Genomic DNA, 193,568 nt, shown 5'->3' with positions numbered 1-193,568 from the left:
AATCCTCGTTGCATGCTCAGCGTAATGGCTGGATTGTGAAAGAGCCTCCAGCTAGTGGGCGTGTAAGCGTGATCACGCCATCTGAGCTTGCCATGGCCCCCATCGCTGCCGAGATCAATGCTTCGGCGAGAAGAAGACCTACCTAACGCTCGGCGTATAAAGCGCATATACCCGCCTAACAACAGCTTGGCTGTCCATCTGATCACAACCTTGCCTTATCCAGAGTTCTTGCAAACTAACTGATCTGTTGTGTCTTGATGGCTGCCTCCATCAGCATCTTGGCTAGGATAGGAGTGGGTTCGCTGTGCCGGATCAGCAAGCGCAGGGGATAGAGCGTGCGGCCGCCATTGATCGGAATCAGCTTTAATCCTGGTACGCTGGCAGCGAGATAGGAGGGGTAGGGCATGATGCTGCAGCAGTAGCTGGCTAATTGCGAAGAGCTGTTTATGTATAGAAGTGGGTTAACGAAGACTGAAGAAGATCAGTGGTGTTGTCGTGGAAAGGAGAGAAGATGCATAAACGAAAAAAGCCCGTTTAGGGCTTTAGAAGTGGCTCCCCGAGCAGGACTCGAACCTGCGACCAACGGATTAACAGTCCGCTGCTCTACCGACTGAGCTATCAGGGAACATCGTGTCGATGGGCCGCTATAATACGTTTTTTTCTTTTTATGTCAAGGGCTTGTCGATGGTTTATAAAATTTTCTGTAAGCGCTCAATCGCCTTTTCAAGATCAGATTGTGCGGCGGCAAATGAAAAGCGTACATAGCCAGTCAAGCCAAAGGCTGAGCCCGGTACCACGGCTACCTTGGCCTGTTGCAGCAACCATTGGCAGAAGGCGACATCAGTTGTGAGCTGGTGCTGATCCATAGCCTCTCGCACATTGGCAAAGAGATAGAATGCACCTTGGCTTGGCAGGCAGGAAACTCCAGGTAGATTATTTAGTTGTTCGAGTAGCCAGGCGTGACGAGTTTGGTAACTCTGGCAAAAGAGGGTAATACAGTCTTGTGGACCCTGTAGCGCTGCCACTGCCGCTGCTTGAGAAATCGAGCAGGCGCAGGAGGTGCTTTGCGACTGCAAGGTGCCGAGGGCTTTAATGAGAGAGGCTGGGCCGAGGGCATAGCCAAGGCGCCAGCCAGTCATGGCATAGGCTTTAGAGACGCCATTGACGATGAGCGTTCTGTCGGCCAGGTCGGGAGCAATCTCAATAAGGGTGTGGAATCCGTCGGGATGCCAGCAAAAAGGCTCATAAATATCATCGCAAAGGATCCACAACTCAGGCCATTGGCGTATAACGGTGGCTAATTCTGCCAATTCCTGACGGCTATATACCTGCCCGCTGGGATTGTTGGGTGAGTTTAAAATAAGCAGTTTGGTTTGCTGATTTAAGTGTTGGCGCAACTTAGTGGCACTGAGTTTAAAATGCTCGCCTTCGTCACATTCCACGATCACGGGAATGGCGTCAGCACAGCGGGCCATGTCAGGGTAGGACACCCAATAGGGAGCGGGAATCAGCACTTCGTCGCCGGCGCTCAGGATCGCTAAGAAAGCACTATAGATAGCCTGTTTGCCGCCGCAGGTGGCAATGATCTGTTCGTTATCATAGTGAAGGCTAAAATCACGACGATACTTGGCGGCAATGGCCGCGAGTAGCTCTGGTGTGCCGGCTACAGGGGTATAACCGGTTTGACCACTACGCATGGCCTCAATGGCGGCTGTCTGAATATGCTCAGGAGTGGCAAAGTCCGGTTCTCCCGCTGCGAGGGCAATGATATCCTCGCCTGCTGCGATAAGTGCCTTCACTTCTTTGGTTAGCAAAGCGGTGGGGGAGGTATGTATATGTTGAAGGCGCTGGCTTAGCGTCACTGCCATGTTAAGCCCTCTTTGTTGTGAGGTGGTAGCGGACTGCCGCTCTTATAACAAGGAAGCCGGGGAGCGTAAACCGATGTCGGATAAAATTCAGTTAGTGAGTAAGTTTAGTCCTTCAGGGGATCAGCCTGAGGCGATTAAAAAGTTGAGCCAAGGATTGGAGGCCGGCTTAGCTGCTCAGACTCTTCTTGGGGTAACTGGCTCGGGTAAAACCTTTACCATGGCTAATATTATTGAGAAAGTTCAGCGTCCAACATTGATCATGGCTCACAATAAAACGTTGGCAGCGCAGCTCTACGGTGAGTTTAAGGAGTTCTTTCCACATAATGCGGTGGAGTACTTTGTCTCTTATTACGACTACTACCAGCCAGAGGCCTACGTTCCATCCTCCGATACCTTCATTGAAAAGGATGCATCGGTTAACGAGCATATTGAGCAGATGCGTCTTTCCGCCACCAAAGCGTTGTTAGAGCGGCGCGACACTATCATTGTGGCCACGGTTTCTTCTATTTATGGTTTGGGCGATCCGCAAGCTTACCTACAAATGGTGTTGCACCTGGTGCGTGGCGACAAAATTGAGCAGCGCTTTATTCTGCGACGCTTGGCGGAACTGCAATATACCCGCAATGATATCGACTTTCAGAGGGGGACATATCGGGTTCGTGGTGAGGTTATTGATGTGTTTCCCGCTGAATCTGACCAGGATGCACTGCGGATTGAGCTTTTTGATGATGAGATAGAGTCATTACGTTTGTTTGATCCTTTAACAGGCAGGGCTGGGCAGAGCCTGCCGCGCTTTACTATCTATCCTAAAACACACTATGTCACTCCACGGGAGACTCTGCTGCAAGCTGTAGAGGCTATTGAGGCAGAGTTGCATGAGCGCTTGCATCACTTGCGTGAGGCGGGGCGTTTGGTTGAGGCGCAACGCTTAGAGCAACGGACACGCTATGATCTGGAAATGATCCGTGAGCTAGGGTACTGCAACGGCATAGAGAACTACTCGCGCTACCTGTCGGGCCGGCAACCAGGCGAGGCGCCTCCTACTCTATTTGATTACTTGCCGCCAGATTCACTACTTATCATCGACGAGTCTCATGTCACCATTCCTCAGATTGGGGCGATGTATAAGGGGGATCGTTCTCGTAAGGAAACTCTGGTGGAGTATGGTTTCCGTTTGCCTTCTGCCCTCGATAACCGCCCTATGCGTTTTGATGAGTGGGAACGGATAGCGCCTCAGATGGTGTTCGTATCAGCAACACCATCGGATTATGAGGCGAGACACGCGGGGCAGGTAGTAGAGCAGCTAGTGAGGCCCACGGGATTGCTGGACCCTGAGGTGGAGATACGCCCTGCGGGTACCCAGGTGGATGACCTGCTCTCTGAAATTCATCTGCGGATTGCGGATAAAGAGCGTGTGCTAGTGACTACGCTAACCAAGCGGATGGCAGAGGATTTAACTGAGTATTTGAGTGAGCATGGCATCAAGGTGCGTTATCTGCACTCAGATATCGACACAGTTGAACGGGTGGAAATTATCCGTGATCTGCGGCTAGGGGAGTTCGATGTGCTAGTAGGGATTAACCTACTGCGAGAGGGCTTGGATATGCCGGAGGTCTCCTTGGTGGCGATTCTGGATGCCGATAAAGAGGGTTTCCTGCGCTCCGAACGTTCTTTAATTCAGACGATTGGTCGTGCGGCACGTAATGCGAAGGGGAAAGCTATTCTCTATGCCGATCGTATTACTGGCTCGATGCAGAAAGCGATAGATGAGACGGCTCGCCGTCGAGAGCGTCAGCATGAGTTCAATGTGGCCAATGGTATTACTCCCCAAACGATTTTGAAGTCGGTGCAGGATATCCTGGAGGGGGCGGTTGCTCCTGGTAAGGGGAATAATAGAGGTAGGGCGCAGCGCAAAGTAGCGGAGCCGAGTGCAGACTACCAAGCAGCTGCGCCGCAGGATTTGGCGGCATTAGCCAAGCTGATTAAAAAGCTTGAGCAAGAGATGTTTGCCGCTGCGAAGGCTCTGGAGTTTGAAAAGGCAGCGCAGCTGCGGGACAAGGTGCAGGAGCTTAAAGCACAGATTCCGTTATTGGAAAGCTAAGTCTTTGAAGTGCAGGAAAAAGTTAGTAAAAAGGGGTTGCGCCACAACGCGGTCTGGGTATAATGCACGCCAGCTTAACGCGACAGGACTATAGCTCAGTTGGTTAGAGCACCACCTTGACATGGTGGGGGTCGCTGGTTCGAGTCCAGTTAGTCCTACCAGATTTGAAGGCCATGACGAAAGTCATGGCCTTTTTTGCTTTTGGCTACAGTGACTATGCTTATGAGAGAGTCCGTTGGTTGGGTATGCGAACGGTGAGGGCATTGTTTGGCAGGAGAGCTATCTCTGTGTTCAGTTTGCTATGGCGGGATTGGTGCAATCGCTAAGCCGATTGAAATGAGGTATTCTGGCCCCATCTTTCCTCCGCCCCTGCAATAAGAAGGAAGCGGTATTATGTCTGCGGCGCAGTTAATAGATGAAGTATGGCGCATCGTGAAGGATGAAGCCCTGGCACAAACGAGCACAGAGCCGATGTTGGCCAGTTTCTTCCACTCCACGATTTTGAATCACGATGACATTAGTTCAGCGCTAAGTTTTCACTTAGCTAACAAGCTGGACTGTCCCACGGTGCCTGCTATCACCATCCGCGAGATTATTGCCGAGGCCTTTGCCAATGACCCCTGCATTCTCCACTCCGCTTGCGCGGATATTAAAGCCACGGTAGAGCGGGACCCGGCAGTGAATGAATATCTAGTGCCACTGCTGTATTTAAAGGGTTTTCATGCCTTGCAGGCGTATCGTGTGGCGAATTGGTTATGGAAGCAGAACCGCAAAACCTTGGCGATTTTCTTACAAAACCAGATCTCCGTGGTATTTGGCGTTGATATCCATCCTGCTGCCCGCATCGGTAAGGGAATTATGCTTGACCATGCTACCGGTATTGTTATCGGGGAAACTTCGGTAGTGGAGGATGATGTCTCTATCCTGCAGAACGTTACCCTGGGGGGGACGGGTAAGGAGTCGGGGGATCGTCATCCCAAGATTCGTGCTGGGGTGCTGATCAGTGCCGGAGCTAAAGTCTTAGGCAATATTGAAGTGGGGAATGGTGCCAAAATTGGTGCAGGGAGCGTGGTGCTGAAGCCCGTGCCTCCCCATACCACTGTGGCAGGGGTGCCGGCAAAAGTGGTTGGGGTGCCGCGTACTGATAAGCCTGCACTGGATATGAACCAGGACTTTGACCCCTGTGAGGAGCTGCTGGCTCACACTAAGTAGGCTAAGCAAGGTATATAGGAAAAGGGAGGCTTGTGCCTCCCTTTGTTTTTGACAGTGCCAGAGAGTTAATCGTCTTCGCCGTCGGTGTCTGCCAAAGCATAGGCGCGGACAGATTTAATCAGATTGTCTTTTATTTGCAGGGTCTCGAAGCGGTAGTTGGCAATCTGTACGCAGGTGTTGGCGGTAGGGATCGCTTCAAGATGCTCAACAATCAGGCCGTTAATGGTTTTGGGGCCTTCAGTTGGTAGCAGCCAGTTTAGCGACTTGTTGATGTCGCGAATGTTGGCGGTGCCATCAATGATCACACTACCGTCTTCCTGGTGAACAATGTCCTGATCCTCCTTGGCATCTTTGTTGGATAGTTCTCCAACAATCTCCTCCAGAATATCCTCTAGGGTAATGGCGCCAATCACATCGCCGTATTCATCAACTACTAGGCCCAGACGTTTACTTTCCCGTTGGAAGTTAAAGAGTTGGGTGTGGAGCGAGGTGTTTTCCGGAATAAAGTATGCGGGAAAACTTTCATTCAAAAGATCCTGCTTGCTCAGATCGCGGCCATGCTTCAGTAGGCGAGCAACGCTGCGCATATGGAGGACGCCAAGCACGTTATTGATATCGCCCTGGTAAATGGGGAGGCGGGTATAACGGCTGCGAGAAATCTGTTCCAGTATTGTTTCCAGCTCATCTTCCAGGTCAATGCCGATGATTTCATTGCTGGGGATCATGATGTCATTCACGCTGACATGTTCAAGATCAAGAATGCTCAGTAGCATGTCCTGATTACGGCGTGGCATCAGTGCACCGGCTTCATGCACTAAAGTGCGCAGCTCTTCAGTGCTGAGGTGGTCATTCTGATCTTTGCGGTGCAGGCCTAGCAGCTTCAGGATGGCATTGGTAATGCTGTTGACTGTCCAGACGCAGGGGTAGAGCAGCTTTAAAATGGGGCGCAGTAAAATGGCTGCAGGGAAGGCAATGCGCTCGGGATGAAGTGCAGCCAGGGTTTTTGGGGTAACCTCGGCAAAAATCAGGATGACCAGAGTCAGCACTGCGGTGGCAATCGCAATGCCAGCATCGCCCCACAAGCGTACGGCAATAACAGTAGCAATGGCGGAGGCAAGAATGTTAACGAAGTTGTTGCCGATCAGAATGACGCCAATCAGGCGGTCAGGACGCTCCAGTAGTTTGCTGGCGCGTAATGCTCCCCGGTGTTTGTTTTTGACCAAGTGTCGCAGCTTGTAGCGGTTGAGCGACATCATGCCGGTTTCGGATGCAGAGAAAAAAGCAGAACACAAAATAAGCAGGCCTAACAACAATAGTAAGGCCGATATAGGAAGGTCGTTCAAGACGGAGTGAACCTCGTTTCACTGAGCTGAAAGGCTGTTGTATTCATTCCCATTGGGGCTGTCAAGCGCTGCCCAGTACAAACTCCAGTACCCACTTGCTGCCAAAGAAGCCCAGCATCAACAGAATAAAGCCGCCAAGGGTCCAGCGCACCGCGGTACGGCTGCGCCAGCCGAGACGATGATGGCCCCATAGCAGGATGGCAAAGAGTACCCAGGCTAACAGAGAGAGTAGGGTTTTGTGGACGAGGTGCTGGGCGAAAAGATTTTCTACAAAAATAAAGCCGGTCAGTAGGCCAAGGGTGAGCAGTACCATACCACCCCATACCAATTCGAATAACAGCTTTTCCATGGTCTGCAGTGGAGGAAGTGATTTGACAATGCCGCTAGGATGATGGTGTTTCAACTGCCAGTCTTGGCGAGCAAGTAGTAAGGCCTGAATACCGGCTAACGCCAGTAGGGCGTAGGCCAGCATGGAGGCAAGAATATGGATCAGCACCCCGGGATGGTAATGTTTAGCACTGCCGTGTTGAGGAAGTAGCCACTCTAGCGCCAAGGTCAAAATAGCAACGGGTAAAATAATGACCAATAGGTTTTCCAGTGGCCGAGTTAGGCTGCTTACTACCACCAGAGAGACTAAGACAATTGCCATTAAAGATGACAGGCTGACAAAGTCTAGTAGCCAACCCTCGGGGGTGAGCATACCCTGACTAAGGAGAATCGCTTGGCTTACGGCGCCTAAGGCAGCTAAAGAAAGCACCAGGGCTTTACTGGCTTGCGGACGATTGAGCAGGGCACAGCCTTGCCAATATCCAGCGCAAGAGTAGGCAATGACAGCTAATAACGAAGTGACGATCAACAACATGTGGGCAATCCAAGGCTCCAGATCGGGCAGAGACATTCGTCCCTTGTCGGTGTGTCGGATATAATAGCCGAAAATTTTGCAATGCAGGTACGTTTGCCCAGCGTACCTGATACTGAGGTTTCCTATGTTTGACAACTTAAGTGAGCGCTTAGGGCGCACCCTGAAACATATCACCGGTCAAGCCAAGCTGACGGAAGATAACGTCAAAGATGCATTGCGCGATGTGCGTATGGCGTTGCTGGAAGCGGATGTTGCCTTACCGGTGGTGAAGGAGTTTATCGCCAAGGTTAAGGAGCGCGCGATTGGGCAAGAGGTGACCCGTAGCCTGACGCCTGGCCAGGTGTTCGTCAAAATAGTTCGTCAGGAGTTGGTCACCATCATGGGGGAGGCCAATGAAGAGTTAAACCTGGCCGCTCAGCCGCCGGCGGTGATTATGTTGGCGGGTTTGCAGGGGGCGGGTAAAACGACTTCAGCAGCCAAGCTGGCGCGCTACCTGAAAGAACGTAAGAAAAAGTCCGTCATGATGGTATCGGTAGACGTCTATCGTCCCGCTGCGATTAAACAGCTGGAGACGTTGGCAGCGGAGGTTGGGGTGCATTTCTTCCCCAGTTCGCCCGAGCAGAAGCCTGCTGACATCGCTAAGGCAGCGGTCCAGCATGCCAAAATTCAGCACCATGATGTTGTGCTGTTGGATACGGCAGGTCGCCTTCATGTTGATGAGGCGATGATGGAGGAAGTGCGTCAGCTGCATGCCCAGGTTAAACCGGTGGAAACCCTGTTTGTGGTGGACTCCATGACCGGTCAGGATGCGGCGAACACGGCTAAGGCTTTCAATGATGTATTGCCATTAACCGGTGTCATTCTTACTAAGACCGATGGTGATGCCCGTGGTGGGGCAGCGTTGTCTGTTCGCCATATTACGGGTAAGCCGATTAAATTTTTGGGGGTGGGGGAGAAAACCGAAGCGTTGGCGCCCTTCCATCCAGATCGTGTTGCTTCCCGTATCTTGGGGATGGGCGATGTGCTCTCGCTGATCGAGCAGGCGGAGCAAAAGCTTGATAAGGATAAAGCAGAACAGCTGGCGACGAAGTTAAAGAAAGGTAAAACCTTTAACCTGGAAGACTTCCGTGACCAATTGCAGCAAATGAAGCAAATGGGCGGTATGGGTAGCATCATGAGCATGATGCCTGGCATGGGACAGCTTAGTCAGAATGCTGATCTGGGCCAGGCGGAAAAAATGTTTAAGCAAATGGAGGCGATCATTAACTCCATGACGCCGGGAGAGCGTCGTAATCCTGATGTAATCAACGGCTCGCGTAAGCGTCGTATTGCACAGGGCTCCGGCACCCAGGTGCAGGATATTAACCGGCTGCTGAAGCAGCATAAACAGATGCAAAAGATGATGAAGCAGCTGACCGCGAAAGGTGGCTTGAGCAAGTTAATGCGTGGCATGAAGGGAATGTTGCCCCCTGGAATGGGTGGCGGTATGCCGCGTCTTTAACAGGAGCTAGACAATTTCGGCAGACTGTGCAGTTTTAATACAGTTTTTCCTTCCATCTTCAGGGCGCTTTGCGTAGAATGTGGCGCCTTGTGACTCGGTTATGTCCCTTAAAAGCTTAGCCGGTTTCCCAAACAGTGGGCGATGTCAAAACCCACTCGGACTCAGTAAGAGGATCGAACGTAGTATGGTAACTATTCGTTTAGCTCGTGGCGGCTCTAAAAAGCGTCCTTTCTACCACATCACCATCGCTGATCAGCGTAATGCTCGCGACGGTCGTTTTATTGAGCGAGTGGGTTTCTTCAATCCCTTGGCTCGTGGTCAGGAGCAGCGCCTGAGCATCAACCTGGAGCGTGTTGCTTACTGGACGCAGCATGGTGCACAGCCCACCGATCGTGTGGCTCAGTTGATCAAAGAGGCCAGCAAGGCCGCTTAATCAGTTGCGTGTTGTAGAGCTGACATATTCAATGGCAAACAAAGACACTCTGTTGGTTGGACGTATCACCTCTGTATATGGGGTGAAAGGATGGGTGAAGATCTACTCCTATACCCAGCCGTTAGAAAATATCTTTGCTTATGAGCCTTGGACGTTACAGCTCAATGGTCAAGCGTTGGCAGTAAATATTGATCAGTGGCGTACCCATGGTGAGGGCCTTGTAGCCCATATCAAAGGGTGTGACGATCGAGATCTGGCTCGCAGTTATTGCGGAGCAGAAATTTACATCGAGCAGGAGCAGTTGCCCGCCTTGGAAGATGGCGAGTTTTACTGGCATCAGCTCGAAGGGTTACAGGTAGTCAATTTGCAAGAGCAATTGCTGGGGCGAGTTGATCACCTGATGGCTACCGGTGCCAATGATGTGCTGGTTGTAAAGCCCTGTGTTGGCAGTGTGGATAAGCAGGAACGTTTGATTCCTTATTTACCTGACAACATCGTGAAGGAAGTGTTGCTGGAACAGGAACGCTTGGTGGTCGATTGGGACCCCAGTTACTAAGCCTATGTGGATAGGCTTGATTTCTCTGTTTCCAGAGATGTTTCGAGCGGTTAGTCACTACGGTGTAACCGGTCGAGCGGTCAGACAAAACAAACTGACCTTGCAGTGTTGGAATCCGCGTGACTTTACGTATGACCGACACCGCACCGTGGATGATCGCCCCTATGGCGGTGGCCCAGGCATGTTGATGAAAGTCCAGCCATTGCAGGATGCCATCAATGCAGCCAAGCAGGCTGCCCCCGTTAAGCCTAAGGTGATCTACCTCTCCCCCCAGGGGCGGGTGTTGGATCAGCAGGGCGTGGCAGAGTTGGCACGTGAGCCGGCTTTGTTACTGGTTGCAGGGCGATATGAAGGTATTGATGAGCGGGTAATTCAAACCCAGATTGATGCTGAGTGGTCCATTGGTGATTTTGTGCTGAGTGGCGGTGAGCTGCCAGCCATGGTGTTAGTCGATAGCGTTGCCCGCTTAGTACCGGGGGTGCTAGGTAAGCAGGAGTCGGCAGAGCAGGATTCTTTCAGTGCAGGCTTGCTGGATTGTCCGCACTATACACGACCTGAATGTTATGAAGGGCTTGAGGTACCTCCCGTTTTGTTGGGGGGCAACCATCAACAGATACGTCAGTGGCGGTTGCAGCAACAATTAGGACGTACTTGGTTAAGACGTCCGGAGTTGTTGGCCCGTCAGACATTGACCAACGAACAGCAACGGCTTTTGACAGAATTTATCCACCAACACCGCCAGACACAGCGACAGGGTGAGGTGGAAACTACATTAGGAGCGAGCGATGAGCAGCAAGAACCTGATCATTCAGCAAATCGAAGCTGAACAAATGAATAAAGAAGTACCTGCCTTCGGTGCCGGTGACACCCTGGTGGTACAAGTACGTGTTAAGGAAGGCGATCGTAGCCGTCTGCAGGCTTTTGAAGGTGTAGTCATTGGCAAGCGTAACCGCGGCCTGAACTCTGCTTTCACCCTGCGTAAGATTTCTCACGGCGTAGGCGTTGAGCGTACTTTCCAGACTTACAGCAACCAGATCGAAAGCATCCAGGTTAAGCGCCGTGGTGACGTTCGTCAGGCTAAGCTGTACTACCTACGTGACCTGTCTGGTAAGGCTGCGCGTATCAAGGAAAAGATCGTTATCAAGAACACCGACGCTTAATTGCGAGGTTTTCTATAAAAAGGTGGCTTAGGCCACCTTTTTGCTTTCTGGGGGAGCGATGGGCGAGCAGGATTATTTGCAGCTTTATCTGGATGCGTTGCGCTATGACCGCCAGCTAAGTGAGCATAGCTTGCAGGCTTATCAGCAGGACTTGCTGATATTGAATGCTTGGTTAATAGAGCGGGACAGAAACTGGCAGCAAGTTGAAGTGCTGGACTTGCAGCAATGCTTGATTGCATTGCAAGAGCGAGGCAGTAAGGCCAGTTCACTGGCGCGTTATCTTTCGGCTTGGCGTGGCTTTTTTCAGTATGGGGTCGAGCAAGGTTGGTGGGGACAAGATCCTAGTTTGCATCTAAGTGCTGGTCAGCGACAGCGTCCCTTACCCAAAAGTTTGGCTGAATCGGATGTAGAGGCACTGTTGGAGGCCCCCGATGTGGCAACGACTTTAGGCTTGCGTGACCGTGCCATGCTGGAAGTGTTATATGCAACTGGCTTGCGAGTGAGTGAGTTGGTGGGTTTAAGTGTGCCGCAGTTGAACATGCAGCAAGGGTGGTTGCGGGTATGGGGCAAGGGTAGCAAGGAGCGCTTGGTGCCCTTAGGGGAGCAGGCGTTACAGTGGCTAGAGCAGTATTTACGTCAGGCTAGGCCGTTGTTACTGGGGGCAGAGGCTGAGGTGTTATTTCCCAGTCTGCGCGGCGGTTATATGACTAGGCAGACTTTTTGGTATGTGATTAAAAAATACGCTAAAGAGGCGGGAATTGCTGTCAATCTGTCGCCCCATACGCTGCGGCATGCCTTTGCTACTCATTTGGTGAATCATGGCGCAGATTTGCGGGTAGTGCAGATGTTGCTTGGTCACAGTGACTTATCCACCACGCAGATTTATACCCATGTCGCTAAAGCCCGTCTGCAACAGTTGCATGCTGAGCATCACCCGCGCGGTTAGGAACTTTTTCGCAGTTTGCTTGACTAAGCCTGAAAGCTCTTGGGTATGATGCGTGTCTTTGAGCCCAAAGAGAGAGTTGGTGGTCAGGCCACCCGTCATCGTTTTGTAGGAGCAATGGATCAATGTGGAAATATGCCCTGGTGGCCGCTTCCGTCTTGTTGAGCGCCCAGGTAAGCGCCGGTGAAGCTGAAATTCGTGCCCGTTTGGATAAAGCTTATCCCGGCCTGCCTATTAATTCCGTGCAGTCAGCGCCGATGCCGGGATTGTTTGAAGTCAGCTTGGGCACGGGCGATGTGCTCTATACCACTGAAAATGGAGAGTACTTTGTGGTGGGTAATCTTTATCAGGTGACGGAGCGGGGGTTCAATAACCTGACGGAAGCACGGCAAAATCAGGAGCGTCAAGCTTTGCTAAAGGAGCTGGATGCTAATGAGGCGGTGGTGTACCCCGCAAAGGGGGAGGTGAAAGCCCGTTTGCATGTTTTTACCGATGTGGACTGTGGCTACTGCCGCAAACTGCATAAAGAGATCCCGGAACTGAATGCCGCAGGGGTGGAGGTGCGTTATCTGGCCTTTCCTCGAACTGGGATAAACTCACCTACTTATCACACCATGGTATCGGTCTGGTGTGCTAAAGATCAGCAACAGGCGATGGACTTGGCCAAAGCGGGTAAGCAGCCGGAAAAGCTGAGCTGCGATAATCCGGTGGCCAAACATTATATGCTTGGTAAGCAAATGGGTGTGACAGGCACACCTGCTTTAGTATTTGAGAATGGTGAGTTGGTACCGGGTTATATGCCGGCAGCTAACTTGCTTCAAGCCTTAGGGTTATAAGTCTATAGCCCCGCTGTCGTTGACAGGGGGGCTTCCCCTTCGTAATGTTTAGCCTCCTGTGCTGGGCCATCTTGGCCCCTCTCCCGTTGTAGCGGGGAAAGTCACATCGCTGGGGATGCGAGTGGCTCATTACATTAATGGGGAATGATCTTGAAACCTGTGAAAGTTGGCCTCTGTGGCCTAGGTACCGTGGGCTCTGGTACCTTCAACGTATTAAAACGCAACGCCGAAGAAATCTCCCGCCGTGCTGGTCGTCAGATCCAAATTGATTTGGTTGGTGCCCGTCGTGACCATGCTGACTGCAACCTGACTCAGGTGCGCCTCACCCGCGATATTTTTGACGTGGTGAAGGATCCGGAAATCGATATCGTGGTTGAGCTGATCGGTGGTTATGAGACCGCTTATGAGCTGGTGATGACCGCGATTGCAAACGGTAAGCATGTCGTGACAGCGAATAAAGCGCTGATCGCCGTCCATGGTAATGAAATCTTTGCTGCAGCCCAGGAAAAGGGCGTGATGGTAGCCTTTGAAGCCTCAGTTGCGGGTGGCATCCCCATTATTAAAGCCATCCGTGAAGGGTTAAGTGCAAATGCCATCGAATGGGTGGCGGGCATTATTAATGGCACGGGTAACTTTATTCTGACGGAAATGCGTGACAAAGGGCGTGACTTTGCGGATGTACTGCAAGAAGCCCAAGCTCTGGGTTATGCCGAAGCGGATCCGACTTTCGATGTGGAAGGTATTGATGCCGCCCACAAACTCACCATCCTTGGCTCGTTAGCCTTTGGCATCCCCCTCCAGTTTGATAAAGCCTACACCGAAGGTATTAGCCGTATTGCGCCTGAGGATGTGAGTTATGCCGAGGCCCTGGGCTATCGTATTAAGCATCTGGGTATCGCCCGTCGTACCGAGCAGGGGGTAGAGCTACGAGTGCATCCGACCCTGGTACCGGCCAAGTGTTTGCTGGCCAATGTAAATGGCGTGATGAATGCGGTGATGGTAAAAGGCGATGCCGTTGGCCCCACTCTGTATTACGGTGCCGGAGCGGGTGCAGAGCCGACAGCTTCTGCCGTCGTAGCAGATTTGATTGATGTGACTCGGGCGTTAACTGCAGACCCGGATAACCGAGTGCCTCATCTGGCATTCCAGCCATCTCATTTGTCTGATGTGCCGGTGTTGGCGGCGGAAGATATTCATACTGCTTACTACCTGCGCATGCAGGTGCGGGAAAAGCCTGGTGTGTTGGCGCAAATCACCCGCATTTTCAGTGAGTACGACATCAGCATTGAAGCTCTGCTGCAAAAAGAGCATGGGCATGCCAACGCCCCTGTCATCATTCTGACTCAGCGTGTCAGAGAAGGATTAATGAATGAAGCGCTGGCTGCTATCGAGCAGCTGGAAGATGTACTTGGCTCCATTACCCGGATGCGGGTGGAGCAGTTGGATTTAGCCTAAGCGGGAGAGTCGCAATGCAATATATCAGTACCCGTGGTCAGGCGGCTAAGCTGGGCTTTGAAGAGGTATTGTTGGCCGGTTTGGCCAGCGATGGTGGGCTTTATGTGCCCGAACAATTACCACACTTTAGTGCAGAGCAAATCGCCAGCTGGCGTGGTCTGAGCTATGACCAGTTAGCTTTTAATATCCTGCAGCCTTTTGTGGCAGGGGCGATCAGCGATGATGAGTTTAAAACCATGCTGCAGGAAACCTATGCCGGTTTCCGCCACCAGGCAGTTGCGCCGCTGGTGCAGCTGGGTGCCAATGAGTGGGTGTTGGAGTTATTCCATGGCCCGACCCTGGCCTTTAAGGATTTTGCCCTGCAGTTGCTTGGACGCTTACTGGATCATGTGCTCGCGAAGCGGGGCGAGCGTCTGGTAATTATGGGAGCGACTTCCGGTGATACCGGTTCGGCGGCGATTGAAGGCTGTCGTCACTGCGCAAATGTGGACATCTTTATTCTGCATCCCTATCAACGTGTCTCTGAGGTGCAGCGCCGGCAGATGACCACAGTGTTGGCAGATAATGTCTACAACATCGCTCTGGAAGGTAATTTCGATGATTGCCAGCAGATGGTGAAGGACTCTTTTGCCAATCAGGCCTTCTTGCAGGGGGCTCGTTTAGGTGCGGTTAACTCGATTAACTGGGCGCGTATTATGGCCCAGATCGTCTACTACTTTGCGGCTGGTTTAGCGCTGGGGGCGCCTGCGCGTCCAGTTTCTTTCTCGGTACCTACCGGCAACTTTGGCGATATTTTTGCCGGTTACCTGGCTAAGCAGATGGGCCTGCCTGTTGCGCAGTTGGTAGTGGCGACGAACCACAACGACATCCTTCACCGTGCCATCAGTGGCAATGATATGAGTCGCCAAGGGCTAGTGCACACGCTGTCACCCTCAATGGACATCATGGTTTCCAGCAACTTTGAACGCTTACTGTTCGATGTGTATGGTCGTGATGGCGCGGCGATTGCTGATCTGATGAATCGTTTCCGCAGCGAGTCAGTGCAACTGGAGCCAAGTCGTTGGCAACAGGTACGGGAGCTATTTGATAGTTACCGGGTGGATGATGTGCAGACGGTGGCGACTATTGCCAGTGTTCATGCGGAGAACGGCTATTTGTTGGATCCTCACACGGCTATAGGCGTGCAGGCCGCGCGGGCATGTTGGAAGGATGCCAGCATTCCCATGGTGACCCTGGCCACCGCCCATCCGGTTAAGTTTCCGGATGCGATTGTGCAGGCCCAGCTGCAAGCCCCCACATTGCCGGAGCATATGCAGGATCTACATCAGCGTGAAGAACGTTATCAGGTGCTGGCGAATGATCTGGCCAAGGTACAAGGCTATATGGCGGATTGCTTGGCAAAAGCCTAATCAGTCAGCAGCATGGATGATCTATGGTTCTATCTGAGTAAAGCCTTTTGGTTTGTCAGCCGCCCCGAACATGCGGGGCTGCTGATACTGTTACTCGGTTGGTGGTTATTGCCGCGTATGGCCCGCTTGGGTCGTTGGCTGGTGGGCTTGGTCGTTTTTACTGCCTTGCCCTTCAGTGTTTGGCCGCTGGCCGATTATCTGCTTATCCCCCTTGAACAGCGTTTCCCAACCCTAGGCGTGCAACAGCCCTGGCCTGAACAGGTTGCCGGTATCATCGTCCTCGGTGGTGGAGAGGAGGCAGAAATGTCGGCTGCCCGGGGCACCGTTGAGTTTAACTGGGCGGCTGAGCGTTATACCTCGATGCTGGCGTTGATGCAGCGCTATCCTAAGGTGCCGATTTTGGTCAGTGGCGCCAGTGGCAATCCGCTGGCGGAAAAGATTAGTGGTGCCCGGGTAGTGCAGCAGTGGCTGCAGGAGTCGGGCATTACTCACCCGGTATTCTTTGAGCACCAAGCGCGTAATACCTGGGAAAATGCTTCCCGTCTACAGAGTTGGCGTGAGCAGTATCCAGGCAACTGGTTGTTGGTTACATCCGCTTATCATATGCCCCGAGCGATGGGTGTATTTCGACAACAGGGATGGCAGGTGTTAGCCATGCCTGTTGATTATCGTGCCTATCCTGCAGGGCAGCAGCGTATCAATGCCAACCTTGCAGAGAATCTGTTTCTATTATCGGTTGCTCTGCGGGAGTGGGTCGGTTTAACAGCCTACTACTGGGGTGGCCGCTCATCGGCGTGGCTACCAGCCCCCTGAGCACGCTAAGGACATACATGACGGATAAACTCATTCAGCAGCGGCCTTTGCCGGCTCAGTTGCCTGCTGGTTTGCATGGGCTTTCTCCTTTATTGCAGCGTATTTATGCTGCCCGTGGTGTTGAACATGTTGATCAGCTACAGCGTGGTTTGCAGGCCCTGGCAGGGGTGCAGCAACTGCATGGCCTGGAAGAGGGGGTCAGCCTGCTGACGACGGCGATTGAGCAACAGCAACACATTTGTATCGTTGGTGACTTTGACTGTGATGGCGCAACCAGCACTGCCCTGGCGATTTTGGGCTTGCGTGAGTTGGGGGCCCGGCGGGTCAGTTACCAGGTGCCGAATCGTTTTGAGCATGGTTATGGTCTCAGCCCTGAGCTGGTGGCGCAGATGCCGGCCGATATCGATCTGGTGGTCACGGTGGATAATGGTATTGCCGCTCATCAGGGAGTTGCCGCGGCACAGGCACGAGGTTGGCGTGTCTTGGTGACGGATCATCACCTGGCTGGTGAGTCTTTACCTGCCGCGGATGCCATCATTAACCCGAATCAACCAGATTGTGCATTTCCCAGTAAAGCGCTTTGTGGTGTAGGGGTGATGTTTTATGTGCTGGTGGCGCTGCGTCAGCGGTTACGTGAGCGCGGACACTTTACTGGCGAACCCCCTAATCTGGCGCGTTTTCTGGATTTAGTGGCCTTGGGTACGGTGGCGGATGTGGTGCCATTGGACAGCAACAATCGAATCCTGGTCCATCAAGGTTTGCAGCGTATTCGGGCCGGCCAGGCGCGACCGGGCATTCAAGCCCTGCTACGGGTGGCGGGGCGGGTACCCTCAATGTTGACGGCCGCGGATCTCGGTTTTGCGATTGGCCCCCGATTAAATGCGGCGGGGCGTCTGGATGATATTTCGGTGGGCATTGAGTGTCTGCTGACGGAGTCTGAGCAGTTGGCTAATTTTTATGCCGATCAGCTGAATGAAATGAACCTAGCTCGGCGGGAAATAGAGCAAGATATGCAATATCAGGCCTTGCAGGAGTTGGAGCGGTTAGAGCTGAACCAGCAAGATCTACCTTGGGGATTGGCGCTTTATGACCCGGATTGGCATCAGGGCGTGATAGGTATTCTGGCGTCACGGATTAAAGATCGTACTTATCGTCCGGTGATCGCCATGGCCCGAGGAGAGCGGGGTGAGGTAAAGGGTTCTGCTCGCTCGATCCCTGGCTTGCATATTCGTGATGCCTTGGCAGCAGTCGATGCGCGCCATCCTGGCTTGTTGCAGCGTTTTGGTGGTCATGCCATGGCAGCTGGATTGACCTTGGATGAGGCTGATTTGGCTCAGTTTCGGCAAGCGTTCGATGTTGAAGTACGGAATCGCTTACGGCCTACCGATTTACAGGCCATCTTGGAGACCGATGGTGAGCTTCCACCGGCTTTAATGAACCTTGATACTGCCTGGTTGTTGCGTCAGGCGGGGCCCTGGGGGCAGCATTTCCCTGAACCTCTGTTTGAGGGGGAGTTTGAGTTACGCCAACAGCGGATTGTCGGGGAGCGACATCTGAAGCTGGTGGTGGGTAACAGTCAGGGGCAGTGGGAAGGGATTCATTTCAATGCGGATTTGCGTCTCTGGCCTAGCCAAAGTCGCCGTGCTCGTTTGGTTTATCGCTTAGATATCAATGAGTTCCGTGGTGAAACTCGTCTACAACTAATGGTGGAATATTTGCAAGCCTGCTAAGGTGGTAACAATTTTGCCTGTGCGACCTGTTTTGTAGGTTTTCGGTACGGGGGACTAGAGCCCCTCTCGGCCTGTGTTAGTATCCGATCAACCGATAACCACAATAACAATCACGGAATCCTACTATGCAATGTCTATCTCTACGGGACTTCTATCACATGTCCCGTCATGCCCTCAGTGAATGGCGCAATAATTAGTCTGCCAACGTTTCCAGTGTAAGCATTGGGTCTACACTTGCTAGATCGGCTATGCTTGCCTCTAGATTTTTGTCGAATCTCATTCGTTTGAGATGAGAAAAGCATTTTAAATCAGCTAGGTACCTACCTATGAGCCAACCTACCCTTGAAGTCACGGGACTGAGTAAATCCTTCGGCCAGCACCGCGTGTTGTCAGATGTCTCTTTGAGTGCGAACAAAGGGGATGTGATCTCTATCCTCGGATCGTCCGGCTCAGGGAAGAGCACTTTTCTACGCTGCTTGAACTTGTTGGAAATGCCTAATGCCGGTGATGTGCGGGTAAAGGGTGAGTTGATTCGGATGAGTCAACAGGATGCCAAAGGTGAGCGTAAGCCCCTTGATATGCGCCAGGTAGAGCGTATTCGGGCGCAGCTGTCGATGGTGTTCCAAAGCTTTAACCTCTGGGGTCATATGACCGTACTGCAAAATATCATCGAAGCACCGGTGAATGTATTGGGGCAATCCAAGGCTGAAGCTACAGAGCGTGCCGAAGCCTTGTTACAGCGTGTCGGCCTCTATGAGCGTCGTGATTACTATCCGGCTCACCTCTCTGGTGGTCAGCAACAGCGAGCAGCGATTGCCCGGGCGCTGGCAATGGATCCGGAAGTTATTTTGTTTGATGAGCCTACCTCTGCCCTGGACCCAGAGTTAGTCGGTGAGGTGCTGAAGGTTATGCGTGAGCTGGCAGAGGAAGGGCGCACCATGATGGTGGTAACCCACGAGATGTCCTTCGCCCGTGACGTGTCCTCTGAAGTGGTGTTCCTACACCAGGGCCGCTTGGAAGAAAAAGCGACCCCGCAAGAGTTTTTCCAGAATCCCCGTTCTGAGCGGGTTAAACAGTTCCTGTCCTCTCAATACTGAGCAGGAAGTCTCACAGAGCAACTCCAAGGAGAATAAAACCATGAAGAAACTCCTGACCGTCGCCGCCATCGTGGTGGGTATGAGCACCATGCAGGCTCAGGCTAAGGAATGGGACAAAATTCGTATCGGTGTTGAGGGGGCTTACCCTCCTTTCAGCTGGACCACCCCAGAGGGTGAGCTGAAAGGCTTCGATATTGATATCGCCATGGCCCTGTGTGAAGAAATGCAGGCTAAGTGCGAACTGGTTGCCCAGGATTGGGACGGCATTATTCCGGGTCTGTTGGCGCGTAAGTACGATGCCATCATCGCCTCCATGTCGATTACTGAGGAGCGCAAGCAGAAAGTTGCCTTCTCTAATAAGTACTACCACACCCCAGCGCGTTATGTAGCGGCCAAAGGAACTCAGCTGGAGTTCACTAAAGAGGGGCTGAAGGGTAAGAAAATCGGGGTGCAGCGTGCCACTATTCACGACAGCTACCTGACCGATAACTTTGGTGATGGCGTGGAAATCGTCCGCTATGCCACTCAGGATGAAGCCTATCTGGATATGAAGGCGGGCCGTGTGGACTTGCTGCTGGCGGATTCTGTAGCCCTGCAGGATGGGTTCCTGCGTAAGGAAGGTGGCGATGCCTATGAGTTCGTTGGCCCCTCTCTGACCGATGTGAAGTGGTTCGGTGAAGGTGCGGGTATTGCGATCCGTAAGCAGGATACCGACCTGGTTGAGAAGTTTAACCAAGCGATTTATGCCATTCGCTCCAAGGGTGAGTATGAGCTGATCTCTGACCGCTATTTCGACTTTAACGTCTACGGCGCAGAGTAATCGCAAGAGGTTGTGGTCCAGGGAGGGGCCAAGCAAGCTCGTTATGGGCTTGCCAGCCAACCCGGCACAGCCGGGAACGACAAAGAGGGGTAGTAGGAGCTCCTCTTGTCAGCCCAGTCTGTGACTGCGGCGGTGAGCAGTCATTCTTGAGTGGAAGAAGCATCCATGTTCGATTTGCAAGGTTACGGTGGAACCATTGCCTATGGCGCACTGATCACATTGGAAGTGGGATTGGCCTCTCTGGTACTGGCGTTGTTACTAGGAATGCTGGCGGCGGTGGCAAAAATGTCTAGCATTGCCCCCCTGCGTTGGCTGGCCGGTATTTATACCACCGTGATTCGGGGGATACCCGATCTGGTGTTAATGCTACTGATTTTCTTCGGTGGGCAGGTGCTGATTAATGACCTGGCTTACCGGTTAGGTTATGACGACTATATCGACATTAACCCCTTCGTGGCAGGGGTAGTGGCCATCGGCTTTATCTTTGGTGCCTATATGGCCGAGACCCTGCGCGGTGCCTATCTGGCTGTGGACAAAGGGCAGCGAGAAGCGGCTTTGGCTTATGGCATGCGCCCTGGCCAAGTATTCTTCCGTGTGATGCTGCCACAGTTGCTGCGCCATGCCCTGCCCGGGTTAGGTAATAACTGGCTGGTATTGCTGAAAACCACCGCGCTGGTTTCGGTTATCGGTTTGGATGACATGGTACGTAAAGCCAGTCTGGCGGCAGGGGCAACGCAAATGCCCTTCACCTTCTATCTATCGGTTGCGGTGATTTTCCTGGTGTTCACCTCCATCTCCGTGTGGTTGTTGAATTTGGCAGAAACACGCCTGGGTCGTGCTTACCGGAGGGGCTAAGATGGATTTCAGTATTATTTGGGCAAACTGGCCCCTCTATCTGGAAGGCTTGTGGACCACCGTGCAGTTGGTGGTGTTAGCCCTGTTGATCGGTCTGGCCATCGCACTGCCAATGGCCCTGATGCGCCAGTCGAGCAATCCCGTTCTGAAGGGATTGGCCTGGAGTTACATTTACTTCTTCCGTGGCACACCACTGTTGGTGCAGATGTTTATCATCTACTACGGTTTTGGCCAGTTGGCCTGGATTAAATCCACCTGGATGTGGATTTTCCTGCAGGAAGCCTACTTCTGTGCACTGTTGGCATTTACCCTCAACACTGCTGCCTATACGGCTGAGATTATTCGTGGCGCCATTGCCACCACCCCCCACGGAGAGGTGGAAGCGGCTATTGCCTATGGTATGAGTCGCTGGCAGCGCATGCGCCGCATCATCCTCCCCAGTGCTGCTCGCCGTGCTCTGCATGCCTACAGCAATGAAATTATCTTTATGTTGCACGGTAGCTCAGTTGCCAGTGTGATTACATTGGTGGATCTGACCGGAGCGGCTCGTATCGTCAATTCGCGTTACTACAGTCCTTTTGAGGCCTTCATCGCCTCAGGTGTCCTGTATCTGCTGATGACCTTCCTCATCGTGTGGGGGATTAAACTGGCAGAGAAGCGTTGGCATGCGCACTTACGCCCGCGTACTCATTAAGGATTGATATTTCAGGATAAGTACCCTCTATCATGCTGACGCTGATTAAACAGGCTAAGGTTTATGCCCCAGAGGAACTGGGGCAGCGGGATATTCTCTGTGCCGGTGGCAAAATACTGGCGATTGAGACGGAGATTAAGCTGGATACCAGTGTGCCATGCCAGCAGGTGGAGGCGGCAGGGCGCTTAGCGATACCCGGAATGGTCGACTCCCTGGTGCACTTTACCGGAGGGGGCGGTGAAGGCGGCCCCCATACCCGCACGCCGGAACTGCGCTTGTCGCAAGCGATTGAGGCAGGCGTTACGACCTTGATCGGGGCGCTGGGCACTGATTCAGAAAGCCGCTCGCTGGCGGAACTGGTGGCGAAGGCGCGCGCGCTGAACCATGAGGGCGTTAGTGCATACTGCCATACCGGCTCTTACCAGATCCCGGTAAAAACTCTGACTGGGAGTGTCGAGCGCGACCTGTTGCTGGTGGATATCATGCTGGGGGTGGGAGAGGTGGCGGTGGCTGATCATCGTTCTTCACAACCGACTCTTGATGAACTGAAAAAGGTGGTGGCCGCTGCTCGGGTGGGGGGCATGCTGGCGGGCAAAGCTGGCACGGTGTTGGTTCATATGGGGGATGCTCCCGATCAACTGGATTTGCTCGAAGCCCTATTTGCCAGCACGGATATTCCTCGACGCCAGTTGCAGGTTACCCATGTCAATCGTAGCCGTAGTTTGTTTGAGACTGCGATTGGCTATGCCAAGCGCGGTGGCTTTGTCGACTTTACCACCAGTACTACCCCTGAACTCCTGAAGTGGGGGGAAGTCGAGTGTGGGGAAGGCTTGCGTGAAATGCTCGCTGCCGGTGTGCCCCTTAGTCAAATCAGCTTTAGCTCGGATGGGCAAGCCAGCTTGCCGGTGTTTGATGGTGAAGGGAATCTGGTAGGGTTGCAAGTGGGTCAGCTTGCCTCCCTGTGGCAGGCAGTACAGGATGCGCTAGCCGCCGGTGTACCCTTGGCACAGGCATTGGCTGTAGTAACCGCCAACCCTGCACGCTTGCTGGGGTTAAAACAAAAGGGGCGTTTACAGGCAGCCATGGATGCCGACTTACTGCTGGTACAGCCCGATAGTTGGCGAATTGATTCCGTGATGGCCAAAGGGCGTTGGTTGAAGTTAGACGGCCAGGAACTGGCCAAAGGCACCTTCGAGTAATCTCACCCTGCAAAACGGCAGCTTTGGCTGCCGTTTTAGCGTTTATACCTGGGCCATCTTCGGCTAAAATTGCGCGTTCTTTTTTAACGATGCAGTGATGGAAGGCCCGGATGGAAATCAATCCTATCGTGAACCGTATTAAAGACCTCCAGGAGCGCACGCTGGCGCTAAGGGGGTATCTTTGACTTCGATACTAAGCAAGAACGTTTAGTCGAAGTTGAACGCGAGCTGGAAGACCCCAGCATCTGGAATGACCCCGAATACGCACAGAATCTGGGCAAAGAGCGGGTGTCTCTAGAAAAAGTGGTAAGCACCCTTCGTGATCTGACTCAGGGCCTGGTGGACGTGAAGGAATTGCTGGAGATGGCGGCCGAGGAAGAGGACGAAGCCACGGTGGCCGATGTCGAGTCAGAGCTGGATAGCTATCAGGCGCAGCTGGAAGACTTGGAGTTTCGCCGTATGTTTGCCGGTGAAATGGATCCCAATCATGCTTTCTTGGACATCCAGGCGGGTTCGGGTGGCACAGAGGCTCAAGATTGGGCCAGTATGCTACTGCGCATGTACCTGCGTTGGGGTGAAGCCAAGGGCTTTAAAACCGAGCTGATCGAGGTATCAGACGGTGAAGTCGCGGGTATCAAAAGTGCCACCATTCGTTTTGAAGGTGAATACGCCTACGGCTGGCTACGTACTGAAACCGGCGTACATCGTCTGGTGCGCAAGTCTCCTTTCGACTCGGGCAATCGCCGCCATACCTCGTTCTCGTCAGTGTTTGTCGCCCCGGAAATAGACGATAACGTGCAAATCGATATCAACCCCGCAGATTTGCGCGTCGACGTGTATCGCGCCTCCGGTGCCGGTGGTCAGCACGTTAACCGAACTGAATCAGCGGTACGTATTACCCACATGCCTTCTGGCGTGGTGGTGGCTTGCCAATCCCAGCGCTCCCAGCATCAGAACCGTGATTTCGCGATGAAACAGCTGAAAGCCAAGCTGTATGAGCTGGAAATGCAAAAACGCAGTGAGGCAGCCCAGGCCCTGGAAGACTCCAAGGCGGATATCGGCTGGGGCAGTCAGATTCGCTCCTATGTGTTGGATGATGCGCGGATTAAAGACTTGCGCACTGGGGTGGAAACCCGCAACACCCAGGCGGTACTGGACGGCGACCTGGATAAGTTTATTGTCGCCAGCCTCAAGGCCGGCCTCTGATCTCACCTTTTAGATGACCAGCGGCAGCCAAGCAGGCTGCCGTGACATATACAGGATATTGCCATGAGCAACGAACAACTTGATTTGCAGGATGAAAACAAGCTGGTGGCCTTGCGTCGCGAGCGTCTGCAGGCTTTGCGCGAGCAGGGTCAGGCTTTCCCTAATGATTTTCGTCGTGAACATCTGGCCGGTGATCTTCAGGCCCAATACGGCGATAAAAGCAAGGAAGAGCTGGAGCAGTTGAGTCTGCAGGTCAAGGTAGCCGGTCGTTTGATGCTGAACCGTGGTGCCTTCATGGTATTGCAGGATGTTAGTGGCCGTATCCAGCTGTATGTGAACCGTAAGGGTCTGGATGCAGCGACCTTGGAGAGCTTGAAAGAGTGGGACCTGGGGGACATCGTTGCAGCCACTGGTACCCTGTGCAAGTCAGGCAAAGGTGACCTCTATGTCGATATGCAAGCTCCTCGTTTGTTGACCAAGGCGCTGCGGCCATTGCCTGACAAGTTCAAGGGCTTGCAGGATACCGAAATGCGTTATCGTCAGCGTTACGTTGATCTGATTACCAATGAAGAGTCCCGTAACGCCTTCCGTGTTCGTTCGCAAATCGTCGCTGGGATTCGGCGCTTTATGCAGGATCGTGGCTTCTTGGAAGTCGAAACCCCGATGCTGCAGGTGATTCCTGGTGGGGCATCGGCGCGTCCTTTTATTACCCATCACAATGCGCTGGATCGGGATATGTATCTGCGTATTGCGCCGGAGTTGTACTTGAAGCGCCTGGTTGTAGGGGGCTTTGAGCGGGTGTTTGAAATTAACCGCAACTTCCGTAATGAAGGCTTGTCGACCCGTCATAATCCTGAGTTCACCATGATGGAGTTCTACCAGGCTTATGCGGACTACAAAGATGCCATGAACCTGACCGAAGATTTGCTGCGCCAGTTGGCGGAGCAGGTACTGGGGACAACTCTGGTGCAGTATCAGGGCAAGGAGTATGACTTCGGTAAACCCTTTATTCGGATGACTATGCTGGAGTCTATTCTGCACTTTAATCCGGAAATCAAACTGGAGCAGTTGCAGGATAAAGAGCAGGCCCAGGCACTGGCAGCAAGTTTGAAAATTGCAGTCAAGCCGACTTGGGGATTAGGTAAGCTGCAGACTGAAATTTTTGAAGCGGTGGCAGAGCATCTGCTGGATCAGCCGACCTTTATCACTGAATACCCTGCTGAGGTGTCGCCGCTGGCGCGCCGCAATGATGACAACCCTCATGTTACCGACCGCTTTGAGTTCTTCGTTGGTGGACGTGAGATTGCTAACGGTTTCTCGGAGCTGAATGATCCGGAGGATCAGGCTGAGCGCTTCCGTCAGCAGGTGGCAGAGAAGGATGCAGGGGACGATGAGGCGATGTTCTATGACGCCGACTACATCAATGCGTTGGAGTATGGTTTGCCCCCCACCGCAGGTGAGGGGATCGGTATTGACCGTTTGGTGATGCTCTTCACCAACTCCCCCTCTATTCGGGATGTGATTCTATTCCCGGCTATGCGTCCGGAAGCCTAACCCTTAGGTGCGGCCTTGTTGGCCGCGCCTTGCAGGATCTTCAGGCGTGCTAAGCGCGCCTGAGCTTCCCGCTCGGCTTCACTAATTTTTCGTTCGTAGTCATCCAGCCAGGAGCGAGAGCCGCGAATCATGCTGCTTAGTTCATAGGCTGCCATCTTAAGTGCCCCCAAGAAGCTCAGCTGTTGTTGCTCCTGCTCAATTAGCAAGGTGAGCATCTGCTTGTTGGCAAAGGTATTCAGCTCCAGCTCCAGGCGGGATAACAGTGCTTCATTCTGTTCGGCCTGGCGGTGTTGTTCTTGCAGCAGGCTTTGCCAGCGTTTGTGCTCTTCCGCAATAAAGGTCACGGAGCGCTTGAGCTCATCCTCCAGCATGGCCACCCTGAGTTCTAGGTCATTATTGGCTGGGCTGCTAACCCATAACCATAGGTTGATGGGCAAGAGTAGAGCGAGGGCTGCAACGGCAAGGCTGATTAAGGGCAGTTTGTCCAGTAGGCCAGAGGGGGCGGGGGCTTGGTCTTGCTCTTCTTCAGCGCGCATGATGCTCTCCTTAACACTGGCCGTGGGAACGGACTTCAGTCACAGACTAGGATAGCGTATCCTGCCGCTTTTGCTGGCAAATCAAGAGGTAAGGCGTGGCATGAGTGTACAGGTGCACCCCAGTTGGCAAGCGTGGCTGGATCAGGAGTTGAACCAGCCCTATATGCTGAAGCTGAAAAGCTTTTTGCGTGAGCAAAAGGATTCCCGGCGCGTTATTTACCCTCACTCCCATGATTGGTTTAACGCCCTGCGTTTTACTCCTTTTGATGCCACCCGGGTGGTAATTCTCGGCCAAGACCCTTATCACGGCCCAGGTCAGGCGCATGGTTTGTGTTTTTCCGTGAAACCAGGGGTGGCAGTACCGCCTTCTTTGCAGAATATCTATAAAGAGCTGCAGCGGGATTTACAGGTGCAGCCAGTGGCTCATGGTTGTCTGATTCCTTGGGCTGAGCAGGGGGTGCTCCTGCTCAATGCGGTGCTGACGGTAGAGCAAAGTAAGGCTGGATCACACCAGGGCCAAGGCTGGGAGAGTTTTACCGATGCGATCGTCGCGCGTTTGAATGAGCAGCGTGAGGGATTGGTTTTTATGCTGTGGGGCAGTTATGCCCAGAAGAAGGGACGGGTGATTGATCGTCAGCGTCATCTGGTACTGGAGTCGGCTCATCCTTCACCGCTATCTGCCTACCGAGGCTTTCTTGGTAATGGTCACTTTAGTCGTGCCAACGCTTATTTGCAGCAGCAGGGACTTGCGCCGATTAACTGGCAGTTGCCTGCCAGTTATCAGCTACAAGACGAGGTGTAATAACCCCGTCTTGGTAGGGGGCTTAGGTTTATAGCTTGGGCACCTTGCGCTCAAACACCTCGGGGTCAATGGTATAGGGTAATGGCAACAGAGTCAGACTGGCTTGTGGCTGGCCACTGAGATATAAGGTCTGGCTCTCTGCCTCTTCTTTGTACAGCACAGCGAGCAGACGATAGTGGCCAGGGCTGAGTTCGACAAAGCGTACAACTTGGCCAAGATTGGCGCGTTCCCCATCAATTTGCATACCCAGGCTGAGCGGAACCTGGCTATTCACTTCAGCAATAAACAGGCAGCGTTTGAGTGAGCCGCGATACTGCATGCGGGCGACAATCTCCTGGCCGGTGTAGCAGCCTTTCTTAAAGTTCACCCCTCCCAGTGCCTGCAGGTTAAGCATCTGTGGGATATAACTCTCCATCAAGGCGGCGGGTAGCCAGGGTAGGCCTGCATCAATTTCGCTGCGTTCCCATAACTGGCTAGCGGCAAAACTGGCATGCTCCATCAAAGCTGGCCAGAGTTGGATGGCGGCTTCAGTTTGTAACCACAGCTCAAAGCGTGGCTGTTGGCCTGGAACGCGGATCAGGTAACCGCCAGCAATGGCCAGCTGCTGATGATCCTGTGTTGGGCAATCGTCAAACAGGGCCAGTAAAATATTGTCTGCCCCTTGGCCTTGCAGGCCTAAGCGCACCCACTCTGCCGAGACATCACTTAGCTTGGCTTTGAAAAATACAATGTATTTGTTGAGGGTCTGCAAGGTGGAAGCCAGGGTATCGGCAGGCATGCCAAGCAGATAGCCTTGATCGTGACGATTAATGCGGAACAGGCTGAGTAATGCCCCCTTGGGGGTGCAGAGTCCACCTAAGCTGGTCTGGCTTGGGGTGATTTGGCCAAGGTGACAGGTCAATTGCCCCTGCAGAAACTTCTCGGCGCCTTCGCCCTGGCAGCTTAGCAACCCTAGATAGGAGAGATCACTCAACCAGGGGCGGTCTGCGGGAGGGTTGGCAAAGTGGGTTTGGTAGCCCGCTTCGTCCCAACTGGCGCCATGCTGACTTAGAAAGCGTTGCCATTGGTTGTTCATCATTAATATCCAGCTACCCCTATGGGGTTAATCAGCGAATGGGAGAGCCTAAGGCTTACCGGCTGCAGCCCCCTTGATAGCAGCCGCTTAGTCTAGTAGCGGCCTGTTGCTGCAGGCAGAAGTATCGGTAAGGGCTGACTAATATAGTCATACCTTGGGGTAAAGTCATCGCCAGGCGATGGCGGGCCGCAGGTGAGTGATTATAATGGGGGCCTTTTTCATCGGTCGGAGTGGTGTCGTGACTGTATTTAACGAAACCGAAGTAAAGCGTCTGCGTTGGCATAGTCGACGGGGGATGTTAGAGCTGGATGTATTGTTGATCCCCTTTGTTGAGGAAGCCTTTAATGATCTCGAAGAGGATGACAAGCATCGCTTTGTGAAGTTGTTAGCTCAGGAAGACACTGATCTTTTTGCCTGGTTTATGGGACATGCCCAGGCGGAGGATGCCGATCTGGCCAGAATGGTAAGGATTATTCTTGAGCGGGTTCAGCCAAAATAGCCTGACTCTCGGCCCTAGCTATTGGGCACGCTATTGGCAGCTGGCTGGAGCGGCACTGATACTGCTGGCGCTAGGCTTGTTGTTGAGCCAGCCTGAGTTGCAACTGGGGCTATTACTCCTTCTGCTGGGAGGAGGGTGGTACGGCTGGCGTCGGCCTGTCGCAGCGAAAGTCAGTGCCCTGCGCTGGCGTCAGCAGGATTGGTGGCTGTGGCAAGACGGGCGCTGGCAATGGATGGCTCCTCGTCAGGCTTGGCTTAGTCCCTGGCTGATTATTCTTTATACCCCTCAGCCCTTGCTAATTTGGCGCGATGCCTGTCAGCCGGATGACTTTCGGCGCCTGCGGGTACGGTTGTTATGGCAGGGACTGGCTAGCCCCAAGCGGGGCTAGTTACGTTGTTGTTGGGGCCAGGGGTAATTAAGCGGCGCCAGCACCGTATCCCGTGCCTCTGGCAGCGTATCGGGATAATCCAGAGTGTAGTGGAGTCCGCGACTTTCTTTGCGTAATAACGCAGAGCGAATGATTAGATCCGCCACTACGGCCAGGTTGCGCAGCTCGATCAAATCACGGCTGATTTTATAGTTGCTGTAGTACTCGGCAATTTCTTGCTTGAGTAAGTCAATACGATGCTGTGCCCGCTGCAGGCGTTTGGTGGTGCGGACAATGCCGACGTAGTCCCACATAAAGCGTCTGAGTTCATCCCAGTTATGTGAGATCACCACATCTTCATCAGAGTCGGTGACCTGGCTTTCATCCCAGCAGGGAATGTCAGGTACTTCTGCAACTCGTTGAGCTTGGCTGAGAATTTGCTGGGCGCAGGAGCGGGCAAATACCAAGCACTCCAGCAAAGAATTAGAGGCCAGACGATTAGCACCATGTAAGCCGGTAAAGGCTGTTTCGCCAATGGCATAGAGATTGTTGATATCGGTTTGCCCTTGAATATCGGTGATCACCCCACCACAGGTGTAATGGGCAGCGGGTACCACCGGAATGGGCTCCTTGGTGATATCAATGCCGTAGTTCAGGCAGCGTTCATAGACCGTAGGGAAATGACTGCGAATAAAGTCCGGATCGCGGTGGGAAATGTCCAGATATACGTGGTCAAGTCCCAGGCGCTTCATCTCATGGTCAATGGCGCGGGCAACGATATCCCGGGGGGCCAGCTCGCCACGGCTGTCAAAATCGAACATGAAGCGCTCGCCACTGGGTAGGCGCAGGTAACCACCTTCTCCCCGCACTGCTTCGGTAATCAGGAAGGATTTCGCCTTGGGGTGATACAGGCAGGTGGGGTGGAACTGATTAAACTCCAGATTGGCGACCCGGCAACCGGCGCGCCAGGCCATGGCAATGCCATCGCCGGAGGCACCGTCAGGGTTGCTGGTATAGAGGTAGACTTTGCTGGCTCCGCCGGTGGCAAGGATGACAAAGCGAGCTTTAAACACCTCTACATGGCCGGAAGCTAAATCCAGCACATAAGCCCCCAGGCAACGATTGCCCCCCAAACCAAGCTTTTGCTGGGTAATCAAATCCACCGCCAGATGATGCTGAAATAAGCGTAAACGAGGGTGGGCCAAGGTGTTGGTGACTAGCGTATCCTCAATGGCGCGCCCGGTGGCGTCGGCGGCATGAATGATGCGACGGTGGCTATGGCCGCCTTCTTTGGTCAGGTGGTAGGGTAGGCTCTGTTGGCGTGCATCAGGATCAGGAGTGAAGGGAACTCCTTGCTCAATCAGCCACTCTATAGCGCTGGGGCCATTTTCAACGGTAAAGCGTACCGCCTCAGGGCGGGGTAACCAGGCACCGGCGTCCATGGTGTCGCTGATATGACTATCAACGGAGTCTTGTTGGTCCAGCACGGCGGCCACACCGCCCTGGGCCCAATAGGTGGAACCAGAATGGAGTTCTGCCTTACTAAGAACGGCAACGTTCAAGTGATCGGCTAAGTGCAACGCGGCGGTTAGCCCCGCCGCTCCACTACCAATTACCAGAACATCAAAGTCATGCTGAACGCTCATTGACAGGGCTATCCTTCACCAAAGATCTGCGCATGGAGGCGAACTATAAGCGAAGGTGGGGTGTTTGGCTATGCGTTGGAATTCAACCGGCTTCGGGTAATAATGCGCCGGTCTGACAAGGGAGAACAAGGTGAGCCTGGACAGCCTAGATGCGGATGCCGCCCTGGTACAGAGGGCTAAACAGGGGGATACCCGCGCCTATGATCTGTTGGTGATCAAGTATCAGCATCGGATTCTGGCTCTGGTACGCCGTTTTGTCGGTGATGCCGATGCCCTGGATGTGGCTCAGGAAGCCTTCATCAAGGCTTATCGTTCGCTAGCCAATTTTCGCGAAGACAGTGCTTTTTATACTTGGCTGTATCGGATTGCGGTGAACACCGCCAAAAACTATTTGGCGGCTCGGGGGCGTCGTCCACCCAGTGCCGATGTGGATGTGGATGATGCGCAGCACCTAGAGGTTGGGGCGCCTCTGCATGATCACAGCACGCCTGAGCAAGAGCTCAATAAAGAGCGGGTGCAGCAAGTGATACGTACTACTCTGGCACAGCTGCCGGAAGAGTTACGGGTGGCACTGACGCTACGTGAGTTTGATGGCCTCAGTTATGAGGATATTGCCCAAATCATGGACTGCCCGGTGGGTACCGTGCGTTCACGTATTTTCCGTGCGCGGGAAGCGATCGAGAAAAATTTAGCGCCCCTGCTCTAGCGTGGGAACTTTTCCAACCTCGGCACGACTAAGCGAATAGACAGGTACAACCCTTGGGTTGGCAAAGCCTGCGATTAGGTTGAGAGATTTTGAGGTATGTCTATGTCAGAAACCCAACGTGAGCAGTTGTCTGCTCTCTTTGACGGAGAGTTGGATGAGCTGGGCGTCAAACGGGTGCTGGCGCAGCACGATCACGCGCAACGCCAGCAGTGGCAGCATTACAGCCTGATGCGTGAAGCTCTACGAGGTGAGCCGTTGCAGTTGGACTGGCAACTGGCGGATCGTGTGCGCGAGAGCTTGGCGCAGGACTCTGCCATGGCTGAGTCGGTCGTGGTAAAACCAGAATCCTGGTGGCGTCCTTTTAGTCATTTAGCGGTGGCAGCCTCCTTTGCTGGCGCAGTGTTCTTTGGCGCTGGTTGGTTAGGCTGGCTGCCTAGCAGTGGTGTGGTCCCGTCGCCCGCACCTCAGTTGGCGAGCAGTGCTCGCCTTCCTCTGGCCAGCCAGGCGCAGCCAGTTGCCTATGGCACCAGTCTGGGTCAAGCGGAAGCGCCGATGGGGGATTATATTCGACTGAACTCCGGCCTGGAGGATTACCTGTTGCGCCATCAGCAGCGCTTAGAACAACGGGTGGGGTTATGGCAACTGAGCTGGCTCCCACCTGGCTATCAACTGCTGCGACAGGAGCAAGGGGGAGATCAACAGGTCATGACCTTCGCCAATCAAGGCGAGGCGTTCAGTGTCTTTATTGAGCCCCTAGGCATGCGCCGCTTGACGGAGGGCAGCATTGAAAAGCAAGGGCGATTGGTGATGGGCAAGCAGTTGCTGCGCCCCCAGGGTGAGTTTTTTGTCACCGTGGCGGGGGATATCAGTCGTGATGATGCACTGCGTTTGATTCAGCATATTCGTCATGAACCCTGATAGCGAAATGGATGAGGGCCAGTTGCTCGAACTGGGACAGGTTGTGGAGTCCCAGGGGAGGCAGGTACGGGTGGAAACCATCCGCCGTTCTGCCTGTGGTAGTTGCCAGTTACGCCAGGGCTGTGGGCAGGGACTACTTAACCGCTTAGGGGATGGTAAGCGCTATCGCCTGTGGTTGGATATCCCCCAGGGCATGGTGCTGAGGGTCGGAGACCAGGTGCGTCTGGGCTTGTCTCCCCATGCGCTATTACAGGTTTCTGCCTTGGCCTATCTGCTTCCCTTAGCAGGTCTGTTTGCTGGAGTGTTGGCTACCTTGCAACTGAATGAAGCTTGGCAGCTTGGCGCAGGCGCACTAGGCTTGCTGCTGGGACTGGCCGGGCTGCGCTATCTGAGTCGTTGTCAGAGTCAGGGACTCTGGCAGCCGCAAATACTAGAAAAAATCAAGATGGGCACTGAGGAACACGAGCGTATTCATGTCACCTTCCTGGATGGAGTAAAGCAGCCGTGAAATCACGTTCAGTACTGACCAGCCTCGCTGGTCTGTGGATGCTATGCAGTCTGTGGGCTAGTCAGGTGCTGGCCTTTCAGTTACCGGATTTTACCGAGTTGGTGGAGCAGTCTGCTCCGGCGGTGGTGAATATCAGCACCGTCAAGAATGTGCAGCCCTTTGGCGCCGACTCTAACTCTGGCCCCTTTATGCCGTTTGATCCGGATGACCCCGCTTTTCAGGAGATGCCGGAAATTTTCCGTCACTTCTTTTTCGGTCAGCGCGGTCCCCAGACCCCGCAACAGCAGCGGCCCCAGCCACGCTCACTCGGCTCAGGTTTCATTATTTCAGAGGATGGCTACATTCTGACCAAACGCCATGTGGTGAATGGCGCAGATGAAATTATTGTGCGCCTGAATGATCGCCGTGAACTGACCGCTGAATTAGTCGGGGCGGATGCGCGTTCGGATCTGGCGTTGTTGAAAATCAAGGCAGACAACCTGCCTACGGTGAAAGTCGGTCGCTCCCGTGATCTGAAAGTAGGGGAGTGGGTGGTCGCCATTGGTTCACCTTTCGGTTTCGATTACTCCGTCACCGCGGGGATAGTATCGGCGGTGGGGCGTAGTCTGTCTGGGGATAACTATGTGCCCTTTATCCAGACCGATGTGGCGATTAACCCCGGTAACTCTGGTGGCCCCCTGTTTAACCTGGATGGTCAGGTAGTGGGAATCAATTCCCAGATTTACACCCGCTCTGGCGGTTTTATGGGGCTGTCGTTTGCTATTCCTATCGATGTGGCGATGGAAGTAGCGGACCAGTTGCGTAACGAAGGTCATGTCAAACGTGGCTGGTTAGGGGTGATTATTCAGGAAGTTAACCGTGATCTGGCTGAATCTTTTGGCTTGGATAAAGCAGCAGGCGCGCTGGTGGCCAAGGTGTTGCCGGATAGCCCGGCAGAAAAAGCCGGTCTGCGTGAAGGGGATGTCATTATCCGCTTTAAGGGGCGTGATATTAACCTGTCAGCCGAGCTGCCACCTTTAGTGGGACGGGTGAAGCCAGGAGACAAAGCTGAGGTTGAAGTCATGCGCCAGGGGCGTAAGCAGACGCTGAGCGTTGAAATCGGCCTGCTGCCAGACGATGAGACTACGATTCTGGCGGATAATGGTCAGTCCGCTAATAAGGGCAATGTGGGTAGCCTGAATATCATGGTGGCGGACTTGTCGGCTGAAGCGAAGCAGCGTTTGCAAGTCGAAGCGGGGGTGGAGGTGCGCCAAGTACAGCCAGGCCCTGCTGCCAGTGCCGGTATTCAACCTGGAGATGTGATTACTCTACTCAATGGCGAGGCGGTTAACTCAGTCAAAGAGTTGCAGGCGGTGGTGAAAAAGCTGCCCAAACAGCGTTCCGTGCCAGTGCAGATTATTCGTAATGGTTCGCCGATCTTTCTGCCCCTGCGTATCGAGTAAAGAATCAACCTGGTCAGGGCGGCTATTGAGCCGCCCTTTGCTTTTCTGTAACAAGGACGGAGCAGGAATTATTCGGCGTCTCAGATGCTAATGGCGGCTAAATCGGCTAGAATGCCGCCCTGTTTTGGCTTAGCAGTCCGGGTTCCCTAGGTATGGGATGCCTGAATGAGTCGACCCCTAGGCCACCCTCAGCTAGCGTTGGTGAATGGATCCGTGAGCAGTCTCAAGCATATTCGCAATTTTTCCATCATTGCCCATATCGACCATGGTAAGTCCACCCTGGCCGACCGTTTTATTCAGACCTGTGGTGGCTTGACTGAGCGCGAGATGGCCGAGCAGGTACTCGATTCCATGGATATCGAGCGTGAGCGCGGTATTACCATCAAGGCCCAGAGCGTTACCCTGAACTACCAGGCGCAGGATGGTCAAACCTATCAGTTAAACTTTATCGATACCCCAGGACACGTTGACTTTACTTATGAGGTTTCCCGCTCCCTGGCCGCCTGTGAAGGGGCTTTGTTGGTAGTGGATGCAGCCCAAGGGGTAGAGGCTCAGTCTGTTGCTAACTGCTATACCGCTATTGAGCAGGGACTGGAAGTGGTGCCCGTGCTGAACAAGATGGATCTGCCCCAGGCCGAGCCGGAGCGGGTTAAGCAAGAGATCGAGGATATCATTGGGATTGATGCAACCCATGCGACTCCTGTCAGCGCCAAGAGCGGGATGGGCGTACCGGATGTGTTGGAAGACCTGATTAAGCGCATTCCGCCTCCTGAAGGTGATGTGGATGCCCCGCTGCAAGCGCTGATTATCGACTCCTGGTTTGATAACTATCTGGGGGTTGTTTCCTTGGTGCGGATTAAAAATGGCACCCTGCGTAAAAAAGACAAGATTCTGGTGAAGTCTACCGGTCAAGTGCACCTGGTTGATGATGTAGGGGTCTTTACTCCTAAACGTAAGTCCACCGATGTACTGCGTGCCGGTGAAGTAGGCTACGTGGTCGCTGGCATTAAAGATATTCACGGCGCCCCAGTGGGTGACACCCTGACCCTCAACAGTACGCCGGATGTGGCCAGTCTGCCGGGCTTTCAGAAAGTGAAGCCCCAGGTGTATGCCGGCCTGTTCCCGGTCAGTTCAGATGATTATGAAGACTTCCGTGAGGCGCTTGATAAGCTGTCGCTGAACGATGCATCCCTATTCTTTGAGCCTGAGTCCTCCGATGCGTTGGGCTTTGGTTTCCGCTGCGGCTTCCTTGGGATGCTGCATATGGAGATCATTCAAGAGCGCTTGGAGCGTGAATACGATCTGGATCTGATCACCACAGCACCCACGGTAGTGTATGAGCTGGAGCTCAACTCAGGGGATACTGTGTATGTGGATAACCCCTCCAAGCTGCCAGAGCCGGGTAAGGTGAAAGAGATGCGGGAGCCTATTGTCGAGGCCAGCATCCTGGTGCCGCAGGAGTATCTGGGCAATGTGATCAGCCTGTGCGTGGAGAAGCGTGGGGTGCAGAAGAACATGCACTTTATGGCAACCCAGGTACAGGTCGTGTATGAGCTGCCCATGAGTGAAGTGGTGATGGACTTCTTTGATCGCTTGAAGTCGGTCAGCCGCGGATTCGCTTCTCTCGACTACACCTTTGTGCGTTACCAACCAGCCAGTCTGGTGCGTTTGGATATCCTGATTAACGGTGACCGGGTGGATGCCTTGGCGGTCATTATGCACCGTGATAACGCTCAGTATCGTGGGCGTATGCTGTGCGAAAAAATGAAAGAACTGATTCCCCGACAGATGTTTGATGTGGCGATTCAAGCGGCCATTGGTGGTCATGTTATCGCCCGTACCACAGTAAAAGCCATGCGTAAAAACGTACTGGCCAAGTGCTACGGTGGTGACGTCAGTCGTAAGAAGAAACTGCTGCAGAAACAGAAAGAAGGTAAGAAGCGCATGAAGCAACTGGGGCGGGTGGAAGTGCCTCAGGAAGCCTTCCTGGCCGTACTTAAGGTGGATAGCTGATGGATCTGGACTTTGCTCTTATTCTGACCCTGGCGGTACTCATTACCGGTGTGGTCTGGCTGATTGATATTCTGTTTTTTGCCGGTAAGCGTAAGGCGCGTACTGAGTTAGCCCAGCAACAGGGGCTGACGGATACGCAAGCGCTGCAAAAACTGAGTGCCGATCCCTGGCCTGTTGAGTACGCAAAGTCCTTTTTTCCTGTGCTGGCGGTGGTATTTGTACTGCGCTCCTTTGTAGTGGAGCCTTATCAGATTCCCTCGGGCTCAATGCTGCCTACTCTGGAGGTTGGGGACTTTATTCTGGTAAATAAGTTCTCCTACGGCCTGCGGATGCCGGTGATTAACACCAAACTGATGAACCTGGGTGAACCCCAGCGTGGTGATGTCATGGTGTTTAAGTATCCGGGAAATCCGCGGGTGAACTACATCAAGCGGGTAGTAGGTTTACCGGGTGACCATGTTGCCTACCTGGATAAGCGCTTATATATCAATGGCCAGGAAGTGCCAGAACAATTTTTGGCTAATATTCCTCCGGTGCAGCCTTCCCTGCAGCTATTCCAGGAACAGTTGGGTGATGTCAGCCACCGTATCTATAAAGCCCCCACGCGGCCACGGGTAGAAGCAGAGTGGGAAGTGCCTGCCGGTCATTATTTTATGATGGGGGATAACCGCGATAACTCGAATGACAGCCGCTATTGGGGCTTTGTGCCAGAGGAGTATATCGTCGGCAAGGCTTTCTATGTCTGGCTACACTGGGAGAACTTTTTCAGTATTCCCAGTCTGGCCAATAACGGCCGCATCCTGTAAGGAGCGTTGCGATGCAATCTCTGCTTAAGCAGCGTGGTGCCTCGGTTGGCACCCTGCTCAATGTTCTGATCCTCATCATTGGCGTGATTATCGCTGCCAAGGTGGTGCCGCTGTATATGGCTGATAGCGCCGTTAAGGCTAGCCTGGAGGCGACGCTGGCTGACACGAATCAACTCAAGCGTGGTCAGAATGGTATTCAGGAAGGCTTAAGCAAGCGCCTGCAGATTAACTCGGTGGACTTGCCGCAGGATGCGCTCAGCATCAAGCGTGCCGGCAATGTCTGGCAGGTACGGGTGGAATATGAGCGGCGCGTCGCGCTGGTGGCCAATGCTGAGTTGGCCCTGACTTTTAATCATTATTACGAAGCTAAATTACCTTGAGTACGGACTTACAACCCCTGTGTCGGCGACTAGGCCATCAGTTTCAGGATCAAACCCTAGTAGAACTGGCCCTGACCCATCGCAGCTGCGGTAACAAAAATAATGAGCGCCTGGAGTTTCTTGGCGACTCACTGCTGAATTGTGTGATTGCTGAAGCCTTATTTCAGCGTTTTCCAGAAGCGAAAGAGGGCCAGCTAAGCCGCCTGCGGGCGCGTTTGGTGAAGGGGGTGACCCTGGCTGAAATCGCCCGCGAGTTTGGTTTGGGGGATTATCTGCGTCTGGGGGTTGGTGAGTTGAAAAGCGGTGGTTTTCGCCGCGATTCTATCCTGGCCGATGCCATGGAAGCCCTGATCGGTGCGATCTATCTTGACTCAGATATGAGTGTGACCAAAGAGCGTATTCTGGCCTGGTTTGGTAGCCGACTGCAGAAGTTGGATCTGAAGGATAATCAGAAAGATGCCAAGACCCGCTTGCAAGAGTATCTGCAAGGAAAGGGCGCGGAGTTACCCGAGTACGAAACCGTTGGTATTGATGGTGAGGCTCACGCCCAGGTATTTACAGTGAGCTGTACTGTGAGTTTGCTGCAGCAGCCGACTCTGGGAAGTGGTAGCAGTCGTCGGGTGGCCGAACAAAAAGCAGCCAGTCAGGCGTTGACCTTATTAGGAGAGCAGCCATGAGCGAGCCAGTGCAGAAGTGTGGCTTTGTTGCCATTGTAGGGCGCCCTAATGTTGGTAAGTCGACCCTGCTGAACTACATTCTGGGGCAGAAGCTGAGTATTACCTCGCGCAAGCCACAAACCACGCGCCACCAGATCTTAGGGATTAAAACCGAGGGTGAGCTCCAGGCGATTTATGTGGATACCCCCGGGATACATAAGTCACGGGAAACCGCGTTAAACCGCTACATGAATAAAGCGGCTAACAGTGCCCTGAAAGATGTGGATCTGGTGATCTTTATTGTTGACCGTACCCGTTGGACCGATGAGGACCAACTGGTGCTGGAGCAGCTACAGAACGTGCGTTGCCCGGTGATTTTGGCAGTTAATAAAGTTGACCGCCTGCAGGATAAGGCGACTTTGTTGCCCTGGTTGGAGCAGGTATCCGCTAAGTTTAACTTCGCTGAGATTATTCCTATTTCTGCCCAAGAAGGTCATAACGTTGATCGCTTGGAAGATCTGGTGGCTGAGCGTCTACCAGAGGGGGTACATCACTTTAGCGAAGATCAGATTACCGATCGCTCCTCCCGTTTTGTGGCGGCAGAGCTGGTACGGGAAAAGGTCATGCGCCAGCTCGGCGAAGAGGTGCCCTATGGCGTCACCGTTGAGATTGAGCAATTTAAGTATGATGACCGCGGTATTCTGCACATTCATGCTCTGATTCTGGTGGAGCGGGATGGGCAGAAGAAGATCGTCATCGGTGATGGTGGTAGCCGGATTAAAGTGATTGGCCGTGATGCGCGCCTGGATATGGAGCGTATGTTTGAGGCTAAAGTAATGTTGAACCTCTGGGTGAAAGTGAAGCGCGGTTGGTCCGATGACGAACGTGCGCTGCACAGCCTAGGCTACACTGACCTGGCTTGAGCCACCTATGGCCCAGCTGTGGAGCCAACCAGCTTACCTTTTGCATGCCCGCCCTTACCGGGAGACCAGTTTGCTGTTGACGCTGCTGACTCCCGATGAGGGTAAACTGGGCCTGGTCGCCAAGGGCGCACGCCGCCCTCAGAGTCGCCAGCGCTCGCTGCTGCAACCCTTCCTTCCCCTACAAATCAATTACAGTGGCCGTGCCAGCCTGCGCAATCTGCAGAGCGTGGAAGCCAATGGCTTGCCTGCCCATTTGCAAGGGCGGGTATTGATCAGTGGGCTGTATTTGAATGAGTTGCTGGTGCGTTTATTAGCCGAAGGCGAACCCCAGCCGCGACTCTTTGTCACTTACGCCTGGGCTTTGCAGCATCTTGCTGAAGAGGGGGCGCTGGAAGCGGTGTTGCGGCGCTTTGAGAAGGAGCTGTTGGCGGAGCTAGGGTTTGCCCTGAACCTAAGTCATTGTGTGGAAGGGCAGCCATTGCAAGCGCAGAGCTGGTATCAGTTTGATCCACAGCAAGGCTTGCAGCGTTTAGCCAGCGGGGCGCACAATCCTCAATATCACTATCCTGGCTGGGTGCTCTTGGCTCTGGCGGAGGATGACTATCAACAACCCCAGGTACGGCGGCTTGGCAAAATATTATTACGCCAAGCACTGCAACCGCATCTGGGGGAAAAACCACTGCATAGCCGTTTATTATTTCAGCGGCCAGGGCAGTTCAGCTGAATCGGCTTGTGCATGGCACAGCGAGAGAACACAAGGATTCACCATGATCGAACCCAATCGTATTCTGCTGGGGGTCAATATTGACCACGTTGCCACTCTGCGTCAGGCCCGGGGCACCCGGTATCCTGATCCCGTTTATGCGGCCATGCTGGCAGAAGAGGCGGGGGCGGATGGCATTACCGTGCATTTGCGTGAAGATCGGCGCCATATTCAGGAGCGCGATGTGCGTTTGCTGAGCGAAACGCTGCAGACCCGTATGAATTTGGAAATGGCGGTGACTGAGTGGATGCTCAGCTTTGCTGAGCAGATTAAACCGGCCCATATCTGCCTGGTACCGGAGCGTCGTGAGGAGCTGACTACCGAAGGGGGGTTGGATGTAGCGGGGCAGGAGGCCAAGATCAAAGCGGCCTGTCAGCGCTTGGCCAGTCAGGGCATGGAGGTGTCGTTGTTTATTGACCCCGAGCAAGCTCAGATCGATGCCGCCAAACGCTGCGGTGCGCCTGTGATCGAACTCCATACCGGTGCCTACGCCGATGCCCAGAGCAACGAAGAGCAACAGCAAGAGTACAAGCGCATTGCCCAGGCTGCCCGTTATGCGCACAGTCAGGGGCTGGTGGTGAATGCCGGACATGGTCTGCACTATCACAATGTGGAGCCGATTGCGGCGATTGTGGAGCTAAATGAGCTCAATATTGGTCATGCGATCGTAGCTCAGTCGGTCTTTGTTGGCTTTAAAGAAGCCGTAGCGGAAATGAAGCGTCTGATGCTGCAGGCGCGTCAGCAAGGATGATTATTGGCATTGGCACCGATTTGGTGGAGATAGCCCGGATCGAGGCGGTGCTGACACGTACCGCTAATCGTTTTGCCCGCAAGATTCTGGCAGATGCCGAATGGGCGTTGTTTGAACAGAGTAGTCAGCCAGCGGCCTGGTTGGCTAAGCGCTGGGCGGCAAAAGAGGCCTGTGCCAAGGCTCTGGGAACCGGGGTGGCACAGGGAATCTCTTTAACTCACATGCAGGTGTTTAATGATGAGCTAGGGGCGCCCTATTTGCAGTTGGTCGATAGAGCGATGGAGATTGCCCAAAGTAAGGGCATCAACCAGTGGCACCTCAGCCTGGCAGATGAACAGGCCTATGCCTTGGCATTTGTGGTGATGAGCCGGAACCCCAGTGTCCAGGCGCAGTCTTAAGCTGAAAGTAAGACAAGGTTTACGCGATGCATTTTCCTACCATTGAAGACTATGTTGGCCATACCCCGCTGGTGCGTTTGCAGCGTCTACCAGGACAAACCAGCAATACCATCCTGTGCAAACTGGAGGGTAATAACCCTGCGGGTTCGGTGAAAGATCGCCCGGCCCTGTCGATGATCCAGGAAGCTGAGCGTCGCGGTGACATTAAGCCGGGCGACACCCTGATTGAAGCCACCTCAGGCAATACTGGCATCGCCTTGGCGATGGCGGCGGCGATTAAAGGCTACCGCATGGTGCTGATTATGCCGGATAACATGAGTCAGGAGCGTCGGGATGCGATGACCGCCTACGGGGCAGAAATTATTTCTGTGACTAAGGCTGAAGGGATGGAAGGGGCGCGTGACCTGGCCGAGCGAATGCAGGCAGAGGGGCAAGGCAAGGTGCTTAATCAGTTTGCCAACTTCGATAACCCTCTGGCGCACTATCGTGGCACAGGCCCGGAAATCTGGCAGCAGACGGAAGGGAAAGTTACCCACTTTGTCAGCTCGATGGGCACCACCGGTACCATTATGGGGGTGTCACGCTACTTAAAAGAACAGAATCCTGGGATTCAGATTGTTGGCCTTCAGCCTGAAGAGGGCTCCAGTATTCCGGGCATTCGTCGTTGGCCTGCCGCTTATCTGCCAAGCATCTTCGAGGCTGAGCGGGTGGATCAGGTGCTGGATATACAGCAAAGCGAAGCCGAACAGACCATGCGCAGACTGGCCAAAGAAGAGGGGATTTTCTGTGGCGTGTCTTCCGGTGGTGCGGTGGCTGGGGCGTTACGGCTGTCGGCACAGCTCGAGAATGCACTGATTGTCTGCATTATCTGTGATCGCGGTGATCGTTATCTGTCGACGGGGGTATTCCGTGGTTAAGCGGGAGCCTCTCCTCTCCTATTGTGTTGTAGCTAGGCAGGGGGAGTCGTTGTCATGGCTTTGAAACTGAAAGGGATTAAAGTGCCCCGGCGCAAAAGTGCTACGCCTGGGCGTCCTGCTGCACAGGCGACTCCGGCAACGGAGCCCTCGTCCCCCATCAGCAAAGGGATATTGTTGGAGTTGGACATCCAGGGCTTTAGCCATGAAGGGCGGGGAGTGGCCCGTTATCAAGGGAAAACCTGTTTTGTCGAAGGGGCGCTGCCGGATGAGCGTGTACAGGCACGGGTAACCGAGGTAAAAGGACGTTTTATTGAGGCGCAAACCCTGAGGGTTGAGCAGGCCTCTCCCCAGCGGATTGAGCCTGAGTGCCGTTATGCCAGCCGCTGTGGTGGTTGCAGTCTTTGGCATCTGCAAGCCGATGCTCAGTTGCAACTGAAACAACAGGTATTGGCCGAACAGTTACAGCGCTTGGGTCAGGTGCAGCCGCATAGTTGGCTACCTCCCCTACAGGGGCCGAGTCAGGGCTACCGCCGTCGTGCTCATCTGGCACTGCGCTGGCTGAGTAAAGAGGGTCGACTGCAGCTCGGTTTTCGTGCTGTCCGGCAGCAGGAGGTGGTGGAAGTCAGTGAATGCCTGGTGCTGCAGCCTGAACTCAATGCGCTCTTGCCTGGTTTGCAACAGTTATTGGCGCAGCATCCGCAGCCTGAGCAACTGGGTCATGTGGAGCTGGCTGCTGGGGATGAGGATAAGGCTGTTTTGGTGCGTATTCTCGCGCCTTTACCCAAAGTAGTGCTGCAGCAGTGGTTAGCCTGGGCAGCAGAACAGCATTGTCAGTTATGGTTGGAGGAGGGCAAGGGGGGCCAAACCCGGCTTTATTGCCCCTCGTCAGCCAATCAGGACGAGCATTTGTATTATACTATGCCCGCTTTTGCGCTGAGGCTGGGGTATACCCCGGCGGATTTTACCCAGGTGAATGCCAGTGTTAATCAACAAATGGTCAAGTTGGCACTGGAGTTGCTGGATGTTCAGCCGCATGAGCGGGTGCTGGATTTGTTTTGTGGGCTGGGTAATTTCAGCTTGCCATTGGCGCGTCAGGCTAAGCAGGTAGTGGCGGTGGAAGCCAGCGAGGCAATGGTTGCCCGCGGGCGCATGAATGCCAGCCTGAACCAGCTAAGCAACCTGGACTTTGTCGCGGCAGATTTAATGCAGCCCTTTAGTCAGCAGGCCTGGGCCAGCCAGGGCTTTGATAAGGTGCTGGTTGATCCTCCTAGAGCGGGGGCACAAGTAGCGATGGGGTATCTGGCGCAGTTGTCGCCCAGTCGCATTCTTTACGTGTCCTGCAACCCGGCGACTCTGGCGCGGGATGCCGCGGAACTGGTTCGCCATGGCTATCGTTTTAGCCAGGCAGGGGCCATGGATATGTTCCCGCAAACGGCGCATATTGAAGCGATAGCGCTGTTCGAGAAAGCGGACTGAAAATACGTTTGATGGCTGAGAGTGAGCATCTTCGGGGGAAGACCAGCCATCCATGCCCCGTCACAGGCAGTGATGGGTGTCACCAATAATTACAAAACCCTGCACGGGTAGACAGGGAGTGCATTAACCATGGTCAAAGTACGCGAAGACCACTATGTGCTTGAAGATGGCAGCGTTGATCTCAACGTTTGGCTATCCAAGCTTGGCGAACACATACCGCTGACCGACTCGGAACAGCTGATTAGTGCTTGCCGTATGGTAGAGGCAGTGGTGCCGCGTTCCGAATCCGGTGAGGATGATGAGTGGGAAAACAGTCCCATGAACTGTCTGCACACCGGCCTGGAAATGGCGCTGATCCTGGCGGAGCTCAACCTCGATTTTGAATCCCTGGTTGCCGCTGTACTCTATCGTGCCGTGCGCCAGCAAAAGCTGACCCTGGCCCAGGTGGAAGGCCAGTTTGGCAAGCAGGTCGCCAAGCTGATTGATGGGGTGTTGCAGATGGCTGCCATCACCCCACTGATACGGCCAAGCAAAGCGCCTATCCTGGGGCAAAATGAAAACCAGCTCGATAACGTTCGTAAGATGCTGGTTTCCATCATTGATGATGTCCGAGTTGCCCTGATTAAACTGGCCGAGCGGACCTGTGCGATTCGTGTGGTCAAGCACGCTAATCGTAAAAAGCGCTATCTGGTTTCCCGTGAAGTGTTTGATATCTATGCTCCCCTGGCCCACCGTCTGGGGATCGGTCATATCAAGTGGGAACTGGAAGACCTGTCCTTCCGTTATTTGCAGCCCAATGCCTATAAGCACATTGCGCAGTTGCTTGATGAAAAGCGTCTGGATCGTCAGCGTTATATCCAGAATGTGCTGTCGGTATTAAAAGAGAAACTGTCGGACGCCGGTATCGAAGGCGAGCTGATGGGGCGTGCCAAGCATATCTATTCGATCTGGCGCAAAATGCAGCGCAAGAACATTCCTTTCTCCCAGGTGTATGACATCCGCGCCGTGCGCATTCTGGTGCCGGAAGTCCGGGATTGTTACGCCGCCCTGGGGATTGTCCATGCGCTGTGGCGCCATGTGCCAAATGAGTTTGATGACTATATCGCCTCCCCCAAAGAGAACGGTTACCGTTCGCTGCATACGGCGGTGATCGGGCCGGAAGGTAAGGTGCTTGAGGTACAGATTCGTACCCAGAACATGCACGAAGAAGCCGAGCTGGGGGTTTGTGCGCACTGGCGCTACAAAGGCACCGATGTCAAAAACAAGTCCAACAGTTACGAAGACAAGATCGCCTGGCTGCGTCAGGTATTGGAGTGGCAGGAGGAAATGGGCGATGCCACTGGACTGGTGGATCAGCTGCGCAACTCCATCACCCAGGATCGTATCTACGTCTTTACCCCTGAAGGGCATGTAGTGGACTTACCCAATGGCTCCACTCCATTGGACTTCGCCTATCGGGTGCATACCGAGATTGGTAACAGTTGCCGGGGAGCTAAAGTCGGTGGCCGCATTGTGCCCTTGACCTACAAGCTTAAAACCGGTGATCAGGTGGAAATTCTGCGCCAGAAAGGCGGTACGCCGAGCCGGGATTGGCTCAACCAAAACTTTGGTTACCTCTACACTTCCCGTGCGCGGGCGAAGGTTCAGGCTTGGTTTAAGCTGCAAGACCGGGATGACAATGTTGCCGAGGGGCGGCAGTTATTGGAGCGTGAACTCAAGCGCTTGGCACTGGAACAGGTCAATTACGAACAGATTGCCCAGGCGCTCAATCTGCGTGCCGCGGAAGATATGTTTGCCGGTTTGGGGGCGGGGGATCTACGCCTGTCACAGATCATCCATGAGGTGCAAAAACAGTTGGAGCCCAGCGGGGCTGCCAGCCAGTTTGAGCTGCCGGTGATTAAGGAGCGACGCAGCAAAATCCGTCAGGATGATGCGGAGGTCTTTATTCTCGGCGTGGGGAATCTGATGACCCATATGGCTACCTGTTGCAAACCGGTGCCAGGAGACCCCATTGTCGGCTATATCACCTTAAACCGTGGTGTTTCTATTCACCGTCAGGATTGCCAGAATTTACTGGCACTGCAGGAAAAAGAACCACGGCGGATGGTGCAGGTCAGCTGGGGTGAAGAGCCTGAGCAGACCTATCCAGTGGATATTGTGGTGGAGGCCTTTGACCGTTCAGGGCTATTAAAGGACATCACCGCTACGCTCTCTAACGAGAAGGTCAATATCCTCAGTTTCCATACCCAGACCGACAAGGTGTTTTGCACCGCACGGGTTGCCATGACCCTGGAGATTAGCCGCTTGGAACAACTGGGACGGTTAATGGACAAGATTGCCCAGTTATCCAATGTGATCGATGTACATCGCCAGCGTAGCCTGGCCGCACCGAGTAAGAAATGAGTCAGCCTTACCAACTAGCCGATCTGCTTTTTTTAATGCAACGCCTGCGCACCCCGGAGACGGGGTGCCCATGGGATTTAAAGCAAAATTTTGCCAGCATTCTGCCGCACACCCTGGAAGAAGCCTATGAGGTGGCCGATGCCATTGAGCGCGAAGACTTTGCCCAGTTAAAGGATGAGTTGGGGGATTTGCTGTTTCAGGTCATTTTCTATGCCCAGTTAGGTAAAGAGCAGCAGTACTTCGACCTGGCAGACATTATCGACAATTTGGTAGCAAAACTGATTCGTCGTCATCCCCATGTTTTCCCAACCGCCGATCTGTATGCCAAGGCTGATACGCCACCATTAACGGAAGAGCAAATTAAAGCCCGTTGGGAGGCAATTAAAGCCGAAGAACGCGCGGGTAAAGACCATGCCTCCGTGTTGGATGATGTGCCCTCAGCTCTGCCGGCGCTCCAGCGAGCCAACAAACTGCAAAAGCGGGCGGCATCGGTCGGCTTTGATTGGTTTGAGTGGTTGCCGGTGCGCGCCAAACTGGTGGAAGAGCTGGATGAAATCGAGCAGGCGGTACACCAGGGAGAGCAGGATGCTATTGAGGATGAAGTCGGAGACTTACTGTTTTGTTGCGTTAACCTAGCTCGACATCTTAAGGTAGATCCCGAAGCGGCGTTGCGACGTGCAAACGCCAAGTTTGAGCGACGTTTCCGTCGTGTTGAGCAGCTGGCAGGGCCTGATTCCATGCAACAAATGGACTTGCCCGGCCTGGATGCGCTTTGGGACCAGGCAAAGCGCGAAGGGTTATAAACCCGCTACTCTCCCGCCGCATGAACCAGCCGAGTATGGTCACAGCCTGTGACTGGACAGAAGTCTATCAACGCATCGCGGGTGGCTTGCTTTCGGCTGTATCCCTAAATCCAAGGAGTTGTGAAGATGGCGGATATTCATGCCCCCCTGCGGGATAACGTGCGTTTACTTGGTGAGTGCCTGGGACACACCATTGAACAAGATGGGGGTCAGCAGGTACTGGAAATTATTGAGCAGATTCGTCGCCTGGCGAAAGAAGGCCGCAGTGGTGACAGTGCCAGCCGTGAGCAGTTGGAAAACTTGCTGACGGGTTTGAGCGATGATCTATTAGTGCCGGTTACCCGTGCTTTTAACCAATTTCTTAATCTGGCTAATATTGCCGAAGAAGTGCATCGGGTGCGCCGACGCAAACAGGATGCCAGCTTAATGCTGGATGATGACACCCTGAGCCAACAAATGGCACGTATTCAGGCCGCTGGCGTGAGCCAAGAAACCCTAGTGCAACAGCTACTGGATATGCAAATTGAGCTGGTATTGACCGCTCACCCCACCGAGGCCGTGCGCCGCACCCTGATCCAAAAATACGATGGTATCGCTGAGTGTCTGCGGGCGTTGGATTTGGCCAAAGGCGCGGAGGAAGAACAAGGCTTGCATCAGCGCTTACAAGAGCTGATCGCTCAGGCCTGGTATACCAATGAAATCCGCACCAAGCGCCCGACCCCAGTGGATGAAGCCAAATGGGGCTTTGCGGTGATTGAAAACTCGCTATGGAATGCCGTCCCACGTTTTTTACGCCAGTTGGATGCGGCTTTGCAGCAGAGTACTGGACAGGTCCTGCCTTTAACCGCTGCCCCGATTCGTTTTTGTTCCTGGATGGGGGGCGACCGTGACGGCAACCCCTTCGTCACCGCCAAGGTGACTCGGGAAGTCTTATTATTGGCACGCTGGCAGGCCGCAGATCTGTTCCTTAATGATGTGGAGCGCCTGCGCGCAGAACTGTCGATGCATGAATGTAGCGATGAGCTGCGTGCGTTGGTTGGAGCGGAGCAGTTAGAGCCGTATCGGGTTTACCTGAAACAACTTGCTCGGCGTCTACAGGCCACTCTGGATTGGGCTGAGGCGGCATTAGAGGGCGAACATATTGATAGTGAGCAGGTACTAACTGACAATCAGCAGTTGCTGGAGCCCCTGCAGCTCTGTGACCGCAGCCTACGTGCCTGTGGCATGGAGGTGATTGCCGAAGGCCTACTGCGTGATGTCATCCACCGAGCCTCCTGCTTCGGTATTTACCTGTTGCGCCTGGATATTCGTCAGAACTCAGAACGTCATACCGAGGTAATGGATGCGCTGACCGAATATTATGAGTTGGGCCGTTATTCAGAGTGGCCGGAACAGCAAAAACAAACCTACCTGCTGCAAGAGTTGCAGAGTAAGCGTCCCTTGCTACCGCGTGACTGGCAACCCAGTGCAGATGTGGAGGAAGTGATTGCCACCTGTCGTTGCATTGCACAAACGGCACCTGACTCGCTGGCTTGTTATGTTATCTCCATGGCCAGTACTCCCTCAGATGTACTCAGCGTTATCCTGCTATTGAAGGAAGCTGGGGTACGTTGGAATATGCCAGTGGCGCCCTTGTTTGAAACCTTGGATGACCTGGATGCTGCCCAGGATTGCCTGCGTCAGCTGTTCCAGATTCCTTGGTATCGCGACTATATCGCCAATAAACAAGCGGTGATGATCGGTTACTCCGACTCCGCCAAGGATGCCGGCCACTTAGCCGCTACCTGGGGCCAGTTTAAGGCGCAGGAGGCATTAACGGCGCTCTGTAAAGAGCAAGGTGTGCACCTGACCCTGTTCCACGGCCGAGGGGGTACTGTAGGGCGCGGTGGTGGCCCAAGCCATATCGCCATCCTGTCGCAGCCGCCAGGTTCAGTAAATGGCAGCATCCGGGTCACCGAACAGGGCGAGATGATTCGCTTTAAGTTTGGTATCCCGCAAATCGCGGTGCGGAACCTTGAGCTCTATGCCGGCGCGGTGCTGGAGGCAACCTTGGCCCCCTTACCTGCACCCAAGCCACAATGGCGTGAACTGATGGATGAGATGGCGGCACTTGCCTGCCGTGAATACCGTGACATGGTGCGGGATAATCCGCAGTTTGTACCTTACTTCCGAGCGGCGACACCGGAGCAGGAACTGGCGAAATTGCCATTAGGGAGCCGTCCGGCAAAACGTAAAGTGGATGGTGGGGTAGAAAGCTTACGGGCGATTCCGTGGATTTTTGCCTGGACGCAAATGCGTCTGATGTTGCCCACCTGGCTCGGTACCGACCAGGCATTGGCCCGGATTGAGGCGACAGAGCGTTTACCCGCTTTACGGGAAATGATTGAAAACTGGCATTTCTTCAACACCTACATGGACATGTTGGAGATGGTGCTGGCGAAAACCGACCAGGAAACCAGTGCCTGGTATGATCAGCGTCTGGTCGGGGCAGATCTACAGCCGTTGGGAGCCTCTTTACGTGCGCGCTTACAGGGATTAATTGATCTGTTTAAGCGCATACGCCAGCAGGATGAACTGCTGGTGAATAATCCGGTCATTCGTCACTCCATTAGTGTACGCAACCCCTATATTGATCCATTGCACCTGCTTCAGGCTGAGTTGCTGCGACGGGAGCGTCTACAGGGAAGTGAAGGGGTGGCTGCACAGATTGATCAGGCGTTGATGGTGACTATGGCGGGCATTTCAGCCGGGATGCGCAATACCGGTTAAACGATGATGCGGACAGGTGAGCATCGCGAGTCATCCTGACGTTGACAGGTGATGCTGGGGTAGGTGTTAACACCTGCTTTAGTCGAGGCGTACGACCTCTAACCTGATGAAAAGCGCAAGGTCGTATTGCACAAATGGGCCTGACCCGTTAAGGTCAGGCCCATTCCGTTGTGTTGATTGTCGACACTTCTGCGTCCTAGCGCCCCAGAAGCGGTTGCTAACTCTTTGTTTTTATTAGATGAAGGTCAGGAAGGCGCGGACGCCACCTAAAGCCCGGTCATGATGGTGCTTTAGGAAATACAAAAGAATTTTAAATAAATTGGGAGAAACTCCATGCGTGTAATCCTGTTGGGGGCCCCCGGGGCCGGCAAAGGTACCCAGGCACGTTACATTACCGAGCACTTCGGCATTCCGCAGATTTCTACCGGCGATATGCTGCGTGCAGCAGTTAAAGCGGGTACCCCTCTGGGTCTGCAAGTGAAAGAAGTCATGGCTAGTGGTGGTTTGGTATCTGATGACTTGATCATTGCCCTGGTGAAAGAGCGCATAGCTCAGAGCGATTGTGCCAATGGTTTCTTGTTTGACGGCTTCCCCCGTACTATTCCTCAGGCCGAAGCGCTGAAACAGGCTGGTGTGAAAATTGACCATATCGTAGAAATTGACGTAGACGATGAAGAAATCGTTAAGCGTATGAGTGGTCGTCGTATTCACGAAGCCTCTGGCCGCACTTACCACGTTGTTTTTAATCCTCCCAAGCAAGAGGGAGTCGATGATCTGACCGGTGAAGCTCTGATTCAACGTGAAGATGACAAAGAAGAAACCGTGCGTAAGCGTCTGCAGGTTTATCATGATCAGACCGCGCCACTGGTAGGTTATTACCAAGATTGGGCGGCAGCCGATGCGACGGCAGCTCCGCAATATAACTACATTGCAGGTGTCGGCTCAGTAGAAGATATCCGCGATCAGGTACTGGCTAAGCTGGCAGGCTAAGCGTACTGATTGGTAATGACAAAGGGCCCAAGTGGCCCTTTGTTGTTTGTAGCGCTCCAGCAAGTTGGCGCTATTGGTTGGTTAATAAATGTCCAGTTTTGTTGTGGTTGGCCGATAGCCGCCTTGAGGCAATCTTTATCAGGGGCAGGGCCATGCAAATTCAACAGGCGCTGATGAGCCTGGGCAGCCAGAGTAGGCAGCACAAGCTGGAGCATCAGTTACAAGCTAACAGTCAGAGTAATCTGGCTAATCTTAATTCCATTCTTCTTTCGGAGCAGGCACAGCAGCGTTGGCGTGCCGAGCAACAGGCCAGCTTAACCGGCGCCAGTCAGGTTAATTCTGGGGCGCAGCAAAGTACCCAAGCCTTTGAGCACTTTACCGCAGAGGTGATGGCGGGTTTTAGCCGTGAGTCAGTACAGGTACGGGCGGATGCCAGCGCATTGCGTGAGGACCAGGGCGGAGGTCCAGGTCAACTCAGTGTGTATGAGTATGCCTATTACCATGAGCAGGAAAGCTTTAGCTTTGCTGCCAGTGGCAATATCAGCACGGCGGACGGGCGTGAGATCAGCTTTGATTTCCAACTCAGTATGAGTCGCAGCTTTACCTTTGAGTCGGTCAGTGCCAGGCAAGAGCGTGTACGTTTGCAGGATCCACTGATGATCAGTCTGGGCAATGTGCCGCCGAGTTTGGGGGCAATGCGCTTTTCGTTTGATTTGGATGGTGATGGCAGCAAAGAACAGCTAGCAGTGCCAGGAGCGGGCATGGGGCTACTGGTGCTGGATCGTAATGAAGATGGCCAAATCAATGACGGTTCTGAACTCTTTGGGGTGAAGTCCGGTAATGGTTTTGCTGACTTGCAGGCGTTGGATGAGGATGGCAACGGATGGTTGGATGAAAATGATCCGTTGTTCGCCAAGCTACAAATCTGGCAACCCGATGGAGAGGGAAAAGGTAGCTTACAGAGTCTGAAGGACGCTGGAGTCGGGGCCATTTATCTGGGTAGTGTAGCGACACCCTTTAGCTTTCGTGGGGAAGATGGGCTCTTAGGTAAGTTACAGCGGGCAGGGGTCTATTTGCGTGAGGATGGTAGCAGTGGCGGGCTCTATCAAATTGATCTGGCCATTGCCCAGCACCGTCAAGACAAAGCTCGGGGTGGGAAAGGGCTGGGGCCCGATCTGGATAAACTACTGGAGCGCCTGGATGCGCTACGTGAGCGTTTTGAGCAGGAGCGTGAGCAGGCCGGTGGTGTGAGTGCACCCAGCCAGGAGAGTAAAGAGGAACAGGAAGATCCTCTGGCACAGCTGACTGCAGAGCTGAAGCGTCTGCGTGAATCCCTGCAGGAGCAGCAAAAGCTTGAACAGGAACAACAGGCCAAGCGTTTGCAGCAACGGCCTGCCACAGCGGCGGATCATTATCAGAAACAGCAACTGCAGGCACGCAGCCAATCCATCTATCTCAATATGCAGCTCAACATCAGTGCCGGTGTGCGAATGAGTAGCACAGGTTTGGATACCGAGGCCTAGTGCAGGGGCAAGTGCTGACGCTGTGCAGGGCTTGGGGTAGAATGCCGGCTCACTCTGATGGAAGTGGTTATGAGCGCTATTCTTGCCCTGGATGCTTCGACTGAAGCCTGTTCTGTGGCCCTGCTGGTGGAGGGTCAGGTCTATGAAGATTTTCGCCTGGTGCCGCGTCAGCATGCGCAATTGCTGTTACCGATGGTGGAGCAGTTGCTGCAACAGGCCAAGCTTAAGCTGACGGATCTGGATGCACTGGCCTATGGCTGTGGGCCTGGAGCCTTTACTGGGATTCGTATTGCTGCAGGGGTAGCCCAGGGCTTGGCGCTGGGGGTGGATAAACCCCTATTGGCAATCTCAACCTTGGAAGCATTAGCGCTGGCAGCTAAACGTCAGCGTCAGGCACAGCAGGTGCTGGTGGCCATCGACGCACGCATGGATGAAGTCTACTGGCAGTTGTTTGATTGCCGGGCAGCGTTACCCAGCGCCTTAAATGAGGCCCAGGTAACGCCGCCGGAGCAGGTCACCGGACCCAGCGAGGCTTTCGGCTGGGGCAGTGGCTGGGCTTATCGTCAGCGCTTTGCCAAAGAGCTGGCGGAGCTCAAGGCGGAGCAGGATGTCTATCCCCAGGCACAGGATATTGCGGTGCTGGCAGAAGCATACTGGCAGCAAGGAGTGCGCACCTTGCCGGAGCAGGCGCTACCGGTTTACATCAGGGATCAAGTGGCGCATCAATCCAATAAGGGTTGAGGTGCTGTGCCTATTTGCTGAGCACATCTTAAGGACATTTCTGTCATGCTCTCCTGGCTGCAAATTATCTCCCTGGCGGTGATCCAGGGTTTGACCGAGTTTTTGCCCATTTCCAGCTCTGCCCACCTGATATTGCCCTCCCAGCTATTGGGTTGGCCGGATCAGGGACTGGCCTTTGATGTGGCCGTCCATGTGGGCACGCTAAGTGCGATCGTTTGGTACTTCCGCCGGGAAATCATTGAGTTGGCTCAGGCCTGGTTACGCAGCTGTACGGGACAGCAAAGCCAGCAGGGTTGGCTAGCCTGGGGGGTGGCCTTGGGCACGGTACCGGCGGTGATTGCAGGGTTGTTGTTGGATGATTTAATTGAACAACACCTGCGTTCTATCCTAGTGATTGCCGCGACCACTATTTTCTTTGGCTTGTTGCTGCAGTGGGGAGATATGCGCAGCAGTCGCAGCCGTACCTTGACGCAACTGGGTTTAAAAGATGCCCTGTTGATCGGGTTGGCGCAGGCGATAGCGTTGATTCCCGGCACTTCCCGTTCCGGTATCACCATGACAGCCGCACAGTTTCTTGGTTTTGAACGTCAGGCTGCGGCGCGTTTTTCTTTCCTGCTCTCGATCCCCTTGATCAGTGCGGCAGGGGCCTATAAGGCTTTGGAATTATTGCAATCTACCACCTCCGTATACTGGTCGGAGTTGTTGGCGGGAATTATCCTGTCCGCTTTGAGCGCGTATATCTGTATTCGCTTATTCCTGGGGTGGCTTGACCGAATCGGCATGCTGCCCTTTGTGATTTATCGCCTAGTACTAGGTGTTGTTCTGTTGGTTATCGCCTTCGGAACCTAAGCAAGGACGCTCATCCCTCCGGGCTCCTTGTCATGGAGGAGCCCTATGTCTTTGTTCCGCCCCGCTGCCGCTCTGATGGCGCGCCTTAGCTATCCGCAAAAGTTTGGTTTAATTGCCTTGCTGTTTCTTGCGCCCCTGATGATGACCCTGATGGCTTATTTGGGGCTGATTAATAGCTCGATTAGCCGCAGCCAGCAGGAGCAGCTAGGTATGTTGTGGCTGCAGGAGCTGGCACCGATTACGGTGCTGACGGGTCAGCACCGTGGCCTCAATAATGCCTTAATGCATGGTAACGAAGCTGTGCGGGCTCAGGTGGAAGACAAGCGCAAGCAACTCAGCAGTCAGTTGAATACCCTACAGGGGCAACAGCATAGCCTCCCTACCGCGATTGCCACCGAGGTGCAGGCTCTGAATCAGTCCTGGCAGAATCTGCAGGCAAAACTTAGCCAAGAGAGTCCGGCGCAAATATTTGAACGTCATAATCGTTTGGCGGCGCAGATACGTGCCCTTAACGGTCGCCTGATTCGTTACTACGGCTTGGCGCAGGACCCGGATGCCGGGATGACATTTTTGATCAGTCAGACCGGAGTCACGCTACCGACCTTGGTGGACTTATTAGGACAACTGCGTGGCAAGGCCTCGGGGGTGGCTGCGGCGGGTAGTTTTACCCCGGAATCACAACTCTATATCAGTGGCCTGATGATTCGGATTGAGGATTTATTGCCGCAGTTACGCCAGTTGGAAGAGCTGCCGCAGCAAAGCTTTGCCGGACAGGCTGAGTTAGGGGCGCGCCTGATGCAGGCGAATCAGGCGGCGATGACTTACGTGGCGCAAATCGATCAGCAACTGCTGCAGGCCAGCAGCATCAGTGTGGCTTCTACGGCGGTATTTGATGAGGGCACCCGTACCATCACCGCGATTATGGAAGCCTATCAGCAGGCTTTACCCCTGTTGGCTCAGCAACTCGAACAGCGTCTTAGTGCGCAGCAGTGGCAGCGTGGTCTGGCGGTGACGATGACCCTGCTGGGGGTGTTGATTGCGGTGTATCTGTTTGGTGGTTTTTACCGCAATACCACCCGTACCCTGGCGAGCTTTGTCAGTAGTGCCCGGCGCTTGGCTGCGGGGGACTTGAGCCACACCATGGAGGTAACAACGCGGGATGAGATGCGACGTCTAGGAGAAGGGCTCAATGAAGTGACCCTGGGGATGCGCAAGTTGGTGCAGGAAGTGCGGGCCTCGGCAGAGGTGGTGCATCAGGCTGCGGCGGAGTTAGGCACCGGGGCGGCTTCTACCTTGCAAGGGGTGCAGGCGCAAAAGCAGGATACCGAGAGCCTGGCCGCAGCGATGGAAGAAATGTCCGCCAGTGCCCGGGATGTGGTGAATCATACCGCGGTGGCGGCGGAAACCGCATTAGAGGCCAATGGTCTCAGCCGTCAGGGTCATCAGGTAGCCAGTAAGACGGTCGTGGCGGTAGAAGGTCTGAGTCAGGAGGTGAGTCGCAGCGCGGAAACCATCCAGGCATTGGCCCAGGCGGTGGAAAATATCGGTAAAGTCTCTTCTGTCATTCGTGAAATTGCCGAACAGACTAACCTGCTGGCGCTAAATGCGGCAATTGAAGCGGCCCGTGCCGGTGAGCAGGGGCGTGGCTTTGCTGTGGTAGCGGACGAAGTGCGTAATCTGGCACAACGCACTCAGCAGTCTACTGCGGAAATTCAGCAGACCATCAGCCATCTGCAGCAGGGCACTGAACAGGCGGTGGAGGTCATGCAGCTTAGCCGTAGCAGTGCGGAGCGTAGCGCGGCGGATATTCAGCAAACCGGCACAACCCTGGCCAGCATTAACGAGCGGGTTGAGCGGATGAATGCCATGAATGAGCAAATCGACCAGGCGGCTAAACAGCAAGCCTCGGTGGCGGATGATCTGAGTGGCAATATCAGCAGTATATCCGCCAATGCCGAGCAGACGGCGGTAGTGGCCAGGCAAACCGCTGCCCTGGCTAAAGACCTGCAAGAGCGTGCCTCTGGCTTGAATGAGCTGATGCTGCGTTTCAAGCTGTAAGACCTTGGCTATTATCATAGGGTGCTAATCTCAGTACACTGAGCGCCCTAGTGTGAGGAATGGCCATGCGGGTTAACGGATATCAGAATCAGGATTGGCGGGTAGGGCAAAGCCAAGGGCCTAATCGGCAGCAGGGGTATCGCCCGCAGGCGGAACAGACCCCGGCAACCCAGCCCGTTCAGGAGAGTGTGCAAACCCGCCGCGTGGCGGATGATCCTGAGCAGCGCCAAGCCTTTGCCCGATTATTTGCCATCGCCCCTGAGCTCTCCCGGCGCAGCTGGGAAGCCCTTAGTAGTTATGTCACCACCTCAGGCTTTAAAGCCATGACCCCGACCAATTCTGTTGAGTTGGTTGGGGTAGATACCTATGCCTAAGAACATGCCTGCAGACACAATCATGCCGTATTCCCCCGTAAACAGTCTCCAGCCAGATTGGAGCTTTCCGGCAGCGGTGCTGCCCTACTCTGCCGAGTGGGTTGAACAGGCCGAAGCCTTGGCGGCCCAACTGCAATTGCCCTGTTTGCCAGTGCAGACGCCGGATCAGCTGGAGGCCAGTCAGCAGGTATTGTGGGTACACCCGCAAGGATTGGCGATTCAGCAGGGAGGGCGCAAGGCACCGGGTCCGGTGCGAGTCGATTTTGTCGAGGGGGCATTGGCCCATCGCCGGTTGTATGGTGGTGGAGCGGGGCAGCAAATCGCGAAAGCCATTGGCGTCAAGGGGCAGCGTTGTCCCCAGGTGCTGGATGCGACTGCGGGCCTTGGCCGTGATGCCTTTGTCTTGGCGGCTCTCGGCTGTCAGGTACAGATGCTGGAGCGTCATCCTGTGGTGTTGGCCTTATTACAGGATGGTCTGCAGCGTGCTCAGCAAGACCCGGAGGTGGCACCTATTACGGCACGTATGCAGCTCCTGCAAGCCCATGCATACGACTATATGCACACACAGGCCCAGCAAGGTGCGCCCGCACCCCAGGTGATTTACCTTGATCCGATGTTCCCGCATACGGAGAAGAGCGCTGAGGTGAAGAAAGATATGAAGGCGTTCCGGACCTTGGTAGGAGCTGATCGGGATGCGGATGCGTTGTTGGCAGTCGCGCTAGCCTGGCAGCCCTGTCGGGTGGTCGTCAAACGGCCACGTAAGGCCCCTTGCCTGGCGGGACAGCCGCCAAGCCTCAGTCTGGAAGGTAAGTCAGGGCGCTTTGATGTATACGCCCTGCGTAGCCTGGATAGTGCGGAGTTGCCTTAGCGCATCAGTAATGAGGGGGAGGGGTTTCCTCCTCGGCTCCGCGCACTGGGGCAGCCATCAGTTTCATCTGTTGTTGGACTAACTGCAGGCCGCGTTGAATCAGCTCCAACTGGCGTTGTTGCTGCGCCATCTCATCGCTGAGTTGTTGCAGACTGTCATCGATAAAAGCCACCCGGGTTTCCAGGTCAGTTAAGCGCTCGTCTAACATGGTCAATACCCATAGGAAAGTTGCGTCTAGAGCCCGAGATTGTATAGTAAGGGCGCGCCGCAGGGCTATTTGATTACCGGTTACAGGGTAACCCCTTAGTAAGTATGCAGAAGACAGGACTCATTGGCCGCACACTTTGCTCAATGCCCCTGCCACTGTTCTCCCTGGTTGCTTAACTAACCAGGGTCCCGGGCGGCGATCCAGGTATGATTCATCCTTTTATTGGTAAGTAAGAGAGACGCAATGACTCCAAAAAACATTTTATTCAGCTTGGTTATTGGTGCCCTGGCTACCCTGCCACTGCCCTTGTTGTTAGAGCAGGTGCTCACTGATGTTAGTATTCCTTTTGTACCCGTATGGTTAATTGGTTTGGTCCTGGCCAGTATTGCCAGTGTACTGACTCAGGTAATCAACCAAGGGCCAACCTTTGAAGAAGATAACGAAAACGATACCCGTGAACCCGGTCAGGTGAAGTGGTTTAACGTCAACAAAGGTTTTGGCTTTATTACCCGGGAAAATGGCGAGGATGTGTTTGTGCACTTCCGTGCTATTCGTGGCAAAGGTCACCGCACCCTGGTGCAGGGGCAGAAAGTTCGCTTTCATGTCGTGGAAAGCGATAAAGGCTTACAGGCGGAAGATGTATCTGTGCTGCGTTAACAGCCTGCTAGTCAAAGCCCAGTAAGCAAAGAAACGGCCCCAGTGGCCGTTTTTTTATCAAGCCTTCTCCAGGGGTGGACAGAATGAAGGGGTTTATCCACGTTAGGCAGGTTGGCTAAAAACTGCGCTTTGTTTTTAACTTATTGTTTTTAATGATTTTTTTTGATTTATCCCAGAGCTTGTCCACAGCTCTGTGCCTAGCATTATGAGGATAAGCTTGTTTGGCAGGACAAAGGGTGCATCTAGTTGATCAGCTTCATCAAGGGGTTATCTGCAATCTATGCACAGGACTATCCAAGTTTTCTGGGGATAACTCCTTTATTCACTGAAAGATGAAATAGGGTTTGACAAAGTCTAATAAGATCAATAATATGCGCCCCACATTGACGCGGGGTGGAGCAGCTTGGTAGCTCGTCGGGCTCATAACCCGAAGGTCGTCGGTTCAAATCCGGCCCCCGCAACCCGGTTCTTAAAAGCGCTCGCCGTAAGGTGGGCGTTTTTTATTTGAGTCGAAGAAAGCGCGTGAGCCTAGAACTTGATAGTAGAGGAAGGTCGATGATCTCAGCACGGTACCGCAAGCGTTCTAAAGTGCCGGGGGCGTTTGCCATGGCTGTGATATGGACTGAGGGATGCAAGTTGAGCAAATCCTTCCCACCAAGCCCAAGATGGCTATAGAACCTAGTACACGCTTGGTATTTAATGGCGCCTCCTAAGCGTTGGTGGGATAAGTCCGGTGGCAGTTATTGAGTTAACCCAGGTCAGGCTGGAGCGAGATAAACGCCTGGTGTTGGATGACATCAGTTTGCAGTTAAATGAGCAGCGTATTGGACTGATTGGTTACAACGGCTCGGGTAAGAGTTCCCTGCTGCGGCTGTTGAATGGTCTGTTGCTGCCGAGCAGTGGTCAGGTGCGGGTACAGGGGCTGGATCCCGCTGAGGGGCCCGCCAAGATGGCTGCCCAAGTCGGTTTTATCTTTCAGAATCCGGATCATCAACTGCTCTTTCCTACGGTAGGGGAGGAGTTGCGTTTTGGTTTGCTTAACCTAGGCATGAGTAAGGCGGAGGGACAGCAGCGGGTTGAGCAGTTGCTGGCTGAGCATCAACGTTTGTCATGGCTGGAGCGACCGGTGCATTCGTTATCGGATGGTCAAAAGCAGTGGCTATGCATTATGGCGGTATTGCTGATGGAACCGAAGCTGTTGGTTTTGGATGAGCCTTTCTCTGCCTTGGATTTACCCAGTCGTTACTACTTATTGGATTGGTTGTTGGGGCTGCCTCAGCAGTTATTAATGGTTAGTCATGAGTTAGAAACCTTGGCGCAGTTCGAGCGTATCATTTGGCTGGATCAGGGGCGTATTCGTGCTGATGGCCCCCCTGCCGAGGTGCTACCAGAATATAGCCGGGTGGCGAAGCAACTGGCTAGTCAAGGGCTGGGGCATGCTTAGTCTATATTTGCCGGGCCCTTCCTGGTTGCACAGTGTGGCGGCCGGCTGGAAGCTGGCGGCCTTGTTGGGGCTCAGCATCTTGCTGTATCAATGGCCAATATTGCCTTTATTACTTGGACTGCAGCTGCTGACACTCTGGGCTTATTGCAGACTGGGTAGTCCTGGCCGTTTGCAACTGCGGCGTGTGTTGCAGATGCTTGCTCCTTTATTTGGGCTGATATTCTTGCTCCAGGGCTGGTTGTTGGATTGGAACAGTGCACTGATCTTGCTGCTGCGTATGTTGGTGCTGGTTTTGCTGGCCAATCTGATTAGCTTAACGACCACTTTGGAGGCGATGTTGGCGGCGTTGACGCCACTGTTTGCCCCCTTGGCCTGGATGGGATGGCAGCCTGCCCGCTTTGCTTTTGCAATCAGCCTGTTTATTCGCTTTGTGCCGGTGTTATTGGCGGTGCTGCAACACTTGCATGCGGCTTGGCAGGCACGCGGCGGGGGATATCAATTATGGCGTTTGGCTATTCCTTTAACGATTCAAACTCTGCGCATGAGCGATCAGGTAGCTGAAGCCTTAGCTGCCAGAGGTGGCATTCCCACTCAAGGGTTTAAGTAAAAGCACTTGTCTGTTGCCAGTAAAATGGCTGAAATAGCCGGCTTTGTTGCATCTGCTGCAGTAACTCAGGGAGAGAAAACTGCCGTTGAGGATGATAGACGAGCTTAACTAACCAGGTTCATTGACTGATTGAGCGCTGCTGAGGAGAGAGAAATGCAGGATAAAGCTTTGGTGCAAGTGGCTCTGTATGCCGCGTTAGTGGCGGCGTTGGGGCTGATTCCACCGATTCCTTTTGTGACGGGGATTCCCATTACCGCGCAAACTCTGGGAGTCATGCTGGCGGGTATTATGCTGGGGCCCTGGCGTGGTGGCTTAGCGATGGCGTTATTTATTTTTGTGGTGGCCTTGGGCGCGCCCCTATTGTCAGGTGGTCGCGGAGGGTTAGGGGTGTTTGTTGGCCCGACGGCGGGATTTGCGCTGGGCTTTCCGTTGGCCGCTTGGGCAACGGGATATGCCGCCTTGGCACTGCAGCGTTTGCCGGTATTTCCCCAAGCACTGCTGGCCTCTGTGCTGGGCGGGATTCTGGTGCTTTATCTGTGTGGGATTACCGGCTTTAAACTGGTCACAGGACGTGAGTGGTGGGACGCTACTAAGGTGATGGCGGTGTTTATCCCTGGTGATCTTTTGAAGGCGCTATTGACCGCAGCAGTCGCGCAAGCAGTGGTGCGCGGGTTACCGGGCGCGGTGGCAACACGAGGTTAGTCGCTAACGAGGAAGTAGGGCGGCTTGCGTTTAGTTTGGCATAGATAGCAACAGAAAAGGGCGCCGCGGCGCCCTTTCGTTTACAGTCAGCCGGTTGGCTGTGAACTGCCGTTTGGCTTATTCCGCCAGGCCGACATAGACGTTCTGGACGTCGTCATCGTTATCAATCTTTTCCAGGAAGGCAATTACTTCGGCCAAGGCGGTTTCGTCATCAATCTTTACTGGATTCTTGGCCTTATAGCCAAGCTTGGCGCTTTGTACTTCATAGCCAAATTCAGGCAGGGCAGAAGCAACCGCCATCATGTCAGTGGGATCGGTGAGGAAGAGTACTTCGTTACCTTCGCCGATTTCCAGGTCTTGCGCCCCTGCTTCAATCGCGGCCTCTTCGGCGTTGTCTGTACCCTGGGTGGCGATGGCCTCGATCATACCCAGGTAGTCAAAGCTCCAGGCTACGGAGCCGGAAGAGCCTAGTTGTCCTGCACGGAAGGCAACGCGGATATTAGAGGCAGTACGGTTTTTGTTATCGGTCAGGCATTCAACAATAACGGGTACCTGGTGAGGGGCAAAGCCTTCATAAGTCACCAGCTCGTAGTTGCTACCGTCATCCAGCAGACCTGCGCCTTTTTTAATGGCGCGTTCCAGAGTGTCCTTGGGCATAGAAGCCTTTTTGGCCTGCTCTATTGCCATGCGCAGGCGAGCATTGGTGTCCGGGTCGGCACCACCACGAGCGGCTACGGTGATTTCACGTACCAGCTTGGTGAAGACTTTACTCCTGGCGCTGGCCGCTTCGCTTTTGCCTTTGGCTTTCCATTGAGCACCCATGTGGACTCTCTCTTTGCTAACTAGTGTAAGGATTGGGAGGCGGCACAAGGCCGCGAAGGGCACCCAGTATAAAGGAGGCAGGGGCATTTCCCAATTCTGTGGCGGTTTTTTCGCGTCTTAGTCTGAGCTGCTGGTGGTGTCGGGCTCATCGAACGGCAATTCGGTAGAGGAGGTGGGGCGCATGTCGAAGCTATTGAGTGTCATGGCGACCAGGGCGTAGTAACCATAGATACCAATTAACTCCACCAGGGCCGTTTCGCCAAAGCAGTTGACTGCCTGTAGGTAGAGCTCAGGGGCAATACGCTTGTGTTGATAGAGGCTTTGGCCAATTTGGTAAATCAGCGCGCTCTCGTCATCCGCAAATAGCGGCGTCTGTCCTAGGCGTAAGGCTTCGACAACCTCAGGGGGGACCCCTTCACGCAGAGCAATGGGGGCGTGAATCAGCCATTCAGCCTGGGATTGCCACCAGGCGGCGGTCACCAGGATGGCCAGCTCAGACAGGCGTAGCGGTAACTGACTATGGTAGCGACAAAAGGCGCCGAGCTGTTGCGCGGGGCCAGCTAAACCAGGGCTATGAATCCAAGCCAGGAAGGGGCCATCCAAGTTGCCCCGGCTGGCCAGAATCGAGTCGAGAATGGCCTGTTGTTCATCACTAAGTTGCTCGCGAGAAATTTTGCTGAGTCGTGATTGCATCATCGATCCTTAATTAGCGTGCTAACACTTGCTGGCAGGCTTGGCCTAACTTGTCGACCAGCTCATCCAACTGGCTATCGGTAAGAATAAAGGGGGGAGCCAGCAGGATGTGGTCACCCTGGCGACCATCCAGAGTGCCTCCCATTGGGTAGCACATCAGCCCAGCTTGCATGGCGGCTTGTTTGATTTTGGCATGCACTTTCAGGTTGGGGTCAAAGGCAGCTTTGCTGTCTCGATCTGCAACCAGCTCCAGGCCCCAGAACAGACCACGACCGCGAATATTGCCAATATGAGGGTGTTGGTCAAACTGAGCTTGCAGTCGTTCATGCAGACCGTGGCCAAGGCGCTGCACCTGAGTCAGTAGCTCATCCTTCTCAATCGTTTTCATCACTGCCAAGGCTGCCGCGCAGGCGGTGGCGTGACCAATATAGGTATGACCATGCTGGAAGAAGCCGGAGCCATTGCGCAGGGTATTGACGATTTCACCACTGACCAAAGTCGCCCCTATGGGTTGGTAGCCTGCTCCTAAGCCTTTGGCAATACAGAGTAAGTCTGGGCTGATGCCTTCATATTCGGCGGCAAACAGGTAGCCGGTACGGCCCATACCGCACATCACTTCATCAAGCAGCAAGAGGATGCCATAGCGATCACAGAGGGCACGAATCCCTTTGAAATAGCCGGGTACCGCCGTCACGGCACCTAGGGTGGCACCCACCACCGGCTCGGCAACAAAGGCCATCACATTGTCGCTACCTAGACGCAGAATCTCCTGTTCCAACTCTGCCACTAGGCGTTGGCCGTAGGCTTCGGCACTTTCTCCCTCTTGTTGACCACGATAGGCATAGCAGGGACTGACGTGGCTGACTTCCATCAACAGCGGCTCAAAAGGCTGGCGACGCCAAGCGTTACCACCGGTAGCCAGGGCACCGAGAGTGTTACCGTGATAGCTCTGGCGACGGGCAATGATATGGCGGCGCTGGGGCTGTCCTTTTTCTAAGTAATACTGACGGGCTAGCTTGAGGGCGGCTTCCACCGCTTCGGAGCCGCCGGAAACAAAATACACCGACTCTAACCCAGCGGGTGCACGCTCAATCAGCCAATCAGCCAGTTGCTCCATGGGTTCGCTGGTAAAAAAAGAACTATGGGCATAGGCCAGTTTGCTCACCTGCTGCTGGATCGCTTTAATCACTGCGGGATGGCTATGGCCCAGGCAGGATACCGCTGCGCCGCCACAGGCATCCAGGTAGCTTTTTCCTTCGCTATCAATTAGATAGGCACCATCTCCTTTGACGGCGGTGGGATAGGATTGGCGCAGATTGCGATGGAAAACGTGGCTCATAGCAGGGCTCCACAGGTGGTTAAAAATTAATCTGAATGCATTGTAGATTTGATTGTTTTGTTTGTGCAAATATTTTTGCGTTGATGTTTGAATGCATTTTTACTTTGCGCATTGGGGTATGCTTATTAACCTGCAAAGCAGCCTGGATAAGATCGATGGGTCGGAGCAGGCATCAGGACGCAAGGGGGAGAAATGGCAATACAGCAAGGGGCACCTCAGACCCTAGTGGCCTTACAGCAATGGTTACAACAGCAGGGAGGTGAGTTGGGAGCGCGAACCCGGCGGGTGTTAACCCTCATGCTGGAAAGTCCACAGCGAGTAGCGGTATCCACCATCAGCCAGTTAGCTGAGGAATTAGCGGTCAATGCGTCAACTTTGACACGGCTGGCCAAACGCTTGGGTTACCAGGGGTTTAATGACTTGCAGGCGGTGTTTCGTCGTGAACTAACGGAGGGGCGTCACTTTTACAGTGATCAGGCGAATTTGCTCAATCGCGGCAGTGAGGATGAGCGCCTGCACACCTTTACCCGGTTAGCTCGGCAGGAGAGTGCCAACCTAAGTGCGCTTGCTGAGCAGCTGGATGCCACGGCCCTGCATTATTGTGCGGAGCGGTTAGCCACTGCTGCGCAGGTACGTTGCCATGGGGTGCGGCAAATGGCGTCGGTTGCGTCCTTCGTAGCCTATGCACTGGGCTTGCTGCGACAGGGCGTTGCTTTGTTGGATGGGGCACAGCAAGGAGTTGGGCAGGGATTGGCCCAGTTACAGGCAGGCGATGTATTGTTAGTGGTGAGTTGTTTTCCTTACTCGCGTAGTGTGATTCGCACTGCAGAGGTTGCCGTTGCGCAGGGGATTGAGGTCATTGCATTTACTGATTCTGCCAGTTCACCCTTGGCATCCTTAGCGAGTCATTATTTTATTGTGCCGATGCAGAGTCTGTTTTATAGCAATAGCATGGCAGCCTTGATGTTGTTGGCACAGGGGTTACTGGCTGAGACCGCACAGGTATTAGGGCCGCAAGGCGTGGCTAATCTGCGCCAGCGTGAAGCTTTGATTGAACAGTTGCAGACGGTGTTGTAACAGTGTCGGGAGTCGTTTTTAACTAAGGCATGCTTGCTTGCCACTCTTAAAATGCGCAAACAGAGTCAGGCTGAAATTTAGGTAGGCACTATTCTGAATATATTTATTGGATACTTTATACAAAAGGTGATGTATGCAGGTGGGCAAAGGACAGCTAGTGCAGCAGTGGCCAGTGTTGGTAGCGCTCTTTGTAGTGCTGATTTGGGGCTTAAACGTGGTGATGATGAAGGTGGCAGTGACAGGGTTGTCCCCCGTGCTTTTCACCGCATTACGTTTTGCCTTGGTGGCGGCACTGTTATGGCCGTTTTGGCGGGTAGAGGCCTGGATTCGTTGGCCGGTTATCCGGGTGGCACTTACCATGGGGGTAGGGCACTTTTTATTGCTCAGCTTGGGAGTGCAGTATGTTGATAGTGCCTTAGCGGGAATTTTGCTGCTGTTAGGTGGGCCGCTTTCCATGTTATTGGCTTACTTGTTTCTGCAGGAGCGCTTAAGTCGCCGGCAATTGACTGCTTTGCTACTCGCGATGCTAGGCGTGATAGGGCCGACGCTGTTATTGGCAACGGCGGATATACAAATTGGTGCCTTATTGATTTTGCTCTGTGAGTTGATGTGGGCTTGGGGAAATCTACAGGTGCGGCGTTTAGCCAAGGTGCCGGTGTATACCCTCAATTTTTGGACGGCAGCTGTAACCGCCCCCTTATGCGGGCTTTGGCTAAGCTTGAGCGACTTTGACTGGCAAACAGTGGACTGGAATATGGCGAGCCTGGGGGCGGTGGCCTATGTCGCCCTTGCCTCTTCGATTTTGGCTTATGGCCTTTGGTATCAGCTGATTAACCTACATGGGGTGCAACGCTTTGCCAGCCTGACCCTGGTACGGCCTCTGATCACCGCGCTGGCGGGTTATTTAATCTTGCAGGAAAGCCTGCACCCCTGGCAGTGGGTTGGTGGAGGGTTGACGTTGCTGGCGATCTATCGTTTTTACCGTGGCTAGTGTCGGTAGGCCATCAGGCTGGCAGTGGGAGGTCAAATAGCAGCGCAGTGGCCTCCTGACTCAGGGCTTGCAGGCTGGTGGCATGATCAACCCGAATAATCGCCCCATCACCTGGCTGCAACTGATGCTCGCCAAGTTGTAATTGCCCCTTAACCTGCTGGATAAAATACAGCCGCTCCGGACTAAACGTCAGTATTTGTTGTGTCTGCTTGGCATCGAGCCGCAGTTGATAGAGCAGGGCATCCTGATGGATGGTTAAACTCTGCTGACGGCCATCCCCACTGACTAACAGTTGCAGGCCTGCTTGCTCGGGTAAACGCTGTTCGGCATAGCGGGGAGGGATGCCTTTGCTCTGGGGGCGAATCCAGATTTGTAAAAAGTGCAGGGGCGCCTGGCGATCAGGATTGTATTCACTGTGCTGGATACCGCTGCCGGCACTCATCACTTGAATTTCACCTGCCTGCAGTTGACGACGATTGCCTAGGGTATCGCGGTGCTCAATGCGACCTTCCAAGAGATAGCTGATGATCTCCATGTCCTGGTGGGCATGGGTGGCAAAGCCCTGCCCTGGTGCCACCCGATCTTCATTGATGACCCGTAGCACGGAGACGCCCATGCGTTGCGGGTCATAGTAATGGCCAAAGGAAAAGCTGTGATGGGAGTCCAACCAGCCTAGATTGACGTGCCCCCGGCTGGCGGCGGGGATGAGTTCGATATGGGTAGACATAAGCACCTCCTGACAATAGTGCTTAGCCTACCCATCTTGCTTAAACATAAAAATTGATAAAATTAGTCAGTGTCGGTCAAGTTTATTGAAGTTGCTCTCAAGGTTGGGGGCGTACCCGTAATAGCTTGCCGCTGTCGGTGCCGATATAGAGCCAACCCTGGGGGCTGATCTCCAGAGAGCGCAAACGCTCCCCTAAATTTTCCAATAAACGCTCTTCGCCGCTAGGCTTGCCGGCCTGATCCAGGCTGATGCGATTGAGATGGGTCATGGCTAGTGCTCCTGCCAGCAAACTGCCATGCCAATGGGGAAAAGCCGTGCCTTGATATAGACGCAAACTGCTGGGGGCGATCGAAGGGGTGTACACCTTGAGTGGGTCAGTGAAGCCGGGGGCCGAGGTGCCGGAGCCGACCTGAATAGGGCCCCAGTACTCTTTACCAAAGGATACTTCAGGCCAGCCATAGTTATGTCCTGCTTGAATCAGGTTGAGCTCATCGCCCCCCCGAGGGCCATGCTCGATGGCCCATAGGCGCTGATAGACAGGGTCATAGCTAAGCCCTTGTGGATTGCGGTGGCCAATACTCCAGAGTGCAGCTTCAGCCTCTGGTGTTTGGCTAAAGGGGTTATCAGGAGGAATGCTGCCATCTAGCCTGAGGCGCAGAATGCTACCCGCATGTTGGCTAAGATCTTGCGCCCAGGGGCGCTCACCACGATCCCCCACGGAAAAATACACGTAACCTGACTCATCGAACGCAATACGACTGCCAAAATGCTGGCCGTTGTTACTATGGCTGTTGCTGACGAGTAGATCTTGCCAATCCTGCAGCTGTTTACCAGCCAGCTTGGCTCGTGCCAGCGTGGTGGCCGCCCCCTGGGGCAGGGGTTTGGCATAGGTAAAATAGAGCCAGGCAGAACTGGCAAAGTCAGGTGCAGGAGCAATATCCAGCAGGCCACCCTGGCCTTGGTGCCAGACCTCGGCGAGGCCGCTGATATTTTCAACACTGAGGTTGCTCAAATTAATACGCTGTAGTCGACCTTCGCGGCTACTGACCAGGAGTTGCTCAGGATCAATCAAGGCTAGGCCCCAAGGGGTGCCGAGGTTATCAAGGAGTTGTTCCACCACAAAGTCTTGGCCACCAGAGTTGCCTTGGCTGATTACTTTTCCATGGGCGAGGGGGCGGTCTGGCGGTGTCTCAGCAGCAAGAGGAGACGAAATAACCAGGCTGAGGGCTAGACTCGTAACGACTAATGCTGCTCCTAACACTGGGCGTAATCCTGACATGACTCACTCCTTTCCTGGTCGATGCGCTTTGCTAGCTAACTTAGCTTATTTAGGCAGAAAAGCGAAAATAGTCTTGACGTGGGAGGGATGGGTGCGTACTATGCGCAACCTCAATGACGCGGGGTGGAGCAGCTTGGTAGCTCGTCGGGCTCATAACCCGAAGGTCGTCGGTTCAAATCCGGCCCCCGCAACCAGATTCTAAAAAGCGCTCACCATAAGGTGGGCGTTTTTTATTTGAGTCGAAGAAAGCGCTCGGGCTCAGCGCTTTATAAACGCAGGCGAAGGTCGTTGGCTCCAGTCCGGCCCCCGCAACCAGATTTAGAAAATGCCAGATTGTTAACGCGGTCTGGCATTTTTTCTTTTTGGTCGGAAGAAAACACGTCGGGCTCAGCGCTTTATAAACGCAGGCGAAGGTCGTCGGTTCCAGTCCGGCCCTGCAACCAGATTTAGAAAATGCCAGATTGCTAACGCGGTCTGGCATTTTTGCTTTTGGGCCGGAAGAAAACACGTCGGGCTCAGCGCTTTATAAACGCAGGCGAAGGTCGTCGGTTCCAGTCCGGCCCTGCAACCAGATTTAGAAAATGCCAGATTGCTAACGCGGTCTGGCATTTTTGCTTTTGGGCCGAAAGAAAACACGTCGGGCTCAGCACTTTATAAAAGTAGGCGAAGCCAGTCGTATGAAGTGTGCTTCCGTAAGTTGGCTGCAAGTTCGATGTGTGTGCGGACTCATTGCAGTTTGGTTGGTCTGACTTCTCCAAGTGACTTGTAGAGGGGGATTGGTTACAAAACCTCCAATCACGCCGTATTAGCACACTCTTATGTGGAATTTTGTATCAATAGCAGAATTACTAATGCTCAGTGGCAGGTTTTGCCTTAAGCTATTTCCATGATCCTGCCTAAGGTGAGCCTTTAAGCCACCGTCTGATTGAAAGATGAACCGCTCGTCCCCATGTGACGTATAGAGATGAATATCTTCCAAGGCTAGCCATTTAGGCATCATCTAAACGTATTGTGAGTAATCGAAGTCGATACAAAGGATCTTCCATGAAGATTAAAGCCAGCTGGTATGCCATTGAGGCGTATTTGTATACCCTGCCGGTTGAAGAGTTAGAGCTGATTTACCATAAACTGATGGCAAAGGTGAAAGCTAAACAACGGCAAAAGATGGCCGCAGTTGCAGCAAAAACACCTTTAACCCCCCAGCAGAATGATTTGCTTAAAGTTGCTTCAACCATGAGTTTGGATATTAGTAGCCTGTTGCAGGAAGCTCAGGCGTACGCAAATAAGCGTCAAGGGGCTTAAAGTACCCTGATGTAATGATTGGAGTCGTTGCATAGCGTAAAGCAGATTCAGAATATCCCTCAATCTGGATAGGCTCTGTTTTGGCTGTTGCTGTTGCGCAGATGGTCCAGTTTTTTAGATTATTTTTTGGGGCTATGCTTTTTAAAGTACAGCCTACTTTAGGTTGATCATTTATTTTAATGAGGCGAGATTTTAGACTGCCTGGTTTATCTAGGGCTGAGAATGCTGCTTGCTTAATGATTTCCTACGCAAAATAACGGATTGTTTTATTATTTTTCAGTTGTTCTAACTGTACTCTAGGGCAGTCGTATGGTTAGTTTGGCGGCTGCTTTAAGCAGCCTCCGCCCATTCCTCTTTATTACTACTGCTAAGGTGTTTGGCCTGAGTAGGGGCGGTGCGCATATTAAGCACGGTCAAGGCGGCGATAAATAGCACAATTCCCAACAGAGCGAAGGCTTCGTTAAACGTCAGGAGGTTGGCTTGCAGCTGCACCTCTTGAGTGATCAGGCTATAGGCCTGATCAGCCGAGCCGCCTTGGGTCATAAGCCAAGTTTGTGCTTGTTGGACATAGTCGAGTAGTGGTTGGCTGCCTGCAATCAGGGTGCTTTTTACTTCCGCTAAATAGTAACGGCCTCGCATTTCCAACAAAGTTGCCAGTAGCGCAATGCCTACCGCCCCGCCAAGGTTGCGCATCACATTGAGCAGTGTTGAGGCAGAGGGAACATCCTCTGGGCGCAGGTTTTGTGTGGCGAGCAGCGACAGTGGCACCATCATAAAAGGTTGCGCTAATGCACGTACCAGCAAGGCAGGGATGAGTAATGCTCCATCATAAAGGGGAGATAGCGAGGTATTCATCCACATACTCAAGGCAATACCGGCAAACCCCAGCGCGACAAGATAGCGAGGGTCAACTTTTTTAACCAAACGGGGAATAAGTGGAAATAAGGGTAATTGCGGTAGGCCAACCCACATTAATACCAAGCCAATTTGCAGGGCGTTGTAATCATGAATTTGGGCTAAATAGAGAGGAACCAGGTAAATCGAACCAAATAGCCCTGCACCCAATGCAAAGTAGGCTAATGAGGCTTTGCAAAATTCAGCATTGGCAAACAGACGCAAGTTGACCAATGGCTGAGGGTGACGTAATTGTCTGCGCACAAACAGAATCAAGCTGATCATGGCGAGGCCACTTAACCAGCGAATAAAGTCAGCCGCAAACCAATCCTCTCGTGCTCCCTCCTCCAACACGATCTCCAGAGCGCCCAAGCCAAGTGCCATAGTGAGCATGCCATAGATATCAATGTTTTGTAGTTGGGTATCGTCCCGTGCTTGTTTGTCCAAACCCTTGGCTAACAGCCACATAACTGCCAAACCCGGCAATAAATTAAGGTAGAAGATGAAGTGCCAACTGAAGGTTTCGGTTAGCCATCCCCCTAAGCTGGGGCCAATTGAAGGCGCGAAGGTAGCAGTGAGGCCAAATAATGCCATACCGACCGGGTGCTGCTCTTTCGGTAATAGAGTGATGATCAAGGTAAAAGCCATGGGGATTAAAGCGCCGCCACTAAAGCCTTGCAGAGCACGAAAAACAATCATCGACTCTAAATTCCAGGCAAAGGAGCAGGCGAGTGAGGCCAGAATAAAGCCGGTAGTATTCCAGAGTAGATAGCGTCGCGGTGATAGCCAGCGGGCAAAGAAGCCGGTTAAGGGAATGGCGATCATTTCTGCGACCAGGTAGGCAGTGGCAATCCAGGAGGACTCGCTTAGCGTTGCCCCAAGAGAGCCTTGAATCTCTTTCAGGGAGGAGTTGGTAATCTGAATGTCCAGGATGGCCATAAAGGCTCCTAGCAGAGCCCCCTGAATAGCTAGCCACTGTCGCGCTATTTTCATGGTTGATTCAGTTTTACGGTAGCGGTGACTGACATTCCTGCACGCAATTGCGCCAGAGCCGGGTGTGGCACCAGGTTGATGCGGATCGGCAGCCGTTGTACCACCTTGGTGAAGTTACCCGTTGCATTTTGTGGTGGCAGCAGCGCAAATTCGGAGCCCGTGGCGCCTGCCAGGCTGCTGATGTAACCCTGCAGTGGCTGGCCTACTAACGCATCGACTCTGACTTCAACCGTTTGCCCCTCCTGCATACGACTGATCTGAGTTTCTTTGAAGTTTGCCTCAACCCAAAGAGGCGTTGTTACCAAACTGAGTAAACGCGTTGTAGGGCTGACATTTTGTCCAAGCTGTACCTGACGACTGCTTACCCAGCCACTGCGAGGCGCGCGGATCTGGCTGTAGCTCAGCTGTAACTGAGCCTGTTGCAGGAGCGCATCGGCTACACTGACTTGAGCTTGCAAGCGTGGCCGCTCGGCTTCTAACACTTGTAATTGGGCTTGTTCGACTGCCAGTTGGGCATTGGCCTCAGCGACATGGGCAAGTGCGCCTCGGTGGCTGAGTTCGGCAGCATCTTGATCATCACGGGAGGCAAACTTTTGTCCGGCCAATTTGGCTAAACGTTGGAGTTGTTGTTCGCTGCGAGCCAGTTCGCTTTGGCTGGCATTGAGTTTGGCTGCGGCAGCATCAATCTGGCGTTGTTGTGCGCGCAAGCGCTGATCAAGGTGGATTAAAGCAGCCCGTTGAGTCTGCAAATGTGCCTGGGCTTGTGCCAGGGCAACCTGGTGGTCTTGATCATCTAGTTGGATCAGCAGGGTACCGGCTTCAACCCACTGGTTGTCTGTCACGGCAAGTTGTTTGACTTGACCGCTAATACGGCTGCTAATGGCGATAATGTCTGCCCGCAGATAGGCATTATCGGTGCTCTGCTGATCTTGTTGTTGATACCACCAATAGCCTGCTGCTAAGCCTAAGGCTGTGATGAACAGCAAAATGCCCCACTTCTTCATAGACCCTCCTACACTGGCGGGCCATGCTACTGCTGTTTCTTTATTTTGATTAGTCTTATGATAAAAGACGTACTGTTCCTATTGGGTAACAAAGTGGCAGCGGTAGTGGGTATAGCTGCTGTCAACACACCTAATAAGCTTGGACAGTGCCCATATCGCATAAGCAATACCGCCTAACATTAGCGCCAAGGTGAAAAGCATGCCTGATTTGAATGACATTCTGGTATTTACCAAGGTGGTGGAGATGCAAAGCTTCACTGCGGCGGCAGAACGCTTAGGACTGACCAAGGCAACAGTGAGTCGTAAGTTAGCGGATTTAGAGGAGCGCTTGGGGGCAAGACTGCTGAATCGTACCACTCGTCAGCTTAGTCTGACGGAGGTAGGGGAGGTGTTCTATGAGCGTTGTTCACGCATCATGGCGGATATTGACGATGCCCAAGCTTTAGTGACCACCCGATCCGAGCAAGTGAAGGGAAAGTTAAAGGTTGTGATGCCCATTGAGTTTGGCCAACTCTTGATGGGGCGATTTCTTGGTCATTTCATCCAAAAGTTTCCAGAGGTGGAGCTGGATGTGGAATTGACTAATCGGCGCCTGGATATGGTGCAGGAAGGGATAGATGTGTCGATCCAGCTTGGCATGGGGCAGGACTCCAACCTGATTGCTAGACGTTTAGGCAGCAGTCGTAAGGTGCTGGTGGCGGCACCGGCATATCTACAGCGCTGTCAGGTGCCAGATCGGCCGGAACAATTAGCCGAGCATGAAATCATCATGATGAAGGTTTTCGGTGAAACCTTGAGCCATTGGCACTTTAGTCGAGGGGGGCAACGGGTCAGCATCCAACCACGGGGGCGTTTGCAGTGTAATAACATCACCTTTGCCAGGGAGGCATTAGTGTCGGGCTTAGGCATTGGGCACCTGCCTCTGTTTATGGCGTTGCCTTACTTAAATGAAGGCCGGTTGGTGCGGGTGCTGGAGGATTGGCAAATGGACAGTGCGGAGCTCTATGCGCTCTACCAAAGTCGCCAATATATGCCGAAGTTGCTGAAAACCTTTCTGGATGAAGTCAGCCTGTTAATGCAACGTGTGGATGAACTGGATACCGGCTGCATGATTGAGCCTGAGCACATGATAGATCGGTTGATGGCGCAGCATCTGCAGGAGGACATTTCGGGGGAGGAACAATCGGCCAAGTTGTACACTCCCTCTTAACCCCAGGGCTAAGAGGGAGGTCGCAGAGCGAGATTAACCGACCAAGTTGGCCAGTTTAAGATCAGGATTGCTCTCTGCTTGGTAATCCACTCCTGCTAAACCAAAGCCAAATAGGCGCAGGAACTCCGCCTGATAGCCCTGGTAGTCGGTCAGACTATCGATGCTATCGGTATCTACCTGCTGCCACAGGGCTTCCACCTTGGCCTGGATGCTGTCATCCAGTTCATATCCATCGACACGGTAGCGGCCTTGCTCATCCAGAGTAGGAGTGCTGCTGTAAATGTTATCGCGGAACAGACGGTTGATCTGTTCGATACAGCCTTCGTGAGTGCCTTCCTCTTTCATAACCTTGTACAGCAAGGAAATGTACAACGGCATGATAGGAATCGCAGAGCTTGCCTGGGTGACCAGGGCCTTCAGTGAGGTGACGCGAGCCTGGCCATTCAGCCCTGCCAGTTGGCTGCTGATGGCGTTGGCAGCACGATCCAGGTCTTCTTTAGCGCGGCCAATGGTGGCTTTGCCATAGATAGGCCAAGTCAGCTGCTTACCGATATAGGTATAGGCAACGGTTTGGCAGCCCTCTGCCAGCACATCCGCTTCCTGCAGTGCTTGTAGCCACAGTTCCCAATCCTCACCGCCCATCACTTTGACGGTGTTAGCGATTTCTTCGTCAGAAGCGGGTTCAACAGAAACCTGGTCAATGGTACGGCTGCTGGTGTTGAGGTTTTTGACGGTGTAAGCCTGGCCAATCGGCTTCAGTACGGAGGAATAAACCTCACCGCTTTTGGGATCTTTACGGCGGGGTGAAGCCAGGGAGTACACCACCAGGTCAATCTTGCCCATTTCCGCTTTGATGACTTGCAGTGCTTGCTGCTTCACTTCATCGGAGAAGGCATCGCCATTGATGTGTTTGTTCCATAGCCCTGCTGCATTAGCCGCCTGCTCAAAGGCGACGGTGTTATACCAGCCTGCGGTACCGGGCTTGTTTGGGCTGCCTTCTTTTTCGAAGAAAATCCCCAAAGTTTTGGCGCCGGCGCCAAAGGTGGCGGTAATACGTGAGGCCAAGCCATAACCGGTGGATGAGCCAATCACCAGGACGTTTTTAGGGCCATTGGCAATGCTGCCCTTGGCTTTGACAAAATCGATTTGCTCCTGCACGTGGGCAGCGCAGCCCTCGGGGTGAGCGGTGGTGCAAATAAAGCCACGGATTTTAGGTTGAATGACCATTCATGCTTCCTTCTTCTAACCTGGGAGGCTGGCGCGCTGATCACCCGTTTTGCCCGCAGCAAAGTCGGGGAGGGGCCAGTCAGTACCAATGGGCGGGGATTGTACCCCAGTGCAGTCTAAACGCCTAACCAGGGCAAAAACGACCATGCCCCCAGAGGCAAGCCTGTGGGGGCATGGGTGGCTAGCAGAGGTTAGGCTGCAGCGTTAGTCGATTCGAAAATCTTGTCGGCGTTGGCTTCGATAAAGCCCTGATAAACCACGCCTTGAGCATCGGCATGACGCTTGGCAAATTCGTAGAAGCAGGTGGGGATCTGCTGCACGCTGCCATCGGCAAACTGGAATTCCTGACGATCCGCCAGGGTGGAGCCTTGTTCCAGCAAGCTGGCGGGGCTGCCTTTGACTTCTCCGCCTACGGTGTTCACCGCATAGCCTGCTTCCTTCACCCGATTTAATACGTCACGGATGCAGTCGGTGCTGCTCAGGTGGTTCACACTCACGGTGAAGTGGTTAACACGCACGCCAATAGCTAGCAACCAGGCACCGTATTCGCTTTCTGCCATTACTTGGCGGTACTCGTCATAGCTGGGCATGTCCCAGTGACGGCCAGACCAGAACACGCTTTGATCCAGCGGTTTGGCTTCAATCTGGGCCATGTATTTGGCCAGAATCTGTTGTACCGGCTCAGACAGTTGCTCGGTCAGCAGCTCAGAAACGAAAATCTTGGGCACATCGGGGTTAGCGTGAATATAGCTGTGGGCCCGCAGTTTTTTGGCTTTGAAATCGTAGCTGTCTTGACGCTCATAACCCATGGCCAGAATCAGCGGTTCCAGGTTGTCCAGCTGCAGGGGAGTGTTAGCGAAGGTGCGGAAGGCAACATGGTCGTTGATGACGGTACTATCGGTGGCTTCAAACAGCTTCTTGATCTGCTCGGCCTGGGGGGTGATCTGGATATAGTCTTGCCACAGTTGCGTGAAAAAAGTATCTACGTGCATATCCGGCTCCATCAAAGCATCAGGTACAGGCGGTTATCCGCCTTGATGGAGTCAGTGTCTAAAATTGATGTGGCTCAAGCAAACAATAATTTTTGGGGTCAAGGGTCAGATAAACTTGTTCTGGCGGCGCGGGGATGTTCCTTTAACCAGCCCCGCATCCAATTGACCAAGGCTTGGGCAGGGCGGGACTGTTCCGCCCCTTCACGCTGCACCAGCCAGTAGCCGGGCATCAGCGCAGGGTTAAGGCGACTGATGGGCTGGTCGCCAAGGGGGGCCACTAATTTGCCATCAGCACAGGCCTGGCGTGCCTCCGCCACTGAGATCAGAGCCACACCGAGGCCGCGAATCGCTGCCTCGACCAGGCCAGCATGGCTATCAAGCGGTAAAACCTGACGCTCCACCAGGGCATCCACGCCGAGGGTGGCGAGCAGTTGTTGCCAGAGTTCGATGGAGAGTTCAGTGCAGAGCAGACGCTGTTGGGCTAAATGGGCGGGTTCACTCAGCGGCTTGCCTTGTTGCAACAGGCTGGGGGCACAGACCAGCAGCTTATCGTCGGTCAGTAGCAGTTGCTTGCGGGTAAAGGTCCATTGCCCAAAGCCCCATTGAATGGCCAGGTCGAGGCGCTGGCGCTCAAAATCCGGGAAGCGTACCGAGGTGCTGACTAGGACATCCCATTCTGGATGAGCAGCCTCAAACTCGGGTAAACGGGGGAGCAGGCAGTGCACTGCAAACCAGGGGGAGGCGCTGATGCGTAACTGCAAACGCTGTTGACGCTGTTGCACATCACTAATGCCCCGTTCCAATAGCGCCAGTCCGCGCTGTACATAGTCGAGCAACTGTTCTCCGGCGGCGGTCAGGCTAATCGCTGCCGGATGACGCTCAAACAGACTGAGCTGCAGTTGCTCTTCCAGGGTTTTGATTTGCAGGCTGACTGCCTGAGGGGTGACGCAGAGCTCATCCGCCGCCTGCTTAAAGCTGCCATGGCGAGCGACCACGGCAAAGATATAGAGACTGCGTAGGGGTAATGTGCGTGCGCTCACGGGTCATTGGCTCCTGCTCGACTAGCAGGCATGATAGTGAGCGTTCAGCTTAACAACAAGTAAGGGGCCATGAGGTTGCAGCGTTACCGTTATCGCTTCTATGTGGGGCTCAGCTATGACGACTTTATGCTGATTTATCGTGGTCAGGCGCGGGCGGTGGTGGTGCAGACGGAGTCAGGTCTTAGCCTGCGTATTCCCGCCGAGCGCTTCCGTCCTTTTGTCAGCCACAGTGGTATTCAGGGTTGGTTTGAATTAGAGGCGGATGAACAGCACCGCTTTGTGGCGATGCGGGCCTTATGACTAACAACCGTCATCCCAGGCTGCTAGTATTAACTAGGTTGGAGCGGGCTCCAGCGCTTTAGTGTCATCGAAAGGGCAGGGCGCCACCAGCGTGCTGGTCACACATCAGTGACGATTTCTCACCTATAAACATAGGCTTGCGGTCTTTCATGAAATTTCGTTTTCCTGTCGTCATCATCGACGAAGACTTTCGCTCCGAGAATATCTCCGGTTCCGGCATTCGTGACCTGGCTGAGGCCATCGGTCAGGAAGGCATGGAAGTGATAGGTTTCACCAGTTACGGTGATTTGACCTCCTTTGCCCAGCAGGCCAGTCGGGCATCCTGTTTTATCCTCTCGATTGACGATGAGGAGTTTGGTGACGGCAGTGCGGATCAGGTGGATGAAGCCCTGCAGCCGGTGCGCAACTTTATTGCGGAAGTGCGGCGGCGCAATACCGATATCCCGATTTTCCTCTACGGCGAAACCCGCACCACCCGTCATATTCCCAATGATGTATTGCGTGAACTCCACGGTTTTATCCATATGTTTGAGGATACGCCGGAGTTTGTCGCCCGCCACATTATCCGTGAAGCCAGCAAGTATCTGTCCTCCCTGGCACCGCCGTTCTTTAATGCGCTGATGGACTATGCCAGCGACTCTTCCTATTCCTGGCACTGCCCTGGCCACTCCGGTGGGGTAGCCTTTTTGAAGAGCCCGGTGGGACGGATGTTCCACCAGTTTTTTGGCGAGAACATGCTGCGTGCCGATGTCTGTAATGCGGTGGATGAGTTAGGCCAGTTGTTGGATCACACCGGCCCAGTAGCGGCCAGTGAGCGCAATGCCGCCCGTATTTTTGGCTGTGATCATCTGTTTTTTGTGACCAACGGCACCTCAACCTCCAACAAGGTGGTGTGGCACTCCACCGTGGCACCTGGCGACATCGTGGTGGTGGATCGCAACTGCCATAAGTCGATCCTGCATTCGATCATTATGACGGGGGCGATCCCGGTGTTCCTGATGCCGACTCGCAACCATTACGGCATTATCGGGCCGATTCCCAAGTCGGAGTTTGATCCTGAGACGATCCGCAAGAAGATTGAGGCCAATCCCTTTGCCAAGAAGGCGGCCAATAAGAAGCCTCGCATTCTGACCATTACCCAGAGTACCTATGACGGGGTGCTCTATAACGTGGAAGAGATCAAGTCGATGCTGGGTGACACCATCGACACCCTGCACTTTGATGAAGCCTGGTTGCCCCATGCGGCCTTCCATCCCTTCTACCATAAGATGCATGCGATTGGCTCTGATCGTCCCCGTTCAGAAGGGCCGCTGGTATTTGCCACCCAGTCTACCCACAAGTTGTTGGCTGGCCTGTCGCAGGCGTCCCAGATTCTGGTGCAGGACTCCAACACCCGTAAGCTGGATACCCATCGCTTTAATGAATCCTACCTGATGCACTCCTCCACCAGCCCGCAGTACGCCATCATCGCCTCCTGTGATGTGGCCGCGGCGATGATGGAGCCTCCTGGCGGCACGGCGTTAGTGGAAGAGTCGATTATGGAAGCCATCGATTTCCGCCGGGCGATGCGCAAAGTGGATGCGGAGTTTGGTGATGACTGGTGGTTCCAAGTCTGGGGACCGGAGCAACTGGTGGAAGAAGGTATTGGTGATCGGGAGGACTGGGTCATCCATGCCGAAGACAAGTGGCATGGTTTTGGCGCAATTGAGTCCGGCTTCAATATGCTTGACCCGATTAAAGCGACCATCATCAACCCTGGCCTGGATATGGATGGTAACTTCGATGCGATGGGGATTCCTGCCGCCATCGTCTCCAAGTACCTGGCGGAGCACGGCATTATCATCGAGAAAACCGGGCTGTATTCCTTCTTCATTATGTTCACCATCGGCATCACCAAAGGCCGTTGGAACTCAATGGTGACGGAGCTGCAGCAGTTTAAGGATGACTATGATCAGAACCAGCCCCTTTGGCGGGTGATGCCGGAGTTTGTTGGCCGTTATCCTCAGTATGAACGGGTTGGCCTGCGTGACCTCTGCGATGCGATTCACAGTGTGTACCGTGAGTATGATGTGGCTAAGGTCACCACTGAGATGTACCTGTCCAACATCAAACCAGCGATGACCCCGGCGGACGCCTGGGCCAAGATGGCTCACCGCCAGGTCGAGCGTGTCTCCATTGATGAGTTGGAAGGGCGGATTACCGCGATGCTGGTGACGCCTTATCCCCCCGGTATCCCGTTGTTGATTCCTGGCGAGTGTTATAACAAAACCATCGTGCGCTACCTGCAGTTTGTGCGTGACTTCAACACCCGCTTCCCCGGTTTTGAAACCGATGTGCATGGCTTGGTGCGGGAGACCATCAATGGCGAGGATGCTTACTTCGTCGATGTGGTAAAAGAGTAATCTCGTCTGCCGATTCAGGGCCCCTCGCGGGCCCTGAGTTTTTTCAGAAAGCTAATTTTGATCAAGTCCCCGCACGGGATAATCCGTTACTTATGGAACCCTGTCTTGCACCTGGCTTTGACGTTATTGCCCAGGTGATAAGTTTGAGGAACCTGTAAAAAGTATGAGGATTGCCCCATGCTGCAAGCCGATCTTTCCCTTGGCCAGATTGCTGCGGAAGTGCCTGGCGCTACTCGGTTATTCCGTCAATACCAACTCGATTTTTGTTGCGCTGGTCAGCAAAGCCTGGCCGAGGCGGCTGCTCGTGCCAAGCTGGAGCTGGCGCCCTTGCTCAATGCGTTGCAGCAGTTGCAGGCAGAGCCTGGTAAGCGCAACTGGAGCGAGGCCAGTGCGGCGGAACTGATCGAACATCTGCTGACACGTTACCACCAGCGTCACCGGGAACAGTTGGATGAGCTAAGCGCCCTGGCCGGTAAGGTCGAGCGGGTGCACTTCGATCATCCGGCCTGCCCAGTGGGGTTGTATGAACATCTGCAGGATATGGAAGAGGAGTTGGAGACACATATGCAAAAGGAAGAGCAAATCCTCTTCCCGATGATCCAACAAGGGATGCTGGCCATGGCGGGAGGGCCGATTGCGGTCATGCGCTTTGAACATGATCACCATGGTGAGGCGTTACGGAGCTTGAAGCGCCTTGCCCATGACTTTCAGCTGCCAGAAGGTGCCTGCCATTCCTGGCGCGCACTTTATCTGGGGGTGGAGGAGCTATACAACGACTTACTGGAACATATCCATCTGGAGAACAACATTCTCTTTATCGGTGCCAATCGCGGCACTTCATAGTGGTTATTCGTTCCCTCAAGGTGCTGCCTGCCATGGCAGACCTTGAGAAGCCGGGTCAGGTTAGCGCACCTGCCACAGGCGAAATAGCCACATGCCAGCCAGCATGGCGGTTGCAAAAATCAAGGCTTCAGCCATGCCAGTGCCCAGCATAACCAGGGCCGGGCCCGGACAAATACCGGCAATGCCCCAGCCTGCGCCAAAAATCACACTGCCAGCTACCAGACGTCGGTCGAGCTTGTTGCCAGTAGGTAGATGGATCGGTGTATCGCAGTAACTGGTGTGGCGCTGCTTTGCATGGCGGAAGCCGAAAAAACTCACACCAATGGCTCCCGCCATCACCAAACCAAGGGAAGGGTCCCAGAGTCCGGCCAGATCAAGAAACCCCAGTACCTTAGCGGGGTCCGTCATGCCGGAAATAATCAGCCCCAGACCAAAAATCAGCCCACTGAGAAAGGCGCTTAACTTATACATTTCAACCTCCGAGCAGGTGACGAAGAATAAATACCGTGGCAAAGCCAGCCCCCATGAAGCTTAGGGTGGCCAGCAACGAGCGTGGCGACAGCCGTGATAAACCGCATACCCCATGGCCGCTGGTACAGCCTGAACCCAAACGTGAGCCAAAACCGACCAATAAGCCGGCCAGAATCAGCCAGGGCCAGGACACCTGCATCTCCACCTCTGGCAAGGTGGCGCCCAGACTGTACAGACTTGGCGCCAGCAGCAGGCCGGCAATAAAGAGTAGGCGATAATCCAGCTCACCCTTCTTGGCCTCCAGCAAACCGCCGAGCAGGCCGCTGATGCCAGCGATACGGCCATTAAGCAGAATAAAAAGCGTTGAGGCTAAACCGATTAGCACCCCGCCAAGCAGTGCGCTCCAGGGGGTAAAGTTGATCCAGTCGATACTCATGGTGTTCACCTAGGTTGTTGCGGTTGTGACACAAAAGTGCTGATGCAGTGTTTGCAGTACTGCCAGGGCAGGCCCCTGACGAATACGGTAATGAATGCAGGTGCCCTGGCGGCGGGTGCTGACCAGCTGCTGTTCACGCAGTACCCGTAATTGTTGTGACAGGTTGGGCTGGGCAATGCCAAGACAGTTTTCCAGCTGCTGCACCTTGCGCTCCCCCTGACTAAGCTCACATAGAATGCGTAGCCGTTCGGGGTTGGCTAACGCTTTTAATAAACGGGCAGCGGCTTCCGGGCCGGCTAGGCTTGAGGATGACAGCATAATGAGCCCCTTAGTTAAAAGCACGATTAAGCAGGTTTTAAATTAGCTGTTATTAATATATTGACTGCTTAAGTAATGGTCAATATATTAGCTGAAACTTAATTAGATTGTTCAGGAGGTCCTATGCCTGCCCAGATCCACCCCTTCTTCGACCCCGCTACCTGGACTTACACCTATGTGGTTTCTGCCGGGCCGGGTAGTCAGGCAGCCATTATTGACTCCGTACTGAACTATGATGCCAAGTCAGGCCGCACCCGCACGGAGAGTGCAGATGAGGTGATCGCCTATGTGCAGCAGCAACAGCTGCAGGTGCAATGGATTCTGGAAACCCACGCCCATGCTGATCATCTGTCTGCCGCCGCCTATCTCCAACAAAAACTCGGGGGGACGATTGCCATTGGTGCGCGCATTACCCAGGTGCAGGGGGTGTTCAAACAGGTGTTTAACCTGGAGCCTGAGTTTCAATTAGATGGCTCGCAGTTTGGTTATCTCTTTGCAGACCATGAAGTGTTTATGATCGGCGAGCTGCAAGCCCGTGCTATCCCGGTGCCGGGGCATACACCGGCGGATATGGCCTACCAGATTGGCAATGGCGTGTTTGTTGGCGATACCCTCTTTATGCCGGATGTCGGCACGGCCCGTTGTGACTTTCCGGGAGGGGATGCGGCCACCCTCTATCGCTCCATCCAAAGCCTATTAAACTTGCCGGAGCAAACGGAACTCTATATGTGCCACGACTACCCGCCAGAGGGGCGTGAGCCGCAGTGGAAAAGCACGGTGGCGGAGCAAAAGCGCTTCAATGTGCATGTGCATGCAGGGGTGGATGAAGCTAGTTTTGTCGCTATGCGCCAAGCTCGGGATGCCACCCTGGAGATGCCGATGCTGATTTTGCCATCTATCCAGATCAATATTCGTGCAGGGCAGTTACCACCGCTGGAAGACGATGGCCATGCCTACCTTAAAATTCCGTTGAATAAGCTGTAACTGATGAAGCCTACCTCCTCTCAGCAGGGCCGCCGTTGGTCCCTCCGTCCGGCCTGGAGCCGGGGTTATAACCTGGAGCTAGCCAGCCAGGATGCCCTGGCGGCCTTGATTGTCACCCTGTTGCTGATTCCGCAATCCTTGGCCTATGCCCTGTTAGCGGGCCTGCCGCTTGAGGTGGGGCTGTATGCCAGTGTGTTGCCGCTGATTGCCTATGCCCTGTTCGGCAGCAGCCGCACCCTGTCGGTGGGGCCGGTGGCGGTATTGTCGCTGATGACGGCGGCAGCGGTGTCGCCCCTGGCCGCCGCGGGCAGTACTGCCTATGTGCTGGGGGCCGTGTTATTGGCACTGCTATCGGGAGCTTTCTTGCTGTTGATGGGTATCCTGCGCTTGGGCTTTTTAGCCAACTTTCTTAGCCACCCGGTGATTTCTGCTTTTATCAGTGCCTCGGCGTTGCTGATTGCCGCCAGCCAACTGCAACACCTGCTGCAATGGCCGCTGGCGGGACACACTTTGCTGGAAATGTTGATGGGGCTGGATTGGGCCAATTTGTCCTGGCATGGGCCGACGTTAGCGGTATCGGCATTGAGTTTGCTGCTGTTACTCGGTGCTCGCCATGGCTTCACCCCACTGCTGTTAACGTTAGGCATGCCCGCTAAGGTAGCGGCATTGCTAAGCAAAACCGGGCCGGTGTGGGCGGTGTTGCTGACCACCGCACTGAGCTGGTGGTTGGACTTAGCCAGCATGGGGGTGGCAGTTGTGGGGACGGTGCCCCAGGGCTTGCCGAGCTGGCAGTGGCCCAGTTGGGACTGGCAGTGGCTGCAGCAGTTATGGATGCCTGCGCTGTTGTTGGCGCTGGTGGGGTTTGTCGAGTCCGTTTCGGTGGCACAAACCCTGGGGGCGCGTCGACGTCAGCGGATCGATCCGAATAAAGAGCTGGTGGGCTTGGGCATGGCCAATCTGGGCTCGGCCTTTACCGGCGGTTTGCCTGTAACGGGAGGTTTTTCCCGCTCGGTGGTGAACTTTGATGCCGGTGCGCAAACCCCCGCGGCCGGCATCTTTGCGGCCGGCGGCATCGCCCTGGTGATGCTGTGGTTTACTCCGGCATTGGCCTATTTACCGAAGGCGACGCTGGCGGCGACCATTTTAGTGGCCATTCTGGCACTGGTGGATGGACAAGCCATCAAGCGCACCTGGCGTTATAGCCGTCAGGATGGGGCAGCAATGCTGGTGACCCTATTGTTGACCCTGGTGGCGGGGGTGGAGATGGGTATTCTCGCCGGCGTGGCGTTGTCGTTATTGCTGTATATCCATCGTACCAGCACTCCTCATAGCGCTTTGGTGGGACGTCTGCCGGGCACCGAGCACTTTCGTAATGTGCAGCGCTATCAGGTCGAGACCGACCCCCGTATTGCAACATTGCGGGTGGATGAAAGCCTCTATTTTGCCAACGCCCGTTTTCTTGAGGATAGGGTCGACGCCCTGCTGAGTGAGCAGCCGGCATTACGTCATCTGATCCTGATGTGCCCGGCGGTGAACTGGATTGATGCCTCCGCACTGGAGAGTTTGGAGGCGATCAATCAACGCCTGCAGGAGGCCGGGGTACAGTTGCACCTCTCTGAGGTCAAGGGGCCGGTGATGGATCAGTTCAAACGCAGTCACTTCTTACAGGTGCTGAGTGGGCAGGTCTATATCAGCCAGTTTGAGGCCTGGCAGCAGCTACGCCAGCAATTGCCAGTCAGCCAGGAAGCCTTTGATCCACAGCTTTAATGTTTATCCGCAGCGAAGAAAAGTTCGCGCCCTCAGGTTGCCTTGACTATTACTGAAGGAGACAACGAGGGAGGGCGCAGGATGAACAGGTGGCGGCTTAAGGCATGGCCCGTATTAGCAGGATTGCTCAGTGGCGTTTTAAGCGGTTGCGCCTGGCAACAGAGTACGGATGAAGTGCTCTATATCGATGATGGGGACGTGGCCTACCTGGATTGGCAGACAGCGTTGGCGCAGGATGCGGAAATCCGCTCTTTTCCGCAGTGGGCGGCATTAAGTAAAAGCGTTTATCTGGACGCGCCGGATGCCAGTTCAGAGGCAAAAAAGGCTGAGCACACCGACAGTCTGGAGCGCTTTTGCAGCGATGAGGATGCCTACGATTACCGCCCCGCCGGTTGGCAGGAAATCACCCATGAGCTGCAAGAATTGCAGCGTCGGCGGCACATTCATCAACAGGATTTAAAGCTAGGAATTCGGCTGTACCTGACCCCGTTAGAAGGCGCGCGGCAGCGTTTGATCCTAGTATTTCGCGGGACAAACTTTGACGAGAAAGAGGATTGGCGTGCCAATCTGCGTTGGGTGGCCCGTTTCTTCTCCTTCCAGTTAGATCAATACGATGAAGTGCGCATTCTGGTACCGAAGATAGTGGCAGAGGCGCGCCAGCGTTACCCTCAGATTGATGATGCTGTGGCGCTAGGGCACTCGCTGGGGGGCGGTTTAGCCCATTTGGCAGGCTATGCTTCCCACTATGTCACCCAGGTTTACGCGTTTGACTCCTCGCCGGTCACCGGCTTTTACGACATTGACGGTGGCGAGCGGCGTTATAACGCCCAAGGCATGAAGATTTATCGTATCTATGAGCACGGCGAGGTGTTGGTGTACCTGCGTTTGTTAATGAAGGGCCTTTATCCTATATCCCAAGACCACCCCGACATCGTGCAGGTGCGCTTCAATTTTGCCGGCAGAAGTGGCAATGGCCAGTCGGCCAATGTGATTAAACAGCACAGCATGTTTGATTTAACCTGCGCGTTGCAGCAGGCTGTCAGTCAGCACAGCGTCCAGTAAGTGGCAGCATTGACAGCGCTTATCCAGACTGCCAAGGTGCGCTCATGGAGGCTCGGCAACCAGTTGACCTTCAGTTGACTTAACGAGGTAACCATTATGACCACCCTGCGTATTGATCTGGTTTCCGATGTGGTTTGTCCTTGGTGTTATCTGGGGGCACGGCGCCTGATGCAGGCATTGGAGCATACTCGGGTCAACTATGAGCTGCATTGGCAGCCCTTTCAGCTCAATCCTGACATGGACGATGCTGGGCAGGATTTGCAAGAACATCTGAGCGCAAAGTATGGCAGCACTGTGCGCCAGAGCGCGGAGATTCGTGGTCGTTTAACCGGGCTGGGGGAGGCGGTGGGCGCGGCCTTTAACTTTTATCCGCAGATGCGTATTTACAATACCCGTCAGGCCCATGAGTTGCTGGCCTGGGCGGCGGAGCAGGGCGGCCAGACAGAGTTGGCAATGGCACTCTTTGCCGCCTATTTCGAGCAGGAAAAAGCCCTCAATGAACCCCAGGTGCTACTGGATGCCGCGGCTCAGGCAGGGCTGGATGTGACAGAGGCGGCACAGGTACTGGCCAGTGGCCGCTATCAGGCTAAGGTGGAAGAGCAAAGCCAGTTTTGGCCACAGCAAGGGATCAATGGTGTGCCTGCCTTTATCTTCCAGAATAAGTATCTGGTGAGCGGGGCGCAGGAAGTGGATTCTCTAATTCAGGTATTGGAGCAGTTACGCGAGGAAATTGCCTAACCGATCCTCACCCTTTCATCGTCACATTAGAGTGTTTTCAGTAACGCAAAGCGCTCACAGACCACCGGCATGGATGGGCTGGGTGAGCGCCCGATCAGTGCGCATTCCCGGCTGAAAAAGCTCCAGTGGGCCTCGCGCCAATAGGCGAGGCTGCCATCTCCTTCCCCCTCTGCGGCGGCAAAGTCAGCACTGACCTCTGCAAAGGGACAGACTTCGACCGCTAGTGTTTGCAATAGCAGCGCCGGTTGGTTGAGGGCATCGACTACCAGCACTATATCGCCCTGCTGGGGCAAGGGTGAGGCCTCGGCCTGATGTGTCCACAACAGACTGGCTCCTGCCCGTTTACCGCCACGACGGATCAGGTCTAATAACTCTGCGCACATGGCAGGGCTGTCACCAAAACCATCGATGCGGTTGGGGCGTGGAGTTAGCGCAGGATATTGAGTTAATAAGTCGGTCAGGTCGGGTAAAGGCGGCAGTGACATGGCGATTCCGCAGTGTTTAGGCGGCCAGCAGTGGCCAGCCACCTATGGAATAAAGATTACAGCCCCAACTTGCTAATGACATAGTCGGTGTCTTTGTCACCGCGACCTGAGACATTAATCAGAATGCTTTGCTCCGGACTGAGCTGAGGTGCAGTGCGCATCGCCCAGGCCACTGCATGGGAGCTTTCCAGTGCCGGGATAATGCCTTCCACCTGGGAGAGGGTCATAAAGGCAGTCAGACACTCTTCATCCGTGGCGGTTTCGTACTGCACCCGACCCAGTTCCTTCAGGTAGCTGTGTTGGGGGCCCACGCCTGGGTAGTCGAGGCCGGAGGCGATGGAGTGCACCGCCATCGGTTGGCCGGTATCATCTGCCAGTACGTAGCATTTCATGCCGTGAATTTCTCCTGGTTTGCCCAAGGTCAGGGTGGCAGAGTGCTTGTCGGTATCCAACCCCATCCCAGCCGGCTCTACGCCGACGATCTTGACGCTTTGATCGGCCAAAAAGGCAGTAAAGAGGCCAATGGCATTGGAGCCACCGCCGACGCAGGCGGTGATGTAATCCGGTAGCTTGCCGGTTTTGGCCTGGAACTGTTCACGGGCTTCCTGGCCAATAATGCTTTGGAAGTCTCGTACCATTTTGGGGAAGGGGTGGGGGCCGACCACAGAACCGATGGCATAGAGGTAGTTCACCGGGTCTTTCAGGTACTCGACAAAGGCGCTATCGACGGCATCTTTAAGGGTGGCGGTGCCCTGGGTAACAGGAACCAGTTTGCAGCCCAGAATCTTCATCTTGGAAACATTGGGGTGCTCTTTTTCGATATCGACCTGGCCCATGTGAATTTCACAGGGAATGCCGACCAGCGCACAGGCGGTCGCCAGGGCAACACCGTGTTGGCCGGCGCCGGTTTCGGCAATCACCTTGGTTTTGCCCATGTATTTAGCCAGCAGCGCCTCGCCTAAGCAGTGGTTAATCTTGTGGGCGCCGGTGTGATTGAGATCTTCCCGCTTCAGATAAATTTGAGCGCCGCCCAGTTTGGCGCTTAAGCGCTTGGCATGGTAAAGCGGGCTGGGGCGACCGACGTAATCGTTAAACAGGGTGGCTAACTCCTGCTGGAATGCGGGCTGTTGGCGAATCTCCTCATAGGCCAGATCAATCTCATCCATGATGGCCTTCAGCTCCGGCGGAATCAGTTGGCCCCCAAACTCTCCAAAGTAACCCTTGGCATCGGGCATGGGGGCAAAATCGAATTTACTCATAGCTTCCGCTCTCCTGCAGATCGGTTAATCCATCCATCAGAGTAGTGCGCTCTGCGGCGGCTGCAATACGACCAAGGTGTTTGCTTGATCTGCATCCTGGTGAGTTGAATTGAGCCAAGATGATGTCGCAATTAGCCAGCCTTGCCAGTGATGCTGGCAGCAGCCAGGGCAGAGCGTGACTGGGTTGCGGTGGGGGGAAGGCGGGCAAAAGTTCGCTGAGATTTTATTTCTGGTCGTTTTTCCCGGTAAAAAGATGTCGTTTTTACGCCTTGCTGGGGCGTTTGCGAACATCTTGCTCGGTAGGGGGCTAGCTATGATGCAGTCATCAAGCCCTTCGTGGCTTCTGGTTCCGGGTGAGGAAAAACCATGTTTAATAAGAATGACCGCCTGCAAGACTTTGATCCCCTGTTACATGCTGCCATGCACGATGAAGAAGTGCGCCAGGAGCAGCATCTGGAGCTGATTGCCTCTGAGAACTACACCAGCCCAAGGGTGATGCAGGCGCAGGGTTCCGTCCTCACCAACAAGTATGCCGAAGGCTATCCCGCCAAGCGTTATTACGGCGGTTGCGAGTTCGTCGATGAAGTCGAGCGTCTGGCCATTGTGCGTGCTTGCGAACTGTTCGGTGCAGACTATGCCAACGTCCAGCCTCACTCCGGTTCCCAGGCCAATGCCGCCGTGTATATGGCGCTGCTGCAGCCCGGCGACACCGTGCTGGGGATGAGCCTGGCCCACGGTGGCCACCTGACCCACGGTGCCAAGGTGAGTTTCTCCGGCAAGATTTACAACGCGGTGCAATACGGCCTGAACAGCGAAACCGGCGAAATCGACTACGAAGAAGTGGCCCGTCTGGCGCAAGAGCATCGTCCCAAGATGATTCTGGCCGGTTTCTCCGCTTACTCCCGTATTGTCGATTGGCAGCGCTTCCGTGACATCGCTGACAGCGTCGGTGCCTATCTGTTTGTCGACATGGCCCACGTGGCCGGTTTGGTGGCGGCCGGGCTGTACCCCAACCCTGTACCGATTGCCGATGTGGTCACTACTACTACCCACAAGACCCTGCGCGGCCCGCGCGGTGGCCTGATTCTGGCGCGCCGTAACGAAGAGCTGGAGAAGAAGCTCAATTCTGCTGTCTTCCCCGGTGGTCAGGGCGGCCCGTTGATGCACGTGATTGCCGCCAAGGCCGTGGCCTTTAAGGAGGCAATGGAGCCTGAGTTCAAAACCTACCAGCAGCGTGTGGTGGATAACGCCCAGGCGATGGCCAGCGTCTTTATTGAGCGCGGCTATGAGGTGGTGTCCGGTGGTACCGATAACCACCTGTTCCTGCTCAGCCTGATCAAGCAGGGTATTACCGGTAAGGATGCCGATGCCGCCCTGGGCCGTGCCCATATCACCGTCAACAAGAATGCGGTGCCGAATGATCCCCAGAGCCCCTTTGTGACCTCGGGTCTGCGTATCGGTACCCCTGCGATTACTACCCGTGGCCTGGGGGTGGCGGAATGCCAGACGTTGGCCGGTTGGATTTGTGACATCCTCGCTGATCTGGGCAATGCCGAGGTTGAGGCGCGGGTGCGTCGTCAAGTGGCCAGTCTCTGTGCGGACTTCCCCGTTTATCGTTGATTTGTGTTGGCCCAACTGGTGAGGGTTGGGCCTCCCTCAGTTTGCAGGAGTGCCGAAATCATGCAGCGTTATTCCGGCTTTGGGCTGGTCAAACATGCCCTCAATTATCACGAAAACTGGCAGCGGGTCTGGCGCAATCCGACCCCGAAAAAAGAATACGACGTCATTATCGTCGGTGGGGGTGGCCACGGTCTGGCCACTGCCTACTACCTGGCCAAAGAGCACGGCATCACCAATGTGGCGGTGGTGGAGAAAGGTTATCTCGGTGGCGGTAATACCGCGCGTAACACCACCATCGTGCGTTCCAACTACCTGTGGGATGAGGCCGCGCATCTGTACGAGCATGCGCTGAAACTGTGGGAAGGGCTGTCGCAGGAGCTGAACTACAACCTGATGTTCTCCCAGCGTGGGGTACTGAACCTCGGCCATACCCTGCAGGATATGCGCGATATCGAGCGTCGTGTCAGTGCCAACCGCTTAAATGGCATCGACTCTGAAGTCTTGACCACCGCGGATGTACAAAAGCTGGTACCGCTGCTGGATTGCTCCAAGCGTGCCCGTTACCCGGTGATGGGGGGCTCCTGGCAGCCCCGTGGCGGTGTTGCCCGTCACGATGCGGTGGCCTGGGGCTTTGCCCGTGCTGCCGATGCGTTGGGGGTGGATCTGATTCAACAGACCGAAGTCATTGGCATCCGCAAGGAAAAGGGTGCGGTAATCGGGGTGGAAACCACCCGTGGCTTTATCGCCAGTAAAACCGTGGGCTGTGTGGTAGCGGGTAACTCCGGGGTGTTGGCGAAAATGGCTGGCCTGCGCTTGCCGGTCGAGTCTCATCCTCTGCAGGCGCTGGTGTCTGAGCCGATCAAACCGGTACTGGATACGGTGGTGATGTCCAACCACGTGCACGGTTATATCAGCCAGTCCGATAAGGGCGACCTGGTTATCGGTGCCGGTATTGATGGTTATAACGGCTATGGCCAGCGTGGCTCCTATCCCACCATTGAACACACCCTGGCGGCGATTGTGGAAATGTTCCCCACCTTTAGCCGGGTGCGGATGAACCGTCAGTGGGGCGGTATCGTCGATACCTGTCCGGATGCCTGTCCGATTATTTCGGCAACACCGGTTAAGGGCCTGTTCTTTAACTGTGGTTGGGGCACCGGTGGCTTTAAAGCGACTCCAGGGTCCGGTCATGTCTTTGCCGCCACCCTGGCCCAGGGCTATGCCCATCCGCTGGCTAAACCCTTCAGCATTGACCGCTTCTATAGCGGTGCTTTGATCGACGAACACGGCGCTGCCGGCGTAGCACACTGAGGCAGGAGGAATCACCATGTTGCATATTTACTGCCCCCATTGTGGCGAACACCGCGAGCAGGAAGAGTTTCACCCCGCTGGCGAGGCGCATATCAAGCGTCCGTTAGACCCCAGCGCCTGCACCGATGAAGAGTGGGGAGACTATCTGTTCTTCCGTAAAAATCCCCGTGGCCTGCACCATGAGTTGTGGGTTCATGCGGTGGGTTGCCGTAAGTTCTTTAACGTCACCCGTCATACGGTCACCTATGAAATTCTGGAAACCTACAAAGTGGGTGAACAGCCGAAGTTTACAGACGCAGTAACAGGAGCCGCATCATGAGCCAGCAGCGTCTCTCCAGCGGTGGTCGCATCGACCGTAGCCGTCCGCTCAGCTTTACCTTTAATGGCAAACAGTATCAGGGCTATGCCGGGGATACCCTGGCCTCAGCGCTGCTGGCCAACGGTGTGGATGTGCTGGGGCGTAGCTTTAAGTACAGCCGTCCGCGTGGCATCGTGGCGGCCGGGGCGGAAGAGCCCAATGCCATCCTGCAACTGGGTGCCACCGAGGTCACTCAGGTGCCCAACGTCCGGGCGACTCAGCAAGAGCTGTTTAATGGTCTGGCTTGTGCCAGCACCAATGGCTGGCCTAATGTCGACTTCGACCTGATGGGGGTAGTGGGCAAAATCGGCGGCAGCTTTATGCCCCCTGGCTTCTACTACAAAACCTTTATGTATCCGGAGTCGCTCTGGCCGACTTACGAGAAGTACATCCGTAAGGCCGCTGGCCTTGGCCGTGCCCCCCGTGAAAAAGACCCCGATACCTATGACCGCATGCATCATCATTGTGATGTGATGGTCGTGGGTGCCGGCCCTGCCGGTCTGGCGGCGGCGTTAAGTGCTGCCCGTACCGGTGCGCGGGTCATCATTGCCGATGAACAGAGCGAGTTTGGCGGCTGCCTGCTGCATACCCGTGAGTTGATCGATGGCAAGCCCGCGGTTGAGTGGGTGGCTGCGGCGGTGAAAGAACTGGCTGGCTATCCTGAGGTGCTGATGCTGCCCCGTTCCACCGTGAACGGTTATCACGATCACAACTTCCTCACCATTCACGAGCGCCGTACCGATCATCTGGGTGAGCGTGCGCCTGCCAATATGAGCCGCCAGCGTCTGCACAAGGTGCGGGCGGAGCAGGTGGTATTGGCGACCGGTGCCCATGAGCGCCCCCTGGTGTTTGCCAATAACGATCTGCCTGGGGTGATGGTGGCTGATGCGGTATCAATCTACATCAACCGTTACGGTGTGCGCCCTGGTAAGCGTTTGGTGCTGATGACCAGCAACGACTATGCCTACCAAACCGCTATTGACTGGCTGGATGCCGGTGGTGAAGTGGTGGCAGTGGTGGATAGCCGCCGTGATCCTAAAGGGGAGCGGGTCGCCCAGGCCAAAGCCAAGGGTATTAAAGTGATTGCCGGCTCCGGCGTGATTGAAGCCCAGGGTAAGCAGCGTGTCACCGGTGTGCTGGTGGCCACGCTGGATGCCAAGGGTGAAAAGGCCCTTGGCAGTTCCCAGACGCTAAGTTGCGATACCGTTGCCAGCTCCGGTGGCTGGAGCCCGGTGGTGCACCTGTCTTGCCATACCGGTAGCCGTCCTGAATGGCGTGACGACATTATTGGTTTTGTGCCGGGTAAAACCGTGCAGAAGCAGCTGTGCGCAGGCGCAGTACAGGGCACCTATGCGCTGGCTAATGTGCTGGCGGAAGGTTTCCAGGCGGGCAGTGCGGCTGTGGAACAGGCGGGTTTCAGCAGCAAGCCTGCTACCGTACCCCAGGTTAAAGTGTGGCAGGAGGAGGCGCCGATGGCGTTGTTCCTGGTGCCGCACCTCAAGCCTACCTCCCGTGCTCCCAAGCAGTTTGTTGATTTGCAAAATGATGTCACCGCTGCCGGTATTGAGTTGGCGACCCGTGAAGGCTTCGAGTCGATCGAGCACGTCAAGCGCTATACCGCCATGGGCTTTGGTACGGATCAGGGCAAGCTGGGCAATATCAACGGCATGGCGATTGCTGCTCACTCCATGGGCAAAACCATTCCCGAGGTGGGCACCACGGTGTTCCGTCCCAACTATACCCCGATCACTTTCGGAGCCATTGTTGGCCGTGATTGCGGTGAGTTCTTCGATCCTAAGCGTTACTCACCCATGCATGCCTGGCATATCAAGGCCGGTGCTGAGTTTGAGGACGTGGGACTGTGGAAACGTCCCTGGTATTTCCCCAAAAATGGCGAAGACATGCACCAGGCGGTGCAGCGTGAGTCCAAGGCGGTACGTGATTCAGTCGGCATTCTGGATGCTTCGACCCTGGGTAAAATTGACATCCAGGGCCCCGATGCACGTGAGTTCCTCAACCGGGTGTACACCAATGCCTGGATGAAGCTGGAAGTCGGTAAGTGCCGTTACGGCATCATGTGCAAAGAAGATGGCATGGTGTTCGATGACGGGGTGACCTCCTGTCTCGGAGAAAATCATTTCCTGATGACCACCACCACCGGCGGCGCCGCTCGGGTGCTGGAGTGGCTGGAACTGTGGCACCAGACCGAGTGGCCTGAGCTGGAGGTGTACTTCACTTCAGTAACGGATCATTGGTCTACCCTGACGATCTCCGGCCCCAATAGCCGTAAGTTGCTGGCTGAGCTGACCGACGATATCGATCTGGATAAAGACGCCTTCAAGTTTATGGACTGGCGTGCAGGCACGGTGGCGGGGGTACCGGCACGGGTGTTCCGCATCAGCTTCACCGGTGAGCTGAGCTATGAGATTAACGTGCAGGCGAACTACGGCCTTCACGTATGGGAAAAGCTGTTTGAACACGGCGCCAAGTACAATCTGACCCCTTACGGCACTGAAACCATGCACGTGCTGCGGGCGGAGAAAGGCTTCATTATCGTGGGCCAGGACACCGATGGTTCGGTTACTCCGGAAGACTTGGCGATGGGCTGGGTGATTGCGAAAAACAAACCCTTTAGCTACATCGGTGAGCGCGGTATGCAACGGCAAGACTGCAAACGCACGGATCGTAAGCAGCTGGTAGGTTTAAAACCGAAAGACCCGCGCCGGGTGTTGCCGGAAGGGGCGCAGATTGTGCTGGACCCCAACCACCCGATCCCGATGCCGATGGTGGGCCACGTCACCTCCAGTTATTTCAGTCCCAATCTTGGCCATAGCTTTGCCATGGCATTGATTAAGGGCGGCCAACAGCGCATGGGGGAGACGGTGTATTTGCCCTTGGCGACGGGGGAAGTCCTCAGTGCCGAAATCTGCAGCTATATCTTCTTCGACCCTAAAGGAGAGCGCCAACATGTCTAAGGTAGCCGTATTTCAACAGGTAGCGGGTGCGTCGGTGCGTGCCGAGTCCCCCTTGCATCACCTGAACCTGGAGCAGATGGCGCGCCAGAATGGTCAGGGCGGCGTGGTGCTGAAGGAGAAAAAACTGCTGGGGCACCTGGTATTACGTGGCTCTCTGGCTAATGAACTCTTTGCCAAAGGGGTAGAGCGGGTGTTGGGGTTGGCGTTGCCAGCCACCCCCCTGCAGTATCAGCGCCAGGGCGATGTACAGGTGCACTGGCTAGCGCCAGATGAGTGGCTGATTATTGTTCCAGGCGGACGTGAATATGAACTGGAGCTGGCCCTGCGCGAAGCGATGGGGGGGCATTACTCCATCGTCAACACCAGTGGCGGGCAAACGGTGCTGGAGCTGTCCGGCCCGGACGCACGCAAGGTGTTGCAGAAGTCCACTTGCTATGACGTACACCCCCGCAATTTGCCGGTGGGTAAAACGGTCACTACGACACTGGCGAAAACCCAGATGCAGTTGACCCGTACGGCTGAGGATGTGTACGAGCTGGTGATTCGCCGCAGCTTTGCCGACTATGCCTTCCTGTGGTTGCAGGATGCCAGTGCCGAATACGGACTGACGATCAAGGCTTAAAAGATTAGGTTGTTTTCGCCCGATGGCAGAGTGGACTCCTGGCTCTGCCATCCTCCCCTGACAGGAGCACTCCTTCGCTGCTGACTTTGCTCAGTGTCGATGCGTCACCTTATGGCCCTGCCATGGCTCCTCACCGCTGTCGAAAGCTTGCCATGCAGGGTCTCTTTTTTCGGCGACTGGCGCTGGATAGGTCGCGATCAAGCCTTGCTGGCAATCACATAGAGTTTCTTCACCTTTTCCAGGGTTTCCCATACACCGCAAAAACCACCGGGAATCACAAAGGCATCGCCGGCCTGGAACTCCTTGTATTGGCCCTGCTGATCATGCAGACGAAAACGCCCTTCAACGATGTAGCAAAATTCGTCTTCATTCTCGTCGTAATAGACCTCCCAGGCGCCGGGCTCACATTCCCAAACACCAGAGTGGAAGCGCTCTTGGCTATCGCTGTAGTGATTCCAGGTGGTGCGCTGGGGGTTACCCTTGACCAAACGTTCTGGCTTGGGAAAGTCGATACTGGCAGGGGTAGAGGCATCAGCAAAGGAGACAAGGTCAGCAATGGTTTTAGGCATGGATAGGTTTCCTGGCGCACTATGAAGAGCATTTCATCCTACCCTAGTCGACTGCTGTACTTCATCCCCTCGGCTGATGAGCAACGCTATACCTAGATTGGCCAATGAAGCGGTTGGCTCGTTGCAGGGAGGTGCGAAGGTAGGAGGTGGCTAATCTGCCAAGCTGCGTAGAAAGGCTTCTACCGCATCGGCACTGTAGTGTTCAGCTAAGAGTGCACGTTGTTGCGCGGGGCTTAGCTGACGTAGGCGCTGGTAGTTACGTGACAGGGTAGCCAAGCCGTTTTGCAGGTGTTGTTGCAATAAGGCTGATGCCTGTTGCTGCTGACCGCTGAGCAGGGCGTCGATAATGGCGACATGTTCTTCCAGCGAGCGGCGCGGGTTACCCATGACTTTCATCGCTTTGATTTCCGGAATGCGTCGCAACTGGTTTTGCTGTTTGATGGCCTGACTGGCGAAAGGATTAGCCAAGCCGCGGATCAGGGTCTCATGAAAGTGGGCGTTGGCGTTAAACAACTGCGCAGGGTTGAGGTGTTCTGCTTGTTGCAGGAGGTGTAATTGCTCCTGGCGGAGTTGCTGCAGGGTATCGGCAGGGAGTTGCCATTCGCTGCAGGCGAGGGCGTGGGGTTCCAGCAGCAAGCGGAAACGATAGCTGGCTACCTGGCTGTCGTAGCTGCCAATGTCGGCGCAGATGCTCCATTTATAGCCCAGCTCGCGCTGTAAAATTCCTTCACTGGCTAAGCGATTCAGCACACCGCGTAGCGTCACTTTATCGCTCTGATAGTGGCGGGCCAGCTCGGCCTCACTAAAGGGAGAGGGGAGCTTGCTTAAGAATAAGTCCCCGGTGATCTCCTGATACAGAGCTTCATCCGGGCTTAAGGGAGCTGGAGTAAGTAGATTGGGTAGTTGTGCGGCATCACAGGTAAGGCGATAGCCACGGTAGGGCTCGGTTTCCAGCCACTGTTGGCTTTCCAGCCATTTGAGGGCGGCTCGAACCGGGGAGCGGGATACTTTAAACTGAGCCGCTAAGCGAGATTCGGAAATCCGGGTGCCTGCACCAGCCTGTTGCTGCTGCAGTAACTGAATAATTTGACTGGCCAGGTGGCGTTGTAAGTCAGTGGTCTCGGTTGATTCCAAAGGGAAGGTTTTCATGCCTATCACGCAATTAGTTGCCAACGATGTCCGCTACCAGGAAGGTGCAGTGCCCTTTACCGCTTTGCAGCGGGATCCACGTTTTAGTTACTGCCTTTATGTACCACCGGGATTGCCCCGGGGTCGCCCAGCCAGGGTGCTGATAGCTGTGCATGGTACGGAAAGGCGCGCAGAAAGCTATAGGGAAGCCTTTATCGATTTGGCCCAACGCTGGCAGTTGATCGTCTTGGCTCCGTTGTTTCCCTGCGGTATTGCGGGACGTTATGACCATTCCTCCTACAAATTTATTCGCTACGAGGGCATCGAGTACGATCAAATCCTGTGGCAGATGTTGGCGCAGGTGGCGGAGGATTACCCCATTCTGCAGGATCAGTTGCTGATGTTTGGGTTTTCCGGCGGTGGTCATTTTGCCCATCGAATGCTGTGGTTGCACCCGCAGCGTTTTGCTGCTGTTGCGATTGGTGCGCCAGGAGTGATTACGCTGCCAGAACCGACACTGAGCTGGTGGCGCGGCGTGGCAGACATGCACAGCCTGTTTGCCCGACAGTGGCAACCCGAACAGGTCGCGCGGGTACGTATACTGTTGATTGCGGGTGCTGATGACTTCGAAACGGATGAAATCGCTATTACCCCAGACTCTCCGCTGTGGCGTGAGGATCTGCAGCAGCTCGGTTCCACGCGGGTAGCGCGCCTGCAAGAGTTGGCGGCGAGCCTGCAACGCCAGTCTATTCCCTTTGAACTTCAGTGGTTGCCAGGGGTAGGGCATGATGCCAGGCCGTTGGCGCCAGCTGTTAATCACTTTTTTCACCAATATCTGCAGAGCTGTCAGGTGTCTGACTCTGACTAAGCGGACTGCCAACTGTTCTGCCAGCTACTAAGTTGACCTGCTTGCCAGCTAAGAGCGTTGTGCACTTGGCTGCTTGTCTAACCCCTTGCACAGATACGCTCCCTTGATGCTGTTAAATAAATAAGTTTCATTTAATAAGATAAATGTTATTGCGAACGAATTGCATTAACAGTAGTATTTTGCGTTATCAAAATACACTTTGCTAGGGAGTCTGTCATGACCTTGTCGCGCAATCTGTTTGCACTGAGTGGAGTGGCTTTGGCCATCAGCGCTACTCAGGTGCAGGCGCAAAGCCCTGTGAGCGAACAGGAAAAACTGATCATCACTGCTAACCGCCAGTTGCAACAGATTGCTGAGATTCCCGGTAGTGTGCATGTGATTGAACAGGAGGAAATTGCACGCCAGGCCGCTGCTGGTAAGGACTTGCGTGCACTTTTGGCGCAGAAACTACCTAGCCTGGGGGTGAGTTCTGAAACCCGCACTAATGCAGGTCAGCTGATGCGTGGCCGCTCAGTGCAGGTGATGATTGACGGGGTTTCACTGAACTCCAGCCGTAATATCAGCCGTCAGCTGGAATCTATCGATCTGGATAATATTGAGCGGATCGAGTCGATCTCAGGGGCGACCTCCATTTACGGTGCCTCCGCCAGCGGCGGCATTATCAATATCATCACCAAAAAAGGCGGTGGAGCAGAGCCTAGCATTGAACTGCATGGTGGTTTTAGCAGTAGTCTGCAAGGGGGAGATGATCTCAGTAAGCAACTGGGGGCAGCCATCAGTGGCAGTCAGGGACGGTTGGATTACCGATTGTCGCTGGAGTTAGAGCAAAGTGGCCAGTTCTATAGTGCCAACGGCCAGCGTGTCCTACCCGATATTACCCAAATTTCTTCCGACTACAGTGATCAGCATGACTTGATGCTGCAAACCGGTTTTGAGCTGGATGAAAACCAGCGTCTTGGCTTGACCTTACAACACTTTAGTAATGAACAGGACTCTGACCGTGCGGCTTATTTAGGCACTAATCTGGCCAATCTGCGCGGTACTGTGCCTACTGAACCTGTGGCCGGGTTGGCGCTGCAAAACCAGCCGAAAACAGACCGCAATCTGGTCAATTTTACCTATACCCATGAGGATCTGGCGGATCAGCGCCTGGACGTGCAGGTATCCCATCGGAGTGAAACTATCCGCTTTTTCCCCTTCCCGGTGATTTCCTCCTATATGGCTTATACCGCTTCGGAACAGGCAACAGATGTCACCAGCCTCAAGGCCACTCTGCAAAAGGATTTGCCCAGCTTGGATGCCGATTTGGTATACGGTCTGGATATGGAGCAGGAGAGCTTCAGTGCTAAGGCGCGCCACTTTAATGTGGCGAATGCCTTTGCCAGTGGTGGTCTGGTGTTTAAGGAAACCGGTGAGGTGGGGCGCTATCCGGATGTGGATACCGACAGTGCAGCCATTTTTGCCCAGTTAAACTGGCACGCCAGTGAGCGTGTCGCCCTAAAAGGCGGCCTGCGTTATCAACATATTTGGCAGCAGGTTGGCGATTTTGTTGGCTATGACCAGCAAAATCAGATTCATCTTGGTTCACTTGCCCGGGCTGATGCGGTACCTGGTGGTAAAACAGACTATGGCGCACTCCTGGGCAACATTGGAGTGGTGTACCAGCTGACTCCTGAGCAGGAGCTTTATGCCAACCTATCGCAAGGTTTTGAATTGCCCGATGCCTCTAAATACTACGGCCAGGGTCTGTATTCCGGCGGGACCTTGCTGAAAGGGGTATCCGTGAGTGATAGCCGTTTGGATGCGATTACCACTAATTCGCTGGAGCTGGGGTGGCGTTTGGCCAAAGGGGATTTCGACGGCCAGGCGGCGCTTTACTACAGCGAGTCTGACAAGACGGTTGATATCAACAAATCCACCTTCCTGATTAACCTGCTGGATCAGAAAAAGCGTATTTATGGCTTAGAACTAAGCGGGCGCTATCAATTTACCCCCAATTGGTCAGCCGGGGGCAGCTATCACCACTCTGTGGGTGAGACAGAAACCGCGGGGGGCTGGAAAGCCCTAGGTAAACTGGAGGCTCAGCCGGATAAACTCGTCACCTGGGTGGGCTACGAGCAGGGAGATCTGTATTTACAGTTGCAGAGCCAGACTCTGTTTGACTATGACGAAGGCTTTAAAGATGGCCAGTCCAGCCGTGCTTATGAGGGATATACCCTGGTGGATCTGCTCGGTACCTACCAGCTAGGCAAGGGTACCCTCGGCTTTGGGGTCAGTAACCTGCTTAATGAAGACTATGTCACTCTGTGGAGCCAGCAGGCCCAGGATCTGTATGGCAGCTTGGCTTCTCCGACCGCTTTTACCTTCCGAGGTCGTGGGCGTAGCTACGCACTCAACTACTCGGTCAAATTCTAAGTTCGTTTCGATTAAGGAGAGCCCGCTTTTAGCGGGCTTTAGCACTTATGCAACAGGGTTTTGAAGTGGAGGGGGTGGACTACCATCCTCAGGGAGTCGCGGTGTTGAGCGAGCTGACACTGCCTCTGCACAAGGGAAAGATTACCGCATTACTGGGGCCTAATGGTTCAGGTAAAAGTAGCTTGCTACGTCTATTAGCGGGCTTGGCGCAGCCGAGTCAGGGAGAGTTGCGTCTAGAGGGGGTAAGTTTGGCACACTGGCGCCCGGCCCAGTTGGCGAAAAGATTAGCGATGCTACCTCAGGCAAATATTCCGCCCCTGGGGTTACGGGTTGAGGAGTTGATTGCTTTTGGGCGCTATCCGCATCAGGGATGGTTTCGTCGCCTGAGTCGAGAAGACGAGTTGGCAATTGAAGAAGCCATGGCCCGCACAGAATTGACCGCGCTTAGGCAGCAACCGCTGGAGCAACTCTCGGGGGGAGAAATGCAGCGTTGCTGGTTGGCGATGGTTCTGGCGCAGGCCAGTGATTATCTACTGCTCGATGAGCCTACCTCGTGGCTTGATATGCATCACCAGCTGGGATTGCTGCGTATTGTACGTGAACTGAATCAAGACAAAGGCTGCACCATTATTTGGGTGCTACACGAATTGGATCAGGCTCGCCATTTCAGTGATGAGGTAGTGCTGCTGGATCGTGGCCGCCTGGTTGCCAGTGGAGCGCCCCAGCAGGTGTTAAGTCCTGATGTGATCGCCAAGGTATTTGGGGTGCGGATGAAGCAACTGCAGCAACACTTGGTGGCGGATTATGGTTAAGCCTTTCTTGATGTTGTGTCTGTGTTGTTGGCAGCTCAGTCTGGAGGCCGCACCTTATCAGGCACAGGGAGAGTGGGGTAAGGTCGCCTTTACCCAGCCTCCCCAACGTATTGCGGCACTCAACTGGACAATGGCGGAAATGCTGTTGTCATTGGGAGTCGAGCCTATCGGCGTGACCACCATTGAAGGCTATCGCAAGTGGCAAACGGATCACCCACCGATGCCAGCTACTGTGGCGGAGTTAGGGCGACGGGAAGAGCCCAATCTACAGCGTCTGGCCGAGTTACAGCCTGAGCTGATTCTGGGTTATGACTTCCGCCATGCCCGTCTGTTTGAACAGTTGAATGAAATTGCTCCCACCCTGCTGTTTCAACAATATGCCAAGGCGGATCAACCCCATTACAGCTATTACCGGCAGATGCACAGTATGTACCGGCGTTTGGCACAGGTGTTGGGAAAAACTGATCTGGCTGAGCAGCAGTTACAGACTCTGGAACAACAGCTGCAACAAACCCGCGACCGTTTAACCGCTGCAGGGTGGCGAGGGAAACCAGTGGTATTTGGCAAGTTTGTGGGGATGGGATACGGCTTGCGGGTGTTTGCTCCCCAGTCATTGGCAGCCAGCTTATTGCAGCAGCTAGGGTTGGACTATGCCTGGCAGCAAGCTCTACCGGGTAAGGATTTTACTCATCTGCAATTGCAGCATTTACCCCGCCTGGGGGAAGTTACCTTGATTTTAGAGCGTACAGAAGAAGGGGAGGGTATGCGCATGCGCTCCTCTCCGGTGTGGCAGCAGCTTCCTTTTGTACGGGCAGGACAGGTGTTAGAAATTGAACCCCTGTGGAGCTTTGGTGGGCCAGTTTCTGCGCAACGGATGCTTACTGCGCTGGAGCAAACGCTATTGGGCAAGGAGTCAGGCCATGAATAGCAAAATGATGGTTCATTCTTCGTCAAGTCCAGCGTATGGACTCTGGTTAGCCCTGCTGTTGCTGTTGGGCGGACTGAGTCTGGTGCCCTATTTTGAATGGCCGCTCTTGCTGGCGCATGGGGCGGTCAGTGATGCGACCTGGGCAGTGTTGACTCATATCCGTTTGCCCTCCGCACTTTTGGCACTATTGGTAGGAGCCAATTTGGCCATGGCGGGGCGGTTGTTGCAAACCAGTCTGAATAACCCCTTCGCTTCTCCCAGTACCCTCGGGGTAGGTAGTGGCGCACTGCTGGGAGCGGTGTTGACCTCCGTATTGGTGCCAGATTCCCACTATTTGGTGTTGTGGTTGGGCGCCTTTGTTGGGGGGCTGTTGAGTGGTTTGCTGGTATATGCCTTGGCCCGTGTACTTGGAGGTACAGACCTGCATCTGGTTTTGATCGGTATGGCGCTTAGTTTAGGGCTGGGGGCGGTGAGTGCAGGTTTATTGATCTTCTATGAAAATCGCCTTGATGGTCTTTTTCTCTGGGGGGGCGGTCAGATTACCCAGGCAGACTGGAGTCTGGTGACACAGCTTTTGCCCTGGTTGGTGTTATTGCCGTTGCTACCTTTATTGCTGTTGAAGGGATTGGAGAGCTTTCGCTTGGGCGAATCCCAGGCACGCAGTCTGGGTATTGCTACTGAACGCTGGCGTTGGTTGGCGCTTTTTATTGCGATCCTGCAAGCCTCATTGGTGATTAGTGCTGTAGGCATTATTGGTTTTGTTGGGTTGTTGGTGCCCCATGCGGTTAACTTGATGCGTCTGCGTCCCGGTTATCCGCAATGGCTCATGACATTGGCGTTGGGTGCGCTCTTGGTACTGCTGGCAGAAAACACCAGCCATTGGCTCAATGATGGTCAATACACTCTGCCAGCAGGGGTGATTACGGTGTTGTTGGGATCACCTTATTTGGTCTGGTTGTTATTAACCCCACGTTTACGTCGTCATACCGCGATGGAGCCTCGTCGTTTCGCCTTACCACAATTAGGCCAGCTCAGTGCTGCCACGTTGTTATGGGGTACCCTCCTGTTCGTTGCCGTTAGTGCATGGGGATTGGCCTGGGGGGCGGATGCTTCGGTGCTGCGCCGTTTGGTGATGGCGGCATTGGTTGGTTGGGGGCTGGGGCTGGCAGGTGCATCACTGCAAACCTTATTTCGCAACCCGATGGCGAGTCCGGATGTGTCCGGTTTGAGCGCTTGTGGGGTCTTAGCGATTGCATTGGTGCTGCTGTTTTGGCCGGCGTTGCCCAGACAATGGATGATATTACTGGCTTTGGCAGGCTCGCTGGCAGCATTAGCGGTATTAACACTGGGGTTACGTTTGCGTATGTCGGCGGCCCATTTGGCATTATTGGGGATCACCTTATCTGCCTTTGCCTCAACAGCTACGACTCTTTGTTTAACCTTTGGCAGTGAAACCGCAGCCTCCACCATGGTGTGGTTAGCGGGTACGACCTATGGTGCGGATTTTTATGCGTTGTCGACGCTGGCGCTGATTGTATTGCCGGCCAGTGGCTTGATGCTATTGCTTGCCCGTCCACTGGATGCCTTGCAACTAGGCGAACTGATGCCGCGCCTATTGGGGTTGCCTGTGCGCCCCTTGCAGGCTGGGGTACTCCTACTGACCGGATTGATCACCGCAGCGGCAGTCGCTGTGGCGGGGGCCATTGGTTTTATCGGCTTGTTATCACCCCATATCGCACGTGTGTTAGGGGCACGACAGCATCGCTTGTTACTGCCAGTCAGTGGCTTATTGGGAGCCGGATTAATGCTATGGGCAGATGCCTTAGGACGCCTACTACTGTTTCCCTTTGAGATTCCCGTGGGGTTGGTGGTGTCGGTATTAGGTAGTCTCTATTTTCTGTTGTTATTGCTGTTGGGTTATCGAGGAAAGAAATCAGCATGAATGCACTGCAATGCTTACTCAGTCGCCGCTCTTATCATGCTCATCAATTATGTGCTCCTGCGCCTGCCGGTGCGCAATTGGAGCGTATTCTCAGTACAGCGATGACGGCTGCCGACCATGGCAGTCTTCGTCCCTGGCGCTTTATTCTGATTGAAGGTCAGGCCATCGCGAAGCTGGTGCAGCTACTCACGCTGATTTGGCAGCGTAATCATCCGGAGGCGAGTGCGGAGCAAATCGCCGCTGGTTTAGCATTTATTGCGCAGGCGCCGCAGATTATTGCGGTAGCCGCTAAGGTGAAGCCGGAGCATCCGGTGCCGGCGATTGAGCAAATTTTGGCCGCTGGGGCGGCTTGCCAAAATGTCTTGAATGCCCTGCATGCTGAGGGCTTTGGTGCCATCTGGTATAGCGGTGAGACCTGCTATAGCGATGAGTTCAAGAAGTTGATGGGATTGGCTGTTGAGGATGCACTACTGGGCTATCTGTTTACGGGTACGCCGATACAGGTTGGTGAGCGTAAGCGAGCGTCTGTTGTCCCCCATTGCTTCAGCTGGCAGGGGGCAGGGAATTTGCAGCCGTTGCAGTTTTGCTAAGAGAGGCTTGGTGCTCACGCACCAGAGCGCGGTGCCAGCGGAAGGCTTCGTGAATATTGTCAACCAGAGCTTCATCCTGCCAGGGTTTGGTGATGATTTTAAAGATGCTGCTTTGATTAACCCCCTCAATGACGACTTGCAGATCCGCAAAGCCGGTCAGTAACAGGCGAATACTTTGTGGGTGCAGTGTTTTGATTTCAGTCAGGAAATCAATGCCGTTTTTGCCGGGCATGCGTAAGTCCACCAACACGACGCCAATATCATGCAATGCCATCAAGTCTAGCCCTTGCTCGGCACTATTGGCGGTGTAGACCCGATAGCCCTCCATTCGTAAGAGGCGGCGGATAGAGGCACAAATGCCAGGGTCGTCATCGACAATTAATAAATTTTGATGGGAAACCGTGGCTTCGTTAGGACGGCTGCGTTGCGCATATTGTTGCGCGAAGGCTAACAGTTCGTCAGTGGGGACTGCTTGGCAAATTAAGTGTCCCTGAATGGCATCGCATCCTTCTTTGTGTAAATAGGCCTGCTGCACCGGTGTTTCGACCCCCTTGGCAACGCACTTCATGCCAAAGTGGTGGGCCACATCCAGAATGCCCCGTACTACCACGGCAGAATCATGGTTATGGGTAATGTCTTCAATAAAGCTTTTATGGATTTTGAGGCCGCTCCAGGGCAGTTGGCGTAGGTATGCCAGGGAGGAAAAACCGCTGCCAAAATCATCTAGGATTAGCGCAATACCGAGTTGGTGTAGCTGTTTTAGATTGTCGAGTAATTGCTGGTGTTGGCTGGCAAGCGCTGATTCGGCTAACTCAAATTGTAGTTGCCCTTTGCTGATCTGGTACTTGCCCAGAGTGCGGGCAACAAAGTCCGGAAAGTCCTGACACTCCAATTGTTCAATGGAGAGGTTAATTGACAGGCGAGTTTGGCCAAGGGGGCCTTGCTGCCAGCTTTGCTGATCTTCGCACATGCGGGTGAGTACCCAGCGTTCAATATCGATCAGTAAGCCGGAATGAGGCAGCCAGGGTAAAAAATGTTGTGGCAAAAGAACGCCCTGTTCCGGGTGGCGCCAACGTAACAATGCCTCCAGTGCGGTAATGTTGCCACTACGCAGGCTGACCTGGGGCTGGTAGTAGAGTTCAAACTCCCCTTGGGTAAAGGCCTGATGCAGGCGGTTATGCATGGCAAAACGCTGTTGCAGGCGAACATTTAGCTCCGGCTGGAAAAACTTATAACCACTGCGTCCTTCTGCTTTTACGGCATACATGGCCGTATCTGCGGCTCGCAGCAGGGTATCCACATCCTCACCATCCCCTGGAAAAAGGCTAATACCAATGCTGCAACCAATGTGGGCCTGGTGATGACCCAGCTCAAAAGGTGGTTGCAGGGATTTGACTACTTCGTCGGCAATGAGTGCGGTGCTGTGTTCACCCTTGAGGCCAAACAGGCAAATAACAAACTCATCGCCACCCAGGCGGGCAACCGTGTCGCTGGCGCGAATGGTTTGGCGGAAGCGTTCGGCGACCTGTTTGAGTAACGCATCGCCAACATGATGGCCGAGGCTGTCGTTTACATCTTTGAAATGATCTAAATCGATAAAAAGGAGGGCAATTTGTTCATCATTACGTTGAGCCTGGGGCAGTGACTGACTCAATAGATCTTCCAACAGAAGACGATTCGGTAAGCCGGTGAGAGAGTCGTGGCGGGCCAAGTGCCGAATCATCGCTTCGTTCTGGTGTCGCTCAATGGCAATACCCGCATAGTGTGCCGCCAGATCCATCAGCCGTAGCTCGTTTTCATTGGGACTGCGGGGGTGGTCGTGGTACAGGGCAAAGGATCCCAACACCTGTTCGTTGCCGCATATGATGGGGGTCGACCAACTGGCTCCCAGGCCATAAATTCCAATCAGGTCTTGTGCCATTTCCCACAAGGGATCGCTGTGCATATCCTCGACAATAATGGTTTTACGGTGGTGCATGGCACTGCCACAGGAGCCTTGGCTGGGACCAATGTGGAGCCCCACCAGCGCTTGGCTAAAACCCGTCGGCAGTTGACGGCTCAGGCTGGTAATCACTTGGCGTTGCTGTTTATCCAACAGCAGTATCGAACCCTTTAACCCTTCGCATTGTTCCTCTATTAGCGTGATGAGGTTGGTGAGGACTTCGTTGAGGGGAAGGTTACGGGCAATTTGTTCCAATAAGCGACTTTGTGCCGCACGGAATTCCGCCTCTTGCTGAATTTCCTGTAAGTGCTGACGGAGCTGCTGTTGGCTAAGGCGCAGGCTAAGGTGGGTTTGAATCCGCGCGAGCACTTCGGCTAGTTGGAAAGGTTTGCTGACAAAATCGACCCCGCCGGCCTCAAATCCCTGCACTATATCCTCAACGGCATTTAATGCCGTCATAAAAATCACGGGAATATCCGCAGTCTCGGTGTGTTGCTTGAGTTGGCGGCAGGCGGTAAAGCCATCCATGCCGGGCATTAGCACATCTAGCAGTATCAGTGCCGGCTGAGCATAACGAGCCCGTTCTAGTGCTTCTTCGCCATCCTGGGCAACCAGTACCTCAAGATCGTGCTTAGCCAAACTGGCTACCAGCACCTCCAGATTAGCTGGGGTGTTGTCGACGATCAGTATGCGAGGTTTGGGCATATCGCTCATAGGGCGTGACGCATCCTACCTGAAAGCCGCACCGATAAGGCCAGCTTTCGCTTAGTTTAGCTAATTTCGCGCTCCACACCTTGAGAGCATTGTTCAGGTGAGGCTTTTTCACTTGATAGGGAGCTACTGTTAGTTTGGCAAGGGGAGAGCAAGGCGTGGCTATAAATAGGTGGAAAGTGGCGGTAAAGGAGCAGCGCTGCTGACTTTTTAACCTCAACGATCGTGACTATAAAGACACTATCAGTCAAAAGCATGGCGTGATGGTTTGCTCAGTTGCCACTGTGTTGATGCCATAGTCTTGATGATAGGAGGGGGCGATGCGCTGGTTAATAGCGATATACCTGGGCTTGTACAGTGCGATGAGTGTTGCTGCGCTGGAAGGCAAAAAAGTGCTCTATCTTGATTCCTACCATCCGGGTTACGAGTGGAGTGATGGCATATTACGTGGGGTTAAATCAGTACTGAGCGATACCGGCGTGTTGCTTGAGGTTCACTATATGGACACCAAGCGTAATCAGGAGCTTTCATTTATTGAAAATGCCGGACGTGAAGCCAAGCAAAAAATTGATGAATTTAAACCCGACGTTCTAATCGCCGCAGATGACAATGCTTCTGAATTCCTGGTGATGCCGTATTACCGCAACGCTGATTTGCCAGTTATTTTCTGTGGAGTGAATTGGGATGAGAAAAAATACGGCTATCCCTATAGCAATACGACGGGAATGGTTGAGGTTGATCCTATTGAACCGATGTTGGAATACTTTGCCTATTTCACCAAAGGTGACCGTTTTGCTTATGTTTCTGGTGATACCTTGACGGATCATGTTATTTATCGAGAGATTAATGAGCGTTACTTTGCAGGTAAGCTGCAGTTTTATGTAGTGAAGGACTTCTCCGAGTATCGTCAGTTAATTAAGCGTATCCAGCATGAATTGGATGGCTTGATTTTAAATAATAATGTAGGGATTGCTGAGTGGGATCATCAGCAAGCGGTGGCTTTTTCGGAGACTGAGATCGTCATCCCCACGAGTACTACGGCACCCTGGATGGCGGAATATACCCTGTTTGCGGTGGCTAAGTTCCCGGATGAGCAGGGGGCCTGGGCAGCGAGGGCAGCCTTGGACGTGTTGGAAGGAAAAAGGGTAGACCAGATACCCTTAACCACAAATCGTTTCTCAATCTTAACTGCCAATATGCGTATTGCTAAACAGCTTGGAGTGACTTTCTCATTAGATGATTTACAGCGTGCCCGTTTAATTAAGTAGTAGGGGAAGCCTTTGCGCCTGCATGTTAAAACGAATTTATTTTTGCTGGCTATTTTGTTGCCATTGTCGCTGATTATTTTGGTGTTAGGGGTTTATACCCTGAATAAGGTGGTGAAAGAGCTAAGCAGTGAACTACTTTCCCAGCAGGTAGAGGAGATTCATGAGGAAGTAGAGGATGCCTATTATACGTTGCAGCGAGCAGGGGTGGTGACTTCTCCCCAATATATTCGCCAAGCACAGACTGCACTATTTAAGCGTTTCCGTGAGCGCCGCCGTTTTTTTGAAAGTGAAGAGGTATTGATATTGAGCCTGGCGGGGGAGGTATTGATGCACCCCAGCCGAGATTATCGTTCTCTGATGCCAGAAGAAAAAATGCGCAAATTGCGAGGAGAGCCAGGCAGCCAGTCGATATTTCATTATCAGGGACAGGAGGGTAGCCATTATGTGATGGCGCGTGCGTTGTTTCCGGCTTGGGAGTGGTTGCTGCTGGTGCGGGTAAGTGAGGATGAAATCTACGCCAAGCGTAACCAGTATGTCCTGCAAATGACGTTGTTTAGCCTGGCGTTTTTGTTGTTAACGTTATTTATTGCCAGGCGCTTGGCTGGCAAGTTAGTCAAGGCAACGAATAAAGCCCTGCACTGTATCAATCAAGCGGCGGAGGGCAAGTTGTCTGCCCGTATTCAAGGTGTGCGTGGCCAGGACGAAATGGCGAATTTGGCTCAGGGTATTAATGCCATGTTGGCAAGAAGGGAGGTGGTGGAAAGTCAACTGGTGCAGGCCAACGTGCAAATACAGCAGGTTAATCGTGAACTGCAGCAGGCACTGACCCAGGCACAGCAGATGTCGTTACTGGCTGAGCAAGCCAGTGGGGCCAAAAGTCGCTTCCTGGCGATGATGAGTCATGAACTCCGCACCCCTTTGAACGCCATACTGGGATATGCCCAGGTGTTACAGCAGCACCCGCAGGCAGCTCCAGTCACCGAAGGTTTGGCCTCCATCCAGGACAATAGTGAATACCTGCTGGCCTTGATTAATAACCTACTGGATCTGGCCAAGATAGAAGCCGGTAAATTGGAGTTAACTCCCCAGCGTTTTGCCGTGGCTGAATGGTTAGCCTCAATCGAGCGACAGGTTACGATCAAGGCGCATCTCAAAGGGCTGGCATTAGAGTGTGATTATCAACATCTGCCGGCTTGGGTAGAGGCTGATCCGGTCAAATTGAAGCAGATACTACTCAACCTGCTGAGCAATGCGGTGAAGTTTACCGAGCAAGGGCAGGTGTGCTTGCAGGCGCACTGGTTGCAGTCAGATACCTTGATGCTGGCGGTAGAGGACACTGGTTGCGGTATTGAGGAAGCCGCGCTGGAGCGAATTTTCAATCCCTTTGAGCAGCAAGGTGAACAGTTGCATAAGCACATGGGCACTGGACTCGGCTTGGCAATTAGCCAGCAGTTGGTCAGGTTGATGGGGAGTGAGTTGAAGGTAGAAAGTACGCCAGGGCAGGGGAGCCGTTTTTATTTTCAATTGCAGTTGATGGCCGGTGGGGAGCTGGCACCACAGCAACCCTCCCTTAGCAGCCAACGCGTTTGGCCTACTTTGCCTGCAGCGTTGTACCGACAACTACAAGAGAGTGTACGCCTGGGCAATATGCAGCAAGTTACTCAGTTAAGTCAGCAGATTGCGAACCTAACCGATGGTGCTGTGTTAGCCCAGCAACTTGCGACTTTGGCACAGCAATATCGTAGTCGCGAGCTGTCGGTGTTGATTGAACAGTTAGCTGTTCAATCAGGGCAGGCAAAGGGTGAGCAGCAGGAGGGTGAGCAATGAGCGTTAAGTACGGGTGGCTGTGTGGCTTAGCAATGGCGTTGGTCTGGCTGGTTCAGCCAGTGCAGGCCGCACCAGCACGCATTCTCTATGTTGATTCTTACCATCCTGGTTATGCCTGGAGTGATGGTATTTTGGCGGGATTGCGCCAGCAACTGGCCGGGGCAGATGTAGAGTTAGTGGTGCACTACATGGATACCAAACGCAACCGCTCTCAGCCGGAAATGATCAGTGCTGGGCAGATTGCTCAAGAAGCTGCCCAGGCGATCAAACCGGATCTGATTATCGCCTGTGATGATAATGCGGCGCAGTATTTCATCCGCCCCTATTATGCCGACGGCCCCATCCCCGTATTGTTTTGTGGCCTTAATTGGGATGCCAGCCAGTATGGTTTTCCCACTCCTTATGTGACCGGCATGGTTGAAGTTGAGTTGTTGGATTCGCTACTACGTTTATTGCAAGAGGAGGCCAAGGGTAGCCGCATTGGCTTTTTATCAGTGGACTCCTCGACGGATAGGAAAAAGCTGCATTGGATGGTGGAGCAAATGGGCATCCAGTTTACTCAGGTGGCACTGGTGAACGAGTACCAGGAGCTGAAGCAAGCTTACCAGCAGATGCAGCAGCAGGTTGATGTGTTGTTTTTCTCGAATCAGGAAGGAATTCGGGGCTGGGATGGACAAGACTTTAAGCACTGGGTTGCGACCACGACTAAGGTGCCGGTCGGTACCGTTAATGAGTGGTTAAAGGAGTATTGTTTGCTTTCACTGGTCAAGGTGCCTGAAGAGCAGGGGCAGTGGGTGGGGCAGACCAGTTTGCGTGTGTTAGCGGGTCACCCCATCAGCAGCATTGCGCCGGTGACGAATAAGCTAGGCAACCTGTGGCTCAACATGGCGTTAGCTGAGCAGTTGGGTATTGTGTTTAAGCCCGCTTTGCTAGCCTGGGGGCAAGTGGTGCCTATGGCTGATACCCCTTAAGGGTTGTATCACGCCATGCTACACAATATAAAACAGTGAAGTCAGGGGACTCACAACAGGAGTGGAGCATGCCATGCAAGAGCGTCGTAAAGGGCCGGATATCTGGCTGAAAATGATGCTTATTCTTAACCTGCTGGCCTGGGTGTTGTTTATCGCCAGTTTATCGGTGCTGCATATGACCCAGCCTGAGCAGGCGAGCATCTTGACTCGCTTCTACCAGATCGAACTACGTAGCGAGTGGCTAGCCTGGGTCATGTGGATCTTGCCGCTTTCTGCTGCTATCGGATTCTGTACCTTTGCCGCCATCTTAATTAATGCCAAACGCAAGCGTCGCCGAGATGATCAGTGGCACCTCAGTACCTGGGGGTTGCTTGCCACCGCACTTGGCATGGCCTTCTATGTGAGTGGGCTGTAGCAGGGGGGGAGCTAACTCCACCACCACAGCAGTAGCGCATATCCACTGGTGAGGGAGGAAACTAACAGTGCCTTACCTGGCCAGGATAAGCCTTTCAAACCAGGCAGCCAGTAGGCTACATAAGCCAAGGCCACCAGCATGGTTACCACATGCAGACTAATCACCAGGGGATACATTGTTGTTCTTCGTATTGGCGTGGGGAAACCAATAATACTTTAGGGGTAGAAAATAACCAGTTTGACGTCTAAATATTGAGTTATCTTTGCGCTGCTCTGAGAGGTTTGCGATGTCCCTTTCTTGGTTTGGTATCCGCGAAAAGCTGTTGGTAGCGTTTTTGGGAGTGGTGTTAATCATCCTTCTGGTGGCCAGTGGCTTGTTCTATCAAAAGGCGTATCAACTGCTAGAAACCTCCATCAAAGAGCAGTTATCGATGCTGCATCAGAATATGTCAGAACGTTTGGGGGCTCGCTTGGAGGCCGCTGAAACGGTCGTAGGACAAATCGCCAGCCGGACACAACTACGACAATTATTAGCGACGCAGGATCGCCAGAGCGAAGCTACGTTACAGCGTTTACGGGTGATTTTGGCCGATGCTAAGCAAGCAAGCAGTTGGATACAGGGGGTAGCACTGTACGATGTGAATGGGCAGTGGGTGACCGGTGACCGCCAAAGTTTGTTTAAGCCTGCGCTAACTCTAGAGGCTGACTCGCGCCGTGGACAATGGTTGTGGAGCCAGCAGCTGGACGATTACATGCTCTATTTTCGTCCGCTCTACCAACAGGAGCAGCTTATTGGTTATGTTGGCAGCGCTTTTGATACTGACCTGATCACCGACAGCTTGAGGGGAATTGCCAGTCGCGGAGGAGTGGAAGTCATCATCGTGCAGGAGGGCGATCCTAACCAAACGCAATTTTTAGCCTCCTCTAACGATCTGATTAGCGAGACCCCCTCCCTTAAATTTAATCCTTTTCAACTCAAAACTGCTGGACAGCTGATGGTGGTGGATGGCAATGACTATCGTGAAGTCCCTGTATTGGGGATGGTGGGGCGATTGGCTCATTACCCCCTGGGCTTGATAGTCAAAGCGGATAAGGCCGTGACCTTTCAGCCCCTGACAGAACTCACGCAAACCCTTGCTTTGCTATTTCTCGGTGCGCTGTGTTTAGCCCTTTTGATTACCTTTTTACTCTCGACCACTTTAACCAAGCCTATTGTCGATATGACCCAGGTTGCCACCCTGATTGCTTCGGGGGATATGGAGCGGCGCATTGCTATGTCCAGTCGGGATGAGCTGGGCACACTTGCTGCGGCGATGAATCGAATGGCGGATAACCTGGTGACGGCTCAGCGCCAATTGCAACGACGGGTGAATGTGCAAGAGCAGCAAATGCAGGAGATGGGGCAGAAATTGCTACATGCCAACGAAGAGCTGCTGCGTTTATCCCGTCGGGATGGGCTGACTCAGCTGCATAACCGCATCAGTTTTGATACTCAACTGGCACAGGAGTGGAATAGGGCTAAGCGTGAGCAGACCCCGGTTGCGCTGATTATGATGGATGTCGATTACTTTAAGCGTTACAACGATGCGCTGGGCCATCCCGCGGGTGATGAAGTGCTCAAGCATATTGCCACGTTGTTATCGTGCCAGGCACAACGCTCTGGTGAGGTGGCGGCAAGGGTGGGGGGAGAAGAGTTTGCCTTGCTCTTACCTGGGGTCGATCTGGCCAGGGCAAGGGTGACGGCAGAGCGCGTCCGTGCTCAGTTGGCGGAACTTGGGTTACCGCATCCAGACTCACCCGCTAACAGCCACGTCACCCTGTCTATCGGCATTAGTGCCAGGGTGCCCGATATGGAATCCACCTCCGATACCTTGCTTAAGGAAGCGGATAACGCCCTTTATGAGGCCAAGGCCCAGGGGCGTAATCGTATTTTTGCGCTCCTTGAGTAACCCCTGCCTGACTTTACCCATAAAGATTCTTACCTTGAAGGTCATCGGCTAATGAGTCGATGGCTTGCTATTTTTTTGTTTAAAAACAGATAGTTAGATGCTGATGTTGATGTACTCCCAAGGGGGTAGAACATCAACTGCCCGCACCAAGGGGCCAGAGGCTGGTTGATTTGCGTCAATATTCGCAAGCCCCGTCTTCCTTACCTTGCTCTCAGACGCATGGCAGTTCCCCATGCAGCTGACGGGCGGGATCTTCCCTCCCACACCAACCCTTCGCAGATAAGGGTGCCTTGATTAGCTGGGAACTTCCGTCCCGGGATGTGAGGTTTCAGGAGAGAAGACGATGAGTCACTTACTCGACCGATTGAAGTACTTCAAAAGACGCCAAAACGAAGAAAGTTTTGCCGATGGCCATGGTACCAAGACTGACGAGAGTCGCGCTTGGGAAGATTCCTATCGCCAGCGTTGGCAGCACGATAAGATCGTCCGTTCTACCCACGGGGTCAACTGCACCGGCTCCTGCAGCTGGAAAATCTATGTCAAAAATGGTCTGGTGACCTGGGAAACCCAGCAAACCGATTATCCCCGTACCCGTCCTGACCTGCCTAACCATGAACCCCGTGGTTGTCAGCGTGGGGCCAGCTACTCCTGGTACATCTACAGTGCCAACCGCCTCAAGTACCCGCTGATGCGTAAGCGCCTGATGCAGATCTGGCGTGCGGTACGACAAAACCACAAGGACCCGGTCGAGGCCTGGACCAGCATTGTTGAGAACCCGATCAAAGCGAAAGAATACAAGTCCGCCCGCGGTATGGGCGGTTTTGTCCGTTCCTCCTGGGATGAAGTGAACGAGCTGATTGCCGCTGCTAACGTCTACACCATCAAAAAGTATGGCCCTGACCGGGTGATTGGCTTCTCGCCGATTCCGGCGATGTCGATGGTGTCCTACGCAGCCGGGTCACGTTACCTGTCGATGATCGGTGGCGTGTGCATGAGCTTCTACGATTGGTACTGCGACTTGCCTCCTGCCTCACCGATGATTTGGGGCGAGCAGACCGATGTGCCTGAATCCGCTGATTGGTACAACTCCAACTACATCATCGCCTGGGGTTCCAACGTGCCCCAGACCCGTACCCCCGATGCCCACTTCTTCACCGAAGTCCGTTACAAGGGCACCAAGACCGTGGGGATTACCCCGGACTATGCCGAAGTCTCCAAGCTGTGCGATATCTGGATGCACCCCAAGCAGGGTACTGATGCCGCCCTGGCAATGGCGATGGGCCATGTGATTCTGAAAGAGTTCCATGTCGATAAACCCAGCGCCTACTTCGTTGATTACTGCCGTAAATACACCGACATGCCCAACCTGGTGCTGTTGGAAGCGCGTGACAACGGCAGCTATGCCGCCGGTCGTTTTGCCCGTGCCTCCGACTTCGCCAACAACCTCGGCCATGACAACAACCCCGAGTGGAAAACCCTGGCCTTTGATGAAAAGTCCGATTCCATGGTGGTACCGAACGGCGCCATTGGTTTCCGTTGGGGTGAGCAGGGTAAGTGGAACATCGAAGAGCGTGAAGGCAGCAAAGGTGAAGAGACCCATCTGCGCCTGAGCTTGCTCGATGCCCATGATGAAGTGGTCAAAGTCGGCTTCCCCTATTTTGGCGGGGTGGAGAACGAGCACTTCCCCAATAACCCCTTCAACGATGTGATTCACCACAACCTGCCGGCGAAAAAGGTCAAACTGGCTGACGGTAAAGATGGCTTGCTGGTCACCGTCTATGACCTGGTACTGGCCCAGTACGGTATTGACCGTGGCCTGGGTGGTGACTTTGTCGCTACCAGCTTTGATGACAACGCCCCCTACACTCCAGCCTGGCAGGAGCCGATTACCGGGGTTAAGCGCGATCTGGTGATTCAGGTAGCCCGTGAGTTTGCTGACAACGCCGACAAGACTAAAGGGCGTTCGATGATCATCGTCGGTGCGGCGATGAACCACTGGTACCACATGGACATGAACTACCGTGGTCTGATCCAGATGCTGGTGATGTGTGGCTGTATCGGCCAGACCGGCGGTGGTTGGGCTCACTACGTTGGTCAGGAAAAACTGCGTCCCCAGTGTGGCTGGTTGCCGCTGGCCTTCGGTTTGGATTGGCAGCGTCCACCCCGTCATATGAACTCCACCAGCTTCTTCTACAACCACTCCAGCCAGTGGCGCTATGAAAAACTGGGTGTGGACGAAATCCTCTCGCCGATGGCGGACAAGTCCAAATACAGCGGTTCCTTGATCGACTTTAACGTGCGCTCCGAGCGGATGGGCTGGTTGCCTTCTGCGCCTCAGCTCAACATGAATCCGTTGGCCCTCTGTGTGGCGGCGGAAAAAGCCGGCATGGACCCGAAAGACTACGCCGTGCAACAACTGAAGGCTGGCCAGCTGGCCTTTGCCGCGGAAGATCCGGATAACCCCGCCAACTTCCCGCGCAACATGTTTATCTGGCGCTCCAACCTGCTCGGCTCCTCCGGTAAGGGCCACGAGTACATGCTCAAGTATCTGCTTGGCACCAAGCATGGTGTGCAGGGTAAAGACCTGGGTGTGGAAGGCGGCGCCAAGCCTGAAGAAGTGGTCTGGCATGACGATGCCCCCGAGGGCAAGTTGGACCTGCTGGTGACCCTGGACTTCCGCATGTCCACCACCTGCCTGTATTCCGACATCGTGTTGCCCACTGCCACCTGGTATGAAAAGGACGACCTGAACACCTCCGACATGCACCCCTTTATTCATCCGCTGTCGGCGGCAACCGACCCCGCTTGGGAAGCGCGTTCTGACTGGGATATCTACAAGGGCATTGCCAAGGCTTTCTCCCAGGTGTGCCAAGGCCACCTCGGTAAAGAGAAAGACCTGGTGACCCTGCCGCTGTTGCACGATACCCCGGCAGAGCTGGCGCAGCCGCTGGAAGTACAGGACTGGAAAAAAGGCGAGTGTGAGCTGATTCCGGGTAAAACCGCTCCGGCAATGCTGGTGGTGGAGCGGGATTATCCTGCAACCTATGAGCGTTTCACCTCCGTCGGTCCCTTGCTGGAAAAACTCGGCAACGGTGGTAAGGGCATCACCTGGAATACCCAGAAGGAAGTCGACTTCCTGCGTGAGCTTAACTACACCAAGGCCGAAGGCCCTGCGGCCGGTCAGCCGAAGATTGAAACTGCCATTGATGCTGCCGAGGTGATTCTCTCCCTGGCACCAGAAACCAATGGTCAGGTAGCAGTCAAGGCGTGGGAAGCCCTGGGTAAGGCAACTGGGCGTGACCACACCCACCTGGCCAAGCCGAAGGAAGAAGAGAAAATCCGCTTCCGCGATGTGCAGGCGCAGCCACGTAAGATCATTTCCTCACCGACCTGGTCAGGTCTCGAAGATGAGCATGTGTCTTACAACGCCGGTTACACCAACGTCCATGAGTTTATTCCCTGGCGTACCCTGACAGGCCGTCAGCAGTTCTATCAGGATCACCCCTGGATGCGAGACTTCGGTGAGGCGCTGCTGTCCTACCGTCCGCCGATTAACACCAAGACCATCGCGCCGATGAAGGATCAGCGTACCAACGGTAATCCTGAGATCGCGCTGAACTGGATCACTCCGCACCAGAAGTGGGGTATCCACTCCACCTATACCGACAACCTGCTGATGCAGACTCTGTCCCGTGGTGGCCCGATCATCTGGTTGTCGGAAATCGATGCCAAGAAGATCGGTGTGGAAGATAACGACTGGGTGGAAATCTTCAACGTCAACGGTGCCATTGCTGCCCGTGCGGTGGTGAGTCAGCGGGTGAACGAGGGCATGACCCTGATGTATCACGCTCAGGAGCGCATCATCAACGTGCCCGGCTCTGAAATCACCGGCACCCGTGGTGGTATCCACAACTCCGTGACCCGGGTATGCCCGAAACCGACCCATATGATCGGTGGCTATGCCCAGCAGTCTTACGGCTTTAACTACTACGGCACCGTGGGCTCTAACCGTGATGAGTTCGTCGTGGTACGCAAGATGAAGAGCATCAACTGGCTTGATGGCGAAGGCAACGATTACGTTCAGGAGGCCGCCAAATGAAAATCCGTTCCCAAGTAGGCATGGTGCTGAATCTGGACAAGTGTATCGGCTGCCATACCTGTTCCGTGACCTGTAAGAACGTCTGGACTACCCGTGAAGGGATGGAGTACGCCTGGTTTAACAACGTCGAGACCAAGCCTGGTATCGGCTACCCGAAAGAGTGGGAAAACCAGGACAAATGGAAGGGCGGCTGGATTCGCAAGGCTGATGGCAGCATCGAACCGCGTATCGGTGGCAAGTGGCGGGTGCTGGCGAATATTTTCGCCAACCCTGATCTACCGGAAATCGATGACTACTACGAGCCCTTTGATTTCGACTACCAGCACCTGCACAACGCTCCGGAAGGCAAGCACCAGCCGGTCGCTCGTCCGCGCTCACTGATCTCCGGTGAGCGGATGAAGAAGATCGAGTGGGGCCCCAACTGGGAAGAAATTCTTGGTACCGAGTTTGCCAAGCGCTCCAAGGACAAGAACTTCGACAATGTACAGAAGGACATTTACGGCCAGTTCGAAAATACCTTCATGATGTACTTGCCGCGTCTGTGCGAGCACTGCCTGAACCCCGCCTGTGCGGCATCCTGCCCCAGCGGTGCGATCTACAAGCGGGAAGAGGACGGTATCGTCCTGATCGATCAGGACAAGTGCCGTGGCTGGCGGATGTGTATCAGTGGCTGCCCTTACAAGAAGATTTACTACAACTGGAAAACCGGTAAATCCGAGAAGTGCATCTTCTGTTATCCCCGTATCGAATCCGGTATGCCCACCGTCTGTTCCGAGACCTGTGTAGGCCGTATCCGTTACCTGGGCGTGTTGCTGTATGACGCCGACAAGATTGCCGAAGTGGCCTCCGCAGGCTCCGAGCAGGACCTGTATGAGAAGCAACTGGAAATCTTCCTGGATCCCTTTGATCCCAAGGTGATTGCCCAGGCACGTAAAGACGGCGTACCCGACTCGGTGATCGACGCTGCCCAGCGCTCGCCGGTGTACAAGCTGGCGATGGACTGGAAACTGGCCCTGCCACTGCACCCGGAATATCGCACCCTGCCCATGGTGTGGTACGTGCCACCTCTGAGCCCGATCCAGTCAGCAGCGGATGCAGGAAAAGTGCAACTGAACGGCATTATCCCGGATGTGGATTCCCTGCGGATTCCGGTCAAGTACCTGGCTAACCTGCTCACCGCCGGTGATGAAAAGCCGGTACTGCGTGCTCTGAAGCGGATGCTGGCGATGCGTGCCTTCAAGCGCTACGAGCAGGTCGAGGGAGTGAAAAACACCGAGGTGCTGGACGCCGTTGGTCTGACTGAGGCGCAGGTACAGGAAATGTACCGTTACCTGGCGATTGCCAACTACGAGGATCGCTATGTGATCCCCACCAGTCACCGTGAGCTGGCCAAAGAGGCCTTCCCTGAGCGTGGCGGCTGTGGCTTCAGCTTTGGCAATGGTTGTGGTGGTGGCGAGAGCCATACCAACCTGTTCGCTCACCGTAAACAAACCGTCACCATGGTGCAGAAGCTCGGCATGGTGAAGGAAGTGAATCCCAAGGAGCTGAACGATGCTTAGTCTGAAAGCCCTGTCCTGTCTGCTGGACTACCCCGACGCTGGCCTGGTGGCCAGCCGTCGTGAGCTGATTGACTGCTTCCGTCAGGATTCTGTCCTGACGGAGGACAGCAAAGCCGCCTTGATTGAGCTGGTGGATCAAATCTGTGCACAGGATTTGCTTGATGCGCAGGAGGATTACACCAATCTGTTCGATCGGGGCCGCTCCTGCTCCCTGTTGCTGTTTGAACACGTGCACGGCGAAAGCCGTGACCGTGGCCAGGCGATGGTTGACCTGATGAATATCTATCAGGAGCAGGGGTTCTATATCGATGCCAAGGAACTGCCGGATTATTTACCGCTGTTTCTGGAGTACTTGTCTAGCCGCTCCATTGCTGAAGTGCGCCAGTGGTTGGGGGATGTCAGCCACATCCTGGCGCTGCTCGGTGAACGCTTAAAGCAACGCGACAGCCACTATGCTGCCGTTACCGAGGCATTGCTGGAGCTGGCACAGGTGCAGGTCAATCAACCTGAACTGGCGCAAACCGTTAGTCAGGAAGAGCGGGATGATACCCCCGAAGCACTGGATAAGATCTGGGAAGAAGAGATGATCCGCTTTGGTCAGGGCAGCGCCCAGGACTGCGGTAGCAATTCAGCCATTCGTCAGCGTCGTGCTGAAGTGGAGGGGGTGATGCCGGTGAAGATCCTGGATGCCGCTGCATCTTCCAACCTGGGGCAAGTCGGCTCATAAGAGCCTGGGAGTGATGATGATGTCTTACCTGAACGAACTACTCTTTGGGCTCTACCCCTACGTGGCCGGAGCTGTGTTTCTGATCGGTAGCTGGGTGCGTTATGACCGCGAGCAGTTTACCTGGCGGGCAGGTTCCAGCCAGATGCTGCGCAGTGCCGGCATGCGCCGTGCCAGTAACCTGTTCCATGTGGGCATTCTGATGATTTTCTTCGGCCATTTGGTGGGGTTGCTGACTCCCCATGCGGTCTATGAAGTCTTTCTAACCAGTGCGGCTAAACAAAAACTGGCGATTACCTTCGGTGGTATTGCCGGGGTGATGTGCTGGATCGGTGCCTTTAGCCTGTTCAAGCGCCGCCTGACTGATCCGCGGGTACGTAATACCGGTAGCCGCAATGATCTATTGGTGATTGCGTTGTTGCTGGCTCAGGTCACCCTGGGGCTGCTGACCATTCTGCCTTCACTCGGCCACATGGACGGTAGCGTGATGCTGCAACTGGCGGCCTGGGCTCAGGCGATTGTGACCTTCCAGGGCGGCGCGGCGGCTCATATCGCCGATGTGAATGTGCTCTACAAGATTCACATTCTGCTTGGCTTGACCCTGTTTTTGATCTTCCCCTTCACCCGTTTGGTCCACGTCTGGAGTGTGCCGGTGAAGTACTTGGCTCGCTCTTATCAGATCGTTCGGGCACGGGGTTAAAACAGAATCAGACATGGTTGGGGTGGTGGGCGCTGTGATAGCTAGCGGCCACCATAGAGGGCCCCAGCCATCTCTGACCTCTTCAAGAATCCAGGCTTTGTTAAAGCATCTTGTCAGTAGGCAGGGTGCTTTGCCAAGGTGAAGAAACAGGATGCAGACTCAGGAGCCCGATTATGCAACCTATTGAAGCGATCAATATTTCCCAGCAACTGGATGCGGTGGCGATGCCCGCGGTAAAAGTGAATGGTGTGGAACTGGACAGCGAGGCCATCGCTGCCGAGATGCAATACCATCCCGCCGATACCCTTGAGCAGGCTTGGCAACAAGCGGCCCAGGCGCTGGTGGTGCGTCAGTTACTGGTGGACGAAGCCCATAAGCTTGGTTTGGCCATCAGCCCGTTAGAGGGCGAAAGCGATGAGGAAGCGGCGATTCGCTCCCTATTAGCTGAGCAGGTGCAGCGCCCTGAAGCCAGCGAGGAAGACTGCAAACAGTATTTCGCCAGTAATCCTGAGCGTTTTAAAACCCCGGTTATTCTAGCCGCCAGTCATATCCTGCTCGCCGCACATCCGGATGATGCCCAGGCCAGAGTCCGTGCCCAGGCCGAGGCGGAGGCGTTAATTGCCCAGTTGCAACAGCAGCCGGATAGCTTTGCCCGCCTAGCCAAGCAGCATTCTGCCTGTCCTTCCAAAGAGATGGATGGCAGCCTGGGCCAGCTCAGTAAAGGCCAGACTGTACCAGAGTTTGAGCGCCCCCTGTTTAGTCTGCCACTGGGTTTGGCGGCACGGCCGATTGAAAGCCGCTATGGCTTCCATGTGGTGCGTATCGATTACCGTGAAGAGGGCCAATCCCTGCCTTACGAGCAGGTACAGGACAAGATTCGTCAGTACTTAAATGAGCGGGTATTCCGTACGGCGATTGGCCAGTACATTCGTGTACTCGCCGGACAGGCGGAGATTGAAGGCATTGATTTTGAGGCGGCGGACTCTATGCTGATCCAGTAACTACTTACTGGGGCCTGTCATGCTAAGCAACTTATTACGCAACAATGAAGCCTGGGCGCAACGGATGGAACAGGAGCGCCCGGGCTTTTTTAAGGTCTTATCTGCGCAACAAACGCCGGATTACCTGTGGATCGGTTGCTCGGACTCACGGGTGCCCGCCAATGAAATTGTTGGCCTGTTACCGGGGGAAATTTTTGTCCACCGTAATATTGCCAACCAGGTGATTCACACCGATCTGAATTGTTTGTCAGTGCTGTATTACGCGGTGGAATACCTCAAGGTTAAGCACATTATTGTCTGTGGGCACTATGGTTGTGGCGGAGTAAAGGCTGCGATGGAAAATGGTGACTATGGTTTTATCGACAACTGGCTGCGTCATATCAAGGACACCTATCAGCTAAATGTAGAGGAGCTACAGCAGCTGGATGAGCCAGCCCGCTTTGACCGCCTCTGTGAGCTGAACGTGATCCGCCAGGTACAGCATGTAAGCCAGACCAAGGTGGTGCAGCGTGCCTGGCAGCAAGGGCGGGAGCTGGCCATCCATGGCTGGACCTATGCGATTGAAGATGGCCGCATCCGTGATCTGCATGTGGATATCAACAGCCAGGAGCAAATCGCCGCCATCTATCAGTTACCCCCACTGGCCAAATGAAGCCTCGTACCGTCTTGGCGATGCAGCAATTGATTGCACAGGTGCGCCAGGCGGTACCCTTTGCCACCCCGGTATCCGTACTCTGTACCGGGGTCTGTCATGGCTGCTCGAAAAAACTGCTGGATTTTCTCGATCTGGAGTTACTGGAATGGGAGCAGCGCTTAGCCCAGGGAGAGACTCCAACCCTGGGTGACCTGCAAAAGCTGGCGAAAACCAGCCAAAAAGTGTATCGGGTGCTGGCCAAAAATGGCCTGGTGCCAGCGCTCACCAGCCTTTGACTTGTGCTCTTTCGTCATGGCCGCTATAGGCAGCTAAACCTTTGAATTCAAGGTGTTGACGTGTCTTCATCTTTATCGATTCTGGGCTCCATTGTGGAGTTGACCGAGCAGCGAGATCTGGATTCGCTGGACTACAGCTTAGCGGCCAGTTTGGCGGAAATGTTGCCAATTCAAGCGCTGCGCTTATATAAGCTCAATGCTCATGAGCAGTGGCAGGAGGCCGAACTGGCGGTCAATTTACGCATTGATACCAGCCAAGAGGGCACTGCGGTGCAGTGGCTAGAGCAGGCTTATGGCGTGAGCCCACCTGGTCGTACCAGGGTGAGCTGGCATGAACAACGTAATGTCTACACTGAGGATAGTGGCCATCATTTCAGTTGGTGTCCCATTCTGCTGAATGCCAAGGTGATGGGAGCCTTAGAGCTAGAGTCGAACAATAGCCTGGTTGACCATGATGAACTGATCTATGGGATGACGCGGATCTACAGCAACTACCTGTTTTTGCTGAATGAGAGCTACAAAGACAAGCTGACCGGACTCTATAACCGCCGCGCCTTTGAGCAGAGAGTCAGCCAATTAAGCCAACAGTCACAGCCGGAAGGGAGGCTGTCGATTTGGCTGGCTATCGTCGATATTGACCACTTTAAGCAGGTGAATGATAGCTATGGTCACCTCTACGGCGATGAGATTCTGATTAGTTTGGCCAATGCTTTACGGCAGGGTTTTCGTGAGCAGGACCGCATCTACCGTTTTGGCGGGGAGGAGTTTGTGATCCTGTTTGATGCTCCCTCTGAGGAGCGTGCGCATCAACGGCTGAATACCGTACGTTTAAAGGTGGCGGAACGGGTAAAAGCCAAGCTGAAGCCCATCACCATTAGCGTGGGTTATATGCGGCTGGACAAGCAGCTGTACCCCACGCTGATTCTGGAAAAGGCCGATAAAGCCCTGTACTACGCCAAAGAGCAAGGGCGCAATCAGGTCGTCAGTTATGCTGAGTTAGTGCGTACCGCTCAACTCAGTGATGAGGGACCGGAGATGCAGGTTGAACTGTTTTAACCTCTGACGGCCTACCTTTCCCGGCAAAAGACACCTTAAACGCTGGCGTACCAGGAGTAAGCTGCTTATGTTTACAGCAGTGGGAACAAGGAGCCTGGCATGAGTAAACTCAAGCATGAATCTGAATTAGCCAAAGAAGCCGTACGGGTCGGTATGCTGTATGCGCAGAAGCGTGCGGTAGCGGAGTTTGAGGCTACCGATTCGTCGAATGCCAAAATAGAGTATGTTTACCGGTTGCTGGTGCATGACAAGCTGATTCAGCCCCTGGCCAAGGGGCAGGAGAGCTTGCCCAATATGAAGCATAAACTGGCGTTATGGATGTCACGGCAATTGCCGCAAGGACATCCGCTTAATCAGTAAGGATGGATGATGAGCATGAAGATAAAGCAAGGTGTAGGGGCGGTTGCGCTGTTGCTGGTGTCATTAGGCTTGCTTGGCTGTGCGGGGCAGGGTAAACCCAGCCGGGCCTCCTGTGCTGCCCAAGTGGATGCCGCCTGGCAGGAGTTGGATTTAGCCAAGGCTGAAGGCTTCGCCGGCACGGTAAGCTACACCAAGGCAGCGGGACTGTTGTCGGTGGCGAAAACCATGCAAACCGTGGAAAACTTCGGCGGCTGCTATGAGCAGGCGAAAAAGGCCCGCTTTTATATTGGCGAGTCCCGTAAGGGACGTTAATCAAGAGCCGCAAGGGGCGTTAATCAAGAGCCGCAAGGGGCGTTAATCAAGAGCCGCAAGGGGCGTTAATCAAGAGCCGCAAGGGACGTTAATCAAGAGCCGCAAGGGACGTTAATAAAAGGGTTAAATAGCCGGCTGTAACAGTGTTGAGCATGGCGTACTTCACCCGCCATAAGGTACTGCGCTAGGTGCGAGTACCTAGCTGCTCTAACTGGACTTCATTTTTACGCTGACGCCCGTTACTTCTCGCGGGCGTGTTTTCCAGTGCCGCTTGATAGGCTAAGCGCCCCCAGTAGAGAGCTTCATCACTGTCTTCATAGATTGTTGCGGGGGCCTGGAAGTAACCCATTTTGATTGGCCGTCGCCCCAGGGTATAGACAAAGGGTTGCAACCCCTCGGCTTCAAATAAGCCTCGGCTGGCGGGGCTGGTTTTCAAATACAGGTTTTCATCGGCAATCAGGGCAAACATCAGCCCCTGATGGAAGACGCCATAGCCGCCAAACATCGGGCGAATCTGAATCGGGCCAAGGCTTTGAAAAACTTCATGTAGGTAGTCATTAAACGCGCTCACTATTACCTCCATGCAGGTTCGGGCAGGGCCCTTGTTATTGTTGGCAAGCTGCTTGTGGAAATGAATTTCCAGCAGAGGTTAGAGCATTCTAGAAGAGACTGATCAATTTTCCAGCATTGAGAGACAAGGAAAGCGTCGATAGCCACAGGGGTGACTATCGACTGGCATAAGCTGGGTTAAGCGGCAACCATGCCGTGCGGATCAATCACATACTTGGTGGCGGCACCGCCATCAAATTCGGCGTAGCCATTAGGGGCCTGATCCAGGCTGATCACCTGGACGTTGACGGCCTTAGCGATCTGTACCTTGTCAAACAGGATGGATTGCATCAGCTGGCGATGGTACTTCATCACAGGGCACTGGCCAGTATGGAAGGAGTGGGACTTGGCCCAACCCAAACCAAAACGCATGCTCAGGGCACCGACCTTGGCGGCTTCATCGATGGCACCGGGATCCTCGGTGACGTACAGACCGGGAATACCAATCTGGCCGCCGGCACGGGTCAACTGCATGGCGGAGTTGAGCACGGTAGCGGGCTTTTCTTCATGGTGATGGCAGCCACAGGCGTGGGCTTCAAAGCCAACGCAGTCAACGAAGGCATCCACTTCGGGCACGCCCAGAATGGCTTCAACCTTATCGGCGATATCGCCTTCCTGTTTCAAGTCGATCGTTTCACAGCCAAAGCTGCGGGCCTGGGCCAGGCGATCATCAATCATGTCACCGACGATCACACAGGCAGCCCCTAGCAGCTGAGCGGATACGGCAGCGGCCAAGCCGACTGGGCCAGCGCCGGCGATGTAAACGGTGGAACCAGGGCCCACCCCAGCGGTAACACAACCATGGAAGCCAGTGGGGAAGATGTCAGATAGCAGGGTCAGGTCACGGATTTTCTCCATCGCCTGATCCTTATCGGGGAATTTCAGCAGGTTAAAATCGGCGTAGGGCACCATCACATATTCGGCCTGCCCACCTACCCAGCCACCCATATCAACATAGCCATAAGCGGCACCGGGGCGGGCGGGGTTAACGTTCAAACAGATACCGGTTTTGCCTTCTTTACAGTTGCGGCAACGGCCACAGGCGATGTTAAAGGGCACGGAGACCAGATCGCCGGGCTTAACAAACTCAACATCACGACCGCACTCGACCACCAGTCCGGTAATCTCATGGCCTAACACTAGGCCAGCGGGGGCAGTGGTACGGCCACGCACCATGTGCTGGTCACTGCCGCAGATATTGGTGGAAACCACTTTGAGGATGACCCCGTGGTCGCACTTGCGCCCACCCAGTGCCAGTTCCGGGTAGGGGATATTCTGTACTTCAACTTTGCCAGGGCCTTGATAGACGACGCCGCGGTTGCCGTGGTTGGAACACATAGGCTTCTCCTTTGATCGGCTTGATCAGCTGTTGTTGTTTTTATCTGGGGTGACCAGAAAGGGCCGGAACCTGCTGCCCTTCTTGCTGATTTGGGCAGCGAAGAGCGGGGTAGAGCAGCAGGCCCCAAGGCATCCTAGGTGTTCAAAACGCCAGCAACATGTCTGAACGAGGCATGTACATATCCAGCTAAGACATAAGTTACGGCAGGGTTCGGTTCTGACTAGTTTGAGGTCGTAGCCTGACATGAGGTTTGGCGGCGCTGTTTTGATAATGCTTCCATCACTTTACGGAGGTAGCCCAGTATGGCCATCAGCGTCTTTGATCTGTTCAAAATCGGCATCGGGCCATCCAGTTCACACACAGTGGGGCCGATGCGTGCCGCCGCCGAATTTGCTGAGCGTTTAGCCAGCTTGGGGGTTGAGCAGGTGAGTCGGGTGGAGGTGCGCCTCTATGGTTCCCTGAGCGCCACTGGCATTGGTCATGGTACGGATACCGCTACCCTGATGGGATTAATGGGGGAGTGGCCTGATCAAATTGATCCGGATTGCATCGCCCCACGGGTCGTCGCCATCAAGGCGGAGGGCAAACTGGCTTTGCTCAATCGGCACAGTATCGCCTTTAACTGGCAGCAGGATCTGCTGTTGCTGGAGGAGAGTCTGCCCTATCACCCTAATGCCATGCGCTTAACCGCCTGGGCAGGTGAGGAACTGCTTTATCAAAATACCTACTATTCCATCGGTGGTGGCTTCGTGGTGGATGAGGCCCAGGCTCAGTTGGGGGCCAATGCGGTGGAAGAGGTCGCGTTGCCCTATGAATTCAATAGTGGCAAACAGTTGCTGGCGTTGTGCCGTCAACATGGGTTACGGGTTTCTGAGCTGATGATGGCCAATGAGTTGGTTTGGCGCTCAGAGGCAGAAATCCGTCAGGGACTGCTTGGGATCTGGCAGGCAATGCAAGCCTGTGTCGAGCGGGGCTGGTCGCAGCAAGGGGTGTTGCCTGGTGGCTTGAATGTGAAACGGCGGGCGGCACGTCTGCATGCTTCCCTGACCCAGGCCAGCCATGCCAATGTGATTAGCTCGACCTTGAATGCGATGGATTGGGTCAATCTGTATGCCTTGGCAGTTAATGAAGAGAATGCCGCCGGTGGCCGCATGGTGACAGCCCCGACTAATGGGGCGGCGGGCATTATTCCGGCGGTGCTGCATTACTACATGGATTTTAAGCCCGAGGCCCGGGAAGAAGATGTGGTGGACTTCCTGCTAGCCGCCGCAGCGGTTGGCATTCTGTGTAAAAAGAATGCTTCTATCTCCGGTGCTGAAGTAGGTTGCCAAGGGGAAGTGGGTTCGGCCTGTGCGATGGCCGCAGCGGGTCTAACCGAGGTCATGGGCGGCACTCCGGAACAGGTAGAAAATGCCGCCGAGATTGGTCTTGAGCATAACCTTGGGTTAACCTGCGATCCGGTGGGTGGCTTAGTCCAGGTGCCCTGCATTGAGCGCAATGCGATAGCGGCGATGAAGGCGATCAATGCCACTCAACTGGCTCTGCGTGGTGACGGTGAGCACTTTATCTCGCTGGATAAAGCGATCAAAACCATGATGGAAACCGGCAAAGACATGCAAGACAAATACAAAGAAACCTCGCGCGGTGGCCTGGCCGTCAATGCCATCGAGTGCTGAAGGTGCGGGGCAGTGCACTGCCCCTTCAACTGAGCGGAGTAGGACTATGCAGCCCAAACAGGCCCCCTGGATTTTACGTGCCCACTGCTACAGCAAGTTAGGCACGGTGGATGCGGTCACCGGCTTTTTAAAGAGCAGCGGCAATTACATTACCGAGTTGCACTCTTTTGATGATCGTTTAGCCAGTCGCTTTTTCATTCGGGCAGAGTTTCGCCCGGAGCAGGGGTTCGATGAGGCCGCCTTTCGCGCCGGTTTCGCTGAACGGGCCGCCACCTTTGAGATGGAGTGGGACCTGACCCCGCCGGGGCATAAAACCAAGGTGGTGATTTTGGTCTCTAAGTATGACCACTGTCTGAATGACCTGCTGTATCGCTACCGTACCGGCCAGCTCAATATTGAAATACCGGCGATCATTTCTAATCATCCTGATCTGCAGGCTTTAGCAGACTGGCATGGTATTCCTTACTATCACTTCCCGATTACGGCGGAGACTAAGCTGCAACAGGAAGAGCAAATCTGGCAGGTTATTCAGCAATCCGAGGCGGAGCTGGTGGTGTTAGCACGCTACATGCAGGTGCTATCGCCGGTGATGTGTCAGCGCCTGGATGGCTGGGCCATCAATATCCACCATTCGTTACTGCCCGGCTTTAAAGGGGCACGGCCTTATCATCAAGCCTATGAAAAAGGGGTGAAACTGGTGGGGGCTACCGCGCATTACGTCAATAATGCCCTGGATGAGGGGCCGATCATCACCCAAAGCGTACAGGCGGTAGACCATGCCCATTATCCCGAGGACTTGGTTGCCAAAGGTCAGGACACTGAATGCCTGACGTTAGCGAAGGCGGTGGCTTTTCATATTGAACGGCGGGTATTTTTGCATGGTAATCGCACGGTGGTGTTCCCGCGCTAAGGTGCCGCTTCCTGTGATGCTTTGTGCGCCCGGCTTGTAGTCGGGCGTTTTGCTTTTACAGGGCGCTGGGTAGGGAGTCTAAAGTAGCGAATCTAAGGTAGCCAATACCCGCGTTAACCAGGGGTGGCCTGCACTTAACAACCAATAGAGTCCTGCCAGATTGGCTGCCACCGTTAACCAATAAACCGCTATAAACTTGCCCTTGTTAGTCTTATGCCGAAAGCGGTTCTGTGCCCAGAAAGCGCCGGGCCAGCCCCCTGCCAGTGCCAGCAGATGTAACTGACTTTCCGGTGTGCGCCAGCGGTTACCTCGGGCGGCAGATTTATCAAGACCATAGAAGATAACGCTGAGCAGACTGATGCCAGCGTAAAAATAAAGCAGTTCCAGCGGCAGCCGGCCTAACAGCGCCATCGCTGCCAAGCCTAGGCAAAACATCAGGGTAAAGAACGAGCCCAGGCGGCGAGAGGGTCGGCGTGCTTGCTCAGGTCTGGAGCGATCATTGAGCAGGCTAATCTGCTGAGCCTGGTAGCGACCACCCTGCTGTTGGTGGAGAGAGTAGCTGATCAGGTCGCCATTGATGGGGCGGCGAGAGGGCGAGGTGAAGGCTTTGATATGGACCAAGGCTTTTGCACCGCCGCCATTAGGTTCGACGAAGCCAAAGCCCTTGGCATCATTCCAATCGGTCAGCTTGCCTTGATAACGCATAGTTTGTCCTGGTCAGGGGCAGAGGGGGAGTGCGATTTTGCCGTCATCAGCGCGCCTAGCTTGGCAGATTGCTCGGCATCAGGGCAGAGGAAGAGCAGAGAAAAAAAGCCCCGGGGCTTACCTGAGGGGGTAGGATCCGGGGCGGCAACGATGCAGGGAATGGATTCAAGGGGGCCTGAGCGGGGAGGAGCCCTCCTACCCCGGCCCAGGCAAATCAGCCGTAAGCTTAGGCTGCTCTGAGGCGTGACCAGCACGGCCCAGGGCAGGGTGAGCTATTAGCCGAACTGGTTCATGGTGTTGTCTTTGCCGGATGCTTTCAGCGCGGCATCACCAGAGAAGTACTCTTTGTGGTCGTCACCCATATCGGAGCCGGCCATGTTTTGGTGTCTGACGCAGGCGATACCCTGACGGATTTCCTTACGCTGTACACCCGCGACGTAACCCAGCATACCGGCTTCACCGAAGTACTCTTTGGCCAGGTTGTCGGTAGACAGGGCCGCGGTGTGGTAAGTCGGCAGGGTGATCAGGTGGTGGAAGATGCCTGCTTCACGGGCCGCATCACGCTGGAAGCTCTGGATACGACGATCCGCTTCGACAGACAGTTCGCTATCGTCGTACTCAGCGCTCATCAGGTTAGCGCGGTCGTAAGCAGACAGATCCTTACCTTCTGCACTCCAGGCATCAAACACCTGCTGACGGAAGTTCAGCGTCCAGTTGAAAGAGGGGCTGTTGTTGTAAACCAGCTTGGCGTTGGGTACCACTTCACGGATGCGGTCTACCATGCCCTTGATCTGGCCAACGTGAGGCTTCTCGGTCTCGATCCACAGCAGGTCAGCGCCGTTCTGCAGGGAGGTGATGCAGTCCAGTACCACACGGTCTTCACCGGAGCCACGCTTGAACTGGAACAGTCCAGAAGGCAGGCGCTTGGGCTTGAGCAGTTTACCGTTGGCTTTTACTACCACGTCACCGTTATTGATGTCGTCGGCGCTCTGCACGTAATCCCCATCCAGGAAGGAGTTGTACAGGTCGCCCAGGTCGCCTGGCTCGTTAGTGACGGCGATCTGCTTGGTCAGGCCGGCGCCCAGGGAGTCGGTACGGGCAACAATCACGCCGTCTTCTACCCCCAGCTCCAGGAAGGCGTAACGTACAGCACGGATCTTAGCCAGGAAATCAGCATGGGGAACGGTGACTTTACCGTCCTGGTGGCCGCACTGCTTCTCATCGGAAACCTGGTTTTCGATCTGGATGGCGCAGGCGCCTGCTTCAATCATCTTCTTGGCCAGCAGGTAGGTGGCCTCTTCGTTACCGAAGCCCGCATCAATGTCAGCAATGATGGGTACCACGTGGGTTTCGAAGTTATCAATCTTGCTCTGTACTGCAGCTTCACGGGCACTGTCACCGGCTTCGCGAGCGGCATCCAGTTCACGGAACAGACCACCCAGTTCACGGGCATCTGCCTGACGCAGGAAGGTGTACAGCTCTTCGATCAGCGCGGGAACAGAGGTTTTCTCGTGCATAGACTGGTCAGGCAGCGGCCCAAACTGAGAGCGCAGGGCGGCAATCATCCAGCCAGACAGGTACAGGTAGCGCTTGTTGGTGGTGCCAAAATGTTTCTTGATCGCGATCAGCTTCTGCTGACCGATAAAGCCATGCCAGCAGCCCAGAGATTGGGTGTACTTGGAGGAGTCGGCATCGTACTCGGCCATATCCTGACGCATGATCTTGGCGGTGTAACGGGCAATGTCCAGACCGGTTTTGAAGCGGTTCTGAATCCGCATGCGAGCAGCATATTCCGGATTGATCGCTTCCCAGCTGCTGCCGTTGGCGGCACGTACAGTAGCAATGTTATCGATCTCGTTTTTGTAAGCTGACATGGCTGTTCCTCACAGTGTTCGCTATTTGGTTCAGGGTTCCACCTTATTTCTGCCTTAGGCTGATTGGCCTGGGTGGAGCCCTTGTCCTGTTGCCGGGATGATCGGCTTCGGGTTGCATTCATCATGGAGTGTCGACAGCTTGAGTGTCAAAACGATTTTGTGCGTAGCAGCAAAGCTTGTATTAGAACTACAAGGCTAACCTGCTATGAAATGTAGTTTTACTACACCATAAGATGATTGCTGCATTGCAGCGATAATAGGTAAATAAAGGGGTGTGTGAATATTTGCAGAGTTTTTTCGACTTTTGTCGAGCGCCTAAAAATGATTTTTTACACAAACTATTTGGAATATTAAATCATTTTTTATATTCCAAAATTATCTAAATTGGTTTGACTACAAGAAAAGTGTTGTCGACAACTTTTGCGACTTTCGCAGTAAGGGCTTAGACCGAAAGATTGGGGGAGGAGGTCTAAAGAGTAGGGATAGCTTGCCTACGCTGGTCAGGCAAAGGCCCGGGACGCGGAGCAAACCACTCAAGCCTGGAGGAAAAGGGTTAGCCAAAAGCGACAGTTTGCCCAACCGCAGCGGATAACTGGGTGTAAGAGAGGGAAGTAGTCATATGGCTGACGTTTTTAGCATGGTGGAATAAGGATTTTTTATGTTGAACGTTCAGTTAACTTAATGCTGTTTGTGTCAAAAATGTGACGGTGGTACAGGGTGAAGGGCGAATGACCCCAGGTTGGTTAAGCCTCGGGTATCACTCTTCTTCTGCGGGGTGGAAGAGCGCGTAACAATAATAAATTAGAGGAAGAAACCAATGCGCAAACAATGGAAAACCCTGGCCCTTGCCGGAGCAGGCATGCTGCTGATGAGTCAGATGAGCATCGCGGCCACCCAGGTAAAGAATGTCATCCTGATGATTGGTGATGGCATGGGCCCGCAGCAGGTGGGTCTGTTGGAAAGTTATGCTCAGCTTGCCCCTCAGCAGCAGATTTACCAGGATCGCCAGTCCTTTATGGCGAAGCTGGCCGCACAGGGAAAAATGGGCTCATCAATGACCTATCCCGATAATGCCCTGGTGGTGGACTCCGCCTGTTCTGCTACCCAACTGGCTTTAGGCAGAATGGCCCCTTCTGAAGTGATAGGTTTGGATGCGGAGGGTAACCCTCAGGAAACCGTGCTGGAGAAAGCCAAGCGTTTGGGTAAGGCCACAGGCTTGGTGTCGGATACCCGCCTGACCCATGCCACCCCCGCCTCCTTTGCCGCCCATCAACCGCACCGATCGCTGGAAAATGAAATTGCCGTCGATATGCTCAATACCGGGGTCGATGTGATGCTGTCCGGGGGCATTCGACACTTTATTCCCAAGTCTACCAATGACAAGGGCGAGGTGTATCAGCAGTTAGAGGCCTTGACCCAGGGCAGTGTGAAGCTGAAATCCAAGCGTAAGGATGAGCGTAACCTGATCACCGAAGCGCAGCAGCAGGGCTATCAACTGGCCTTTAACCGCAATCAGCTTGCCGCCACGGGCGATGGCAAGGTGCTAGGACTGTTTGCCTATTCCGGCATGATGGACGGTATTCGTTACACTAAAGCCAAAGAGGACGCCGCCCGTACCGAGCCCACCTTAAAAGAAATGACCGAGAAGGCTTTGAGCCTGCTGGAAAAAGATGAAGACGGCTTTTTCCTGATGGTGGAAGGCGGACAAATTGACTGGGCCGGGCATAACAACGATGCGGGCACCATGCTGCATGAGATGCTGAAGTTTGACGAAGCGATAGGGGCGGTGCATGCCTGGGCACAAGGCCGCGAGGATACCCTGATCATTGTCACGGCTGACCATGAAACCGGCTCCTTTGGCTTTAGCTACTCTGCTGCTGATATTCCTGCTCCCTCCAAGTTGCCTGGCAGTGGTTTTGCCAATCAGGACTTTGCCCCGGCATTTAACTTTGGTGGCTTGGCCATTCTCGATCGTCTCTATGCTCAGTCGTTAAGCTTCCAGGACATGATGGATAGCTTCCGTGCCTTGGAGCAGAGCGAGCAGACCCCGGCTAAACTGGCAGAGATCATCAATGCTGCTAGCGAGTTCAAAGTAACGGAAGAACAGGCTGCCAAAGTATTGGTGATGACGCCTAACCCCTACCGTCATGAAGGGCATGGCTACCTGGATGTGGAAGAGATTCCCAAGGTTGATGACTTCCAGGCCTTCTACGTTTATCCGGACGAAATCCATCTTGACCTGATTGGTCGGCAGATGGCGGAGCAGCAGAACGTGGTATGGGGCACCGGCACCCATACCCATACACCGGTGCAGGTGGTGGCCTGGGGACCGGCTGACTTGACCGAGCCTCTGTCCGCTATGGTACATCACCGGGATGTGGGGGCCTTGATGATGCAGGCCCTGGGAGACTAAGCTGCCACAGCCAAGCAGGATCGCGCAGGGCCACTTTGTTGGCCCTGCTGTTTTAGCAATGAGGACAGCCATGGCCACCCGTTTTACCAGCCTCTTTACCCGGGGCAAAAAGATCGAGCGTAAGATCGATGACTTCTTCGACAAAATCATCCTAAGTGGCTTGATTTACCAGCAGGCTTTGCAGATTTACCTGGAGTCTGGCCCTGATCACCCTAGCTATGCGGAAAAAATGCAGCAGGTGGAGAAACTGGAAAGCAAAGGGGATCAGCTGCGCCGCGATGTGGAAACCGAGCTGTATGTGAAAACCCTGATTCCAGACCTGCGGGGGGATGTGCTTAACCTGTTGGAAGATATGGATGGCCTGAGTAACCTGTTTCAATCTGCACTGTTTCGCTTACACAGCGAGCGTCCGACTTTTCCGGCTAACTGCCATGAGGATTTGCATACCCTGGTGCAGGTGGTATGCCGTTGTGCTGAAGAGGTGGTGCAGGCTGCCAGGGCTTATTTCCGCCAAATCAGTAAGGTGCGTGAACGCTGTTTAGAAGTGCAGCGGCTCGAAACCGAAGCAGACAAACTGAGCACGCGGCTGTTAACTGCGGTCTTTGATTCAGAGCGGGATCTGGCGGAAAAAATCCAGCTGCGCTACTTCATCGAGCGCATCGATGCGATTGCCAACAATGCTGAAGATATCAGCGACCGCCTGAGCATCTATGCGATTAAACGGCGGATTTAATCCGGCTTCAGTATCACCTTTTGCTGATGCTCAGTATGTTTGGCTATCAGTAGAAATGCCTTAGCCTGCCTGTTATGCCTCTTCCTGAGGCTGGTCTTTATTGCTGATGGTAAATAAAGGCTATCTGCGACCTGCTGGCTAAGGAACACCTTATGAAAAAAGTACTCTCTGCTCTCCCCCTGGCCTTATTAGCCCAGGCTGTCTGGGCGACTGAGACGGTGGACTTGATTCTCCATAACGCCCGTATTTACCAAGGTGAGGCTGAGCCTGCCCAGGCGCTGGTGATAGGCGCAGGTCGCATTCTCTATGTGGGCAGTGACAGCCAGGCCCGTCAGTGGCAGCAGACACAAACCGAGTTGTGGGATATGCAGGGAGCCTTGGTGCTGCCCGGCTTTATTGATGCCCATAATCATGTGTTTGAAGCCAGGGCCCAGCTTGAGCCTTACTGCCAATTAGATGAGCAAGCTAACCTGAGTCAGCAGCGTGCGGCCTTGCAGGCTTGCCAGGGTGACTACCCGCATGGCACTTGGCTGCAAGGTGGCGGGCATAACCTGGAAGCGCTGCTGGAGGATGACTCCGGCTTGACTCCCCGCGCCCTGCTGGATGAGTTTTTCCCCCATAACCCTGTGGTGTTGATGGAGCGCACTTCGCACTCGGTGTTGGCAAACTCACAGGCTCTGGCGCTTGCGGGTTTTACGGATGACAGCGCCGATCCTCAGGGTGGGCGTTTATTACGGGATGAACAGGGCCGCTTGAATGGCTTGCTCTTTGATGCTGCCGGTGACCACCTGCTGGAGCTGGCGTGGAATGCGGTAGCCGATCGGCCAGCCTTTAACCTGGCCAGCCTCCAGGCAGGATTGGCCGAACTGAGCCAGTATGGCATCACCACCCTGGGGGACGGGCGTTTGTACTGGCGCCGTGGTTGGTTGGAAACCTGGCAGCAACTCGAACAGCAAGGGCGCCTGCCTGTGAGAGCCCTGGTGCGTCCCTGGATTTATCCGGATGTGCCAATGGCGCAACAGCTGCCTTTTCTACATCAGGCCTATCAAGCCGACCCTGAGCGGTTATTACAGGTCAGTCAGGTCAAAATGTATGCCGATGGCATCCTGATCAATAACAGCGCCCGCACCCTGGCTCCTTATCAGTTTGAGTGGTTCCCAGGGACGCCCTATGGTTTTAACTACCTGGATGAGGCGAGTATGCGCCAGTGGTTGGCTGCATTGGCCCCGCTTGGCTATGGCGCCATGATTCATGTCATTGGCGATGCGGGGGCATGGCAGGCGCTTAATGCCCTGGCATCTTTGCCGGCTGAGCAGCGCCAGGCTTGCTTTCTGACCCATGTGGAAATGCTGGCGGAAGAGGATATACCGCGCTTGGCGGCACTGGGGGTCAGCGCCGACTTTCAGGTGGGTGAGGAGTTTGCCGCAGACCCTCAGCAAGGCTGGGCGGCGGATTATGTAGGGCAAGCAGGATTGGACAGAATGTTACCCATCGCCCAAGTGGCCGCCAGCGGTGCCAATCTGGTGTTAAGCAGTGATTGGGATGTCAATGAACTCAATCCACTGCTGACTCTGAGCCATGCGCTGCGCCTGGGAGAGCGCGGTTTGCAGAGTCCTCACCAGGCGATTGCGGCCTATACCCTCAATGCGGCCAAAGCCTTGGGGCTTGAGCAGATAACCGGTAGCTTGGCGGTGGGTAAGTCGGCCGATTTGGTGGTATTGGATCGGGATATTACCCAGCTGAACCCTCAATATTGGCCACAGGCCCAGGTCGAACTGACCCTGTTACAGGGACGGGTGCAGTATCAGCGCTAGGGCAGTTCAGTAGCGGATGGAGACGGCATCAAGATTGAAAGTGATGATGTTGGCTCAGGCTCTGTAGCAGGGTGGCTCCCCAAGGCTGCAGTGCTAAGCCGGGCCGCCAGAGTAGTTCGACCCGTCGCAGAATCGGCCTGGGCTCAACCTGGCTGGTCAGGCAACGTAGCCGTCCTTGCGCCAGTTCGGTGGTGATGCAGGGCAGGGGAACAAAGCCATATCCCATCCCTTGTTCCAGGCACTGCAACAAACCGGACAGGCTGCCAAAAGCCAACCACTGGGGACTATAGAGGCCAGCAATGCTCTCATCCTCATGCTGACTGAGGATAAGCTCTGGATAGAGGCTGAGGCGCTCGCAGCTGATGGGTTCGTCACCCAGTGCCAGGGGATGTTGAGCGGCGACAGCCAGGACTTCCGCAAAACTGCCCAGACGCTGATAGCCGTATTCCGGGTAGTGTAAAGAGCTTTCTTCACATAGCAGGATGGCGTCCAACTGACCCTGGGTGAGTTGCTGCAGGAGGCTGTCCCGCTCCCCCTGACGACTGATCAGTTTGAGATGCGGAAGCTGTTTGGCGGCATGGGCCCAGGCCGGCGCCAAGCAGGGCCAGGGAACAAAATGCTCCACCCCTACGCGCAGGCTGGTGGGTTGGCCGCGGCTGAGGGCGAGGGCAGCGTCCGTCAGTTGCTGACTTTGGTCGACTAATAGCTGTGCCCGCTCCAGCAATTGTTGTCCCGCCTCGCTGAGCTGACTGTGATTGCCACTGCGGTTAAATAAGGCGAGGCCGAGATCGGCCTCCAGGTGGCTAATCCACTGACTCACCTGGGATTGATGCTTGCCCAGACGCCTGGCCGCTGCACTGATGGAGCCTAACTCCACCGCCAGGACAAAGGCTTGCAGGTGATGTAATTCCATCCGCTTACAGCGGTGCTAAATCCGGGTTTAATACCCGCGCTTTGGCCTCGGCGGAGGCCAGTAATTCGGCGGAGTAGTGATTGGCAACCAGGGCTTGGGCATCGCTGACCAGTTCGGCATGCTCAATGATAAAGGCTTGCCAGCTGTCATACTGACCCTGTTGCTGGCGTTGGTGAATCATCTTGGCCAGTGCATAGGTCAGGGTGGCGTGGAATTTATCGGCAGCCCCCAGGTGGGTGGCGTAACGCTGGATATCCTGGGCCAAACGTGCGGCCTGTTGAGTGAAGTCCCCCTGTTGCAGATAAAGCCAAGCCAGACGTACATGGCTTAAGTGATTAAATACCTCACCGGGCAGGCTTAGGTCAGTGAAGGCCTGCACAAACTGCTCATCGGTATAAATCATGGCTTGCTCCAATGGGGTTGCTTAAAGGCCTGGGCGAGGTAATCAACACACTGACGCACCTTGGGGGAAAGGTGGCGGCTCTTGGGATAGACCGCCCACACCCCGGCATCCTGATGCTGGTAATCCTCTAACAGGGCAACCAGCTCACCCTTGGCCAAAAAGGGGTCGACATAATAATCCGGTAATTGGGCGATGCCGAGGCCTTTTAATACGGCATCGAGAATGGCCGGGCCTGAGTTAGCCCGCCAGTTACCCTGTACCCGCAGGGCCCGACGGTGGCCATCAATCAGAAAGTGCCAGCTGTCGTTGGAACCAACCAGGCAGTTATGTTGCTGCAATTCGGCCAGGGTATGGGGACGGGGGTAACGGGCCAAGTAGGCCGGTGAGGCACAGACATATTCGCGCCGATCCGCCAGACGACGGGCGATCAGGGTGGAGTCTTCCAGCACGCCCAGGCGAATGGCCAGATCAAAGCCTTCGCTAACCAAGTCGACATTACGGTTGCTAAAGTGCATGTCCACATTGAGCTTGGGGTGGCGGGCGACAAAGTCATTTATCAGCGGGGCAATGTAGCGCTCACCAAAGATGGTGCTGCAACTTATCCGCAGTAAGCCCTTGGGCTCTGCCTGAAAGTGGGCGACTTCCAGCTCCGCCTCATTAAAACCATCGATCAGGTGCTTACAGTGCTCGTAATACAGCCGACCAACATCGGTCAGATTCAGTTGGCGGGTGGTGCGATAGAGCAGCTGGGTGCCGAGTTGCGCTTCCAGATTGCTCACCAGGCGACTGATATGGGAGCTGGACACCTTGAGCTTGCGTGCTGCGGCGGAAAAGCCATCCAGGCGCACGACCTCAACAAAGGCTTCGATACTTTCCCAACGATTCATGGTGGCTCCCGCGACATTATTGCTGAGTGGCAAAGGTCCTTATCTGGCTTTTTTCTGGCCGGTGACGACATGCCTGCCTAGACTGCCGGGCACAAGATAAGTCTAGGGCCTCCTCCGCTGCAAGGGGGAAATATGCCGCTTGCTTGAACCGCAAGAGGGTAAGCGCCCAATGACGACCGCAAGCGAGAGGAGTGACATGATGAAATCCCGTGCAGCAGTAGCCTGGGCCGCCGGCCAGCCATTAACCATTGAAGAAGTGGATGTGCAGGGGCCTAAAGCCGGAGAAGTCTTGGTGCGGATGGTGGCCACCGGGGTATGCCATACCGATGCCTTTACCCTGTCTGGGGATGACCCTGAAGGGATCTTCCCGGCTATTTTGGGCCATGAGGGCGGTGGGGTAGTGGAGGAAGTCGGGCCAGGGGTGACCTCTTTGAAACCCGGTGATCATGTGATTCCGCTGTACACCGCCGAATGCCGTCAGTGTAAGTTCTGCCTATCAGGCAAAACCAATCTGTGTCAGGCAGTGCGGGCGACTCAGGGCAAGGGCCTGATGCCGGACAGTACCACCCGCTTTTCGTTAAATGGCAAACCCATTTACCACTACATGGGCACTTCCACCTTCTCCGAATACACGGTAGTGCCTGAGATCTCCCTGGCCAAAATCAGCCAGGAGGCACCGCTGGATAAGGTGTGCCTGCTCGGTTGTGGCGTGACCACCGGCATTGGTGCGGTGCTCAATACCGCCAAGGTGGAGCCCGGCGCCAGTGTGGCGGTATTTGGTCTCGGTGGTATCGGCCTGTCGGTGGTGCAGGGGGCGGTGCTGGCCAAAGCGGGACGGATTATCGTGGTGGATATCAATGAAGATAAATTCGAGATGGCGCGGATGTTGGGCGCCACCGATTTCATTAATCCGAAAAACTACGATGCACCGATTCAGCAGGTGATTGTTGATCTTACCGATGGTGGGGTGGACTACTCCTTTGAATGTATCGGCAATGTCAATGTGATGCGGTCGGCCTTGGAGTGCTGCCATAAGGGGTGGGGGGAGTCGATCATCATTGGTGTGGCCGGTGCCGGACAGGAAATTTCCACCCGTCCCTTCCAGCTTGTTACTGGCAGGGTGTGGAAGGGTTCCGCTTTCGGTGGGGTGAAGGGGCGTACTGAGCTACCCGGTTATGTTGAGCGCTATATGCGTGGTGAGATCAAACTGGATGAGTTTGTCACCCACACCATGGGGCTGGAAGAGATCAACCGTGCTTTTGACCTGATGCATGAGGGCAAGAGCATTCGTTCGGTGATTCTGTTTTAACGGAGGCTGCCATGTCGGAGCAATTGCAACTACTGCAGTCCTTTAAGGTGCAGGGGGGCTGGTTAAAGCGCTATCGCCATTTTTCACCCAGCCTGAATTGCGAGATGGTGTTTGCCATCTATCTACCGCCTCAGGCGGAGACTGAGACTCTGCCGGTACTCTATTGGTTATCAGGGTTAACCTGCACCGATGAGAACTTTATGCAGAAGGCCGGGGCGCAGCGTATTGCGGCGGAGCTGGGGGTGGTGTTGGTGTGTCCGGATACCAGCCCGCGTGGCACCGATTTGCCCGGTGAGCATGACAGCTATGATTTTGGCTCGGGGGCGGGGTTTTACCTCAATGCCACCCAGGCTCCCTGGGGCCGCCACTACCATATGTATGACTATGTGGTTACCGAGTTGCCGGCATTGGTGGAACGGCACTTCCCAGTAACGGACAAGCGTGCCATCAGTGGCCACTCCATGGGGGGGCATGGGGCGTTAGTCTGCGCCCTGCGTAATCCCGGTCGTTATGCTTCGGTGTCGGCCTTCGCGCCTATCTGTCAGCCCAGTCAGTGTGACTGGGGGCGCAAAGCCTTTAGCGGCTACCTGGGAGAGGATGAGCAAAGCTGGGCAGCCTATGATGCCTGTGCCCTGGTACGGCAAGGGGCCTCAAAGCAGCCGCTGCTGGTGGATCAGGGGGAGGCAGATGAGTTCCTGGCGTCGCAATTGCGCCCGCAAGCCTTGCGCCAGGCCTGTGAGGAGGCGGATCACTCCCTGTTATTACGCCTGCATCCTGGCTATGACCACAGCTACTATTTCATCAGCAGTTTTATCGCTGACCACCTGCGCTATCACGCCTATCACCTGGGGCGGCTTGACGAGGCGCCTAGTCTCTGAGCCCATTGATGCCACACAGCAATAAATATTTGTTGTGTGGCGTCAGCTTGCCTCTTCCTATTTTGTCGCGCTCAGCTACATTGAATCTATTAGCGCCACCGATTTGACCTTGATCAAGACGGGGTAGCTGACTCCGCCTTCGGCGGTACCAGTATAAAAAGATACACAATAACAAGAGCCGCCCAGCCCACTGGGCCAACAACGATGCCCTTACCTACTTTCGTTGTTGGGGAGACCGTGACATGACAGATACAAAGCCCAAAGGGGGCGCAACCCAGACTCTGGGGTTCCTCCTGCTCGACCATTTCACCATGATGTCGTTGGCCTCGGCCATCGAACCCTTACGAATGGCGAATCAACTGTCGGGCAAAGAACTTTATCGTTGGCATACCCTCAGCCCGGATGGCGGCTGTATTCGCGCCAGTGATGGTTTGCAGATTACTCCTGATGCTTCCTTCGCCACAGCGATGCAGCATGATGTAGTGATCATCTGTGGTGGCGTGAATATCTTACGCAGCTACACCAAACAACACCTGCAATGGCTGCAGAGCCAGGCCCGTAAAGGGGTAACTCTGGGGGCGATCTGTACCGGTAGCTATGTGCTGGCGGCAGCAGGTTTGCTGGATAACCACGAGTGCAGCATTCATTGGGAGAACATTTCCAGCATGCAGGAAGCCTTTCCCAAGGTGAATGTTACCAATCGCCTGTTCTCCGTTGACCGTGAACGGATGACCTGCACCGGCGGTATTGCTCCGCTGGATATGATGCTTAACTTGATTCAGCGTCAACATGGCCATGCGCTGGCGGCGGGCATCTCGGAAATGTTTATGTATGAACGGGTGCGCAGTGCCACCGATCAACAACGTATTCCGCTGCGCCATATGCTTGGCACCACACAGCCGAAGCTGGTGGAGATCGTGGCTCTGATGGAGGCCAACCTAGAGGAACCGATTGGCCTTGATGAGCTGGCTAACTACGTGCAGGTATCGCGTCGCCAACTGGAGCGGCTATTCCAGAAGTACCTGCATTGTTCACCCTCACGTTACTACCTGCAGCTGCGTCTGAATCGCGCCCGCCAATTGCTGAAGCAAACCTCGCTGTCGATTATCGAAGTGGCCTCAGCCTGTGGTTTCGTCTCGACACCGCATTTTAGTAAGTGCTATCGCGAGTTCTTTGGCGTACCGCCACGGGATGCACGCTATGGCTTGGTGCCCCGTCATGGTGAAGGCTTGGGGGGGCCGGTGCTGGGCGATTATGCGCCGGTGGGGGCGTTGTCTTCCAATGCCATGGTGGCGCTGGCGGATGCCCAGGCGGAGCCAACCTTTGGCTCGGTGCGGGTGCAGTAGTTCGTAATTTGTGGTGGATAATGTTGTTCATACCCAACAGGCCCGAGTGGCCTGTTGGTGTTTTGAGGACAAGGCAGCATCTGGGATTAGGACGTGCCGGACAAATAACGGGGCAGGATGGCGAGAATCTCGTCGATTGCGGGTTCGATCAGGGTGGGTGCGCTGTGATGGGGGGTGATCCATACCCGTGGATGCCGCCACAGGGGATCGGCTTCCGCTAAGGGCTCTTGGGTAAACACATCCAATAAGGCCCCACGCAGCTGGCCGCTATCCAGTAAGCCGATAAGTGCCTGTTGCTCAAGCACCGCCCCGCGGGAGGCGCTGATCAGCGCTGCACCTCGCGGCAGTTGTTGTAAACGTTGGCGGCTCAACAGACCCTCGGTTTGCGCAGTATGGGGCAGCATATTGACCAGGATATCCTGCTGACTGAGAAAATATTCCAACTGCTCCAGCCCATGCAGACAGTGCACCCCCGCCAGTTGCCGAGGAGAGCGGGACCAACCACTAACCTGATAACCCTGTTTGGCTAAATACTCGGCCACCGCTGTGCCTAGATGACCAAGGCCAAGCAACCCGACCCGGGTGTGTTGGCTGTACTGGTAAGGAAGCTCTGTTAGCCAGCGGTTTTGCTGCTGTGCCCGGGCAAAGCGGTCAAACTGACGTTGAAAGTGCAACACGCCATAGTGCACGTATTCACACATCGCGCGCGCCATCCCGGCATCCTGTAGGCGTAAGAGGGGCACCCCTGGTGGTAAGAGTAGATCTTGCTGCAGGTTATGGATGCCGGCCCCCAGGCCGATCACCAGCTTGAGTTGCTTGGCGGCGCGCCAATCCCATTGGCTGGGACGCCAGATCAACAGGGCCTCCAGCGTTTGGATGGGCACCTGCTGGGCATTGACTAATGACCATGAGGGGCAGCGGGCTTGCCATGCCTGTTGCCAGTCCCCTAGATAAAACGTCTGACTATGAAAGCCAATCTGCATACCGCCTCACTCTTTCGAAAAGCGTTGGGCTAAGAACGCCTGAGCTAGACCAACGCTTGGGACAGATTAGTGCTTTTTCCAAGCCCATACTGCTATGTCATGTTAAGCAAGGGCCAACGCTCTTAACGAGCAACCGTTACTTGGCAAAGATCAGGGCATCGTCCTCAAAGTATTTGAACTCCAGCACGTTTGCGGAAGGATCACGAATAAAGAAGGTGCCCTGTTCGCCGACTTGGCCGGCAAAGCGGATTTTGGGCGCTAACAGGAAGGTCTGCTGACATTCCTGCAGGTGGTTGACCAGGGCCAGCCAGCTGTCTTTGCTCAGAATAACGCCAAAATGCGGCACATGAATCTGGTCACCATCGACCGGGTTGGTACCCGCGCTGCCTGCCCGCTCGGGTAGCAGGTGCGCGGTAATCTGATGGCCATAGAGATCAAAATCGATCCAGCGTTCTGCCGTTCGGCCAATTTTGCAACCAAGGCAGTCGACATAGAAGCGTTCAGTGCTGGTTAAGTCGGCTACCGGGAAAGCAAGGTGAAAAGGACGCATGGGGTTAGCTCCACGGGTTGAGTTATTTGCAATTTTTGTCCAGCATAGAGCGGTTTTAAAGCGATTTTTAGGTAAGGTTGTTGAGTAAGACTCAATATTTCGCTGGAGGGGGCGGAGTGCTCCCGCCTGGCATGATTGGCCTCTGGCCAGGATTGGAGAGCCGATGTATCCGCTACCCCCATTAAATGCTTTGCGTACCTTTGAGTGTGCGGCGCGTCATCTGAACTTTACCAAGGCCGCGGAAGAGCTCTGTGTGACGCCGGGTGCGGTGAGTCGAGCCATTAATGGTTTGGAGGAGGCCCTGCAGGTGCCGCTGTTTTCCCAGCAGCGCAGACGATTACAGCTCACGGCGGCAGGGCAGGCCTATCTGCATCATGTGCGCCAGGCATTACAGCGTTTGGCCTTGGGCACGCAGGAGCTGCATCAGCACCGGGGGGAGGGTGGCTTGCTGACGCTGGGGGTGCTGCCCACCCTGGCCAGTCATTGGCTGATTCCACAGTTGCCGGATTTTTATCAGCGCTTTCCCCAGGTGTCGGTGGAGTTGACCAGTGTGCCTTCCGATTTCTCCCAGGGTTTTACCCAACTGGACCTGGAACAGCAGGGGTTGGATATGGCGATCTACATTGGTCAGGGCAACTGGCCGGGGTTGACCGCTGAGGCACTTTTTAATGAACACCTCTGTGTGGTGGCGGCACCGGGCAAGGAGGCCTGGCTGGCGGCATTAGCCGCAGGGCAAATGGATGCTTTGCCACCGCTGTTGCTCCATACCACCCGCCCCCATGTCTGGCATACCTGGTTTAGTCAGCGCGGCCTGGCGCTGCAGACGCCACTCTGGCGTGGTCGATTCGAGCATTACTTTATGGTGATTGAAGCAGCGTGCCAGGGGCTGGGGGTAGCACTGGTACCGCGGGTACTGGTGCAGCAGGCGCTGGCCAGTGGCCGTTTACTCAGTGAAGAGAGCTTGGGGCTGCCCCAGCCCCAAGGGTATTACCTGCTTTATCATGCTGCACGCCGTGATGAACCTAAGCTGGCACTGTTTCGCCACTGGCTGCAGGAGCGGCTCGCCCAGGGCGAATAAGCGCGGCGCGGGCCTGCGCGACCTGCGCACGGCTGTGGCAGCCTAGTGCATGGTCATTAATCAATCCCATCGCCTGCATAAAGGCATAAACCGTGGTGGGGCCAACAAATTGCCAGCCACGGCGTTTGAGCGCCTTGGCCAATTGCTCCGCTGCGGTGGAGGTGCTGCGGCTCTGGGGCGTGGCCTCATCCTCTGCCGGTTCAAAGGACCAGATAAAGGCCGCCAGGGAACCATATTCGGCCACCACCTCTTCGGCCCGGCGGGCATTGTTGATGACCGCCTTGATTTTACCCTGGTGCTGCACGAAAGGATCCTGTGCCAGCCAGGCTTCTACCTCCGCTCTATCCTGGCTTTGTAGCAGCAGGGCACCGCCCTTGGGCTCAACCAGGCTGCCAGCCAGCAGGCACAAACCCTGGTCGAAACCCTGCTGTAGCCACGCCTGGTGGCCTGACAGGTGGTCTTTGGCGGCGGCCGCCTGAGCGGCAAACTTGAGGGTGACGATAAACATTAGTGTTCTCCTTCAGCGCTTGGCTCAGCCGCTTGGCTGAGTTGATCGAGCCAGGCCATCAGCAGCTGCACTTCTTGCTCGATAAAGCCTTGATCATCGAAGGCATTGGCCAGGGTGGCGATTCCTTGGCTACGGGCAAGTAGATGCAAAGCCAGGCTGTCGGCCCGTTGTGGATACCCCAGTTGGCGGAACTGCTGGCTGAGCCAATCTTTAAACAGGGTAAAAAGCTGTGCCGCTTGGGCTTTGTTGAGGTGTTGGAGTTTGGCTAATTCGCTGGTCAGGGTGCCGACCGGACAGCCAAATTGGCGAATCGGCAGTTGGTTATTCAGCAGGATGCGGATAAAGCAGGCGATCCGTTGTTTAGGGCCATGGCCTTCGTCTTGCCAGTGTTCGAGCAGCTGCTGGGTGTGCTGCAGACGGTGTTCGATCACGGCGGTGAGAATGTCGTCTTTGCTTTTGAAGTGGTAGTAAAAATTGCCACGGGAGATTTGCACCTCCTGGGCGATCTGGCTGAAGGAGGTATTGGCATAACCCTGCTGGTAAAACAGCCGATCAGCGGCATTCACAATCTGGGCGCGGGTGTTGTCCATCGCTTGGCTCCTACAGGCTTGATAGCAAAATTAGGATGTCTGTCCTAATGGTGCGGCTAAGTGTAGGATGCCTGTCCTAATTAGGCAAAAAATTCTTGCAGCAGCGAGAGTTGAACCCAGCAGAGGCAGTTACCAGCGGGCTGTCAGCCAAGCTTATCTGCCTGCTGCCAGCCCGCTTTGGCTGGGTTGAGCCTTAGTGACTGGTACCCTCTTTGTAGTGGGTTTTGTTATAGACATTATATTTGCCGGAGGGCTTTACCATTGGCAGGCGCTTTACTTCTTGCAGGGTGTTGGCGTCGTAGACCACCAGAGCACCGTCCATTTCCCAGATGGAGAGCAGGGCATAGCGCCCATCTTTGCTGAACTCCACATGGGCAGCGGTCTGGCCGGGAGCAGGACGCAATGTTTTGACGATTTCCAGGCTCTGTTTGTCGATCACATGCACGGCATCCTTATGTTCACCAAAGAAGACATCCACCCAGGCGTAGCGGCTGTTTTCATGGGAGCGCATAAAAAAGCCGGGGCCATCGGTCTTAATCTGCTTGATCTCCTGCCAGCTTTGCATGTCGATAATACTGACACTGGCCTGCTGCAGATTAGGGGTGGCCAGCACTTTGCGCCCCTGGTAGTCCCAGCTGGTGCCGGAGGCGAGATGGGGGAGGCCTTTCAGGTTGAGGCGGGCCAGCTCCTGGCCGGAGTCGAGATCCAGAACCAAAGTACCGGGGTGCTGAGACTGGCCGGGCAGTGGGCGACTGGAGCCAATCAATAGGCGATAGTCCTGATCAAACAGAAAGTCATCCAGGTAATCGTTAACGGCCAGTCGACGAATGGCCAGGGGGTGCAGCGTGGCTTGCTGTCCCTGCAGTTGGCTGACGCCATGCATAGGTCCCAGATAGGTCAGGGGGTTGGGAGCGGCGTAGTTAAGCTCCCAGACTTCCGCCACATCCTTGAGGGCCACCATGAAACTCTGTCGGTTAGGGGCGGTATAGACCGCACTGACCCGGCTGCTTTGGCCGCGGGCATCCTGCACCTGTTCATACTGAATGGGTTTGAGGGTGGCGGCATCCAGTAACACCAGCGAGTGCGGCAGGTAGTTACCCACCAACACATAACGACCATCGGCAGAGACAGCGAGATTGCGGGTGTTAATGCCAGCGCGAACTTCCGCCACGGTTTTGAGGTTGTAGATGTCGAACTTGCTGATCCAACCATCCCGCGAGGCAAAGTAAACATAGCGCCCGTCGGGGGAGTATTTGGGGCCACCATGGAGGGCAAAGCGGCTCTTGAAACGATGGATAGGTTCAAAGCGATCCCCATCCAACAGGGTGACATGGTGGTCACCCAGCTCGACCACGATAAACAGATTTTGCAGATCGGCCTGAAACAGGGGTTCATCCCCCAAACTACCCGGTGGATAGGGTTGCAGATGGCTGGCGAGGATGTCCTGCAGCCCCCATTTGGGAGGCTGAGGCGGAGGGGTGAGAATCCACTCAGCCAGTGCCTGGATTTGCTCATCGTTGAGGAGTGCGGCAAAGCCGGGCATTTGACTGGCGGGACGTCCCTGGCGAATGACGGCTTCGATCTGTTTGACTTTGATGCGGCCGAGGTTTTCCGGTAACAGTGCCGGGCCCATCGCCCCCAGGCGCTCAGGGTTATGGCAACTGGCGCAGTGCTGCTGATACAGGGCCTGGGTTTCCTGACTGGCTTGTGCGGATAGGCTCAGCGCTAAGCCGAGCAAAACGGCTAAGAGGGTTTTCATCAGCGGGCTTCCTGCAGGTTAAGTGGGGTGAGTGCAGGCAGCCCCAGTTCGGCATCCTGCAGGTAGCAGCCGGGATCCTCCGCCCAGGGATTGCCATACAGTTGTGCTGCCCGCACTCGAGTGTTGCCGTTGCAGATAGCTTGATGTTGGCACTGCTGGCAGCGACCCTGTAAAGGGCGTGGCCGCTGGCGCAGACCCAGGAGTAACGGGTCTTGGCTATGGCGCCAAATCTGTGAGAAGGGGTGTTCGCGCACATTGCCCAGATGGTGGTTCCACCAGAAGGTATCCGGATGCACATTGCCGAGGTTATCAATATTGGCCACATCCTGGCCGGAGGCATTGCCGCCCCAGGCGCAGAGAAAATCGAGTAGGTGTTCAGCCTGGGCGGGGTAGTGTTGCTGTGCCCAGAGATAGAGCAGCACGCCATCGGCATCGTTGTTGCCGGTGACAATCTGGCGTGCGCGGCCCTGCTGCTGATCCTCGACCGCTAAGGCAAAGAGGCGCTCCATCACCTCTCGGGTAGTACGGTGATAAGCATCCGCCCCGCGGTTTTTATTGCCACGGCCTGCATAGTTCAGGTGTGACAGGTAGAACTTGTCGATCTGGTAGCGCTCGCACAGCATCAGTAAGTGATCCAGGGCGGCGGCATTATGCTGGGTCAGGGTAAAGCGCAAGCCCACCTTGATCCCCGCCTGCTGGCACAGCTCCACGCCCCGTAAAGAAGCGGCATAGGCCCCCGGTTGACGGCGAAAGGCATCGTGACTGTTTTCATCACCATCAATGCTGATGCCAACATAGTCAAAGCCGACGCTGGCAATCCGTTGGCTCATGGGTGCATCAATCAGGGTGCCGTTACTGGAGAGGGCGGTATAGAGCCCGAGCTGTTTGGCATAGCTGGCCAGCTCGAAAATATCGCCACGCAGTAGAGGCTCGCCTCCAGACAGGATGACCGCCGGTACCCCCATTCGCTGCAAATCCAGCAGTACGGCCTTGGCCTCTTCAGTGCTGAGTTCGCCTTTAAAGTCAGTGTCATTGGAAAGGGAGTAGCAGTGCTGGCATAGCAGATTGCAGCGACGAATCAGATTCCAGATCACCACCGGGCCCGCCGTAGAGCCTGGGCGGCGTTGGCTACCGGGCTGGAGCAATTCCTGAATAAAGTAGCTTAGGCGAAACATCAGGCGCTCCTGTCCAGGCTGAGTAGGCCTGTGCTGGGGCGCAGGCGCATACCGGTTTTTTTCAGGATACGGGTGGAGTAAAGCAGCTCATGCCCCTGGCAGTAACCCCCGAGCAGGGTGGCAATCTGCTCCGCCAGTTGCTCGACTTCGGCATAGCTGTGGCCATGCAGCATGGCAAAGAGGTTGTAGGGCCAGAGTGGCAGGTGGCGTGGACGCAGATAACAGTGGCTGACAAAACCGAGATGGCCAAGCTGCTCACCCAGGATCAGGGCCTGATCATCATCCACATCCCAGACACTCATGGCATTGGCTTGATAACCCAAGCGGTAATGGTTGGGCACCAGACCGATGCGGCGCAAAATGCCCTGGGCTTTTAGCTGGCTGAGTCGTTGCAGTACCTGGGCTTCATCCATCCCCAGGCGCTCAGCAAGATCGGCATAGGGCGTGGGGGTGAGGGGCAGGCCTGCCTGGGTGAGTTCAATCAGCAGACGATCAAGCTTATCCATGGCGCGCTCCCTGAGTAGAGACGGGCTGGGCCGGAGACAGGAGTTCGGCTTTGGCTTCCAGGTAGAGGCCGACGTAAAACTCTTCCTGTTTGGGGAAGGGGTACACCCTTAATCCGGTGGCCTGTTCAATCAGGGCCAGGGTGGCCTGGGTATGGGCCGGACTTTCGCAGGCGGTGACAAACCACATATTGAGACGATGGGCGCGGGCATAGTTGTGGGCGACTTCCGCGCAGGCATTGACCTGTGCGCTGACTTCCTCAAAGCGCTCCTCGGGGACTTGCAGTGCGCAGAGGGTGAACTCGCCACCCATGGCAGCAATGTCATAGAGCGGGCCAAAACGGCTGAGGATGCCATCGTCGAGCAGACGGCGAATGCGGGCGATGACCTCGGCTTCAGCAATACCCAGGAGCTGCCCTACTTCGGCATAGGGGCGGTGGCAGAGGGGGAAACCCTGCTGGTAGTTGTTGATTAATCTGAGGTCGATCTCATCCAGGGTTGCCATTCTCAGACTCCTTGTTGAGGGTAAGCGGGGGAGCGTTCATCCAGGTAGCGCCCCCCTTGCTGTTTAAAGCAGCGGGTGCTGAATAACACCGCATGGGGGTAATCCAACTTGAGCAGATTAAGCAGGTAAGCAAGGCGGTTGAGTACCTGACTCCGACTCTGGCCATGCAGCATGGTGAAGAGGTTGTAAGGCCACTCGGGCAACTGACGCGGACGCTGATAACACAGGCTGATCTCGGCGCACTGGGCCAGACGGGTAGCCACTTCTTCAACCTGTTGATCGGCAATATCCCATACCACCATGGCGTTTGCCCGGTAGCCCAGCGGACGGTGCTTGATGATCAGCCCGCTACGCCGTATCCAGCCCTGTTGCTGGAGGCAGGCAAGCTCCTGCTCCAGTTCCGTTGACGTGGCACGCCAGCGTTGCAGCCAGGCGGCATAGGGGGAGGGAGTCAGGGGGAGGCCCTGCTGCAGTAGGTGGAGCAAATCGTGCTGGCGTGGCGTTAATTCACTCATAACGGAAACCCCAGGTTTAGGTGATAACCGCGGATCATCGGCAGGTTCAGCATGGGCAGCTGGGTTTGTTGGCGAATCTGCTCCAGGCTTTGCTGCAGTTCCTGCTGGCTGACGGCGGTCAGCACGAACCAGAGGTTATAGCGATGTTCTCGGGCATAGTTGTGGTTGACCCCGGCTACGGAGGATACCAGGGCGGCAATCGCATCCAGACGTTCTGGCGGTACTTGCAGCGCGACCAGGGTACTGGCGCCGAGTTTGCGTGACTCCAGCACGGCGCCGACCCGGCTTAGGGCGCCCAGGGCATCCAGCTGCCGCAGTTCTGCCAATACTTCTGCTTCACTGCAGCCCAGCTCTGCCGCCATTTGCGCGTAGGGGTGGGCGCTACAGGGCAATTGCTGTTGGTAGCGGGCCAGCAACTGCTGCTGACGTGGGCTAAGGGGAGGGGAGTAAGACATAGCTCCCCCTACAGGCCAATTTGATGGGCGCGGGCACTCATAAAAATGCCGCTAGGGGAGGGGAAGTCGAAGCTGGCCAGCAGCTGGTAATCCGCACTGCGATAGACCTGTACCTGATTCGCATCCCGCACAGACAACCACAGCTGCTCACCACGTGGGCTGAATTCCATGTGTAACACGCCAGGCCCAGGTTGCAGCTGTTGCACGACCTGCAGGGTGTCTGCATCAATGACTTGAATCTGGTGATTGTCAGGATGGGCAAAGTTGACCCAAATGTGGCGGCTATCCGGGCTGGCCATCACGAAGACCGGCTGCCCTGCGACGGCAATACGGGCATATTGCTGCCAGCTTTGGCTATCAACCACTAACACCGCGTGTTCGCCAACGGCAGGGACGAAGGCGAGGTTACCGGCAACGGCCCAGCCCTCCAGATGGGGCATCTTATAAACAGGTAGTTTTTGCTGACCCCGACCATAGTGGGGAAGCACTTTGCGGCTGCCGCGCTCCGGATGCCAGAGATCAACAAGGGCTAAGCCATCCTCACCAAACAGGCCCGCCAGGTAATAGCGGCCATCCGGGAAAATCAGCGCGTCATAGGGTTGTTGACCGACTTGGGGAAAGCGCTGGATGTGCACTTGCCCCTGACTGAAGTCAGCAATGCGGATCTCATCACTATCAAACAGGCTATAAACGAAGCGTTGGCCAGGGGCATCCACCAACCCCACGACCTTAGAGGGGCGCCCCTGGTCATCCAGCGCAGGCAAGTCGGCCACCAGCTCCAGGGTGTCGCTGGCAAAAACCTTGACCCCACCTGGTTGATAGTTGGATACCGCAATCAGACGACCATCCTGGGAAATAGCGCCGCCAATGGAGTTACCGCTTTGCATCAGGCGCTTACTGAGGCGTTGCTCGGCCAGGTTGACTTTGGATAATCCGCCATCGCGGCCAAAAATATAAACGAAACGCTGATCACGGGAGAAGACCGCCGAGGCATGGGACAAATCCCCCAGGCCTTGCACCCTGCCGATGACTTGCAAGCGAGTGGTATTCACGAGCAGCAGTTCACCGCTGGCCCGGCCAATCACGACAGCTAAGTCGCCACTGCTGTGCCAGGAGGGGCGAGTTTGGCAGCCGCTTAAGCCTAACAGACCGCCGGTGTAGAGCAGGCCTAGTCCCAGTAAGCTGGCTTGACGCAGAAAATGACGACGGGGCTGATCCATAAAACGTCCTTATCAGGCTAGGGGGCGGAGGGGCCGTGTAACAGACGCGAGGCGAGCCACTCGATGTCCGCCGGGCTAAGCAGCGGACCCCAGGGGGGCATGGCGGTACCCGGTATGCCATCACGAATAATGCGGACCAGGGCCTCAGGGTCTTTGACTCTTAATTGATCAGGTAATAGAGCGGGGCCTAAACCTCCGCGCAGGGTCATGCCATGACAGGAGCCACAGTCCTGCAGGAGTAGGTGCTCCAAGGCTTGTTGACGGGCCAGGGGCAGGGAGTCCGCCAGACTGTGTAGACTCTGTCCGGTCAGTAATAGCCCAAGAATCAAGGGCTTAAGCATAGAACCAGTAACTCTTGGCGAGATGACAAGGGCCATGACATCATAGTCTCCTGATCCGAGGTGTTTCCCATGCTAATGGCCTGAGCGGGCCAGGCGTTGACCCTCGACAAGTTTGCTTGGAATGCCCTGGGGTAACCTGGGCCTGGATTGACTTCCATCACGAGAATGGCAGCAACCACCAGCTTGAAAGGATGAGAGAGACACCATGGCGACTCTGCCCCTGTTTTTTGTAGGAGAGAAGTGTCAGGCGCTGGTAATAGGTGGCGGCCCCCAGGCCGAAGCCAAACTCCGGCCTCTGCTAGAAACCGGCTTTCGGCTAAAGGTGCTCTGCCCTGACTTGAGCCCGGCTACGGCACAACTCTTGGCGGACTACCCTGGAGTCGAGATCGAACAGCGCCACTGGCGCGAGAAGGATCTTGATGGCATTGAGCTGCTGGTGGTGGCGGATGTCACGGATACGGAAGCCGAGCAGCTAGCAGCCTTGGCCCATGCACGCCATTTACCGGTCAATGTGGTGGATCGTCCGGCGCTCTGTACCCTGATGTTTCCGGCGCGGATTCAGCGTGGCCCAGTACAGCTGGCGGTGGGCACCGGAGGGAAGGCAACACTGTTGGCGACGCTGTTGCGGGAGGAGCTGGAACAATGGCTGCCCCTGCGTTTGGGCTGGTTGGCGGAGGCCCTGGGCGATTGCAAAGCGGAGTGGCAAGCCCTGTTACCCAGTGGCGCCCCCCGGCGGGAATGGTTACGGCAGTTGTGGAATGAGGCTCGCCTGGGTCTGCCGGCCACGGCCGAGGAGGTTAAAGACTGGCTGCGCCAGCGCTACCCCAGTAGCCAACAACGTCAGGGAATGGTGGTGCTAGTGGGCGCAGGCCCAGGGGATCCGGAGTTACTGACCCTGAAGGCATTGCGAGCACTGCAGCAGGCAGATGTGATCGTCTATGACCGGCTTGTCTCAGCAGAAGTGATGGCCTTGGCCCGAGCCGATGCACAGCGGGTATATGTCGGCAAAGAGCAGGGATTACACAGCTTGCCTCAGGAGCAAATCAATCAATTGCTGGTGCGAGAGGCTAAGCAAGGACGATTGGTGGTGCGGCTGAAAGGGGGGGATCCCTTTATTTTTGGTCGTGGTGGCGAAGAGATGGAGGAGTTACTGGCGGAGGGGGTCAATTGCTCCATTATCCCCGGTATTACCTCGGCCTCTGGCTGTGCCACCTATGCTGGCATTCCCCTTACCCATCGTGATTATGCCCAGAGTGTGACCCTGGTGACTGGGCACTTGCAAGAAGGGGAGTTGGTGTTGGCCTGGGAAGCGCTGGCCAGACCGCAGCAAACCCTGGTGTTCTACATGGGGCTGACGGCGTTACCAACGATAGCCAGCCAGCTGATGGCCCACGGTTTGCCAGCGGATACACCGGTTGCTTTGGTACAGAAGGGTACCTGGGCGGAGCAGCGAGTATTACTGACTAACCTGGCGAAGGCGGAAGAAGAGTCGAGTGCCCAGGGCTTTAAATCCCCCACGCTGATTATCGTGGGCCAGGTGGTACGCTGTTCACCGCAGTGGCTAGGCTGATCGGGGAACCATCACAGGATCGCCATTAGCTGCGGTCAAAGTCGACATGGCGCAGGGGGAAGTGTCCCTGGCGTCGGTCGGCAAAGTAAAATCGCAAGGCATTGCGGATGGTCGGAAAGGCTAGTTCATTCCAGGGAATTTGTTCTTCACGGAACAGTTCCACCTCCAGGCTCTCTGGTCCGGCGCTGTATTCCGGAGCGCTTAGGTTAGCGAGATAGAGGATTTGCACCTGGTTAATATGAGGAATGCTGGTGAGGGTATAGATTTCCCCTACCTCAACCTTGGCATGGGCCTCTTCCCAGGTTTCTCGTGCAGCGGCCTCGCGCAGGGTTTCGCCATTTTCCATAAAACCGGCGGGCAGAGTCCAATAGCCTAACCGGGGGTGGATGGCACGTTTACAGAGCAGCACCTGATCCTGCCAAACCGGCAAAGTGCCAGCAATAATGCGTGGGTTTTGATAATGGATCGCCCCACAGGCTTCACATAGATAGCGTGGACGATCATCTCCATGGGGAATTTGGAATACCAACGGGTGGGCACACTGGCTGCAGAAATTCATGCCATCTCCTTGACGCTTGGCTTGATTCTACTGGTGCCTGCTCTTTTGGCAAAGACATCTTCTGGTAAACTGAGCCACGAGTACCCATCTTCAGCAATATCAGGTTAATGAATGTTGTCGCCTGGGAGGATGGCTTGCTCTGAAGAGGCAAAGTGCATGCTGCAGTTGATTGAATACCGTATTCGTGAATTCCAACCCCGCCAGATGGGGGCCGGCAAACCTCAGGCTGGGGTGCTGATTGCGCTGACGGAACACCGAACCGATCCTCACATGATTCTGACCAAGCGTGCCCAAGGGTTATCAACTCATGGCGGTGAAATTGCCTTTCCTGGCGGTAAGCGCGATCCAGAAGATAGCAGTATTGAGGCAACGGCACTGCGTGAGGCGGAGGAGGAAATCGGTTTAGCGCCCAGTCAGGTGAGGGTGTTAGGGCGTAGTGGTCAGGTGATTTCCCGCTGGGGCTTACAGGTGACGCCTGTCGTAGGGATTATTCCGGATAATCTGCATTTTCGGATTAACAAAGGTGAGCTGGAGTCAGTCTTTCGGGTGCCGCTGAGCTTTTTCTTGGAGGATAGGCGCAGTCGTACCGATATTATTAATTTACGCGGGCTCGAGGCGCATATTCCCTGTTGGCATTATGAGGGCTATGAAATCTGGGGCTTAACTGCCTACATGATCGCCGAATTTCTGACTATTAGCATGCAGGCAGATTTTGCTTTGCATCCGCCGAAGTAAAGTTTTTATGGTGTTAAGCGGAGGCTTCCGCGTCCGCGTTGCTTTTGGGGGTGTCTAGCACCCCTAAGCTTTTAATCTTCTCTTCTAAGATGCTGGCTGAAAAGGGTTTAACGATGTACTCATTTACGCCTGCCTTGATAGCTTCCGTGACCAAGTCCTTGGTAGCCAAACCCGTAAGCATAATAAATTTGGTTTTTTTCAGGTCTTTGTCTTTGCGAATGGCTTTGAGCAATTCCAGACCTGAGAGTTTGGGCATATCCCAATCACAGATGACCAAATCAACAGGGTTATTTTGCAGATATTTTAGGGCCTGATCGCCATCTTCAGCCTCAGCGACATGATCAAACCCCAGGTTTTTTAGTACCGAGCGCTCTATGACCCGGATGGAGGGAGTATCATCCACTACGAGAACGCGTTTGCCAGCCATGGTTATCCCTATGCTATTAGCGGAAAATGGTGTCCTCAGTGAGCCTTGTCAGGGTACTGAGGAGCGTATTTTGCTCAACATCGTGTCGCCTATTCAGCTTAGATTCAGCTGGGCCGTGGAGTCTAGCGTCTTTGCCTAAAGTTACAGAAAGCTTGGTGAGATGGCGTCACAACCTTAGTTGCTCTATGGGGGCGCCAATCCTGGGTGACAATATGGGATTGGGGTTGTGGTTGCATGTGTTATTACATAACATTTTAGGTCGAGTGGAGACTGTCTATGAAGATGAACCTCGGGCTGATCGGTGCCCTGTTGACTGGCCTGTTGGGCCAGCAAGTGCAGGCGCATCCTCATGTGTTTATCGATTATCAAGTGAAGTGGGGCGTCGCCTCTGAACAGTTGCGTGAGGTTGAGGTGGACTGGGTGCTGGATCCTTTTACCAGCACCAATGTTATTAGTCAGTTCGACTTAAATGCTGATGGCATGATCGACTCAAGCGAGCAGGCTGAGGTCGAAACCTTTATCAAAGAAGTCTTCGCAGAAGGGCAATATTTCTTACAGCTGTATCAGGGAGATAAGCCCGTAGCGTTGGCTAACCTGGCCTTGGCAGGACTCAAGCCCAGCATGGAGGGGGTCAGCTTTACCTTACTGATTGAGCCTGCCGAGGCGATAGCGCTTGATCAGTTACGTTTAGCTTTCTGGGATCCGGAAAACTATTTCGATTTTGCTCCTGCTCCTGAGCGCGCCTGGACATGGCGTGGCGAGGCAGGCAATTGCCAAGTTAAACAAATTGCGCCGATGGATGCGCTGGATAAAAGCTGGGAGCTGGCCAATTGGATGCAGGTGGCCTGTGGCAAAGCCAGTTGAGCCAGATCAGATGAGGGTAGGGTGAAAGTGAAAGGCGTTGCACTGTTGGTGGGAATGCTGGCGATGCCGGCGTGGGCATCCGATGTGGCTGGCACAACGGGGTTAGCCTGGTGGGATAGTTGGATGCTGTGGTTGCAGCAAACCCAAGCGCAATATCACCGTGAATTAGTGGGCGCGGCACGTCAGTTGGCACGGGGTGGAGAGGGCAGCCTGTTATGGGGACTGGCCTTTATGTACGGCGTTTTTCATGCTGCCGGACCTGGTCATGGTAAAGCGGTGATTGCCAGTTATTTGCTAGCAGAGCCGAGTCGGCTGCGGCAAGGTGTCAGCCTGGCCTTTATTTCGGCCTTGGCTCAGGCACTCACGGCCATTCTGTTGGTGGGCCTGGTTGCCGGCCTGCTAAAAGGAGCGGCGAAGGTCACGCAGTATACTCAGTTGCTGGAGCAGGCCAGCTATCTGGCTATTGCGGTGATGGGCTTGTGGTTGGGCTGGCGGGTATGGCGGGGACATCAGTGTCAACATGACCACTCAGGTTTAGCTCATCATCATGGTGAAGGCGCTGCCCATACGCACTCTGAGGTCGCTGAGGCTCAACCGCGCTTTGCTCTTTTAGCGGACGGAGGTCATGCTCATAGCTGTGCCCATACTCCACATGTCCATGGCCCAGGCTGTCATCACCACAGCCACCTTTCCCCTCCTGTGGTGCAACCCGCACCAGCGCAGCAAGGTTGGAGTGCCCAGCACAGTGGGATGATTGCCAGCATTGGCTTGCGTCCTTGCAGTGGCGCTATTCTGCTGTTGGTGTTTGCCCTGGCTCAGGGAATTTTTTGGCAAGGGGTCGTCGGCGTAGTGATTATGGCGTTCGGCACTGCTTTGACCGTTGCGTCTTTAGCCATTTTGACCGTGGTAGCGCGGGATTTTAGCCATTGGCTAGCGGCGCGCCAGGGGGGGCAGGTATCACTGTGGTGGGGGCGTGTGCTCGGTACGTTGGCCGCTGCTACGTTAGTGTTTCTTGCCTTGAGTCTGTTTATCAGCAGCCTCAGTGCACCGGCATTGCTGCGCTAAGGATGGGTCAGGCTGGTGGCCCGGCACCGGGTCCCAGCCATGGTGGCGGCTAAAAGGATGGCAACGGGCTAAACGTTTAACCGCTAACCAGCTTCCGCGAAGCGCACCATGTTGCTCCAGTGCTTCTAAAGCGTAGGCTGAGCAGCTGGGAGTAAAGCGGCAGTTGCTGCCCAGTAAAGGACTAATAAACCATTGGTAGCCCCGGATTAATCCGCGCAGGAGCGCTTTTATCATCATCTCACCCTAGGTTGGTGGGCTAGTCACGAGTATGTTACTCGTCATTCACACGTCTCGTTGCCACGGGACTTGCCCTAAATTGTCCCGTTAATAGCAGGTGAAGGCTAGTGCAGTTCCACGCCAAAATTCCCGTTCATATTATCAGTGGTGTGTTAGGTGCCGGTAAAACCTCTGCTTTGCGCCAGGTGTTAAGCCAACGTCCTGCACAGGAGCGCTGGGCCGTTTTGATTAACGAGTTTGGTGAGTTAGGGTTGGATGCTGCTTTATTGGATGAAGATGATGCAGCGGTGGCAGAGTTGGCGGGAGGCTGCATGTGCTGCGCCCTTGGGCCAGCATTGAGTGTGACCCTGACCCGCCTGATCCGTCAGTATCGTCCCCAGCGAATATTGATTGAACCCAGTGGGCTTGGCCACTTATCCGGCTTGTTGGAGGCGCTACATAAAGCGCCCTTGGCGAATTACCTAGAGGTCTACCCTCCGATTTGGCTGGTGACGCCGGCACAGTTGTTAAGCCCTCGCTGGCAACAGCATCCCCTGTGGCAATCTATGCTTGAGTTAAGCGGTTGGGTGATGCTGAATGCCACTGACTTGGCCACGGAGTTCCATTGGCTTGCCTGGCGCAAATTACAGCAGGAATGCTTTCCTCCCAAGCTAGGTTGGGCCAGCGGTGAGCAAGGGCAGTTCCCGTTGCAGTGGTTGCACCCTAGCCAAGAGGATTTACAGGGCTGGCGTTGGACACCGTTGATCGGCGCAGAGCAGTCGTTGGAGCAAGATGCTGTTGAACTGCCGATGGCCGTCAGCGAAGAAGGGGTCTACCAGCGCCAACACCCCTGGGGAGTCAGCCTGGGATGGTTGTGGCCGGCATCAACCTGCTTTGATTGGGCACCGTTGCTCGCTTGGTTGCAGGAGCAACCGGTATTACGAATTAAAGCAGTGGTGCATAGCAATCAAGGTTGGCGCAGTTACAACCGGGGGGAGTCTGGTTGTACAATAGCCAACAGCGCTTATCGGCGTGACTCTCGTATCGAAATAATTCATTCCGCGCCCTTGGATGCCGCTTTGCTATCGGCTCAACTTGAGGCGTTTAAAACAGGCTAATGACGTGACAGTGGCACACTTTTGGTATTTTGGTTACGGCTCCTTGGTCAATGGCGATACCCGCCCGCGTGATACCCTGGCCTCTCCCTATCGTTTGCAAGGTTGGAAGCGGCAGTGGCGTCACCGTATCATGCTGGCGCAAGGTGGACACTGTGCTTTGACCGTAGCCCCCTGTGCGACAACCAGCATTACCGGCGTGCTCGTGCAGTCTCCATTGGTTCATTTATCTGCCCTGGATGAGCGAGAGTTAGGCTATAACCGTATTGAGCTGCCCTGTGCGAGCAGTAATCTTGGTGAGCCGGCGTATATTTACCAATCACAGACGGATTATTTTGACTGGGCGGATGAGCGCCACCCTATTCTGCAAAGTTATGTAGATGTGGTGGTGTGTGGCTATTTGAATACCTTTGGTAAAGAAGCGGCGATCGACTTTATCCGTACCACTGAAGGTTGGCATTGTCCGGTACTTAATGACCGCGCTGCACCACGCTATCCGCGTGCTATTCAGTTTAAGCCTGGGCAGCAGGCGCAAGTCGATCAACTGTTGCAAGAGTATGCGGGTTATGACCCAGCCCGTCCGCCCCAGTAAAGGGGCAGTCAGGCGAGTAGGTTTTATTTGGCCGTACGCTTCAATGTGGCTTTTAAGGCAGCAAAGCGCTGCTGTTTCTCATCCGCTGTCTTTGGTGCTGGAGCCAGCTCATCTCCCTGCCAATTCAATTTAGGTTCGTGCTGGCGCGGTGTGTCAGTACTGGGGGTCTGCTTGGGCGCGAGAGCAGCGATCTGTTGTTGCTCTTGCTCGGTCCACTCCACTTCATAGAGCGCACTACTGAGTAATGCCAGGACAGCTTGAGCTTGTTCCAGTTCATCAGGAATTAGTTGTTGGCTGAGGAGTTTTTTCTCAACGGCCATGGCGGCTTTGGCGACTTTGACCGGGTCAGGACGAGGGCCAAGGGAATCTAGCCAACTTTGCGCATCTTCGGGGGTCAGTGCCATTTGTCTGAATACTCATCGGCAAAGGGTGGGGCGGGCATCATAGCAAAGCCCGCTGACCTGCCCAAGCCACCCGAGTAGTTAACGATTAGGGCCAGGGAAGGACTCCAATACATCCCGCAGATTTTGTAACTGGATGGGCTTACTAATAAAGCCGTTCATCCCCGCACGCTGACAATCCTGTTGGTGCTGATTTAGGGTATGAGCGGTGAGCGCGTATACCGGTGTGCGCAGATTGAGATCCCCTAATAAGCCAGAGCGTAGGCGTTCGGTGATTTGGATGCCATCGTAATAAGGCATCTCAATGTCCATGAGCACCAAGTCATAGGGAGTGCGCTTGAGAGCTTGAATCGCTTCTTCGCCATCGCCGGCGGTATCGGCCTGCTGGCCTAGCAGCTCTAGCATTTTGAGCGCTACCTTGCGATTGACCAGGTTATCCTCCGCCAACAAGATGCGCAGAGGCCGATCCAATTTGGCTTTGCCGGTTGTGGTGATGCTTTCCTGGGGCGCATCACAAGGCGGGTAGGGAATCCAGAAACTGAAAGTAGTCCCCTGCCCCAGCTCGCTTTCAACGCTAATCTCACCTCCCATTAAGTTCACCAAGCGCTTACAGATCGTGAGGCCTAAACCTGATCCACCATACTGACGAGTGGTGGACTGGTCGGCTTGGGTAAAGGCTTCAAAAATATGCTCCAATTTGTCCGGAGCAATGCCAATGCCGGTGTCGATAACGGAAAAGCGTAAACGATCCTCAAGTTCCGGCGTGCGCTCCAGTTGCACTAGCACTTGAATACTGCCCTGATTGGTGAATTTCACTGCATTACCAAGCAGGTTTACCAGAATTTGTTGCAAACGGGTGGGATCGCCGAGTATCCAGTTGCTGATGCTGGCTGCACGATTCCAGCTAAGTTCAAGGGGTTTGTCATTTACCAGCGGCGACAGTCCACGCACTAATCGATCTAGCAGGGCATCCAGTGCTAGCGGCTGGGAATCCAGAGTGAGTTTGCCAGCTTCAATACGGGAAAGGTCCAACACATCGTTGATTAAGTGGAGTAAGTGTCGTGATGCATCTTGAATGGTGCGTAGGTTCTCACTGAGCTCGGTATCTGCAGGCAGAGAGGCAAGGCTGAGCTCGGTCATGCCGAGAATAGCGTTCATCGGCGTACGAATTTCATGGCTCATGGTGGCGAGGAATTCGCTCTTGGCTTTATCCGCTGACTCTGCTTCTTGTTTGGCGTTGATCAGTTCGCGTTCGGTTTGGCGACGTTGGCCGATTTCCGACTTCAGGCGGCGGTTCCAGTACAGCATGGTCATAATCAGGAGCACTGTGGCGATGACTAGAATGCTGAGCCAGCGCCAAAACTCTTCCCAGCTGATACCAGAGTTATTGGTAATCCACTCTTGCCGGATGGCGTTGTGGTCATACTCCGTCAAAGAGGTGAGGTAGTAGTTAATCAGTGCGTTGAGTTGTGGTGTGGCTGAGGATGTGGCAAAGGCGAGACGTAGTGGTGTGGTGACGTTCAGTTCCAGGATACGCAAACGGGCATTGCCACTGGTGTTCTTGGCATACAGTGCCTCAGCCTCATTCAGTAACAGGTTGTCGACTTCCCCTTGCTCTAGGGCATTGATGGCATTGCCAAGGATGCTGAAAGGCACCAGGGTTTTATCGTATCCGAGGGCACCGTATAGGTGGCGAATAATTGGGCGGTTGCTGATATAGCCAATGCTTGAGTTGGGGTCATCCGGTAACAGCTTACCGTTATTGAGAAATACCCAGGAGTAGGGCAACGGCTGTGAGGCTAGAATCATCGAGTTATTGAGGGAGGAGGTGGGGATACCCGGTACGACATCCACCTCATTGCGCTCTAAAGCCTGGATTGCTTCATCCCAGCTTTGATAGGGAAGGTAGGTCAACTCCAAGCGATAGGCTTCACTCAAGCTATTGAGATAAGCAGGTAAGATGCCTTTAGGGTTATGCAAACTGCCAGTCATCAGGGGGGGCCAGTTTAGTGCAGCGATACGCAGGCTATTATGCCGTCCCAGCCAGTCTTGTTCCTCAAGTGTGAGGGAAGCGGGGGCCTGATGGCGGTTGTACATTTGCAGATCGCTGTTGGTGACCCAGCGCTGCTCAATGGCCAAGCGCTCTTGCGCAGAAATCTGTTTGAAGCCTTCGTTGATGCGTTTGAGTAGGTCAGTGTTGCCTTTTTTGACAGCGGCATAGAGTTGCCGGGCAAAGAGCGGCTGGCGCTGGCGTTCAACTTTATTTAGCAGACCCTGGGTGAGAAGTTTGTGTTGAATGATGGCGGTTTCGCCAACAAAGGCATCAACTTCTTGGCGCAGCAGCGCATCAATCAAAGCCTCCATGCTGGTATAGGACAGCTGGCGAATTTGCGGGTGGTATTCACTGAGGTATTCGGAGGCATAGCTATTGAGCATAACGCCTACGTAGCGATTATTGAGGGCGGTGGGAGGGCTGACTTTACCCGGTAAAAACCACAGGCTTGCTTCAACCTCATAAAAAGGGCTGCTGAAGTCCAGCCACTCTTGTCTTCCCGCAGTGATGTAGATGGCGGCATGAACATCGACCTCACCTGCCCGCATGGTTTCCAGCGTTTTGGGCCAGGGTTTGGGTTGGATCTTGATAGGGATACCGGTTTTTTCTGACCAAAGAGCCCATAGATCATTGATCAGCCCGCTCGAGTCTCCGTAGCTGTCTACCATGGTTAAGGGGGCATAGGAGTCTACAGTGGTGAGTACCAACGGGTGATTGGCCTGATGCTCTGCCCAGCTGATCAAAGGCAGCAACCACAATAGTAGTGAGAGCCAGCGTTTACCCAAGAGTGATTCCTTTTATTGACTTTCACCTAGCGGTGCAGGGGCATTGCAGGTGCTGAAGTATCCATAAACTGAGCCTGTCCAAGTTTAGCAGGACAAAGCGTACAACAAACGTTAGTGGCTGAATGGCGATAATTTAATAGCGCCAACAATGCGCAAAAACAGGTAATTTTTTGTCGCACAAGGCATCTATACAGCCCAACGCAGTAAATGCCAACCGCTCAGGTTGATGGGGTTATAGCTTAAAAGGCGTTGGCGCGGGCTTAGAAACGTGAAATGTTACCAGACGTATCAGCTTTGCTGCCAAGGTAGCTGTGTTTGCCAGGCTTGGGCCAAAAAGTCGATAAAACTGGTGATTTTTTGCGGTACAAAGCGCCGATGTAAGTAGACAGCGTAGATGCCTACTGGTGGCACGCGATAGTCTTGCAGAATTTCCACTAGCCGGCCTTCTTGTAGATAGCTGGCAACCAAGAAATCAGGTTTAAAAATAATCCCTTGTCCCATTGCCGCTGCCTCGCAAAGTGCCCGACCATTATTGCAGCTGAATTGCCAGGGCAGGCGTTGGCGTTGGATGCCTTGCGCAGTTTGAAACAGCCAAACGTCGGGTTCGGGTTTATAGCTGTAATTGAGGCAGCGATGCTGTTGCAGCTGCTCTGGGTGGGTAGGGGTACCTGCCTGCTTTAAGTACTCCGGCGAGGCAAAGTAGCCTAGCTCACAAGCGGCCAGCTTGCGTGCAACCAGGCTGGAGTCTTTCAGGTGGCTGATGCGCAGGGCGATATCAAAGCCTTCCTCAATCAGGTTGACCTGCTGGTCGCCTAGGTGCAGATCAATGCGGACATCCGGAAATTGTTGCTGATAGGTAATTACCAGCGGCACCAAATAGAGGTAACCGAAGTCCATCGGCGCGCTGATTTTGAGTGTCCCTTGCGGGCGGCGGCCATAATCGGTGACCGAGTGTTCGAGCAGGTCCAGTTGCTCCAATAATTGTTGGCATTGATCGTAATAATGCTGCCCCGCCTCGGTGGGAGTGACTTTGCGTGTGGTGCGGTTGAGCAAGCGGGTGCCCAAATGCTGCTCTAGATTGCTGATATGTTTACTGACCTGGGCGGAGGAGAGCTTGAGCTCCCGTGCTGCCTGGGCAAAGCTGGCGTACTCAAGCACACGACAAAATACCTGCATGGCGAGCAGCTTATTCATGGAAGCCTCCTTGATTATTTCCAAAAAGGAAAGATTACCTCCGCTTTTTGCTAGCTTAATCTTGCTCTGAGAAAAAATATACTGGGCATTGAACTGATAATGATTCTCGCTGTCTGAGCCTGACCTGTCCGCAGTCGGCGTAGGCAGGGATGAACCTACCAATAGATCCAAGGAGCTTGTTATGCGTAATCTGACCAAGGGTATTGTGTTTTCGGCCATCGCTTCTTTTGGCAGCCTGGCTTATGCCGCTGACTACAGTATTGATGCTGGCCACTCGACTGTGCAGTTCGTGATTGGTCACCTGGGGGTAAGCCAGACCATTGGGCGTTTTAACACTTTCAGTGGTGACTTTAGCTTTGACAATGACAACCCCAGCGCTGCCAGCGTGACCCTGATGGTAGACACTGCCAGTATCGATACCAACCATGAAAAGCGTGATGAACACTTGGCCAGCCCTGACTTTCTGGATGTGAAACAGTTCCCGGAAATGACCTTTAAGAGCACTGCTTATGAAGGTACAGCGGAAGCAGGTAAGTTGACTGGTGAGCTGACCCTGCATGGTGTGACTAAGAGTGTTACCTTCGACGTACAGAAAATCGGTGAGGGTAATGATCCCTGGGGTGGCTACCGCGCAGGCTTTAATGCTCAAACGACACTGAACCGTTCTGAGTTTGGGATCACCAACTTTATTCCGGGTGTGAGTGATGAGACTCAGGTCAATATCTTCATCGAAGGTATCCGTAAGTAAGGTGTGACCATGTACGGCGAATCCCCTTCAATGCTGGACATGGTGCTGCCAGTAGCGTTTTGGCCGCTACTGGTAGCGATTCCTCTGTGGTTATTGGCCCGCCTTTGGCAGCCGCGCCTTTTCCCCTTTGCGGTGGCACTGGCTATGGCCGTTGCAGTCGCGGGTTTGCATGGTGCTTGGCAGCCTTGGCCTCGACAGGCATTGGATTGGTTGTTTTGGGCCAGTATCCTGCCAGCACTAGCTTGGCTGCTACGGCCAGGCGCACCAGCCCAGGTTCTAGCTTGGCTGGTGGCGCTGGTGGCGGTGGGCTGGCCACTGTGGCAGCGCCATCCCAGCATGTTGGTAGGATTGGCGATAGCGACCGTTTTCGTGCTGCTGGTGCAGAGTGCATGGCGTTATTTGGCAACTCAGCCTGGGCATGAAATGGGATTATTGGGTGCCCAGGTGTTATTGGTGTTAACCAATGTGCTCGGCGGCTCGGTACTGGCGGGTCAATTAAGCGGTGCTTTATTGGCTGTCAGCGGCGTGCTCTGGTTGCTGCCGTTAGCCTGGCGTGAGGCCCCCCATTTGGCGGAGCCTGTGAGTCGTATCAGTTTAACCCTGCTGATGTTGTTGGCGGCCTATACCTATTGGTATGTGGATGTGCCCTGGTTGCAGGTGCTGGTGGCGTTGGTGTTGCCGTTACTGGGTGCATGGCTGTTGCGTAAGCATTGGTTAGCCGCAGGCCTCAGTTGGCTTGCATCGCTGTGCTTAATGCTGTGGTGGCTATGGCCCGAAGGGCCTATGTATTAACCTGATGCGGCAGTCCGTACTTAGCACACAGGCCTCTGATGAGGCCTGTGTGCTTTGTCGTTAGTGCAGTTTCAAGCGAGGGCGAATCACCCGGTGGATACGATCCACCAGGGCGATCAGCAGGGTCGCCAGGGGGCCATGTAAGGCGAGCTGATGTAGGCGGTACAGTGAAATATAGAACAGGCGGGCTAAGTGACCTTCGACAAAAAGACTGCCTGAAGTGAGGTTGCCCATCAGATTGCCGACGGTCGAGAAGCGGCTGAGGGAAACCAGGGAGCCATGATCCTTATAGACGAAGTCTTTCAGAGGCTCACCTTTGAGTAGTGCCTGCAGGTTTTTCGCCAGCAATGAGGCCATCTGGTGAGCTGCCTGGGCGCGGGGTGGAACAAACTTACCCTCACCCGCCGCACAGGCGGCACAGTCGCCCAGGGCAAAAATGCGCTCATCGGCACTGGTCTGCAAACTGCCGTTGACGACTAGTTGATTAAGGCGATTGGTTTCCAGGCCATCCAGATCTTTCAGGAAAGCAGGGGCTTTAATCCCAGCGGCCCACAACATAATGTCGGCTTCGATTAGCTCCCCCTCAGCGGTAACCAGGCCTTCGGTTTTGGCTTCGGTAACGCGGGTGGCGGGACGTACCTTGACCCCCAACTTCGCCAGCTCGCGATGGGCTGCTGCTGCAATGCGTTCGGGCAGGGCGGGCAAAATACGTGGGCCCGCTTCAATCAAGTGCACCTGTAGTTGCTGTTTATCCAACCCGGCAAAACCAAACTGCCCCAGCCACTGGGCGGCATTATAAAGTTCGGCGGAAAGTTCGACGCCGGTCGCACCTGCGCCGACGATGGCGATGCTAAGCGGACGGCGGTGTTCGCGCTCCAGCGAGAAGCGCATGCAGTGGCGCAAGAGGTGTTGACGAAAACGCTCGGCCTGATCGCGACTGTCGAGAAAATGACAGTGCTGGGCCACCCCAGGGGTGCCGAAATCATTACTCTGGCTGCCAAGTGCCAGAACCAGATAATCGTAATGCAGTTGTCGGGCGGGGACCTGCTCGCGGCCTTTTTCATCGAAGATCGGGGCTAGGGTCAGCTGGCGTTCACTGCGATTGAGGCCCTGCATGCTGCCAAGTTGGAACTCAAAGTAATGTTTATGGGCGTGGCCGCGGTAGCTGACTTCATCAATGCCTGAGTCCATCGAGCCGGTGGCCACTTCGTGTAACAGGGGTTTCCAGATATGGGTAGGGTTGCGATCGACCAGGGTAATGCGGGCTTTGCCCTTCTTACCCAGTTTGTGACCCAAACGCGTGACCAGCTCAAGGCCTCCCGCGCCGCCTCCGACAACCAGGATATGGGGGATAGTCATCCTTTTTACTCCAGAGAAACATTTACCGGTGCTGTCGCAGGGCAGCACGAGTAAAGGCTTCGCGGTGTTTAATGTAGTCTTTTTACATTCATTTTTCTATTTTGAATCATTTTTGGCTTGATAATTTTGTTTTATTTACTAAAAATAGCCCTTGTTCGCGATGTGATGCTTTCTCACCTGGCAGACTTGATAAGAGTGAGTCTGGTTTGAAAGTGCAAAAGCCCCAACTGGCAGCTGGTCCCTGCTGGTTGGGGCTTTTGATTTTAGGCCAGGGTATGGACTTTGCCTTCTATACTTGCGACCTATTTTTCCTGTGCTGGCTGCCGTAGCGGAGTGGCTTCCCGCGGTTGGGGAGGCGCACTCAGTAAGCTGGCCATAATAATTGCCAGGGTTGCCAACAGGCAGCCGGGAATAATTTCGTAAAGTTCAAAAATTCCCCCTTCAAGTGGTGTCCAAAGCACAACGGTGAGGCCCCCCACCAGTATTCCGGCCAGGGCACCATTGCGGTTCATGCGGCGCCAGTACAGTGACATCACAATCGCAGGGCCGAAGGCGGCACCAAAGCCCGCCCAGGCATAGGACACCATATCCAATACGCTGGACTCGGGATCAAGCGCAATCACCGCAGCGATGATGGCTAAACCCATCACGGCCACACGCCCGACTTTAATTTGCTGACGTGACCAGGAGGGGCGCTTGAGTACGGCTTTGTAAAAATCCTCGGCCAGGGCGGAGGAGCTGACCAGTAACTGAGAATCGGCGGTCGACATAATGGCGGCCAGCACCGCCGCTAATAGTAAGCCTGCCACTATCGGGTGAAACATGATGTTCACCAGCACAATAAAGACCCGCTCGGAGTCCGCCAGGCTGCCGCCTAAATAGGTAATGGCGACCCAGCCACAGAGTAATGCAGAGCTGAGGGTAAGAAAGGTCCAACCTACGGCGATACGACGGGCAAAGGGGATATGGCGCTCATCGCTGATGGCTTTAAAGCGCGCCAAGATATGAGGTTGGCCAAAGTAGCCTAGTCCCCACCCCAGTAGCGAGGCGATGGCAATCCAGCCCAGGGGTTCGCCTTGGTGATTGGTCCAGATATTCAATAACTCGGGGTTGAGGGTGTCGATCGCTTTGTGGGTCAGCTTCCAGCCACCAAAATCTCCCATCGCCACCAGCGGCACAATAATCAGCGCCAATGCCATCATCAGGCTTTGCACCACATCGGTCCAGGAGACGGCTAAAAAGCCACCAAACAGGGTGTAGGAGATAATCGCCAGGCAGCTTAATAGCACCGCCCAGTGGTATTCCATGGAGAAGACTTCTTCCAGCAATTTGCCGCTAGCGACCAGGCCTGAGCTGGTATAGAACAAGAAAAACAACAGGATAAAGCAGGCGGAGGTCAGGCGAAGCAAGCGGCTACTGTCACGAAAGCGGTTTTCAAAATAGGCCGGAATGGTCAGGGCGTCGTCCGCCAAGGTGGAGAAAACCCGTAAGCGTTTAGCAACAAATAGCCAATTAAGCCAACTGCCAAGCAGTAATCCCAGCGCCAACCAGACAGCCTCATAACCGGCGGCCAGGGCATATCCAGGTAAACCCAACAGTAGCCATCCACTCATATCTGAGGCACCTGCAGAAAGGGCGGTGGGAATCGGCCCCAGGCGCCGGCCTCCAAGCAGGTAGTCGGACATGCTTTGAGTACGGCGATAAGCAAAGTAACCAATCGCCAGCATGGTTAACAGATAGAGGATAAAGGTGAAGGCAATCAGAATTTGTGGATCAGACATGGTGCGTTCACATTGGTATGAGCCCTGATTATAGAAGAGAGCTTGTACGGAAGGCGAAAACTAAGGCATCTGGCAGTGACAAAAAAGCCCCCAACCCAGGCAGGAAGGGGGCGAACGCCCAAGTTAACTTGGGCTTGCGCTGCTGGAGAGGGAGCATTTTCCCCTCCAGCTTTACCAGCCAGGCTGGTAAAGAGGGTTAGCCGTTACCCAGGGCCAGCAGGGAAGCATTGCCCCCCACGGCGGTGGTGTTAATGGTACGGGTACGCTCTCCGGCGAAACGCAGCAGATAGTGGGGGCCGCCAGCTTTGGGGCCGGTACCGGACAGGCCTTGGCCACCAAAGGGTTGTACCCCTACTACAGCACCGATTTGGTTACGGTTGATGTAGACGTTACCGACATTGACGTTGGCATCAATGTAGCGGGCGTGTTCCTCGTTACGGCTGTGGATGCCAAGGGTCAGGCCAAAGCCAGTGCCGTTGATTTCAGCCAGCACTTGGTCCAGCTGCTCGGCACGATAGCGAATCACATGCAGGATGGGGCCAAAGTTTTCCTTGCTGAGTTGATTGATGGAGTCAATCTCAAAGGCGGTGGGGGCAACGAAGTGGCCATTCAGCTCGCTGGGCAGTTGAGCCTCGGCAATCAGGCGACCCTGCTGTTTCATCTGCGCGATATGGGCGAGTAGCTGTTCTTTGGCGTCAGCGTCAATCACAGGGCCGACATCGGTGTGGCGCTCCAGCGGATTACCCATGCGCAGTTCGGCCATTGCCCCTTTGAGCAGATCAATAATGCGCTCGGCGATTTCTTCCTGCACATAGAGCACCCGCAGGGCGGAGCAGCGCTGGCCCGCACTGGTGAAGGCAGAGCCAATCACATCCTTGACCACTTGTTCAGGCAGGGCGGTGGAGTCAACCAGCATGGCGTTTTGTCCGCCGGTTTCAGCGATCAAAGGCGCAATGGCGGCTTTCTGGCGATTGGCCAGGGTGCGGTTGATCAGCCAGGCGGTATCGGTGGAGCCGGTAAAGGCGACGCCGGCAACGCGACTGTCTTGTGTCAGGGTGCCGCCGACACTGGCACCGTCGCCCGGCAGCAGGGCGATGACATCAGCTGGCAGGCCTGCTTCCAGCATCAGTTCAATCGCACGGGTGGCGACCAAACCGGTTTGCTCGGCAGGCTTGGCGGCTACGGTATTACCCGCGACCAGGGCGGCTGCCACCTGACCGATGAAAATCGCCAGGGGGAAGTTCCAGGGGCTGATGCAGACAAATACCCCACGGCCACAAAGGTAGAGCTCGTTGGATTCGCCGGTTGGGCCTGGCAGGGTCAGGGGAGCAAAGTGCTCACGGGCTTGATTGGCGTAGTAACGGCAGAAGTCCACCGCTTCCCGCACTTCATCAATACCATCCTGCAGGCTCTTGCCCGCTTCACGACCGCACAGGGCGATCAGTTCACCGCGATGCTGCTCCAGCAGGTCAGCGGTTTTTTCCAAAATGACGGCACGGCTTTCCACCGGGGTGGCATTCCAGCGGGGATAGGCAGCAACCAGTCCATCCAGGGCTTCTTTGGCCTGAGCGGCATCGGCGCAGAATAGAGTGCCTACCTGTTCATTCAGATTGTAGGGGGCGAATACCGGCTGGCCGTTACCTTGGTTGCGCTTTTGTCCATTAATAATGGGGGCGCCCTGCCACTGCTGTTGGTTAAAGGCTTTGACTTCAGCCTCGAAGGGGCCGAATTCGCTCTGAATATTCATATTGATACCCTTGGAGTTGCGACGGCTGGGGCCGAACAGCTGAGGTGGTAAAGGAATACGTTCATTGGCCAGGCTGGGACGTTGGCTGAGGGTGAGGCAGGGATGCTCCACCAGGCTACTAACCGGCACCTTGGGGTCAACCAGTTTATGCACGAAGGAGGAGTTGGCTCCGTTCTCCAGCAGGCGGCGCACCAGGTAAGGCAGCAGGTCTTTATGGGCGCCTACGGGGGCGTAAATCCGTACCCGAGGCTGATGACGTTCCAGTACGGTGTCATAGAGCGCATCGCCCATGCCGTGCAGGCGCTGGAATTCAAAGCGGCGCTTACCCACCATGCTAAGAATGCAAGTAACGGTATGGGCGTTATGGGTGGCAAACTGCGGATAAATCGCCCCTTCGGTGTGCTCACTTAGCAGGTAACGGGCACAGGCCAGATAGGAGGTGTCGGTGGCTTCCTTGCGGGTGTAGACCGGATAGGAGCTAAGGCCCGCCTGTTGTGACCACTTCACTTCGCTGTCCCAATAGGCCCCTTTAACCAGACGAATGGGAATTTCATCGCCCTGTTCTTTGGCCAGGCGAGTTAGCCAGATCAGTACCGGCAGTGCCCGCTTGGAGTAAGCCTGCACCACTAAACCAAAATTGCCCCAGCCTTGGCAGCTGGGATGGCGGTAGAGTTGCTCGAACAGCTCCAGGGAGAGTTCCAGACGATCGGCTTCTTCTGCATCAATGGTGATGCCTACATTGAGGCGACGGGCTTGCTGAATCAGCCCCAGTACCGTCTCGAACATCTCACTCAGTACCCGCGCTTTTTTGGCGACTTCATAGCGGGGATGCAGAGCGGATAATTTGATGGAAATGGTGGGGCGAGGGGTTTTGTCATCGCCATAACTGGCACGGCCCAAGGCATCGATGGCCTGGCGATAGTCGGCGGCATATTTTTGCGCATCGTCCTGGGTCAGGGCTGCTTCACCGAGCATGTCATAGGAGTAGGTATAGCCCCGATCACGTTGCTTGCGGCTGTTTTTCAGGGCTTCCTCAATGGTGCGGCCCAGAACGAACTGGTGCCCCATGATCTTCATCGCCTGATTCATCGCTTGGCGAATGACAGGCTCGCCACAGCGTTTGACCAGACGATTGAGTACAGAGGCCGGGCGGCCGTCCTGGGGGTGATCCAGGTTGACCATTTTTCCAGTAATAATCAGGCCCCAGGTAGCGGCGTTGACCAGGGTGGAGTCACTTTTACCCAGATGGTTTTCCCACTTGGCGCCGTTGAGCTTGTCACGGATCAGCGCATCGGCGGTTTCCGGATCAGGGATGCGCAGCAACGCTTCCGCCAGGCACATCAACATGATGCCTTCCTGGGTATCCAGGCTGTATTGCTGCAGCAGAGCATCGATGGTATCCACCGCATTGTCACGCTGGCGTACCTGCTCAACCAGTTCGCTGGCTTGGCGCGTCAATTGGGCCAGCTCGGCGCTATCGGGGCTGGCGAGCTTGAGCAGTTCCGGTAGGTAGGTGTTTTCATCAAGGGCGTAATGCTGGCTGATCAATTGCATCAGCTCAGGTAACGACTGGTTTAGGGGCGCACCAGTCAGGACATCATCAGCAGTAAGCATGGGCACCTCGCCTCAGGGGAGTTTCCCCTCAGATTCTTGTCAGAATGACTCTGGCGCTGACCAGAGTAGATGAGAATCAATGTAGGCTGTGGATAACGCCAGGTCTTGCAAAATGCTATGGAGTTTTATCAAAAAACTCTGATTGAGGTGGTTTAGGGATGTTTACGCCAATAACCGGGAGTGTGTCCGGTGTGCTGGCGCAGTGCCTGAGTAAAGGCGCTTTGATTGCAGAAGCCACACTGATCGGCTACCTCCGCCAGGCTGAGCTGACTGTGTTGCAGCAGGTGCAATGCCTGCTCGACCCGGGCCCGGTTGAGATACTGGTGCGGCGTCAGACCGGTGGCTTCTTTAAACAGGGCATGGAAATGGCTGGGACTGATGCAGAGACTGCCGGCCAGTTCACTGATGCTCAGGCGGCGGTGCAGGTTGCCCTTAATCAGTTGATCAATGCGGGCCATATCCAGCTTCAGTTGTTTCGTCTGCAGTGGTGGTTGCTCCAGGCGTTGGTACAACGAGCGCAATAGCAGGCCACTTAAGCAATGCTGGAAGGCTTGGTCTTGCTGGTGTAGCTGTAGCTCGTGGTGGGCAAAGCCCAGGAGTTGCTGGATTTCCTGATCAATCGGCAGATAGCGCGGCAGGTTAAACAGGCGGGCAATCAAGGCCTCGTCCTGGGGGTTATGGGCATCAATGTCGAGAATCAGCACATGATTATCGCGACTGCCCTGGTAGCCATGGCTACGATTACCCGGCACGATGCAGGCACTATGGCGATTGACCAGACCGCCCTGACCAGCAATGTCGAACTCGGCCTGACCGTGCAAACCGAGAATCAGCTGGTGGTAATCGTGATCATGGCTGTGCTGTTGAGTGGGAAGCTCCAGCACCCGGGCTTGCACCATCGCAGAGACCTGCCTTTATCCGGTGAGAACAGTGAATACGGCGCCGACTGGCAGACGTTTTCAGGCTGGGATGGTAATGAGTTTAGTTTGCCTGCTCAAGGGGGCAACCTGCGGGGCGGGAACCTTTTACGGTTTTGCCGCCCTAAGCAACAAATCAATGAGGAAGTTATCGCCCATGAAAAAGGGGAAAGGCGTGCTGTTATTACTGCTGTTGGCGGCAGTGGTGGCATTTTGGTGGTGGGATCTGGGCCAGTGGCTCAATCTGGCGTCAATTAAAGCGGGGCAGCAGGCCTGGCAGCAACAGGTGCAGGCCGCGCCTGTTCTGATGTCATTGGCTTTTGTGGCGATCTATGTGGCGGTTACGGCGCTCTCCTTGCCGGGAGCTGCTTTGTTGACCCTGTTAGCGGGAGGATTGTTTGGCCTATGGTGGGGCACGCTGCTGGTGTCGATTGCCAGTACCCTGGGGGCGACCCTGGCTTTTCTGGCTGCCCGCTATCTGTTGCGGGATACCCTGACCCGACGTTTTCAGCGCCAAATGCAGGCGATTGATAGCGGTATCCAGCGCGAGGGGGCTTGGTATTTATTCGGCCTGCGGATGGTGCCGCTGTTCCCGTTTTTTATGATTAACCTGCTGATGGGGGTGACCTCGATGCGGGTGTGGACCTATATGTGGGTCAGTCAATTGGGGATGTTGGCCGGCACCCTGGTGTATGTGAATGCCGGTACTCAGCTGGCACAGTTGGACTCCTTGCGTGGCATTCTCTCCCCTAATTTGTTGGGCGCTTTTGTGTTGCTTGGGGTGTTTCCGCTGCTGGCTAAAGCCTTGATGGCACGCTTACAACGCAAACGCCTATATCAGGGGTTTAGCCAGCCTGAACAGTTTGATTACAACCTGGTGGCGATTGGTGCAGGCTCGGCTGGTTTGGTGACGACTTATATTGGTGCCGCGGTGCAGGCAAAGGTAGCGCTGGTAGAAAAGCATCGGATGGGGGGAGATTGCCTCAATACGGGCTGCGTCCCCTCCAAAGCCTTGATTCGTTCCGCCAGGTTTGTCGCCGAATGCCAACGCGCGCGGGAGTTGGGGATGCAAAGTGCCGAGGCGCAGTTTGACTTTGCCGAAGTGATGGAGCGGGTGCAGCAGGTCATCAAAGAGGTGGAGCCCCATGACTCGGTGGAGCGTTACTCCTCCCTGGGGGTGGAGTGTATTCAGGGCGAAGCCCGTATCACTTCCCCCTGGACGGTGGAGGTGAATGGTCGCACCCTGCGCACCCGCAATATCGTGATTGCGACGGGAGCCCGCCCTTTTGTCCCAGAGATCACTGGGATTGAGCAGGTGCAGCCCCTCACTTCAGACACCGTCTGGAATCTGCGCGAGTTACCCAAGCGTTTACTGGTGCTCGGTGGGGGGCCGATCGGTTGCGAATTGGCCCAGTGTTTTGCCCGCTTGGGTAGTCAGGTGATCCAGGTGGAGCGTAATAGCCGCTTGCAGCATCGTGAGGATGAGGAGGTTTCTGCCCTGGTGGAGCAGCGTTTCCGTGAGGAAGGTATCGAACTGCACTTACAGGCAGAAGTCGTGGCTTTCCGTGTACAGGAGGGAGAAAAACAAGCGCTGCTGCAAAGTCAGGGTCAACAACAGTGGCTGGGTTTTGATCAGGTACTGGTCGTCCTGGGGCGGCGGGCCAACGTGAAGGGGTTCGGTTTAGAGGAATTGGGTATTGAGGCAGGCCCCCGTGGTACGTTGGAGGTGGATGAGTATTTGCGCACCCGCCTGCCCAATATTCTGGCTTGTGGCGATGTGGTGGGGCCTTATCAATTTACCCATGCCGCCTCCCATCAGGCCTGGTATGCCAGCGTCAATGCGCTCTTTGCTGGGATTAAGGCATTTAAAGTGGACTATCGGGTAATACCCCATGCCACCTTTACCGAGCCGGAAGTCGCACGGGTGGGACTAAATGAGCAAGAGGCGAAGGCCCAGGGTATTGCCTATGAGGTGAGTCAGTTTGATATTGCCGAGCTGGACCGGGCCATTGCCGACAGTGCCCGGCACGGCTTTATCAAAGTGCTAACGGTGCCTGGCAAAGACAAAATTTTAGGGGTGACCCTGGTGGGGGAGCATGCCGGTGACTTGATTGCCGAGTTTGTACTGGCGATGCGCTATAACCTGGGATTGAACAAAATCCTGGGCACTATTCATATTTATCCCACCCTGGCTGAAAGCAATAAGTATGTTGCCGGAGTATGGAAACGTGCCCATGCCCCCGCCAGGATACTGGCCTGGTTAGCACGCTTCCATCGCTGGCGGCGAGGGGCGTAACGCCCTGCTGCTGATATTTGTATTAGACACGTAAATAAGGATTAAGCATGGATAAACCGACACAGCTGTTGGGCGCCTTGTTGTTTGCAGGAGCCAGCTTGACGGCCAACGCGGCTAACTGGACTGAAATTGAGCAACAGGCCAAGGGACAGACGCTTTACTTCAATGCCTGGGGTGGTTCGGAGCGTATCAATGACTATATCCAGTGGGCGGCAGCAGAAGTAAAGGCGCGTTATGACATCCAGCTGGAGCACGTCAAAATCAGTGATGCCGCGGAAGTGGTGAGCCGCATCCTGGCGGAAAAAACCGCCGGGCGCGAGCAGCAGGGCAGTGTGGACCTGCTGTGGGTCAATGGGGAAAACTTTAAAGCCTTGAAGGAGCAGGGACTCTTATTTGGTCCCTTTGCTGAGGGATTACCCAATTATCGCTATGTTAATCCGGCCACCACTGCCTATGATTTTGCCATCCCGGTGGAGGGGATGGAGGCAGCCTGGGGGATGGCGCAATTGGTCTTTATTGCCGATAGCGCCAAGGTGAGCGACTTCCCCCGTTCGATGCCGGCTCTGCTGGACTTCGCCCAGCAACACCCTGGGCGGGTGAGCTATCCGCAGCCGCCGAGTTTCCACGGTTCAACCTTTCTCAAGCAGGCCTTGACGGAGTTGACCCCCGATCCCAGCGTTTTGTTGCAGCCTGTTGAGCAAAGTGACTTTGCCAGGGTGACGGCACCCTTGTGGCAATATCTGGATCAATTGCACCCTGTTCTCTGGCGTGAGGGCAAAAGCTTCCCCGCCAGTGCCGAGGCCATGCGTCAGTTGCTGGATGACGGTGAGCTGCTGATTAGCCTGAGCTTTAACCCCAATGAAGCCAGTGCGGCGATTATCGCTGGCCAGCTGGCCCCCACGGTGAAAACCTATATTCACCAAGGTGGCACCATTGGCAATACCCACTATCTGGCAATTCCCTTTAACTCCAGTAATAAAGCCGCCGCCCAGGTATTGGTGAACTTCCTGCAAAGCCCGGAGGCTCAGGCGCGCAAGGCAGACCCAGCCGTATGGGGAGATCCTAGTGTCTTGGCGCTGGAGCGCTTATCGGCTGAAGATCAGGCACGCTGGCAAGCCATTGACTTGGGGCCAGCGGCACTGGATGCGGCGGATTTGGGCCGCACCTTGGCAGAACCCCATGCCAGCTGGATGCCTGCGTTAGAGCAAGCTTGGCAGGAGCGCTACGGTCGTTAAGGTGAGAGCAGGCCTTTACATCAACCTCAGTGCGCTGCTGCTACTGGGGGGGCCAGTGTTGCTGGGATTGCTGGCGACCCTGTTGCCCGCCTGGGGCTACTTTCCGGTATTGGGATTTAACCAGTGGAGCTGGCAGCCCTGGCAGCAACTCTGGCACTGGCCTGGATTAGCCAGAGGGCTGGGCTTGAGCCTATTTACCGGCCTGACGGCAACCGCCTTGAGTCTGCTGCTGGTCTGGTGGTTTTTGCTGGCCTTACTTGAGCACCCCTGGGGACAACGACTGCAACGCGGTTTGGCGCCTTTATTGGCTATTCCCCATGCTGCCCTGGCCTTAGGTCTGGTGTTCTTATTCAGCCCCAGTGGTTGGCTTGTGCGTTGGGTCTCCCCCTGGGCCAGTGGCTGGCACAGTCCTCCACTCGGCTTTGGCGTGCAAGACCCCTGGGGATGGGGGTTGATTCTGGGGTTAGTGCTGAAGGAGTTTCCCTACCTGTTATTGGTGACCCTGGCCGCACTGCCCAATCTGCCTTGGCGGCAAAGCCTCAGGCTGGGGCAGAGCCTGGGCTATCCGCCCTGGCAAAGTTGGTTGTTGTTACTCTGGCCTGCTTTGTACCGGCAGTTGCGGCTACCGCTGCTGGCGGTCTTGGTGTACGCCTTGGCCAATGTGGATATGGCGTTGTTACTGGGACCGACTACCCCGCCGACCCTGGCCGTACAGCTATGGCGCTGGATGCTGGATGCGGACCTGAGCTGGCGCTTACCGGCCAGTGCGGGGGCGGTACTCTTGCTCGGGCTGCTGTTATTGGCGGTGCTGGGCTGGTGGCTGATGGAGCGGTTGTTGGCTTGGTTAGGTTTGCAGGGATTGCGCAGGGGCTGGCGTGCGCCGGTTTGGCCACGCACAGCCAGCGTTGGGCGTTGGTTATTAGTGGGGCTCTTGGCGTTAGTGCTGCTGGCCCTGTTGGGATTACTCATTAGTAGCCTGAGTTGGCGCTGGCCATTCCCCCTGGCGTGGCCGCAGAGCTGGACACTGACTACCTGGCAGCGTCAGTTGCCGCGGTTGTGGCTGCTCAGTCAGGAGACATTGCTGCTGGCACTGAGTGTCAGCGCTGTCGCCTTAACCATAGTGGTGCTGTGGCTGGAAGGGTTAGGGCGGCGTGGCCCTTCTGCCTGGCTATCCTTGGCGCTTTATCTGCCATTGTTGATCCCCCAGTTGAGTTTTTTGTTTGGCTTGCAGGTGCTGCTAGTCAGTCTGGGGGGGCAAGGACAGTGGTGGGCAGTGTTCTGGGGCCATTTGTTGTTTGTGCTGCCTTATGTCTATCTCAGTTTGGCGGGGGCCTATCAGGCCTTCGATCAGCGTTACTGGCAGCAGGGACGTCTACTCGGTTTAACCCCCTGGGGCTGCTGGTGGCGGGTGAAGGCGCCGCTGCTGTTGCGGCCATTGTTAGCGGCCCTGGCTATTGGGGTGGCGGTCAGTGTGGCGCAGTACCTCAGCACGCTGTTTCTCGGGGGCGGGAGGGTGGCGACCTTGACGACGGAGGCTATCAGCCTTGGCAGTGGTGCTGATCGTCGGGTGCTTGGGGTCTATGCCTGGGGTCAGTTGTGCTGGCCAGTACTGATTTATGCATTGGCTTTGTTATTGCCTAGATGGCGCTATCGGCATTTTGCCCAGATGCGCCTGTAACCGAGGTCACAGTGTTAGTTATCGATAAGGTGCAGTTGAGTTTGCAGGGAAGGCCCCTGTTTGCCCCCCTCAGTTTGACCATCGCCAGTGGCGAGGTCGGGGTGCTGATGGGCCCCAGTGGCTGCGGTAAGTCGAGCCTGCTGGGGTTGCTGGCAGGCACTCTGGAGCCGGTATTCGCGGTGCAAGGGCAGGTCTGGCTTGGTCAGCAGCCTCTGTTAGGTTTGCCGCCTTACCAGCGCCGTGTTGGGCTGTTGTTCCAGGATGCCTTGTTATTCCCCCATTTATCGGTGGCGGACAATCTGGCATTGGCGTTGCCTCGCCACTATCGCGGTCAACAGCGTCAGCATCGTATCGAACAGGCCCTGGTCAAGGCGGAACTGGCCGGCATGGGAGGGCGCGATCCCGCCACCCTGTCCGGCGGACAGCGGGCGCGGGTCAGTTTGTTACGTACGCTGTTGGCGGAGCCGCGCCTGCTCCTGCTGGATGAGCCCTTTAGTAAGCTGGATGTGCAGCTGCGCACCCAGGTGCGCGATTGGGTATTTGCCCATGCGCTGGCAGCGGCCATTCCCACCCTGCTGGTGACCCATGATCCCCAGGATTGCCCTGCCAATGCGCAGGTGCTGCAGCTGAGCCGCGCGGAGGTAAGTCATGCTGGATAAGTACACTACCCGCTGGGTCAAGCCGCCCTTGCTTTATAGTGCCCGACTGTTAGAGCGATGCGGCATCAAGGCAGACCAGCTGACCCTGCTAGGCTTTGCGCTGGGACTGGCAGCCATGTTGGCGGTGGCGTTACAGGCATACTCGTGGGCCTTGCTGTTATTACTGGCCAACCGCATTTTGGATGGTTTGGATGGTGCCTTGGCGCGTTTGAGTCAACCAACGGATGCCGGCGGCTTTCTCGATATTACCCTCGATTTTATCTTCTATTCCGGCCTGGTTTGGGCCTTTGCCTTGGCCAATCCTGCTGAGCATGGGTTAGCGGCCGCGACCCTGATCTTCTCTTTTATTGGTACCGGAGGCAGTTTTTTAGCCTTTGCGGCCTTGGCTGAGCGGCGCCAGATCAAGCATCCGGATTTTGGCCATAAATCACTGTATTACATTGGCGGCTTGGCGGAAGGCACTGAGACCATCCTGGTCTTTATCGCCTTTTGTCTGTGGCCGCAGCATTTTGTTGCGCTGGCCTATGGTTTTGCCCTGATTTGCGCCCTGACCACGGTGACACGGATTTGGGCCGGCTATCGCACTTTAAAAGTCAGCGATCAAACTGAGTGATAACCAGGAGCGCCGCGATGAAAGCACAGGTCGGCTACATAGGCGGAATGGTGTTGATGCTGACTGGCAGTGTCGGTGCACAGGCGGAAGTGTTGGACTTTGCTGATCTGAGCCTGTGGCAGACGCAGCGCTTTAGTGGCCAGACAGCGTATCAGACTCGGCAGCAGGCAGAGGGTTGGGTGCTGGAGGCCCAAGCGAATGCCAGTGCCTCTGGTTTGCTCCGGCCGATTAACTTAGCGAGCGAAACTCAGCCGCGCCTGCGTTGGCGTTGGAAGGTTGATAATTTGCCAATAAAGGGGGCGGAGCTGAGTAAAGCGGGGGATGACTTTCCGGCCCGGGTGTATGTGGTGGCGGAGGGCCTTTTCCCTTGGCAAACCCTGGCGTTGAATTATGTTTGGGCATCGGAGCAGCCGCAGTACAGCCATTGGCTGAGTCCCTATACTAAGCAGGCGTGCTTAATCGCGCTGGAGTCAGGTCAGGCGAATTTGCAGCAGTGGCAGCAATATGAGCGTGATCTGGTGGCGGACTTTCAGCGCTGCTTCGCTAAGGTGCCGAAACGTTTTAGTCATATTGCGGTGATGACGGATACCGATAATGGCGGTGGTCAGGCACGAGCTTGGTATGGGCCAATAGAGCTGTTTCTGATGATACCTTAACGAAACTTGCTCGTATGATGCAGGCCATTGTTGCTGCTAGAGCGCTATTACGATTCAGGCTCTTGATCTTCAGAAGTAAGAGCGGCAATGGTGGTTGAGGAGAGTCGAGAAAAACCCCCTTTTTGGCGCCAGTCCCTGGTTTTTTGCCTAAGTTACAGCCAGGGAGTCTTGCACCAAAGGCGAGTTGCGTTAATGATGCGCGGTCAGTTGTCTCAGGATAAGAGGACACCATTATGCCTATGTCAGCGGCCGCTATTCTGGCCTTGATTGCGGTGGTAGGTTTGGCCTGCCAGTGGGTCGCCTGGCGGGTTAAGCTGCCGGCGATTTTGTTTTTGTTATTGTCCGGTATTGCTTTAGGCCCCCTGTTAGGGTGGGTGGCGCCTGATGCGCTCTTTGGTGAGTTGCTGTTCCCGTTAGTGTCGCTATCGGTTGCGATCATTCTATTTGAAGGCAGTTTAACCCTGCATCTGGACCAGATTCGTGATGTAGGTAAGGTGGTGCGCCGTCTGGTGAGTATTGGGGCGGCGGTAACCTGGCTGATTATCGCCGTGGCCACCCACTGGTTGCTGGGCTTGAGTTGGGCGATGTCCTGGTTATTTGGTGCGCTTGTTGTCGTGACGGGGCCCACCGTGATTGTACCCATGCTGCGTACCGTGCGGGCCAATAGCCGGATCGGTAATGTGTTGCGCTGGGAAGGTATCATTATCGATCCCATCGGCGCGCTGCTGGCGGTATTGGTATATGAGTGGATTATCTCGCAAAGCCTAGAAGGCGGAGCGATCAGTCACACGGCCATTCTCTTTGCTGAAATTGTACTGGTCGGGGTGGTCAGTGGTGCGGTAGCGGGCTATGCCATTGGTGAGGCGCTGCGCCGTCACTGGCTACCTGAGTATCTGCAGAACTTAGCCACCCTGGCGTTGGTGTTAGCCACCTTTACCTTTGCCAACTACCTAGCCCACGAGTCCGGCCTGCTGGCGGTGACGGTGATGGGAATGTGGTTGGCCAATATGAAGGGGGTGCACATTGAAGAGATTCTGTCCTTCAAAGAGAACCTGACCGTTTTGCTGATCTCTGGTTTGTTCGTGTTGTTGGCGGCACGTTTGGACCTGTCCCAATTATGGGCGTTAGGGGTGCCTGCACTGGTATTGCTGGCGGTGATCCACTTTGTTGCTCGTCCGATCGCGGTGTGGATTTCCAGCTACGGCAGTGACTTAAAGTGGCAGGAAAAGGCTTTGATTTCCTGGATTGGGCCACGAGGGATTGTAGCGGCAGCGGTATCGGCTCTGTTTGCCCTGCGCCTTGAGCAAAGTGGCTATGCCGATGCACAGATTCTGACCGCCCTGACCTTTGCCGTGATTATCGGCACGGTGATGTTTCAAAGTGCCACGGCTCGACCTTTGGCCCAGTGGCTTGGTGTGGCGGATCCTGAGCCGCGGGGCTTTATTATCATCGGTGCCAATCAGGTGGCGCGTGAACTCGCCAAGGTGTTGGAGCAAAACCACCTACCTGTGCTGTTGGTGGATCCCAGTTGGGAGAACATCCGTGAAGCGCGGATGATGGGGCTGCGTACCTTCCACGGTAATCCATTGTCACGGCACGCTGATATGTATCTGGATTTGGTCGGTTATGGCCGGGTGTTGGCCATGTCGCCCCAGCGTGAGCTGAACGTGCTGGCCAGTCTGCGTTACCGTCCTGAGTTTGGTAAGCAGAATATCTTTGCCGTGCAGACCAGTAAGGATGCCCAGGGGTCGGTGCGTCAGCTGATCTCGGAGGAGTACCAGGGCTTATACCTGGGGGAGGAGGGGCTGACCTACGGTAAGTTCGCTAATCTACTCCGCCAGGGTGCTCGCCTGCGCACGACCAAGCTGACAGAAGACTTTAATTTTGAAGCCTGGAAGGCTCAGCATCAAAAAGGTCGCTGTCCGCTGTTTGCCTTGACGCCAAAAGGGCACGTACAGGTGTTTACCCTGGAGAATGGCTTACAGCCGAAGGCTGGCTGGCAGATTATTTCTTTCGATATGGAAATTGAGAAAGAGAAAGAAAAGGCGCAGGAAAAAGCGCAGGAGAAGGCCGAAAAAACGGAAAAGCCTGCTGATGTTTTGCCTGAGCCTAAGCCCCTGTAACCCGGGGGCGTAGCGGGGGAGGAGAGGGCGTAGTCGTCCTCCTCCCTGAATAGTCCTACTTTTTTCCTGCTAAGGATGATGCTGCTTCTTTAGAGATTCCCGACCATGACAGTACCTGGGCAATGCCCAAGCCGGTGCTCCATGTGACCTTAACTCAGTAGGAATCTCTGAAGATGGCAGATAACAACAACAAAGCGTTTAACCCCACTCTCCCTTTGTTAACCGCCTTGGCTGCGGCCATGCTGGCTGGGCCTGTCGCCGCGGTTGAGTTTCATGGCTATGCCCGTTCGGGTATTGGTGCCACCAGTGGCGGTGGTGATCAGGCCTGCTTTAAAGCGAAAAATGCCGGGGCCAGTTACCGTTTGGGTAATGAGTGTGAGACCTATGCCGAGGTGGCCTTGTCCCAGGATCTCTACAACGAGATGGACAAAACCTTCCGTGTTAACACCATGATTGCTTACAAGTCCCGCCAGGAGAACGATTGGGAAGCCGCCAAGGATGCCAAGCATCCCTATGAGAATGGCGTGGCTTCTATTCGCCAATTCAATATCGAAGCGAAAAATGTGATCGACTCCATGCCTGGGGCGACCCTGTGGGCGGGTAAGCGCTACTACAAGCGCCACGATGTACATATCAACGATTACTACTACTGGGACGTGTCTGGCCCCGGTGCAGGTATTGAAGATATCAGCCTGGGTGAGGGCAAGCTGTCCCTGGCCTGGGTGCGCAACACCGATGGTGACTGGGTTTACAGTGGTGCCGGCACAGGTACCAACGTGGCGAATGACACCTTCGATATTCGCTATGGCGATCTTAAAGTGGGCGAGCATGGCTCCCTCGAGTTTGGCCTGGACTATGGCAAGGCCAACCTGAGCAAGACACAAAAAGCAGACCCCGGTTACAAGGATCAGGAAGGGGTGTTGCTGACTGTTGAGCATACCCAGGGCAATTGGTTTGGCGGCTATAACAAGTTAGCGCTGCAATACGCCACTGATGGCATGATTGGCACGGGTCATAATGGTAGTGCCGCCGCCAATGGCTCCATGGTGCGTCTGGTGGAGCAAGGGGTGGTCAACCTCAGTGACAAAGTCGAGATGATGTATGTCGGTATCTATGAGGATAAAGACCTCGATGCAGGCAATGGCCAAACCTGGTACTCCGTTGGCGTGCGTCCGGTGTACAAGTGGTCTGACAATATGAGTACCGCGCTGGAGCTGGGTTATGACCGGGTGAAGCCGCAGGGTGCGGGTGATACCTATGACCTGACCAAGTTGACCCTGGCCCAACAGTGGTCGGCGGGTAGCAGCTTCTGGGCACGTCCGGTGATCCGAGCCTTTGCCACCTATGCCAATTGGGATGGTGCAAAGTACAACGCCGCCAGCGAGTCAGTACTCAATGGTAAAGACTCTGGCCTGACCTTTGGTGTGCAAATGGAAGCTTGGTGGTAAGGATGCTTGTCGGCCTCCCGTCGCGGGAGGCCATCTGAGTAGTGATTGACCTCGTTTTATTTTCCCATTACCCCCGCCTCAACTCGGGGGTTTTTTTAGCAGCCTGTGGCAAGACTGATCACCCAGCCTGGTCTTGCCACAGGGTGTTTGCCGGGAGGCGCTATGTTTAAACTCTTTTCCCTGGCTATGTTAGCCATCACCTTAACGGGTTGTGTCGGCGTGGCGAATCAAGCGGTTGCCCCTGCCTCAGCTGCACAACCGGCCCCAGCGGCTGCTTGCTGCACTGAGTTATCGTCTTTGCCATATCATGCCCTGGAAATTAACCGCAGTTTGGATTGGTCATTAGATAGCCAGGCGCCACGGTTTAACTTCGCCGAGGGCAGCAGCTATGTGGCGGCCTTTAAGTTGCCTGAGCGCAGTCATAGTTTTGTGGTGAAGTTACATTCTCTGGCGGGTAAGACGGTATTGTCACCGACGGTGATGTTGCTTGATGCCAACTTTCAGCAAACCCGCTTGTTGACCGAGCAGGACTTTATTTATGTGCCGGCCCAGGGCTTTAAGGGGGATAGCCTGGATACCCAGTTCCGTATCGATCGTAGCCTTGGACCGGATCCCCGCAATGAGAGTTATATGCTGATCTATACCACCCCAGCGCAGTTGCAGGGGGCGACGACACTGGTGCATCCCGCCAAGGCGTTTGCCAAGGCCCACGGGGTGGAGCCGCCGAATATTGCCGACCCCATTGCGCCCCATGCTGCCACAGGCTTGTTGCAAATCAGCTTGCAGGAGGAACGCGGGGGTGGCAGTGCCATCCGTGATTACTTACCGGCTTGGATTGCCCCCAAGACGGAGTCTTTAGCCCAGGGGCAGTATCAGCCAGGGCGCCAGCCAGCCCAGCCAATGGGGCAGGCTCTTACGCCTACCCCTGCTGCGTTAGCCCAGACCGAAGCCTATTTTGAACAGGCGGTTGGCCAGGCGTTAGCCGCAGGCAATATGGAGTTGGCTTTACAATTGGTGGAGGAAGCGCAGCGGGTGGGAGCGAAGCGGGCGCGTCAGTATTTCCTGCAGCGGGTGGCGGTGCAGCCCCAGTAGGGCTGCAACCGGCCTGCGGCTTAATCCCGCTGCAATAGCGCCAACTTGTCTGGCTGGCCATTGTAGTGGTCAGCTTCAGGCAAGGACGCTTTCATTTCACGAATATTGGGCCAACGTTCCGCCAGTTCAGCATTGAGGGCGACAAAGTGCTGTTGCTCTGCAGGTAGGTCGTCTTCAGCGAAGATGGCCTCGGCTGGGCACTCGGGTTCACAGAGACCACAGTCAATACATTCATCCGGGTGAATCACCAGGAAATTGGGCCCTTCATAGAAGCAGTCCACCGGGCAGACATCGACACAGTCGGTGTATTTGCACTGAATACAGTTTTCCGTCACGACATAGGTCATTTTTCCCCCTCCTATTTTGCCGCTGAGGCCAGTGCCTGTAACTCATATAGCTTAGCCAGCGCTTGGCGAGGCGTCAGGTTATCGGGATCAAGCTGCTGTAGCGCTTCAATAGCGGGGTGAGGCAGTACGGCAAACATATCCCCCTGCCAGGGTTGACTGGTGGCAGTGGTGGAGGCCGCGGCTGTCGTGCTGCTGGCGGACGATGGCGGTGTAGCTTGGCTAAGGCTGCTGTGTTGCTCCAGCTGCGCCAGCTTGTGGCGTGCTTCCGCAATGACTTTGGTGGGCACACCGGCCAGCTTGGCCACCTGAATACCGTAACTCTGACTGGCAGGGCCTTCCTGTACCTCATGCAGGAAGATGATGTTGTCCTGATGCTCGGTGGCACTGAGGTGCACATTGGCTACGTGGTTGAACTGCTCAGGCAGGGCGGTCAGTTCAAAGTAGTGGGTAGCAAACAGGGTATAGGCGCCTTGCTCGGCTAACCAGCTGGCGGCGGCCCAGGCCAGGGATAAACCATCAAAAGTGCTGGTGCCCCGGCCTACTTCATCCATTAATACCAGGCTTTGCCGGCTGGCGTTATGCAGAATATTGGCGGTTTCGGTCATCTCCACCATGAAGGTGGAGCGTCCACCCGCCAGGTCATCGGAGGATCCCATGCGGGTAAAAATACGATCGACCAAGCCAATTCTGGCCTCACGGGCGGGGACAAAGCTGCCAATATGGGCGAGCAGCACAATCAGTGCCGTTTGCCGCATGTAGGTGGACTTACCCCCCATGTTGGGCCCGGTAATAATCAGCATGCGACGGTCCGTGTCTAAACGCAGACTGTTTTCGACAAAGGGATGGGCGCTGACCTGCTCCACCACCGGATGGCGTCCGCCTGCAATATAGAGCTCGTCACTGTCGTTGAGCTCAGGGCAGTGGTAGTTCAGGCTGTCGGCACGCTCGGCCAGGTTGGTCAGGGCGTCCAGCTCCGCCAGTGCCATGGCGGAGTCCTGCAGGGGGCCAAGGTGTTCGGCCAGAATGTCGAGCAGGGCCTCATAGAGCTCTTTCTCCCGTGCTAAGGCTTTACTGCGGGCACTCAGGGCTTTGTCTTCAAACTCTTTCAGTTCAGGGGTGATGTAACGCTCGGCATTTTTCAGGGTTTGCCGGCGGATATAGTCAGCGGGGACTTGGCTGGCCTGGGCACGGCCGAGCTCAATGTAATAGCCATGGACGCGGTTGTAACCCACTTTGAGGGTGCTGATGCCGGTACGCTCACGTTCCCGTAACTCCAGTTGCACCAGGTAATCACCGGCATGTTCACTTAGCCCGCGCAGCTCATCCAACTCGGTATCGTAGCCCTCGGCAATCACGCCGCCGTCACGGATAACCACCGGTGGATTGGTGCAGATAGCGCGCTGGAGCAGTTGCTGCAGCGTAGGAAAGCTGGCAATGGCACTAGCTAGCTGCTGTAACAGTGGTGAGTCCAGCTCGCTTAGGCTTTGTTGCAACAGCGGGAGCTGGGCCAGGGATAGGCCGAGCTTTTCCAGATCTCGTGGACGGGCAGAGCGTAAGGCGACCCGGGCGAGGATGCGCTCTACATCGCCAATAGGCTCAAGCAGTTGTTGAATATGGCTGGTACTGCAGGTGTCGAGCAGCAGCTGGATACTCTGCTGGCGTTGGCGCAGACGGCTCAGATCACGCAGGGGACGTTGCAGCCAACGGCGTAACAAGCGGCTGCCCATGGGGGTCATACACTGATCAATCACGCTGGCCAGGGTATGCTCGTGACCGCCGTTGAGGTTGCGCTCCAGCTCCAGGTTGCGCCGCGTGGCGGCATCTAAAATCACCGCTTCACTACGGTTTTCTACCTGCAGGCCACGAATATGGGGCAGTGCAGTACGCTGGGTATCCTTGGCGTATTGCAACAGGCAGCCTGCCGCACAAAGAGCCAGGCTTAAGTGGGCGCAGCCAAAACCTTCCAGGCTACGGGTGCCGAACTGGCTGTTAAGCAGGCGGGTAGCGGTATCTAATTCGAAATGCCAGGGGGGCAGGCGGCGTAAGCCCTGGCGTTTGAGTAACCAGTCGGGCCAGCTATGCTCATCGCCGATCAATACCTCGGCCGGTTGCAGGCGCTCCAGCTCACTTTGCAGGGCTTCTTCCGTATTCACTTCCAACAGGCTAAAGCGGCCACTGCTGATATCCAGCAGGGCGAGGCCAAACTGCTGTTGCTGACGATTGAGGGCAACCACCAGATTATCGCGGCGATCCTCCAGGAAGGCTTCATCACTGAGGGTGCCAGGGGTGACAATACGCGCCACCTGGCGTTCGACCGGACCCTTGCTGGTGGCGGGATCGCCCACCTGCTCACAGATCACCACCGACTCGCCCATGCGTACCAGGCGGGCGACATAGCCCTCCGCAGCGTGATAGGGAATACCCGCCATGGGAATAGGCTCCCCGGCGGATTGGCCACGCGCGGTCAGAGTGATATCAAGCAAGCGGGCGGCGCGTTTAGCGTCATCGTAGAACAACTCATAAAAATCCCCCATGCGATAAAACAGCAGTTCGCGGGGGTGCTGGGCCTTAATGCGTAAATACTGTTGCATCATCGGCGTATGCTGGGCCAGAGATTGTGCTTGCACGGCGGTGGCGGCGTCCTGTTGTCTCACGTTGATAACCAGGGTTAGGCTGTTGGATTCGAAAGCGGATTGTACTGGGTTAAGCCGTTGGTGAAAAAGGCCAGTAGAAGGAGAAGTCATTATGTCAGCGCGACACACCCTATTAACACAACTGGCGCAGCAGCTGAGTGCCAGGCGGTGGCGCCTGGCCACGGCGGAGTCTTGTACCGGTGGTGGCATCGGTGCGGCAGTGACGGCACTGGCAGGCAGTTCGGCCTGGTTTGAGGGCGGGGTGATCAGCTATTCCAATCACCTTAAACAGCAGTTATTGGGGGTGCCTGCTGCTTTGCTGGAACAGGTGGGAGCGGTGAGCCAGCCTGTGGTGGAGGCGATGGCATATGGTGTGCTGGAACGTCTGGGGGTAGAGGTTGCCGTGGCGGTGAGTGGTATCGCGGGGCCGGATGGGGGCAGTGCGGAGAAACCAGTGGGAACTGTCTGGTTAGCCTGGGCTGGCCCCTGGGGCGTACAGAGTGAAGTGTTTTGCTTCCGTGGTGATCGACAGCAGGTGCGTGAGCAGGCGATTGATCAGGCATTGCAGCAGTTACTGCAATTAGTGCAACAGGATCTGCGCTTGTGACTTGCGCTTTCAAAAAAGTATGAAATAATACTGGTCAGTTATACAGTTATTTGCACAGGTGAAGGCAATGGATGACAACAGACAGCGAGCATTGACCGCGGCGTTAAGTCAGATTGAGCGCCAGTTTGGTAAAGGCGCCATCATGCGCATGGGCGATCAGCCCCGTGAGGCTATTCCGGCAGTCTCTACCGGTTCTTTAGGGTTGGATGTGGCCTTGGGGATTGGCGGCCTGCCCTATGGTCGTATCGTTGAAATCTATGGCCCTGAAAGCTCCGGTAAAACCACCCTGACTCTGTCGGTGGTGGCGCAGGCGCAGCGGCAGGGTAAAACCTGTGCATTTATTGATGCTGAACATGCACTGGACCCTATCTATGCAGAAAAGCTCGGGGTGAATGTGGATGATCTGCTGGTGTCGCAGCCGGATACCGGTGAGCAGGCGCTGGAAATTGCCGACATGCTGGTTCGTTCCAATGCGGTCGACGTCATCATTATCGACTCCGTTGCAGCGCTGGTTCCCAAGGCGGAAATTGAAGGCGAAATGGGGGATACCCACGTCGGCTTGCAGGCCCGTTTGATGTCACAGGCACTGCGGAAAATTACCGGTAATATCAAAAATGCCAACTGCCTGGTGGTGTTCATCAACCAGATCCGGATGAAGATTGGGGTGATGTTCGGTAACCCGGAGACCACCACTGGTGGTAATGCCCTGAAGTTCTATGCTTCTGTGCGTCTGGATATTCGTCGTACTGGTTCCATCAAACAGGGTGACGAGGTGGTGGGTAATGAAACCCGAGTGAAGGTGGTGAAGAACAAAGTGTCTCCGCCCTTCCGTCAGGCTGACTTCCAGATTCTGTACGGTAAAGGAATTTACCGGATGGGTGAGGTGGTAGACCTGGGTGTGCAGCTGGGCTTGATCGATAAATCCGGTGCCTGGTATGCCTACAAAGGAGACAAAATCGGCCAGGGTAAGGCGAATGCCTGTAAATACCTGGAAGATAATCCTGAACTGGCGCAGGAGCTGGAAGCTCAGATTCGTGTGCAGTTGCTGAATGTGCCCGCTAAAGAGGGAGACATGGAAGCAACTACGGAACCTGACTTCGCTTAAGCGAACGTTCAAAAAGGCAGCCCAGGCTGCCTTTTTAGCTTATGGGGATGGGTATGAACGAGCATGGCAACCAGCAAAGCGAACAGGAGCTGTACCGCTATCTGCTAGAGCATGGCGTCAGCTTGCTGGGGCGACGCGATTACGGCGAAACTGAACTGGCGCGGCGGCTGGCACAAGCACTGCTCAAACGTCTGCGTCCTTCTCGTTCCGCCAAATCACGGTCTGCCTCTCAGCGGGAGCCGTGGTCAGAGGCATCAGCGCTGCAGGAGGAGCAAGACTCACTGTTATACGCCGAGCAGGTGCCGCCAGAGTTATCCGAGCAAAGTCAACAACAGCTGATTGCCCAGGTTGTGGCGCGCTTGCAGGAGCTTGGCTATCTGGATGACCAACGTGCAGCTCGGGCTAATGTGCGCCAGGCGGTGGCGCGTGGGCAGGGGCCCTTGCGTATCAAGGCTGCATTACAGCAAAAAGCGCTGCCGTTAGAGGAGTTGCAAGGGGAGGAAGCACCGGCAGATTGGTTAGCCCAGGCCCGTGCTGTGCGTGAGCGCCGCTTTGGTAAAGCCTTGCCTACGGAGGCGAAAGAAAAGGCTAAGCAGCTGCGTTTCCTGCTCTATCGTGGTTTTAATATGCAGCAGGCATTGAGCGCCTTGCAGCAGTCGGAATGGGATGAGTGGGACGATTAATCCGGCTTCAGCCCCTTGTCTAGCAGTCCTTAGGGCGATATGCCTCGGGGGCTGGTACAGGATTGACTCTAAGGGGGGCTCCAATGGATTGATAAGAGATGGTTGGGCAGATTGCTGGCGTTGTCAGCCGAGTGAAAGGTGCACAAATCTTATCATCACCCCTAAGCCTGGGACGTAAGCGGAGCCAATAAGCGCAGTTGCATGATCGCAGCATAGGCGCTCTTCTGGGCAAAACGCCGCTCAATAGCCGACAAAAGTCGAAAGCGCCAGCAAAATTACCTTCTAGTGTTTTATTCCCGCCCGGCAACGATATACTAGCCCGTTATTGCATGTTTTCCGGTGTGTTCTCCCTGCCTCGGCAGTAGTGGAGCCTGAGGCATCGGAGCAGAGTAAATCGCCGTTTTCCAATTTAGGCAGGAATATGAAGAGCGCAGAAATACGCCAGGCTTTCCTCGACTATTTCAAAAGCCAAGGGCATGAAGTGGTCGCCAGCAGTCCTTTGATTCCCGGCAATGATCCCACTCTGCTGTTTACCAACGCAGGGATGGTGCAGTTTAAGGATGTGTTCCTGGGTACGGATCCACGTTCCTATCGCCGTGCAACGACATCTCAACGCTGCGTGCGTGCCGGCGGCAAGCATAACGACCTGGAAAACGTAGGTTACACCGCCCGTCACCATACGTTCTTCGAAATGCTGGGTAACTTTAGCTTTGGTGACTACTTCAAGCAGGATGCGATTCGTTTTGCTTGGGAATTTTTGACCTCTGCCCAGTGGATGAATATCCCCAAAGAAAAACTATGGGTCACGGTCTATGCCAGTGACGATGAAGCCTACGCCATTTGGCGTGACGAGGTAGGGGTGCCGGCGGATCGTATTATCCGTATAGGTGACAATAAAGGCGCACCCTATGCCTCTGACAACTTCTGGGCGATGGGGGATACCGGTCCTTGCGGTCCCTGCACCGAAATCTTCTATGACCATGGCGAGGATGTATTTGGTGGCCCGCCCGGTAGCCCTGATGAAGACGGTGATCGTTATATCGAAATCTGGAATGTGGTGTTCATGCAGTACAACCGCACTGCCGATGGCCAGATGCATCCGCTGCCACGTCCCTCCGTTGATACCGGTATGGGCTTGGAGCGTATTTCTGCGGTGATGCAGGGTGTGCATTCTAACTATGAGATCGACCTGTTCCAGAACCTGCTGCGTGCGGTGGCGGAGGTAACGGCTGCCGAAGATCCCAGCAATCATTCCCTGAAGGTGATTGCAGATCACATTCGTTCCTGTGCGTTTTTGATTACCGACGGTGTGCTGCCCTCCAATGAAGGACGCGGTTATGTGCTGCGTCGCATCATGCGTCGTGCCATTCGTCATGGGCACCGTTTGGGCGCCACAAGCAGTTTCTTCCATAAGCTGGTAGCACCGCTGGTGGCGGAAATGGGTGAGGCTTACCCTGAGTTAGCCAAGGCGCAGGCGCAGGTTGAGCGTGTGATCCTCAAAGAAGAGGAGCAGTTCGCCAAAACCCTCGATCAAGGTATGCGCATTTTGGAGCAGGCCATTGCCGAGCTGCAGAGCAAGGTGATTGCCGGTGATACGGTGTTCAAACTGTACGACACCTACGGTTTCCCGGTTGATCTTACGGCGGATATTGCGCGTGAGCGTGGCCTGGAGTTGGATATGCCAGGCTTTGAGCAGGCGATGGAGGCCCAGCGCGAGCGTGCCCGTGCTGCCAGTCAGTTTGGTGTGGATTACAGCCAAACTCTGCAAGTTGAAGGCCAGACCGAGTTTTGTGGCTATGAGCATCTGCAGGATGCTGGCAAAGTCATGGCGTTATTGTGCGATGGGAACAAAGTTGAGCAACTGTCGGCGGGCATGGAAGCGGTTGTCGTACTGGATAAAACCGCGTTTTATGCCGAGTCAGGTGGTCAGGTTGGCGACAGTGGTGTGCTCAGCTGGGCTGGTGGCCGCTTTGCTGTCCGTGATACCACCAAAGAGGGCAAGGTGTTCTTACACCATGGCCGGATGCTAGAGGGCGAACTGCAGCTTGACCAGGTGGTGCAGACAGAAGTGGATCAGGCTCGTCGCCAAGCTATTGTGTTGAATCACTCTGCAACACACCTGATGCACGAAGCCTTGCGCCGGATTTTGGGCGAGCATGTGCAGCAGAAAGGTTCTTTAGTGGCTCCTGATCGTCTGCGTTTTGACTTCAGTCACTTTGAAGCGGTTAGCGCGGAGCAGTTGCAGCAAGTTGAAGCCATGGTGAACGAGCAAATCCGTGCCAACCAGGATGTGCAAGTGCAATTAATGCAGCTGGAAGAAGCAAAAGCTGCTGGGGCGATGGCACTCTTCGGTGAAAAGTATGAAGACGAAGTGCGGGTGATTCGCATGGGTGAAGGCTCTGGCGCTTTCTCTACCGAGCTGTGTGGTGGGACTCATGTCCGTCGCACGGGGGATATTGGTCTGTTCAGAATCATTTCCGAGTCTGGGGTGGCAGCGGGTGTTCGTCGTATTGAGGCGGTGACCGGTAGCGAAGCGCTACGTTATGTCGATCAAAGCGAGCAGGCCTTACGTCAGTTGGCCTCCGCGTTGAAGGCAAACCGTGAATCCGTACTGAGCAAAGCAGAAGCCTTGCTTGAGCGTAACCGCTTGCTGGAGCGTGAGCTGGAACAGCTCAAGCTGAAGCTGGCCAGCTCTGCTGGTAATGATCTGGCAGCTCAGGCCGCTGAGATCAATGGTGTTAAGGTACTGGTAACCAAGGTGGAAGGGGTAGAGCCCAAGGCCCTGCGTGATCTGCTGGATCAGTTAAAGAATAAGCTTGGCAGTGCCGTGGTACTGCTGGCGACCGAATCGGATGGCAAAGTAAGCCTGGTAGCTGGGGTTACTAAAGAGGTGACAGCCAAAGTGAAGGCTGGTGATCTGGTTCGTGAAGTGGCTGAGCGTTTGGGCGGTAAGGGCGGTGGCCGCCCTGACATGGCCCAAGGTGGTGGCACCGATGTGGCTGCACTGCCGGCGGCGCTGGCCCAGGCCCAGGATTGGCTGCAAGCCCACCTCTGATAACAATCTGTGAAGACAGGGCCAGCTTGCTGGCCCTTGCTGCGAGAGGAATAACAGAAAAAATGGCATTGTACGTGCAAAAGTACGGTGGCACCTCTGTGGGCTCGGTTGAGCGCATTGAGGCCGTTGCCGAGAAGGTGAAGAAGTTTCGCGAAGCCGGGCATGACATTGTGGTCGTGGTGTCCGCGATGTCGGGTGAAACGAACCGTCTGATTGAGCTGGCGAAAGCGATTCAGCCACAACCGAGCGCCCGTGAATTGGATGTGATTATGTCCACCGGCGAGCAGGTGACCATTGGCTTGTTAGCCATGGCACTGCAAAAGCGTGGTGTGCCGGCGAAATCCTACACTGGCGCTCAGGTCGCCATTCGTACCGATAGTGCTTACGGTAAGGCGCGCATCCAGCATATTGATGATCAGAAGATGCGGGCTGACCTGGATGCAGGTTATGTCATTGTGGTGGCAGGCTTCCAAGGGGTGGATGATAGCGGCAGCATTACGACGCTTGGGCGTGGTGGCTCCGATACTACCGGCGTGGCCCTGGCGGCAGCGCTGAAGGCGGATGAGTGTCAGATCTACACCGATGTGGATGGGGTATACACCACCGATCCGCGTGTGGTGGATAGTGCCCGTCGTCTTGATCGTATTACCTTCGAAGAAATGCTGGAGATGGCGAGCCTAGGCTCCAAGGTGTTGCAGATCCGTTCTGTGGAATTCGCCGGCAAATACAATGTTCCCCTGCGTGTGCTGTCCAGCTTTGTCGATGGCCCTGGCACCCTGATTACCTTAGAGGATGAAGAGACTGTGGAAAAGCCCATTATTTCTGGTATCGCTTTTAACCGTGACGAGGCCAAGCTGACCATTCTGGGCGTGCCTGATGTACCTGGCGTGGCGTACAAGATTTTAGGCCCTGTCAGTGATGCCAATATTGAAGTGGATATGATCGTGCAGAACGTCGCGGCGGATCAGACCACCGATTTTACTTTCACGGTACACCGTAATGACTTTGAAAAAGCCCAGGCGATTTTGCAGCGTACCTGCAATGAGCTGGGAGCTCGTGAAGTGAATGGCAATAACAAGATTGCTAAGCTGTCAATCGTTGGTGTGGGAATGCGCTCCCACGCCGGTGTGGCAAGCAAGATGTTTGCTGCCCTGGCTAAGGAAAGCATTAACATCCAGATGATTTCTACCTCCGAGATCAAGGTGTCGGTTGTCATCGCTGAAAAGTACTTGGAATTGGCGGTGCGTGCGCTGCATTCTGCCTTTGAGTTGGATAAAGCTGACACTGTCGCAGAGTAAGCTTTTTGTATAGGTGCAGTCTCTGGCTGCACCTGCTCTGTTCACTTCTTATTGCACATTCGCATCTCGCGTGCGCCTGGTTACAGTGCGTAACCACAGCCACACAAAAATGTGGATTTTTCCCCTTCACAGGCATTAAGACGCCTGCAACAATGCGAAGCCCGCTAGCAGGCTTGAAGTTGCCAGGATCGGCAGCTAAGTCTACTGGAAGCGGGAGCTGGAGCTGTGCCGCTAGGCAATGAGGAAACCAAGGATTTAAGGAGAACGGAGATGCTGATTCTTACCCGTCGTGTAGGTGAAACCCTAATGGTCGGTGATGACGTCACTGTGACCGTATTAGGTGTAAAAGGTAATCAGGTACGTATTGGCGTCAATGCGCCTAAAGACGTGTCAGTGCACCGCGAAGAAATCTATCAGCGCATTCAAAAAGAGAAGCAGGAACAACATCCTAATCAGGATTAAAATTTTCCTTTTCTTTTTGAAATCAATGCGCTAATATCCGCCGCGTTGTTTGGAGAGTTGGCCGAGAGGCTGAAGGCGCACCCCTGCTAAGGGTGTATAGGGGAAACTCTATCGAGGGTTCGAATCCCTCACTCTCCGCCATTAGCGCCCGTAGCTCAGCTGGATAGAGTACCTGGCTACGAACCAGGCGGTCAGAGGTTCGAATCCTCTCG

The 193,568-nt window shown here is 54.8% G+C and carries 178 protein-coding genes and 5 tRNA genes; 124 read left to right on the top strand and 59 right to left on the bottom strand.

From position 1 onward, the window contains the following. Window positions 1–235 precede the first annotated feature (235 nt). The 3 genes from Q334_RS20455 to Q334_RS0115430 all read right to left on the bottom strand — a co-directional run bounded on the left by Q334_RS20455 (window position 236) and on the right by Q334_RS0115430 (window position 1,868). Window positions 236–406, bottom strand: a complete 171-nt coding sequence (locus Q334_RS20455) for a hypothetical protein (RefSeq protein ID WP_155889010.1) — start codon at window positions 404–406, stop codon at window positions 236–238. A 143-nt stretch (window positions 407–549) separates the two neighbouring features. Beyond that, window positions 550–625: transfer RNA gene (locus Q334_RS0115435), tRNA-Asn, on the bottom strand. A 64-nt stretch (window positions 626–689) separates the two neighbouring features. Then, window positions 690–1,868, bottom strand: coding sequence for a pyridoxal phosphate-dependent aminotransferase (locus Q334_RS0115430; protein WP_027314003.1), 1,179 nt, complete (start codon window positions 1,866–1,868; stop codon window positions 690–692). Window positions 1,869–1,941: 73 nt separating this feature from the next. Between Q334_RS0115430 and uvrB the strand changes: the two genes are divergently transcribed. From uvrB to cysE, 3 genes are all read left to right on the top strand, one after another. Beyond that, complete coding sequence (uvrB, locus tag Q334_RS0115425) at window positions 1,942–3,969, top strand: excinuclease ABC subunit UvrB (RefSeq protein ID WP_027314002.1); 2,028 nt, start codon at window positions 1,942–1,944, stop codon at window positions 3,967–3,969. An 84-nt stretch (window positions 3,970–4,053) separates the two neighbouring features. After that, window positions 4,054–4,130 (top strand) — tRNA-Val (locus Q334_RS0115420). Window positions 4,131–4,362: 232 nt separating this feature from the next. Further along, window positions 4,363–5,181 (top strand): serine O-acetyltransferase, encoded by an 819-nt coding sequence (gene cysE, locus Q334_RS0115415; protein WP_027314001.1) that lies wholly within the window; start codon window positions 4,363–4,365, stop codon window positions 5,179–5,181. A 65-nt stretch (window positions 5,182–5,246) separates the two neighbouring features. On the opposite strand, the gene Q334_RS0115410 is transcribed toward cysE, so the two are convergent. Both Q334_RS0115410 and Q334_RS0115405 read right to left on the bottom strand, forming a co-directional pair. Further along, a complete protein-coding gene (locus Q334_RS0115410; protein WP_027314000.1) occupies window positions 5,247–6,524 on the bottom strand; it encodes an HlyC/CorC family transporter in 1,278 nt (425 codons plus the stop codon). 61 nt (window positions 6,525–6,585) lie between these two features. Then, a complete protein-coding gene (locus tag Q334_RS0115405) occupies window positions 6,586–7,422 on the bottom strand; it encodes a cytochrome C assembly family protein (RefSeq protein WP_211249554.1) in 837 nt (278 codons plus the stop codon). Window positions 7,423–7,510: 88 nt separating this feature from the next. Between Q334_RS0115405 and ffh the strand changes: the two genes are divergently transcribed. The 18 genes from ffh (at window position 7,511) to lysS (ending at window position 25,647) form a co-directional block, all read left to right on the top strand. Next, complete coding sequence (ffh, locus tag Q334_RS0115400; protein WP_027313998.1) at window positions 7,511–8,887, top strand: signal recognition particle protein; 1,377 nt, start codon at window positions 7,511–7,513, stop codon at window positions 8,885–8,887. A gap of 184 nt (window positions 8,888–9,071) precedes the next feature. Next, window positions 9,072–9,320, top strand: coding sequence for a 30S ribosomal protein S16 (rpsP, locus tag Q334_RS0115395; protein WP_027313997.1), 249 nt, complete (start codon window positions 9,072–9,074; stop codon window positions 9,318–9,320). A 31-nt stretch (window positions 9,321–9,351) separates the two neighbouring features. Continuing rightward, window positions 9,352–9,876 (top strand): ribosome maturation factor RimM, encoded by a 525-nt coding sequence (gene rimM / locus Q334_RS0115390; RefSeq protein ID WP_027313996.1) that lies wholly within the window; start codon window positions 9,352–9,354, stop codon window positions 9,874–9,876. Window positions 9,877–9,880: 4 nt separating this feature from the next. Continuing rightward, window positions 9,881–10,702, top strand: coding sequence for a tRNA (guanosine(37)-N1)-methyltransferase TrmD (gene trmD / locus Q334_RS19425; protein ID WP_051527858.1), 822 nt, complete (start codon window positions 9,881–9,883; stop codon window positions 10,700–10,702). Next, window positions 10,662–11,036 (top strand): 50S ribosomal protein L19, encoded by a 375-nt coding sequence (gene rplS, locus Q334_RS0115380; RefSeq protein ID WP_027313995.1) that lies wholly within the window; start codon window positions 10,662–10,664, stop codon window positions 11,034–11,036. Before trmD ends, rplS begins: the two co-directional genes overlap by 41 nt. Window positions 11,037–11,094: 58 nt before the next feature. After that, the gene (gene xerD, locus Q334_RS0115375; protein WP_027313994.1) at window positions 11,095–11,982 is read left to right on the top strand and encodes a site-specific tyrosine recombinase XerD; all 888 of its coding nucleotides are present in this window, start codon (window positions 11,095–11,097) and stop codon (window positions 11,980–11,982) included. Window positions 11,983–12,104: 122 nt separating this feature from the next. Then, window positions 12,105–12,815, top strand: a complete 711-nt coding sequence (locus Q334_RS0115370) for a DsbC family protein (RefSeq protein WP_027313993.1) — start codon at window positions 12,105–12,107, stop codon at window positions 12,813–12,815. Window positions 12,816–12,965: 150 nt separating this feature from the next. Next, on the top strand, window positions 12,966–14,270 hold the full coding sequence (locus tag Q334_RS0115365; protein ID WP_027313992.1) for a homoserine dehydrogenase: 1,305 nt from the start codon (window positions 12,966–12,968) through the stop codon (window positions 14,268–14,270). A gap of 14 nt (window positions 14,271–14,284) precedes the next feature. Then, the gene (gene thrC / locus Q334_RS0115360; RefSeq protein ID WP_027313991.1) at window positions 14,285–15,679 is read left to right on the top strand and encodes a threonine synthase; all 1,395 of its coding nucleotides are present in this window, start codon (window positions 14,285–14,287) and stop codon (window positions 15,677–15,679) included. A gap of 12 nt (window positions 15,680–15,691) precedes the next feature. Beyond that, window positions 15,692–16,492 (top strand): YdcF family protein, encoded by an 801-nt coding sequence (locus Q334_RS0115355; RefSeq protein ID WP_027313990.1) that lies wholly within the window; start codon window positions 15,692–15,694, stop codon window positions 16,490–16,492. A 17-nt stretch (window positions 16,493–16,509) separates the two neighbouring features. Further along, entirely contained in the window at window positions 16,510–18,222 is a 1,713-nt protein-coding gene (gene recJ, locus Q334_RS0115350) for a single-stranded-DNA-specific exonuclease RecJ (protein ID WP_027313989.1), read from the top strand. 326 nt (window positions 18,223–18,548) lie between these two features. After that, window positions 18,549–19,319, top strand: coding sequence for an ABC transporter ATP-binding protein (locus tag Q334_RS0115345; protein ID WP_027313988.1), 771 nt, complete (start codon window positions 18,549–18,551; stop codon window positions 19,317–19,319). A 40-nt stretch (window positions 19,320–19,359) separates the two neighbouring features. Continuing rightward, complete coding sequence (locus Q334_RS0115340) at window positions 19,360–20,139, top strand: ABC transporter substrate-binding protein (RefSeq protein WP_027313987.1); 780 nt, start codon at window positions 19,360–19,362, stop codon at window positions 20,137–20,139. A gap of 165 nt (window positions 20,140–20,304) precedes the next feature. Next, window positions 20,305–20,994, top strand: coding sequence for an ABC transporter permease (locus Q334_RS0115335; protein ID WP_027313986.1), 690 nt, complete (start codon window positions 20,305–20,307; stop codon window positions 20,992–20,994). Window position 20,995: 1 nt separating this feature from the next. Beyond that, window positions 20,996–21,688, top strand: a complete 693-nt coding sequence (locus Q334_RS0115330; protein WP_027313985.1) for an ABC transporter permease — start codon at window positions 20,996–20,998, stop codon at window positions 21,686–21,688. A 32-nt stretch (window positions 21,689–21,720) separates the two neighbouring features. Further along, a complete protein-coding gene (gene iadA, locus Q334_RS0115325; RefSeq protein ID WP_027313984.1) occupies window positions 21,721–22,887 on the top strand; it encodes a beta-aspartyl-peptidase in 1,167 nt (388 codons plus the stop codon). A gap of 110 nt (window positions 22,888–22,997) precedes the next feature. Continuing rightward, window positions 22,998–24,093, top strand: a protein-coding gene (prfB, locus tag Q334_RS0115320) for a peptide chain release factor 2 (RefSeq protein WP_155889009.1) whose coding sequence is annotated in 2 segments (ribosomal slippage) — window positions 22,998–23,069 and window positions 23,071–24,093 — 1,095 coding nt in all. Because the reading frame shifts where the segments join, the coding sequence is not laid out codon by codon here. Window positions 24,094–24,156: 63 nt separating this feature from the next. Then, on the top strand, window positions 24,157–25,647 hold the full coding sequence (gene lysS / locus Q334_RS0115315) for a lysine--tRNA ligase (RefSeq protein WP_027313982.1): 1,491 nt from the start codon (window positions 24,157–24,159) through the stop codon (window positions 25,645–25,647). On the opposite strand, the gene Q334_RS0115310 is transcribed toward lysS, so the two are convergent. Continuing rightward, complete coding sequence (locus Q334_RS0115310; protein WP_027313981.1) at window positions 25,644–26,183, bottom strand: hypothetical protein; 540 nt, start codon at window positions 26,181–26,183, stop codon at window positions 25,644–25,646. The genes lysS and Q334_RS0115310 overlap by 4 nt on opposite strands. A 100-nt stretch (window positions 26,184–26,283) precedes the next feature. Here Q334_RS0115310 and ung point away from each other — a divergent pair, with 100 nt between their 5' ends. Continuing rightward, complete coding sequence (gene ung / locus Q334_RS0115305; protein ID WP_027313980.1) at window positions 26,284–26,985, top strand: uracil-DNA glycosylase; 702 nt, start codon at window positions 26,284–26,286, stop codon at window positions 26,983–26,985. A gap of 28 nt (window positions 26,986–27,013) precedes the next feature. Here the strand turns inward: ung and ygfZ are convergent, their stop codons facing one another. Then, window positions 27,014–28,060: a CAF17-like 4Fe-4S cluster assembly/insertion protein YgfZ gene (gene ygfZ, locus Q334_RS0115300; RefSeq protein WP_051527857.1), complete on the bottom strand. Its 1,047-nt coding sequence runs from the start codon at window positions 28,058–28,060 to the stop codon at window positions 27,014–27,016. A gap of 238 nt (window positions 28,061–28,298) precedes the next feature. Between ygfZ and Q334_RS0115295 the strand changes: the two genes are divergently transcribed. Both Q334_RS0115295 and Q334_RS0115290 read left to right on the top strand, forming a co-directional pair. Further along, window positions 28,299–28,559 carry a succinate dehydrogenase assembly factor 2 gene (locus tag Q334_RS0115295; RefSeq protein ID WP_035461836.1) on the top strand — a complete coding sequence of 87 codons (261 nt, stop codon included), beginning with the start codon at window positions 28,299–28,301 and terminating at the stop codon, window positions 28,557–28,559. Further along, window positions 28,537–28,947 (top strand): protein YgfX, encoded by a 411-nt coding sequence (locus Q334_RS0115290; RefSeq protein WP_027313977.1) that lies wholly within the window; start codon window positions 28,537–28,539, stop codon window positions 28,945–28,947. Before Q334_RS0115295 ends, Q334_RS0115290 begins: the two co-directional genes overlap by 23 nt. Here the strand turns inward: Q334_RS0115290 and nadB are convergent. Then, window positions 28,944–30,572 (bottom strand): L-aspartate oxidase, encoded by a 1,629-nt coding sequence (gene nadB, locus Q334_RS0115285; protein ID WP_027313976.1) that lies wholly within the window; start codon window positions 30,570–30,572, stop codon window positions 28,944–28,946. The genes Q334_RS0115290 and nadB overlap by 4 nt on opposite strands. 130 nt (window positions 30,573–30,702) lie before the next feature. On the opposite strand from nadB, the gene rpoE reads away from it, so the two are divergent. From rpoE to Q334_RS0115165, 24 genes are all read left to right on the top strand, one after another. Further along, window positions 30,703–31,278: an RNA polymerase sigma factor RpoE gene (gene rpoE, locus Q334_RS0115280; RefSeq protein WP_211249553.1), complete on the top strand. Its 576-nt coding sequence runs from the start codon at window positions 30,703–30,705 to the stop codon at window positions 31,276–31,278. Between the two features lie 102 nt (window positions 31,279–31,380). Then, on the top strand, window positions 31,381–32,196 hold the full coding sequence (locus tag Q334_RS20165; RefSeq protein ID WP_027313974.1) for an RseA family anti-sigma factor: 816 nt from the start codon (window positions 31,381–31,383) through the stop codon (window positions 32,194–32,196). Beyond that, entirely contained in the window at window positions 32,186–32,704 is a 519-nt protein-coding gene (locus Q334_RS19415; RefSeq protein ID WP_051527855.1) for a SoxR reducing system RseC family protein, read from the top strand. Before Q334_RS20165 ends, Q334_RS19415 begins: the two co-directional genes overlap by 11 nt. Before the next feature lie 38 nt (window positions 32,705–32,742). Next, on the top strand, window positions 32,743–34,146 hold the full coding sequence (locus Q334_RS0115265; protein ID WP_051527868.1) for a DegQ family serine endoprotease: 1,404 nt from the start codon (window positions 32,743–32,745) through the stop codon (window positions 34,144–34,146). Window positions 34,147–34,359: 213 nt separating this feature from the next. Next, window positions 34,360–36,159, top strand: coding sequence for a translation elongation factor 4 (lepA, locus tag Q334_RS0115260; RefSeq protein WP_027313972.1), 1,800 nt, complete (start codon window positions 34,360–34,362; stop codon window positions 36,157–36,159). Beyond that, window positions 36,159–36,965: a signal peptidase I gene (gene lepB, locus Q334_RS0115255; protein ID WP_027313971.1), complete on the top strand. Its 807-nt coding sequence runs from the start codon at window positions 36,159–36,161 to the stop codon at window positions 36,963–36,965. Before lepA ends, lepB begins: the two co-directional genes overlap by 1 nt. Window positions 36,966–36,976: 11 nt before the next feature. Next, window positions 36,977–37,345, top strand: a complete 369-nt coding sequence (locus Q334_RS0115250) for a DUF4845 domain-containing protein (RefSeq protein ID WP_027313970.1) — start codon at window positions 36,977–36,979, stop codon at window positions 37,343–37,345. After that, complete coding sequence (rnc, locus tag Q334_RS0115245) at window positions 37,342–38,022, top strand: ribonuclease III (protein ID WP_027313969.1); 681 nt, start codon at window positions 37,342–37,344, stop codon at window positions 38,020–38,022. Before Q334_RS0115250 ends, rnc begins: the two co-directional genes overlap by 4 nt. Further along, on the top strand, window positions 38,019–38,924 hold the full coding sequence (gene era / locus Q334_RS0115240; RefSeq protein WP_027313968.1) for a GTPase Era: 906 nt from the start codon (window positions 38,019–38,021) through the stop codon (window positions 38,922–38,924). Before rnc ends, era begins: the two co-directional genes overlap by 4 nt. Before the next feature lie 7 nt (window positions 38,925–38,931). Beyond that, window positions 38,932–39,648 (top strand): DNA repair protein RecO, encoded by a 717-nt coding sequence (recO, locus tag Q334_RS0115235; protein WP_027313967.1) that lies wholly within the window; start codon window positions 38,932–38,934, stop codon window positions 39,646–39,648. A gap of 46 nt (window positions 39,649–39,694) precedes the next feature. Continuing rightward, a complete protein-coding gene (gene pdxJ, locus Q334_RS0115230; protein WP_211249562.1) occupies window positions 39,695–40,438 on the top strand; it encodes a pyridoxine 5'-phosphate synthase in 744 nt (247 codons plus the stop codon). Further along, the gene (gene acpS / locus Q334_RS0115225; RefSeq protein ID WP_027313965.1) at window positions 40,435–40,836 is read left to right on the top strand and encodes a holo-ACP synthase; all 402 of its coding nucleotides are present in this window, start codon (window positions 40,435–40,437) and stop codon (window positions 40,834–40,836) included. The genes pdxJ and acpS overlap by 4 nt, the downstream gene beginning before the upstream one ends. A gap of 26 nt (window positions 40,837–40,862) precedes the next feature. Beyond that, a complete protein-coding gene (gene cysM / locus Q334_RS0115220) occupies window positions 40,863–41,753 on the top strand; it encodes a cysteine synthase CysM (protein ID WP_027313964.1) in 891 nt (296 codons plus the stop codon). Window positions 41,754–41,807: 54 nt separating this feature from the next. Then, a complete protein-coding gene (gene rlmD, locus Q334_RS0115215) occupies window positions 41,808–43,229 on the top strand; it encodes a 23S rRNA (uracil(1939)-C(5))-methyltransferase RlmD (RefSeq protein ID WP_081414480.1) in 1,422 nt (473 codons plus the stop codon). A 129-nt stretch (window positions 43,230–43,358) separates the two neighbouring features. Further along, window positions 43,359–45,632, top strand: a complete 2,274-nt coding sequence (gene relA, locus Q334_RS0115210) for a GTP diphosphokinase (RefSeq protein WP_027313962.1) — start codon at window positions 43,359–43,361, stop codon at window positions 45,630–45,632. Further along, a complete protein-coding gene (gene mazG, locus Q334_RS0115205; RefSeq protein ID WP_027313961.1) occupies window positions 45,629–46,435 on the top strand; it encodes a nucleoside triphosphate pyrophosphohydrolase in 807 nt (268 codons plus the stop codon). Before relA ends, mazG begins: the two co-directional genes overlap by 4 nt. A gap of 126 nt (window positions 46,436–46,561) precedes the next feature. Next, the gene (gene ppc / locus Q334_RS0115200) at window positions 46,562–49,204 is read left to right on the top strand and encodes a phosphoenolpyruvate carboxylase (RefSeq protein WP_027313960.1); all 2,643 of its coding nucleotides are present in this window, start codon (window positions 46,562–46,564) and stop codon (window positions 49,202–49,204) included. Between the two features lie 333 nt (window positions 49,205–49,537). Continuing rightward, on the top strand, window positions 49,538–50,194 hold the full coding sequence (gene adk / locus Q334_RS0115195) for an adenylate kinase (protein WP_027313959.1): 657 nt from the start codon (window positions 49,538–49,540) through the stop codon (window positions 50,192–50,194). Between the two features lie 152 nt (window positions 50,195–50,346). Next, a complete protein-coding gene (locus Q334_RS20160; RefSeq protein ID WP_051527854.1) occupies window positions 50,347–51,717 on the top strand; it encodes a hypothetical protein in 1,371 nt (456 codons plus the stop codon). 69 nt (window positions 51,718–51,786) lie between these two features. Further along, complete coding sequence (tsaB, locus tag Q334_RS0115185) at window positions 51,787–52,458, top strand: tRNA (adenosine(37)-N6)-threonylcarbamoyltransferase complex dimerization subunit type 1 TsaB (protein ID WP_027313958.1); 672 nt, start codon at window positions 51,787–51,789, stop codon at window positions 52,456–52,458. A gap of 45 nt (window positions 52,459–52,503) precedes the next feature. Next, a complete protein-coding gene (locus Q334_RS0115180; RefSeq protein WP_027313957.1) occupies window positions 52,504–53,307 on the top strand; it encodes an undecaprenyl-diphosphate phosphatase in 804 nt (267 codons plus the stop codon). A gap of 45 nt (window positions 53,308–53,352) precedes the next feature. After that, window positions 53,353–55,365, top strand: coding sequence for a methyl-accepting chemotaxis protein (locus Q334_RS0115175; protein WP_027313956.1), 2,013 nt, complete (start codon window positions 53,353–53,355; stop codon window positions 55,363–55,365). 65 nt (window positions 55,366–55,430) lie between these two features. Continuing rightward, window positions 55,431–55,739, top strand: coding sequence for a hypothetical protein (locus Q334_RS0115170; RefSeq protein WP_027313955.1), 309 nt, complete (start codon window positions 55,431–55,433; stop codon window positions 55,737–55,739). 22 nt (window positions 55,740–55,761) lie between these two features. Continuing rightward, the gene (locus Q334_RS0115165; protein WP_081414479.1) at window positions 55,762–56,607 is read left to right on the top strand and encodes a class I SAM-dependent methyltransferase; all 846 of its coding nucleotides are present in this window, start codon (window positions 55,762–55,764) and stop codon (window positions 56,605–56,607) included. Window positions 56,608–56,611: 4 nt separating this feature from the next. Here Q334_RS0115165 and Q334_RS0115160 read toward each other — a convergent pair whose 3' ends face one another. Further along, the gene (locus Q334_RS0115160) at window positions 56,612–56,815 is read right to left on the bottom strand and encodes a SlyX family protein (protein WP_027313953.1); all 204 of its coding nucleotides are present in this window, start codon (window positions 56,813–56,815) and stop codon (window positions 56,612–56,614) included. 243 nt (window positions 56,816–57,058) lie between these two features. On the opposite strand from Q334_RS0115160, the gene Q334_RS20630 reads away from it, so the two are divergent. The 5 genes from Q334_RS20630 to Q334_RS0115135 all read left to right on the top strand — a co-directional run bounded on the left by Q334_RS20630 (window position 57,059) and on the right by Q334_RS0115135 (window position 60,225). Beyond that, the gene (locus Q334_RS20630; protein ID WP_027313952.1) at window positions 57,059–57,472 is read left to right on the top strand and encodes a cold-shock protein; all 414 of its coding nucleotides are present in this window, start codon (window positions 57,059–57,061) and stop codon (window positions 57,470–57,472) included. Between the two features lie 387 nt (window positions 57,473–57,859). Next, a tRNA-Met gene (locus Q334_RS0115150) sits at window positions 57,860–57,933 on the top strand. Between the two features lie 272 nt (window positions 57,934–58,205). Continuing rightward, on the top strand, window positions 58,206–58,916 hold the full coding sequence (locus Q334_RS0115145) for an energy-coupling factor ABC transporter ATP-binding protein (protein ID WP_211249552.1): 711 nt from the start codon (window positions 58,206–58,208) through the stop codon (window positions 58,914–58,916). Then, window positions 58,909–59,523, top strand: a complete 615-nt coding sequence (locus Q334_RS0115140; RefSeq protein WP_027313950.1) for an energy-coupling factor transporter transmembrane component T family protein — start codon at window positions 58,909–58,911, stop codon at window positions 59,521–59,523. Before Q334_RS0115145 ends, Q334_RS0115140 begins: the two co-directional genes overlap by 8 nt. A 153-nt stretch (window positions 59,524–59,676) precedes the next feature. After that, window positions 59,677–60,225: a biotin transporter BioY gene (locus Q334_RS0115135; protein WP_027313949.1), complete on the top strand. Its 549-nt coding sequence runs from the start codon at window positions 59,677–59,679 to the stop codon at window positions 60,223–60,225. A gap of 117 nt (window positions 60,226–60,342) precedes the next feature. On the opposite strand, the gene Q334_RS0115130 is transcribed toward Q334_RS0115135, so the two are convergent. The 3 genes from Q334_RS0115130 to Q334_RS0115120 form a co-directional block, all read right to left on the bottom strand. Continuing rightward, on the bottom strand, window positions 60,343–61,047 hold the full coding sequence (locus Q334_RS0115130) for a YebC/PmpR family DNA-binding transcriptional regulator (RefSeq protein ID WP_027313948.1): 705 nt from the start codon (window positions 61,045–61,047) through the stop codon (window positions 60,343–60,345). Window positions 61,048–61,164: 117 nt separating this feature from the next. Further along, window positions 61,165–61,740 carry a carboxymuconolactone decarboxylase family protein gene (locus tag Q334_RS0115125; RefSeq protein ID WP_027313947.1) on the bottom strand — a complete coding sequence of 192 codons (576 nt, stop codon included), beginning with the start codon at window positions 61,738–61,740 and terminating at the stop codon, window positions 61,165–61,167. A 13-nt stretch (window positions 61,741–61,753) separates the two neighbouring features. Then, window positions 61,754–63,079, bottom strand: coding sequence for an aspartate aminotransferase family protein (locus tag Q334_RS0115120; protein WP_027313946.1), 1,326 nt, complete (start codon window positions 63,077–63,079; stop codon window positions 61,754–61,756). A 192-nt stretch (window positions 63,080–63,271) separates the two neighbouring features. On the opposite strand from Q334_RS0115120, the gene Q334_RS0115115 reads away from it, so the two are divergent. Both Q334_RS0115115 and Q334_RS0115110 read left to right on the top strand, forming a co-directional pair. Then, window positions 63,272–64,156 carry a MurR/RpiR family transcriptional regulator gene (locus Q334_RS0115115; protein WP_027313945.1) on the top strand — a complete coding sequence of 295 codons (885 nt, stop codon included), beginning with the start codon at window positions 63,272–63,274 and terminating at the stop codon, window positions 64,154–64,156. Window positions 64,157–64,289: 133 nt separating this feature from the next. Next, entirely contained in the window at window positions 64,290–65,147 is an 858-nt protein-coding gene (locus tag Q334_RS0115110; protein WP_027313944.1) for a DMT family transporter, read from the top strand. A 13-nt stretch (window positions 65,148–65,160) separates the two neighbouring features. Here the strand turns inward: Q334_RS0115110 and Q334_RS0115105 are convergent, their stop codons facing one another. Both Q334_RS0115105 and Q334_RS0115100 read right to left on the bottom strand, forming a co-directional pair. Next, window positions 65,161–65,874, bottom strand: coding sequence for a pirin family protein (locus Q334_RS0115105; protein ID WP_035461676.1), 714 nt, complete (start codon window positions 65,872–65,874; stop codon window positions 65,161–65,163). Between the two features lie 97 nt (window positions 65,875–65,971). After that, complete coding sequence (locus tag Q334_RS0115100; RefSeq protein ID WP_027313942.1) at window positions 65,972–67,153, bottom strand: PQQ-dependent sugar dehydrogenase; 1,182 nt, start codon at window positions 67,151–67,153, stop codon at window positions 65,972–65,974. Between the two features lie 117 nt (window positions 67,154–67,270). On the opposite strand from Q334_RS0115100, the gene Q334_RS0115095 reads away from it, so the two are divergent. Together Q334_RS0115095 and Q334_RS0115090 are read left to right on the top strand one after the other, a co-directional pair. Then, window positions 67,271–67,347 (top strand) — tRNA-Met (locus Q334_RS0115095). 850 nt (window positions 67,348–68,197) lie between these two features. After that, entirely contained in the window at window positions 68,198–68,455 is a 258-nt protein-coding gene (locus Q334_RS0115090) for a hypothetical protein (RefSeq protein WP_027313941.1), read from the top strand. Between the two features lie 330 nt (window positions 68,456–68,785). On the opposite strand, the gene Q334_RS0115085 is transcribed toward Q334_RS0115090, so the two are convergent. Together Q334_RS0115085 and Q334_RS0115080 are read right to left on the bottom strand one after the other, a co-directional pair. After that, window positions 68,786–70,342 (bottom strand): DHA2 family efflux MFS transporter permease subunit, encoded by a 1,557-nt coding sequence (locus tag Q334_RS0115085; RefSeq protein ID WP_027313940.1) that lies wholly within the window; start codon window positions 70,340–70,342, stop codon window positions 68,786–68,788. Further along, window positions 70,339–71,346, bottom strand: a complete 1,008-nt coding sequence (locus Q334_RS0115080) for an HlyD family secretion protein (protein WP_051527853.1) — start codon at window positions 71,344–71,346, stop codon at window positions 70,339–70,341. Before Q334_RS0115080 ends, Q334_RS0115085 begins: the two co-directional genes overlap by 4 nt. Window positions 71,347–71,545: 199 nt before the next feature. On the opposite strand from Q334_RS0115080, the gene Q334_RS19405 reads away from it, so the two are divergent. Continuing rightward, window positions 71,546–72,556: a LysR family transcriptional regulator gene (locus Q334_RS19405; RefSeq protein ID WP_051527852.1), complete on the top strand. Its 1,011-nt coding sequence runs from the start codon at window positions 71,546–71,548 to the stop codon at window positions 72,554–72,556. A 33-nt stretch (window positions 72,557–72,589) separates the two neighbouring features. Here Q334_RS19405 and fabV read toward each other — a convergent pair whose 3' ends face one another. The 3 genes from fabV to Q334_RS20155 form a co-directional block, all read right to left on the bottom strand. Beyond that, window positions 72,590–73,783 (bottom strand): enoyl-ACP reductase FabV, encoded by a 1,194-nt coding sequence (fabV, locus tag Q334_RS0115070; protein ID WP_027313938.1) that lies wholly within the window; start codon window positions 73,781–73,783, stop codon window positions 72,590–72,592. A gap of 191 nt (window positions 73,784–73,974) precedes the next feature. After that, a complete protein-coding gene (locus Q334_RS0115065) occupies window positions 73,975–74,775 on the bottom strand; it encodes a DUF1338 domain-containing protein (RefSeq protein ID WP_051527851.1) in 801 nt (266 codons plus the stop codon). A 98-nt stretch (window positions 74,776–74,873) separates the two neighbouring features. Continuing rightward, the gene (locus Q334_RS20155; protein ID WP_051527850.1) at window positions 74,874–75,815 is read right to left on the bottom strand and encodes a LysR substrate-binding domain-containing protein; all 942 of its coding nucleotides are present in this window, start codon (window positions 75,813–75,815) and stop codon (window positions 74,874–74,876) included. Between the two features lie 69 nt (window positions 75,816–75,884). Here Q334_RS20155 and Q334_RS0115055 point away from each other — a divergent pair, with 69 nt between their 5' ends. The 3 genes from Q334_RS0115055 to ytfE all read left to right on the top strand — a co-directional run bounded on the left by Q334_RS0115055 (window position 75,885) and on the right by ytfE (window position 79,360). Continuing rightward, window positions 75,885–76,115: a DUF2835 family protein gene (locus Q334_RS0115055; RefSeq protein WP_027313936.1), complete on the top strand. Its 231-nt coding sequence runs from the start codon at window positions 75,885–75,887 to the stop codon at window positions 76,113–76,115. Between the two features lie 149 nt (window positions 76,116–76,264). Then, window positions 76,265–78,517 (top strand): arginine/lysine/ornithine decarboxylase, encoded by a 2,253-nt coding sequence (locus tag Q334_RS0115050; protein WP_027313935.1) that lies wholly within the window; start codon window positions 76,265–76,267, stop codon window positions 78,515–78,517. 177 nt (window positions 78,518–78,694) lie between these two features. Further along, a complete protein-coding gene (ytfE, locus tag Q334_RS0115045; protein ID WP_027313934.1) occupies window positions 78,695–79,360 on the top strand; it encodes an iron-sulfur cluster repair protein YtfE in 666 nt (221 codons plus the stop codon). Between the two features lie 60 nt (window positions 79,361–79,420). On the opposite strand, the gene Q334_RS0115040 is transcribed toward ytfE, so the two are convergent. Genes Q334_RS0115040 through Q334_RS0115030 form a run of 3 tightly spaced genes read right to left on the bottom strand, consistent with a single transcriptional unit; the run spans window position 79,421 to window position 80,585 of the window. Continuing rightward, entirely contained in the window at window positions 79,421–79,831 is a 411-nt protein-coding gene (locus Q334_RS0115040) for a DUF6691 family protein (protein WP_027313933.1), read from the bottom strand. A gap of 1 nt (window position 79,832) precedes the next feature. Beyond that, window positions 79,833–80,267: a YeeE/YedE family protein gene (locus Q334_RS0115035; protein WP_027313932.1), complete on the bottom strand. Its 435-nt coding sequence runs from the start codon at window positions 80,265–80,267 to the stop codon at window positions 79,833–79,835. 9 nt (window positions 80,268–80,276) lie between these two features. After that, a complete protein-coding gene (locus Q334_RS0115030; protein ID WP_027313931.1) occupies window positions 80,277–80,585 on the bottom strand; it encodes an ArsR/SmtB family transcription factor in 309 nt (102 codons plus the stop codon). 123 nt (window positions 80,586–80,708) lie between these two features. Between Q334_RS0115030 and Q334_RS0115025 the strand changes: the two genes are divergently transcribed. The 4 genes from Q334_RS0115025 to Q334_RS0115010 all read left to right on the top strand — a co-directional run bounded on the left by Q334_RS0115025 (window position 80,709) and on the right by Q334_RS0115010 (window position 85,136). Next, window positions 80,709–81,569, top strand: a complete 861-nt coding sequence (locus Q334_RS0115025) for an MBL fold metallo-hydrolase (RefSeq protein ID WP_027313930.1) — start codon at window positions 80,709–80,711, stop codon at window positions 81,567–81,569. A gap of 3 nt (window positions 81,570–81,572) precedes the next feature. After that, entirely contained in the window at window positions 81,573–83,336 is a 1,764-nt protein-coding gene (locus Q334_RS0115020) for a SulP family inorganic anion transporter (protein WP_051527849.1), read from the top strand. Window positions 83,337–83,417: 81 nt separating this feature from the next. After that, entirely contained in the window at window positions 83,418–84,398 is a 981-nt protein-coding gene (locus Q334_RS20150) for an alpha/beta hydrolase family protein (protein ID WP_051527848.1), read from the top strand. 96 nt (window positions 84,399–84,494) lie between these two features. Next, window positions 84,495–85,136, top strand: coding sequence for a DsbA family oxidoreductase (locus Q334_RS0115010; RefSeq protein WP_035461674.1), 642 nt, complete (start codon window positions 84,495–84,497; stop codon window positions 85,134–85,136). 26 nt (window positions 85,137–85,162) lie between these two features. On the opposite strand, the gene Q334_RS0115005 is transcribed toward Q334_RS0115010, so the two are convergent. Further along, window positions 85,163–85,621, bottom strand: coding sequence for an ASCH domain-containing protein (locus Q334_RS0115005; RefSeq protein WP_035461672.1), 459 nt, complete (start codon window positions 85,619–85,621; stop codon window positions 85,163–85,165). Window positions 85,622–85,677: 56 nt separating this feature from the next. Continuing rightward, window positions 85,678–86,880 carry a tryptophan synthase subunit beta gene (gene trpB, locus Q334_RS0115000; protein WP_027313926.1) on the bottom strand — a complete coding sequence of 401 codons (1,203 nt, stop codon included), beginning with the start codon at window positions 86,878–86,880 and terminating at the stop codon, window positions 85,678–85,680. 366 nt (window positions 86,881–87,246) lie between these two features. Between trpB and glyA the strand changes: the two genes are divergently transcribed. The 5 genes from glyA to Q334_RS0114975 are packed head-to-tail and all read left to right on the top strand — an operon-like array spanning window position 87,247 to window position 93,766. After that, entirely contained in the window at window positions 87,247–88,500 is a 1,254-nt protein-coding gene (glyA, locus tag Q334_RS0114995) for a serine hydroxymethyltransferase (RefSeq protein ID WP_027313925.1), read from the top strand. 60 nt (window positions 88,501–88,560) lie between these two features. Then, complete coding sequence (locus Q334_RS0114990; protein ID WP_027313924.1) at window positions 88,561–89,811, top strand: sarcosine oxidase subunit beta family protein; 1,251 nt, start codon at window positions 88,561–88,563, stop codon at window positions 89,809–89,811. 16 nt (window positions 89,812–89,827) lie between these two features. Next, on the top strand, window positions 89,828–90,130 hold the full coding sequence (locus tag Q334_RS0114985) for a sarcosine oxidase subunit delta (protein WP_027313923.1): 303 nt from the start codon (window positions 89,828–89,830) through the stop codon (window positions 90,128–90,130). Next, a complete protein-coding gene (locus Q334_RS0114980) occupies window positions 90,127–93,144 on the top strand; it encodes a sarcosine oxidase subunit alpha (RefSeq protein WP_027313922.1) in 3,018 nt (1,005 codons plus the stop codon). Before Q334_RS0114985 ends, Q334_RS0114980 begins: the two co-directional genes overlap by 4 nt. Then, window positions 93,137–93,766, top strand: coding sequence for a sarcosine oxidase subunit gamma (locus Q334_RS0114975; protein WP_027313921.1), 630 nt, complete (start codon window positions 93,137–93,139; stop codon window positions 93,764–93,766). Before Q334_RS0114980 ends, Q334_RS0114975 begins: the two co-directional genes overlap by 8 nt. Before the next feature lie 197 nt (window positions 93,767–93,963). On the opposite strand, the gene Q334_RS0114970 is transcribed toward Q334_RS0114975, so the two are convergent. Then, entirely contained in the window at window positions 93,964–94,335 is a 372-nt protein-coding gene (locus Q334_RS0114970) for a cupin domain-containing protein (protein WP_027313920.1), read from the bottom strand. Between the two features lie 150 nt (window positions 94,336–94,485). Continuing rightward, a complete protein-coding gene (locus Q334_RS0114965) occupies window positions 94,486–95,484 on the bottom strand; it encodes a GntR family transcriptional regulator (protein WP_027313919.1) in 999 nt (332 codons plus the stop codon). Here Q334_RS0114965 and Q334_RS19390 point away from each other — a divergent pair. From Q334_RS19390 to Q334_RS19370, 6 genes are all read left to right on the top strand, one after another. Then, window positions 95,483–96,331, top strand: coding sequence for a hypothetical protein (locus Q334_RS19390; protein WP_051527847.1), 849 nt, complete (start codon window positions 95,483–95,485; stop codon window positions 96,329–96,331). The genes Q334_RS0114965 and Q334_RS19390 overlap by 2 nt on opposite strands. 216 nt (window positions 96,332–96,547) lie before the next feature. Then, a complete protein-coding gene (locus Q334_RS0114955; protein WP_027313917.1) occupies window positions 96,548–98,746 on the top strand; it encodes a TonB-dependent receptor in 2,199 nt (732 codons plus the stop codon). Between the two features lie 47 nt (window positions 98,747–98,793). Continuing rightward, complete coding sequence (locus Q334_RS19385) at window positions 98,794–99,558, top strand: ABC transporter ATP-binding protein (protein WP_051527846.1); 765 nt, start codon at window positions 98,794–98,796, stop codon at window positions 99,556–99,558. Beyond that, a complete protein-coding gene (locus Q334_RS19380) occupies window positions 99,551–100,486 on the top strand; it encodes an ABC transporter substrate-binding protein (protein WP_051527845.1) in 936 nt (311 codons plus the stop codon). The genes Q334_RS19385 and Q334_RS19380 overlap by 8 nt, the downstream gene beginning before the upstream one ends. Further along, a complete protein-coding gene (locus tag Q334_RS19375) occupies window positions 100,479–102,428 on the top strand; it encodes an iron ABC transporter permease (protein WP_051527844.1) in 1,950 nt (649 codons plus the stop codon). The genes Q334_RS19380 and Q334_RS19375 overlap by 8 nt, the downstream gene beginning before the upstream one ends. After that, entirely contained in the window at window positions 102,425–103,018 is a 594-nt protein-coding gene (locus Q334_RS19370) for a nitroreductase family protein (RefSeq protein WP_051527843.1), read from the top strand. The genes Q334_RS19375 and Q334_RS19370 overlap by 4 nt, the downstream gene beginning before the upstream one ends. Here Q334_RS19370 and Q334_RS19365 read toward each other — a convergent pair. Continuing rightward, a complete protein-coding gene (locus tag Q334_RS19365; RefSeq protein ID WP_162157440.1) occupies window positions 102,972–105,665 on the bottom strand; it encodes an EAL domain-containing protein in 2,694 nt (897 codons plus the stop codon). The genes Q334_RS19370 and Q334_RS19365 overlap by 47 nt on opposite strands. 326 nt (window positions 105,666–105,991) lie before the next feature. On the opposite strand from Q334_RS19365, the gene Q334_RS0114925 reads away from it, so the two are divergent. From Q334_RS0114925 to Q334_RS0114910, 4 genes are all read left to right on the top strand, one after another. Further along, window positions 105,992–106,939, top strand: coding sequence for an ABC transporter substrate-binding protein (locus Q334_RS0114925; protein ID WP_027313916.1), 948 nt, complete (start codon window positions 105,992–105,994; stop codon window positions 106,937–106,939). A gap of 12 nt (window positions 106,940–106,951) precedes the next feature. Beyond that, window positions 106,952–108,766 (top strand): sensor histidine kinase, encoded by a 1,815-nt coding sequence (locus Q334_RS20145; RefSeq protein ID WP_027313915.1) that lies wholly within the window; start codon window positions 106,952–106,954, stop codon window positions 108,764–108,766. Continuing rightward, on the top strand, window positions 108,763–109,737 hold the full coding sequence (locus tag Q334_RS0114915) for an ABC transporter substrate-binding protein (protein ID WP_027313914.1): 975 nt from the start codon (window positions 108,763–108,765) through the stop codon (window positions 109,735–109,737). Before Q334_RS20145 ends, Q334_RS0114915 begins: the two co-directional genes overlap by 4 nt. A gap of 73 nt (window positions 109,738–109,810) precedes the next feature. Then, window positions 109,811–110,152 (top strand): hypothetical protein, encoded by a 342-nt coding sequence (locus tag Q334_RS0114910; protein WP_027313913.1) that lies wholly within the window; start codon window positions 109,811–109,813, stop codon window positions 110,150–110,152. An 11-nt stretch (window positions 110,153–110,163) separates the two neighbouring features. Here Q334_RS0114910 and Q334_RS20450 read toward each other — a convergent pair whose 3' ends face one another. Continuing rightward, complete coding sequence (locus Q334_RS20450; protein WP_155889007.1) at window positions 110,164–110,328, bottom strand: hypothetical protein; 165 nt, start codon at window positions 110,326–110,328, stop codon at window positions 110,164–110,166. Window positions 110,329–110,438: 110 nt separating this feature from the next. Here Q334_RS20450 and Q334_RS20140 point away from each other — a divergent pair, with 110 nt between their 5' ends. From Q334_RS20140 to Q334_RS0114850, 11 genes are all read left to right on the top strand, one after another. After that, the gene (locus tag Q334_RS20140; protein WP_051527841.1) at window positions 110,439–112,100 is read left to right on the top strand and encodes a diguanylate cyclase domain-containing protein; all 1,662 of its coding nucleotides are present in this window, start codon (window positions 110,439–110,441) and stop codon (window positions 112,098–112,100) included. Window positions 112,101–112,443: 343 nt separating this feature from the next. Then, window positions 112,444–116,199 carry a nitrate reductase subunit alpha gene (locus Q334_RS0114895; RefSeq protein WP_027313912.1) on the top strand — a complete coding sequence of 1,252 codons (3,756 nt, stop codon included), beginning with the start codon at window positions 112,444–112,446 and terminating at the stop codon, window positions 116,197–116,199. Beyond that, complete coding sequence (gene narH / locus Q334_RS0114890) at window positions 116,196–117,758, top strand: nitrate reductase subunit beta (protein ID WP_027313911.1); 1,563 nt, start codon at window positions 116,196–116,198, stop codon at window positions 117,756–117,758. Before Q334_RS0114895 ends, narH begins: the two co-directional genes overlap by 4 nt. Then, the gene (gene narJ, locus Q334_RS0114885; RefSeq protein WP_027313910.1) at window positions 117,751–118,485 is read left to right on the top strand and encodes a nitrate reductase molybdenum cofactor assembly chaperone; all 735 of its coding nucleotides are present in this window, start codon (window positions 117,751–117,753) and stop codon (window positions 118,483–118,485) included. Before narH ends, narJ begins: the two co-directional genes overlap by 8 nt. Window positions 118,486–118,504: 19 nt before the next feature. Further along, on the top strand, window positions 118,505–119,182 hold the full coding sequence (gene narI / locus Q334_RS0114880) for a respiratory nitrate reductase subunit gamma (protein WP_027313909.1): 678 nt from the start codon (window positions 118,505–118,507) through the stop codon (window positions 119,180–119,182). A 173-nt stretch (window positions 119,183–119,355) separates the two neighbouring features. Continuing rightward, window positions 119,356–120,183, top strand: coding sequence for a peptidylprolyl isomerase (locus Q334_RS0114875; protein ID WP_081414477.1), 828 nt, complete (start codon window positions 119,356–119,358; stop codon window positions 120,181–120,183). 19 nt (window positions 120,184–120,202) lie between these two features. Beyond that, window positions 120,203–120,835, top strand: coding sequence for a carbonate dehydratase (can, locus tag Q334_RS0114870; protein WP_027313907.1), 633 nt, complete (start codon window positions 120,203–120,205; stop codon window positions 120,833–120,835). Continuing rightward, window positions 120,832–121,113, top strand: coding sequence for a hypothetical protein (locus Q334_RS0114865; RefSeq protein ID WP_027313906.1), 282 nt, complete (start codon window positions 120,832–120,834; stop codon window positions 121,111–121,113). Before can ends, Q334_RS0114865 begins: the two co-directional genes overlap by 4 nt. A 60-nt stretch (window positions 121,114–121,173) precedes the next feature. Continuing rightward, on the top strand, window positions 121,174–122,169 hold the full coding sequence (locus Q334_RS19350) for a GGDEF domain-containing protein (RefSeq protein ID WP_051527840.1): 996 nt from the start codon (window positions 121,174–121,176) through the stop codon (window positions 122,167–122,169). A 99-nt stretch (window positions 122,170–122,268) separates the two neighbouring features. Beyond that, window positions 122,269–122,529 (top strand): DUF5062 family protein, encoded by a 261-nt coding sequence (locus Q334_RS0114855; protein WP_027313905.1) that lies wholly within the window; start codon window positions 122,269–122,271, stop codon window positions 122,527–122,529. A 9-nt stretch (window positions 122,530–122,538) separates the two neighbouring features. After that, window positions 122,539–122,841 (top strand): hypothetical protein, encoded by a 303-nt coding sequence (locus Q334_RS0114850; RefSeq protein WP_245593694.1) that lies wholly within the window; start codon window positions 122,539–122,541, stop codon window positions 122,839–122,841. Between the two features lie 184 nt (window positions 122,842–123,025). Here the strand turns inward: Q334_RS0114850 and Q334_RS0114845 are convergent, their stop codons facing one another. Together Q334_RS0114845 and fdhA are read right to left on the bottom strand one after the other, a co-directional pair. Further along, on the bottom strand, window positions 123,026–123,412 hold the full coding sequence (locus tag Q334_RS0114845) for a TfoX/Sxy family protein (protein ID WP_027313903.1): 387 nt from the start codon (window positions 123,410–123,412) through the stop codon (window positions 123,026–123,028). A 176-nt stretch (window positions 123,413–123,588) separates the two neighbouring features. Further along, window positions 123,589–124,788: a formaldehyde dehydrogenase, glutathione-independent gene (gene fdhA, locus Q334_RS0114840; protein WP_027313902.1), complete on the bottom strand. Its 1,200-nt coding sequence runs from the start codon at window positions 124,786–124,788 to the stop codon at window positions 123,589–123,591. Window positions 124,789–125,091: 303 nt separating this feature from the next. On the opposite strand from fdhA, the gene Q334_RS0114835 reads away from it, so the two are divergent. Further along, a complete protein-coding gene (locus Q334_RS0114835) occupies window positions 125,092–126,465 on the top strand; it encodes an L-serine ammonia-lyase (protein WP_027313901.1) in 1,374 nt (457 codons plus the stop codon). Window positions 126,466–126,511: 46 nt separating this feature from the next. After that, entirely contained in the window at window positions 126,512–127,375 is an 864-nt protein-coding gene (purU, locus tag Q334_RS0114830; protein WP_027313900.1) for a formyltetrahydrofolate deformylase, read from the top strand. 78 nt (window positions 127,376–127,453) lie between these two features. On the opposite strand, the gene Q334_RS0114825 is transcribed toward purU, so the two are convergent. Then, on the bottom strand, window positions 127,454–128,080 hold the full coding sequence (locus Q334_RS0114825; protein ID WP_027313899.1) for a DUF1294 domain-containing protein: 627 nt from the start codon (window positions 128,078–128,080) through the stop codon (window positions 127,454–127,456). A gap of 275 nt (window positions 128,081–128,355) precedes the next feature. After that, entirely contained in the window at window positions 128,356–129,954 is a 1,599-nt protein-coding gene (locus tag Q334_RS0114820) for an isocitrate lyase (protein WP_027313898.1), read from the bottom strand. Window positions 129,955–130,771: 817 nt separating this feature from the next. Here Q334_RS0114820 and Q334_RS0114815 point away from each other — a divergent pair. The 3 genes from Q334_RS0114815 (at window position 130,772) to Q334_RS0114805 (ending at window position 134,914) form a co-directional block, all read left to right on the top strand. Then, on the top strand, window positions 130,772–132,367 hold the full coding sequence (locus Q334_RS0114815) for an alkaline phosphatase (protein ID WP_035461668.1): 1,596 nt from the start codon (window positions 130,772–130,774) through the stop codon (window positions 132,365–132,367). A 70-nt stretch (window positions 132,368–132,437) separates the two neighbouring features. Continuing rightward, window positions 132,438–133,100, top strand: a complete 663-nt coding sequence (locus Q334_RS0114810; RefSeq protein WP_035461666.1) for a DUF47 domain-containing protein — start codon at window positions 132,438–132,440, stop codon at window positions 133,098–133,100. A 152-nt stretch (window positions 133,101–133,252) separates the two neighbouring features. Beyond that, window positions 133,253–134,914 (top strand): amidohydrolase, encoded by a 1,662-nt coding sequence (locus tag Q334_RS0114805; RefSeq protein ID WP_027313895.1) that lies wholly within the window; start codon window positions 133,253–133,255, stop codon window positions 134,912–134,914. 28 nt (window positions 134,915–134,942) lie between these two features. Here Q334_RS0114805 and Q334_RS0114800 read toward each other — a convergent pair whose 3' ends face one another. From Q334_RS0114800 to Q334_RS0114790, 3 genes are read right to left on the bottom strand one after another with little or no spacing between them, the layout of a single operon-like run. After that, window positions 134,943–135,827: a LysR family transcriptional regulator gene (locus tag Q334_RS0114800; RefSeq protein ID WP_027313894.1), complete on the bottom strand. Its 885-nt coding sequence runs from the start codon at window positions 135,825–135,827 to the stop codon at window positions 134,943–134,945. Window positions 135,828–135,831: 4 nt separating this feature from the next. After that, window positions 135,832–136,230, bottom strand: a complete 399-nt coding sequence (locus Q334_RS20135) for a hypothetical protein (protein WP_051527839.1) — start codon at window positions 136,228–136,230, stop codon at window positions 135,832–135,834. Continuing rightward, window positions 136,227–137,117, bottom strand: coding sequence for a LysR family transcriptional regulator (locus Q334_RS0114790; protein WP_027313892.1), 891 nt, complete (start codon window positions 137,115–137,117; stop codon window positions 136,227–136,229). Before Q334_RS0114790 ends, Q334_RS20135 begins: the two co-directional genes overlap by 4 nt. 199 nt (window positions 137,118–137,316) lie before the next feature. Between Q334_RS0114790 and Q334_RS0114785 the strand changes: the two genes are divergently transcribed. From Q334_RS0114785 to gbdR, 3 genes are all read left to right on the top strand, one after another. Further along, on the top strand, window positions 137,317–138,426 hold the full coding sequence (locus Q334_RS0114785; protein ID WP_027313891.1) for an S-(hydroxymethyl)glutathione dehydrogenase/class III alcohol dehydrogenase: 1,110 nt from the start codon (window positions 137,317–137,319) through the stop codon (window positions 138,424–138,426). 11 nt (window positions 138,427–138,437) lie between these two features. Beyond that, window positions 138,438–139,304, top strand: a complete 867-nt coding sequence (fghA, locus tag Q334_RS0114780; RefSeq protein WP_027313890.1) for an S-formylglutathione hydrolase — start codon at window positions 138,438–138,440, stop codon at window positions 139,302–139,304. A 242-nt stretch (window positions 139,305–139,546) separates the two neighbouring features. Continuing rightward, the gene (gene gbdR, locus Q334_RS0114775; protein ID WP_027313889.1) at window positions 139,547–140,650 is read left to right on the top strand and encodes a choline metabolism transcriptional regulator GbdR; all 1,104 of its coding nucleotides are present in this window, start codon (window positions 139,547–139,549) and stop codon (window positions 140,648–140,650) included. An 86-nt stretch (window positions 140,651–140,736) separates the two neighbouring features. On the opposite strand, the gene Q334_RS0114770 is transcribed toward gbdR, so the two are convergent. Together Q334_RS0114770 and Q334_RS0114765 are read right to left on the bottom strand one after the other, a co-directional pair. After that, complete coding sequence (locus tag Q334_RS0114770; RefSeq protein ID WP_035461664.1) at window positions 140,737–141,633, bottom strand: NAD(P)-dependent oxidoreductase; 897 nt, start codon at window positions 141,631–141,633, stop codon at window positions 140,737–140,739. A gap of 136 nt (window positions 141,634–141,769) precedes the next feature. Then, the gene (locus Q334_RS0114765; RefSeq protein ID WP_027313887.1) at window positions 141,770–142,183 is read right to left on the bottom strand and encodes a VOC family protein; all 414 of its coding nucleotides are present in this window, start codon (window positions 142,181–142,183) and stop codon (window positions 141,770–141,772) included. A 163-nt stretch (window positions 142,184–142,346) separates the two neighbouring features. Here Q334_RS0114765 and Q334_RS0114760 point away from each other — a divergent pair, with 163 nt between their 5' ends. Next, window positions 142,347–143,261 carry a LysR substrate-binding domain-containing protein gene (locus tag Q334_RS0114760; protein ID WP_027313886.1) on the top strand — a complete coding sequence of 305 codons (915 nt, stop codon included), beginning with the start codon at window positions 142,347–142,349 and terminating at the stop codon, window positions 143,259–143,261. On the opposite strand, the gene Q334_RS19340 is transcribed toward Q334_RS0114760, so the two are convergent. The 10 genes from Q334_RS19340 to Q334_RS0114705 form a co-directional block, all read right to left on the bottom strand. Then, window positions 143,206–143,769: a DNA-3-methyladenine glycosylase I gene (locus tag Q334_RS19340; protein WP_027313885.1), complete on the bottom strand. Its 564-nt coding sequence runs from the start codon at window positions 143,767–143,769 to the stop codon at window positions 143,206–143,208. The genes Q334_RS0114760 and Q334_RS19340 overlap by 56 nt on opposite strands. After that, on the bottom strand, window positions 143,769–144,359 hold the full coding sequence (locus tag Q334_RS0114750; protein ID WP_027313884.1) for a TetR/AcrR family transcriptional regulator: 591 nt from the start codon (window positions 144,357–144,359) through the stop codon (window positions 143,769–143,771). Before Q334_RS0114750 ends, Q334_RS19340 begins: the two co-directional genes overlap by 1 nt. 193 nt (window positions 144,360–144,552) lie before the next feature. Next, window positions 144,553–146,118, bottom strand: coding sequence for a nitrite reductase (locus tag Q334_RS0114740; protein WP_027313883.1), 1,566 nt, complete (start codon window positions 146,116–146,118; stop codon window positions 144,553–144,555). Next, on the bottom strand, window positions 146,118–147,293 hold the full coding sequence (gene nirJ / locus Q334_RS0114735) for a heme d1 biosynthesis radical SAM protein NirJ (protein ID WP_027313882.1): 1,176 nt from the start codon (window positions 147,291–147,293) through the stop codon (window positions 146,118–146,120). The genes Q334_RS0114740 and nirJ overlap by 1 nt, the downstream gene beginning before the upstream one ends. Beyond that, complete coding sequence (gene ahbB, locus Q334_RS0114730; RefSeq protein ID WP_027313881.1) at window positions 147,293–147,799, bottom strand: siroheme decarboxylase subunit beta; 507 nt, start codon at window positions 147,797–147,799, stop codon at window positions 147,293–147,295. The genes nirJ and ahbB (Q334_RS0114730) overlap by 1 nt, the downstream gene beginning before the upstream one ends. Next, window positions 147,792–148,301, bottom strand: a complete 510-nt coding sequence (locus tag Q334_RS19335) for an Lrp/AsnC family transcriptional regulator (protein ID WP_051527838.1) — start codon at window positions 148,299–148,301, stop codon at window positions 147,792–147,794. The genes ahbB (Q334_RS0114730) and Q334_RS19335 overlap by 8 nt, the downstream gene beginning before the upstream one ends. Before the next feature lie 2 nt (window positions 148,302–148,303). Beyond that, window positions 148,304–148,816, bottom strand: a complete 513-nt coding sequence (gene ahbB / locus Q334_RS19330; RefSeq protein ID WP_051527837.1) for a siroheme decarboxylase subunit beta — start codon at window positions 148,814–148,816, stop codon at window positions 148,304–148,306. Then, entirely contained in the window at window positions 148,813–149,271 is a 459-nt protein-coding gene (locus Q334_RS0114715) for an Lrp/AsnC family transcriptional regulator (RefSeq protein ID WP_027313880.1), read from the bottom strand. The genes ahbB (Q334_RS19330) and Q334_RS0114715 overlap by 4 nt, the downstream gene beginning before the upstream one ends. 8 nt (window positions 149,272–149,279) lie before the next feature. Next, window positions 149,280–150,491, bottom strand: a complete 1,212-nt coding sequence (locus Q334_RS0114710) for a cytochrome D1 domain-containing protein (protein WP_051527836.1) — start codon at window positions 150,489–150,491, stop codon at window positions 149,280–149,282. A 17-nt stretch (window positions 150,492–150,508) separates the two neighbouring features. After that, window positions 150,509–150,832 (bottom strand): c-type cytochrome, encoded by a 324-nt coding sequence (locus Q334_RS0114705; RefSeq protein WP_027313878.1) that lies wholly within the window; start codon window positions 150,830–150,832, stop codon window positions 150,509–150,511. 205 nt (window positions 150,833–151,037) lie between these two features. On the opposite strand from Q334_RS0114705, the gene cysG reads away from it, so the two are divergent. After that, window positions 151,038–152,402 carry a siroheme synthase CysG gene (cysG, locus tag Q334_RS0114700; protein WP_027313877.1) on the top strand — a complete coding sequence of 455 codons (1,365 nt, stop codon included), beginning with the start codon at window positions 151,038–151,040 and terminating at the stop codon, window positions 152,400–152,402. Window positions 152,403–152,427: 25 nt separating this feature from the next. Here cysG and Q334_RS0114695 read toward each other — a convergent pair whose 3' ends face one another. Then, entirely contained in the window at window positions 152,428–152,961 is a 534-nt protein-coding gene (locus tag Q334_RS0114695) for an NUDIX hydrolase (protein ID WP_027313876.1), read from the bottom strand. Window positions 152,962–153,117: 156 nt separating this feature from the next. Here Q334_RS0114695 and Q334_RS0114690 point away from each other — a divergent pair, with 156 nt between their 5' ends. Beyond that, window positions 153,118–153,696, top strand: coding sequence for a CoA pyrophosphatase (locus tag Q334_RS0114690; protein WP_027313875.1), 579 nt, complete (start codon window positions 153,118–153,120; stop codon window positions 153,694–153,696). Window positions 153,697–153,709: 13 nt separating this feature from the next. Here the strand turns inward: Q334_RS0114690 and Q334_RS19325 are convergent, their stop codons facing one another. Continuing rightward, window positions 153,710–154,123, bottom strand: coding sequence for a response regulator (locus Q334_RS19325; protein WP_051527835.1), 414 nt, complete (start codon window positions 154,121–154,123; stop codon window positions 153,710–153,712). Window positions 154,124–154,399: 276 nt separating this feature from the next. Between Q334_RS19325 and Q334_RS0114675 the strand changes: the two genes are divergently transcribed. Both Q334_RS0114675 and Q334_RS19320 read left to right on the top strand, forming a co-directional pair. Beyond that, window positions 154,400–154,987 (top strand): DUF1007 family protein, encoded by a 588-nt coding sequence (locus Q334_RS0114675; RefSeq protein WP_027313874.1) that lies wholly within the window; start codon window positions 154,400–154,402, stop codon window positions 154,985–154,987. Window positions 154,988–155,008: 21 nt separating this feature from the next. Next, a complete protein-coding gene (locus Q334_RS19320; protein ID WP_051527834.1) occupies window positions 155,009–156,052 on the top strand; it encodes a nickel/cobalt transporter in 1,044 nt (347 codons plus the stop codon). Here Q334_RS19320 and yidD read toward each other — a convergent pair. Next, the gene (gene yidD / locus Q334_RS20345; protein ID WP_081414475.1) at window positions 155,990–156,286 is read right to left on the bottom strand and encodes a membrane protein insertion efficiency factor YidD; all 297 of its coding nucleotides are present in this window, start codon (window positions 156,284–156,286) and stop codon (window positions 155,990–155,992) included. The genes Q334_RS19320 and yidD overlap by 63 nt on opposite strands. A 110-nt stretch (window positions 156,287–156,396) precedes the next feature. Between yidD and Q334_RS0114665 the strand changes: the two genes are divergently transcribed. After that, window positions 156,397–157,386, top strand: a complete 990-nt coding sequence (locus Q334_RS0114665) for a CobW family GTP-binding protein (RefSeq protein ID WP_027313873.1) — start codon at window positions 156,397–156,399, stop codon at window positions 157,384–157,386. 4 nt (window positions 157,387–157,390) lie between these two features. Beyond that, a complete protein-coding gene (locus Q334_RS19315; RefSeq protein ID WP_155889006.1) occupies window positions 157,391–157,975 on the top strand; it encodes a gamma-glutamylcyclotransferase family protein in 585 nt (194 codons plus the stop codon). 23 nt (window positions 157,976–157,998) lie between these two features. On the opposite strand, the gene Q334_RS0114655 is transcribed toward Q334_RS19315, so the two are convergent. From Q334_RS0114655 to Q334_RS0114645, 3 genes are all read right to left on the bottom strand, one after another. Beyond that, the gene (locus Q334_RS0114655; protein WP_027313872.1) at window positions 157,999–158,379 is read right to left on the bottom strand and encodes a hypothetical protein; all 381 of its coding nucleotides are present in this window, start codon (window positions 158,377–158,379) and stop codon (window positions 157,999–158,001) included. 78 nt (window positions 158,380–158,457) lie between these two features. Then, window positions 158,458–161,214 carry an ATP-binding protein gene (locus Q334_RS20130; RefSeq protein ID WP_051527832.1) on the bottom strand — a complete coding sequence of 919 codons (2,757 nt, stop codon included), beginning with the start codon at window positions 161,212–161,214 and terminating at the stop codon, window positions 158,458–158,460. 288 nt (window positions 161,215–161,502) lie between these two features. Next, window positions 161,503–162,408: a LysR family transcriptional regulator gene (locus tag Q334_RS0114645; protein ID WP_027313871.1), complete on the bottom strand. Its 906-nt coding sequence runs from the start codon at window positions 162,406–162,408 to the stop codon at window positions 161,503–161,505. 181 nt (window positions 162,409–162,589) lie between these two features. On the opposite strand from Q334_RS0114645, the gene Q334_RS0114640 reads away from it, so the two are divergent. Then, window positions 162,590–163,156, top strand: coding sequence for a YceI family protein (locus Q334_RS0114640; protein WP_027313870.1), 567 nt, complete (start codon window positions 162,590–162,592; stop codon window positions 163,154–163,156). A 9-nt stretch (window positions 163,157–163,165) separates the two neighbouring features. Continuing rightward, entirely contained in the window at window positions 163,166–163,948 is a 783-nt protein-coding gene (locus Q334_RS0114635; RefSeq protein WP_155889005.1) for a hypothetical protein, read from the top strand. Between the two features lie 60 nt (window positions 163,949–164,008). On the opposite strand, the gene Q334_RS0114630 is transcribed toward Q334_RS0114635, so the two are convergent. The 4 genes from Q334_RS0114630 to Q334_RS0114610 all read right to left on the bottom strand — a co-directional run bounded on the left by Q334_RS0114630 (window position 164,009) and on the right by Q334_RS0114610 (window position 171,348). After that, window positions 164,009–165,307: an NAD(P)/FAD-dependent oxidoreductase gene (locus Q334_RS0114630; RefSeq protein ID WP_035461661.1), complete on the bottom strand. Its 1,299-nt coding sequence runs from the start codon at window positions 165,305–165,307 to the stop codon at window positions 164,009–164,011. 302 nt (window positions 165,308–165,609) lie between these two features. Beyond that, window positions 165,610–167,088: a sodium/proline symporter PutP gene (gene putP / locus Q334_RS0114625; RefSeq protein ID WP_027313867.1), complete on the bottom strand. Its 1,479-nt coding sequence runs from the start codon at window positions 167,086–167,088 to the stop codon at window positions 165,610–165,612. A gap of 196 nt (window positions 167,089–167,284) precedes the next feature. Beyond that, window positions 167,285–170,449: a bifunctional proline dehydrogenase/L-glutamate gamma-semialdehyde dehydrogenase PutA gene (gene putA / locus Q334_RS0114615; protein ID WP_027313866.1), complete on the bottom strand. Its 3,165-nt coding sequence runs from the start codon at window positions 170,447–170,449 to the stop codon at window positions 167,285–167,287. A 152-nt stretch (window positions 170,450–170,601) separates the two neighbouring features. After that, window positions 170,602–171,348, bottom strand: a complete 747-nt coding sequence (locus Q334_RS0114610; protein ID WP_027313865.1) for an AraC family transcriptional regulator — start codon at window positions 171,346–171,348, stop codon at window positions 170,602–170,604. A 175-nt stretch (window positions 171,349–171,523) separates the two neighbouring features. Between Q334_RS0114610 and Q334_RS0114605 the strand changes: the two genes are divergently transcribed. The 9 genes from Q334_RS0114605 to Q334_RS0114565 all read left to right on the top strand — a co-directional run bounded on the left by Q334_RS0114605 (window position 171,524) and on the right by Q334_RS0114565 (window position 183,166). Then, window positions 171,524–173,662: an FAD-dependent oxidoreductase gene (locus Q334_RS0114605; RefSeq protein ID WP_027313864.1), complete on the top strand. Its 2,139-nt coding sequence runs from the start codon at window positions 171,524–171,526 to the stop codon at window positions 173,660–173,662. A gap of 47 nt (window positions 173,663–173,709) precedes the next feature. Continuing rightward, window positions 173,710–174,897 carry an ABC transporter substrate-binding protein gene (locus Q334_RS0114600; RefSeq protein WP_027313863.1) on the top strand — a complete coding sequence of 396 codons (1,188 nt, stop codon included), beginning with the start codon at window positions 173,710–173,712 and terminating at the stop codon, window positions 174,895–174,897. Between the two features lies 1 nt (window position 174,898). Continuing rightward, entirely contained in the window at window positions 174,899–176,575 is a 1,677-nt protein-coding gene (locus Q334_RS0114595) for an ABC transporter permease (protein ID WP_027313862.1), read from the top strand. A gap of 11 nt (window positions 176,576–176,586) precedes the next feature. Beyond that, complete coding sequence (locus tag Q334_RS0114590; RefSeq protein WP_027313861.1) at window positions 176,587–177,234, top strand: ATP-binding cassette domain-containing protein; 648 nt, start codon at window positions 176,587–176,589, stop codon at window positions 177,232–177,234. Then, window positions 177,224–177,847 (top strand): CDP-alcohol phosphatidyltransferase family protein, encoded by a 624-nt coding sequence (locus Q334_RS0114585; protein ID WP_027313860.1) that lies wholly within the window; start codon window positions 177,224–177,226, stop codon window positions 177,845–177,847. The genes Q334_RS0114590 and Q334_RS0114585 overlap by 11 nt, the downstream gene beginning before the upstream one ends. A 17-nt stretch (window positions 177,848–177,864) precedes the next feature. Then, window positions 177,865–178,503 (top strand): DUF3047 domain-containing protein, encoded by a 639-nt coding sequence (locus Q334_RS0114580; protein WP_035461659.1) that lies wholly within the window; start codon window positions 177,865–177,867, stop codon window positions 178,501–178,503. 233 nt (window positions 178,504–178,736) lie between these two features. Then, on the top strand, window positions 178,737–180,626 hold the full coding sequence (locus Q334_RS19305; protein ID WP_245593693.1) for a cation:proton antiporter: 1,890 nt from the start codon (window positions 178,737–178,739) through the stop codon (window positions 180,624–180,626). A gap of 173 nt (window positions 180,627–180,799) precedes the next feature. Beyond that, entirely contained in the window at window positions 180,800–182,074 is a 1,275-nt protein-coding gene (locus tag Q334_RS0114570; RefSeq protein WP_035461657.1) for a maltoporin, read from the top strand. Window positions 182,075–182,236: 162 nt separating this feature from the next. Then, the gene (locus tag Q334_RS0114565; RefSeq protein WP_027313857.1) at window positions 182,237–183,166 is read left to right on the top strand and encodes a MalM family protein; all 930 of its coding nucleotides are present in this window, start codon (window positions 182,237–182,239) and stop codon (window positions 183,164–183,166) included. A 20-nt stretch (window positions 183,167–183,186) separates the two neighbouring features. On the opposite strand, the gene fdxA is transcribed toward Q334_RS0114565, so the two are convergent. Continuing rightward, on the bottom strand, window positions 183,187–183,513 hold the full coding sequence (fdxA, locus tag Q334_RS0114560; RefSeq protein WP_027313856.1) for a ferredoxin FdxA: 327 nt from the start codon (window positions 183,511–183,513) through the stop codon (window positions 183,187–183,189). A gap of 11 nt (window positions 183,514–183,524) precedes the next feature. Continuing rightward, window positions 183,525–186,107 (bottom strand): DNA mismatch repair protein MutS, encoded by a 2,583-nt coding sequence (gene mutS / locus Q334_RS0114555; protein ID WP_051527831.1) that lies wholly within the window; start codon window positions 186,105–186,107, stop codon window positions 183,525–183,527. Window positions 186,108–186,258: 151 nt separating this feature from the next. Between mutS and Q334_RS0114550 the strand changes: the two genes are divergently transcribed. From Q334_RS0114550 to Q334_RS0114520, 7 genes are all read left to right on the top strand, one after another. After that, on the top strand, window positions 186,259–186,753 hold the full coding sequence (locus Q334_RS0114550; protein ID WP_027313854.1) for a CinA family protein: 495 nt from the start codon (window positions 186,259–186,261) through the stop codon (window positions 186,751–186,753). A gap of 67 nt (window positions 186,754–186,820) precedes the next feature. Then, entirely contained in the window at window positions 186,821–187,858 is a 1,038-nt protein-coding gene (gene recA, locus Q334_RS0114545; RefSeq protein WP_027313853.1) for a recombinase RecA, read from the top strand. Between the two features lie 53 nt (window positions 187,859–187,911). Further along, window positions 187,912–188,541: a regulatory protein RecX gene (locus Q334_RS20125; protein ID WP_051527830.1), complete on the top strand. Its 630-nt coding sequence runs from the start codon at window positions 187,912–187,914 to the stop codon at window positions 188,539–188,541. 421 nt (window positions 188,542–188,962) lie between these two features. Next, on the top strand, window positions 188,963–191,596 hold the full coding sequence (gene alaS, locus Q334_RS0114535; RefSeq protein WP_027313852.1) for an alanine--tRNA ligase: 2,634 nt from the start codon (window positions 188,963–188,965) through the stop codon (window positions 191,594–191,596). A 62-nt stretch (window positions 191,597–191,658) separates the two neighbouring features. Beyond that, entirely contained in the window at window positions 191,659–192,894 is a 1,236-nt protein-coding gene (locus Q334_RS0114530; RefSeq protein WP_027313851.1) for an aspartate kinase, read from the top strand. A gap of 270 nt (window positions 192,895–193,164) precedes the next feature. Beyond that, window positions 193,165–193,356 (top strand): carbon storage regulator CsrA, encoded by a 192-nt coding sequence (gene csrA, locus Q334_RS0114525; protein WP_027313850.1) that lies wholly within the window; start codon window positions 193,165–193,167, stop codon window positions 193,354–193,356. A 51-nt stretch (window positions 193,357–193,407) separates the two neighbouring features. Continuing rightward, window positions 193,408–193,497: transfer RNA gene (locus tag Q334_RS0114520), tRNA-Ser, on the top strand. The last annotated feature ends 71 nt before the right edge of the window (window positions 193,498–193,568 follow it).

The organism is Balneatrix alpica DSM 16621 (assembly GCF_000619885.1).
In the GTDB taxonomy this organism is placed as follows: domain Bacteria; phylum Pseudomonadota; class Gammaproteobacteria; order Pseudomonadales; family Balneatricaceae; genus Balneatrix; species Balneatrix alpica.
The sequence above is the reverse complement of the archived record's forward strand: the minus strand, read 5'-3'. Positions and strand labels throughout refer to the sequence as shown.

What these genes read in the sequence shown, in the direction of transcription:
- Q334_RS20455 (WP_155889010.1), bottom strand. Translation starts at nt 406, where the DNA reads ATGCCCTACCCCTCCTATCTCGCTGCCAGCGTACCAGGATTAAAGCTG.
- Q334_RS0115430 (WP_027314003.1), bottom strand. Translation starts at nt 1,868, where the DNA reads ATGGCAGTGACGCTAAGCCAGCGCCTTCAACATATACATACCTCCCCC.
- uvrB (WP_027314002.1), top strand. Translation starts at nt 1,942, where the DNA reads ATGTCGGATAAAATTCAGTTAGTGAGTAAGTTTAGTCCTTCAGGGGAT.
- cysE (WP_027314001.1), top strand. Translation starts at nt 4,363, where the DNA reads ATGTCTGCGGCGCAGTTAATAGATGAAGTATGGCGCATCGTGAAGGAT.
- Q334_RS0115405 (WP_211249554.1), bottom strand. Translation starts at nt 7,422, where the DNA reads ATGTCTCTGCCCGATCTGGAGCCTTGGATTGCCCACATGTTGTTGATC.
- ffh (WP_027313998.1), top strand. Translation starts at nt 7,511, where the DNA reads ATGTTTGACAACTTAAGTGAGCGCTTAGGGCGCACCCTGAAACATATC.
- rpsP (WP_027313997.1), top strand. Translation starts at nt 9,072, where the DNA reads ATGGTAACTATTCGTTTAGCTCGTGGCGGCTCTAAAAAGCGTCCTTTC.
- rimM (WP_027313996.1), top strand. Translation starts at nt 9,352, where the DNA reads ATGGCAAACAAAGACACTCTGTTGGTTGGACGTATCACCTCTGTATAT.
- trmD (WP_051527858.1), top strand. Translation starts at nt 9,881, where the DNA reads ATGTGGATAGGCTTGATTTCTCTGTTTCCAGAGATGTTTCGAGCGGTT.
- rplS (WP_027313995.1), top strand. Translation starts at nt 10,662, where the DNA reads ATGAGCAGCAAGAACCTGATCATTCAGCAAATCGAAGCTGAACAAATG.
- xerD (WP_027313994.1), top strand. Translation starts at nt 11,095, where the DNA reads ATGGGCGAGCAGGATTATTTGCAGCTTTATCTGGATGCGTTGCGCTAT.
- Q334_RS0115370 (WP_027313993.1), top strand. Translation starts at nt 12,105, where the DNA reads ATGTGGAAATATGCCCTGGTGGCCGCTTCCGTCTTGTTGAGCGCCCAG.
- thrC (WP_027313991.1), top strand. Translation starts at nt 14,285, where the DNA reads ATGCAATATATCAGTACCCGTGGTCAGGCGGCTAAGCTGGGCTTTGAA.
- Q334_RS0115355 (WP_027313990.1), top strand. Translation starts at nt 15,692, where the DNA reads ATGGATGATCTATGGTTCTATCTGAGTAAAGCCTTTTGGTTTGTCAGC.
- recJ (WP_027313989.1), top strand. Translation starts at nt 16,510, where the DNA reads ATGACGGATAAACTCATTCAGCAGCGGCCTTTGCCGGCTCAGTTGCCT.
- Q334_RS0115345 (WP_027313988.1), top strand. Translation starts at nt 18,549, where the DNA reads ATGAGCCAACCTACCCTTGAAGTCACGGGACTGAGTAAATCCTTCGGC.
- Q334_RS0115340 (WP_027313987.1), top strand. Translation starts at nt 19,360, where the DNA reads ATGAAGAAACTCCTGACCGTCGCCGCCATCGTGGTGGGTATGAGCACC.
- Q334_RS0115335 (WP_027313986.1), top strand. Translation starts at nt 20,305, where the DNA reads ATGTTCGATTTGCAAGGTTACGGTGGAACCATTGCCTATGGCGCACTG.
- Q334_RS0115330 (WP_027313985.1), top strand. Translation starts at nt 20,996, where the DNA reads ATGGATTTCAGTATTATTTGGGCAAACTGGCCCCTCTATCTGGAAGGC.
- iadA (WP_027313984.1), top strand. Translation starts at nt 21,721, where the DNA reads ATGCTGACGCTGATTAAACAGGCTAAGGTTTATGCCCCAGAGGAACTG.
- lysS (WP_027313982.1), top strand. Translation starts at nt 24,157, where the DNA reads ATGAGCAACGAACAACTTGATTTGCAGGATGAAAACAAGCTGGTGGCC.
- Q334_RS0115310 (WP_027313981.1), bottom strand. Translation starts at nt 26,183, where the DNA reads ATGCGCGCTGAAGAAGAGCAAGACCAAGCCCCCGCCCCCTCTGGCCTA.
- ung (WP_027313980.1), top strand. Translation starts at nt 26,284, where the DNA reads ATGAGTGTACAGGTGCACCCCAGTTGGCAAGCGTGGCTGGATCAGGAG.
- ygfZ (WP_051527857.1), bottom strand. Translation starts at nt 28,060, where the DNA reads ATGAACAACCAATGGCAACGCTTTCTAAGTCAGCATGGCGCCAGTTGG.
- nadB (WP_027313976.1), bottom strand. Translation starts at nt 30,572, where the DNA reads ATGAGCGTTCAGCATGACTTTGATGTTCTGGTAATTGGTAGTGGAGCG.
- Q334_RS20165 (WP_027313974.1), top strand. Translation starts at nt 31,381, where the DNA reads ATGTCAGAAACCCAACGTGAGCAGTTGTCTGCTCTCTTTGACGGAGAG.
- Q334_RS19415 (WP_051527855.1), top strand. Translation starts at nt 32,186, where the DNA reads ATGAACCCTGATAGCGAAATGGATGAGGGCCAGTTGCTCGAACTGGGA.
- Q334_RS0115265 (WP_051527868.1), top strand. Translation starts at nt 32,743, where the DNA reads ATGCTATGCAGTCTGTGGGCTAGTCAGGTGCTGGCCTTTCAGTTACCG.
- lepB (WP_027313971.1), top strand. Translation starts at nt 36,159, where the DNA reads ATGGATCTGGACTTTGCTCTTATTCTGACCCTGGCGGTACTCATTACC.
- Q334_RS0115250 (WP_027313970.1), top strand. Translation starts at nt 36,977, where the DNA reads ATGCAATCTCTGCTTAAGCAGCGTGGTGCCTCGGTTGGCACCCTGCTC.
- era (WP_027313968.1), top strand. Translation starts at nt 38,019, where the DNA reads ATGAGCGAGCCAGTGCAGAAGTGTGGCTTTGTTGCCATTGTAGGGCGC.
- recO (WP_027313967.1), top strand. Translation starts at nt 38,932, where the DNA reads ATGGCCCAGCTGTGGAGCCAACCAGCTTACCTTTTGCATGCCCGCCCT.
- acpS (WP_027313965.1), top strand. Translation starts at nt 40,435, where the DNA reads ATGATTATTGGCATTGGCACCGATTTGGTGGAGATAGCCCGGATCGAG.
- cysM (WP_027313964.1), top strand. Translation starts at nt 40,863, where the DNA reads ATGCATTTTCCTACCATTGAAGACTATGTTGGCCATACCCCGCTGGTG.
- rlmD (WP_081414480.1), top strand. Translation starts at nt 41,808, where the DNA reads ATGGCTTTGAAACTGAAAGGGATTAAAGTGCCCCGGCGCAAAAGTGCT.
- relA (WP_027313962.1), top strand. Translation starts at nt 43,359, where the DNA reads ATGGTCAAAGTACGCGAAGACCACTATGTGCTTGAAGATGGCAGCGTT.
- mazG (WP_027313961.1), top strand. Translation starts at nt 45,629, where the DNA reads ATGAGTCAGCCTTACCAACTAGCCGATCTGCTTTTTTTAATGCAACGC.
- ppc (WP_027313960.1), top strand. Translation starts at nt 46,562, where the DNA reads ATGGCGGATATTCATGCCCCCCTGCGGGATAACGTGCGTTTACTTGGT.
- adk (WP_027313959.1), top strand. Translation starts at nt 49,538, where the DNA reads ATGCGTGTAATCCTGTTGGGGGCCCCCGGGGCCGGCAAAGGTACCCAG.
- Q334_RS20160 (WP_051527854.1), top strand. Translation starts at nt 50,347, where the DNA reads ATGCAAATTCAACAGGCGCTGATGAGCCTGGGCAGCCAGAGTAGGCAG.
- tsaB (WP_027313958.1), top strand. Translation starts at nt 51,787, where the DNA reads ATGAGCGCTATTCTTGCCCTGGATGCTTCGACTGAAGCCTGTTCTGTG.
- Q334_RS0115180 (WP_027313957.1), top strand. Translation starts at nt 52,504, where the DNA reads ATGCTCTCCTGGCTGCAAATTATCTCCCTGGCGGTGATCCAGGGTTTG.
- Q334_RS0115175 (WP_027313956.1), top strand. Translation starts at nt 53,353, where the DNA reads ATGTCTTTGTTCCGCCCCGCTGCCGCTCTGATGGCGCGCCTTAGCTAT.
- Q334_RS0115170 (WP_027313955.1), top strand. Translation starts at nt 55,431, where the DNA reads ATGCGGGTTAACGGATATCAGAATCAGGATTGGCGGGTAGGGCAAAGC.
- Q334_RS0115165 (WP_081414479.1), top strand. Translation starts at nt 55,762, where the DNA reads ATGCCGTATTCCCCCGTAAACAGTCTCCAGCCAGATTGGAGCTTTCCG.
- Q334_RS0115160 (WP_027313953.1), bottom strand. Translation starts at nt 56,815, where the DNA reads ATGTTAGACGAGCGCTTAACTGACCTGGAAACCCGGGTGGCTTTTATC.
- Q334_RS20630 (WP_027313952.1), top strand. Translation starts at nt 57,059, where the DNA reads ATGACTCCAAAAAACATTTTATTCAGCTTGGTTATTGGTGCCCTGGCT.
- Q334_RS0115140 (WP_027313950.1), top strand. Translation starts at nt 58,909, where the DNA reads ATGCTTAGTCTATATTTGCCGGGCCCTTCCTGGTTGCACAGTGTGGCG.
- Q334_RS0115135 (WP_027313949.1), top strand. Translation starts at nt 59,677, where the DNA reads ATGCAGGATAAAGCTTTGGTGCAAGTGGCTCTGTATGCCGCGTTAGTG.
- Q334_RS0115130 (WP_027313948.1), bottom strand. Translation starts at nt 61,047, where the DNA reads ATGGGTGCTCAATGGAAAGCCAAAGGCAAAAGCGAAGCGGCCAGCGCC.
- Q334_RS0115125 (WP_027313947.1), bottom strand. Translation starts at nt 61,740, where the DNA reads ATGCAATCACGACTCAGCAAAATTTCTCGCGAGCAACTTAGTGATGAA.
- Q334_RS0115120 (WP_027313946.1), bottom strand. Translation starts at nt 63,079, where the DNA reads ATGAGCCACGTTTTCCATCGCAATCTGCGCCAATCCTATCCCACCGCC.
- Q334_RS0115115 (WP_027313945.1), top strand. Translation starts at nt 63,272, where the DNA reads ATGGCAATACAGCAAGGGGCACCTCAGACCCTAGTGGCCTTACAGCAA.
- Q334_RS0115110 (WP_027313944.1), top strand. Translation starts at nt 64,290, where the DNA reads ATGCAGGTGGGCAAAGGACAGCTAGTGCAGCAGTGGCCAGTGTTGGTA.
- Q334_RS0115105 (WP_035461676.1), bottom strand. Translation starts at nt 65,874, where the DNA reads ATGTCTACCCATATCGAACTCATCCCCGCCGCCAGCCGGGGGCACGTC.
- Q334_RS0115100 (WP_027313942.1), bottom strand. Translation starts at nt 67,153, where the DNA reads ATGTCAGGATTACGCCCAGTGTTAGGAGCAGCATTAGTCGTTACGAGT.
- Q334_RS0115090 (WP_027313941.1), top strand. Translation starts at nt 68,198, where the DNA reads ATGAAGATTAAAGCCAGCTGGTATGCCATTGAGGCGTATTTGTATACC.
- Q334_RS0115085 (WP_027313940.1), bottom strand. Translation starts at nt 70,342, where the DNA reads ATGAAAATAGCGCGACAGTGGCTAGCTATTCAGGGGGCTCTGCTAGGA.
- Q334_RS0115080 (WP_051527853.1), bottom strand. Translation starts at nt 71,346, where the DNA reads ATGAAGAAGTGGGGCATTTTGCTGTTCATCACAGCCTTAGGCTTAGCA.
- Q334_RS19405 (WP_051527852.1), top strand. Translation starts at nt 71,546, where the DNA reads ATGCCTGATTTGAATGACATTCTGGTATTTACCAAGGTGGTGGAGATG.
- fabV (WP_027313938.1), bottom strand. Translation starts at nt 73,783, where the DNA reads ATGGTCATTCAACCTAAAATCCGTGGCTTTATTTGCACCACCGCTCAC.
- Q334_RS0115065 (WP_051527851.1), bottom strand. Translation starts at nt 74,775, where the DNA reads ATGCACGTAGATACTTTTTTCACGCAACTGTGGCAAGACTATATCCAG.
- Q334_RS0115055 (WP_027313936.1), top strand. Translation starts at nt 75,885, where the DNA reads ATGAGGTTGCAGCGTTACCGTTATCGCTTCTATGTGGGGCTCAGCTAT.
- Q334_RS0115050 (WP_027313935.1), top strand. Translation starts at nt 76,265, where the DNA reads ATGAAATTTCGTTTTCCTGTCGTCATCATCGACGAAGACTTTCGCTCC.
- ytfE (WP_027313934.1), top strand. Translation starts at nt 78,695, where the DNA reads ATGCTGCAAGCCGATCTTTCCCTTGGCCAGATTGCTGCGGAAGTGCCT.
- Q334_RS0115040 (WP_027313933.1), bottom strand. Translation starts at nt 79,831, where the DNA reads ATGTATAAGTTAAGCGCCTTTCTCAGTGGGCTGATTTTTGGTCTGGGG.
- Q334_RS0115035 (WP_027313932.1), bottom strand. Translation starts at nt 80,267, where the DNA reads ATGAGTATCGACTGGATCAACTTTACCCCCTGGAGCGCACTGCTTGGC.
- Q334_RS0115030 (WP_027313931.1), bottom strand. Translation starts at nt 80,585, where the DNA reads ATGCTGTCATCCTCAAGCCTAGCCGGCCCGGAAGCCGCTGCCCGTTTA.
- Q334_RS0115025 (WP_027313930.1), top strand. Translation starts at nt 80,709, where the DNA reads ATGCCTGCCCAGATCCACCCCTTCTTCGACCCCGCTACCTGGACTTAC.
- Q334_RS0115020 (WP_051527849.1), top strand. Translation starts at nt 81,573, where the DNA reads ATGAAGCCTACCTCCTCTCAGCAGGGCCGCCGTTGGTCCCTCCGTCCG.
- Q334_RS20150 (WP_051527848.1), top strand. Translation starts at nt 83,418, where the DNA reads ATGAACAGGTGGCGGCTTAAGGCATGGCCCGTATTAGCAGGATTGCTC.
- Q334_RS0115010 (WP_035461674.1), top strand. Translation starts at nt 84,495, where the DNA reads ATGACCACCCTGCGTATTGATCTGGTTTCCGATGTGGTTTGTCCTTGG.
- Q334_RS0115005 (WP_035461672.1), bottom strand. Translation starts at nt 85,621, where the DNA reads ATGTCACTGCCGCCTTTACCCGACCTGACCGACTTATTAACTCAATAT.
- trpB (WP_027313926.1), bottom strand. Translation starts at nt 86,880, where the DNA reads ATGAGTAAATTCGATTTTGCCCCCATGCCCGATGCCAAGGGTTACTTT.
- glyA (WP_027313925.1), top strand. Translation starts at nt 87,247, where the DNA reads ATGTTTAATAAGAATGACCGCCTGCAAGACTTTGATCCCCTGTTACAT.
- Q334_RS0114990 (WP_027313924.1), top strand. Translation starts at nt 88,561, where the DNA reads ATGCAGCGTTATTCCGGCTTTGGGCTGGTCAAACATGCCCTCAATTAT.
- Q334_RS0114985 (WP_027313923.1), top strand. Translation starts at nt 89,828, where the DNA reads ATGTTGCATATTTACTGCCCCCATTGTGGCGAACACCGCGAGCAGGAA.
- Q334_RS0114980 (WP_027313922.1), top strand. Translation starts at nt 90,127, where the DNA reads ATGAGCCAGCAGCGTCTCTCCAGCGGTGGTCGCATCGACCGTAGCCGT.
- Q334_RS0114975 (WP_027313921.1), top strand. Translation starts at nt 93,137, where the DNA reads ATGTCTAAGGTAGCCGTATTTCAACAGGTAGCGGGTGCGTCGGTGCGT.
- Q334_RS0114970 (WP_027313920.1), bottom strand. Translation starts at nt 94,335, where the DNA reads ATGCCTAAAACCATTGCTGACCTTGTCTCCTTTGCTGATGCCTCTACC.
- Q334_RS19390 (WP_051527847.1), top strand. Translation starts at nt 95,483, where the DNA reads ATGCCTATCACGCAATTAGTTGCCAACGATGTCCGCTACCAGGAAGGT.
- Q334_RS0114965 (WP_027313919.1), bottom strand. Translation starts at nt 95,484, where the DNA reads ATGAAAACCTTCCCTTTGGAATCAACCGAGACCACTGACTTACAACGC.
- Q334_RS0114955 (WP_027313917.1), top strand. Translation starts at nt 96,548, where the DNA reads ATGACCTTGTCGCGCAATCTGTTTGCACTGAGTGGAGTGGCTTTGGCC.
- Q334_RS19385 (WP_051527846.1), top strand. Translation starts at nt 98,794, where the DNA reads ATGCAACAGGGTTTTGAAGTGGAGGGGGTGGACTACCATCCTCAGGGA.
- Q334_RS19380 (WP_051527845.1), top strand. Translation starts at nt 99,551, where the DNA reads ATGGTTAAGCCTTTCTTGATGTTGTGTCTGTGTTGTTGGCAGCTCAGT.
- Q334_RS19375 (WP_051527844.1), top strand. Translation starts at nt 100,479, where the DNA reads ATGAATAGCAAAATGATGGTTCATTCTTCGTCAAGTCCAGCGTATGGA.
- Q334_RS19370 (WP_051527843.1), top strand. Translation starts at nt 102,425, where the DNA reads ATGAATGCACTGCAATGCTTACTCAGTCGCCGCTCTTATCATGCTCAT.
- Q334_RS19365 (WP_162157440.1), bottom strand. Translation starts at nt 105,665, where the DNA reads ATGCCCAAACCTCGCATACTGATCGTCGACAACACCCCAGCTAATCTG.
- Q334_RS0114925 (WP_027313916.1), top strand. Translation starts at nt 105,992, where the DNA reads ATGCGCTGGTTAATAGCGATATACCTGGGCTTGTACAGTGCGATGAGT.
- Q334_RS0114915 (WP_027313914.1), top strand. Translation starts at nt 108,763, where the DNA reads ATGAGCGTTAAGTACGGGTGGCTGTGTGGCTTAGCAATGGCGTTGGTC.
- Q334_RS0114910 (WP_027313913.1), top strand. Translation starts at nt 109,811, where the DNA reads ATGCAAGAGCGTCGTAAAGGGCCGGATATCTGGCTGAAAATGATGCTT.
- Q334_RS20450 (WP_155889007.1), bottom strand. Translation starts at nt 110,328, where the DNA reads ATGTATCCCCTGGTGATTAGTCTGCATGTGGTAACCATGCTGGTGGCC.
- Q334_RS20140 (WP_051527841.1), top strand. Translation starts at nt 110,439, where the DNA reads ATGTCCCTTTCTTGGTTTGGTATCCGCGAAAAGCTGTTGGTAGCGTTT.
- Q334_RS0114895 (WP_027313912.1), top strand. Translation starts at nt 112,444, where the DNA reads ATGAGTCACTTACTCGACCGATTGAAGTACTTCAAAAGACGCCAAAAC.
- narH (WP_027313911.1), top strand. Translation starts at nt 116,196, where the DNA reads ATGAAAATCCGTTCCCAAGTAGGCATGGTGCTGAATCTGGACAAGTGT.
- narJ (WP_027313910.1), top strand. Translation starts at nt 117,751, where the DNA reads ATGCTTAGTCTGAAAGCCCTGTCCTGTCTGCTGGACTACCCCGACGCT.
- narI (WP_027313909.1), top strand. Translation starts at nt 118,505, where the DNA reads ATGTCTTACCTGAACGAACTACTCTTTGGGCTCTACCCCTACGTGGCC.
- Q334_RS0114875 (WP_081414477.1), top strand. Translation starts at nt 119,356, where the DNA reads ATGCAACCTATTGAAGCGATCAATATTTCCCAGCAACTGGATGCGGTG.
- can (WP_027313907.1), top strand. Translation starts at nt 120,203, where the DNA reads ATGCTAAGCAACTTATTACGCAACAATGAAGCCTGGGCGCAACGGATG.
- Q334_RS0114865 (WP_027313906.1), top strand. Translation starts at nt 120,832, where the DNA reads ATGAAGCCTCGTACCGTCTTGGCGATGCAGCAATTGATTGCACAGGTG.
- Q334_RS0114855 (WP_027313905.1), top strand. Translation starts at nt 122,269, where the DNA reads ATGAGTAAACTCAAGCATGAATCTGAATTAGCCAAAGAAGCCGTACGG.
- Q334_RS0114850 (WP_245593694.1), top strand. Translation starts at nt 122,539, where the DNA reads ATGAGCATGAAGATAAAGCAAGGTGTAGGGGCGGTTGCGCTGTTGCTG.
- fdhA (WP_027313902.1), bottom strand. Translation starts at nt 124,788, where the DNA reads ATGTGTTCCAACCACGGCAACCGCGGCGTCGTCTATCAAGGCCCTGGC.
- Q334_RS0114835 (WP_027313901.1), top strand. Translation starts at nt 125,092, where the DNA reads ATGGCCATCAGCGTCTTTGATCTGTTCAAAATCGGCATCGGGCCATCC.
- purU (WP_027313900.1), top strand. Translation starts at nt 126,512, where the DNA reads ATGCAGCCCAAACAGGCCCCCTGGATTTTACGTGCCCACTGCTACAGC.
- Q334_RS0114825 (WP_027313899.1), bottom strand. Translation starts at nt 128,080, where the DNA reads ATGCGTTATCAAGGCAAGCTGACCGATTGGAATGATGCCAAGGGCTTT.
- Q334_RS0114820 (WP_027313898.1), bottom strand. Translation starts at nt 129,954, where the DNA reads ATGTCAGCTTACAAAAACGAGATCGATAACATTGCTACTGTACGTGCC.
- Q334_RS0114815 (WP_035461668.1), top strand. Translation starts at nt 130,772, where the DNA reads ATGCGCAAACAATGGAAAACCCTGGCCCTTGCCGGAGCAGGCATGCTG.
- Q334_RS0114810 (WP_035461666.1), top strand. Translation starts at nt 132,438, where the DNA reads ATGGCCACCCGTTTTACCAGCCTCTTTACCCGGGGCAAAAAGATCGAG.
- Q334_RS0114805 (WP_027313895.1), top strand. Translation starts at nt 133,253, where the DNA reads ATGAAAAAAGTACTCTCTGCTCTCCCCCTGGCCTTATTAGCCCAGGCT.
- Q334_RS0114800 (WP_027313894.1), bottom strand. Translation starts at nt 135,827, where the DNA reads ATGGAATTACATCACCTGCAAGCCTTTGTCCTGGCGGTGGAGTTAGGC.
- Q334_RS20135 (WP_051527839.1), bottom strand. Translation starts at nt 136,230, where the DNA reads ATGATTTATACCGATGAGCAGTTTGTGCAGGCCTTCACTGACCTAAGC.
- Q334_RS0114790 (WP_027313892.1), bottom strand. Translation starts at nt 137,117, where the DNA reads ATGAATCGTTGGGAAAGTATCGAAGCCTTTGTTGAGGTCGTGCGCCTG.
- Q334_RS0114785 (WP_027313891.1), top strand. Translation starts at nt 137,317, where the DNA reads ATGAAATCCCGTGCAGCAGTAGCCTGGGCCGCCGGCCAGCCATTAACC.
- fghA (WP_027313890.1), top strand. Translation starts at nt 138,438, where the DNA reads ATGTCGGAGCAATTGCAACTACTGCAGTCCTTTAAGGTGCAGGGGGGC.
- gbdR (WP_027313889.1), top strand. Translation starts at nt 139,547, where the DNA reads ATGACAGATACAAAGCCCAAAGGGGGCGCAACCCAGACTCTGGGGTTC.
- Q334_RS0114770 (WP_035461664.1), bottom strand. Translation starts at nt 141,633, where the DNA reads ATGCAGATTGGCTTTCATAGTCAGACGTTTTATCTAGGGGACTGGCAA.
- Q334_RS0114765 (WP_027313887.1), bottom strand. Translation starts at nt 142,183, where the DNA reads ATGCGTCCTTTTCACCTTGCTTTCCCGGTAGCCGACTTAACCAGCACT.
- Q334_RS0114760 (WP_027313886.1), top strand. Translation starts at nt 142,347, where the DNA reads ATGTATCCGCTACCCCCATTAAATGCTTTGCGTACCTTTGAGTGTGCG.
- Q334_RS19340 (WP_027313885.1), bottom strand. Translation starts at nt 143,769, where the DNA reads ATGTTTATCGTCACCCTCAAGTTTGCCGCTCAGGCGGCCGCCGCCAAA.
- Q334_RS0114750 (WP_027313884.1), bottom strand. Translation starts at nt 144,359, where the DNA reads ATGGACAACACCCGCGCCCAGATTGTGAATGCCGCTGATCGGCTGTTT.
- Q334_RS0114740 (WP_027313883.1), bottom strand. Translation starts at nt 146,118, where the DNA reads ATGAAAACCCTCTTAGCCGTTTTGCTCGGCTTAGCGCTGAGCCTATCC.
- nirJ (WP_027313882.1), bottom strand. Translation starts at nt 147,293, where the DNA reads ATGTTTCGCCTAAGCTACTTTATTCAGGAATTGCTCCAGCCCGGTAGC.
- ahbB (WP_027313881.1), bottom strand. Translation starts at nt 147,799, where the DNA reads ATGGATAAGCTTGATCGTCTGCTGATTGAACTCACCCAGGCAGGCCTG.
- Q334_RS19335 (WP_051527838.1), bottom strand. Translation starts at nt 148,301, where the DNA reads ATGGCAACCCTGGATGAGATCGACCTCAGATTAATCAACAACTACCAG.
- ahbB (WP_051527837.1), bottom strand. Translation starts at nt 148,816, where the DNA reads ATGAGTGAATTAACGCCACGCCAGCACGATTTGCTCCACCTACTGCAG.
- Q334_RS0114715 (WP_027313880.1), bottom strand. Translation starts at nt 149,271, where the DNA reads ATGTCTTACTCCCCTCCCCTTAGCCCACGTCAGCAGCAGTTGCTGGCC.
- Q334_RS0114710 (WP_051527836.1), bottom strand. Translation starts at nt 150,491, where the DNA reads ATGGATCAGCCCCGTCGTCATTTTCTGCGTCAAGCCAGCTTACTGGGA.
- Q334_RS0114705 (WP_027313878.1), bottom strand. Translation starts at nt 150,832, where the DNA reads ATGCTTAAGCCCTTGATTCTTGGGCTATTACTGACCGGACAGAGTCTA.
- cysG (WP_027313877.1), top strand. Translation starts at nt 151,038, where the DNA reads ATGGCGACTCTGCCCCTGTTTTTTGTAGGAGAGAAGTGTCAGGCGCTG.
- Q334_RS0114695 (WP_027313876.1), bottom strand. Translation starts at nt 152,961, where the DNA reads ATGAATTTCTGCAGCCAGTGTGCCCACCCGTTGGTATTCCAAATTCCC.
- Q334_RS0114690 (WP_027313875.1), top strand. Translation starts at nt 153,118, where the DNA reads ATGCTGCAGTTGATTGAATACCGTATTCGTGAATTCCAACCCCGCCAG.
- Q334_RS19325 (WP_051527835.1), bottom strand. Translation starts at nt 154,123, where the DNA reads ATGGCTGGCAAACGCGTTCTCGTAGTGGATGATACTCCCTCCATCCGG.
- Q334_RS0114675 (WP_027313874.1), top strand. Translation starts at nt 154,400, where the DNA reads ATGAAGATGAACCTCGGGCTGATCGGTGCCCTGTTGACTGGCCTGTTG.
- yidD (WP_081414475.1), bottom strand. Translation starts at nt 156,286, where the DNA reads ATGATAAAAGCGCTCCTGCGCGGATTAATCCGGGGCTACCAATGGTTT.
- Q334_RS0114655 (WP_027313872.1), bottom strand. Translation starts at nt 158,379, where the DNA reads ATGGCACTGACCCCCGAAGATGCGCAAAGTTGGCTAGATTCCCTTGGC.
- Q334_RS0114645 (WP_027313871.1), bottom strand. Translation starts at nt 162,408, where the DNA reads ATGAATAAGCTGCTCGCCATGCAGGTATTTTGTCGTGTGCTTGAGTAC.
- Q334_RS0114640 (WP_027313870.1), top strand. Translation starts at nt 162,590, where the DNA reads ATGCGTAATCTGACCAAGGGTATTGTGTTTTCGGCCATCGCTTCTTTT.
- Q334_RS0114635 (WP_155889005.1), top strand. Translation starts at nt 163,166, where the DNA reads ATGTACGGCGAATCCCCTTCAATGCTGGACATGGTGCTGCCAGTAGCG.
- Q334_RS0114630 (WP_035461661.1), bottom strand. Translation starts at nt 165,307, where the DNA reads ATGACTATCCCCCATATCCTGGTTGTCGGAGGCGGCGCGGGAGGCCTT.
- putP (WP_027313867.1), bottom strand. Translation starts at nt 167,088, where the DNA reads ATGTCTGATCCACAAATTCTGATTGCCTTCACCTTTATCCTCTATCTG.
- putA (WP_027313866.1), bottom strand. Translation starts at nt 170,449, where the DNA reads ATGCTTACTGCTGATGATGTCCTGACTGGTGCGCCCCTAAACCAGTCG.
- Q334_RS0114610 (WP_027313865.1), bottom strand. Translation starts at nt 171,348, where the DNA reads ATGGTGCAAGCCCGGGTGCTGGAGCTTCCCACTCAACAGCACAGCCAT.
- Q334_RS0114605 (WP_027313864.1), top strand. Translation starts at nt 171,524, where the DNA reads ATGAAAAAGGGGAAAGGCGTGCTGTTATTACTGCTGTTGGCGGCAGTG.
- Q334_RS0114600 (WP_027313863.1), top strand. Translation starts at nt 173,710, where the DNA reads ATGGATAAACCGACACAGCTGTTGGGCGCCTTGTTGTTTGCAGGAGCC.
- Q334_RS0114585 (WP_027313860.1), top strand. Translation starts at nt 177,224, where the DNA reads ATGCTGGATAAGTACACTACCCGCTGGGTCAAGCCGCCCTTGCTTTAT.
- Q334_RS0114580 (WP_035461659.1), top strand. Translation starts at nt 177,865, where the DNA reads ATGAAAGCACAGGTCGGCTACATAGGCGGAATGGTGTTGATGCTGACT.
- Q334_RS19305 (WP_245593693.1), top strand. Translation starts at nt 178,737, where the DNA reads ATGCCTATGTCAGCGGCCGCTATTCTGGCCTTGATTGCGGTGGTAGGT.
- Q334_RS0114570 (WP_035461657.1), top strand. Translation starts at nt 180,800, where the DNA reads ATGGCAGATAACAACAACAAAGCGTTTAACCCCACTCTCCCTTTGTTA.
- Q334_RS0114565 (WP_027313857.1), top strand. Translation starts at nt 182,237, where the DNA reads ATGTTTAAACTCTTTTCCCTGGCTATGTTAGCCATCACCTTAACGGGT.
- fdxA (WP_027313856.1), bottom strand. Translation starts at nt 183,513, where the DNA reads ATGACCTATGTCGTGACGGAAAACTGTATTCAGTGCAAATACACCGAC.
- mutS (WP_051527831.1), bottom strand. Translation starts at nt 186,107, where the DNA reads ATGATGCAACAGTATTTACGCATTAAGGCCCAGCACCCCCGCGAACTG.
- Q334_RS0114550 (WP_027313854.1), top strand. Translation starts at nt 186,259, where the DNA reads ATGTCAGCGCGACACACCCTATTAACACAACTGGCGCAGCAGCTGAGT.
- recA (WP_027313853.1), top strand. Translation starts at nt 186,821, where the DNA reads ATGGATGACAACAGACAGCGAGCATTGACCGCGGCGTTAAGTCAGATT.
- Q334_RS20125 (WP_051527830.1), top strand. Translation starts at nt 187,912, where the DNA reads ATGAACGAGCATGGCAACCAGCAAAGCGAACAGGAGCTGTACCGCTAT.
- alaS (WP_027313852.1), top strand. Translation starts at nt 188,963, where the DNA reads ATGAAGAGCGCAGAAATACGCCAGGCTTTCCTCGACTATTTCAAAAGC.
- Q334_RS0114530 (WP_027313851.1), top strand. Translation starts at nt 191,659, where the DNA reads ATGGCATTGTACGTGCAAAAGTACGGTGGCACCTCTGTGGGCTCGGTT.
- csrA (WP_027313850.1), top strand. Translation starts at nt 193,165, where the DNA reads ATGCTGATTCTTACCCGTCGTGTAGGTGAAACCCTAATGGTCGGTGAT.